Here is a 229,838-nt window from a genome sequence, read left to right on the forward strand (position 1 = left end):
CGCCACCGGCACGCCCGCCTCCTGCTCGCGCAGGATCCCGATAATCTGTTCTTCCGTGAACCTTGATCGTTTCATTCGTCCGTCCCTTTCCTGGGGCGGACTCTAGTTATTTCTGGAGGAGTTTCAGGGGGGCACGTCACCCGCGATCTCCCTTCTGGGACACGGTTTCAAGGAGGCGCTGCACCTCGGGTCGCTGTCTCTGCCGAAGGAAGCGAACCTCTATTACCTGGCCCTGGCGTTCCTGTTCTTGGCCATGCTTTTGTCCTGGCGCATGACCAATTCCTGGATCGGCCGCACATGGGCGGCCATGCGCCAGGATCCGGTCGGCGCCGGATGCTTCGGCGTGAACGTGCCGGTGATGCAGGTGCTGTCGTTCGCGTTCGGCGGCGCCTTTGCCGGCATCGCGGGATCGCTCTACGCCAGCGAGATCGGTTTCATCGAGCCGGGCGAGTTCACCATCTTCATGTCCATCTCGCTGATCTGCATGGTGATCCTCGGCGGCATGGGCAATTGGTGGGGCGTCGTCTGCGGCGCATTCATCATGATCGTGGTGCCGGAGAAGCTCCGGGAGTTCCAGGAGATGCGCTACCTGCTCTACGGCGTCGTGCTCCTCGCGATCTTGATCTGGCGTCCGCACGGCCTGTTTGCAGGGGCGCGGCGCAAGTTTGAAAAGATCATCGGTTGAGCGCGACCGGACTGGAGGGGACCATGACCTCACACGAACAGGCCCGTGCCGGCATGGAGCAACCTGAAACGTTCTCCGATCGTGAGCCTCTTCTCGCCGTGCGCGACCTGCACGTCCATTTTGGCGGCGTTCGGGCCATCGACGGGATCGACCTCGATATTTTCAGCGGCGAGGTTCTTGCGGTCATCGGCCCGAACGGGTCCGGCAAGACCACCACCTTCAATGTTCTCACCGGCCTCGTAAAGGCGACTCGGGGCTCGGCGGTCTGGGACGGGAATGTGGGACTGACCGGCGCCCGCCCGTGGTCCATCTACCGCCTCGGCATTGCCCGGACCTTTCAGAACATCCGGCTGCCGCTCGGCCTCTCGGTCATCGAGAACGTCATGGCCGGGTTACATCCGCGCCAGAAGGGCGACTGGATCCGCACCGTCCTCAATCCGCCTTCCCGTCAGGCATTGGACGAGGCATTGCGCGAGGAGGCCGAGCGGACGCTGCGCTTCGTCAGCCCGGTCCTCGCCATGACACCCGATCGCCTTGTTGCAGAACTGTCCTATGCGGATCGTCGGCGCGTAGAGATCGCGCGCGCCATCGTGGCGAAGCCGCGCCTCCTCTTCCTCGACGAGCCCACGGCCGGCATGAATGCGCGCGAGACGCAAGAGCTGGCCGCGGACGTGGCGAAGATCCGCCAAGGCGGGATCAATATCGTGCTCATCGAGCACAAGATGAAATTCATCGCGGAGCTGGCCGATCGGGTCGTGGTCCTGAACTTCGGGCGAAAGATCGCCGAAGGGTCCTATGACGCCATCCGCCACGACGAGCAGGTGATCGAGGCCTATCTGGGTCGCCGCCGAGCCGCCCAGGCCTGAGGGGCTGCCGCTTTTTGCGGTTGAAAGCGCCCCGTTTCATGGGGGGCGCCTCCCCGCTTCTTCTCACCGAAACGGAAGGCGTGCCATGGCACAGCGATTCATTGCGTCCGACCCCTACCACTGGCCGTACAATGGAGATCTTCGGCCCGACAACACGGCTCTCGTCGTCATCGACATGCAAACCGATTTTTGCGGCGTCGGCGGCTATGTCGACAAGATGGGCTACGACCTCTCCCTCACGCGGGCTCCGATTGAGCCGATCCGTCAGGTGCTCGCGGCCATGCGCGCCGGCGGATATCACATCATCCACACGCGCGAAGGGCATCGGCCGGACCTTTCGGACCTTCCCGCGAACAAGCGTTGGCGGTCGCGGCAGATCGGTGCCGGCATCGGCGACCCCGGCCCGTGCGGGCGCATTCTCGTGCGGGGTGAGCCGGGCTGGGAGATCATTCCGGAACTTGCCCCCCTCCCGGGGGAGCCAGTCATCGACAAGCCCGGCAAGGGCTCCTTCTGCGCCACCGACCTCGAGCTGTTGCTGCGCGTGCGGGGCATCGACAACATCGTGCTGACCGGCATCACCACCGACGTGTGTGTTCACACCACCATGCGCGAAGCCAACGACCGCGGCTTTGAATGCATCCTGCTGGAGGACTGCTGTGGTGCGACGGACCAGGGCAATCACGACCATGCGGTGAAGATGATCAAGATGCAGGGCGGCGTCTTCGGGGCAGTCGCCACGTCCCGGGCGCTCTTCGCCGGGCTCGCCTAGCCGGAACTGTGAAGGCTCCACTCCGCTGCCGGCGGGGTGGAGCCCCACAGATGTCAGTTCATGAAACTGGGATCGATCTTTTCCATGAGCCGGGTGAAGGCCGCGAAGGCGAGTTCCCCCTGGTCATCGGCCTCCAGCGTCTGCGCGTGCCGCTCAGCGATCTCCGATGGCACCTCCACCACGGGGCCGTTCATCGCCAGCGCCGCGGTCTGAACGCGGCAGGCTGTTTCCATATAATGCAGGCGCTTGAAGGCATTGGGGATGGTGTCGCCGCACGCCAGCAGGCCGTGGTTCTTGAGCACCAGGAAGTTCTTGTCGCCGAGGCTCTCCAGCAGCGCCGCCTTGTCGGACTGGTCCGCATGGACGCCGCCGAAGTCGTGGTAGGCGATGCGGTTGTGCATAGCGGCGCCGGTGAAATCGATGGGGCGGATGGGGATGCCGCTCGCAGCCATGGTCATGCCGGCGATGGTGTGGGTGTGCATAATGCAATGGGCGTCCTCGCGCGCCTCGTGGATCGCACCGTGAATGATGAAGCCGGCCGGGTTCACCGGATAGATGCTTTCCCCGATGATGCGACCCTCGATATCGATCTTGACGAGGTTCGACGCCGCGACTTCGTCGTAGCGCAGACCGAATGGATTGATAAGGAAGTGCTTTTCCGGCCCAGGAACGCGCACCGTGATGTGGCCGAAGACGAGGTAGTCCCAGCCGAGATGGGCGAAGATGCGATAGGCGGCCGCGAGCTGCACGCGCAGTTCCGCCTCGCTCTTCTCCCTTTGCTGGACCCGCAGCGCGGCAACCGGAATGACCTTGTCGTAGGCGTTCATGGCTGGATCCTCACCGGGTAGGCCTTTGCCTGCTTGAGCACGGCGCCCTTGTCGTAGTCGTTGGCCTCCGTCACGAAGCGGCCGGTGTAGAGTTCTGCGGGATTGACGGCCTCTTTAATGAGGCCGGTCTGCACCAGATAGGCCTGAATGCGGTTCCACCCGTCGTCCGCCTGCTGGTGCCAGACCCGGTTCGGCGGAGCAGGCAACTTCGGAGAGCCGATGCCGGCGTCGGCATTGGTGGCTTCGACGAGGCGCACGTTGTTCGCGAAATTGGTCTTGGCATCGAGGCTGCGCGAGACCGCGGAAGGATAGGCGTCCTGGAAGACCATCGCGGCCGCCTCGGGACTGCCGGCAGAAAAATCGAAGCACTTCGAGATGCCGCGCAGCACCTTTGCGACGGTCTGCGGGCGCTCGGCGATCATGGTCTTGGTCGCCATGTTGATCAGTGAATAGATATTGTCCTCCCACGGCGCGCGGGGCAGGTAGCGGAACTTGGCGCCGACGTTCTCCAGCGTGGCGAAGCCGCTCCGCCAGAGGAGCATCGCATCCACCTTGCGGTTGGAGACGGCATCGTTCGCGGATGCGCCGAAACCGACGGGCACCAGCGTTACGTCCTTGTCGGGATTCAGTCCGGCCTCGATCAGCCTTGCCTTCAGGAAATAGATGCCGCCGGTGGCCAGGCTGCTGACGCCGACCGTCTTGCCCTTCAGCTCCGCATAGCTCGTCAACGGGCTGTCGGGAAGCACGCCGATCGCCCACGTGGACACCACGCCCATCAGCCCGACCGAGAGAGCGGGCAGATTGTTCTGGACCCGGGCGGCGATGTAGGGCTCGGGATTAGCGGTGCCCATATCGGCCCGCCCCGCGGTCAGAAGCTGCAGCACCTGGCCGGTGCCCTGCGTGGTGATGACCTCGACATCAAGCCCTTCTGCCTCCCAGAACTTGAGATAGGAGGCCGGATAGAGATAATTGCAGTTTGCGCCGATCGGTCCGTAGGACAGCGCGAAGGTGACCTTCTCGCGGGTCTGGGCGCGGAGGATTGCCGGGGCGGCAAGGGCAGAGGCGGCGGCGAGCAGAAGCGTCCGCCGGCGCAAGCCGCGCCGTTCGTGGGTTTCGGTCATGTCGTTCTCCGGGGCAGGTCAGTTGAAGGCGCGGTCGCCGCCGGCACGGTTCCACCAGATGCTGTATTTCTGGGCGGTGACGATGGCAGCGTGAAGCAAGTATCCGATCATCGTGTAGATGAGCAGGACGGCAAAAATGCCATTCATGTCCAAGGTGAAATTGTATTGCATGATAAGATAGCCGAGACCCTCCTTGGCCCCGACAAACTCACCCACGATGGAGCCGACGATCGCCAGCACCATCGCGATATCGAGGCCGGCGAACAGGAAGGGCAGGGCCGTCGGCAGGCGGACCAAAAGCAGCTTCCACAAGCTTCCGCCGCCGAAGATGTGGACCATTTCGAGGCTCTTTTCGTCCGCGGGGCGCAGCCCGGCGATAACGTTTATGACCACAGGGAAAAAGGCGATGGTTGCGGCGATGGCGATCTTGGAGCCGGAGCCGAACCCGAACCAAATCACGAAGAGTGGCGCGATCGCGACCTTGGGCACGTTCTGGAAGGCGATCACGTAAGGATGGAGGATCACCTTCACCAGCGGCAGCTCCGCGATGGCGAGGCCGAGAGCGAGCCCTATGCCGGCACCGATCGTGAAGCCCGTGACGATCTGGTAGAGCGTGACCAGGATGTGGCGCCAGAACAGTCCGTCGACGAACAGGCCTGACCACAGGGCCTTCAGCACGCCCCCCGGGTGGGGAACACGACCTCTGGAATGTTGAAATAGCTAACGATAAAACTCCAGATGGCGAGCAGTAGCAGGGCCGAGATCGGTCCAGCCGCCTTGCGGGCCATGATGGAGACAGAGGCCGCCGGCAGGGGACGGCGGGTTGTTGGCGCGGGAAGTGTCTTGGTGACGTTCATCGCCTGCCTTCAGAAGAAGTTTGAGCTGGAATTGAACATCGCTCTTAAATCCGAAGTCAGAGAGACAAACCCGGGATGCGCCATGATCGATAGATCGCGATCACGCGGCAGATCGACGGTGACGATGTCCCTCATTCGTCCGGGGCGTGGCGTGAATACAGCAACCCGATCAGCGAGGAAGACCGCTTCGGGGATGGAATGTGTTATGAATACAACGGTTTTTGGCGCGGTCTGCCAGATGTTCAGCAATTCCTGGTTCATGGTTTCCCGGGTCATGGCATCCAGAGCGCCGAACGGCTCATCCATGAGCAGGAGCGACGGCTCATGGACAAGGGCGCGGCATATCGCGACCCGTTGCTGCATGCCGCCCGAAAGCTCTCCGGGATAGCGGTGCGCGAAAGCGGCGAGGCCGACCAGTTCAAGCAAAGCCATGGCCCGGTCGCGATAGGTCGTCCGATCGCGCCCCTGCACAGTGACGGGCAGGAGCACGTTGCCTAGGACCGTGAGCCAGGGCAGGAGCCGAGCCTCCTGGAAGACGACGCCCACCTCGCTCCGGTCTCCCGAATAGGGCTGTCCATGGCGCAAGATGGTGCCGGTTGTCTGATGCAGAAGGCCGCTCAGCACGCGGAGCAATGTAGTTTTGCCGCAGCCGCTCGGACCAACAACGGCGATGAATTCATTCTCAGAAATATTCAGGCTTACGTCCTGCATCGCAAGAACATGATCGCCCGAAGCTGATCTATATTCGACCCCGAGGCCTTGTATATCGATGCCCATACGGGGATTGGAGATTCCTGGTCTCATTTTGGCATCCGTTCCCCGCTCTTCATCCTCCCGATATCTGAATTATTATTGTCTTTATCATCGATTATCACTTCGATGATATTGTAATAGTGAGGCTGTTGATTGTTCCGTCAAGCTCAATTTAGGTGTACGCGGTGTTGCCGGATCGGTAACATTGCTGGAGCCGCTGGTCGCCGTCCGTTGAGTGGATATGACCTCTCGCAGGGGCTGTAGAGGGAAGGGCCGCTGGCAGGCTTGGGGCGGAATCTGGGATCACGGAAAGTGCAGCCGTATGAGGTTTCCCCTCAGGCGGTCTGCAATCTCTCCCAACCCAGCAGGTGTTCGTTCTCATCCAGCCAGCTCTTTCTGGCTTCCCAGTCCGGCACTATTGACGCCACCAGGCTCCAGAATTCCGGCGCGTGATTGCGATGGCGAAGGTGGCAGAGTTCGTGGACGACGGCATATTCCAGCACAGGCCGCGGGGCGAAGATCAGGTGCCAGTTGAGGTGGATCTGGCGGTCCTTGCCGCAGGACCCCCACATGTGCTTCTGCTCCTTGATCTGGATGCCCTTCGGCTTCAGCCCGTTGCGCGCACCGTGGCGCTGGACAAACTCCTTGGCATCGTCGCGTATGCGGCGCCTCAGCCAGAGGCGGAGCGCACTCTCTATCACGCCATCGGCCTCATCTTCGGGCAGGTCGCGCGGCATGCGGATCATGAAGCCATTGCGGAAACTGACCTCCACCAGCGTGCCGTCGAAGGGCTCCACGGTCATCCGGGTCATCTGCCCGCGATAGGGAACCTTGGCGCCGGTGGCGAAGCGGTAGACCCGGGCCTGGGCCTTCGCGCGCTCCTGCATGGCGCAGACGGTCTCAAGGATCCAGGCGCGGCGGCGGCGGAGAACCGCTTGGATTTGGTCGTCCGTCGCCTGTTCGGGCACCAGCAGCTCGAACGACCCCGGCGTCACGGTGATGCTGGCGCGCGTGGCCTTGGCGGAGCGGCGCAGGCTGTAGTCGATCTGCCGCTCGCCGATCTGGAACATCGGCATGATCAGGGCTCCACGAAGTGCTTGAGCGCATAGGCCTCCACCTGGTCTGGAATGTCCTTCAGCTGGGTCAGGCCGGCCAGGTGCGCCATGGAGCGGACCTGCTGGCGCAGATCCTTGCGCAACCCGTCTTTTTCCCACCAGCCTTTTGGCGCGGTGGCTGGGTCCGTGTAGAGCGCTGCGAAACGGATGGCCAAATCCCCGGCCTGCGAGCCGGCGCCGAAGCCGGCCAGGATCTGCATCACGCCGAATGCGCCAGGTGAGAGGCCGGCGTCGACATGGGCGCCATCCTCGGCTGCGATGTCCCGGGCGAGGTCCTCGGCCGCGCGCAGCTTGTCGGCCCAGCTGAGCTGCGCGCTCTCCATGCGTTCGAGCAGCTGGCGCAGCCTTTCGGAGAACTTGCCATATTGGTGGGGGCTGTCGTCGATGCGCTCGCTCACCGTCTTGCGCAGCTCGGTGGTCTTGCGGATCGCGGCCGTCATCAGCTCCTCGTCCGTCTTGCCCTCGGCGTCGAAGTCGTCCCAGAAGCCGGGATCGGTGATGTGCCGCAGCTTCACCGTCACGCTCAGGCCGGTGGCGTCGAGATGGGTGTCGAGCATCTCGCGGATTTTCTCGCTGTAGCTCATCTGGTCGAAGGCCTGCCGCTTCTCGAAGCGCTGGGTGCCGAAGAGCAGGAAGGAGGCGACCCATTTGAGGTCAGCGGTGAAGTCGAGCACGCTGGGATCAGGGCTCAGCGTCTCGTAGAGTGCGATGAAGGCCCGCGCCCGGCCCTTGAATGTGAACCACTGGTCCTCGCTGCCGAGCAGGTTGGCGAAGGCGTTGAACTGCTTCTCCCAGCCGCTCCGGTCCCGCGCCGCGCGCTGGACGGGCTTCAGCATGGCCGCCATGGCGGCGTGGGCGGCACGCAGCTGGCTGCGCAGATCGTCGAGGTCGCGCATGGCGTTCTTCACGTCGTCGGCGCGATAACTGGCGAGCGCGGCCTCAAGGTTCGCGGAGACGCCGATATAGTCCACGATCAGCCCGTTGCGTTTCTTTGCATCCGAAACCCGGTTGGTGCGGGTGATGGCCTGCAGCAGGCCGTGCTCCTTGAGCGGCTTGTCCAGATACATCACGCTTTCGATGGGGCAGTCGAAGCCGGTGAGCAGCTTGTCGCAGACAATCAGGAACTGCGGGTCCTCGCCCTTGCGGCCGAACGCCTTCTTGGCGAGTTTTTCCGCCTCGGCGTCGAGAAAATTCTCCACCAGAGCCGTGCGGATGTCCTGCCGGCGCACATCCTCGCTCGGCTTGTGGTCCTCCTGGTTGATGGAATAGACGCAGGCGGACATGGCGTCCGCGCGGGCCAGCGCCGCCTCGGCGGGCATCCCCTCGGCCTGAAGATCGTCGGAGATCACGCGGGTCAGCGCGCGCTTGTAGAGGATCACCGCCTCGCGATCGATGGCGACGATCTGCGCTTTGAAGCCGTCGGGGCGGGCATAGGCCTTGAAGTGGGTCCAGATGTCGTAGGCGATCAGTTCGATCCGGCGCGGGTGCTTCACCAGATCCTCGATCTCGACCCCGCGCTTCTTGATCTCGTTCAGGCGGTCGTCGTCCAGCTCGGCGAACCAGGTGTCGAACAGGATGTCGATGCGCGCCTCGTCCATCTGCCAGTCGGTCTTGCGGCCGGTGTAGTAGATGGGGACCGTGGCGCCGTCCGCCACCGCGTCGTCGATGCCGTATTTGTCGAGATAGGCTTCGCCGGGCACGCCGAAATTGGCGTAGGTGTCCTTGTCGTCCTTCTTCACCGGGGTGCCGGTGAAGCCGAAGAAGCGGGCGTCGGGCAAGGTGGCGCGCAAGGCGGCGCCGAGGTCCTTCTCCTGGGTGCGGTGGGCCTCGTCCACCATCACGATCCAGTTGGCGGAATTGGCCACGGCCTGCGTAGAGCCCTGGAACTTGAAGATGGTGGAGAGGGCGGTGAGGCCGTCCTGGCCGTTTCGGATCAGCGTGTGAAGGTCCTTGATGCTGTCGATGGCGGTGGGGTTGGGCAGGCCGCAGGCGAGGAAGGTGCCGCTGATCTGGCCGTGCAGGTCGATGCGGTCGGTCAGAACGAGGATGTTCGGGTTGGTCAGCGCGTCCGAGGCGATGGTGCGGTGGGTCTTCAGCTTCAGCGCGGCGAACACCATGGTCAGCGACTTGCCGCTGCCCTGGGTGTGCCAGATCAGCCCCTGCCGGTGCTTGCCCTCCAGCACGCGGGCGACCATGCGGTTCACGGCGCGGAACTGCTGGTAGCGGCACATTTTCTTGATTGTGCCGGCGTCGGTCTTCTCGAACACGATGTAATGGGCGAGGAGGTCGAGCAGGCGCGACGGCTCCAGCAGGCACCACAGGCCCTTGGCGAGCGGGTCGGCAAAGTCCGCCTCCGCCTTCGGCCAGGGGTCGCGCCATTCGGCGTAATATTTGGAGGGCGCGCCCGTGGCGCCGTAGAGCACCAGCGCGCCGTCGGTGACGATGTTGAAGGCGTTGGAAGCGAACAGGCGCGGGATGTCCTGCTCGTACTGCTTGATCTGCTCGAACGCCTCGCCGGTCTTGTCCTTCACGTTGAGCGGGCTCTTGGCCTCGATGACCACCAAAGGGATGCCGTTGACATGGACGACGAGGTCCGGCCGGCGGGTCTTCTCGGCCTTGACGCGCAACTGGCTGGTGACGATGAAGAGGTTGTTGGACGGGGTGAGGAAGTCGATCACCCGCAGGGTCTGGCGTGTCTCGAAGCCGTCGATCTTCCGGGAATAGTCCCCGCGCAGCACCTTCAGCCACGCCTCATTGTCGGCGATGCCGACGAGTTCCCCAAAGGCCGCGTTGGCGGCGGCTTCATCGATGCCGTTGATGCGCATGAGGGCTTCGACGAGGTGCGGGCGGAACAGCACCTGGTTGTCGCCCTCGCGCAGGCCCGCATGGTCCGCCGCCGGCACTACCGCATAGCCCATGGCCGCGAGCCGCTCCATGGCCGGACGCTCGGCGAAATGCCATTCGGGGCCCTGCGTCATGCGCCCCTCCTATTCCGCCGCCAGGGTGAGGGGATCGCTCACACGCCTGCGGCCGGTGAGGAGGTCGGACATGAGGGCGGATTTGAGGGTGATCATTGCGCTCATCTGCTCGTTCGCAGCTCCTATTGCGAGTTGCAATTCGCTTGCCCTGCTCACGATTGCCTTCTGCTCTCCAATCGAAGGAACAGCAATTCGAATCTGCGACAGAAGTGCACGGTTAATCTTGACCATGCTCGCGCTTGTGCCAGATGCAGCGCGCTTGAAGTAGCCGCTCTTTTGCAAATAACCAAGCCAGAGCGCGCCAAAATCAGGAATCATCATATCTTCGTTGAATCGCAGGCAAATCATGAGGTCGGGGAAGTAGCAATTGTCCGGTTTCCCTTTGTAAATACCGGCCATTCCAACTCGCTCGGGCGTGTTCGAGCGGCTGATGACAACATCCCCATACGATAGTCTCGCGGCAATAATCCTTGGGTCGTCCAGCGGCGCTGGCTTGAGGTTTTGGTCGGTCAAGCCGTCGTCCGACAGACTACCAAGACTCAATAGCCAGCCGCCGGTCGGCAACGACGGACTGATGGGCGAGTATCCGTTCCGTACGGGTTCACAAAGGACATCGAAGAGATTTGCTCCCTCCCACTCCTCCGGAATCTCCCCGATTTCCGTCTGTTTGAAGCGGGTGTGGCCGACGCCTTTGGTCAGCAGGCGTTCGAGCACAGCCTGCTTCACCCTACGCGTCTGCGCGATCACCGCCCGCGTCGCCGCGATGGCCTCATCGACGCTCGACAGGATCTCCGCGATCCGCCGCTGTTCGGGGACGGGAGGGATCAGAATGGGAAGCGAGGAGAATGAGTTCCAATCTGTTTTCTTGCGCTTACCATCCTGATTCCCACCTGTCGTGACCTTATTCACCTCGGCGATGAACTCAGGTGTTTTCACAAAGAGATCAAAAAAATCCTTCTCCAAGTCGCCCTTTACGCGAAATGTAATGTATGCAGGACTCACAATGCCAGACTTGCAGATTTTTAATCTGCCGATCGCACCATAGTATAATGACATGGGATCGTAAGAATATTCGTCGAGATTAACGACCTTATAGTTTCTTGAATCCGAAATAGCGATGCGTTTGTTAAACTTATCGGATTGAAAGACGATTCCGTTGCTCTTGGTGACACTTAGGGGCGGCAAATTTCCTTTGCTGTCGAGAAGCTTGAATTCTTCGACGTATGACCCCAGCCTGTCAATGCGCCACCCCCTCGGCACCTCACCCGACATAGCCCAACTCCCGCAGAAAGCCCATCATCCGAGCCTCGGCGGCGTCGCGCTCGGCCTGCAAGGCCACGAGCTTTGCCACCTCCTCCGCGACGTCCACCTCCTCGGCCTCCGCGCCCAGATGCACATAGCGGGAGATGTTGAGGTTGAAGTCGTTGGCCTCGATCTCCGCCACCGGCACCACCCGCGCCAGCCGCTCCGCATCGGCGAAATCCGCATAGGCGCCGGCCAGCGTCGCCACATTGGCCTCCGAGAGATGGTTCTGCGCCTTGCCCTCCACGAACTGCTCTGCGCCGTTGACAATCAGAATCTTCCCTCGCCGCGCCTTCGGCTTTTTCTTGCGCAAAATGAGGATGCAGGCGGGGATGCCGGCGCCGTAGAACAGGTTCGGTGCCAGCCCGATGACGGCTTCCACGAGGTCGTCGCGGATCATCCCCTCGCGGATGCGCCCTTCCGCCCCGCCGCGGAACAGCACGCCGTGTGGCAGCACGACGCCGCACACGCCGTCCGCCTTCAGGCTCGCTACCATGTGCTGCACGAAGGCGAGGTCGCCATAGGATTTCGGCGGGCAGCCATAGGCGTCGCGGCCATAGGCATCGCCCTCGCGCCACACCTCATGGCCCCAGCTCTTGAGCGAGAAGGGCGGATTGGCCAAAACCCGGTCGAAGGTGCGGATGGCCTTCACGCCCTCGCCGGTGAGGTGCTTCGGCTCCAGCAGCGTATCGCCGCGCGCCACGTTGGCGTCGTCGATGTCGTGCAGGAACAGGTTCATCTGGCAGATGGCCCAGGTGTTGAGGTTCTTCTCCTGCCCGAACAGGAACAGGGCCCTGGGGTTCTTGCCCTGCCGCTCCAGATGATGCACCGCCTCCAGCAGCATGCCGCCCGAGCCGCAGGTGGGGTCGTAGATGGACATGCCCTCTGCCGGCTTCAGGCACTCGACAATGAGCCGCACCACCATCTTCGGGGTGTAGAACTCGCCGCCTTTTTTGCCGGAATCGTCGGCGAAGCGCTCGATGAGATATTCATAGGCTTGGCCGAGCATGTCCGGCTCGACGTCCACCTTGCGCAGCCGGTGGGTCTCGAAATGCTGGAGCAGCTTCTCCAGCATGGCGTCCGGGAAGCGCTCCTTGTTGTTGAAGTCCACATCCTGGAACACGCCCTTGAGCCGCAGGTTCGCATCCTCGATGGCGCGGAAGGCGGCGTTCAGATGCGCGCCGATGTCGGTGGTGTGGCGGCGGATGTCCTTCCAGAAATGGCCCCTAGGGATGTCGAAGCGGTGCTCTTCCGGGTCGGCCGCCAGCGTGGCGTCGTGATAGCGCGCCAGCCGGTCCTCATACTCCTCCTCCCACACGTCCGAGAGGCGCTTGAAGAACAGCAGGCCAAATATGTAGTGCTTGTAGTCCCCCGAATCGATCGACCCGCGCAGGATGTCGGCCGCCCGCCAGAGGTGGGTTTCCAGTTGCGACAGCGTCAGCGCCATTCCCTCTGCCCCTTCGTTCCCAAGCCCCTACGCCCCCAAGCCCCTACGCGCCTTCAGTCTCTCACCGCCTCGGCGCGCCAGCGTCGTGTGTCGATTTATGGCGTGTGACGAAGCCTAATGAAAGCCGGAGCGTGCGCCCCCCGCCTTGCAACCGGCGGCGCGAACCCCCTACGATCGCGCCAGCTGATCGGGGCAGGTGACTTCATGAAGCAGGGCTGGGTTGTGCGCGCCGAGCGCGGCGGGCGGCTTTACGACGTGTTCAAGGACAGGTCCGTGATCGCCATCGGCTGGGGCGAGATCGGCCCGCTTGCCGACCTGAAATCCCGCGAAAAGATCGCCGCCCGCGTCGCGTCCGCCTGGCCGGACTGGAAGCCGCAGGCGGTGGCCATGGCCGCCGGCCAGTTGCACCGCTTCCGCAGTGAAATGAGGGTCGGCGATCATGTCGTCACCTACGACCCAGGCCGCCGGGTCTACCTCGTCGGCGAGATTGCCGGTGACTATCGCTGGGATCCGGGCATCGATGCCGAAGACCCCAACGTGCGTTCGGTGACATGGCAGGGGGAAGTGTCGCGCGATCTGCTCTCCGTGCGCAGCCGCAACAGTCTCGGTGCCATCTCGACCCTGTTCCAGCTCTCGCCGGAGGTGATCGACGACCTTCTGCGGGCCCTGAAATCGCACCAGCCGGCAAAGGCCGACGCAGCGGTATCCGTGGAGATCGCCGAGGAGGATGTCTTCAAGAACATCCAGGAAAAGGCCGTCGAGTTCACCAAGGACCGTGTCTACGCGCTGGACTGGTCCGACATGCAGGAACTGGTCGCCGGCCTCTTGCGCGCCATGGGCTACAAGACGCGCGTCTCCCCGGCGGGCGCCGATCGCGGCAAGGACATCGTCGCCTCGCCCGACGGCTTCGGCTTCGAGGCGCCGCGCATCGTCGTCGAGGTGAAGCATCGCCAGGGGGCTATCGGATCGCAGGCCATCCGCAGCTTTCTCGGCGGTCGCCATCCCCAGGACAAGGGGCTTTATGTGTCCACCGGTGGCTTCTCGAAGGACGCCCTCTATGAGGCCGAACGGGCCAACATCCCCCTGTCGCTGATGACCATCGACGACCTCGTCGAGGCGCTGATCCAGAATTACGATCGACTGGACGTCGAGACCCAGCAGCTCCTGCCGCTGAAGCGCATCTATTGGCCGGCATGACTTCGGCAGCTGGGGCCGACGGCCGGAAGACATCCCGTTTCGAGCTTGTTTGGAGAGGTCTCCGTGAAAAGGGTATCAAGGTCGTCAGGCTGGCAGGCGCCGGCCCTGGCTGGTCACCTGGGGAGGGTTCGGACGAGCCGAACCGGTCACACCACCGTTATGGGCCAGAGCCGGCGCCAAACCCCTCCGGGATACCTGGGGACTACATCGGCATTGAGTGCCGACGCATCGATCCAGCCTACGGAAGGGCTGGAGAGACGGTACGGCCTCATCGAGGTTGGAGCAAGACGCCGTTCAGCCGCCAAACATGCCGGGCGAGATAGTGGCTACGGCGCGAATGTTGCGCCAGCCATCTGCTCTCCGCTAATGGAGTCGTCGGACCTCCCCCATCAAGGGGGAGTGAGCGCCGGTGCTGATCTTCAATCAGCTTGCGGCCATCGCCCGTAGACCAGGGAGGTCCGGCACCAAGCCTACGCCGCGCCCTGACGGACACCGCGACCTTCGCGCCCCATCACCTCGCCCTTACGGTCATACGCGGGCAAGCCCTTGGCCAGCGAGAGCACGGCTTTCAGGTCCCCGTGGTCGGCTCCTTGTTCTCCTTCGCATTCTCGTCGGAGAAGATCAGGCCCGTACCGGTGCCGACGGTCGTGCTGCTCGTTAGTGAAGGCTTGGCTCTGGTTCTCGGCCGCAATGCGGCGCTGCCGATCCTCCTTGGCGAGGGCGCGGTTCTCTCGGACGAAGGAGCGGTCTTCATCCTGAAGCTGGAGGCGCCACGCCCGGTCTTCCTTGGCGAGGGGGCTGTCCTTGTCTTCAAGGGCTCGGTGCCGGTCCCGGTCTTCCAGGCCATTCCGAAACTCCATGCCGCCCTGAAGGCCGCGCATGAAAGAACCAATGCCGAGGCTTGCCGTTGTCAGGCTCCTATTCCGCGGAGGGCGGCTTCGATTTGAGAGATGCGGGCCACGACGGCCGGGTAGAAAATGTCGGAGAGGTCGGCGCCGGCATCGAGCGCCCGTCGAAGCCGGCCCGCACTGGCTTCGATCGGGCAAAGGCAGCGGTCCTGCTCCAAGTCCGCTACCGCCATGAGAACGGAGGTGGAACGCCATGGAGGTGCGCAGTGGCGTCAACGTCCGATGTGGACGCCTTTCCCTGCTGATCCGGATCGGGCGCATAAAAAGAGGAGGATGGCTGCACCGGCGGGGTCCGCGAACCGCTCAAAGGCACGAGCGCGCCGAGCGAACGTCAGCCAATCGAAGCGGAAAGGCTTAGTCCCAGGGGAATGCGGGTCGCGGCACATCCTGTGATCCGTCAGCGAGAGAGAAGGAGGCACGTGCGCCAGAGCCGCAACCGGCGCGGCGCTCGATCTTCATGTCCTTGGGCGCGGTAATGCCGATGCGAGCACGTTGACCGGCCCCACCCGAGGTGCGGCCGACGAGCACGATCGTCACGTCTCCGACGACGATGCTGACACCCAGATAAAGGTTGGTCATGAGCATGACCCGTCAATCAAAATGCTATCGAACGGGCCCGGTCAATCAGATTGAAATCATAAGATGTCGAGGGGAAATACAACGAAATGCGAGCAAGCGGCGCCAAAGGTCTTAAAGGGCTTTATGTGATTCTAAATCATCCACAGGCTGCTTTCGCTTCGCAAGCCCCATCGCCCTCATCTTTCTGTTCGGCAGGCTCTGTCGTGCAGAAGGTGGCCCAGGCCGTCATCAAGGCCCGCCGCTTCTCCAGCGCGTCCCCGCGTCGGTAGGCGCGCTCTGTGGCGTCGCCGACGACATGGGCAAGGGCGGCCTCAGCGATCTCGCGCGGGAAGCTTGTCTCCTCCGCAGCCCAGTCACGGAAGGACGAGCGGAAGCCATGCACGGTGAATACCTGCTTCTGCCGCCGCAGGAGCATTTCCATCGCCATGGTGCTGAGGGGGCGCATGGGTCGAAGGCCGGGAAACACGAAGGCTGTATCCGGGTCATCGCCCCGACGATGGGGCTCGGCCTCCCTCAAGACGGATAGTGCCGCGTCGGACAGGGGGACGCGATGCTCACGCCCGGCTTTCATCCGGGTCGCCGGCACTGCCCACACTGCCGCCTTGAAGTCGATCTCTGCCCAGGTTGCGCCGAGCACTTCACCAGACCGAGCCGCTGTCAGGATCGCAAACTCCAGTGCGCGGGCCGCCAAAGCTTGCCGGGCCCTCAGGGCAACGATGAAGGCAGGCACCTTGACGTAGGGGAGGGCGGCATGGTGACCACGCTGGAGCTTCTGACGCTTGGACAGCCGATGTTGAAGATTGCCCTTCCATTGCGCGGGGTTCTCTCCAGAGCGAAGGTCTTCCACCTTGGCCGCATCAAGGACCCGCTCAATCCGGCCGCGTAGCCGGGAGGCGGTCTCATTCTTGTCCTGCCAGATGGGTTCGAGCACCTTGAGGATGTCTACCGCCGTGATGTCGGCGATCTTCATGTCGCGGATAGCGGAGCAATAGGTCGGGCCAAGCGTCATCTGCCATTGGGCGACGTGTTTCTCATTCCGGAAGCCATGAGCGAGCTTCGTAATCAGGGCGTCGGCGAAGGCGCCGAACGTCGGAGCCGCCTCAGCTTCCTTTCGAACGGCCAATGCGGCCTCGCGCACCGCGAATGGGTCGCCGCCATCTGCGACGATGCGGCGAGCCTCGTCAGCCTTCAGGCGGGCGGCAGCAAGCGTCACGTCATTCAGGGAGCCCAGGCCCATCTCCCGGCGCTTCCCATCGCGCTTGAACATGAACAGCCACGCCTTCGATCCCGTTGGGCCGATCTGAAGGTACAGGTTGCCACCGTCAGGATAGCGGCCGGGCTCTTTCAGGCTTGCCACCGTGCGCGCCGTCAGCCGGTTCATCTCCCTCGCCATGCCTGGTCCCCTCCTATCGCGAGTTCGAATTCCCCCGCCACGAGCTGCCGATCCAGAAAGCCAATTTCTGGAATTTCTGGACTATTCAGCATCCAGTAAAAACGCTCGCAACACGTTGAAAATGCGGGATATTCGATTTTCTGTATTTTCTGATTATCTGGCTATAAAACACACATTTTTATGTATAGGTATTATAATACTCATATCGACCTATAGCCTTCCAAGCCCGTACCCACTGGATGGGTGGCGGAGAGGATCAACCCCACCCGCATCCAACCCCATCTGACCCCACCTTCAACCCCACCCTAAGCGACGGTTCTCCAAATGCAACGAAATGCCTCGGAGCGCAACAATCGTTTGATAATAGCGCGTTGTGGGGGCCTGTGAAGAAGTCCAAGAGCGCCAGAGGGTCTAGGTGTGGCGGACTCCGTCTCCGCCATTTCATTCCCCGCGTCGGCACTGGCTTTTGCTCCATCCACCGACGCTGGCGGCTGAAATCCCGTTCCCATGATTCGCACCTTGCCCTCGGCAATTCGAGGCCATGCGCGAATGCGCACGGATGGTCCGGGCTGTCGCACCCGCCGTGAATGCGGATGCGACAGGGCGTAGCCTTGGCGGATTGCTCAATATCTGCGGGGTGACGGCTTTGCTCGGCACCCTCGGCGCTCGGCCTGAGCGAGCGGACGAGCAACCCAACATTGGAGAGCGGGCGCCCCAAGTCGGGGGAGGCAGCTCTCGCGAGCATATGCGCAGGGATATCGCCCGTCGGGTGTTGTTGCAGCGGCAGAAGCCTGTCCTTGACCGTCTGCAACAGCGCACGTGGGCGTGAGGGGAGCCACGCCCAACCCGATCAACAACAGATGCGCCGGCGGGAGCGTCAGCTCCGCCGGCGATTCAATCTTGAAGATAGCGCGAGGGCGGCCCTGCGAACGCCTCGACGTGGAGCGGGATCGACGCGGCTCACCGCATCACGCCGGCATCGAACGGTGCAGCGCCCCCTCTCGTCCGTCCTACGCGCTGGCGAGCGGGTCGTAAGCCCAGGCCTTGCAGACGATCTTCCAGCCGTCGGCATACTTCACCAGCAGCAGGTCATCGACGAAGCGGTTGGGCAGGAGGGCGTCGCGCACCCGCACATGGGCGGTGGAGGGGCTGGTCAGCGTCACGGCGATCACTTCGTCATGGCGCGGGTCGTTGCGGGAGGCCGGGGCGGCGCGTCCCGCCACCCGCTCCATATAGGCGTCCATACCCAGCGCTGCGGTGTTCCCACCCTCGGAGGAGAAGAGCTGCGCCTGCGGATGAAACGCCTTCCGGAAGCCTTCGACGCTGCCGAAGTAAAGCGCGTCGAAATAGCCCTGCACCGTGGCAAGAATGTTTTCGATCTCGTTCATCCCCGAGCGCCTTCCATTGTCATGTTGTGCTCGCGATCCGCGAGACAGAGGTTTTCATCGAGGATGCCAAGAAGCGTCTCGGCTTCCTGCTCCGAGATGATGAGGGGCGGCGCGAGGAAGAGGGACACCTGCTCCCCGCTGGTGCCGATCACCGCGCCCTGGGCCAGCGCGCCCGCTGCGACCCGAGAGGCGATGGGAGCCTCAACCGTGTCGGCCCGCCAGTCGCGCCAGTCGGGGCCGAACAGTTCGATGGTCCAGTGGAGCCCCTGTCCGGCAACCCGCGCGACGCTGGGATGGCGGCCGGCGATCTCGCGCAGGCGGCGGGCGAAGAGCGTCTCCAGCGCCGCGACGCGGGCCAGCAGGTCTTCCTCCACAAGGATGTCCAGATAGGCGGATACGGCAGCCATGGCCATGGGATGGCCGCGCAAGGTGCCGTAATTCTGCCAGCTCTTGCCGTCCAGCTCGGCCAGCACATCCTTGGAGAGGATGATGGCCGCAACCGGCGCCATGCCGCCGCCGAGGCCCTTGCCCAGCGTCACGATATCCGGCCGGCTCTGGCCTCCGGTGAAGGCGAAGGTGCGGCCGGCGCGGCCGAGGCCCGTCACCACTTCGTCGGCGATCCAGAGCGCGCCGTTGCGGCGTGCCAGTTCGGCCATCGCATCCTGGTAGGCGGCGTCATGGTAGAAGCCGCCCTGAGTGTAGTCGACGATCACGGCGGCCGACTGGGCCAGCTTGCCGGCCTCGCCCGCGAGGCGCTCGGCTGCGGAGCCCGCAGACGGGCTGGCATCGGCGAGATAGAGCGCGCCGTCGGGGGCGGGCAGTACGTGCACCTGGGCGCCGGGCGGGGGCACCTTGGTCTCGCCCGGGGCGGCGAGGCCGCCATGCCAGTGCGGCTGCACCGTGACGTCGCGGCTCAGGCCGACGAGGCCGTGATAGGCGCGCTCGCGGGTGGCGATGGCCTTTCTTCCCGTCAGGGCCTGCGACAGGGAGAGGGCGAGGTCGTTGGCCTCGCTGCCGCTCAGGCAGAAGCGGACCGCGCCCGCCCAATGCGCCTCCTCGCTCAGACCCACCTCGAAGAGGCGCTCGGCGGCAGCGTCCCGCCCGCGCCAGTTCCAGCCCTCGCTCACCATGGGCAGGGTGGCGGCCTCGCGCAGCGCAGCCGCCATGCGCGGATGGCCATGGCCCAGAGGGCCGCCGGTATTGCTGCCGTCGAGAACCTTGCGTCCGTCGCTGAGGTGGAAATAGACGCCCTCGCCCCCCACCACCAGCGGCGCGGCTGAGCCAGCGTTAAGACCCGTCCGAAGCAGCCTGCTCATTGCGCGTTCCTTACCCGTCATGGGAGCGAACCTAGGAAGGGGCGCTGGATCGCGATAGCTCCAGTTTCAGGGATAATCGGTGAGCCAGAATCCTAGGCCGGAAAGAGAGCGGCGACGGCGGAGAGCTTGTTGAACGCCTCCTCCTTGGGGAGCCGTCCATAGCCGATGATGAGGCCCTGACGGTCCGCCGGCCCCACGTAGCATTGAGAGAGGGGCTGCACGAAATGACCGGTCCCCAGGCTGCGGCGCGAAATGTCCGTGTCGCTGATGCGGTCCGCAACGCCCGGACGGAACTGTGCCGTCAGGTGCAGGCCGGCGGGGAGCGAGGCAATTTCCACCTTGTCGCCCAGCAGCGCATCGACAGCGTCGATCACCGCCTTCTGCCGCTCGCCGTAGACCTTGCGCATGCGTCTGAGGTAGCGCAGCAGGTGGCCTTCGCGCAGGAACCGCACCAGGGCGAGCTGGGCCGTACCTGCGGGATGGACGTCCACCCGCGCGCGCCCCCGGCCGAAAGCGTCGACGAAGCGCGGGCTCGCAACCAGATAGCCCATGCGCAGGCTCGGCAGCATGACCTTGGAAAACGTCCCGAGATAGACCACCCGCCCCGAGCGATCGAGCGACTTGAGGGAGGCCGTCATGCTGCCGCGGTGGCGGAATTCCGAATTGTAGTCGTCCTCGATGATCCAGCTGCCCTGCCGGTTGGCCCACTCCAGCAGCGCCTGTCGCCGCTCCAGCGCCATGGGCACGCCGAGTGGGAATTGGTGCGAGGGTGTCACCACGGCCACCTTGGCGTTGGGGGCGCGGCGGATGCCTTCCTCCACCACCAGCCCCTTGTCGTCCACGGGTACGGGCACCAGCTTCGCGCCGGCAGCCTTCAGGCTCCAGCGGGCCTCGATGAAGCCGGGCTCCTCCACCCACACCTCGTCGCCGGGATTGAGCAGCATCCGGCTGCACAGGTTGAGCGCGCCGGAGCTGGCGGAGGTGATGACCACCTCATCCGGCTGGCACAAGAGGCCGCGCACCGCGCCGAGATATTCCGCCGTCGCCTCGCGCAGCGGTCCCCAGCCGAGCGGAGACATGTCGATGCAGGCCGAGGCGGGCGGGTTCGCCCAGCTCTGGCGCAGCATGCGTGACCAGACCTCGAACGGGAAGGTGGAGAGGTCCGGGGCGCCGGGGCTGAAGGGCGAACCGAGGTCGAACTCGTAGCCGGTCTCCAGCACTGCCAGCCACGCGTCGGACAGCCAGTCGCCATCGACCCCGGCTTCGGCGACCGGCACGGCCGCACCCGAGGACTTGGCCACGGCCGCGACCTCGACGCCGCCGCGGGGCACCGAGCGCAGGTAGCCTTCCGAATACAGAAGGTCGAACGCGGTGAGGACGATGGCGCGCGAGCAACCCAGCTCCTCCGCCAGCGTGCGCGACCCGGCCAGCCGCGTGCCGGCCTTGAGCCGGCCGTCCAGGACCTGATTGCGCAGATGGGCGGCGACCTGCTGGTAGAGCGGCAGGTCGGAACTCCGGTCCAGGCCGAGCCCCGCCATGGAAATGCGACGCCCGGCGGCAGCAGGCCCGGCGGCGCGGCGTTCCCTGGGTTGGCTCGGCACCGTTACGCGCTCCTCAGCTCGAAGGCGGGGGCGCCCCGAATCCTCCCCCGCCGCATCCCTCTATGGTGACGAGATCGCCCGCCTCAAGCAGAAGGTTGGCTTTGCCCGGCAGGGCTGAGACGACCCCGCCGCGCTCGAGGGTGATGACATAGGGCGCGCCCGCTTCTCCCCCTTGCAGGCCATAGGGCGGAATCTTCGTGCGCTCCACGCAGGTGGTCAACCACATGGAGGGCGCCAGCACCCGGTAGCTGCGCACAATGCCGTCGCCGCCCACGTGCCGTCCCTTTCCGCCGGCGCCCCGGCGGATGGACTGGCGCTCCACGCGGATGGCGTAGTTGGCCTCGATCACCTCGGCCGGAGTGTTGGAGGTGTTGGCGAGATGCACGCGCGTGGCCGGCGCGCCATCGCGGTCGTGCCGCGCGCCCTCGCCGCCGCCATGGACCTCGTAGAGCATCCGCCAGCTCTCGTCCGGCAGGGGCTCGGCGAAGGCGAGAAGGCCGGAGGTGGCGGGGCCACCCGCCGAGAGGCGCTCGGGGATGACCTTCTCCATGGCCCGGAACACCGCATCCACGACCCGCATGGACGTTTCATGGTTGCCGGCCGCCACCGCCGCCTTCCAGCCCGGCTCCAGGATGGAGCCCGGCCGGGTGAGAATGGTGAGCGGACGCAGGGCGCCGGCATTCTGCTGCATGTCCCGCCCGCTCAGGATGCGCGCCGCATAGACCACGGCGGAGCGGGCGATGAAGGGCGTGGTGTTGCAGAAGGTGGCGACGCGGTCGGCGGAGCCGGAGAGGTCGAAGGTGGCTTCATCGCCGCGAATCTCGATGCGCACATGGATGCGCGAGGGGGCGTCGTCCGGCCCGCCGTCATCAAGGAAATCCTCGCCCTCATAGGTGCCGTCCGGCAGGTCGGCGATGGCCGCCCGCATCTCGGCTTCGGAGAGGTCGTGGAGGCGTGCCATCGCGGCGACGAAGGTGTCGGTGCCGTGCTGCGCGCACATTTCGTGGATGCGCCGCTCGGCCGCGCTGGTGGCCGCGAGCTGCGCCAGCAGGTCGCCCTCGCACGACACCGGGTCGCGGACGTTGGCGAGGATGAAGTCGAGCACCGGGCGGTTGACGCCGTCCGTGTTGGCGATCAGCAGCGGCGGAATGCGGATGGCCTCCTGGAAGGTGTCCACCGCCTTCGCCAGATAGCTGCCCGGCCAGGTGCCGCCCACATCAGGCCAATGGGCAAGGCTGAGGGCAAACGCCACCAGCCGGCCGTCCACGAACACGGGGCGGGCGACCTTCACGTCGTTGAGGTGATTTCCGCCGAGCGCGCCCACGTTGTAGACGATGGCATCGCCCTCCCGCATGGTCGCGGCGGGATACACCTTCAGGAGTTCCGGGACCGTGTAGCACATGGCGCCGAGATGGATGGGGATGTCCCGGCCCTGTCCCACGAGGCCGCCAGCCGCATCCATGATGGCGGACGAAAGATCCCCGGCCTCCCGCAGCAGCGGCGAGCGCGCGGAGCGGGTCATGACGAGGCTCATCTCTTCCGCCGCTGCCGAAAGGCCGTGGCGGATCACTTCGACGACGAAGGGGTCCAGGGTGCTCATGCTGCGCTCCGCGTCATGAAGAGATTGCCGAGATCGTCGGGGCGAACCTGCCAGCCGGGCGGCACCACCACGGTCGACCACGCATCCTCGATGATGGCCGGGCCATGGACCGCGCCGGACAAGGTCTCGCGCGGCAGGATGGACGTCTCGACGGGGCCGGAGGCGTCGAACACGCACAGGCGCGTGCGCGCCGTCCCCTGCGCGCGGCCCACGTCCGGACGCGAGAAGGGAACCGAAGAGGGCTTCAGCGCCTGGATGCGGAGGGCTTCGATGACGCACGCCTCGTCCGTCGCGTAGCCGAACAGGTCGCGGTGGCGGCGATGGAAGTCGGCCTCGAGCCGGGCAAGGTCCAGCGGCATGGCGAAGGGGATGGGAATGCTGTCGCTCTGGGCGCTGTAGCGCATCAGCGCCACATGCTCCACGGCGATCTCCTCCCGTGCGATGCCGTTGGCGAGCAGCGGCCCGGTCGCTTCGCCCGACAGCTCCGCGACCCGCGCCGCGAAGGCCGCATGCGGGAAGTCGGCGAGCGGCATCCGCACCGTGCCCTGCTGGAGGAAGGAGAAGTCGGCCGTCAGGCAGCCGAGCGCCGAGAAGGCACTGGAGGCGGCCGGCACGATGATTTCCGAGAGGCCGTACATGTCGGCGAGACCCGCCGCATGCATGGGGCCGCCGCCGCCGAACGCGAGCAGGGTGCAATCGCGCCCGTCCACGCCCCGCTCGACCGTCACGCGCCGCAAGGCCCGCGCCATGGCGGCGCCCGCCACCTTGACGATGCCCAACGCGGTCTCGGTGATGCCCAAGCCCAGTTCGGCGGCGATGGGCGCGATGACCCGCCGCGCCGCCTCCACGTCGATCTGGATGGTGTCGCCGAGCCGAGCCTCGGGATCGAGATAGCCGAGCACCGCATTGGCGTCGGTGATGGTGGGCCGATCGCCGCCGCGCCCGTAGCAGGCCGGCCCGGGCATGGAGCCCGCGCTCTTCGGGCCGACCGCGAGGCCGCCCGGTCCGAGCGTGACGATGGAGCCGCCGCCGGCGCCGATGGAATGCACCGCGAGCATGGGCTGGCGCAGGGGGCGGCCGCCCATCATGCGGGTGTCGGTCATCTCGGCGGCGCCATCGACGATCAGGCAGACGTCGGTGGTGGTGCCGCCCATGTCGAAGGTGAGCACGCGCGGCCGGTCGAGGGTGCGGGCGATGCGGGCGGAGGCGGAAACGCCGGCAGCGGGGCCGGACATGGCCATCACCAGCGGCCGGCGCTTGACCGCCGGCACGGGCACCATGGCGCCGGCCGAATGGAACACCTGCAAGCCCGCGCCGATGGGCAGGCGGCGCTCCAGCTCGGTGAGATATTCCACGGCGATGGGCATGGCCGCCGCGTTGAAGGCCGTGGAGGAGGCACGCTCGTACTCGCGCGCCTCGGGATTGATCTCGTGTGACACGCAGACGTGGGGAACCACGCCTTCGATGGCCGCCGCGATCTGCTTTTCATGCTCCGGGTTGGCATAGGAATGCAGCAGGCAGATCGCGACGCTCTCCACCTTGTTCTCCACGAGCCACGCCTTGAGGCGCTCGATCTCGGCCGCGTCCAGGGCCTCGATCACCTTGCCGGTGGGGTCGAGGCGCTCGCGGATGCCGAAGCACAGGCTCGCCGGCACCAGCGGCAGCGCCTTGGGCCGTATGTCGAGGCGGTAGAGTTCCTCGCGGCGATAGCGGGCGATTTCCAGCACGTCCTCGAAGCCGGCCGTCGCCACCAGCGCCACCCGCGGCAGCCGCTCCTCCACCAGCGCGTTGGTGACGCGGGTGGTGCCATGGACGAAGCGGCGCACCGCCTCCGGCGCGACGCCTACCGCCGCCAGGGCTTCCAGCATGGCGGTGACGGGCGCGTCGGGTCGGGAAGGAACCTTGGCGATCCGCGTCTCATTGGTGTCGGGCCTGACGGCGATGATATCGGTGAAGGTGCCGCCGATGTCTGTGCCGATGTCCCATAGCCTCGTCGTCACGTCGGTTCTCTCCTGCCTCGCCACGGCCTCAGGCGGTGGCGGTCTGCACGGGTTCGAAATGGGGGATGGCGCCGAGCAGGTCGCGGGTGTAGGCGGCCTGCGGATTGCGGAAGAGGGCGTGGCTTTCCCCCTCTTCAACGATGCGCCCGTGACGCATGACGATGGTGCGCTCGCACATCATCCGCACCACGTTGAGGTCGTGGCTGACGAAGAGGAAGGAGAGCCCTTCGTCATGCCGCAGATCGTCGAGCAGTTTCAGCACCACCGCCTGAACGGAAACGTCGAGGGCCGCCGTGGGCTCGTCCAGCACCAAGAGGCGCGGCTCGACCGCAATGGCGCGGGCGATGCCGATGCGGGCCTTCTGGCCGCCGGACAGCTGATGGGGAAAGCGCGTCAGCAGGTCGCGCGACAGGCCGCAGCGTTCGGCCACCTCTTCCACCCGCCGTTTCACCTGCGCGGCGTCGGTGAGCTTGGCGAGGCGCCGCACCGGCCGGGCGATGCATTCGAAGGCGGTGAAGCGGGGATTGAGGCTCTCGTGCGGGTCCTGGAACACGATCTGGATCTCGCGCCGCCAGGGGGAGTCGTGGAACGTCCGCAGAGGGATGGCGCCGATGTCCACCCCATCGAACATGATCCGTCCGCCGTCCGCATCGGCGAGGCGGCAGACGATGCGCGACAGGGTGCTCTTGCCCGAGCCGGATTCGCCCACCAGGCCAAGGCTCTCGCCGGCTTTCAGTGTGAGGGAGACATCCTCCACCGCCAGCGTGCTGTCGAAGCGCTTCACGATGTTCGAGACATCGAGCAGCACCCGCGCCTCGCGGGGGTCCCTCGGGGTCGCGCGCGGGGCGCGTGGTGCTTCGCCCACCAGTTCTTCGACGGTGGAGGTCGGCGTCGGGGAGGCAGCCACCAGCCTGCGGGTATAGGGATGGGAGGGATGTCGGAAGATGTCGATGGCGGGCGCGGCTTCCACCACGCGGCCCTGCTGCATCACCATCACATCCCGACAATAGCTGGCGGCCAGCCCCAGATCGTGGGTGATGAGGATGAGCGCCATGCCGCGCTCTGCGGTGAGCCCGGCGATGAGATCCATCACCGTCTTCTGGGTGGTGACGTCGAGGCCCGTGGTCGGCTCGTCGGCGATGAGCAGGGAGGGGTTGCAGGCGATGGCCATGGCGATCATCACCCGCTGGCACATGCCCCCCGACAGCTCCGCCGGATAGGCGTCGAACCGCTTGTCCGCATCGCGGATCCGCACCGCCTCCAGCAACTCCAGCGCGCGGGCCCGCAGCACCGCCCTGGGCAGGTTTTCATGGGCGGCGATCGCGTCCATGACCTGCAGGCCGATGGAGCGGATGGGGTTGAGGGCGGTGCGCGGGCTCTGGAACACCATGGAGATGGCGGCCCCGCGCAGGGCCTTCATGCGCGCCGGATCGGCGCGGGTGATGTCCTCGCCCCGGAACAGGATGCGCCCCTTGGGGATGCGCGCGGCCCGATCCAGGAGCTGCGTCACCGCATAGGCGGTGACCGATTTGCCAGAGCCGCTCTCGCCCACCACCGCGAGCGTGCCGCCCGGCGCGAGCGTGAGGTCGATGCCGCGCACCGCTTCCACCAGTCCCTCGCGGGTGCTGAAGGCGACGTGCAGGTTCTGGATGTCGAGGAGGGGGCCGCTCACGTGCGCATCCTCGGATCGAGGATGTCGCGCAGGCCGTCACCGAGCAGGTTGAAGCACAGCACGGCCAGCATCAGCGCAAGGCCGGGAAAGGCCACCAGCCACCATTGGCCGTTGCCGATGAAGCGGGCGCCTTCGGCCACCATGATCCCCCATTCCGGGGTTGGGGCCTGCACGCCGAGGCCGAGGAAGGACAGGCCCGCCGCGTTCAGGATGGCCCAGCCGAGATTGAGCGAGATCTGCACCGCCATGGCCGGCAGGATGTTGGGCAGCAGATAGGCGAGCACGATGGTGACGTGGCTTTCTCCGCCGGCACGGGCGGCCTCCACCCAGCCGGCATGGCGGCGCACGTTCACCTCGGCGCGGGCGAAGCGGATGTAGAAGGGCAGGTTGATGAGGGCGGTGGCGATGACGATGTTCTCCACCCGGTTGCCGAGCGCGGCCACCAGAGCCATGGCCAGGACGAACAGGGGAAAGGCCATCAGAACGTCCACCAGACGCCCGACATACCGGTCGATGCGTCCACCGGCATAGCCGCACAGGGCGCCGATGGTGGCACCTGCCACGAACGACAGGAGCACCGCGGAGACGGCGATGCCGAGATCGAGCCGCGTGGCGGCGATCAGGCGGCTGAAGATGTCACGGCCCAATTGGTCGGTGCCCGCCCAATGGGCCGCGGAGGGCGGCTGGAGCGCGGCGGGGACGTTGGAGGCGATGGGATCATAAGGGGTGATCCACGGCGCGAGGATGGCGATGGTGACGAGCATCAGGGCGCCCGCCGCCGCGCCGGCCGTCACCGGGTTGCCGCGCAGCACCCATCCGGCATGGCGAAGCGTGGCGCTCATTTCAGGGAGATCCGCGGATCTACGATGCCGTAGAGGACATCGATGGTGAGATTGACCATCACGAAGATGACCGCGATGAGCAGCACGAAGCCCTGCACCGGCGCATAGTCCGAGGCCAGCAGCGCGTCGAGCGCGTAGGAGCCGATGCCAGGCCAGGAAAACACTTTTTCGACCAGCACGTTGGCGCCGAGCATGGTGGAAAAGACGATGCCGATGATGGTCAGCACCGGCAGCAGGGCGTTCCTGAGCGCATAGACCACGACCACCCGCCAGTCCGACATGCCCACCGAGCGCGCGGTGCGGATGAAGTCCGAGCCGAGCACCGCCAGCAGCGAGGCCCGTGTCATGCGCGCCAGCGGCGCAAGGACGAAAAGTGCCATGGTGCAGGCCGGCAGGATCAACTGCCCGAAGGCCGCCTTCCAGCCCGCCAGATCCCCCACCAGGAGGAAGTCGACCAGCAGAAAGCCGGTGATCCCCGGCGGCGGGGCCGCGAAGATATCGATGCGCCCCGTCGGGTCCGGCGCGAGGCCGAGCAGATAGTAGAAGACGTAGATCAGCAGCAGGCCGGTGACGAAGGTCGGCACGCACACGCCGAGGGTGCAGAGGAAGCGCACCCCGTGATCGATGAGCGAGTTCGGCCGCAGCGCCGCGACGATGCCGAGCGGCAGCGCCAGCGCCAAAGCCAGCACCAGCGCAAACAGCGTCAGCTCCAGCGAGGCGGGCATGCGCTCGGCGAGATCGGCGATCACCGGCTGGCCGGTGGTCATGGACTGCCCGAGATTGCCGCGGGCCAGATCGCCCACATAGCGCAGGAACTGCTCGGGAATGGGCCTGTCGAGGCCCATCGTCTCGCGGATCTGGGCCATCTCGGCCTGTCCGGCATTCGGCCCGGAGGCGAAGAACGCCGCCGGGTCGCCCGGCAGCACGCGCATCAGCAGGAAGGTGAACAGGACCACCCCGAAGAGCGCCGGCAGGGAGGCGAGAAGATGCCTCCCCACCCTGCGACCGATGTTGAGCAGCGTGGACATGCCCTCAGGCCCTGCGCAGGTCTCGGTAATCCACCTGCCCATGGAACCAGTAGGTGTAGCCGTCGATGACCGGCGCCATCACCGCGTCCTGGTTGGGCTGCCAGACCATGATCATGGGCACGTCGCGGGCCACGATGTCGACCATCTGGCGACAGGTCGCCTCATAGGCGGCCGCGTCGGCCTCGAAGCGGGCAGCCTGGGCCAGCGCGTCCAGCTTCGGATTGGAGAAGCCGCTGAAGTTCCAGCGATGGTCGCCGGTGAAATAGTTGCGCAGGAAATAGTCCGGCGCCGGCAGCCAGGCCGTCCCGGCCGAAATGAAGAACGGCACCCGCCGTTCCACTTCCATGCTGGCCATCTGGGCGGGGGGCAGCTTCTGGATGGAGACATCGACGCCGATGGCGCCGAGGGCTTCGCGGATCAGTGTGGCCATGGGCTCGGCGACGGCGGCGACGCCCGCCGAGAACGAGAAGGTGGTCTTGAACCCGTCAGGGAAGCCGGCTTCCGCCAGCAGTGCCTTGGCCTTGGCGGCATCGGTCCTGAAGGGCAGGGGCTGGGGGAAGGCGCCGTTGGGCGCGTCGGTCCACGTGGCGCCGAACAGGGGGCGGCCCCGGCGGAACAGGGCGGCCTCGAACATGGCCTCGTAGGGAAGCGCCGCCGCGACCGCGGCCCGCACCTTGGGATTGTCGAACGGCGCCATGCGCGTGTTGAACACGATGGCGGTGAAGCCGTTGATCTGCGGCGTCGCCACCAGCTTGATCTTGCCGCGGGCCTCCAGCGCGCTGATGTCGCTGGACTGCAGGTCGATGGCGATATCCGCGTCGCCGCGCTCAAGAAGGTTCGCGCGGGTGGCGGCTTCCGGGACGGTCTGGGCGATCACCCGCTTGAAGTAGGGCAGCGCGCCGCCGGCACCGTTCTTCCACGCCTCGTTGCGCTTCAGGATGGTCTGCTGGCCGGACTTGTACTGCTCCACCATGTAGGCGCCGCCGCCGGCGGTGTTTTCCTTGAGCCAGTTCTGCGCCCACGGATCATCCGCAGTGGCGTTGCGACGCGCCAGCGTGCTGTTGAACATGGGCGAGAGCGGCACCGCGAGATTGGCGAGCGCGAGCCGGTCGGGCCGGTCGAGGGAGACCTCGACCACACCCTCGCCGACCACCTTGAACTGCTCCGGCTTCGTCAGCGAGCCGGTGGCGATCTGCCCCGCCGCGAGGGACTTGGCGGAAACAGCGCGATCAAGCGACCACTTCACGTCCTCGGCCGTGACCGGTGCGCCATCGTGCCAGGTGGCACCCTTGCGCAGGTGGAAGGTGAAGGTGCGCCCATCGGCCGAGCGGTCGATCTTCTCCGCCAGCTCGCCGCGGATGTTGTCGAAGTCGAAGACCCAGGAGCCGTTGACCTGCTTGCGGCCATAGGAGGCCAGGCGATCATACACGGCGGTGGAGAGGCCGAAGGATTCGCGCGTGGCGCCCGGCGTGGTCGGGTCCAGGGTGTTCACCGTGCCGGCGAGCACATGGCGCAGGGTCTCGGCGCGGGTCTGTGCCTGCGCGGCATCAAGACGCCCGAACGAACCCAGGGCTCCTCCGGCTGCGGACGCGAGTACGGCTTTCAGGCCCTGCCTTCTGGTGAAGGCGAAGCGATCGAAACTCATGGTCCAGACCCCTCTGGTCGGAAGGAAGGTTCGACGTCATTCGACGTTCGGATCTTTTTCTGGCTCAGACCATGACAGCTCTACGGCTAATCGATAGGTCCAGAATTGGCTCAAAAGAATGTGCCAGATTGACCGATGCCGTGAGCCAGCGATGGACCCTCGGCACAAAAATGCCCTCGGCCATGGTGAAATTTGATGGCGGATCCACAGCCCTTTGCGCGTTGGGGCCGGAATGGCCCACCTGCCACTTTCTGGCAGCAGCCGGCGGTGTAGACTTGCGGGCATGTCCCGTTCGGAACGCCTTCTCGATCTCCTCCACGCTTTGCGGCGCCATCGTCGCCCGGTGAGCGGCAAGGTTCTGGCGGATGAGGTCGGCGTCAGCATCCGCACCCTCTACCGCGACATCGCCAGCCTCCAGGCGCAGGGCGCAACCATCGAGGGAGAGCCCGGCGTCGGCTATGTCCTGAAGCCGGGCTTCTTCCTGCCGCCGCTGATGTTTTCGACGGAGGAGATCGAGGCGCTCGTCCTCGGCTCCCGCTGGGTGGCGGAGCGGGCGGACGGCCACCTGCGCGATGCGGCCCTGAGCGCGCTGGCGCGCATCGCCGCCGTGCTGCCGCCTGACCTGCGGGACGAACTGGACGCATCGTCCCTGCTGATCGCCCCGGGTGCGGATATTCCAGCCGACGCAATCGATCCTGCCGTTCTGCGCAAGGCGATCAGGACGGAACGCAAGCTGTCGATGTCCTATCGCGACGGTTCCGGTGCGCCGTCGCAGCGTGTCGTCTGGCCGTTCGCGCTGGCCTTCTTCGACCATGTGCGCGTGCTGCTTGGGTGGTGCGAGCTGCGCCAGGACTTCCGCTCCTTCCGCACCGACCGCATTGCCGTCGCGGACCTGCTGGAGGAGCGCTATCCCGCGCGCCGTCAGGCGCTGTTGAAGCAATGGCGGATCGCGCAGAAAAAGGACCGCCCGGACGCGTGATGCTGCCGGAATCTGGCAGTGGTGAACACTAGGGTCTCGCCTGTCCATCACGACAGGAACCCGCAAATGGCCAGCAAGAACAACATTCTCCTTTACGTCGCCGATGCGTCGGCGAGCGCCGCCTTCTATGCGACTCTCCTTGGAACGCAGCCCGTCGAGGCGAGCCCGACCTTCGCCATGTTCATCCTTCCGTCCGGTCTGGGCCTCGGACTGTGGGGACGCAGCGGCGTGACGCCTGCGCCGGTCGCCGCCGGCGGAGGCTGTGAAATCGGCTTCAAGGTGGATGCGCCCGAAGCGGTCGATGCGAGGCACGCCGAATGGCTGGCCAGGGGCGCGGCGATCGCCCTGCCGCCCATCGACCTCGAATTCGGCCGAAGCTTCGTCGCGCTCGATCCGGACGGGCACCGTCTGCGCGTCTATGCCCTGAACGAGGAGATGTAGGCGCGCCCGGCTCACCCCATGGCCCGTGCCAGCGCCGCGAGAACACGCGGATCGCTCATCTGCGCCACGTTGAAGCGCAGGAACGCGCCGGCGGACTGGGCCACGCTGAAGACGTTGCCGGGGGCGAGGATCACCCCTTCTCCCCGGCAGCGTGCCGCGGTCGTCGCGGACTCAAGCCCCTCCGGCAGGCGGCACCAGAGATAGAAGCCGCCCCGCGGCATCAGCCACGGGACGATGCCGAGCCGGCCGAGTTGTTCGGCCGCCGCCAGCCGGGCGCGCGTCAGGCGATGGCGCACCTCCTCCATATGCTTGCGATAGCCGCCTCCGGTCAGGATGCCCGCCACCAGTTCGCCCGCCACGGGACTGACGGCGCCGAAGCTGGTGGCGATCTGCAGGTCGCTCAACGCCTCGATCCACTCCGGCCGTGCCGCGATGTAGCCGCAGCGGATGGCCGAGGAGAGGGTCTTGGAGAAGCTGCCGATGCGGATCACCCGGCTCAGCCCGTCGAGGATGGCGAGGCGGGGGGAGGGGGCCGGCTCGAAATCGGCGAAGATGTCGTCTTCTACGATGGTGAGCCCGCGCGCCTGCGCGAGGGTCAGGACACGATGGGCCGTCTGGGGGGAGAGGGTGGCGCCGGTCGGATTCTGGAGCGCGGAGTTGGTGATGTAGAGGCGGGGCGATTCTTCCGCGAGGACCTGCTCGAAGGCGGCAAGATCCGGCCCCGCGGGCGTCATGGGCACGCCGATGACGCGGACGGAGTGAGCGCGCAGCAGCGCATGGAAATTGAAGTAGCAGGGGTCGTCCACCAGCACGGCATCGCCCGGCCGCAGCAGCAGCCGGCAGACGAGATCGATGGCCTGCGTGCCCGAACCGGTGAGCATCACCTGGTCGAACGTTGCACCGATGCCCTCCTCCGCGAACCGCCCCAGCAGCAGCCGGCGCAGCGCCAGCGGGCCGCGCGTGCTGCCATATTCCGTAAGCAGCGCGCCGTCTGCGCGGGCGAGCGTTCGCAGACCCTTCCGCAGGGCGGCGACGGGCATCCAGTCGTCCGGCAGCCAGCCGCAGCCGGGCTTGAGCACGGACGGGCCGGCATCGAGCGACTGCTTCGACACCCAGAAGGGGTCGATATCGGGCGCGCGCGGCGCATCCGCCTGGCCCAGCGCCATCAGCGGCGGATCGCGCGGTGGCAGGCCCGCGCCCGTCACGTAGAAGCCCGAGCCGCGGCGCGCACGGATGACACCCTCCGCTTCCAGCCGGTCATAGGCCTCCACCACCGTGGAAGGAGAGACGCCCATCGCCGTGGCGAAGCGGCGGACCGACGGCAGCCGATCGCCGGGCGTAAGGGCGCCGCCTGCGATGCGGCCCCAAATCTCCGCCATCAGGGCCTCGGTGCGCGTCGTGGCGAGCTTTGGCAAGGCCACTGTTTGGCTCCGTGGACTCATACAGTTTGGCAGAATTGTATGTGAGTGTGGCTGTCTCCGCCACCAGCGCGGGCGTATCGCGGGCCGCGAAAGCGAGGCACCATGGAACGCAATGCAGCCGGCTGGGGCAGCGGATTTCTCGGCGTCGTCATCTTCAGTGGCTCGTTGCCGGCGACGCGGCTCGCCGTCGCCGACTTCTCGCCGCTCTTCCTCACCTCCGCGCGAGCCGTCATCGCCGCGCTCATCGCCGGGGTGTTTCTGGCGGCGCATCGCCAGGTGCGGCCGGCCGCGAGTGACCTTCTCTCTCTCGCCATCGTCGCCGTCGGCGTTGTGGTCGGCTTTCCGCTGCTCACCGGACTGGCGCTGCAGCACATCACGGCGGCGCACTCCATCGTCTTCATCGGCCTGCTGCCGCTCGCGACCGCCATCTTCGGCGTGCTCCGCGGCGGCGAGCGGCCGAAGCCGGCGTTCTGGCTGTTCTCCTGCGTCGGAGCGGCGACCGTGGCAGGCTTCGCCTTGTCACGCAGTGCGGACGGCTCCCTGTCGGGAGACCTGCTGATGATCGGCGCCGTCGTGCTCTGCGGGCTCGGTTATGCCGAGGGCGCGACCCTTTCGCGGCGCCTGGGCGGCTGGCAGGTCATCTCATGGGCGCTGCTGCTGTCGCTGCCATTCATGGCGGCGATCGCCCTGACGGTCCGTCCCGATGGCTGGGCGGGAATCGGGCTGCCGGCCTGGGCGGGTCTCGCCTACGTCTCGGTGTTCAGCATGCTGGTGGGATTCGTCTTCTGGTATCGCGGCCTCGCACTGGGCGGAATCGCCGGGGTCGGGCAGTTGCAGCTGCTGCAGCCCTTCCTCGGGCTGATGCTGGCGGCTGCGGTACTCGGGGAGAGCATCGCGTGGCCCATGCTCGCCGCCACCGGTGTGGTGGTGCTGTGCGTGGCCGGCGCCCGGCACTTCGCCCACCGCTGAAGGGCTGGGCGAACCGGGCGTCGCGATTCGAGCCAGGCTGCCATAAGGGAAACCCTTGCACGGTATGGTTCGGCGGCGAAAACGGTTGCCGCAATCGCAGGGCACCGGCCCCTTCCGTCGTCACCACGACCGGGGCCGTGCGAGGGTCCGGAGCCGGCTCGGCGGCCCAAGACGGCGGCACCATGGTGGGTGCCCCGGCCGGAGAGAACGGGCAGCCTCAATGGTCCAGTTCAAGCACGTCGCAGAGCCGAGTGTTGCAAAAATACACAATTTTTATCAATGGCTTAACCCTAATCATCCCCCGCAGCCCCCAGTCCGGGGTTTGGTATCAAGGTAGGCCATCACCCAGCGTGCCATTCCTGCAACACCCGCTGGAAAAGCACCCTCGCGAGGCCGTGAACGGCGTGGTTTGGATTGATCACAGGTTGGCCTTTTGTATGTTGGCTTTGCGACGAAGGGGGGCAGTCCCCGGTCGACCGGTCCGCGTTCGGGGGGTCTGAACGCGGAATGGGAATCGGGGCAAGAACCCTCTCGGGGTGCAGCCGCACCGGCGAAGCGGAACTCGCTCCCTCGGAACCAAACTTGGAGGTCACGATGAAGATGGTGAAGAGCCTTCTCCTCGGCAGCGCGGCGGGTCTCGTCGCGGTCGCTGGAGCCCAGGCCGCCGACCTGCCTGTCAAGGCAAAGCCGGTTGAATACGTGAAGGTCTGCTCTGCCTACGGCGCGGGCTACTTCTACATCCCCGGCACCGACACCTGCATCAAGATCGGCGGCTACGCCCGCTTCGATACTTATGTGAACGCCGTCGGCACCTTCAACCCGGCCATCTCCTCCAACACCGGCACGTACTTCAACGGTCCCGGCGTTGGTACTTTCGCCTATCCCTTCAAGGATGGTGATGATCCGGATTACCTGACCCGCGTCCGCGGCGTCGTCGACTTCGACGCCCGCACCCAGACCGATTACGGCACGCTCCGCTCCTACGTGCGCTTCGGCGCCGAGTGGAACTCGTCTTCGGGCGCTGGCGTCGGTCCGGCGAACAACCTCTACTTCGAGCGCGCGTTCATCCAGTTCTCGGGCTTCACGTTCGGTTACACCCAGTCGTTCTTCGACACGGGCGTCGGCTACATGCTGACCACCCCGTATGCGGGTTCGAACATGTGGAACACCGTGCTGGCCTACACCGCGCAGTTCGGCAACGGCTTCTCGGCGACCCTGTCGGTTGAAGACGCCGCGAACCGTACGACCGGCGTGCAGATGACAGGCTCGACCTTCCAGCCGGTGTTCAACGTCACGACCGGCGCGACCGGCCTGACCTACACCAACTACCAGGGCGGTCAGCAGGCTCCCGACATCGTCGCGAACCTGCGCTATGATGGCGCCTGGGGCATGGTTCAGCTGTCTGGCGCTCTGCATCAGGTCGTGACCTCGCTGCCGCTCTATGCCGGCTTCTTCCCGGGCATGGGCACCACCAACCAGTGGGGCTGGGCTCTCGGCGGCAGCGCCGAGTTCAAGCTCCCCATGCTTGCCGCCGGCGACAGCCTCTACCTGCAGGCCAACTACGAGCAGGGCGCTGCGTCCTACATCGGCCTGTCCGGCACCGCGCAGGGTCGTTCCACCTCGGTCGGTTCCATCAGCCTGACCCAGGTTGGTGGCTCGCTGATCCCGTCGGGCGCCTTCTACACCGTGGCTGACGCCGTGGCCGACCTCTTCGGTCAGCCCGCGCTCACCACCGGCTGGGCCATCCAGGGCCAGTTCCGCCACTACTGGACCCCCGGCCTGCGGTCGGCGATCTACGCTGGCTACCTGTCCTACTCGGTGCCGACCAACATCGTCGCCGCCCAGGACTTCAACATGTGGCAGGTGGGTTTCAACACCATCTGGTCGCCTGTTAAGAACCTCGATATCGGCGCGGAAATTCTGTACACCAAGGTTGACGGTTCCGTGCCGCTCAACAACTACGCTTCGGTCAACGCTGCCGGCAATCCCCAGGGTTCGCTGGTGGGCGGCTCCACCGACATCGTGTCGGGCGGCATCCGCGTGCAGCGCAACTTCTGATCCTTCGCGATCGGACGAAGAACCCCGGTGGGCAACCACCGGGGTTTTTCTTTGTCTGCACTCCTGCACCCTGCAGGAGCTTTTTGTTTTCGTGATCCCGTACGACATTCATTCGAGATCAGGTCGCGCCCTACAGTGCGCGTCGATTTGCTGGCCGCGCCACCAAGTTCTGGCGCCCGCATGATTTCGGCATCGCTCGAATCTACTTCACGTTATGCTGCGCTTGAGCGATGAGCGGATCGCGGCGCGGTGTTTTCATTTTGCCGCTTCCAGCGCCGACCGCGCGAGTTGTTCCGTGAGTGCCATCTAGAGGTGGCAACGGAGGATTTGCGCGTCTGCGCACGTTGAGCCCGCTGCTGGCCGCTTGTGAGTACCGCGAGAGGGGTGGATGCCGGTCGCCCGCGCCATCGTAATGCGCTGTCTCCCCTGCCTGATCCTTCTCGGAGCGGTCGGCGGGATCGTGGCCGGTTGGGCGCAGGGGCAGGCGGCGGCCGCGGACTTGCTCTCGCCCCCTGCAGCCGGCGGTCGCGTGAGGGCCTGCACGGCACAAGGACCGGGGTTTTTCTTCATCCCGGGCACAGACACCTGCCTGCGTATCGGCGGATACCTTTGGGGCGAGGGTTATTACAACACCTATTCCGCCTTCCCGCCGAATTACGACAAGACATATTCGATCGCCACGGGCGCCCTCATCATCGATACCCGTACTGACACGGAATATGGTGTCGTTCGAAGCTATTTCGAAACCCGCTACCAGTGGCGCACGTCCGACCCCTGGTCGGATGGCCCGAACACACCGACCGGGAAGCAATCCGCCCAGCTCGACCTGCGCGACATCTACGTGCAGTTCGCCGGCTTCACCGTCGGCCACACCCAGTCGTTCTTCGATTTCTACGGCAATGCCAACGTGTTCGGCACAGATGCCGCCACCATTGGCGATGATACCCGCCTGAATCTGATCGCCTACACCTACGAGCTCTCGCGGAGCCTCAGCACGACCCTCGCCCTGGAAGACGCGGCGGACCGCCAGAGCGGCATTCTTGCCCGCAGCCCCAGCCTCTTCGGCCCGGCTGACTACCAGGCCGGGGTAGGGGCTCCGGACGTGGTGGCCAACCTGAAATCACAGGCGTCCTGGGGCACCCTCCAGCTGTCCGGCGCCTTGCATCAGGTCAGCGCGACCACGCTTGAGACGCCCCTCGCCACGGTGAATGGCGGCTGGGGCTATGCGCTTCAGGCGGGCGCCATGTTCAACCTGCCCGCGTTCGGAGAGGGCGACACGCTTTATCTCCAGGCGGCATACGCGAAGGGCGCCACCTCTTATCTGGGGCTGCAGGACCCATCCGGGGCCTACGATCCGCCGGACGCCTTCCTCGGTGCCTTCGGCGAGGTGCACAAGGTGTCCGGCTGGAGCGCCACGGCCTCGTTCCTGCACAATTGGAACGAGCATTGGAGTTCGGCCCTTTTCGGCGGCTATGCAGCCTACGACTTCAACAATACTGGCGTGCAGGCCTCATACGGCGCATCCGGTGGCACGAACCTCAATGTCGGCGGCTACCTGGCCTTCACGCCGGTGAAGCAATTCACCATTGCCCTGCAATACGATTACAATTCCAATGCCGCGACGAACTACAGGCTAACGCCCTTCTCACCGGCGCAATCTTCGGTGGGGGCGCAACAGGTGCTGCTGTTCATCTCCCGCGATTTCTGAGGGCGTCCGGCGCACCGCCTCGCCCCTCTAATGCCGTCTTCGCCCGCGAGGCTTCCGGTGCGACGGCGAATTATGCTGAAGTCCCCTTCCGGCTCCCGAGAGCGGGGCGGACAGCGGGGTGTGCGTGGTGCGGCAAGGCGAGGTGAAAAGAGCGGGCGAGGACGGGCCCCGGCAGGTCCAGCCGCGCCGGGGCGGGATCTGGCGACGCCTGTGGCCTCTGGGGGCCGGCCTCGCAGCCCTCGCCACGCTCACGGTCTTCGCCATCCTGTTCGGCCGCGGGCCTATCCAGTCCGACCTCGATTCGGCGGCGCGGGATGTGCTCGCGCGGACGGGGGAATCCTGGGCTTCGGCCCGCTTTCAGGGCCGGGACGCCACCTTGGAGGGCGAGGCCCTCGCCGAGGAGGCGCGGACCAAGGTGCGCGCCTCGCTGGAAGGCCTGTTCGGCGTCCGCGTGGTGCGTGACGCAACCACCCTGCTGCCGGAGCGGCACCCCTTCACCTTCAGCGCGGTGAAGGACGGACGCACGATCGCCGTTGATGGCTACGTTCCCTCCGCCGATGGCCTGGTGCGGATCGTCGCGGCTGCCCGCAGTGGCGGGGACCAGGTCACAGGACAGAACCGGCTGGTGCGGGCCCGCGGCGCCCCGCCCGGTGATTTCGCCGCGCTGGTCATCTTCGGGCTTGGCCAGCTGAAGCGCCTCCCGTCCGGTCGGCTCACCCTGTCGGATGGCGCGATTGCGCTGGAGGGGCGGGCGCGCGACCTCGCGAGCTATGACGAACTGGCCCAGACCCTGCACGGCCCGCTGCCCGGCGGCATGGTGCTCGCGCGCTTCGAGGTGCGCCCACCGGTCGCCGCCCCGTTCCTGTGGTCGGCGGTGCGCGATGGCACGGTGCTGCGGCTCAGCGGCTACGTTCCCTCGGCCGAGGCGCGGGCCGAAGTGGCGAAGGCGTTGTCCTCGACCGTGCCGGGCATCGGCATCAAGGACGACACCCTGCTCGCCGACGGCGCGCCGAGCGCGGAGCTCTGGATGCGGGCGGTGCGCTTTGCCGGCTCGGCCCTGGCCCAGCTTCCGGAGGGCCGGGTGACGCTCTCCGATTCGACCCTTTCGATCGAGGGCGTCGCGCCCAGTTTCACCTCCTTCGACATCCTCCTCACGCTGCGCCGGCAGCCGCCCGAGGGCTTCCAGATCGTGCGCTTCGCGGTCGAGCCACCGCGCGCCTCCCCGTTTACCTGGCAGATCGAGCGCAACCCCGAGCAGGTGCAGCTTTCCGGCTTCGCGCCGTCCGAAGAGGCCCGCCGCCTGCTGCTGGATGCCGCGCGTTCGGGCTTTCAGGGCATGCCGGTCGCCGACGATCTGCAACTCGCCTCCGGAGGTCCGGCGCCCGAGGTGTGGGCGAGCGCCGCCAGCTTTGCCGTCGCCCAGCTGGCCCGGATGCATGCCGGCTCGGCCGAGGTGACGGGCACGCGGATGGTGCTGTCGGGCGAGGCGGCCGATTCCGCGGGCTATCTCGCCGTGGTGCAGGCGGTACGCACGCCGCCGGCCGGCGTCACGGTCGATGCCAGGGGCGTGCGGCCGCCGTCCATCTCGCCTTACGTCTTCTCGGTGCGGCGGGAGTCCGGCGAACTCACGGTCTCCGGCTTCTATCCGGACGAGGCGGCGCACGTCGCCATCAAGACTGCGCTGGAGCGCGATTTCCTGCGCGAAAAGGTCAATGACGTGTCGGCGGTCGGCGGCGGAGCGCCATCCGGATTTCGCGATGCGGTGCTCGCCGGGCTCGCACAGCTGTCCCGTCTTTCCTCCGGCGAACTGAGCGTCGCCGATGCCCAGATGCGCCTGAGCGGAACGGTGCTCGACGCAACCGTGGGCGGAGAGGTGGAGGCCGCGCTCAAGCGCGCGGCGCGGCCGCCGTTCGTGATCGAGACGGCGCTCCAGCTCGCCCCGCCCGCCCCGCCGGTGAGCGTCGCGGAATGCGGCCGGCTGGTCGGCGAGCTGCTGTCGCGGGGAACGGTCCGTTTCGTCGGCGCCACTGCGGACATCGATGCCCTGAGCCGTGGCCTCGTGGATCGTATTGCCGCCGTGCTGAAGCGATGCCCGGACAGTCTGGTGCGTGTGTCCGGCCATACGGACGGCGTCGGCGATGGAGCAGCCAATCTGCGTCTATCGGAGGCGCGGGCGAAGGCTGTGGTCGCCGCCCTTGGCGCGGAAGGCATAGCCTCCGATCGGCTGACGGCGGCAGGGCTCGGCTCCGGCCAGCCGGTGGCGCCCAACGACACCGAGGCGGGCAGGGCGCTCAACCGGCGCATCGAGATCGAGGTGAAGGAGCGCGCGCCATGATCTATCTCGCCATCGCTCTTTGGCCTTACGTGATCGGTGCGGCCGCGATCGGCCTCGCCACCGGCTACGCGCTGGGGCGGAATGGGGGGAGCCGGCCATGACCGCCTTTGCCATCGAGGTGGCCCTGCTCCTCGCCCTCGTCTTCGCTGCCGCGCTGGCGGTCGGCTATCGCCTCGGCCGGAAGCACCGCCCAGCCGAACCACCGGTGCAGGCCGAAGTCCTGCCACCTCCCGCCGTCGTGGAGCGTTCGTCCGTTCCTGCCGCGCCTCAGCCTCAGCCGGAACCGCCTGTCCTGGTCGAGCCAGCGCCCTCGCCCCAGCAGGACCTGTTCGCGCGGCTCGGCATCGCCGACATGAATGCGGTGCCGCCTCTGGATGAAGAGGAGGAGGACGAGCCGCCGCCTCCGGCCACACAATCGCCGGCCCGCCCCGCTCCGCGCGTCCGGCGACGGCCGCCGGAGAGCCTGCCGGGGGTGCGCCCGCCCGCCCTCGACGCGCCGGAGGGCGAGGGGGCGGACGATCTCAAGCAATTGAAGGGCATCGGTCCGCAGAACGAGCAGCGGCTCAACGAGATCGGCATCTTCCATCTTCGGCAGATCGCCGCATGGACGCCGGAAGAGGCCGCCTGGGTCGGCAGCTATCTCGCATTCCCCGGCCGCATCGAGCGCGAGGACTGGATGGGGCAGGCGAAAGCCATCCTCGAGGGTGGAGCACCGCCGCCCCGTCGGCGGCGGTGAGCCGGGCTCAGCGCCCGCCGCGCAGGTCGGCTTCCATCTGGAGCTTGCTCGGGATGTTGAAGCGCACCTTGTAGACTTGGTAGTTCTCCATCACCCGCTGCACGTAGTTGCGGGTCTCGGAGAAGGGGATGCACTCCACCCAATCCACCACGTCCACGTCCGGGTCGCGCGGGTCGCCGTAGCGGGCGATCCACTTGGCGACGCTGCCGCGGCCCGCGTTATAGGCGGCGAAGGCCAGCACGTAGTTGCCACCGTATTGCGCCACCAGCTCGCCCAGCTCGGCGGCGCCGAACTGCACATTGTAGGACTGGTCGCTCATCAGCCGGCGCTCGTCATAGGAAACGCCCGTGACCTTGGCCACCTGCCGTCCGGCTTCGGGCGTCACCTGCATCAGGCCCATGGCCTTCGCGCTGGAATAGGTCGCCGGGTTGAACTGGCTCTCCTGCCGGGCGATGGCATAGACCGCCGCCTTGTCCACCGGGTCGCCGATGGGGCTGTAGTTGGGCAGGCCGAACGTCGGGAAGGCCTCGGCCTCCAGCGGATGGCCCTCGGCGAGCCCCTCTTTGCCCACCACCAGCGCGCCGCGCGGATCGTTGTTGGATTCGGCGAGGGTCGCGAGCATGGCAAGCTGGCTCGAATCCTCCATCCGCCAAGCGAGGTCGTAATAGATGGTCAGCGGGATGTCGCGCGCGCCCACGGCATAGAGCATGCGGATCGCCTTCACCGGCTCTAGGCGGGCGAAGGTGTCGCGCGCGCCGAAGGACGGGGAGGGCGCGCCGCGCAGCACGACAGGGGCCATGCCGAGCTTGGTACGCGAGAGCTGGCCGTAATAGGTCGCCGGGAATTTGGCCGCCGCCTGATAGCCGGCATTGGCCCGGCCACGATCACCCATGGCCTCGGCCGCGCGGGCCTGCCAGTAATAGGCGCGCGACAGCGTGATGGGATGCTTCTGGTCGTCATCGACCTTGGCGAAATGCTGCGCCGCCCGGCTCGGGTCCTTCAGGAAGCGCAGGGCGATCCAGCCGGCGGTCCATTGCTGCTCGGCCCGATAGTTGTCGGCCTGTGGCGGCACGCCGGTGGCGGCGACCTTGTAGGCGGTCTGGAAATCGCCGGCATCGAGCAGTTCACGCGCGACGAGGCGGCGTTCGATCCACCATTCGTCGGGGTCCGCCAGCACCTGATCGGAGCTGGAGCCGGCGAGCAGGGCCCGCGCCGCTTCCTGAGGCTTGTCGGCCCGGCGCAGCAGCTGGGACTTGGCGAAGAGATAGGCGGGGTCGCTCGACAGCGTGAACGGCACGAGGCCGAGAAGCTTCTCGCCGTTCGCCTCCTTGCGCGCGATCGCCATGCGGGCCTTGGTGAGCGCCACGATGTCGCCGCCGGCGCGCGCGGCGGCGCGCAGGGCGCGATCCGTGTCCGGCTTGTAGCTGAAGTGGTCGGCCCTCAGCTTGTGGTCGGCGCGGGTCAGGAAGCCGGAGAACTCGTCGATGATCTTGCTCTCGAAGAGCTCGTTCAGCTCGTCGTTGCGCCAGGCGTCGCGGACCCATTCGGCCGCATCCTGCCTTTTGCCGATGGAGACGAGATAGCGCGCGAGCGCCACCTTGCCCTCGCCGGACAGGGGCGCCTGATCGGCGAAGAACGCCTGCGCCTTGGCTGGGTCCTTGTTTTCCTGGAACAGCACGCGCTCGGCGCGACGGCGCAGGGTGGACTGCGTGGGCCAGCCTGGCTTTTCCTGGATGAATTCGTTGATGGCGTTGAAGCCGAGATCGTTCGGCGCGTGCCGGATGACGAGCCACGTCACCAGCGTGCGCGCCACCGGATCGTCGAGCTGCTGGGCCGCCCCCATGGCCTCGGCGGCGCGGCCGTTGCGGGCGGCGTTCACCGCGACCTTCAACGCGGCGAGATCGCCGCCGGGGATGCTGGACGACGCGCCGACCGTCGGCGCAGGCTGATGGACGGTGGGCGCGACGCGTGCCGCAGCGGGTTTGCCGGCGGACGGCTTGCTGGAAGCGCTCTTGCTCGCCGCGGGCTTTGCGGCCGTGGCGGGCTTGGCCGGCGTGGACGATTTCGCATCCTTGGACTTCGTGTCCTTGGACTTGGCGTCCTTCGCCTTGGCATCCTTGGCCTTGGAATCAGCCGTCTTGCTGTCCTTGGATTTCGCGTCCTTGGCGTGGGCATCCTTCGACTTGGCGTCGGTCGACTTCGAATCCTTGGAGGCGGACGCGGACGGCTTGGCCGGGGGTGTCGGCGCGGATTCCGCGACCGCCGGCATCGCCCCGCTCCAGGCGAGGGCGAGCGCAAGCGCGCTCACGGACATCAGGCTCGAGACAGACGACATGAAGCTTCCTCGCGGGCGCGGGCTGTGGTGGCGTATTCCCCCACCCGCATGTTCGGCCACCGGCGTTGACGAAACCCTAACCTCAATGAAGTCCGAAAACCGGGCGAAACCACGGCTTTCGGGACCTTGGCGGTTGTTCCGGGGCAAATCTGCCGCAGGCTACCCCCTTGCGGCAGTTTGCTACCATTCCCGAAGGGCATTTTGCCCTCATGGCAACGATCGTAGCAGCGCATCCCCCTTTCCGGCCGGGCGGCAAAAGGATAAGGGTCAAGGTCCGCACCCGCCGCTCTCCCGAGCCGGCGCGGCGCCGGGCCGGTCGTTCGCGGCAGGTCCCGGCCAACCACAAGCTCCCAGGAACCCAAGGCGTTCGCCATGTCGCCCATCCCGTCTGCGTCCCGTTTCCGCGGCTCGTTCACCGCCCTCGTCACCCCGTTCCGCGACGGCGCGCTGGACGAGAAGGCGTTCCGTGCCTTCGTGGACTGGCAGATATCCGAGGGGACGCACGGCCTCGTCCCGGTCGGCACCACGGGCGAAAGCCCCACCGTCTCCCATGAGGAGCACAACCGCGTGGTGGAATGGACCGTGGAGCAGGCCGCCGGCCGCGTTCCGGTCATGGCCGGCGCGGGATCCAACAACACCGCCGAGGCGGTCGCGCTGGCCGAGCACGCCCAGAAGGTCGGCGCCGACGCGCTCCTCGTGGTGACGCCCTACTACAACAAGCCCACGCAGGAAGGCCTCTATCGCCACTTCAAGGCGATCGCCGACGCCGTGGACCTGCCGATCTTCATCTACAACATCCCGAGCCGCTCGGTGATCGACATGTCGGTCGAGACCATGGCCCGGCTGTTCGAGATCAAGAACATCGCCGGCGTGAAGGATGCCACCGCCTCCATGACCCGCGTGTCACTGCAGCGGCAGGTGCTGGGGCCGGACTTCATCCAGCTTTCGGGCGAGGATGCGACCGCCCTCGGCTTCATGGCCCATGGCGGACACGGCTGCATCTCGGTTGCCTCCAACGTCGCGCCGCGCCTGTGCTCGGAGTTCCAGCTGGCCTGCCTCGCGGGCGACTTCAAGGCGGCGCTGGCGATCCAGGACAAGCTGATGCCGCTGCACACGGCGCTGTTCGTGGAGACCAACCCGGCGCCCACCAAGTATGCCCTCTCGCTCCTCGGCAAGATGAGCGAGGAGGCGCGCCTCCCCATGGTGCCGGTTTCCGAGACCACCCGCGCCGTGGTGCGCAGCGCCATGGTGCAGGCCGGCCTCATCAACTGAGGCGGCATCTGCTATGCTTCGCCCATGACCAAGTTGCTGGATGAAGCCATAGCGGAAATCCGCAAGCTGCCCGACGCCGAGCAGGACCGCGCCGCGGCCCTGCTTCTCGCTCTCGCGCACGAGCAGGATGACGACGCCGCGAACTACCGGCTGACGCCGGAGCAGGTGACGCAGATCGAGGCGACGCTCCGCGCCATCGAGGCGGGCACGATGGAATTTGTCAGCGAGCAGGAGATGGCTGCCGTGTGGGCTCGCTTCGGGCTGTGAGGGTCCGGTTTGCGGCACCCGCGCTGCGCCATCTGGACGAGATTCACAGTTTCATCGCAGCGGATAATCCCGCTGCGGCCTCCCGAGTTCTGGGCGATATCCGAAAAGCGGTTACGTTGTTGCAGATCGCTCCCAACGTCGGACGGCGTGGAGAGGTAGATCGCACCCGCGAATGGGTTGTCCGCCAGCGGCCTTACGTCATCGTCTATCGTATCGAACCAGCGGAAGACCTTCTCACCGTGCTCGGCATCTACCACACCGCTCGCCGACGCCCCTGACGGCTGGCTGCCCATTCCCTAGCCGCTTGCTTCGGCGGTGCGCTGCGACCACATTCCCCCATCATGACATCCAAGAAGACCGAAGCCCCCCGCAAGATCGCCGCCGATAACCGGCGCGCCCGCTTCGATTTCGAGCTGGGCGAGACGTTCGAGGCCGGCATCTCCCTCACCGGCACCGAGGTGAAGAGCCTGCGCAACGGCAAGGCGACCATCGGCGAGAGCTACGCCGCCCAGAAGGAGGGCGAGATGTGGCTCTACAACGCCTATATCCCGGAATATCTGGAAGCCAACCGCTTCAACCACGAGACCCGCAGGCCGCGGAAGCTGCTGCTGCACAAGCGGCAGATCGCCAAGCTTGGGCAGGCCGTGGAGCGCGAGGGCATGACCGTGGTGGCGACCAAGATCTATTTCAACGATCGCGGTCGCGCCAAGGTGGAGCTGGCGCTGGCCAAGGGCCGCAAGGCGCATGACAAGCGCGAGGCCTCCAAGGAACGCGACTGGGCGCGCGACAAGGCGCGCCTGATGCGCGAGCGCGGGTGAGGGAAGGGGCGTCATGCCGGGCAAGATCGCTTTCGACCATTGCGTCGTCCATGTGAGCGATTTCGCCCGCTCCAACGCCTTCTATGCCTCCGTGCTCGGCGCGGAGGTGGTGACGGTAGGCACGGGCTTCGCCTACCGCTTCGGGGACCGCCAGTTGAACCTGCATGGGCCGGGCGTCGATCCGGTGCCGGTGGCGCGTCTGCCGGTGCAGCCGGGCAATTCCGATCTGTGCTTCCGCTGGGATGGCCCGATCGCGGAGGCCGTGGCGCACCTCGCCGCCCATGGCATCACGCCCGAACTCGGCCCGGTGCGTCGCTTCGGCGCCCGTGGCCACGGCACCAGCGTCTATTTTCGCGATCCGGACGGGTCGCTGCTCGAATTCATCTCCTACGAAACCTCTCAGGGGGACGCGTCATGAGCACTTCCGGCTACACCAGCCTGCCCGATGACCTCCCGTCGCCGGAAGACGACGGCCTCGCCGCGCACCTGCCGGGGCTGGAACTACCCATCATCAACCTCCCCGCGACGGACGGCCGGCACATCGATCTGTCGGGCCTTTCCGGCCTGACGGTGGTCTATGCCTATCCGCGTACGGGCGTGCCCGGCCAGCCCTTGCCGGAGGGCTGGAACGCCATTCCCGGCGCGCGCGGCTGCACGCCCCAGTCCTGCGCCTTCCGCGACCACTTCGCCGATCTGCGCGACGCCGGCGTGGAGCATGTGTTCGGCCTGTCGCTGCAGGACAGCGACTATCAGCGCGAGGCAGTGGAGCGGCTCCATTTGCCGTTCCCGCTGCTCTCCGATCATCGGCATGAGCTGACCACGGCCATCCGCCTACCGACCTTCGAGGTGGAGGGCGCGAAGCTGCTGAAGCGCATCACCCTCATCATCGAGGAGGGTGCCATCAGCCACGTCTTCTATCCGGTTTTCCCGCCGGACCGGAACGCGGCGGACGTGCTGGCCCATTTGCGCCGGGGGCGGCAGGACTGAGCGCTCAGCCCAGGCAGCTCAGCCCAGGAAACTCAGCCCAGATTCGCGCGGACGGCGGAAAAGACGGAGCGGAACATCTCGGGCGTCAGCACGCCGGTGTTCGTGTTGTAGCGCGAGCAGTGGTAGCTCGCGAACAGCCGCACGCTGCCCACCTCGTCCGAGACGCCATGGCCGAACTTGAGCCGCGAGGCCTTCTGGCCGAGCGCGGCAAGGGTCGAATCGTGGGCGATCTTGCCCAGCGTGACGATGGCCCGGAGCGCCGGCATTTCGGCGATGGCGGCCGAGAGGAAGGGCCGGCAGGTGCGGATTTCCTCGGGCGTCGGCTTGTTCTGGGGCGGCACGCAGCGCACGGCATTGACGATGCGCGCGCCGGTGAGGGTCAGGCCATCTTCCGGGTGCGCCGCATAGGGGCCACGCGCGAAGCCGTATTCGATCAGCGTCGCATAGAGCAGGTCGCCGGCATAGTCGCCGGTGAACGGGCGGCCCGTGCGATTGGCGCCCCGCAGGCCCGGCGCGAGGCCGACGATCAGCAGCGGTGCGTCGACCGGGCCGAAGGCAGGCACGGGCGCATTGTGCCATGCGGGTTCATTCGCCCGCCATTCCTCGCGGAAGTCCACGAGGCGCGGGCACAGCGGGCAGTCGCGCCCCGGCTCGGAGGCCGGGGCTGCGGCGGCCGCTTTGGCAGCCATCTTGGCGGGCACCGGCGGCGTCAGTCGTTGCCGTCGCCGGCCGCGGTCGTGGCGCTGCGCCGCTCGAGGAAGCGGGGCGTCTCCTGCATCCGGCCCTGCCGCTCGGACGGGTCGCGGCCGATCTTGGGCTGGAGGTCCACCAGATCGATGAAGACGTCCGCCTGACGGCGCAGGTCATCCGCGATCAGCGGCGGCTGGGTGGAGATGGTGGACACCACCGAAACCCGCACGCCCTTGCGCTGCAGTGCCTCCACCAGCGAGCGGAAGTCGCCGTCGCCGGAGAACAGCACGATGTGGTCCACGTGCTCGGCGAGCTCCATGGCGTCCACGGCGATCTCGATGTCCATGTTGCCGCGCACGCGGCGCCGGCCCTGCGCGTCCGTGAACTCGCGGGCAAGCTTGGTGACCACCGAATAGCCGTTGTAGTCCAGCCAATCGAGCAGCGGCCGGATGGAGGAATATTCCTGATCCTCGATCAGCGTCGTGTAGTAGAACGCGCGAAGGAGGTATCCGCGGCTCTGGAACTCCTTGAGGAGCCGCTTGTAGTCGATATCGAAGCCCAACGCCTTGGTCGCGGAATAAAGGTTGGCGCCATCAATGAGAAGAGCGATCTTTTCCTGGCCCTGCATACAAAGGTCCGCCGATGGAATGGGAAGGGCAGAACGGGAACGGCTGCAAACCACGTCGTCCTGTCGCCTTTCTCCGACGAAGAACCGTTCAAGGCAAGCGAAAAAGGCGCGGCGCTTGGCCGGCGGGGTTGCCCCTTTGGCCGAATTGCTGTATCGACGCCCTCTTCTCAAGGCCTGTATTCTGTGCGCATCGCGCATAAGGGAGTGACGAGCCGATGGCCCGTGTCACCGTAGAAGACTGCATCGACAAGGTGGACAACCGGTTCGAGCTGGTTCTGCTCGCCGCCCACCGCGCGCGCATGATCTCGTCCGGCCAGCAGATCACCATCGACCGGGATAACGACAAGAACCCTGTCGTCGCCCTGCGCGAGATCGCCGACGAGACCGTGAGCCCCGAGGATCTCAAGGAAGACCTCATCCACTCGCTGCAGAAGTACACCGAGGTGGATGAGCCCGAGCCCGAGGCCGTGCCGCTCATCGCGTCCAGCGACAGCTCCGGTGGCGAGGACAGCGATGTCATGCTCGACCGCATGACCGAGGAAGAGCTGCTTGCGGGCCTCCAGGGCCTCGTGCCGCCCGAGCACAACGACGACGACGAGGGCTGATCGCCGCTTCGGCGACGGACCCAACGTTCGCGGCCGGGCACTGCCCGGCCGTTTGCGTTTTGGATCTCCGTTCGCTGGCATTTCGCGGCTAAAACGATTTGCCCATCGGTTGACGGTCCCTTCCGGGGAGCCTAACGTTCGCGCCATGCTTCGTTCCGGATGCCATATGCCGGCCCACCTTCCGGCCCTTCGGCGAATTCCTCGCCCGGTCGACCCTGTCGGCCGGGTAGACTTGCGCGCCTGAGGCCGTCAACGGCCGCGGCGCGATCCTCCGCCGGGGCAGGCCCATCAGGTGACTGCCCAGAGAATTGCGCGGCAAGGCCCGCACCAGTCCGGATCGTCCCCCATGTCCAGCCGTGAACCCGCCGCTCATCGCGACGGCTCCTCCCCTGTCCGTCCCCAACAGTCCTCGTATCGTCTCGCCGTCGCCGCCGAGCCGGAAACCAACCTCCTCCTGCGCCTGCTGGAGCCGTTCGTGATCCACGACGTCCTGCCCAGCCGTGTCGACTGCCGGACGGACGAAGACACGCTCAGCGTCACCATCGCATTCGCCGCGGAGGAGGCCGTCGCCGTACGCCTCAGCCAGAGGCTCGGCGTTATGGTGGGCGTCCGCACGGCGGACCTCACGACCGCCGAGCAGACGGCGCAGATGCGGGCGGCCTGACGGAAACGGCCATGCTCAACACGCTTGCGGACATTTCTGTCATCGTCCTGCCGGTGTTCGGCATGGTGCTGGTGGGCTACGTCTCCGCTCGGATCGGCCTCGTCAGCGAACGGGCGACGGACGGGCTGGCGGAGTTCGTGTTCAGCCTGTCTGTGCCGGTCCTCATCTTCAAGACGCTGACCGAATCGAAGCTGCCCGAGGCCCAGCCGTGGGGCTACTGGATCGCCTATTTCGCCGGCGCCTTCTTCGTGTTCGCCATCGCCATGGTGGCGGCGGAGCGGCTGTTCGGGCGGGGGCGGCAGGAGGCGGTCATCCATGGCTTCGCCGCGGGCCAGGCCAACACCGTGTTCGTCGGCGTGCCGTTGATCCTGAAGGCCTATGGCGAGGCCGGAGCGGTGCCGCTGTTCCTGCTCATCGCCATCCACCTGCCGGTGATGCTGGTGGCGGCCACGGTGATGCTGGAGGGCAGCCACGGCTTCTCCCGCGCGACCATGATGCGGCTCGGCAAGGCGCTCGCCTTCAACCCCATTCTGCTCGGCATCTATGCCGGCGCGCTGGCCAAGGTGGTGGGCATCCAGGCCGTGGGCGTGCCGAAGCAGATGATCGACCTTCTCTCGGCGGCAGCGACGCCCTGCGCGCTCATCTCGCTCGGCCTGTCGCTGAAGCGCTACGGCATGGCGGGCGGCGATCTCCTGCCCTCGGCGCTTATCAGCTTCCTGAAGCTCATCGTCCATCCGGCAGCGGTGTTCGCGCTCACCATGGTCTTCAGCATGCCGCCGGTGTGGGCCGGCGTGGCGGTGCTGTTCGCGGCCATGCCGAGCGGCGTCAACGGCTATCTTTTGGCGCAGCGCTATGGTGTGGGGGTGGCCACCTCCACCAGCGCAGTCTCGCTCTCCACCGGGCTCGCGGTGGTCACCGTGGCGTTCTGGCTCTACATCCTCGGGGTCGGCTGAAGCGGATCGAGCCCCAGCCGTGCGCGGATGTCCTCTGGTGTCGCGCCGCAGTTTCTGAGCGCCAGCAGGCTGGTGGCTGAATTGCTCTTGGAGAGCTTATGGCCGCTGCCGTCGAGGATCAGCCGGTGGTGGTGATAGACCGGCGTCGCAAGGCCCAGCAGCCGCTGCAGGAGCACGTGGACCGAGGTGGCGTGGAACAGGTCCATGCCGCGGATGACACGGGTGATCCCCTGCAGCGCGTCGTCTACCACCACTGAGAGATGATAGGACGTCGGCACGTCCCGCCGCGCCAGCACCACGTCGCCCCACTGCGCCGGATCGGCCGGCGCCGGGACGGCCGGGCCTTCCGGCAGATCCCGGGCTTCCGGCCAGAAGAGCGGCCCACTGCCGATAGCCGTGAGCGCTGCTTCCATGTCCAGCCGCAGCACATAGGGCTCGCCCTCCGCCCGCCGCTGTGCGCGCTCCCCATCGGACAGCCCTGAGCGCTGGAAGGGATAGAGCGGCGCCCCGTCCGGGTCCCGTGGGGCGGGGCGTCCCTCCTTCGCCTCGGCCTCGATCACCGCGCGCGCGATATCGGAGCGGCTCTCGAAGGCGGGATAGACGAGGCCCATGGCCTCCAGCCGCGCCATTGCTTCGGCATAGTCCGCGAAGTGCTCGGACTGGCGCCGCGGCGGCGCGGCGGGCACGATGCCGAGCCAGGCGAGGTCGTCGAGGATGCCCTGTTCGAATTCGGGTCGACAGCGGGTGGTGTCAATGTCCTCCATGCGCAGCAGGAAGGTGCCGCCCGTGCGGGCCGCCGCCTCGGCATTCACCAGCGCCGAAAAGGCGTGGCCGAGATGCAGCCGGCCATTGGGGCTCGGTGCGAAGCGGCAGACGAAGGGAAGGGGAGGCTGGGGCATGGCGTCCGCTATTAGAGCGATATCCCGTTGTGACAGACAAGCCTGTGGGTTTGCGTGATGAACGAGCCGCTGCTCACCGACCAAGGCGTGTTCGACCGTGCCTTCGCGCAATTGCTGGAGCTTGATGATCGCCTCGTTCCGGTGGCCGAGGTGGCCGGGCGCCCGGCCCTGCGCCGCCGGCCGCCCGGATTTGCCGGCCTGTGCGCGGTGGTGATCGCGCAGCAATTGTCGGTCGCTTCGGCACGGGCCATCTCCGCCCGGTTCGAGGCCGCGATGGGCGGGACGCCCACGGTGGAGGCCATGCTGGCCACGCCGGTGGAGACATTGCGCGGGGCCGGCCTGTCCGCACCGAAGATCCGCACCCTCACCGGCATCGCCCGCGCTCTTGCGGAAGGGGAGGTGGACCTTGAGGCCGTGGCGCGCATGGAGGCGGATGCCGCGGCCGAGGTGATGACGCGGCTGCCCGGCATCGGGCTTTGGACCGCCGATATCTATCTTCTGTTCTGCCTCGGCCGCGCCGATGCCTTTCCCCATGGCGACCTCGCGCTCCAGGTGGCGATGGGCGATGCGTTCGAGCTGGGCGGCCGCTGCACGCCCCTCGGCCTGCGCGCCATCGCCGAGGATTGGCGGCCGCTGCGTGGCGTGGCGGCTCATCTGCTGTGGGCGTATTATGGTGCGCGGCGCGCCCGCCTCGGCGCCCCGGCCTGAGAAGAGCGTGCCCCATGTCCTTTCCCCTCGACGGCGTTTCCCTCGACGAGCCCATTCTCGACGGCCCGCGCCTGCGCCCGCGCCATGGCGGCGCGCCTGACAGCCTCGTCGTGCTGCTGCACGGCTATGGCGCGGACGGGCGCGACCTCATCGACCTCGGCAATGCCTGGGCCGACCTCCTGCCCGGAACCGCCTTCATCTCGCCCCACGCCCCCGACCCCTGCGAGGGCGCGCCGGTGGGCCGGCAGTGGTTCCCGCTGAGCTTCCGTGATCCCCACGAACTGGCCCGTGGTGCCGAGGCCGCGGCGCCCGTGCTGGCGGCGTTCCTGGAAGTTGAACTGGCGAAATACGATCTGCCGCCGTCGCGGCTGGCGCTGGTCGGTTTCAGCCAGGGCGCGATGATGGCGCTGAAGATCGCGACCACCGCCGCCGTAGCACCGGCCGCCGTGGTCGCCTATTCGGGTCTGTGGGTGGAGGCGGCGGGCGGGGTGCCGCGCGACCTGCAACTCCGCACGCGGCCGCCCATCCTTCTGGTGCACGGCACGGAGGACGAGGTGATACCGGCCCAGGCCCTGTTCGCCTCCGCCCGCGGCCTTGCAGATGCCGGCGTGCCGGTGGAATGGCACCTCAGCCAGGGGCTCGGGCACGGCATCGACGATGGCGGCCTCGCCCATGGCGGCGCCTTCCTCGCCGAGTTCCTCGCAGCAAAGCCGCGCTGAGACGGTAACAGAAGCAGGCGCGGCCGGCGGAGCGAGTAAATGCCCGGAAATGGCCGTGGTTTGGCCTCGGCTTCACAACAGTGACACGGAGCATATAGAGTATCCGCCGCGTACCGGGATCGTCAGGCGCGATTCGGGTGCGAAGACGAGGAGTTCGGTCCTTGACCACTGCTTTGTCACCAGGTGCCTGGCCAGCGCTCGTGCTCAACGCGGACTACCGCCCGTTGAGCTATTACCCGCTGTCGGTCTGGAGTTGGCAGGATGCCATCAAGGCGGTCTTTCTCGACCGGGTGAACATCGTCGAATATTACGACAAGGCGGTGCGAAGTCCGGGCTTTGAAATCCGGCTGCCCAGCGTCGTTTCACTGCGCACCTTCGTGAAGCCGACCCGGCAGCCCGCCTTCACCCGCTTCAACGTCTTCCTGCGCGACCGCTTCTCCTGCCAATATTGTGGCTCCCGCGAGGATCTCACCTTCGACCACGTGATCCCACGCTCGAAGGGAGGGCAGACGACCTGGGAGAACGTGGTCGCCGCCTGCTCCCCGTGCAATCTGCGCAAGGGCGGCCACATGCCGGCGGACGCGGGAATGTGGCCCGCCCAGACGCCCTTCCAGCCCTCCGTCCACGATCTCCATCAGAACGGCCGGCACTTCCCGCCGAACTACCTGCATGAGAGCTGGCTGGATTATCTTTACTGGGATACCGAGCTCGATCCCTAGGCGATCTCGTCGCGCCCCTCACATGAGCGCGCCTGACTGAGATACCGCAACCGCGGATATGGCCATACCGAAACTCGCGCCGGGCAGCCGGGCACTCCGTCCACGGCCGGCGGAGACGATGCCGCTCCGCCGGGGCCTTCTGCTCGGTCAGGCCGCCTGCCGTGCCGCCTTGTCGCCGGCGAACAGCACCGGATCCACCTGGCGCAGCCAGACCAGCGTGCGGGCCACGCCCTCGTCAAAGGAGACCTGGAGCGGGTTCGCCACCCCGTTGATGGGCCCGAAGTCGGTCGGGCCGGGGGTGGTCATGCGGAAATAGCGGCCCATGTCGTAAGGGGCTGGCAGCCCCGCGGCGCGCATGGCCGAGCCGATGGCGCCCAGTGCCCAGAGACCCTCCGTGCGCAGGCGCTTGGCCGGGCGTCCGGTGAGCGGCACGCAAAAGGCATCGGCCCAGGCGCCGTACTCGATCATGCCGTCGCCGAGATAATAGACGGTGTGGGACAGGTTCGGGCGCGGTGCCTCCAGCAGCTTGAGCATCTGCCAGGCGGTGTTGGTGACATAGCCGTAGCCGCGCATAAGCGGCTTGGCGGTCGCCGGGTGGCGATAGCGCCCCTCGGCCATGCGGCGCCAGATCTGCTGGGCGAAGGACGGATGGCCGGGACCCCAGATCACGGTCGGACGGGCGATGATCCAATCGCCGACCTTGCTCGCACGCACCAGCCGCTCGGTCTCGGTCTTCGCTTCGCCGTAGACGGTGTAGGGCACATAGTCGGTTTCCGACTTCGGCACCACGCCGGGGCGCACCACATACTGGGTGGACGTGTGCAGGAAGCGCTTGAGGCCGGGCAGGGCCTCGGCCGCGGCCAGCACGTTGCGGGTGCCGTCGATGGTGGTCTTGAATTCGTGCAGGTGCTTGATGTTGACGTCGATGTCGCTGGCGAGGTGAGCGATGTGGCTCGGCTGAGCCTCCAGGACCGCGCGGCGGACCGCGTCGGCGTCGCGCACGTCGAGCTGGCGCCACATCGGCTTCTGTGAGGCGGCAACGGGCGGCTTGATGTCGAGGTTGACGATCTCGAAGCCAGCCTCGCCGGCGAGGCGTGCCAGTTCAGACCCGATGAACCCGGATCCACCCGTAATTAGCAGACGGCGATCATTCGACATCGCAATGAACTCCAACCGGATATTTCGGGAGACGGGGCCTCAGGCGACCGGCCTGCGCTTGCGGATTTCGCGGGCCGGGTTGCCGCCGTAGACGGTCCAGGCGGCGAGCGACTTGAAGGCGACACCCCGCCCGCCGAGAACCGAGCCTTCCTCCATGGTGACCCCCGGTCCGACGAAGGCGTCGGAGGCGACCCAGGCGTGGCGGCGGATCAGGATCGGGCGCGTGATGAGCTGGAAGTCGGGATCGTCGATGTCGTGGGAGCCGGTGCACAGGTGGCAGCGCTGGGCCACGTTGGCGAACTCCTCAAGCTCCACCTTGTCCTGGGTGTAGACGAGGGTGCCCCAGCCGATGACGGAGTGCCGCCCCATGGTGAGGTTGGGCGGATACCAGACCTTGGTCGAGCCGTAGATGCGCGCACCCGGCGCGATCTTGGCGCCGAACAGCCGCAGCAGGAAACGACGCCAGGCATGGAGCGGCGGCGGCGTCCACGAGGCCAGAAGGAGCCACGTCACATTCCACACCGCCCGGTGGATGCGGTGCGAGAGCGAGAAGCTCGGTTTGCCGAAGACCGACGACGACTGCTTCGCATCAAGAATCGACATGGCGGGCAAATCTTCCGACAGGGAGCCAATCTCGGGTGCCGCGGCTTTGCCGCGCATTACGGCGTCACGGATATCGAGGCGGAGCCTGAGGCGCTGCTGATCGTTTCGAAGCGACGTCGATCATCCTGAGACGATCCGTCGACGACACGTGACAAGGAGGGCCGGCGCCGAAACCGGCGCTCACGATCCTCGGTTCCTGCGGACGCCAAGGCAGCTCACCTCATTCAAACGTATGAGATGAGATACCATTTTTGCGCTGCACAGCAAATCCTTTTGCAGTGCCCACGCTGCCGCAGGCGCGGCTCCGCTCCAGGTTGCTCGCCGTCAGCCGACGGCGATCTCCTTGCCGCTCGCGCCCCATTCGGTCCACGAGCCGTCATAGAGGGCGAGGGGGGCTTTCCCGACCATTTCCAGCGCCACCCAGAGGATGGCGGCGGAGACGCCGGAGCCGCACGAGGTGATGACCGGGCGGGCGAGGTCGAGGCCGGAGCCGTCGATGGCCTTGCGCAGCTCGGCGGGCGGCACGAGGCGGCCGTCCTTCACGAGCAGGCCGTGCGGCAGGTTGAAACTTCCAGGCATGTGGCCGGAGGGCAGGCCCTCGCGCGGCTCCGGCGCCTCGCCGCGGAAGCGGGTGTCCTGGCGAGCGTCCAGCACCTGCGCCGAACCGGTCTTGAGCGCCTGATCCACCCGCTCGATGTCGGCGACGAGGGAATGGTCGAAGCGTGGGGTGAAGCTCGCCGGCAGGCGGCGCACCGGGCCATCCTCCAGCGGGCGGCCTTCGGCCTTCCACTTGGGCAGGCCGCCATCCAGCAGCTTCACGTCGCCCGCGCCGAAGGCGCGGAAGGTCCACCATACACGCGGCGCGGAGAACAGCCCGACGGAATCATAGACCACGATGCGCAGGCCATCGCCGATGCCCAGCGCCCCCACGGCCACCGCGAAGCTGTGCGCGTCCGGCAGCATGTGGGGCAGGGAGGTGGAGTGATCGGCGATGGTGTCGATGTCGAAATGCACCGCGCCGGGAATGTGCTCGGCGAGATATTCCTTCGCCCCGCTGCGGCCCGAGGCCGGCATGTGCCAGGAGGCGTCCACCACCACGAGGTCCGGCGCGCCGAGATTGGCCGCGAGCCACTCGGTGGAGACGAACGGGCTCTCAGGGGTGTCCACCGGCAGGGTAGTCTCGGACGCAGTGCTCATGACGATCTCGCTCGCGTTCGGGCGGGGCGCGGTTTCCTCGGCTGGAACGCGCCCCGCGTCAAGCCGTCAGACGAGGACGTTCGGCACCTCGGCCTTACGCTCCAGCCATTCCGGCACCGGCAGGTTCTTGGAGCGCAGGAACTCGGGGTTGAACAGCTTCGACTGGTAGCGCGTGCCGTAGTCGCAGAGGATGGTCACGATGGTGTGGCCTGGCCCCAGCTCCTTCGCGAGGCGGATGGCGCCGGCGACGTTCACGCCCGACGAGCCGCCGAGGCACAGGCCCTCGTGCTCCAGCAGGTCGAATACGACAGGCAGCGCCTCCTCGTCCGGGATCTGGAAGGCGGCATCCACCGGCGCGTCGACGAGGTTGGCGGTGATGCGCCCCTGTCCGATGCCCTCGGTGATGGAGGAGCCCTCGGCCTTCAGTTCGCCGGTGGTGTAGTAGGAATAGAGCGCGGCGCCCATGGGATCGGCGAGGCCGATCTTGATGTCCTTGTTGCGGGCCTTCAGCGCCATGCCGATGCCGGCCAGCGTGCCGCCGGTGCCCACGGCGCAGATGAAGCCGTCCACCTTGCCCTGCGTCTGCTCCCAGATTTCCGGGCCCGTGGTGTCGATATGGGCCTGCCGGTTGGCCACGTTGTCGAACTGGTTGGCCCAGATGGCACCGTTCGGCTCGGTCTTTGCCAGCGCCTCGGCGAGGCGGCCGGAGACCTTCACGTAATTGTTCGGGTTGGCGTAGGCCACGGCCGGGACTTCCACCAGCGTCGCGCCGGCGAGCCGCAGCATGTCTTTCTTTTCCTGGGACTGGGTCTCGGGAATGACGATCACGGTGCGGAAGCCGAGCGGCGCGGCCACCAGCGCGAGGCCGATTCCCGTATTGCCCGCCGTGCCTTCCACGATCACCCCGCCGGGCTTCAGCTCGCCGCGGGCCACCGCATCCTGGATGATGCCGAGCGCCGCGCGGTCCTTCACCGACTGGCCGGGGTTGAGGAACTCCGCCTTGCCGAGGATGTCGCAGCCGGTCTCCTCGGAGGCCCGTTTCAGACGGATAAGGGGTGTGTTTCCGATGGAGTCCACAAGGCCGTTACGGATCATGGAAGAAATACCTTCATCACAATGTGAAATTTAATGGGCCTTATGCTGCCTCGGCGCGCGTCTCCCCTCAATAGCGGCGTTGCAAGGCCGGCGCAAACGCATGGGATTGCGCCGGGACGAGGCGTCAGCGGGCAGCCGTGCGCGCTTCGGCGGGGGCCGCGTGCCGCAGATGCTCGAAGGCCCGCAGGGCGCGGTCGCGGGCGGCGGCGTGGTCCACGAGGGGCTTGGGATAGGTGTGGCCCAGCCTGATGCCTGCGGCGGCGAGGGTATCCTGCGGGGCGGTCCACGGGTGGTGGATGAGCTTGGCCGGCAGGCGCTTCAGCTCGGGCACATAGGTGCGCACATAGGTGCCCTCGGGATCAAACTTCTCGCCCTGCATCACCGGATTGAAGATGCGGAAGTAGGGCGCGGCGTCGAGGCCGGAGCCGGCCACCCATTGCCAGGACGCGGCATTGTTGGCGGCGTCCGCATCCACCAGCGTGTCCCAGAACCAGTCCTCCCCCGAGCGCCAGTCGATGAGCAGGTGCTTGGCGAGGAAGGAGGCCACCACCATCCGCACCCGGTTGTGCATCCAGCCCGTCTGCCAGAGCTGGCGCATGCCCGCGTCCACCAGCGGATAGCCGGTGAGGCCGCGCCGCCACGCCTTCAATTCGCCGGAGCACTCCCGCCAGGGGAAGGCGTCGAAGCTGGGCTGGATATTGCGCCGGGCGATGTCCGGCTCCTCGGCGAGGAGATGGTAGGAAAACTCCCGCCAGTAGAGTTCGGCCTCGAACTTGGCCGCGTCGCTGGCGGGCACATCGCCCGCGTCCACCGCGTGGCGGACGGCGAAGAGGATTTGCCGCGGGGATATCTCGCCGAACCGCAGGTGCGGCGAGAGCCGGGAGACGTGATCGAGGTCCGGCCGGTCGCGGCCGACGGCGTAGCCCTTCAGGCCCTCGGCGATAAAGGCCGACAGGCGCGCGCGCGCTGCCGCCTCCCCGACACTCCAGTCGGCCCGCAGGCCGCCGGCCCAGTCGGGCTTTTCCGGCTCCAGCGCGAAGCTCTCCAGCGTGTCGCCATCCGGCGCACGGGTGACGCCCTTGAGGCGCTTCGGGGCGGGAAGGGGCGGGGAGAGATCGCGCTCGCGCAGGGCCGCGCGATGGAAAGAGGAGAAGGTGCGCGGCATGCGCCCCGATCCGCCCAGCACCGTTCCGGGTGGATGCAGCAGGTGGGCGCAGAAGCGCAGCACGCGGCGATCCTCGGCGTTGAGCCGGGCGGTGATGGCGCGGTCCAGCTTGCCCTCGGCCTCGCCCGCCCGGTCGTTGAAGGCGACGGTGGCGGCGCCCAGCGCGGCCGCCACCTCCGGCACGATGCGGGTGGCCGGCCCCTGCCGCAGGATCAGGGGAATGCCATGATGGGAGAGGTCGGCCCTGAGCGCCCGCAGGGATTGGGCGAGCCACCAGCGGGCGGCGCCGCCGAGCGGGCGGATGTGCGGGCTGTCCTCATCCAGGACATAGAGCGCAGCGATGGGCGCGCCGGCCTCGGCGAGGGCGTTCAGCGCCGGGTTATCGGCGAGGCGCAGATCGTCGCGGAACCACAGGAGGGATGGAGCGGCTGTCATGACGCACCTTCCTACGCGGACGGGACCCGGGAGGTTCACTCCCTTTTCCCGTCCGGCGCAAGTGGCGTGCGACGTGCGGCGCGTCAGGCCCTCAGTGGTCCATGTTCACGTCGCGGGTTTCCTTGCCGATGAGCAGGGCTGTGAGCGTGAGCAGCGCCATGACCGAGAGATAGACGCCAACCCAGAACGGGCTGCCGCCGCCATAGCTCCACAGCGCCACCGCGATGAACGGGGCCACCGCCGCGCCGAGGATGGACGAGACATTGTAGGAAATGCCCGAGCCCGTGTAGCGCACGTTGGCCGGGAACAGCTCCGGCAGCAGCGCGCCCATGGGGCCGAAGGTGAGGCCCATCAGCGTGAAGCCGATGATGAGCCACGCCATCACGCCCACCGGGCCGGCGGAGAGGATCGGCACCCACAAAAGGCCGAACAGCACGATGGCGGCGGTGATGCCGATCAGCGTGCGGCGGCGGCCCCAGCGGTCGGCCCAGGGGCCGGACACCAAGGTGAAGATGCCGAAGAACACCACGCCGCCGATCATCATCAGCACGAAGGTGCGGTAGTCATAGCCGAGCCCCGGCACCGCCGCCGTGGTCGGGGCTCGGCCGTAGCTGAGCGAGAAGGTGGTCATCAGGTAGAACAGCACGTAGGTCGCGAGCATGTAGAAGGTGCCGAGGATCAGCTCGCGCCAGTGGGTCTTGAACGCTGCGGCCAGCGGCAGCTTCTGGATGCGGCCGTGCTCGAGCGCCTTGGCGAAGGCCGGGCTCTCCACCAGCGACATGCGCACCCACAGGCCCACGATCACCATCACCGCCGAGAACAGGAAGGGCAGGCGCCAACCCCAGGACAGGAAGGCGTCGGACGGGCGGGAGGGATCGCTCGACGGCATGAGCGCCGCGATGGCGAGGAACAGGCCGTTGGCGATGATGAAGCCGATGGGGGCGCCGAGCTGGGGGAAGGTGCCGTAGACGGCGCGCTTGCCGGCCGGCGCATTCTCGGTGGCGACCAGAGCCGCGCCGCTCCACTCGCCACCCAGCGCGAAGCCCTGGGCGAGGCGCAGGATGACCAGCAGCAGGGGCGCGAACCATCCGGCCGTCTGGAAGGTGGGCAGCAGGCCGATGAGGAAGGTGGCGATGCCCATGGTGAGCAGCGCGCCCACCAGCGTGATCTTGCGGCCCTTCTTGTCGCCGAGGTGGCCGAAGAAGATGGCGCCCAGCGGACGCGCCACCATGGCCGCGCCGAAGATGGCGAACGAGGCAAGGAGCGCCGTCGTGTCATTGCCGGCCGGGAAGAACAGGTGCGGAAACACCAGCACCGCCGCCGTGGCGTAGACGTAGAAGTCGTAGAACTCGATGGTGGTGCCGATCAGGCTCGCGAGGATGACGCGGGAGCGGGGATTGGCTGCTGGCGCCGCGTCTGCGGCGAAGGTCGTGGACATGCCGGTACTTTCCAACTGCGCCCCGTAAAGGCCGGGAGCCGTTGGCGGCGGCTGAAGGGTCCGGCAATTTTCTGTCGCGACGGCAGGGGGCAGAGAAGGCCGGCGCGCAGGCTGTTTGCGGGTTCTGATAGTTTATTGCGTCCACCTTCGCCAGTGCTGGCGTCCTGAGCCGGCGAGAGGCCGCCCTGCGGGCAGCGCATGGCGGATCGGCGCCGATCGTCCCCATCCCCGACCGCAAGCTGTGGATGACGGTGATGACTTCTCCGCTCCCGCCACCGGGCTCGCGTCTGTCACGGGCACGTGAAAATCGAGCCGGCGCAAGGCTCGTTAGGAATTTGATAACCTGCGGGTAGGCACCATATATAGTAGGAAGAGGGGTTGGATGGCCCCAATTGGTGGCAAAGAGGGGTTTGACCGGCAGGCCAGACTCGCACTAGCGTTCGGTCCTCGGCAGCCGGCATCCCACGGGTACGTATCGGTGAATGCTGGCGGGCCTCCCGGAACCCGCGAATTTCCAACCCGCCTGGCGCGGCGCGCTGCGCCATGCCCGTCGGTTTGTCACGTCCGCCATATTCGTCCTGTAGAATGATCGGCCCGAGCGGGGCCGAGCCGAAGGAGCACCGGTCATGCGCGTCGAACGCCGCTACACGCAAGAGGGTCGTTCCCCTTACGCGGACATTCCGTTCCGCGAGACCGTGAGCGAGATCCGCAACCCCGACGGCTCCGTGGTCTTCCGCCAGGAGGGCATCGAGGTGCCTGCGCAGTTCTCGCAGGTCGCGTCCGATATCCTCGCCCAGAAATATTTCCGCAAGGCCGGTGTGCCCGCGCGCCTGAAGAAGGTGGAGGAGAATTCCATCCCCTCCTTCCTGTGGCGTTCCGTGGCCGACCACGAGGCGCTTGCCGGCCTGCCCGAGAAGGAGCGCCTTGTCGGCGAGACCTCGGCCAAGCAGGTGTTCGATCGTCTGGCCGGCACCTGGACCTACTGGGGCTGGAAGGGTGGCTATTTCGACAGCGAGGCCGACGCGCAGGCCTTCTTTGACGAGCATTGCTACATGCTCGCCATGCAGATGGCCGCGCCCAACTCGCCGCAGTGGTTCAACACCGGCCTGTTCTGGGCCTACGGCATCGATGGGCCGGGGCAGGGCCACTATTATGTGGACTACCAGACCGGCGAGCTGACGGCCTCCACCTCGGCCTATGAGCATCCCCAGCCGCACGCCTGCTTCATCCAGTCCGTCAGTGACGATCTGGTGAGCGACGGCGGCATCATGGACCTGTGGGTGCGCGAGGCGCGCCTGTTCAAGTACGGCTCCGGCACCGGCTCCAACTTCTCCGCGCTGCGCGGCGAGGGCGAGAAGCTGTCCGGCGGAGGCCGCTCGTCCGGCCTCATGAGCTTCCTCAAGATCGGCGACCGCGCGGCGGGCGCCATCAAGTCCGGCGGCACCACCCGCCGCGCCGCCAAGATGGTGGTGGTCGATGCCGACCATCCGGATATCGAGGCCTATGTGGACTGGAAGGTGATCGAGGAGCAGAAGGTCGCCTCCCTCGTCACCGGCTCCAAGCTCAATGCCAAGCACCTCAAGGCCGTGCTCAAGGCCTGCGTGAACTGCGAAGGCAATGGTGACGACTGCTTCGACCCGGAGAAGAACCCGGCTCTCAAGCGCGAGATCAAGGCCGCCCGCAAAGCGGCGGTGGCTGACGCTGCCATCCGCCGGGTGATCCAGTATGCCCGCCAGGGCTACAAGGACATCGATGTCGCCATCTACGACACCGATTGGGATGGCGAGGCGTACATCACCGTCGCCGGCCAGAACTCCAACAATTCCGTCCGTGTCACCGACGACTTCCTGCGCGCTGTCGAGGCCGACGAGGACTGGAAGCTCATCCGCCGCACCGACGGCAAGGTGGCGAAGACCATCAAGGCCCGCGAGCTGTGGGAGAAGATCGGCTCGGCCGCGTGGCACTGCGCCGACCCCGGCATCCAGTTCCACACCGCGGTGAACGACTGGCACACCTGCCCGGCGGCCGGCGAGATCCGCGCCTCCAACCCGTGCTCGGAATACATGTTCCTCGACGACACGGCCTGCAACCTCGCCTCGCTGAACCTGCTGCAGTTCCGCGATGCTGAGAAGCGGTTCGACGTCGAAAGCTACGAGCACGCCGTGCGGCTGTGGACCGTGGTGCTGGAAATCTCCGTGCTGATGGCGCAGTTCCCCTCGCGCCGCATTGCCGAGCTTTCCTACGAATACCGCACGCTGGGCCTCGGCTATGCCAATATCGGCGGCCTGCTCATGTCGAGCGGCATTCCCTATGACTCGCCCCAGGGCCGTGCCATCTGCGGTGCGCTCTCCGCCATCATGACCGGCGTCTGCTACGCCACCTCCGCCGAGATGGCGAAGGAGCTGGGCACGTTCGCGGCCTATTCGGCCAATGCCCAGTCCATGCTGCGGGTGATCCGCAACCATCGCCGCGCCGCCCATGGCATCGCCGAGGGCTATGAGGGCCTCTCCATCGCCCCGGTGCCGCTCGATCACCTCTCCTGCCCGGATACCCGCCTCGTCGCCCATGCCACCGCGGCCTGGGACAAGGCGCTGGAGCTGGGCGAGAAGCACGGCTACCGCAACGCCCAGGTCTCGGTGATCGCCCCCACCGGCACCATCGGCCTGGTGATGGACTGCGACACCACCGGCATCGAGCCCGACTTCGCGCTGGTGAAGTTCAAGAAGCTGGCCGGCGGCGGCTACTTCAAGATCATCAACCGCGCCGTGCCCGAGGCGCTGCGCACCCTCGGCTACAAGGAAGCCGAGATCGCCGAGATCGAGGCCTATGCGGTGGGCCACGGCTCGCTCGCCAACGCGCCGGCCATCAACCACGGCTCGCTGCGCGCCAAGGGCTTCGACGACGCGGCCATCGCCAAGGCCGAGGCCGCGGTGAAGACCGCGTTCGACATCAAGTTCGCCTTCAACCGCTGGACGTTCGGCGAGGAATTCCTCGCCAACAGCCTGAAGGTGCCGGCGGCCCAGCTTGCCGACCCGAAGTTCGACCTGCTCGCCTTCCTCGGCTTCTCCAAGGCCGATATCGACGCCGCCAACGTGCATGTCTGCGGGGCGATGACGTTGGAGGGCGCGCCCTTCCTGAAGGCCCAGCACCTGCCGGTGTTCGACTGCGCCTCCCCGTGCGGCCGCATCGGCAAGCGCTACCTCTCGGTGGAGAGCCACATCCGCATGATGGCGGCGGCGCAGCCCTTCATCACGGGTGCCATCTCCAAGACCATCAACATGCCCAACGACGCCAGCGTCGAGGATTGCAAGGCGGCCTACCTGCTGTCCTGGCGCCTCGCGCTGAAGGCGAACGCGCTCTATCGCGACGGCTCCAAGCTCTCCCAGCCCCTCAACGCCCAGCTGGTGGCGGACGAGGAGGACGAGGACGACGCGCTGGAAGCTGTGCTCGCCCAGCCCAACGCGGCCCGCACCGCGTCGGTCACCGAGAAGATCGTCGAGCGGGTGGTGGAGCGCATCGTCGAGCACCGCGTGCGCGAGCGGGAGAAGATGCCCGACCGCCGCAAGGGCTACACCCAGAAGGCGGTGGTGGGCGGCCACAAGGTCTATCTGCGCACCGGCGAATATGATGACGGCCGCCTCGGCGAGATCTTCATCGACATGCACAAGGAGGGCGCGGCGCTCCGCTCGCTCCTCAACAATTTCGCCATCGCCATCTCGCTCGGCCTCCAGTACGGCGTGCCGCTCGATGAGTATGTGGACGCCTTCACCTTCACCCGCTTCGAGCCCGCCGGCCCGGTGCAGGGCAACGACACCATCAAGTACGCCACGTCCATGCTCGACTACGTGTTCCGCGAGCTGGCGGTGAGCTATCTCGGCCGCAACGATCTCGGCCACGTGGACCTCTCCGAGACCGGCTTCGACGCCCTCGGCAAGGGCGTGGATGAAGGCAAGGCGCCGACCAATCCGTCGGCCCGCATCGTCTCCAAGGGTCTCGTGCGCGGCAAGACGGTGAACCTGCTGGTGTCCCAGCCGGTGGCCCCCGAGCCGCGCTCGGGCACCGACAACGTGACCATGCTTCGTGCGACCACCGTCGGCGCGACCGCGCTGAAGGCCGACACCGCCGAACTCGCCGAGGCCTCGCCCGAGGTGGAGCACCTGGAAGCGGCGGTGGAGAGCCTGATGGAGAAGTCGCTCCCCTGGTCCGCCACCGCCCGCAAGGCCGAAGCCCGCGCCGAGGCCAAGGCCAAGGGCTATGAGGGCGAAGCCTGCCCCGAGTGCATGAACTTCACCATGGTGCGCAACGGCACCTGCCTGAAGTGCGACACCTGCGGCGGGACGACCGGCTGTAGCTGACTTTCTACCGCCCCGAGTCCAACTCGGGGCGGTTTCAATTTAAAAGAACAAAACGAGATACAACTATGACAAGAAAAAAGCGCTGGAGCGTATGCTCCAGCGCTTCTACCCACGAAGTTGTGCCGTGGCACTTGTGGGGGCGAACGCAACGCCGAAGCATTACGTCTTCCTAGCAATAAGACCGTATTGATTTTGGGGTTGTTCGTCCAGCGGAAACCATGGTCCATTATCCAATGGTGATAACATGGCTAAGAATGAGACTACTTCGAAGTCGGTCGCTTCCAAGGCTTCGCAGATCCTTCGTGATCCGAAATCGACGAAGGCTGAAAAGTCGGTTGCGGCTTCCGCTCTGACGCAGACACCCAATAAGAAAGGCAAGTGAGGGGAGTAAGCCTTAAGCTTCTCTTGTTCCATGCCTCAACAATGCGAGTGCCCGCGATTTGCCGGGCATTCGCTCTCACTTGGTGCCTGTTGCGGCTCAAGTGTCTCTAATTTTGTGGGAAAACTTAGTCGTTTTCGGACTCAAGAACGCCGGAAATTTGGTTGTCGCCGTTCTGATACGCCCTACGAGGGCGTCCACGCCCGAGCGTAAGGCAAGAGGACGCGGGCAGACGGAGGCGGGGCAGCCCTCCGTCCCCGGACAAGGCCTGATCAGGCGGCGTTCTTGATGGCGAGGCCGTCCTCGTAGGACACTTCCTTGTAGTGCGCGACTTCCGCATATTTCAGCCCCACGTCGGCGAGGGCGTCGAGCTTGGCGGCTGTGTCGAACTTCTTGAGCTTCACCTTGTCCACGTAGAAGGTGTCGATCAGCTCGTTGTAGACCGAGGTCTCGTCGAGGAAGATGGCGAAGATCTTGACGTCGCCGAAGCGGATCAGCAGGCGATTGCCCTGGGGTAGGTCCGAGATATAGACGAAATACTTGCCGTCACCGTCCAGCGCGGCGCCGAGCGTTTCCACCAGCTTGGGCAGGTTCTCGTAGCTGGTGATGGAGCCGGCGAGGAAGCCGATGGCGGGCTTGCCGTCTTCCGCCACCGAGAACACCTCCTTCAGCACCGTCTCCGGCCCGTCATAGGCAATCTCGCCGCGGAAGCCGAAGCGGCCGGCGACGTGGGTGTCGGCATTCAGGGTCGGCTTCAGCAGGCGGCCCTCGGTGCTCAGCTTGGCAAAAGGCGTGTCAGCAACAGCGGTCATGGGAAAGTCCTTGGGTGAGGTCGTTATGGGCGTGCCCCAAAAGGCGTGCCGTGGAGACCCTCGTGTGCGCCGGCCGTGGATGGCCGGACCGGGCACGAGGCCCCGGTCTGCCGTGCCCTTCGGACACGACCTCTTGTCCAGCGGAGGCGTGAGCCTCAATCGCCGGTAATCAATACCTCGGGCATCTCGTTGGGGTCCTCCACGTCCAGACCGTCCTCCTCGGCGAGGGGGACGTTGACGAGGCAGACGTCGCCGTCATCCACGACGATCTCGATGGGGGTGAGAGACTTGCCCTTGCAGGGGCCGATGAAGCAGACGCCGGTGTCGGGGTCGAACTTCGCCTGGTGTCGCCCGCAGGCGAGGAAATTGGCTTCGCGGTCCAGGAACTCGCCGGGATAGGCATCGAGCCGCTTGCCCTCGTGCGGGCAGACATTCTCGTAGCCGTGGAAGCTGTTGCCGCGGCGGGCGATGAAGATCGGCCACGCCTTCTTGTTGCCGTCCGCGTCGAGCCGCGCGAGCACGAAGCCGCGGGCGTCGCCATCCTGAATCTCGTAGGTGGCGCAGATGGCGAAGAGTTCGGTCATCACAACAGCTTTCCCAGGCCCGGACGGGGCGGGAAAGCTGAAGCAAAAACGGGGCCGCTGCTCAGGCCGCCCCAATTGTCGCGTCTCCGACATTACCCGTCGGAGGGCGGAATGGCCGGTGGCCGGACTGATTTCCCCGGGGATCAGTCCACGTCGTCGACGCTCTCCGGCCCGCCGCCATAGGCGCGCTGGGCGAGGGCGGCCTGCATGAAGGGATCGAGATCGCCGTCCAGCACCTCCTGCGGCGTGCCGGAGGTGACGCCGGTGCGCAGGTCCTTCACCAGCTGATAGGGCTGGAGCACGTAGGAGCGGATCTGGTGGCCCCAGCCGATGTCGGTCTTTGCCGCCTGCTCGGCCATGGCCTCCGCCTCGCGCTTCTTCAGCTCGAGGTCGTAGAGCTTGGCGCGCAGCATGTTCCAGGCGGTGGCGCGGTTCTTGTGCTGGGAGCGGTCGCCCTCGCTCACCACGGCGATGCCGGTGGGGATATGGGTGAGGCGCACCGCCGATTCCGTCTTGTTCACATGCTGGCCGCCGGCGCCGCCCGAGCGCATGGTGTCCACCCGCACGTCGGCTTCCTTGATGTCCACCACGATGCGGTCGTCCACCACGGGATAGACATCCACCGACGCGAACGACGTCTGCCGCCGCGCATTGGAATCGAACGGGGAAATGCGCACCAGGCGGTGGACGCCGGCCTCGGTCTTCAGCCAGCCATAGGCATTGTGGCCCTTCACCTGGATGGTGGCGGACTTCAGCCCGGCCTGCTCGCCCTGGCTCTCGTCCATCAGCTCCACCTTGAAGCCGTGGCGTTCGCACCAGCGGCGGTACATGCGCAGGAGCATCTCCGCCCAGTCCTGGCTGTCGGTGCCGCCGGCACCGGCATGGACTTCAAGGTAGCTGTCGTTGGAATCGGCCTCGCCGGACAGAAGGGCCTCCAGCTCGCGCCGCGCGAGTTCCGCCTTCAGCCCGTCGAGGGATGCTGCGGCCTCGGAGATCACGCCCTCGTCGCCTTCCGACTCGCCGAGATCGATCAGCTCGATATTGTCGGCAAGGTCGCGCTCCACCCGGTCGATGGCGCCGAGACCGTCCTCCAGGCTGGTGCGCTCCTGCATCAGCTTCTGCGCCCGCTCGGGATCGTCCCAGAGCTTGGGATCTTCAACGATGGCGTTGAGTTCGGCCAGGCGCCGGCGCGAGCGGTCCACGTCGAGGTGGGACCGCAACAGGTCGAGGGAGGCTTTGATCTCGTCGACTTTTGCGGCGAGTTCCGCGCGCATGGCTCATCTTTCTCCGGCTGAGGGCCGCGGAAAATAGCGGCGGGGCGCGCGGGTGTAAACGCCGGGCCGGCGGGGAAGGGGATCAGGCGGAGAAATGGCTCACCGGGCTCGCTGCGTGGCGAGCCAGGGGCCGACGTCCGCGGCTTCGATGGGACGGGCGAAAAGGAAGCCCTGCGCCGCGTGGCAACCGAGGAATCGCAGGAGATCGGCCTGCGCCTGCGTCTCCACGCCCTCCGCCACCACCGTCATGCCGAGGCTGTGGCCGATGCGGATCACCGCCGTGGCCAGCGCCTGGGCATTCTGGTCCTGCTCGATGGAGAGCATGAAGGAGCGGTCGATCTTCAGCTCGGCGATGGGGAGGCGCGAGAGGGCGCTGAGGCTGGAATAGCCGGTGCCGAAATCGTCCATGGCGATGCGCACGCCGAGCGCCTCGATGGCCCGCGCCGTGGCGAAGGAGTTCGGGTGCTGGTCCATCATCACCCGTTCGGTGATCTCGACCCTGAGGTCCGACGGCTTCAGGTCGTACTCGCGCAGCGCCCCGGAGATGAAGCCGACGATATCGCCGCCGCGAAAGCTGAGCGGCGAGAGGTTCACCGAGACGTGCGGGACGTCCACGCCCTCCGCGCGCCAGGCGGCGATACGCTGGCAGGCCGTTTCCACCGCCCATTCGTCGATGCTCTCGATGAGGCCATATTCCTCGGCGAGCGGAATGAAGCGGGTGGCGGGGACATCGCCGTAGATCGGATCCGTCCAGCGCGAGAGCGCCTCGACGCCATGGAGCGCGCCGGACGCAAGCAGCACCTGCGGCTGGTAGACGAGGCGCAGGGCGCGGTTCTGGATCGCCTCGCGCAGCGCCACCGAAAGCACGAGCCGGTCCAGCACCCGCCGGTTCAGTTCCTCGGTGAAGAAGTGGAACTTGCCGCGCCCCTTGCGCTTGGCCTCATGCACGGCGGTATCAGCGTGCTTGAGCAGTGTTTCCGCATCGGCTCCGTGCTCGGGAAAGAGCGCGATGCCGACCGACGCGGACATGGTGAGGTGGAGCGCCTGCGCGGTGATGGGCGCCGCCACATATTCCAGCAGCCGCCGGGCGATGCGGGCCGCCTCCTCCGCGGTGCAGTCGTGCACGATGATGAGGAACTCGTCGCCGCCGGTCCGTCCGACCACGTCGCCGGTGCGAAGCTGCGCCTTGAGCCGGCGCGACACCTCCACCAGGAGCTCGTCGCCGGTGGAATGGCCGAGCGTCTCGTTCACATCCTTGAAGTGGTCGATGTCGAGGTAGAGCACGGCGAGCGGCTGCTCCAGCGTGCGGGCCTCCACCAGCAATTCCTCAAGGATCGCGTGCAACTGGCGCCGGTTGGCGAGGCCGGTCAGCGTGTCCACGTTGGCCAGCATCTCGATGCGCTTCTTGGCCTCGAAGCGCTCCAGCGCCAGCGCGCAGAGATCGGAGCAGGCGGCGACAACGTTCTCAAGCCACGGCGTCGGGCCGCGCGCGGTCTTGAAATAGAAGGCGAAGGTGGCCGCCACCTTGCCGCCGCGCAGCTTCACCGGGATGGACCAGCAGCCGGTGATGCCGGGCGGGACGGGCAGGTCCTGGAAGTCCTCCCAGAGGGGACTGGTGGCGATATCCTCCACCAGCACCGGCACCCCGCGGAAGGCGGCCGTGCCGCAGCTGCCGCTCCTGGGGCCGATGGCGATCCCCTCCACCGCAGCGGAAAACTCCGCCGGAAGGCTCGGGGCGGCGAGCACGGTGAGGCGCTCGTCCGCGGTGACGCCGAGGATGGAGCAGAGCGCGTCGGGCGCGAGGCCCTGCACCTTGCGGCACAGGATGTCCATGATGTCGGCCATGGGCGCATCGGCGGCCAGCGCGCCGAGCACCTGGCGCTGCAAGTCTTCCACGAGCCGGGTGTGGGTGATGTCGGCTATGACGGCGACCACCTGCTCCAGTTCGCCCGTCTGGCGGTCCATGACCGGAGTGACGTTTGCCGACACCCAGACCTCCATTCCGGATTTGCCCTTGAGCGAGACATCCTCCGCAAGGGAGATGCGCCGTTCCATGGCGTCTTTGATGTGCTCGGCGAAGCTGCCGTTTCCGAGCCGTCCGCAGAACAGCTCGGCCAAGGTGAGGCCGGTTGGCCCTTCAATACCGGCGTCCAGCATGTCATGGAACGCGGAGTTGGCGTAGATCACCTTGCCGTGCGCGTCGGCGACGAGGACGCCCCGGTCGGTCTTTTCGGCGACCGCGGCCAGGATTCCGAGGCTCATTTGCGGCGCCACGGGGCTCAGCGCGGGGCGCACGAAGGCGATGTAATAGGTCTCGCGCTTGTGCTGGGCGCGGGTCACGGAGACGACGCCCTCCAGGAGCGAGCCATCGTTACGCACGATGGAGAGGGGAAGTTCACCCCCGCGTTCCTCGCTTGCGCCGGGGATGAGTTCGCCCACGTCGCGCCCGATCGCCTCGGCCTGACTCAATCCCCACAGGCGTTCGGCCGCCGTGTTGATGAAGGTGACGAGGTTGTTCGTGTCGAAGAAGACAACGGCCTCGCGGCCTTGGGCGCGGGCAGCTGCTGGGCGATCCGCCATTTTCCCGTCCATGGCTGAAGCTCCCGGCCGTGGGCCCCAAGCGTCAAGAGGACGCCATCGGGCCGTCCGCCCGCAACATCTTCAGCTTACCCAGTGGCATGCGTGACTAGCTTACCTATCTCTGGGCGCTTGTACAGGAACGGTACAAGAATGAGGTTAATCTGCGTCAAAATCCGGGCTCGCAGCGGCGTCCCGGGACGCGGCCGCCATGGCACCGTATCCGCCGAGAAGCCTTGTGGATACGGCCCCGCAGGACCGTCATCGCCGGCGTTGCAGCATACTGACGCACGGCCACGCTCAAGCGCCGGCCTATGGCTCCGCCGCCGCCGGGAGGGAGGGGGCAGCAGAGCACCGGGAGCAGGGAGCGAGCCTCAGTAGAGGCCGCCGGTGCCGCTTCGGGCAACCGGGGTGACGGGCTCGGGATTGGACCCGTCGGTGCCGGCATAGCCAGCCACCGAATAGCCGTCCGGCGGGGCGGTGCCCGGCTTGAAGGCTTCGAGGATGGCATTGCCGTCGCCCGCGCTGGTGCGCTGTCCGCTCTTGCGGTCGATGCGAACCAGCTTGATGCCGGCAGGCACCCGGAACGGGATGGCCGGACGATCGGCGATGGCCACCTTCATGAAGTCGCGCGCGATGGGCGCGGAGAGGAGGCCGCCGGTGGAGCCCTTGCCCATGGGCCTGGGCTTGTCGTAGCCGAGATAGATGCCGACCACGATTTCCGGCGTGAAGCCGATGAACCAGGCGTCCTTCTCGTCGTTGGTCGTGCCGGTCTTGCCGGCGATGGGCTTGCCCAGTTCCTTGAGCGCCGTGCCCGTGCCGCGCTGCACCACGCCCTCCATCATGGAGGTGATCTGGTAGGCGGTCATGGGATCGAGCACCACCGGGCGCCGGTCGATCAGCGACGGCTCGGGCTGGTTCTCCCACTTGGTCGCCTCGCAGCCGCGGCACTCGCGCTCGTCGTGGCGATAGATGGTGTGGCCATAGCGGTCCTGGATGCGGTCGATCAGCGACGGCGTCACCTTGCGGCCGCCGTTGGCGATCATGGCGTAGGCACCGGTCATGCGCATCAGCGTGGTCTCGCCGGAGCCGAGCGCCATGGCGAGGTAGGGCGGCATGTCGTCATAGATGCCGAAGCGCTTGGCGTATTCGGCGATGATGGGCATGCCCACGTCGTTGGCGAGGCGCACCGTCATCACGTTGCGCGACTGCTCAAGGCCGAAGCGCAGCGTCTGCGGGCCGTAATATTTCTTGGAGTAGTTCTCCGGCCGCCAGGTTTCCTGGCCCTGCTGCTCAAGCTCGAACGGGGCGTCGATGACGATGGTCGACGGCGTGTAGCCGTTGTCCAGGGCAGCCGAGTAGACGATGGGCTTGAACGAGGAGCCCGGCTGCCGCATGGCCTGGGTGGCGCGGTTGAACTGGCTCTCGTCGTAGGAGAAGCCACCGGAAAGGGCCAGCACGCGGCCGGTGGTGGGCTCCATCACCACCATGGCGCCCTCGACGCCGGGCGGCTGGCGCAGGCGCCACTGTCCACCGGCGCCGCCGAGCGGCTCCACATAGACCACGTCTCCGGGCTTCAGCACCTGGCTGATGGGCTTGCGCGTCCACTTGGCGCCCTCGGCCGGGATCAGGCCCACCTCGCGCTCGATGGAGCGCTGGCCGGACTTGGTCCGCGACGGCTGGAGACCAATGCGGGCATTGTCCTTGCTCACGTCGAGCACGATGGCGAGGCGCCAGGGAATGTCGGTCCATTCCCTGATTTCGCCCAACTTCACGCCCCAGTCGTCGCCGGGCACGAGCTCGATGTGGGTAACGGGCTTGCGCCAGCCGCGCTCCTCGTCGTAGCGCACCATGCCGTCGGTGAGAGTCTTCTTCGCCAGCACCTGCAGCTTGGGATCGAGCGGCGTGCGCACGGAGAGGCCGCCTTCGTAGAGCTTGCGCTCGCCGTAGCGCTCATAGATCTGCCGACGCACCTCTTCCGCGTAATATTCCGCGGCGAAGATCTGAGCGCCCGTGGCACGGGGCGTGACCTCCAGCGGGGCCTTCTTGGCTGCCTCGCCCTCCTGCGGGGAGACGAAGCCGTTCTCCACCATGCGATCGATCACCCAGTTGCGGCGGTCGGTGGCGCGGCTGCGCTCGCGGAAGGGGTTGTAGTTGGACGGCGCCTTCGGCAGGGCGGCGAGATAGGCCGCCTCCTGCACGTTCAGCTCGTCCACCGACTTGTCGAAATAGACCAGCGCCGCCGCGGCGATGCCGTAGGCGCCCATGCCGAGATAGATCTCGTTCAGGTACAGCTCGAGGATGCGGTCCTTGGAATAGGCCCGCTCGATGCGCAGGGCGAGGAGGGCCTCCTTGATCTTTCGGTCGAGGCTGCGCTCGTTGGTGAGCAGGAAGTTCTTGGCCACCTGCTGGGTGATGGTGGAGGCGCCCTGGGCGCGGACGTTCTTGCCGTAATTCTGCGCGGCGGTCAGGGCCGCACGGAAGATGCCGGTGGGATCGATGCCCCCGTGCTCATAGAAATTCTTGTCCTCGGCCGAGAGGAACGCCTCGATCACGAGGCGCGGCACGGACTGGATGGGAATATAGAGGCGCCGCTGCTTGGCATATTCCGCCACCAGCGCGCCGTCCGCCGCATGGACGCGCGTCATGACAGGCGGCTCGTAATTCTGCAACTGGGAGTAGTCGGGCAGGTCCTGGGAATATTTCCAGACCAGATAGGTTGCTCCCGCCGCGCCTGCCAGCAGCACCAGCGTCGCGAGCGCGAACAGGAAACCCAGGAACCTCAAAATCACCCGCATCTCGCAGCTTCCTCCCGCCGCAACCCGAGGGACGCCCTAAGCCGGGCACTGACCGCACGCCGTCCGCGCCGACCACCAACGACAGCCAACCCCGTCATGGCCGCGATCTGCCTGAGCGCGACTTGCCATAACCCGACTTGGCGTCGATGCGAAGCGACTACATTGGGAAACGCGAAGTCCCAAGGCAACCGCTCACCACACCCGCTCAGACCTTGACGCTCCGTCACGGTAAAGGGGTCTGCACGGACCCCCACCGCATCCGCCCTCATGGACTCGCACGGCCACCGCTATGGGGGCGAAACGTGGCCTCTTCGCGACGGAAGGGTGCTGAGGGACGCAAGGCTCCCTCCGAACCGGACACCCGACATGAAAAGGGCCTCCCGGAGGAGGCCCTTTCACATTCAGGACAAGTCAGGCCGGATGGCCGTCAGCCGCCGAACAGCTTGCGCTGCCACCAGCCCGAGCGGGGCTTGGCGGGCGGCGAGGTCTCTTCGGCCGGCGCGGCGGGCGTCTCGGGCGCCGGGGCAGGCTCGGCAGCGTGAGCGGGCGTTTCCGCCTCGGAAGCTGCCACCTCAGGGGCAGGCTCGACGGCCGGCTCAGAAGGGGCTTCCGCTGCAACGGGCGCGGCCGGAGTGGCGATGCCGCCCTCGGACAGGATCACCGGCGCCTTCTCGCGGATGGTGGAGCGACGACGGCGGGGCGCCGCCTCGGCACTCTCCGCCACCGGCTCGGGTGCAGGGACCGGCGTGGCGGGGACTTCGGCGACAGGCTCGGCCCGGGCTTCTGCAGGAGCTTCGGCAAAGGTGGACGCGGTGACGGGGGCTGCCGCGACCTCAGACTCTGCAGCCACCGGCTGCTCGTCGTCGGTCTCATCGGAGCCATCGCTCTCGCCGTCAGCGCTTCCCGGAGCGTCATCGTCGCGCTCGCGGCGGTTGCGGCGTCCGCCCCGGCGACCGCGGCGACGGCGACGGCGGTCTCCGTTCTCGTCGTCGGAACGCTCGCCATCGGCGCGGTCGTCCTCGCCGCGCTCCTCGTCGTCACGCTCGTCATCCTCGCGGGCGCTGTCGTCGCGCGGGCCATCGGCGGCATGATCCTGGGCCTCGGCACCTTCGGCGGAGGTGTCATCCTCCTCCTCGCCCTCGGCTCCCTCGGCGCTCTCGCGGCCTTCCTCGCGATCGCCCCGCCGCCGGCGGCGACGGCGACGGCGCTTGCGGCCGGCTTCGTCGGAGCGCTCGCCATTGCCTTCGGACGCCTCGGCCTCGGCCTCGGCTTCAATCTCGGCTTCCTCGACGATCTCCTCCTCGTCCTCCTCGACGAAATCCTCGTCGGGCAGGATGGAGTCGGGCTGCACCACGGTGCTCGGCCGCGGGGCGGCGGGCGCGGGGGCGGCCAGATCACCCTTCTCGATGATGAAGGGCTGGTGACCGGTGACGCTCTCGTCCGCCGCGACGGAGAGGGTGACGCTGAAGCGCTCCTCCAGCTCGCGCAGATGAGCGCGCTTCTGGTTCAGAACGTAGAGCGCCACCTCGGTGCGGGTGCGGGCGACGAGATTGTGGGTCTGCGAGCGCAGCAGCTGCTCTTCCAGCGCGCGCAGCAGCTGGAGCGAGACGGAGGCCGCCGAGCGCACGTGCCCGGTGCCGCCGCAGTGCGGGCACACCTCGATGGAGCTTTCCAGCACGCCGGTGCGGATGCGCTGGCGCGACATCTCCAGCAGGCCGAAGTGCGAGATGCGGCCGATCTGGATGCGGGCGCGGTCGTTCTTGAGGCAATCCTTGAGCTTGCGCTCCACCGACCGGTTGTTGCGCTTCTCCTCCATGTCGATGAAATCGATCACGATGAGGCCGGCAAGGTCGCGCAGGCGCAGCTGGCGGGCGATTTCCTCGGAAGCTTCGAGGTTCGTCTTGAGGGCGGTGTCCTCGATATGGTGCTCGCGGGTCGCCCGGCCCGAGTTCACGTCGATGGAGACGAGCGCCTCGGTGGGATTGATGACGATGTAGCCGCCGCTCTTCAGCTGCACCACGGGGGAGAACATGGCATCGAGCTGCTGCTCCACCCCATAGCGGGCGAAGATGGGCTGCGGCTCGCGATAGGGCATCACCGACTTCGCGTGGCTCGGCATGAGCATGCGCATGAAGTCGCGGGCCTCGCGGAAACCTTCCTCACCGGCGACATGGATGTCGTCGATGTCCTTGTTGTAGAGGTCGCGGATGGCGCGCTTGATGAGCGAGCCTTCCTCGTAGACGAGGCTCGGCGCGGTGGAGGAGAGCGTCATCTCCCGCACCGTCTCCCACAGCCGCAGGAGATATTCGAAGTCTCGCTTGATCTCGGTCTTGGTGCGGTTGGCGCCTGCGGTGCGCAGGATGATGCCCATCCCTTCCGGCACCTCCAGATCCTGCACGACTTCCTTCAGGCGCTTCCGGTCAACGGCATTGGTGATCTTGCGGGAGATGCCGCCGCCACGGGCGGTGTTCGGCATCAGCACGGAATAGCGGCCGGCGAGGGAGAGGTAGGTGGTGAGGGCCGCGCCCTTGTTGCCGCGCTCTTCCTTGACCACCTGCACCAGCATCACCTGACGGCGACGGATGACTTCCTGAATCTTGTAGCTGCGGGCGCGGCGCTGCGGCGCGCGCTCCGGCACCTCTTCGAGGGCGTCCTCGTCGGCGCCGAGGTGCTCGATTTCCTCTTCCTCGTCGATCTGGTCGACATCGCTGTCGTCCTCGTCTTCGTCCTCGTCCTTGTCGCGCTTGCGATCATGCCGGCGGCCGCGATGGCGGCGGGAACGGGGCTGCTCCTCGTCGTCGGAGCGCTCCTCGCGCGCGGCTTCCTCAGGGGCCTTCTCTTCCGAAGCCTCGTCCGAGTCCTCTTCGTCCTCGTCCTCGTCTTCGTCCTCTTCGGCGTCGTCGTCCTCGTCGGTCTCCGACTGGGGCGCCTCATCCTCGCCGGGCGCGGAGGTAAAGGCGACCTCCTCGCGGATCACCGCTTCGCCTTCGAGGATCGGCGCGGGATCGCTCTCGCCCTCGGCGGCCTCGCGGCGACGCAGGGCCTCCTCGTCATCCGCCGCCTGCTCCTGCGGGGCGGGGAGGGGGGTGCCCAGCGGCGCGTCCATGGCAGCTTCGACCACGGCGGCAGCGGCTTCCGCGGCCTCGGCGGGCGCGACCAGCGCGCTCATCGGCTCTGCATGGTGCTCGGACGGAGCCGACACGGCCTCGGCGGGGGCCTCGGTCACGGCGTCCTGCGTGGGCGCCGTGTCTTCAGCGACTTCAAACCCATCGGCGGCAAGCGTCTCGCCGGCCTCGGGGGCCGGGTGTTCTGCCGGTTCGACGGCGGTGCTGATGCTCTGATCCGGCTGGGAGCGCCTGGCGCGGCTGCGCTCGCGGCGGCGGTCCTTGAGGTCGGCCTCGTCCTCGGCAAGGCGCGCGGCGCGCTCCTCCTCCTCGATCAGGGCGAGGCGGTCGGCGACCGGGATCTGGTAATAGTCGGGATGGATCTCGCTGAAGGCGAGGAAGCCGTGGCGGTTGCCGCCGTATTCGATGAAGGCCGCCTGGAGCGACGGCTCAACGCGCGTCACCTTGGCGAGATAGATGTTGCCCCGCAACTGCTTGCGGGATGCGGACTCATAGTCGAATTCTTCGACCCGGTTCCCGCGCACGACCACGACCCGGGTCTCCTCCGGGTGGGTCGCATCGATGAGCATCTTGTTGGCCATGGAAATCTCTCTTCACGGCGCCGGGAGCAATGCTCCGCGACGGCCGCGGCTCGACCCCTGCGGGCGCTGCCGCGACGCCGTTCTGGCGCCGGATGTGATGACGTGAGGAAGAAGGGGAGGCACAGGTACGCCCAAGCGCGTCGCTCGCACGCTCGGGGGCGGGGCACACGGAAGCGCGCTCAGCGCGCATGTCGTGCGGAAAAAATTCCATGCCCTCGGCTACCCGCTCCTCGATGAAGGGTTCAGGCCGGGGCGGAGGCGGGCGCCTCGTTCCGACCACGGTACACACTCGCCCGATTCCCCAGATCGTCCCCTCGCGGACCATCGGCAAAGCTGGCTTCGAGGCATGCCGCCCGCGCCGGTCCGGCGCTTGCCTAAAGGGTCCTCGGTGACGGGGGATCGTCCCTGAGGGTGCCGCCATCGGCAATGGGCGTTGCCTTGATCCCGGGCTATCGCATGCGCAGCGACCCGCCCGGATTCTCGACACACCCTGCGGCAGCCGCGGCAACCGGGGCCGAAGAGCCTGTTCCGGAACGCGAACTGTGTACGGTTCCCTTCTTACCCGCCCGACTTCCCGCTTGGCAAGGATCATGCGTCCTGAACCTCGCGCCGGACGGCTATAACGCTCCGTCAACGGCTCGTTTACACGCCCCGCCTTATGCCTGCCCCTCTCTTGTGGCCCGCTCCGGACGCTGCCGAATGGCAGCCCCAACGAGGGTGAGATTGCGATGATGCGACGCCGGCCCGGCCCCGCCGCCTTGTCCGTTGTCCCGCCACGGGGGCTGCGCGGCGCTGCCGCTTTCTTGTTCCTGTTCACTTTTGTGGCACTCGCCATCGGCCCCGCCCGGGCGCAGGGGGAGGGGGGCGCAGCGGCACCGGCACCGGCTTTGGCGCGGGAGGCGCGGCTCGCCGGCGACGCCAAGCGCACCCGCCTGATCGTCGACCTCGACCGTGCCCCGGCCTTCCGGGCCTTCACCCTCGCCAACCCGCCCCGGGTGATTCTCGACCTCTCCGACGTCACCTTCGCCCTGAGGCCCGATGCCAGCCAATTGCGACGGGGGCTGGTGACGGCCTACCGATTCGGCGTCTTCGCGCCGGGCAAGGCGCGCATGGTGCTGGAGGTGTCCGGACCGGTCGCCATCGACAAGGCGTTCGTGCTGGATGCGGTGGATGACCAGCCTGCCCGCCTCGTGGTGGATCTGGTGAAGGCCGATCCCGCCGCCTTCGCCCGCTCTATCGCCACCGAGGCCGAGCAGCGCACCGCGCTACCGGCTGCGCCCGTTGCCGCGCCGCCGGCCGGCGACACGCGCCCGGTCATCGTCATCGATCCCGGCCACGGCGGCATCGATTCCGGCACGTCCGGCTATTCGGCCTTTGTCGAGAAGACCATCGTGCTGGAAACAGCCCTCGCCGTGCGCGACCGCCTGGAGAAAGCGGGCGGCTACCGTGTGGTGCTGACCCGCGCCACCGACACCTTCATCCCGCTCGCCGACCGGGTGCGCATCGCCCGCGCCAACCGGGCCGACCTGTTCATCTCCATCCATGCCGATGCGCTGGCCCGGGGTGACGGCAGGGCGCGCGGCGCCAGCGTCTACACCCTGTCGGAGACCGCCAGCGACACGGAATCCGCCCATCTGGCCGACAAGGAGAACAAGGCGGACCTCATTGCCGGCGTCGATCTCTCCGACGAGACCGACGAGGTGGCGGGCATTCTGGTGGACCTCGCCCAGCGGGAGACGCGCAATTTCTCCGCCTTGTTCGCCCGCACGCTGGTCGGCAGCATGAAGGCGGCGACGCGGATGCATGGCACGCCCTTGAAATCCGCCGGCTTCCGCGTGCTGCGGGCCCACGATGTGCCCTCCGTGCTGGTGGAGCTCGGCTACATGTCGAGCCCCGACGACCTCAAGCAGCTCACCTCCGAAGCTGGCCGCGACCGCATGGCCGACGCCATCGCGGCAGGTGTCACGCAATTCTTCGCGCACAAGGGGGCGGCGGGGCATCAGGCGGTGGACGACGGCGCGCCGGCTCCCGGCCGCTAGGCGAGTGCGGCTCCGTGTGCGCGTCAGACGCGCAAGTGTGACTCGTGTCGACATGAGCCTTGCCCCGCGCCTTGGACCGAGTACCATGGGGAAGAGCGGCGTCCGGCCGAGATTCAAAACGATTTAGTTCTCGGCCGGCAACCACGCTGCATCAAGCGCAAAGCGGACAAAGACGCCGCATTCCGTGTGGGAGGAAATTGATGATCGACCGTCGCCGTGGCCTTGCGGCCGCGCTCGCCCTTGCGGCTGCCTTCACGCTCGGCGGGCCGGCCAGTGCCCAGACCAAGCTCAAGTGGGCGCATGTCTACGAGCCGTCCGAGCCCTTCCACACCGCCTCCGTCTGGGCTGCGGGCGAGATCGCCAAGCGCACCAACGGGCGCTACCAGATCGATGTCTATCCCTCCTCGCAGCTCGGCAAGGAGAGCGACATCAACCAGGGCCTGACGCTCGGCACCGTGGACATGATCATCTCCGGCTCAAGCTTCGCCGGAAAGGCCTATCCGCCCATCGGCGTGACCTATTACCCCTACACCTTCCGTGATGCGAACCACCTGCTCGCTTACGCCAAGAGCGACGTGTTCAAGGATCTCGCCAAGGGCTACGAGGACAAGACCGGCAACCATATCGTCGCCGTCACCTATTACGGCGTGCGCCAGTCCACCTCGAACAAGCCGTTCAAGACCTGCGCCGAGATGAAGGGCCTCAAGATCCGCGTGCCGGATGCCCCGGCCTATCTCGCCATGCCCAAGGCGTGCGGCGCGAACATTACCCCCATTGCCTTCGCCGAGGTCTATCTCGCCCTCCAGAACGGCACGGTGGATGCGCAGGAAAATCCGCTCACCACCATCGAGGCGAAGAAATTCTACGAGGTGCAGAAGAACATCGTGCTGACGGGCCACATCGTGGACCACCTCAACACGATCATCTCCGGCAGCCTGTGGAAGAAGCTCTCGCCCGAGGACCAGAAGATCTTCACCGAGGTCACCCAGGAGGCGGCCGCCAAGGCCACGGCCGAGGTGGCGCAGCGGGAGAAGGAACTGCTCGACATCTTCAAGCAGAAGGGCCTCACCGTCATCGAGGTGGACACGGACGACTTCCGCAACACCGTGATGAAGAACATCACCTTCGAGAGCTTCGGCTATCGCAAGGCCGACTGGGACCGCATCCAGGCCATCAAGGGCAACATGTGAGGGCTCAGGCGGGGGCGGCTGCTCCCGCCGTGGTCCCGCCGTGCGCCCTCTCCCCTTTCGGGAGAGGGCTGGGATGAGGGGGATGTTTCCGCTCGTCCCAACCGCCGAGGTCCCTGACCACTCCGGCACTGCTACCCCTCACCCCCGACCCCTCTCCCGCAAGGGGAGAGGGGAGGCGAACGGGCTGGCCGGTAGGGTCTGATTGTCGTCCGCGCTCGCGGTAGCGCTCCCTCTTCTTCCCGTTCCCTCAGCCCGGACCCCTTCATGGCCCAAGAAGTCCACACCCGCGTCACCGGCGAGGAACTCGCCCATACGTTCGAGCAGCAGGAGGAGGTGGACCTCTCCGGCTACGCTTTCGAGGACTGGATCACCCTCGCCATCTTCTGGATCATGGCGGGGCTGGTCTTCACCCAGTTCTTCACCCGCTACGTGCTGAACGACAGCTTCTCGTGGACCGAGGAGCTCGCCACCTATTGCCTCGTGGCGGTGGTGTTCATCGGCGCGGCCATGTGCGTGCGGCTGTCCCGGCACATCCAGGTGGACCTCATCTACCGCTTCATTCCGGAGCCGGCGGGGCGGGTGCTCTCGCTGTTCGTGGACCTCGTGCGCACCAGCTTCATCGCCTACGGCGTGTGGCTGATGGTGCGCTACATCGCCCTCGTCGGCGACGAGCCCATGGTGATGGTCGATGCGCCGAAGAGCGTCGTCTACCACGCGGTCCTGTTCGGCTTCGTGATGATGCTGATCCGCTCGGTCCAGGTCGCCGTCGGCAACATCCGCCGCGGCTACAGCGTGCTTGAACGCCCCGAGGCGTTCGAAGGCACCTACGATCACAAGGGGGACTGAGCCATGTGGCTGCTCATCGGCGGGTTCCTCTTCCTGATGCTCTGCGGCGTGCCGGTGGCCATCGCCATGGCCGGCGCCTCGCTCGTCTACATCCTCGTCAGCGGCACCGTGCCGGACGTGGTCATCGCCCAGCGGATGATCGCCGGTGTGGAGAGCTTTCCCCTTCTGGCGGTGCCGTTCTTCATCCTTGCCGGCAACCTCATGAACATCGCTGGCGTCACCGGGCGCATCTATGCCTTCGCGGTGGCGCTGGTGGGCTGGATGCGCGGTGGCCTGGGGCAGGTGAACATCATCGGCTCGGTGATCTTCTCCGGCATGTCCGGCACCGCCATCGCCGATGCTGCCGGGCTCGGCACCATCGAGATCAAGGCCATGAAGGATCATGGCTATTCCACCGAGTTCTCGGTGGGTGTCACCGCTGCCTCGGCGACGCTCGGGCCGATCATTCCGCCCAGCCTGCCGTTCGTCATCTACGGCATGCTGGCCAACGTCTCCATCGGCGCGCTCTTCCTCGGCGGGGTGGTGCCCGGCGCCGTGATGACGCTGCTGATGATGGCGACGGTCGCCTATTTCGCCCGGCGCAACGGCTGGGGCTCGGATGCGGCGTTCGAGTGGGGGAAGCTGCTCTCGGCCGGCGTCGAGGTGGTGATCGTGCTGGCGTTCCCGGCGGCGGTCTATGTGATGATGGCCCTCGGCCTCTCCACCAACCAGGCGGTGCTCATCGCGCTGGCGGTGCTCGTGGCCCTCGACTGGTATTTCGACTTCTCCGCCGTCATGGCGCTGATGACGCCGGTCATCCTCATCGGTGGCATGACCCTCGGCTGGTTCACGCCCACCGAGGCGGCGGTGGCGGCGGTGATCTGGTCGCTGTTCCTGGGGCTGGTGCGCTACCGCTCCATGACGCTGAAGACGCTGGCGAAGGCGACCTTCGACACCATCGAGACGACGGCCTCGGTGCTGTTCATCGTCACCGCGGCGTCCATCTTCGCGTGGCTGCTCACGGCGAGCCAGGCGGCGCAGATGCTGTCGGACGCCATCCTCGGCTTCACCCAGAACAAATGGGTGTTCCTGGCGCTGGCCAACCTGCTCATCCTGTTCGTGGGCTGCTTCATCGACACCATCGCGGCCATCACGATCCTGGTGCCGATCCTTTTGCCCATCGTGCTCAAGCTCGGCATCGACCCGATCCACTTCGGGCTCATCATGACGCTGAACCTGATGATCGGGCTGCTGCACCCGCCGCTGGGCATGGTGCTGTTCGTGCTGGCGCGGGTGGCGCGGCTCTCGGTGGAACGCACCACCATGGCCATCCTGCCCTGGCTGGTGCCGTTGATGATCGCGTTGCTCGCGATCACCTACATTCCTGGCCTCACCCTCTGGCTGCCCCACGCCATGGGGCTCGGCCGCTGAGGCAGGGGAACGCGAAGAAGAATCAGACGCCCGTCCGTCCCTCCGGGGCGGACGGGGCCGTTGAAGGTTCGGCGGTGACGCGGCGGCCTTCCTCGGCCTTGTAATAGTACTGGCTCGCCACCAGCCAGCCTTTCAACGGCCGCAGGGGCGGGATGCAGGTGAGCAGCAAGAGGGGCAGCGTGGTCACGAGGTGGACCCAGTAGGGCGCCTGGAAGGCCACCTCCAGCCAGATGGCGAAGAGAACCGCCGGCACGCAGGCAAAGCACATGACGAAGAAGGCCGGGCCGTCCGCCGGATCCGCGAAGGAATAGTCGAGGCCGCAGACCTCGCAGGCCGGAGCGATGGTGAGGAAGCCATTGAAGAGGTGGCCCTCGCCGCAGCGGGGGCAGCGGCCCCTCACGCCCGTGGAAAGGGGCGAGAGCCTCGGCCAATGTTGTTCGTTCATGTCTTCTCCCGGGCCGGTGGGGGCATCTGCCCGTCCGGCGTCACGCGGGTCGGGCGATTGTTCGCCGGCGCAGTGTGCTCCCGTGAGGTAAGTCTCGGCCGTGCCACCCGCAAGTGAGACCGAGTCGCAGCGGCACCAGGCCGCATCCATGCTGACGCAGGGGGTGACACACGGCCGGCCGCCCTTTATTCGGGTTTCAGGAGGCGCAACCCAAGGGAATTGGGCAACGGAACGGGGCGGGCATGGATATCGTTTTTGTCGGTGCCGGGCTCGCCAACTGCCTGATCGCCGCCCGCATCGCCGAACGGCGCAGCCGCGTCCGGGTGCTGCTGCTGGAGGCCGGCGAAAGCGTCGGCGGCAACCACAGCTGGTCCTATCATTCCAGCGATTTCGGCCGCATGCAGCACGCCTTCCTCAGCCCGTTCCGCGCCCATGTGTGGATGGGGCACGACGTGCACTTCCCAGCCTACTCCCGCATCCTCAAGGGCCACTACGGCACCATCACCTCCGAGCGTATGTCGCAGGTGATGCACGAGCGCCTCAATCCGTCCATCCGCCTCAATGCCAGGGTGGCCCATGTGGCGGCCGATCATGTCGTCCTCGCCGGCGGCGAGCGCATCGATGCGGGGGCGGTGATCGACGGACGCGGGCCGGTTTCGTCGCGCCATCTTGACCTCGGCTTTCAGAAGTTCCTCGGCCAGGAGGTTCAGCTCACCCGTCCGCACGGTCTGCATCGGCCTTTCATCATGGATGCGCGGGTGGAGCAGATCGACGGCTATCGCTTCGTCTATGTGCTGCCGCTCGATCCGCAGACGCTGCTGATAGAGGACACCTATTATTCCAGCGGCGCGGAGCTCCCCATCGAGACCCTGCGCGGGCGCATCGCCGCCTACGCCGCCGGGCAGGGCTGGGAGATCGACCACGTGGTGCGGGAGGAGGAAGGCGTCCTGCCCATCGCCCTTGGCGGCGATATCGGCGCTTTCCTGGCCGAGGCGCCTCAAGGGGTCGCGCGGGTCGGGCTGCGCGCCGCGCTGTTCCACCCCACCACCGGCTATTCCCTGCCGGATGCACTGGAACTCGCGGACCTCGTGAGCGAGCTGCCGGATATCTCGGGCCCCGCGATCGCAGCCTTCGTGCGCCAGCACGCGGCCCGACGCTGGGAGAGCCGCGGGTTCTTCCGGCTGCTCAACCGGATGCTGTTCCGCGCGGCCGCGCCGGATCGCCGCTATGCCATCCTCGAGCGCTTTTACCGCTTGCCCGAGGACCTGATCCAACGCTTCTACGGGGATCGCCTCACCTTCAAGGACAAGGCACGCATCCTTACGGGCCGTCCGCCCGTATCGGTGCTGAAGGCGCTTTCCTGCCTCCCCGAGACGAAATCCGCGACCGGTCCCAGATAATGCTCGACGTCACCAAGTCTCCCCGCCGCGCCGCCGTCATCGGGTCCGGCTTCGGCGGGCTCGCCCTCGCCATCCGCCTGCAGGCGGCCGGCATCGCCACCACCATCTTCGAGCAGCGGGACAAGCCCGGTGGCCGGGCCTATGTCTACGAGGACAAGGGCTTTACCTTCGATGGCGGGCCGACCGTCATCACCGACCCCTCCTGCCTGGAAGAGGTCGCTGAGGCGGCCGGCCGGCGCCTCAGCGACTATGTGGACCTGATCTCGGTTTCGCCCTTCTACCGGCTGCTGTGGTCGGACGGCCGGCAGTTCGACTATGTGAACGAGCAGACCGCCCTCGACGCCCAGATCGCCGCCTTCAACCCGGCTGATGTGGAAGGCTACCGGCGCTTCTTCGCTTATTCCAAGGCGGTGTTCGAGGAGGGCTACCTCAAGCTCGGTGCCGTGCCGTTCCTGAATTTCTCCGACATGATGAAGGCCGGGCCGCAGCTGGCCAAGCTCCAGGCGTGGCGCTCGGTCTATTCCATGGTGTCGAGCTTCATCCAGGACGAGCACCTGCGCGAGGCCTTCTCCTTCCACTCGCTGCTGGTGGGAGGAAATCCCTTCTCCACCTCCTCTATCTACGCCCTCATCCATGCGCTGGAGCGCAAATGGGGCGTGTTCTTCCCCCGCGGCGGCACCGGCGCGCTGGTGCGCGGCATGGTGAAGCTGTTCACCGACCTCGGCGGCACCATCCACCTCTCCGCCAAGGTCGATGAGATCGTCGTGGAGGGCGACCGCGCCACCGGCGTGCGCGTCGGCGGGGAGATGATCCCGTTCGATCTCGTCGCCTCCAACGCGGACGTGGTGCACACCTATGCCCACCTCATGCGCAACAGCGTGCGCGGGAAGGCGGAGGGCGCCAAGCTCGCGAAGAAGCGGCATTCCATGTCGCTCTTCGTCATCTATTTCGGCGCCAACCGCACCTGGGACCATCTCCAGCACCACACGGTGCTGTTCGGCCCGCGCTATCGCGGCCTTGTGGACGAGATCTTCAAGGGCCCGCGCCTGCCGGACGATTTCTCCCTCTATCTCCACGCGCCGACCGTGACCGACAAGTCGCTGGCGCCGGAGGGCTCCACCGCCTTCTACGTGCTCTCCCCCGTGCCGCACCTCGGCAAGGCTGACATCGACTGGGAGGTGGAGGGGCCGAAGTATCGCGACCGCATCCTCGGCCATCTGGAGCAGCGCCTGCTGCCGGGGCTGAAGGAAAGCCTCGTGACGACGCGCATCCTGACGCCCTTCGGCTTCCGCGATGAGCTCTCCGCCCATCTCGGTTCGGCCTTCTCGGTGGAGCCGATCCTCACGCAGTCGGCGTGGTTCCGCCCGCACAACCGCGACGACAAGATCGCCAACCTCTATTTCGCCGGTGCCGGCACCCATCCGGGCGCGGGCGTGCCGGGGGTGGTTGGCTCGGCCAAGGCGACGGCAGGCCTGATCCTCCAAGATCTTGGCATCCCCGCCCGGTCGCCGGCATGAGCGGGACGGACGCCGCTCCTGACGTCGTGGGCGCGAGCGAGGAGGCCATTGCCAAGGGCTCGAAGAGCTTCGCCGCCGCCGCTCGCCTGTTCGCGCCGCGCATGCGGGAAGATGCGGTGATGCTCTATGCGTGGTGCCGCCACTGCGACGACGTGGTGGACGGGCAGGAGCTGGGCCACGGCCGCATCGCGAGCGCCCAGACGCCGGCCGAGCGGCTCGAAGCCCTGTTCGAGGAGACCCGCCGGGCCTATCGCGGCGTCCCGTCCTCCCACCCCGCCTTCGCGGCCTTCGCCGAGGTGGTCCGCCGCAACGACATTCCCGAGCGCCACCCCCTCGATCTGCTCGAGGGCTTCCGCATGGATGTGGAAGGCCGCCGCTACGACACCCTCGATGACACGCTCACCTACTGCTACCACGTGGCCGGCGTGGTGGGGGTGATGATGGCGCTGATCATGGGGGCGCGGGACGAGGTGGTGCTGGATCGCGCGAGCGACCTCGGCCTCGGCTTCCAGCTCACCAACATCTCCCGCGACGTGATCGAGGATGCCGGCATCGGCCGCATCTACGTGCCCGGCACCTTCCTCGACATGGAAGGCGTGCCCGAGGCCGGGATCGCCGCGCCCGAACACCGCGCCAACGTGGCTGCCGCCGTCGCGCGCCTGCTCGACGTGGCCGAGCCCTATTACGAGCAGGCGGTGATCGGCATGGGCGCCCTGCCGTTCCGCGCCGCCGCCGCCGTGGGCGCTGCCCGCTGCGTCTACCGCGCCATCGGGACCGAGGTGCGCCGGCGCGGAGCGCAGGCGTGGGATGCGCGCGTCTCCACCACCAAGGCGCAGAAGATCGGCTATCTCATGCAGGGCATCGGCCTGGCCCTCGCCACGCGCCGCAGCGGCCCCCAGCCGCCGCGGCCGAAGCATCTGTGGACCCGGCCGCGATGACCCATTTCGCCGTCGTCGCCCCGCCGCTGCCGGGGCACTACAACCCCTTGCTGGTGCTGGCGCGTGAGCTTGGCGCGCGAGGTCATCGCGTCACCTTCGTCCACATGGCGGATGCCGAGCGGCTGGTGAAGGGCAAGGGCGCGGGATTCGCTGCGGTGGGCACGCGCGATTATCCCGCTGGCGCCCTCGACACCTATGTGAACCGCCTCGCCAAGCCCACCGGCCTCTTCGGCCTTCTCGGTACGCTGCGCGCGACCGCCGCGCAGACGGACATGCTCTGCCGAGACCTGCCCGGCGTGCTGCGCGACATCGGTGCTGACGCGGTGATCGCCGACCAGACGGAGGCCGCCGGCACGCTCGTGGCGCGCCATCTCGGCCTGCCGGTGATCTCCACCGCGACGGCGCTGCTCTTGAACCGCGAGGTGGGCGTGCCGCCGCCGTTCGTGCCGTGGCCCTATGAGGCGGGGGAGAAGGCGCTCGTCCGCAACAAGGGCGGCTATCGCGTCACTGATTTCCTCATGTCGTCCATGCGCAAGGTGCTGGCGCGGCATGGCGAAGCCTTTGGCCTCGATCCGTTCGCCGATGGCGGCTTCTCGCCGCTGCTGACGGTTGCGCAGATGCCCAAGGGGCTGGATTTCCCGCGCACCGAGCTGCCCGCCACCTTTCACTATGGCTCCCCCTGGCGCGACGCCGCCGCCATCCCGGCCGCAACGGCGCCGCTGCCGGAGGCGGAGGGCAAGCCCCTCGTCTTCTGCTCGCTCGGCACATTGCAGGGGGCGCGGGTGGACCTCTTCCGCAAGGTGGCGCTGGCGGCGCGGGAGCTGGGTGTGCGCCTGCTGATCGCCCATGGCGGGCTTCTTTCACAGGCCGAGGTTGGCCGGCTGAGCGACCTCGCCGAGGTGCGCGCCTTCGTGCCCCAGCAGGAGGTGCTGAAGCGCTGCGCGGCGGCCGTGCTTCATTGCGGCATGAACACGGTGCTCGATGCCATGGCCGAGGGCGTGCCTTTGGTGGCGATGCCCATCGCCTTCGAGCAGCCGGCCACGGCCGCGCGCCTCGCCTATGCGGGTGTTGCCGAGGTGGTGCCCGCCGGCCGCGCCAGCCAGAAGCGCCTCACCACAGCGCTCCGCACGGTGCTGGAACAGCCGGGCTATGGCGAGAAGGCCCGGCGTATCGCGGCTGAGATGGCGCAGGGCCGCGGCGTGATCGATGCCGCCGATCTCATCGAGGCGGCGGTGGTCAGGCCGGTGCCCGTGGCCGTCTGAGGCGATAGAGCACCTGCCGCCGCAACGGGTGTCCCGGCGGCGTGGATGGCAAATCGAAATCCCCGCCTTCGTCTCGAACCATGCCGAGCCGCTCCATCACCGCCCGCGAGCGAAGGTTGGCCGGCACGGTGATGGCAACGATCTCCTCCAGCCCCAGCGTCTCGAAGCCGAAACCCAGCGCCGCCTGCGCCGCCTCGGTGGCATAGCCCCGGCCCCAGAAGGCGGGATCGAAGCGCCAGCCGATCTCCACCGCCGGCGTGAAGTGCTCCGCGTAGGGCACATGCACCAGCCCGCAATAGCCGGCGAAGTCGGTGACGCCGGGCGCCTCCACCACCCAAAGGCCGAAGCCGTGGCGGGCGAAATGGGCCTCGGCGCGATCCGCGACCGCATCGCTCGCGGTGCGGTCGGGCACTGGCATGAGGAATTCCATGGTGCGCGGGTCGGACTGCATCCGCCAAAGGCCCTCGCGATCCGACGGCTGCCACGGTCGCAGCGTGAGGCGGGCGGTGGCCAGTGTCGGGGCGGTCATCGACGGCGTCTCATGCGCCATCGATCAGGCCGCGCAGGCGCTCGGCAGCCGCGGTGGAGGGGAGGGGGCGCCCCTCCAGCGACGCGACAGAGCGGATGCCCAGCGCAGAGGTGAGCAGGATTTCATTCGCCGATGCGAGGTCGTCCACCGTCAGCGGCCGTTCCTGCGCGCCAGCGGCGATCACCTCCGCCCGCATCACGCCGGGCAGGACGCCCTCGGACAAAGGCGGCGTGACAAGCCCCCCATTGATGACCGCGAACAGGTTGGCGATGGACGTTTCCGCCACACCATCGCGCGTGTTGAGCAGGATGGCATCGTCTGCGCCGCGCCGCGCGGCCTCCTGCCGGGCGAGGATGCCGTCGAGATAGTTCAGCGACTTCACCTGCGCGAGCGGCGAGCGGTCGTTGCGGCGCGTGCCCTGCGCGATTACGAGGCGCGCGGCTGGCAGGGGCGGGGAGAGCGGGGCGGCGGTTATCACGAGGGTGGGCTTCGGTTCTGCCGGAGGCAGCACGCCGCGCGGGCCGGTGCCGCGCGTAAGGGTGAGGCGCAGCACGCCGTCGCGGAGACCATTGGCGTCGGCGGTCTGTGCCAGCGCCGCGGCAAGGTCGAGAGACGGCAGGGGCATTTCCAGCACGCCCGCGCCGGCCGCGAGGCGGGCAAGGTGCGCCTCTGTGCGCAGCACCTTGCCGGCCTTCACCTGCAGCGTCTCGAACAGTCCGTCGCCCAGAGTGAAGCCGCGATCGAACGGCGAGATGGTCGCCTCCGCTTCCTCCACCAGCCCTGCGCCGAGGAACAGCTTCATGCGCCCTCTCCCGAAAGCGCGCGCAGCATGGGCGAGAGCTTGACGAGGCTTTCCTCATATTCGTCCGCCGGATCGGAATCCGCGACGATGCCGCCGCCCGCCTGGGTCAGCAGCGTGTCGCCGGAGCGGGTGATGGTGCGGATGACGATGGAGGAATCCATCGCTCCGTCGAAGCCGATCCATGCCACCGAGCCGCAATAGACCCCACGCGGGGCGGGCTCCAGCTCGTGGATGATCTCCATGGCGCGGATCTTCGGCGCGCCGGTGATGGAGCCGCCGGGGAAGCAGGCCTTCAAAAGGTCCACCGGGCCAAGGCCGGGCTTCAGCCGGCTGTCGATGACCGAGACGAGGTGATGGACGCTGGCGAACGTCTCCAGCCCGCACAGCACCGGCACCTTCACGCTGCCCACCTGCGAGACCCGCGAGAGGTCGTTGCGCATGAGGTCCACGATCATCAGGTTTTCCGCCCGGTCCTTCACCGAGGCGAGGAGCGCGTCGGCCAGCGCCTTGTCCTCGGCAGGATCGGCGCTGCGGCGGCGGGTGCCCTTGATGGGGCGCGTCTCCACCCGCCCGTCCGAGGAGAGGGAGAGGAAGCGCTCCGGCGAGGCGGACAGCACGGCGAGGTCGTCGCCGGCACGCAGGAAGGCGGCGAAGGGGGAGGGGCTCAACGCGCGCAGGCGGGTGTAGAGGGCAAGGTCGGTGAGGCCCTCCGGCACCTTCGCCCGCATCTGGTGGGTGAGGTTGGCCTGGAAGATATCGCCCGCGCGGATGTATTCGATCACCCGCGCCACTTCCGCTTCCACGTCCGCGCGGGGCTGGTCGGGCACAAACGTGCCGGTCCTTCTGAAATCGGGGGCGGGCGCCGCTGCGGGCGCCATGGCGAGCCGGTCGAACAGCTCCTGCGCGCGGCCCTGGGCGCGGGCCTCGGCCGCGTCGCCTGTCTCGGGCCGACCATTGGAGACGATGAAGGCGCGCTTTTCCAGCCCGTCGAAGGCGAGGATGGCGTCGTAGAGGCCCATGGCCATCTCGGGCACGGAAGGCGTCGCCGGCCGGGGCGGCGGCAGGCGCTCCAGATGCCGGCCGAGCTCATAGCCGAGATAGCCCATGGCGCCGCCGAGGAACGGCACCGGCGCGGAGGAGGGGCCGAGGCAGGGCGGCAGATCGCCGGGATTGAGCGCGCGCGCCAGCACGTCGAATGGCGTTCCGGGCACGACGGTGCCGTTCAGCCGGACGCCGTCCGGGCCGGAGGTGATGAAGGCATAGGGATCCGCGCCGATATAGGACCAGCGCGCCCGCACATCGCCCTCCGCCGCGCTGTCAAGAAAGGCGCATTGGGGGGCGTCGGCGAAGGCCTGGAACGCGGCGAACGGGTCGCGGTACGGGATTTCAACGATAAGCACAGGGGGCGACCGATTCAGAACGCTTCGGTCCCACCATGGCGCCACGACGCCGCTGGGGCAATCCGGACGGGCGAGAGGCCGCAGGCTGCGCCGCGACCGACGGCCCGGTGGTCATCACGCGAATTCCCCCGGCAGGCCGGGGGAAAACGATAAATTCGGCTTACCCAGAAACCTCAGGCCGCCTTTGCGAACGGCGGCTGATCTTCCGGCTGCTCGGCCTGGGTGGCGTTCAGCAGCTTGGACTGGACAATCTCGCCCACCGCGACCAGCTCGGTGCTCCACGCGAGAGCCGACTGTTGCAGGAAGGCCGCTTCGCGTGTGACGAAGGCGGACGGGTTCTGCTCCCGCGAGAGCTGGCTGAGCAACTCCATCTGCTCCTGCATCTGCCGGCCGACGAACTGCTGCAGATGCGTGCTGACCGCGATCGGGCAATCTAGGAACAGGTTCTTCCACGCGGCGACCGGCCAAGCCATGGGCGGCGTGGCGGGCGACAGCGCGCGGGCGAGACCCTGGAACATCACCGAGTCGTTCATGTCCATTTCTCCCGTCTGACGATGACCCCCGGACCTGAGCAGCCCCCAGCGCCCATTGGATTTACCGTTTCACGGATGTGAGACTTCGGCGTTGCGGAAGGTCAAATGCCTTGCGTGCCGGATCGGGGAAAATCACATTTCCACCCGTTGCCCTTCGGGGCGACTTCATCATCGCACTCCGCCGCCTTGCTGCCTATGGCCGCACCGGGAGGCGGGGCGAGAATCAGGCTTCCGTCAACGCATCGTGATGTCCGCGCTCGGGACGGAGCCACAGGCCGCAAGGTCGGGGAGAAGACAACATGACCCAGTTGCCGCACGGCTTCCGTCAGATCCGCATGGAGCTTGCCCGTGAGAAGGGGCATCCGGACGGCGCCCGCAATTCCGGCTACAGCTTCGTGGCGCCCCTCGACAGCGCCGGCCGCATTGATGCGGCGGAGTGGGCCAAGCACCGCGACAGCTGCCGGGTGGTGAAGTTCCGCCCCGATGAGGCCGACGAAGTGGGCCATCTGGTGCGCCGGCCCGGCGGTAGCTGGGCGTTTCGCTACGACATTTCCGGCGCCGACGATGACGAGGCCGGCTACCGCTTCGGCGACGAGCGGTTCGAGGTGGGCGAGTATGTCTCCGTCCATGAGGACGACGAGATGCACACCTTCCGCGTGGTTTCGGTGGTCTGATCCGGGCAATGCGGTCCGCCGGGAAAGGCGGACCGCGGCCCTGTCAGTAGCTCTTGTATTCGGCCGTGCCCTTGGAGAGGGCGAATTCCTCCTCCGGTGAGAGCACCAGCTTGTGTCGGCCCCAGATGCCGAAATAGGCGATGCCGGCCGCGAACCAGAGGGCCACGCCGATCACGCCATTGCGGTAGATCGGGTCGGAGAGCTGGAACCAGATGGTGACGATGGCGATCACGATGGTCGCCACCGCGCCGGGGATGCCGAAGGGGCTCTTATAGGGCCGTTCGATGTGCGGCATGTTTTTCCGCATCAGAATGAAGGAAATGGCCTGCATCACGTAGGAGAGCATGGCGCCGAACACCGCCATGTTCAGCAGCGTGCCGCCGATGGCCGCCGCCCCTGCCTCCGCCCCCAGCGCGAACCAGATGCCGAGCATGATGACGAGGCCGACCAGCGCGCCCGCCACCATGGCCACATGCGGCGTCTTGCGCCCGCCGTGGGTCACGGACAGGCCGCGCGGGAAGTAGCCGGCCCGTGAGAGCGAATAGATCTGCCGGCCCTGCGCATAGATGATGGTGTGGAAGGAGGCGATCAGCCCGATCACCGCCACCAGCGCGAGAAGCCGCGCGAGACCGTCGCCATAGATGGCCTTGAAGCCGTCCAGCAGCGGCTCCAGCGAGGTGGAGAGACCGAAGGAACCGTTGGCCACCGAGGAATTCAGCCACAAGATCATGAAGGCGGAGACGATGAGCGTCGCCATGCCGGCCATGATGCCCTTGGGCATGTCGGTCTTCGGGTCCACCGATTCCTCCGCCGCCAGCGGCAATTGCTCGATGGCGAGGAAGAGCCAGACGGCGAAGGGCAGGGCGGCGAGCGCGCCGCCGATGCCGAAGGGCAGGAACGGCCCGCCACCGTTGGGCAGCTCCACCGCCGTGCCATCCGGCCCGACACCGATGTTCAGCGCCCACCGGGAGAAGTTGGCCACGGGAAGCGCGCTGACCCAGAAGGCGACGAGGCAGGCCAGCGCCGCGAGCGTCACCACCAGCGTCACGCGGAAGGAGAGTTCTACGCCGGCGATGTTGAGGCCCACGAAGATGATGTAGCCGAAGATCCAGTAGACCGGCTGGAACGCTGGCGGCGTACCGAAGATGGAGCCCATGTAGGAGCCGATGAAGGACACCACCACCGCCGGGGTGATGACATATTCCACGTTCTCGCACAGGCCGGTGACGAAGCCGCCCCAGGGCCCCATGGTGGTGCGGGCGAAGGAATAGGCGGCGCCCGTGTGGGGCAGGGCCGGCGACATCTCGGCGATGGAGAAAGTGAGGCCGAGATACATGATGGCGATGATGACCGCCGCGATGAACATGCCGCCCCAGCCGCCGGAGGCGATGCCGAGGTTCCAGCCCGAGAAATGGCCGGAGATGACCGCCCCGACGCCCAGCGCCCAAAGCGACCAGACGCGCGCGTGCCGCTTCAGGGCCCGCTGCTCGAAATAGGAAACATCAACCGTGGTGTAGGTGACGCCGGATTTGCTGCCTTCGGCCATGCCCAGCCCTCCGCTTGCACCGGGGTAAGGTCCGGCGCGCTTGCCCTAGAGGCAACTTTGTTGCCATTCCCCAAGGGCGCGGACAAAAACCGTCAGCGCGCGCCCAGATGCAGCGGCGGCAGGCCGGTTTCGAGCAGGAGATCGCTCTCGTCCTTCAATTCGACGCCGGTGATCTGGCGGGCGAATGCCTCGCGAATGTGCCAGGCGAGCTTGAAGGCGGCCAGATCGTAGGCAAGACCCTCAGGACGCACGTTAGAGATGCAATTGCGCTCGGCGTCCGATCGGCCGGGCTTGGGGTTATAGGTGAGGTAGAGGCCGAGGCTGTCCGGCGAGGAGAGGCCCGGCCGCTCGCCCACTAGCAACGCGACCGCGCGGGCCTTCAGCAGATGCCCCACCTCGTCCCCCAGCGCGACCCGCGCCTGCGCCGCGATGACCACCGGCGCGGTGGTCCAGCCGGCATCCGTGATGCGCGCCTTCAACGCCGCCAGGAAGGGGAGCGTGTGGGCATGGACGGCTGCCGAGGACAGGCCGTCAGCCACCACGAGCGCGAGGTCCACAGGCTCGCCCGCCGCCTCCGCAAGGCGGGCACGGCTCTCGTCCGAGAGCCGCCGCCCAAGGTCCGGCCGGCGCAGATAGACGTCCCGCGCCTGCGCCGCGCTTTCGGCGCGCAGGGTGGAAAAGCCGAGGCCGCGCACCTCCTCTTCCACCCGCGCCGCATCGAACGGGGTGTGTACCGCATCGCGCGCCTGCGCATGGGCGAGGGCGAAGCGCAGCACCTCCTCCGTGGGTAGGCTCGCGCCGGTGCGGCCCAGCGCGATGCGCGCCGGGGTGTGGCGGGAGAGTTTCGACCAGGGATCGCGCGCGATCATGCCGCACGCTCCGCCACATAGCCGAGCAGCGGATTGCCGGCGTCGGCAGGCAGCAGGCGGCCGTCGGTGCCGGTGATGTCCATCTTCTCCAGCCACGCCTCGAATTCCGGCGCGCGCTTCAGCCCCAGCACCTCGCGGATGTAGAGCGCATCGTGGAAGGAGGTGGATTGATAGTTCAGCATCACGTCGTCGGCGCCGGGAATGCCCATGATGTAGGTGACGCCCGCTGCGCCGAGCAGGGTCAGCAGCGTGTCCATGTCGTCCTGGCCGGCCTCGGCATGGTTGGTGTAGCAGACGTCCACGCCAAGCGGCACGCCGAGCAGCTTGCCGCAGAAATGGTCCTCCAGACCGGCGCGGATGATCTGCTTGCCGTCATAGAGATATTCCGGGCCGATGAAGCCCACCACCGTGTTCACCAGCAGCGGATCGAAGGCGCGGGCGACGCCATAGGCGCGCGCCTCCAGTGTCTGCTGGTCCACGCCGTGGTGCGCGCCGGCGGAGAGGGCCGAGCCTTGGCCGGTCTCGAAATACATGGCGTTCTGCCCCACCGTGCCGCGCTTGAGGCTGCGCGCCGCATCGGTGCCCTCGGCGAGCAGCTTCAGGTCGATGCCGAAGGAGCGGTTCGCCCCCTCCGTTCCGGCGATGGACTGGAACACGAGGTCCACCGGCGCGCCGCGCTCCATCAGCGCGATCGAGGTTGTGATGTGGGTCAGCACGCAGCTCTGGGTGGGAATCTCGAAGCGCGAGATGATCTCGTCCATCAGCTTCAGCAGCCGGTCGATGACCGGCACGCTGTCGGAGGCGGGGTTGATGCCGATCACCGCATCGCCGCAGCCGTAGAGCAGGCCATCGAGGATGGCGGCGGAGACGCCGGCCGCGTCGTCGGTGGGGTGGTTGGGCTGGAGACGCACCGCCATGGTGCCGGGCAGGCCGATGGTGTTGCGGAAGCGCGTTACCACCCGGCACTTGCGCGCGGCGAGGATCAGATCCTGATTCCGCATGATCTTGGAGACCGCCGCCGCCATCTCCGGGATAAGGCCGGGCGCGAGCGCCGCCAGCACCTCCGGCGTTGCGGCGGGGGAGAGCAGGAAGTCGCGGAAGTCGCCCACCGTCATGGCCGAGACCGGCGCGAACGCCGGGCTGTCGTGGCTGTCGAGGATGAGCCGCGTCACCTCGTCCCCTTCATAGGGAACGAGCGGCTCGGCGAGGAAGGTCTTGAGCGGCAGGTCGGCGAGGCACATGCGCGCCGCCACATTCTCCTCGGCCGTGGCGGCGGCGATGCCGGCGAGCATGTCGCCCGACCGTGGCGGCGTCGCCTTGGCCATCAGGTCCTTGAGGTCGGAGAAGACGAAGGACTTCGCTCCGATGCGATGGACATGAGCCATGGCGCGCTCCGGTGGGGCGGGCGCGGCGCATCTGCCGCGTCCTCAGGCCCTCGCGATAAGCAACAAATATGCCTTCGGGGAAAAGCCCTGTCTATTTCGGCACGCCGTTGATGACGAACAGCGCGTTCAGGAACTGGTCGGGCGGGAACTTGCCGAAACTCTTGGCATAGATGTCGCGAATGCGGTCAGTGCGGTAGAGGTCGGCGAGGGTGGTGTCCACCAGAAGGCGGAATGCCTGGTCGCCGCGCGGCAGGCCGAGCGCGTAGGTCTCGAAGGTGAAATACTGGTCCGAGAGGCTGAGGCGATTGCCGAACGCGGTATTGGCGATCAGGTAGTTGAGGATGCCGCGGTCGCCGAAATAGGCGTCGAGCTTGCCGTCCGCCAGCTGCTTCAGCCCGTCCGGATGGTCGGTGACGGTGACGATGGTGGCGGTGATGCCCATCTGCGCGAGGGTGGAGCGCAGCGTCTCCTCGGTCGTGGTGCCCTTGAGCACGCCGACCTTCTTGCCGCGCAGCTCTTCCAGCCCTTTGACAGCCGAACCGCGCGTGACGACGCCGGCGCCGTCGAGGAAGGTGGGGAGGGAAAAATCCACCAGCGCCCGCCGTGACATGGTCATGGACGAGGGCTCGCACAGGATGTCGATGCGCCCGTCGCGCACCGCCTCGAAGCGGTCTTCGGCCGAGACCCTGACGTATTCAACCGGAAGATTCGGCAGCTTGAGGGAGCGCTTGAGCGCGTCCGCCACCTCGCGGCAGAGATCGACGATGTAGCCCGCCGGCTGGCCGTTGCTCGCAGCGTACGAATAGGGCGGGGCGAACTGGCGATAGCCGATGCGGAAGGGGTCGCCCTTTGCCAGGCGGTCCAGTGTCTGCGCGCCGGCCGGGGCGCCGAACGCGAGCAGGAGGGCGGCAAGCCCGGCGACGATCATCGCCGCCCGCAGTCCCGCGAACCTGATGCTTGAGCTGAATTCCAGCCCGATCTCCCGACCCATCCGCGCCCCCCTGTGCCGCCCCCCGCGGTCCATTTCGCCCGATCTTGCCCGGCTCGCCGTGCGCGGCCAAGGACTTCGGCGGTTGCTGAAGGAAGCTGGCGCGCATTGTGGCGCGAAAGCAACCCTCCCGCCCTGCCGATGATCTTCGCGCCCACCTCGGCACTCCCACCTGCGGCCGTTCCGCCGCAGCCGACTTGCCATTGTGCGGATGCGAAATTGTTATATTGATATGGATATAGCTTGGCCGGCCGCGCCGGCTTTTTCTGCCGGGGATTTGGACATGACCGTATTGCTCAACCGGCGCCGCATGTTGGGCGCCATCGCCGCTGCGGCGGCCGGGGCATCCACCGCGTCGCTGGGCGCGGCGCTCGCCGCGCCGGCGAAGGGGCTGGAGATTCTCGGCGCGCCGAACGGCTCCACCATCGTGCTGCTGCGCCTGCTCCAATCCGGTGCCCTCAACGCGACAGCACCTGACGCCACTTTCCGCCTGTGGCGCGACACCGACGAACTGCGCGCCGCCATCGTCTCCGGCCGCACCAGCCTGTTCACGACCCCGACCCATGTGCCGGCGAACCTCGCCAATCGCGGCCTGCCGCTGAAGCTGTTCGCCATCCTCTCCATGGGCCATCTGTTCGTCATTTCGTCCGACCCGGGCATCACCTCGTTCAAGGATCTCGCCGGCAAGCAACTGGTCGGCTTCTTCAAGAACGACATGCCCGATCTCGTCTTCCGCTCCATCGCCCGCGGCTATGGCATGGACCCGGACAAGGACATGACCATCACCTATGTGCGCACCCCCATGGAGGCGGCGCAGATGCTCGCCGCCGGGCGGGCCACCACGGCCATCCTCTCCGAGCCGCCGGCCACCGCCGCCATCATGATGGCGAAGAAGGAGGGCCGCACGCTCAACCGTGCCATCAGCCTTCAGGACGACTGGAAGAAGCAGCATGGCGGCCTCGGCCTGCCCATGGCCGGCATCGCCGTGCATGAGCGGCTGATCGAGGAGAGCCCGGAACTCCTCAAGGCCATGGCCGCCGGTCTGCCGGGCGCCCGCGACTGGGTGCTGTCCGATCCCGCCGCCGCCGGCCAGCTGGGCGAGGAAAAGATGGACATGAAGGCGCCCATCCTCACCAGCGCGCTCTCCCATTTCAATGTGGTCGCGGAACCGGCGGCCAAGCTGAAGCCGGGCCTCGTCGCCTTCTACGAGACGCTGCTCTCCTTCCAGCCGGAGGCCCTGGCCGGGAAGCTGCCGCCCGACAGCTTCTATCTCGACTTCTGAGCATCGCGATGGCGGCTCCGGCACGCACGCTCTCTCCCGCGCTCCTCTCCACACTGTGGGGGGCGGCGGGGCTCTTGGCTCTGGCCGGCGCGTGGCAATGGGGGGCCGCGGCCTTCGGGCCGTTCGTGCTGCCGGGCCTTGCGGAGACAGGGGAGGCCGTCGTCCGGCTCGTCACCACCGGAAAGGCGGGCCCGGCGCTGCTGGCGACACTGGTCCACGCTCTGGCCGGCTGCGCCGCGGGGGGCGCGGCCGGCTTCTTTTTGGGCGTCGCGGGGGGATTGGTGCTGCCCGTGGGCGCCATGTCCTATCCCGTCTTCACCGCGCTTCTCGGCACGCCGCCCATCGCCTGGGTGGTGCTGGCGCTGCTCTGGTTCGGCCCCGGCGGCGCGGCCGCCACCTTCACCGTGGCCATTACCGTTGCACCCATCCTGTTCATCGCCACGCTCCAGGGTGTCCGAAGCCGCGACCGCGCGCTCGCCGAGATGGCGCAGCTCTATCGCGCGCCGGCCCTCATGCGCTTCACCGATCTGGTCCTGCCGGCGCTGGCGGACTTCCTCATCCCGGCCGTCGCCACCGCGCTGGCCTTCTCCTTCAAGGTTGCGGTGATGGCGGAGGTGTTGAGCGGTGCGGACGGGGTGGGCGGCGGCATCGCCACCGCGCGCTCCCACTTCGACCTGCCGGAAACCATGGCGTGGATCGTCCTCGCGATCGCCGCGCTGATCCTCGCCGATGCCCTGCTCCTGGCACCGTTGCGGCGTCGAAGGGCGGGGAGAGGGCATCCGGTACCCGTCTCGGTGGAGGCATGAGGATGCTGTCCCTGAGCGGCCTGAGGTTGCGGTTCGGCGAGGCCGAGATCATCGCCGGGATCGACCTTCATATCGGCGCGGGCGAGCTCGTGGTTCTGCTCGGGCCGTCGGGATGCGGCAAGACCAGTCTTTTGCGCATCGCTGCCGGGGTCGAGCGGGCGACCGCCGGACGGGTCGAGAACGGCTTTCGCCGCGTGGCCATGGTGTTTCAGGACCCGCGCCTGCTGCCCTGGGCGGATGCGCGTGACAATGCCGCCTTCGGCCTCAAGGCGGCGGGAACGGGCAAGACCGAGCGCCGCGCCATCGCCGAGGCGATCCTGCTGCGCCTCGGCTTTTCGGTGCGGGATCTGGACAAGCGCCCGTCCCAGCTCTCGGGCGGCATGATGCAGCGGGTCGCCATCGCCCGCGCCTTCGCCCTTTCGCCGGATCTCGTGCTGATGGACGAGCCGTTCTCCGCCCTCGACGTGGGCCTGCGCCACGATCTCCAGGCGCTGCTGCGGGCAGAGGTGGAAGGGGCAGGGGCGGCGGTGCTGTTCGTCACCCACGACGTGACCGAGGCGGTGCGCCTCGCCGACCGGATCGTCGTTTTCTCCCCGCGCCCCGCTTGCGTGGTGGCGGAGGTGACGCAGGCGCCCATGCTCGCGTCGGTCGGTGCGGCCTATGAGGCATCGGCCGCTTTGCTGCGCCGGCCCGAGATCGCGGCCGCCCTCGCCGCGCCCGAGGCGTCGTGTCTTGCGGTTTCCGGTGCCCGCGAGCGTCTCTCTCTCGCGGGCAGGGCGACGGCGGCCGTCTCCTGAGGACGTCTACTTGATGCGCGGCTTGTGCACGGATGTGGGTGCCGCATCGGCTGCGGCGCGGCGGACGCGTTCAGCGAAGCGGGCCACGGCGTCCTGCTCCAGCGTGCGCTGGATAGCCTTGGCCGCCACCACCCCGTCGGCCATGGAGGTGACGCAGCACGGATGCATCCGCTGCGCGATCTCGCCGATGGCGTAGAGGTTGGGCACCGAGGTTTCGCAATCGAGGTTGGTCTCCACGAAGCCGCGGGCATCCCGCGCGAGGCTCAGGTGGCGCGCGTAGGGCAGATAGGGCTCCCAGCCATAGAGCACGAGGAACCGCTCGAACCGCTCGCCCGCCACCGCCGGCAGGTCGGGCTCCACCGGATAGGGGCCGATTCGCACGTCCGCCGGCGGCACCTTCTCCAGGAACTCGCGCCGCGCCCTGATGGTGCGGGCGAAGAGCGTGACGCGGGCAGCGCCGCGCTTGCGCACGAAGATGTAGTTCTCGAACGCATTGTCGCCGCCGCCGAGGATGGCGACCGAGCGCCCCTCGAAGTCCGCATTGAACAGCGTCTGGCCAGGGCCGATGATGATGTTCTCCGAGGCCGTGAACCCGCCCTTCACCGGCCGCACGCCGGTGGCGAGGACGCAGGCGCGCCCCATCACCATCTCGCCGGTGGCGGTGGTGATGCGGAAGCCGCCGGGCACCACCTCCAGCTCCGTCACCGCCTCGCCGGTGCGACAGACGATGTCGTGGTCGCGCATGTGGCGGTCGACCTCGGCGGCAATCTCGATGCCGGTCTTGTCGCGGATGGGGGCGATCCACTGGTTGGGATAAGGATTGTCGTTTCCCAGCCCGCCCAGCACCGGCCGGCGCTCGACGATGCAGGGCCGGAAGCCGAGCATCTTCAGCCAGAGCGCGCACGACGCCCCGGCCGGACCGCCGCCGATGATGACCGCGTCGAACATGCCGCTCCCGATCCAGCCAGCGCACCAATGGGCGCCTGCCGCAGCTTATGCGAGGCTGCCGTCCGCGGCTAGGAAGGGCACTTGAGGCCTCAGGCCGGCTGAAGCTGCCGGCGCGCCAGCGTCTCTTCCCAGTCCAGAGCCGAGCGGACGATGACCTCGAGATCGTCGAACCGTGGCCGCCAGCCGAGTTCGGCCTGGATACGGCTGGAATCCGCGATCAGGCGTGCAGGATCGCCCGGCCGCCGCTCGCGCTGACCTCCAGCCGTCTGCAATCCCTTCGCTCATTCCCTTTCGCGGTGCATCAAAAACGTGCCGAATGTCTACCTCGGGTGGTTGCGGCCCCGTAACACGTTGTCATCTCACATCGGTTGCACGGCTATCACAACGCAGAGTAAGGCAGGGAGTGGCATCGCAGGAGGTTCAGATTCGATGCGCGGCGTGCCGCAGGATGTTCCGAGACTCTCGCTGCGGCCATTGCGCGTCGCACTGTTCGTGCACGCCTTCTATCCGGACCACGTCTACGGCACCGAGGCCTACACGCTCGCGCTGGCGCGCCAGTTCAAGGCGCTGGGACATGCCCCCACCGTCGTGACCGCGCGGTCGGCCGGCGAGCCTGAGCAGGCGGAGGAGATCGTACGCTACGAAGTCGAGGGCATTCCGGTGGTGCGGATCGACCGCAACCGGACTCCCTCCCGCTCGGCCCGTGAGGATTACGACCATCCCGGCCTTGCTCCGCTCCTCGAACGCATCCTACACACGCTCGCGCCGGACGTGGTGCACATCTGTCACCTCGCCAATTTCACTGCTGTTCTGCCGCATGTGACCGCGCGGCTGGGCATCCCGACATTTGCGACGCTGACGGACTTTTTCAATCTCTGCATCACCACCCGGCTGGAGCTGCCGGATGGCGGCCTGTGTCATGGGCCGAATGCGATCCGCAGCAATTGCCTGTCCTGCGGCCTGCTCGCGCGGTCGGCCGAGCGGCCGGACAGCGCATTCTGGCGCATTCTGGCGCAGCCCGCCGTCCGTTCCGCCGCCGCCGTGACAGCCGCCACGCTCGCGCCCGTGCTGCCGTTCTCGCTCGGACGCGACGCGCGGGCTGTTCGCGATCGGGCGCACGTGCTGCGCGTTGCTTTCGCCCATTGCCGGGCGGCCTTTGCGCCCAGCGCATTTCTTGCCGAGCTGTTTGATGCCTACGGGGCGGGGCCGCCGCTGTTCCGCTCGCCGTTCGGCGTCGAAATCGACCGCACGCCCAAGCCCGCCGCACCCGCCCGGCCGGTACGCTTCGGCTTTATCGGCCAGCTCGCCTATCACAAGGGGCCGCACCTGCTGCTCCAGGCGTTGCGGGCGCTGCCGCGCGATGCCTTCACCGTCGATATCTGGGGGTCGGAGAGCCTGTCCCCGGCCTATGCCCGCGATCTGCGCGCGGTGGCCGAGCAGACGGTCCCGCCCTTGCCGGCGCGGTTCCGCGGCACCTTTCCGGAAGCGGAGATGGCAGGATTGCTGGCAGAGGTGGACGTGCTGGTCATGCCCTCCACCTGGTTCGAGAATGCACCGCTGACCCTGCTGAAGGCCCTCGCCACGCACACGCCGGTCATCGTTTCCGACGTGCCGGGCATGACCGAGTTCGTGGAGGAGGGCGTCAACGGCTTCTCCTTCCCGCGCGGCGACGCCGAGGCGCTGGCTCTGGTACTCCAACGCTTCGTGGACGAGCCCGGCCTCGCTGCGGCCCTCAGCCGGACGACTTCCTACGAGCGCACCGAGCGCGATATGGCGCTCGACCTTCTCGCCATGTACCGCGCCTTCGGTGCGGTTCCGGCGGACACCATCCCGGTCCCCGCTTGAGGGGGCCGGCATGAGGATCGCCATCCTCGCCTCCGGCGTTCTGCCGGTGCTCGATGGTGTCACCGTCAGCGTCGATGCCCGCGTTCGCCGGCTGGTGGCGCGGGGCGACGAGGTGCTGCTGCTGGCGCCCGCAGCTGCGGACGGCGCACGACCCGCCGGTCTGTCGCCGGCCGTCACCTTTGCGGGATTGCCGAGCGCGCCCTTTGGCGCGGCGGCGTCGGACCGCAACGTGGTGCCGGAGGCCGGGGGCGAGATCGACCGGGCGCTTGCCGCTTTCCGACCCGACCTCATTCACGTGGATGAGCCCGAGCGTCTCGCCCTGGGCCTGCGCCGCCTTCCCGCCCGCGCCTTCGCGCGGCGCCACCGCGTGCCGCTGGTCGCCTTCTTCCACACCAATTTCGCCGACTATCTGGGTGGTGGTGGCCGCCGTTACGGTCTTTATGCCCCCCTGCGCGCGGTTTTCTGGAGGGCGGTGGCGCAGCTCTACAATCGCTACGACGCCACCCTTGTCCCGAGCGCGGCCACCCTCGCACGGCTCCAACGTGTCGGCCTCGCGAACGGCCTCGCCGGCCGGTTCAACGGGACGGATACACGGGACTTCCGTCCCGATCTACGCCGTCCCGGTTACTGGGGCGCGCGCTGGGGCCGCCCCGATCTCGATGGCCGGGCGGTGATGCTGATCGCCGGCCGGCTGACCGCCGACAAGGGCTGGGCGGACTGGCGGCGGGTGCTGCCGGCGCTTGCCGAGAGGCTCGGCGATACGCTGGCGGTGGTGGTCGCCGGCGATGGCGCCCTGCGGGGGGAGGTCGAGCAACTGGTCGCGGCGCTGCCCTGCGGCTTCCTCGCCGGGCCGGTGCCGCGCGCGGAGATTGGCGTCCTTCTCGCCAACAGCGATCTTTACGCCACCTTGTCGCGCTTCGAGAACGCCAGCCTTGCCGTCTACGAGGCCCTCGCGAGCGGAGTTCCCGTGCTCGCGCTTGAGGCCGGCGGCCTGCCCGGGCAGGTGCGCAACAGCGTCAACGGCCTGTTGTTCAGGCCCGGAGATGTGCCCGGCTTCGTCGCAGGCACCGCACGATTGGTGGAGGACGCGGCGGCTCGCAGTGTCCTTCGCGCGGGGGCACTGGCGGAGCGTCCGCTTCTTGGCTGGGATCGCGCCTTCGCCGCGTGGATCGATGCGCTCAGCGCGGTCGATCCTTGATCAGGCCCAGCGCAGTGGCCTCTTCAGAAAGCGCAGCCAGCGCCGCGTCGATCTGCTCAGGCCGATGCGATGCGGAGAGGAAGAAGCGCAGCCGAGCCGAGCGTTCCGGCACTCCCGGCGGCAGCACCGGGAACGCGTTGATGCCGCGCTCCAGCAGGCGCTGGGCGAGGATCACGGTCCGGATGGTCTCGCCCACCATGATCGGCACGATGCCCGCACCCCAAGACGGCCCCACGTCGAGGCCGAGCGCGGCCGCACCATCGCGGAAGGCCCGGCTGTTGGCCTGAAGCCGCTGCACGCGCTCCGGCTCTTCCAGCATCAGGCCCAGCGCCGTGCGTGCGGCTTCCGCCACCGGCACCGGCAGGCCGACGCTGTAGACCATGCCGGGCGCAAAGGCCTTGAGATAGCTCACCATCGCCGCCGGCCCGGCGATGTAGCCGCCGCAGCTCACCAGCGATTTTGATAGCGTGCCGAACCAGATATCCACGGCCCGGGGATCGACGCCCGCATGCTCGGCGATGCCGCGTCCGGTCGCGCCCAGCACGCCGAGGCCGTGCGCGTCGTCGATCATCAGCCAGAAGCCGAACCGCTCCTTCAAGGCAACCAGCCGAGCGAGGTCCGGCCCGTCGCCATCCATGGAGAACAGTCCCTCGCTGACGACCAGCACCCGCTCGAAGCGGTGGCGCTCGCGCCCCAGCATGGTCTCCAGCGCGTCGAGATCGTTGTGAGGGAAGGTGCGGCGGGTGGCCGGCGAATACTGGGCGCCGAGCACCACGCTGTTGTGCATGAAGGCGTCGGTGACGACGAGATCCTTCGGGCCCATCAGCGTCGGAAGGGCGGCGATGGCGGTGGCATGGCCGCTCACGAACGCGACCGCATCCTGCGCCCCGTAGACGTCGGCCAGCGCCCGCTCCAGCGCCAGATGCGCCGGACGCTCACCGGACGACAGGCGGCTGCCGGAGACGCTTGTGCCCCACGTCTCGACCGCGGCAGTGACGGCGCGGGTGATGCGCGGGTCGCCATTGAGGCCGAGATAATCGTAGCTCGCGAAATTGACGACCTCGCGCCCGTCGATGCGCGCGGTGGCGCCGGATCGTCCCTCGTGCAGCCGGTGGTAGGGGTTCTTCAACCCCAGCATGTCGGCCGCCGCCTGCTGCGCCGTCAGTTCCTTGTAGCGCGGCAGGCTCTCGAATGAGAGCAGCCCGTCCCGGTCCACGAAGGCGGGGGAGGGAGCGGGCGCCGGCGCCGCCGTGCCCGCACGCATCTCGCCCAGAAGGTGCGCGAGATCCTCGTCCGACAGTCCGCGACGCCCGCTCATGGCACGGGCCTCACGAACCTGTCCCCGCAGTGTCGCGCGGCGATGCCGCGGCCATCTCAGTCAGGGCCTCAATGGATTCCGCGTCGAGCCGCACGCCGTGCCGGGCCGCAAGGGCGGCTTCCTCGGGAGCGAGGACCACAGCCGGGGCGGCTGTCTCGGCAGGTTCGGCGTTCTCGGGCGTCCTGAGGCTCGACAATGCGACGGCCGCCAGATCGTCCAGCGTGCGTCCGCTGCCGATGGAGAGCAGGGGTAGCTCGAAGCCGAACTTCTTCTCCAGCGTCAGGCGCAACTCCAGAGCCATCAGCGAATCCATGCCGAGTTCGGACAGCGCCGCCGAACCAGTCACCGCGTCCGGCGGCAGGCGCAGGATGCCGGCGACCTCGCGGCCCAGCACCTCGCGCAGAAGCACGCGCGCCTCCGCATCTCCAAGGCCGGCGATCTGCTCCATCAGGTCCTCGCCGCTCCCCGCTGCCCCATCGGCCGCGGAAGAGAACAGGCGGGGGAAGGTGGGCGTGCGCAGCACCGGCAGCTGGCTGGCGATGGCGGTGCGGTTCACCTGCGCATAGACGTTCACCACATCCGCCGCCGTGCCCTGCGCCATCAGCCGTCCGAGGAAGCCGAGCGCCTCGGCGGAGGCGATGCCGGCGACGCCGGTGGCCCGGGTCAGCCTCTGGCCGAGCTCCTGGTCCTTGGCGATGACACCGGCGTCGGAGATGGCACCCCAGGCGACCGCTAGGCCCGGAAGCCCGCGCGCGCGGCGGTTGCGCACCACGCCTTCCAGGAAGGCGTTGGCCGCGACATAGGCGCCCTGGCCGGGACTGCCGATCATGGCCGAGGCGGAGGAGTAGACGACGAAATGGTCGACCGGATGCCTCTCGGTGATCCGGTCGAGGGTCAGAACGCCGTCGACCTTCGGCGCCAGAACGGCGTCGAGGCTCTCCGCATCAAGGTTGGGAATGGCGCCGTCGCGCAGCACCATGGCGGTGTGGACCACGCTGCGAAGCGGGCCGTGCGCGGCGACGAGCCGCTCCACCAGAGCCTCGAGCGCCGCCTCGTCGCGGGCATCCGCCTGCTCGACAACGATCCGCGCGCCAGCCGCGCGGGCCGCCTCGATGCGGGAAAGATCGCCGGCCGCGCGCACGCCGGAGCGCGAGGCGATGGCCACCGTGCCGGCGGTCTGCGCCGCCAGCCACAGGGCCGTCTCAAGCCCGAAGCCGCCATTGCCGCCCAGCACGAGATGCACGCCCTCGCGCAGCGCGAGCGCGGGCACCTGCGGACGCACCCTGCCGTGCACCGGGGGACGCACGACAATCTTGCCCACGTGCCGCGCTGCCTGCATCTGTCGGAAGGCTTCCTCCACTTCGTCCCCGTCCATCAGCCGATAGGGGATGGGCCGGAGCGCGCCGGACGCAAAGGCGGCATTGATGTCCTGCATCATGGCCTTGGCGCGTTCCGGGTCGTGTGCCAGAAGCTGGTCGAGGTCCACGCCGAAATAGCTGAGATTGCGGGCGAATGGCCGCAGTCCGATGCTGGTGTTGGCGAGGAAGTCGCGCTTGCCGAGTTCCACGAAGCGGCCGAACGGCTTCACCAGCTGCAGGCTGGCCGTCATGGCTTCACCGGCCAGCGAATTCAGCACCACGTCCACCTTGCCGAAGTCGCGTTCGATCTCCGCGGCGAAATCAACGTCGCGGGAATTGTAGACCGCGGCGACGCCCAGACCCTTGAGCAGAGCCGCCTTCTCGGGCGTGCCTGCGGTGGCGATCACGCGTGCGCCACGTGCAAGAGCGATCTCGACGGCGGCTAGACCGACGCCACCGGCGGCGCCGTGGACGAGCACCGTCTCGTTGGCGCGCAGGCGTGCACATTCGACGAGGCCATACCACGCCGTGGCAAAGGCCACCGGAATGCTGGCTGCGGCCACCTCCGAAACACCATCCGGCACCTTGAAGGCGAACCAGCCGGGCACCGTGACGTGGGAGGCAAAGGCGTCCGGGGCAAAGCCCATCACCCGGTCTCCCACGACCAGATGGCTAACCTGCGGACCCACGCGAACCACCGTCCCGGCGCATTCAAAGCCCAGCGAGGCGCTGGTGAGGCCAGGCCCGAGGATATCGTCGTCGAGCGCGCCGAGCGCCAGCATCACGTCGCGGAAATTGAGGCCGGTCGCTGCCACCTCGATTTCGACCTCGTCGCCCTGAGGCGCGACGCGATCGCGCATCACCCATTCCATGGAGCTGACGGCGCCCTGCTGGGGCACGTCGAGCTGCACCCGCCGGGTGTCTGACACCTTTTCCCGGGCGATGGCTTCGCCGCGCAGGACGCGCACGCCGAACTCGCCGTCCGTGCGGGAGACACGCTCGGCCTCGGCACTTTGCAGATCGACGATCTCGCGCACGCGGCGGGCGGCCTCGGCGTCGAATGCATCTACGTCGACGAGGCGCAGATCGAGGCCCGGATGCTCGTTGAGCGCTACGCGGTAGAAGGCCGAGATGGCCACGGCGGCGGGATCGACGGTCTCACTGGCGAGCTGGCGGCCGCCGGCCGTCACGAGCCAAAGGGTCAGCTTGCCCGTGCTCGCATTCGCCCATTCCAGCACGCGCTTGAGGTCGAGCAGCCTTTGCACCAGCGCGGCCCTGGGGGCCCAGGCGGGCTCGAACGCGACGGGGAAAATGACTGTCCCGTGTGCTTCGGACCGCTCAACGGAAGGAAGGATCAGGTCGTCGATGATGGTGTCGCCGTCGCGCGTCAGCGCTTGGGCGAATGCATCCGTGCCGCTACCGCCGAGGACCAGAACGGGACCGGCCATCCGCCCGTCCGAATGGGCCGCAACAGGGCCGCTGAATGCCGTGGAGAGGCCGTCGGCGAGCGAGATCGCCTCTACCGGCGCGCAGTTCATGTGCGCGAGAAGGACCTCGATCTGTCCTCGCTGTGCGCCGGCCGGCTGCGGGGAAACGAGGACGTCGAGGAGCCCGTCGAAGGGGGGCTCGGCGACGAGGCACCGGGCACCTGCGGCGATTGCGCCGATGCGCGCGGCCTCGGCCAGATCGCCGCCGAAGGGCGCCTGGGCTGCGAGCCCCGCCACCAGATCGACCGGAGCGAAGTCGGGAGCCTCGTCCCCGCCCGCGGCTGCGGTGTCGAGGAAGAAGAGATCACCGGCTCCTGTGCGCGACGTCACCTTCTCGAAGCCGGCTGCGTCCGCCCCGGCCAACGTCACCTGGACAAGGCCTTCGCGGACGAAGGGGAGGAGCGTGCGCACCAGGCCGGCGGTCCAGGGACGCGGCAGCAGGATGTGCGGACGCACGGGGGCGCAGGCTGCGATGCGCTCCTCCACCGCCGCCCGGACTGCCCCGAGGCCGGCAGAGAAAGCGATGCCGTCCTCGGCGACGAGGTCGGCGAGCGAAGGCGGAAGCTCCAGAGAAGCGCCCTGCGCGAGGTGCGGTGCCAGCGTCGCCTTCAGCTGGGCCGCGAGCCGGACTTCCGCATTGGCCTCGGGATAGCGCTCGGCCAGCGTACGAAAGAGCAGATCTGACGGCGGCAACTCGGCCTTAGTGATGAGCCAGCCTTCCGCGGTTCGCTCGGCCAGGCCGGTCGCCGCGAACTGGTCCATGAGCGCGGTGAGGCGTCCCTCCGCCTCGGCCGCCAGTCGACCGACGGCGATGAGGCGTGCGGGCACGACATCGAGCCCCCCCGCCAGCGCGACGATGGTCTCGCGCACAAGGGAACGCACAAAGCCGCGCAGCAGCAGGAAGGCATCCAGCGGCTCGGCAGTCAGGCCCGCGAGATCGACCGCGCCCGCAGGCGTAGCCGATGCCTGCCTCAGCGCGTCGTAAGTGACGCGGAAACGCCGCTCCTCGTCACTGCGCCGGGAGAGCACGACCTCGCGCAGCACCAGTCCCCGCACGTCCGCGACCACGCTGTCGTCGGCGGCATGGAGGGTGATGTCGACGGAGGTGGTGAACCGGCTTTCGTGGGTCCGGTGGGTGACGGATTTGGCGATCGCCACGCCGGGCTGCCAGAGGCGGAGCGAGCGGATGCGGACCGGGAGATTGGTGCGGGTCTCCCCGTCCACCACATGCGCGTCGAGAAAGAGCGCGTGCAGCGAGGCGTCGAGCGCGGCCGGATCGATCATGTGCCGGTCGGTGAACAACCCCAGCGGCAGGGTGCCGGCGGCGAGGGTGGTGATGCCGCTGTCACCGTCACGTTCCACCGCCACGGCGCGCTGGAAGCTGGGCCCGTAGTTGAGGCCGCAGCTGGTCGCGGCCGCGTAGACATCAGCAGCGTCGGAGTAACGAAGGCGGGCCGGGTCGGGGTCTGGCTGGAGCACCGGCGTTCCGGTGGCCGGCACCACCCGCCCGATGGCGTGCAGCAGAAACTCTGCGCCGCTGAGACGACGGCGCGCCCAGACCGAGCAGGTCTGCGTGGTCTCGTCGAAGCGGGTGGAAATCTCGCGCATCGTGCCCTCGGGCACGGAGAGGGCGCGCAGCACGTCGAAGTCGCGCAGCTCCATCGGCACGTCGCCGTGGATTTCGCGTCCCACGGACAGCATCATCTCGGCGATGGCGGCCGCCGGGACCACCACCTCGCCTTCAACGCGATGGTCGGCGAGATACGGGGCGATCTCGTGGTCGGCGAAGCCGCGCCATTCCGGCACGTTCTGGCTCACGCGGCGCCCGAGCAGCGGATGAGACGGGGCCGCGCCGAACATGCGGCCGTAAAGCTCAAGCGCCTCCGTGGTGTTGGCCATCACGAAGCGCTGGCGCTGCCAGGGGTAATGCGGCAACGGCAGGGGCGTGGCGGTCGGTGGTCCGAACGCCCGCGCGGAGTCGATCTCCACGCCGCGCACGAAGGCCTGCGCCGCGATGGCGCGCACCGGATCGCCCGCAGCGGTGTCGTCGCGCTCGGACAGGCTGGAGATGCACTCAGACGGTAGTTCCGCCTGCCGGAGCGTCTCTGTGGCTGCGCCGGTGAGGATGGGGCGCGGGCCGATCTCGATGAAGTGCGTGGCGCCGAGCCGGCCGGCTGCGACCACCGCATCCGAGAAGCGCACCGGCTCCCGGATATTATGCCACCAATAGGTGGCATCGAGGGCGGTGCCGGCCAACGGGCCACCTGTGACGGTAGAGACGAAATCCGTGCGCGTCTCGCCGGGCCTCAACGACTTGAGGTCATCGAGAATGCCTTGCTGCGCCACATCGAGCAGCACCGAATGGAACGGATAATCCACGCCGATGGAGACGGTCGCGATGCGCTGCAGGCGTGCAGACTTTTCCGCCAGCGCGATGGCCTCGGTGGTGCCGGACAGGGTGACGGAGCGGGGGCCATTGACGGCGGCGATGTTCAGATCCTGGCGGCCGAGGGAGGCGAGGAACGCCTCGGCCTGCTCCTCGCACGTCGCGAGCGCGAGCATCCGGCCGCGACCTGCAACCATCTCCTGCCGCAGGCTGCGGTGGTGAATGAGGTGGATCGCCGCTTCGAGGTCGAGAGCGCCCGAGACCATGGCCGCCGCCACCTCGCCCACGCTGTGACCAAGCACGACGTCCGGCTTGATGCCTTCTTCGCCAAGAGCTGCCGTAAGGGCAATCTGGATGGCGAAGATCAGGGGCTGGGCGACCGAGGTCTTCTCGATCTGGGTGGCGAGGGCAGGCGAGGCCAGGGTTTCCGCCAGCGACCAGCCAGCGACCTTTTGATAGGCCGCATCGACAGCCGCGAAGTGCGTGCGGAAAGCGTCGTTTCGGGCAAACGCCGCGCGGCCCATGCCGACCCACTGGCTGCCATTGCCGCTATAGAGGAACGCCACCTTGCCGGACCGCGCGGCCGCCTTGCCGACCGCGATCTCTGTCTTTTCGCCGCGCGCGAAGCTGCGCAGTTGGGTCGCCACGTCCGGTCCCGGGCCTACGGGGACGGCCAAGCGGGTGTCGAACAATTCTCTCTGATAGCGTGCACCGCCGGCGATGGTGGCAGCCGGCGCGGCTTCCTGATCGAGGAGCGACGCATAGCTTTCCGCAAGGGCACGAAGGGCTTCCTGGGATTTGGCGGAGACCGCAAGAAGTCGCGCGTCGGAAGCGGGTTCGGATGGCGCTGGCGCCGGAGCCGCGGCCTTGAGGACGACGTGAGCGTTGGTGCCGCCGAAGCCGTAGTTGCAGACACCGGCAAAGGGCGTTTTCTGCAGGTCGAGCGGTACGTGCGCCGCAGCCGGCGCCAGGTTCAGGGCGTCGAACGCGATATTGGGATTGAGCCCATCGAGATGGAGCGTGCGCGGATACAGGCCATGCTTAACCGCCAGCGTCGCCTTGGCCAGGCCGGCGAGGCCCGACACGCATTCGAGGTGGCCGATATTGGACTTCACCGAGCCGACGGGCAGGGGCGTGGAACGGCCATGACGCAGGGCGCTGCCGATGGCTTCCGCCTCGATGGGGTCGCCGACAGGCGTGCCCGTACCATGGGCCTCGACGAATGCCAGCGCACTGCCGTCGATGCCGAGGTCTTCATAGATGCGGGCGATCAGGCTCCTCTGGCCTTCGACCGAAGGCAACGAGATGCCGGACGTGCGGCCGTCCGAATTGACACCCGCCCCGACGATGGTGGCATGGGAACGGTTGCCTGCGGCCCGCGCGACGTCTGATCGGCGCAGCACGATGGCGATGGCGCCTTCCGAGCGCACATAGCCGTCCGCTCCTGCGGAAAAGGGGCGGCAGCGCCCCGTGGGCGACAGCATGGATGCACGGGAGAAGCCGATATAGGGCGCCGGCGACAGCAGCAGGTTCACACCTGCCACGATGGCCGTATCGATCTCTCCCGCACGCAGCGCCTTGGCCGCCTGGGCAAGGGCGACGAAGGAGGACGAGCATGCCGAATCGACGGTGAAGCTCGGGCCGCGCCAATCGAAGATGTAGGAGACGCGGTTAGAGATGATGGACAGGGAATTCCCTGTCATGAAATGGCTTTCCATGGCCGCGGGATCGCCCGATGCGGCCGTCTGGTAGTCGACGTTCGACGCGCCCACATAAACGCCGATGGGCTCACGTGCCGTTGCGGAAGGTGAAAGCCCGGCATCTTCCAGGGCTTCCCACACCACTTCGAGCAGAAGACGCTGCTGCGGATCGATCTGCTGTGCTTCGCGCGGGGAAATGCCGAAGACGCTGGGGTCGAAAGCGAACGGATCGTCGATATAGCCGCCGGCGAACGTATAGGAGAAACCCGGCTCGCTCTTGCGGGGGTGCTGCCCCCGGTCCACTGGCCAGCGACCTTGGGGAAGGTCGCTGACGGCGGACGTGCCGGCCATCAACTGCGACCACAGCCCTGCCATGTCATTGGCCCCGGGGAGGCGGCAGGCATGCCCAATTATCGAAAGGTCAAAAACGGTCTGAGGGCTCGGGTACGCAGCCATGCTTGGGCAGATTCCAGCGTCATGGAGATGCAATTTTCCACAGACGACAGAACCACCGGTTTGGTGCGCGCACTCCGGCGCTTCGGCGCGAGTAGCCCCGATGCAGCCTTGTCTCTTGCGGCTCCGCCCGATGCGGCCTCGTGTGACGCCGAAGTACTCTGCCCTGACCTGAGCATGAACTCCCTCGCATCGCCCGTGGGTCTGCTATAACGTGCGAAGCCCGTCAGGTCGAGAAAAAACCGGATGCAATCAATGAGGGCGATCTGACGTGCCAAGTTGGGCTGAAACGTTCGTGAATCCAGCCTTTTTATCCCTATTTTATTTTTGTGTGATAATTAAAAATGACGAAATAGTGGGTCAAAATTCAAAAAATACTTCTTTATGTTTCAGTTTTTAATGGAAAAACAAAATCCATATCCCACTTTATACGTAGACGACTTAAAAATTCTCTCCCGCTCCCTTTGTGTCATCTACGGTCCAAAGCCGTGGGGCAGGAGATTAACGCGCTGCCACCGGTTGATATGACGGCAGTCGGTGGTGCTGGGTGCTGGGAAAAACGCTACAAGGACGCCGGCATGGGCGCCCGCCTTGCGACCCAGCGTGAGTCGGGCAAGAATGCGCGCGTTGGTTGATCCTTGGTGCTGTGGGTTAGGAATGTCCATTCTTGTTACCGGCGGAGCCGGTTATATCGGAAGTCACGTCGTCCTCGCTTTGGTCGACCGTGCCGAGGACGTCGTCGTTCTCGACGATCTCTCGACCGGCTTCGCGGATTCCTTGCATCCAGCCGCCCGGCTGGTGGTGGGCGACGTGAGTGATGCTGCGCTCGTTGCGCGCCTCGCCGCCGAATACGGAATCACGGAAATTATTCATTTTGCGGCAAAGATCGTCGTTCCAGATTCGGTTTCCGATCCGCTTGGCTATTATCTCGGCAACACGGCCAAGACCCGCAGCCTGTTCGCAGCCGCTGTGGCCGCTGGGGTGAAGCGCATTATTTTCTCATCTACGGCTGCGGTCTATGGCGACCCTGGCGCGGGTGTCATTTCGGAGGATCATCCGGCAGCACCCATCAATCCCTACGGACGCTCGAAGCTGATGAGCGAGTGGATGCTGGCAGACACCGCCCGGGCCCACGGCCTCCAATACACGGTGCTTCGCTATTTCAACGTCGCGGGGGCTGACCCGGAGGGCCGCGCCGGCCAGTCCTCCCGCCAGGCCACCCACCTCATCAAGGTGGCGAGCCAGGTGGCAACTGGCGAGCGGGCCGGGCTGGAGATATTCGGCACCGACTATGCCACGCCCGATGGAACCTGCATCAGGGACTACATCCATGTTTCGGACCTGGCCCGCGCCCATGTGGCCGCGCTCAATGCGCTGCGCGCGGGGGGGCAAAACCTGACGCTTAATTGCGGCTACGGCCGCGGTTATTCGGTGCGGGACGTCGTTGAAGTGGTCAAACAGGTGTCCGGGGTGGATTTCCCCGTGAAGATCTCTCCACGGCGCTCCGGCGATCCGGCGACGCTTGTAGCAGGCGCGCAGCGCATTCGTGACGAACTGGGCTGGGAGCCTCTGCTTGACGATTTGCCCACCATCGTTCGCCACGCACTCGCCTGGGAGCGGCGGCTCGCACGGGGGAAGGCGCAGCAATCCCCTCAGGTGGCGACCGTCTGAACGGGGCGCCTTTCTGGTCGGATTGCTGATGCCATCAGGCGGAGGCTTGCGGATTTCCGTTTCAAGCCTCCGCGTCTCTGTCACTTGACCTGCAACAGGGTCACGGCAAGGGACTTGAAAAGGAGGCTGGCGTACGTGGGGGGCACGAACAGGATCAGGCGGCACCTGTTGGATTGGAAGGCCGTGAGATCGAGCGGGTAGGCCTGTTGCGTCCTTGTGCCATTCGTGTCGATGGCTATGCCTCCAAGGCTGATATCTTGGTAGCCATCCTCGACGAATATCCGGAAGACCCCCTCGAGGATGGCCTCCGAAGGCTGCGGAAGATAGCTGGACTGGATATCAATCAAGAGCCCCCTGCAGGCACCGACGGACGTCGGATGGAACAGGAACTCGATCGTCCGCCAGTCCGAATCCGCGCATCCCGTCAGATCGACGACGATGTTGTCGTCCATCTTCAAGAGGGCAACTGCCTCCTCCGCGGCAGGGCCGAAGCTGAAGCAGACATTCGGGGCGACTTCGGCGTAGCACGCGACCTCGCGCCGGGTTGCGGCATCTATCGTCAAGGCTTCGGTTGAAAGCTCCGCCCGATGGGCACCTTCAAGCGTCCGGTTCTCGAGCTGGGTCAACAAATCGCTGCTCGCTCTCATCGCGAGCAGCTTCGCGTCCCGCAGGATGCCTATCGTTCTAACCTCGGAGATGCCGAATACGGTCGAGCGGCTCTCGATGAAGAAGATCAGCTTTGCGCCGGACGCTCCTGCCAGGGCGTCCTGAATCTTCTGGGAGAGAACGACCGGGAAGGCATGGGTCGTGGATGTGGCATTGAACTCCAGCTCGGCGGAAGAGAAATCCACCCACCGCCCATCGGGATATGTGACTCTCAGGACGGAAAAGACCGAAACGGATTTGACGGAGAAGGCATCCAAGATTGAGACGAAAGTCGAAGTCTCCCGAACATCGTCGATATCGAGGGTGATTTCGATCGTCAGCCAGTTCGCGTCTTCCAGCTTGCGGGGCTCGATCTCAATGAACACGTTGCCATTGAAGGACTTGCGCGAGATCAGGATGCCCGAGTCGCGGCCCGGCTGGGCGTCGAACTCAACCCGGACGTTAGGGGTGAGATCGATCCCTTGACGGAAAAAGCGAGGCTTGTCCCCGACCAGGGCGAGCCCGTTCATAGAGGAGGCGGCGAACAGGGTCTTGGCGTCAATCGCACTCACGGAAGCTTTCCTTCCAATATTCCATGCTGGCTCGGATATCCCGAATCGGGTCCGGATGAGAGGGGTCCGGGACATGCCGGGCACCCGAGTTAAGCGACAAGGCAGGAAGGGGGGCTTGGTCCTGTGACCCGATCCCCCGGGGCCGCGAGGGCCTGGATCACTTTTGGAGCGTGCTGGGCTTGCCAGCGACATGGTAGAAATTATTGGGACCGTTCGCATTGAGAAAGGCGACCAGCTCGGCGCCCCAGCGGTCATAGAGAGCCTTGTGTTTCGAGGTGATTTTCTCGAAATTGAGGTCCCACAGATTGACCTTGGTCCGGAAGATCGAATTGCTCCGGATGCGGTATTCAAACAGGGCCTTCGGGATCATTATTCCGTATTGGCCGTTGGCGATCAGCTTGATTACGCCTTCCCAGTCATCAAGGAACATTCTCAAATCCGGGTCATGCTGCCCGAATTCGATGAAGACCTCCCGACGATAGACGAGAGATTGGCAGTTCGTCTGATTCATCACGATTTGAAGGGGCGGCTCGGCATTCGATGTGGCCCAATGCCGGATCCTGCCGGACTCATTGAAATCCTCGATCCAACATCCCACGAATGCGACGTTCGCGTAATGGTCGAGGATTGCAGTCGCTTGCTCGTAGTAGGCGGGCGAAACGAGATCGTCAGCGTCCAGCAGCGTCAGGTAGCGGCCCTTGGCATGGCCTGCGCCAAAATTGCGGGCCTCCGCGACGCCGCCGTTGGGAACGTTGAAGATGCGGAGGACGTCGGGTCCGAGCCCATGGCGCCGATGGAGGCCGTCAAGCTTGGCGAGCGCGTCGGGGCTGGTGCTGCCGTCATTCACGAGAATGATCTCGCAGTCCTCAAGATGGCTTTTCCGGATGCTGGCAATGGTCTCGTCGATGAACTCGTGCATGTTGAAATAGGGGATGACAACCGACAGTCGCGGGCCGTCCCCTTCAATCTGGCTGTGGCTCGCACGCCCGGATACATCTGACGGCAGCGAGAACGGGAAGTGTGTGCGGCTCGTCGAGAGTGTCTCGACGAAGGCGCTCTTGGCAGCGAAGAATTTCTGGGGGTCGCAATGCTCGGCGACTGCTGCCCTTGCGGCAGTGCCAACGGCGGCCCTTGCCGCGGGCTTAAGCTTGATCACTTGGGAGACGGCGTCGGCCACGCTGCGCGGGCTCTCCACATCGCAGAGGTAGATTGACTTCCGGTCCTGCGCAATTTCGCGGATGCCGCCGCGCTTGCCGGCGATGCAGACTTGCCCAGCTCCCATGGCCTGAAGCAGGGAATAAGGGAAATTATCGAATACCGAAGGGTGCAATTGGGCATAGGCGGTGCGCGCCTGCTGCTCAATATAGGATCGCGGTCGCAGCCCTTCGTAAATGATCAGCCCGTCCGAAAAATATCGGGAAAAACGGGACTGCAGGAAAGTGAGATAGGACCCACCAGACGGACTGAAATGGGTGTCTGATCCGTAGATCTTCAGCGGCGTGCGAACGCCCTGGTCCCAGAGCAGGGACATGCCGCGAATCGCATGTTCGATGCCCTTCCAGTAGGTCAGGCGCGAGGCGATATAGACGTGATCGTATTCTATCCTGGGGCCGGGGGCGGCCCCGGGCGGCGGGAGCTCATATGGATTGGGAATCACCGTGTGCCGAGGCAAGTCGGTGAGCAGATCGGGCTTCAATTCATCGAGCAGAGCCTGCGAGGGTGAGACGAGCCCGTCACACGCAAGCATGCACCATCGCTCCATGGTGCCGTGCCAATAGGCGGGCAGGCGATAGATCGGCCTTTGATCGAGTCGGTCGATGAAATAGGTCGGTGTGTGCGCCGTGACGACAATCGGGATGTCTTTGAGATATCTGTTGAGGCACAGCCGATTTTGGATCGTGACGTAGCCGATGCCGAAGCCGTCGGCGAATTCGAGAAACGACGGACGTCCGAGGCGCGCGAACAGACCGCCCGCCCGGGAGGCGAGAAGTTCGGCTATCCGGGAGAACTGAAGCGAGGTCGAAACCCATTCGCCAATCTCATCCCCATGCCACGACTTCCTGGGATTGATGCGAATCAGGATAATGTTGTCGGCTAGCCATTCCTCTTGATAAAGTCCATCGATCGAATGGGAAATGGCAAATATTGCGAGGGAATGGGTCTCGTTCTTGAGATATAGATTTGTAATCTGGCGCATGTATTCCGAAAGGCCGCCTCCAAAATCGGGCGGATATTCGAAAGTGAAGTACCAGGCGTTCAATGTAATATCCCCGCTTCAGATCTCTGGAATGACCTCACCGTCGCATGGTTGTTTGGCAAAATTATAACTGTTGCAACCTGGCGTTTTTTTTGCCTCTACGTATGTCCGAACTATCAGACATCCTCTGGGCACTTGCATCAGCGCTATGCTTGCACGGCAACTTGCGTCATCGACGAACCGGTCTCGGAATGGGGTTGTAGACTTCTTAGGTTTCGCCCGTTCCGTCAAGGCGACGGAATGATCTGCGGCGGATGGGCGCAGCATGCTACCACGCAATGCGCCTCATGGGCAGGCATGTCCAGCGATCGGGAAGACCGTCGCGGCCCCGCGCGCGGGGATGTCGGAGGCTGCTGGTTGATTGCGGCTGCAACCTCACCGGTATATCTCTCCCGAGTTGTACGTTGGGCGCCTCGTATGGTGACCAACGGTCAATCAACAGGGTTGGTTGGGGTGTGGTCGGGGGCCGGGTCATATGAGCTTTCTCCGGGAGGGCGTCGCGCCGTTCGATTGCTCCATCGTGTTGACTGTGCATGGCGAGCGCCATCTGTTGACGCGCAGCCTAGCCTCGCTCGATGCAGCTGCCCTCTACGCCGGCGATCTCGGGTATCGCTGCGAACTCGTCGTCGTGCATGACGCGACCGATCCACTGACGAGCACGATCGCGCGGACCTATCCATTCAAGGGGTTCGTGGCCATCGAGCATGTGGTGACGGAGCATCGTTCGCTCGGTCCGGCACGCAATTCAGGCGTCCGTGCCGCACATGGGGCCTTCATTGCCACGGCTGATGGCGACGATCTCGTTTCGATCAACATGCTGTCCGAGATGCTGGCCCAGGCGAGCGTGGCAGGCGAGCGAACGCTGATGTTCCCTGAGTTGCTCATCGGCTTTGGTGCACAGGATTTTATCGGCCAGTATTATTCGTTGGACGACGAGATCAAGCTAACTTTCCTTGCCGCCCATCCTTACGTGTCGCGCGTATTCGGTCCGCGCTCCTATTTCCTCGCGCATCCTTATGCAGATGCGCGCGTGAGCAGCGGCTATGCCTACGAGGACTGGCATTTCAACGCCGAAGCGGTGGCGCGGGGAATGGACCTCCATGTCGTTCGCAATACAGCGCTGTTCTACCGGAAGAGGAGGGGGAGCCTTCTCAATGAGGCGAATGCGAAATCGGTACGCCAGACACCGCCGACACTGCTCTTTCGCCCGGACGTATTCCTCGATGTGATGGCGGGCGCCTACGACACATATTGTGCCGCGGACAGGCGTCCGGCCTTGCGTCCGGCGATCCACCTGCCCCTGAGCGACAATCCCGTCTTCTGTGAATTCATCCTCGCTGCCAATGCCATCGAGCCGGCTGTCAATCCTTCCGTGATCGACCAGTCCGCCTATTTCACTGCCCTTGAGTGGTCCAACGCCGAGGTCGGGGCCGCATACTTCGAAATCTGCCGTCTCATCGGAGCAGCCACGTTCACCGACATCTTCCTGTTTCCCTTCCTGCGCCATGGCGGGGCGGAGAAGTACATTGGGGATGTGATGCGGGCGCTTCTCGAAGGCGATCCGGCGCGGAAAATTCTGGTGCTGCTCGGGGAGGCTGACCCCAATCTGAACATGGAGTGCCTGCCGCCCGAGTGCGAGGTGGTCGATTTCAAGGCCATCTGGCCTGATCTTGAAGACCGCTTCGTCGATCTCATAACCCTGCGTCTGATCGAAGCCTATGGCGATGCCACGATCCATCTGCGCCAGTCGGTTTATGCGGAGCGTTTTTTCTCAGCCTATGCGCCCGTTCTCGGCGGACGCAGAACGATCTTCTACCGCTTCTGTGACGAGTGCTCCTGTGTGAAGGGCGAACAGGTGACCGCGCCCTGGGGCTTTTCCTTCGTCGATGCGCATGTCGAGCATCTCTTCCGCATCGTCAGCGACAATGGCAGCGTGGTCGAAGCCGATGTGCGCAGGCTCGGCGCCTACGCTGATCGCTATGCGGTGATCTATGCACCCCAGCCGGTTCGGTCGGAACCGCGGGCTGGAGTGGGTCGGAGGGTGCTCTGGGCTTCGCGACTCGTGGCGCAGAAGCGGCCGGAATTGATCGCCGCCATCGCGGATTCGCTTGCCGCTCGGGCATCGGACATCGTGATCGACGTCCGTGGCGACGGGCCTGATTTTGATGCCGCGATGTTCGCCGGCAGGCCCAACATCGCTTATGGGGGCCCGTTCGGGCGCTTCGCGGATGTGGTGAATTCCGAGCATTTCGCCTTTCTCTACACCAGCGTGTTCGACGGACTTCCAAACGTCCTGCTGGAGGCCGCAGCCTGGGGCCTGCCTTCCGTCGCTCCGCACGTCGGGGGCATTGCGGAGTTCGTGGTCGACGGCGAAACCGGCATTCTTCTGCCATCGGGGCCCGACGATGCGGTGCTGGCGGCAGAGTATGCCGATGCGCTGATTGCGCTGGCAGAGGAGCCGGAGCGGCGGCGCAGGCTGGCACTCGCTGCTCAGGAGCGACTGCGGCAGAAACATGCGGCGGAGGTGCACCGGGGAGCTGTGCTGCGGCTGTTCGGCGTCGAAGAGCCGGGTCAGATCGAGGCGGCAGCGCAATGAACGGTCATGATGCAACGATCCGTGCGTTCCGGCGGCGGCTGATCGAGTATGGTGTGCTCATCCGCAACCTGAATGATCGCGTTCGGGTTGCCGCCCGCGAGAAAAGCGAGGTGGCGGCGGAAGTCGATCGCGCCCGTTTCGACGCGGCAATTCTCGGCAACAGGGTGCATGTGCTTGAGAGCCGGCTGTCGTCGCGCCTCACGCTGATCAAGATTCTGCTTGGGCTGCATCATCCGACCCGTGACGAGGAGGTGGATGCCCGACTGGAGATCGTCTCGGGCGCCACCCATGCGGACGGCGTGTATCGGGTCACACCCTTGGGTGGGGCGATTGAGCTGCGAGGTTGGCTCAAGGGGTCAGCGGCAATGGGGGGGGCCGCTTTCCTCCGAGTTGGGACGCGAACGATCGCCTGCGAGAGGTTTCCCCGCGCAGACGTGGCCGGCACGTTCGGTCTTGATCCGACTATCGGCTGGGGATTTTCCGCTGTGCTGCCGGCGGCGGACGTGCCGTCCGCTGACAGCGCTTGTTGGATCCTGCTCGGAGACCGGCCGGTGAAGTGCCTCGGCCACCTCTCCCGGACAGCGGGCTGACGCGCCAAATTTGGCACGCCGGGTCGGCGAGGAACCTAACCCCTATGCCGGCTGCGCGGCGATCCACCGGCTCGCGCTGAGGAGCGACTGGTTGATGACCTGGTGCATGTCCAGATACTGGTAGGTGCCGCAGCGGCCGATGAAGGTGACGTGGGGCAGCTTGGACGCCTCGGCCTCGTACTCGCGATAGAGCCGGTCGAAGCGGCCATCGTGGGTCTTCACCGGATAATAGCGCTCGTGATTGTTGTCGTGGTAGTCGCACGGCTCTTCGACGGTGCGCAGTACACGCGGGCCGGAGGCCTCCAGATGGCCCGGAATGTTGTGCCACCACGTCTCGCGGGTATAGGGGCCGGCATCCGTATAATTGATGGTGACGTGAGGCGATGCCTCGGCGGTCGGAACGCTGGTGGTGTGGAAGCGAATGGAGCGATACGGCAACTCGCCATGGGCGAAGCCGAAGAATTCATCGATCGCCATGCTGTTGAAGCAATGATCGTAGCCGTCCAGCATGGCGTGGCTGAAGGGCACGCCGAGCCTCACGGTGATGGCCGGATGATCAAGGATGCGCTCGAAGATGGCGGTGTAGCCGTCTTTCGGCATGGCCTGGAAGGTGTCGTTGGTGAAATAGCCAGCCTCGCGGGTGGTGCGGATCTGCAGCCGGCGGACCACGGCGGCGTCCATCTCCGTCAGGTCCATGTCCCACATCTTCTTGGTGTAAGGGCGGAAGAAGAGGTTGGTCAGCTCGGGCCCGATCGTGGAGAAGAGGTGGTCTTCCGCATTCACCACCGGATCGCGCGGAACGCTCACGGCGGCAAGCTGGGCGGCGACTTCCTCGGGGGTGGAGAGTGAGAGGCCGAACAGCGCGTTGACGGTATCGAGATTTACCGGCATGGGCACGAGCCGGCCATCCGGAAGGCGGGCGACGACGCGATGTTCGTAGGTCAGCCATTCGGTGAAGCGCGAGAGCCAGTCCACGACCCGCTGGTTGGAGGTGTGGAAAAGATGCGGCCCGTAGCGGTGGATGCGCACACCGGTCTCATCGACGCTGTCGAAGCAATTGCCGCCGATATGGGGCCGCGTGTCGATGACCTCGACGGAGTGGCCAGCTTCAGCAATCTCGCGCGCATGAACAGCGCCCGCAAAGCCTGCACCTACAATCAGGACCTTCGCCATTTAAATCTGTTCCCTGAGATTCGGCATAGCAAGGCGACGCCTTGTGCCAAACCTGTGTTGATACTAAGGTGCGGTTACATAATCAAATTTGTATTGCATTTCTTTGTCCAATTGTTCGTTTATTTTTTTGACATCATTTTCCGTGTAATGTTTTGTCTCTGTGTCGGCGATGAAAAATAATATTTCGCGTCCATCGTCGCTGGTTAGTTTCATCTTTTTGTCAATAATGACGCCAAATTTATTTTCCGGAAAGTCGCCGCAATCAGAATACTTCCAATGTGATGCGACCAAGTTTTGGGCGATATCATCCATTGGGCTGCCAAGTCCTCGAATTTGGTAGGATACCATTACATCGAGCGGAGCAGGGTCGGGTCGAGGAGCGTCGATTATGCGCTGGCACAAGTCCGTCACATCGACATTGGAGCGGAAAAGCTTGAACTGCTCCCATACGCCGCCCCCTTCAGGAAACATAAGGAGGTCTTTGTCCTCGTTTTCGATGAGGTGTCGCTGTAGCGCAGAGGGGTTAAGGAGGACGTCATAATCGACCCACCCCCAGATCGCAGGCGTCGGGGTATGATCAAATCGCGTGAAGAGGGGCTTGAGGCAGCAGGCGTTCCACCCAGTCAATTGCTCACGAAAAAAATCCGGGTATTTTTCGATCAGCTCTGCATGGCTTGAAACGTGGAAGTATGGGAAAAATGCACGAAACCAATCCAGTAATTGGGTGTCGATTATTTCAATATTTGATGTGTCTGGGTGAATCATTTTGCGCCAATTCTCCGCCTGGTCTGTAAACAGGCGAAAATTGGCAAAGTCGGCACTCGCCCAATTGGAAAATATGAACCGGTGCATTGGCTTTGGCGCGCCGAATGCCAATGAATAGATCATGCAGGTTGGCTTGGTCATTCAAGTCCTCGTTCGTTGTGTATATTTATGTTTGGTTACGAGGTGCTCATTTTTATGCGGATCCGATCCGCCGCGCGACAACCACAAGAGCCAAGCCAAAAAAAGACATGCCGAGCACAATAACAAAAAGAAGGGAAGGATCGTAAAACGAACTTTGATATTCGTCGAAATAGGCGACGCGCACGCCGTCGACGATCTGGCATAGCGGAAAATATTGAAGGATCGTCTGCAGCCGTTCCGGCAAGCTGGTTGGAAGATACAACACGCCGGAAGATATCCAGAACAACGGCCCCAGAAGGCTGCCAGCCATGATGAGCGGCATCCAAAGGAGCCCAAGGGAGGCAAAGATCAGCCCGGTTGCGATGCCAAGGAACCAAGCCGCTATAAGTGCATAGGTGAAGCCGGGTAGATGAACCGGGCTCACATCGTAGCCGAAAATGGCGAGCGTGGAGATCATTGAGACCACCACCAGCGTTCCTGACGCAATCTCGACGGTCGCTCGCGCAAAAAGGATGTCGAAGAAATCGACTCCGGGGAAATAGAGCAGGGGCTTGTTCTGCTGGATCGATAGCATCATCTGGCGGTGGCAGTAGAACCATAGCACGAAAGGCAGGATGCCCGTCATCAGGAAGGTCAGGGGACGTCCGCCGATGGGGGGGATTCGGCCGATGACCGTCAGGATCGCCAGCGCGATGCCGAGATGACCGAGGGGCATCACCAGACTGAGCAGGAAGCCGGCATAGCCGGAGCCGAACCGCGTCTGAAGGTCGCGCATGACGAGGGCGCCCACCACGCGCGCATGCATTGAAAGCGCGGTGGACCAGCTCTCGCCGGCAAAGCGCGTCAGGCGGGCCTGCGTTTCGCTCATGGTCAGGCTTCCATCTGCTGGCGATGGACCTCGATGGCGTCGTTGATGTCCTCGAACATCATCAGCCGTCCGCGTTGCAGGACCAGCCCGGCATTGCAGTAGTCCTTGATGGTACCGGTGGAATGGGACGCCATGATCATGCCCGCCCGCGCCCGGCGCTCGGCGAAGGCGCGAGAGCATTTCAGCTGAAAGCGCGCGTCGCCCACCGCGGTGATCTCGTCCACCAGATAGAATTCGAACTCGATGGCCATGGAGACGGCGAAGGCAAGGCGCGAGGTCATGCCCGAGGAATAGGTCTTCACCGGCAGGTCGAGGTCGCGCCCCAGCTCCGAGAAATCCTCCACGAAGTCGGTTACCTCGGTGATGTCCGCATCATAGACGCGGGCGAGGAAGCGGATGTTCTCGCGCCCCGTCATCATCGGGTGGAAGCCGCCCGCGAACCCCAGCGGCCACGACATGCGGACCGAGCGATAGACCCGACCCGAGGTGGGCGCCTCGGTGCCCGCGATGATCTTGAGGAATGTGGACTTTCCCGCGCCGTTCTGTCCCAGCAGGCCGTAGCTGAGCTTGGAGTTGAGGCGAACCGAGATGTTCGAGAACACCGTCTTGCGCTGAAAGTGGGTCCAATAGGTTTTGGTGAGGCGATCGATGACGATCATGTCCCGCCTAGCTCCTCAGCTGGCGCGCCAGCTCGAACCCGGCGAGGATCACGAGCCAGATCACACAGAACAGCGCGGCTGCTGCCACCGGCATCCAGAAGCGGTTGGGGTAGTCGGCCTCCTGGGCGAGAACCGGATTGACGAAGGCCGCCAGATACATGCCGCGACGTTCCGCGTTCACCCGCGCCTGCTCCAGCGCCTCGGCGGCGGTCGTGTACTGACGTTCGGCGATCTGCCGCTCCAGCTCCAGCGTGTCGTAGCGGGTCATGACGGCAGAGAGCGTATCGCCGGCGGCACCGGTGCGGGTGGTCAGCCGCGCCTTCAGCGTCGTGATGTTGTCCTTGATCGCCTGGCGCCGTGCATCCAGCAGGGTGAACTGCGGCGCGTCGGGACTCAGGGTACGCCGCGCGGTGCCGATCTGCTGGTCCACGAGCGTAAGGTCGCTCTCAAGCTCGCTGATGAGCTTGTCTACACCTTCATTGGTCCGCACCGGATCTATGACGCCGACCTCGTTGCGCAGGTCGCGCATGGCGGCACGCGCCTTGCGCAGCCGCTCCTGCGCCCGTTCCAATTCCGCTTGGTTCTGGGCGATGGCGTCCTTCCGGGTGCGCTCTCCGAGCTTGTTCACCATGTCTTCCGACAGGCTCACGATGGCCCGGGTGATGCGAAGCGTATCCTCGGGACTGAATGCCCAGACGCGCACCGTGATGATGCCGGACGTACCCTCGATGCTGGTGTCCATCTGTGCCCGCCAGGCGCGCTCCAAACGCTCCACAGGACGAGACGGATTGAAGCGGGAAAACCAGTCGATGTCCGGCTTGGATAGCAATTGGCGCAGGCCGACCTTCTCGTCGAGTGCCTCCACCATGGCGAGGCTTTTCACGAAGTTGGAGATGATCAGCGAATCCTGAACCTCGGCCAGTCCTTGCAGGGCGGACAATCCGCCGATTCCCTCCAGCCCGGAATGCTCCGAGGTGCGCACCGCAAATCGCGCCTCCGAGACGTACTGTCGCGAGGCGATAAAGACGAAATAGATGCTGGCGAGCAGTGTGGGTACAAGCACGAGGACGATGAAGCTCGGCCACAGGGGCAGTCGCTGGGGGATGGCGGCAAGCGCCTCGATGCCCCAGAAGCCAGCATCCGCCCGCCGCACCACAGGCTGTCGCCTTCGTGCCTCGCGAGCCCGCTGGCGCAACTCCTCGCGTACCCGCGCATTGCGCTTCACCAGCGATTCGGTCAGCTCGTCGCGTACAGATAAATTCTGTGTAGGCGAGACGGGTTGGCTCACCGCCTCTTCCTCCCTCTGGTAACGCTCCGTCGGAGCTTCAACTTTCAAGTGCGCTTCAGAGCCGCTACTAGCATTCCGATGCTTGCCATGTCTATCTTACCTTATGGGGCGCGCGTGCTCCAGCGGTGCCATAGGATGTCGCGCCTGCGAGGTCGCTCCCCCGCGATGCTGCCCGCGCCAAACACATTGCCATACCGATCGGACCCCGTCGTCTGCTATGAAACCATGCCTGTCCGTTCCGCCCGCCGCCATGGATCTTGCCACAGGAGTACCAGCGACCGTGGCCGGTCAGGAGGGCGAGGCTGCGGCAGCAGAAGCGGGCCGCCTCGCGAAAGAGATTGCCGACCTCCGACAGCAGCTGGCCGACATGCAGGTCCGTTCTGACCAGCTCTTGCACTTGATTGAGCAATTGCAGGCCCGGCAGGAGCGGACGCCGGTCCTGCCGCTGCCGCTGGCGCGGCTCGGAACGCTTATCTTCGAGCCGGGGCCTTCCCTTGCCTTCCTGAAGGAGATGGGCACGCTCGCCGTTGCCACGGGAACGGAACTGCGGCGGGATGAAGCGGGCCACTGGCAGCCGCAAGTCCGCTGGGGGAAGGCCGGCCGGAACCTGATGCGGGACTTTTCCCGTCTGGTCTTCGGACAGCGGTCCGTCGTCTATCGCGTGCGCCTGCAACAACCCGCCCTGCCTGACCGGCCCCGGGTGCTGCATGTCATCCCGAATGTTTTCGTGGGCGGCTCAACCCAGCTTGTCGTGGACCTGATGGAAAGGCTCGGCCACCGGTTCGACATGCGGGTTGTCACCGCTGCCCTGCCGCCCCATGGCCGGCACGAGGGGATGGAGGTGGATGTCGTCCCGCTCGGATCGCCGGCGGAGGATTTTGCCGCGGCCTACGCGCGGGTGCAGCCTGACATCATCCACATTCATTATTGGGGCGAGAGCGATCGGCCCTGGTATCTCAGCGCGCTGGCCGCGGCCCGCGCGACGCAGGCTGCCCTCGTCCAGAACGTGAACACGCCCGTCGAGCCGCTGCGTGATCCGCGGGTGGGGCAGTATCTCTTCGTGTCGAATTATATCCGCGCCACCTTCGCTCCAGACGTGACCAATGGGAAGGTGATTCATCCAGGCATTGATCTCGATCGTTTCGCGCCCCGCCGTTTCGCGCCAGAAGCGGAAGATACGATCGGCATGGTGTACCGGCTGACCCGGGACAAACTGAGCGAAGACTCCCTTGACCCGATGATCGACGTCGCCCGCAGACGGCCGCGCACCCGTATCCTCGTCGTCGGCAACGGCGATCTACTCCCGGTTTTCCTCCGTCGTGTCATTGATGCTGGCGTTCGCCAGAATTTCGAGTTCACCGGCACGGTTCCCTATGGGGACCTGCCAGAGATCTACAGCCGGTTCCGGATTTTCGTAGCCCCCGTTGTGCGAGAGAGCTTTGGACAGGTCTCTCCCTTCGCCATGGCGATGGGGCATGCGGTGGCCGGCTTTAAGGTGGGCGCGTTGCCGGAAATCCTCGGCGGCTCACAGACCCTTGGTGCCGACAGGTCCGAACTCGCCGACATCCTGCTTCGGCTGCTGAACGATCCTGCGGAGGTCGATGCGCTTGGTGCCCGAAACCGTGAAAGGGCGGGCGTCTTCGCCGTCGAAACCATGGTCGAAGCCTATGGCACCGTGTATGCGGAAGCGCTTCAAGCCAGCCGAGTTACCCTCCGCGCGTAGCTTTACCCGCTCTTTACCCTGGTGGGTGATTTTGTGAGTTGCGGGTGGTGGTGGTGCCCGCTAATGTTGTGAAAAGGCAGCGGGTCGATGAGGGAAGAGCTGCGGCTGACGCACGCGGGTTCTGCTGTCCGCCCATCTGGACTAGCGTTGTCGGAGCGTTTCGTTCCGCACGATTTGCGAGGCGCGGTGCGCCTCGCCGCGAGGCAGTGATGGGGGCATTGGTTGTAGGAGGCGGGGGGCTGATCGGCCGCCGGCTGTGTCAGGAACTTGCAAGACGTGAAACCCAGATCATCGCCACATCGCGAAGCGTGGCGGACGCGCCGAACGTGCGAGGCGTGTCTTGGAAGAGCGTCGACCTTGCCACCTTCGATGGCTGGGGAGACCTGCTGAAAGGGGTTTCCACCCTTTATCATCTGGCTTGGTCGTCCATTCCATCCACCGCGGTGCTCGACCCCGCGCGGGACGTTCTGGAGAACGTGGTGGGTACCGTCAGGATGCTGGAGGCGGCACGTGGAGTGCCTGGCCTTCGTATCGTGTTCGCTTCGTCGGGTGGCAGCGTCTATGGCACCCCCGAGCACCTTCCCATCAGCGAAGATCATCCCACCCGGCCCATCAGCGCCTATGGCGTCTCCAAGCTGACGGTGGAACGTTACATCGAGATGTATCGGGATCTGTACGGCGTCGATGGCATGTCGGTACGGATCGGCAACTGTTATGGGGCCCGCCAGCATGAGAGCAGGGGCCTCGGCGCAGTCACCCTGTTTGCGCGCGCCGCGTTGAGCGGGAAGGCGCTGCAGCTCTATGGAAGTGGCGAGGTCGTTCGTGATTACGTCCATCTCGACGACGTCGTAAGTGCGCTCATCGCGGCGGGAGCCGCGCGGCGGGTGACGGGTCCGATCAATGTGGGGTCGGGCAGGGGGCACTCGCTCAAAGAGGTCATTGGCAAACTCGAGAAGAAGCTGAACCGGACCCTTGAGGTGCAGCACGTGGCCCCGCGCCACTTTGATGTCTCCACCTCCACGCTCGACATCCACCGTGCCAGCGAGCGTCTCGGCTGGGTGCCGAGGATCGACCTGGATCTGGGTATTGATCTTGTACTGGCGGAGCTTCGCGCAGATCTGGAATTGGAATGCGGATCGCCCTATTCGTCCATTGCTACTACCCAGAACATTTCTACGGGACAGAAAGCTATACCCGAACTCTAGCGCGGGAGCTTCTGGCACTCGGCCATGAGCCGGTGGTCGTCACGGCGACCTTTGCGGGGGAGCCGCGGCAAGAGGATTTCATCCAGCGTTACGCGATCGATGCCGTCAGAGTGATCCGGTTCGATCGCAATCGTTTTCCAGATCGGGGACTGCGGGACACTTTTCACCTGCCCGACCTGGCCACGGTACACCGTACGCTCCTGGATGAGATCCAGCCGGACATCATCCATGTGTGTCACCTGCTCAATCACACATCCGCCTTGCTTGATGTCGCGAGAGGCACGGGGAAGCCAGTCGTTGCCACCTTCACGGACTTTTTCGGCTTTTGCTTCAACAACAAGCTGAGCACGGTGGACGGCATGCGCTGTGCTGGACCGAACCGCAGCCGCTCCAATTGCGTGGCCTGCGCCTATTTCTCGCATGATGGAGCGCGGGCGGGTTTTGGGCGCCGCATCGCGCGCATAGCCGTTTCAGAGACGGTGGCTCGGATGCCTCGCCTTGCTCCCGCGAACTGGCGCGCCAACGTCGCGGCATTGAAGGAGCGGCCGGGGCACCTCTCGGCTGCCTATGGGGCCTACGCGGGGGCGCTGACGCCGACCCGTTTCCTGATGAACGCTTACCGGGCCAGCGGCCTCAAGGTGCCGCTGGAGCTTAGCCGCTTTGGGATCGATATCGACCGCTCGGACAAGCCCCCAGGCCCATCCGGCCGCACTCGGCTTGGCTTCATTGGCCAACTGGCCCGGCACAAGGGGCTCCACCTCCTTTTGTGCGCCATGAGGCGCCTTGATTCCAAGCAGTTTTCACTGGACGTCTATGGCGACGAGACCATGGACCCCGCCTATGCGCGCGAGGTTCGACAGCTCGCAGAGGGCTTGGAGGTCGTCTTTCGCGGGACATTTCCAGTCGAGCGGACCGCCGAGGTGCTTGCCGCCATGGATGTGCTCGTCATCCCATCGACCTGGGTCGAGAACAGTCCGCTGATCCTTCTCCAGGCGCTCGCCACGCACACGCCGGTAGTGATCTCGGACGTCGAGGGAATGAACGAGTTCATCGAGGAGGGGCGCAACGGATTCGGGTTCACCCAAGGTTCGGACGCGGCTCTGACCCGCGTCATCGGCCGCTTTGCCGCGGAGCCGGGGCTGGCGCGGGCAATGAGTGCCTTGACGCAATATGAACGCACGTCACGCCATATGGCCGCCGACGTTGTGCGCTTCTACGAGAGCGTCCAGGCAAAGAGGCAAGCCACATGACTATCTCGATTGAGGGCGACAGGGTCGCGGCGGGTTCGCCGAGCAGCGAAGGCATCAACGGCGATCTGGAAAGCTGGCTTGCCCTCAACCTCCCCGTCGATGGTATCTGGGCGCCAGAGGGCACCATCGCCCCGTGCCCTCCGGAGCCTTTGATGTACCGGACCTCCGGATTGACCGATCCGTTCGGTTTCGCCAGCCATGGCGTGCATTTCCTGCGTTCGCTCAGCGCCCTGAGCCCGGTTCCCCTGAAGGATTTCCGTGCGGTTCTGGATTTCGGCGTCGGCGCGGGTCGTATTGCGCGGATGTTTCATGGGTTCCGGGGAACCTATGTGGGCGTGGATATCGATGCCGATCTGGTTGCCTGGCTGAACGGCCACCTTGGGCATGTGAAGGCCATCAAGACCGAGCCGCGCCAGCGATTGCCGCTCGCCGACAACAGTTTCGACGCTGTGATTTCCATCTCCGTCTTCAGCCACCTTGCCGAAGCGGATCACCGCTTCTATCTGGGCGAACTGGCCAGGGTGTGCGCGCCCGGGGCCATCCTGATGTTGTCGATCCATGGCCAGCGCGCTCTGGATCGGGCACTCGGCGAGGAGATGATTTTCGATATGCTGTGCATCCCGCGTCCCAGCCTCGAGGAGGTGGAACGCCGGTTCGCAAACGGACCCTGCTATGGATTCATTCGCCAGAGCGGGCACTTGTCGAGCGCCACGTATGACTACGGCATCACATTCATCTCCGAGCCTTACATAAGGGCAGAATGGACACGGCACTTCGACCTCGTGGATATTGGGACCGGAGCGCTGCATGACTTTCAGGACGTTGTGGTGCTCAGGGCGAGGTAAGGATGGCTGGATTGCCTGCCGCACCGCCGATCCGGGCGCTGATCGAGCGCAGCCGGGCCCTCGCGGTGCGCCCGTTTATCAAGCCTGGGCTGCGCTGGCGTAGACTTCCACGGACGTATGGTAGCGGGGCCACGGCCTCGTCGCGGTGGTTTGCGCTGCTGCGCCTGACCTTCCTCGTGATGGTCATCGTTCCAGCCGCGGCGAGCATGGTCTACTGCACGATCATCGCCAGTCCGGTCTACGTCTCTGAGGCGCGGCTTGCCATTCGGGAATCCCTTGGCACGCCGGTCTATGATGGCCTGGACACCAATGAGGCGAAGGGGGCGGCCGCGAGTGTCGCGCGCGGCCTATCGGCGCTTCTCGGCGGCCTGGGCGGGGCCTCGCGGGCACAGGGACCGTTTGTTTTCGCCAATTACGTCACGAGCCTCGACTATGTGGCGAAGCTCGACGCTGATGGATGGCTGCGGCAGTTCTTCACCGGCCCGGATATCGATTTCTGGTCGGCCCTCCGGAGCAACGCAACTGTGGAGCAATTGGCGCGCTATTGGGGCAAGCATATTACCGCGACGGTCGACCGGCGGTCGGAAGTCGTGCTGCTGCGCGTCCAGGCGTTCAGCCCGGAGGCCGCGCAAACTTTGGCGGCCCGTATTCTCCTGGACGGCGAGGGTGTTCTGAACAAGCTCGCGGCGCAGTCGCGGATGGATGCGGTTCTCCGCGCGAAGGAACAGCTCGATGCCGCGACGAAGCGCTATACCGAGGCTCTGGTGCGGCAGCAGCAATGGCGCCTCAAGCGTCGGGCCGTCGATCCCGCCCAGGCCGCGGATGCCTTGAGCATCAGCCTGCTCCGGCTTGAGCAGGAGCGTATCGCTGCGGACCGGGAGATCCGGGCGCTTGAGCGCCTCTCAGTGCCCAACGGACCGACGCTCGGGGTCCTGCGGGACCGGGTCCGGGCCATCGAAAGCGAGATCGCCACCTTCAAGGCGAATCTTTCCGGAGGGGGCAGTAGCACGGCCGTGGCGGCGCTCGCCGCGTACGAGGAATCGGAACTTGATGTGCGGTTTGCCGAGACCCTGCAATCCATAACCCTCGCAGGCCTGCAGGAGGCGGAACGCCGGGCGCGGGCCCAGAGCACGTTCATCAATGTCTACATCGCGCCAAGCCTGCCGGAAACGTCGGCCGGCCCGATCTGGTGGCAGACCGGCTTCTTCGTGTTCGTCTTCTGCGGGATTATCTGGATCAACGTCATGATTCTTGTCGCAGTCGTTCGCGATCATCGCCGCTGAAGGGCGCGGTCTTCCGCGCGGTACGTCCAATCCGGAGTGGAATTTTGCGCTTCAGCATCGACGAGGATGCCGGTACCCACATCGTGGGATGGATCATGCCCGACCATCCTTCGGCCACGCCCCATGTGAAGATCTTCACCGGGGGCGAAATGCGCCGCGTTGTCCCGGCGACCGTGTTGCGGCCTCTGTTACGTGAGCATGGGCTGCATGACACGGGCATCTGCGGTTTCTACATCGACGAGCAGCATGTTCCGGGGCTCGCGCAGATTCCCGATGTGGAGTTGCATGACGAGGCCACAAACGTCCGCATCTATCGCCGCCGTCCGAAGAGCGCGACTGCCGAGGGCAAGCTGTTCCGGCTTGAAACCCGTCTGTTGCCGCAAGCGGCGCTCAACGAGCCGCTGCAGAACCTGTTCCACATGGTGTTCACACGGCTGGAACGGACGCCCGAGGAGGCCGCGCGATCAATCATCGCGCTGCCCTTCTCGTCATCGGTCTATTGCACCGGCAGGCTCTTCTTCCGCTCCTACGAGCCATTGCTCCGGCATGTCAATTTCACCTGCTCGGTGCTGATCCGCGATCCGTTCGAGGAGCTTGCCGAACAATTGCTCGTGCTGCGTTGGGCGGTAAAGACTCCCAACCTTGCCTATTCCGTGCTCACGGAGGCCATGCGTCCGCTGCTCGACAGCCTGGCGGGTGCGACGGTCGAGGAGATGAGCGACCTGGAGACCTGGCTCGGGACCCTGACATCGGCCCAGCGCAAGCTCTTGGTCAGCCCTCTCACGCGCTTGCTGACATGTCTGACATCAGACGATCAGCTGGAGCCGTCAGCCGTCGAAAAGGCTCTGCAGACGCTGTCGGAAATAGATGTGGTGGGTCATTCTGACGAGGTCGATGTCTATTGGGAGACGCTCGCTGCCGTGTTGGGAGTGGCCCTGCCGCCGCCTCCACAGCTCGTCTGGTCACGCCAGGTGGGGGAACTCGCCGATCTGGTGCGCGACTGGCCGAGCGCCCAGGAGCTTCTGGCCATGGATGCCGAGGTCTATGCCGACGTCGGCGACGCTTTTCGGCGCGCCGATGACGTCGTTGAGGAAGCGCCCGCAGAGGTGATATCGGCGGATCCGCCAGGAACCTGATCGTCCCATCCGGCCGGGCGGGACTGGCAGAGGGCTCACCGGGTGCGGGCGTAGATGCTGCCGACGTAGAGCGAAATCACGGCCCAGGCCGTGGCGAGGACAGCGAACACGATGCTGGCCTGGAGCAGGGGCGAGGGGAAGATTTTCTCGTCCGGCATGGTGGGGGCCATGAATGTCAGGATATAGACCTGCTTCTGGGCTTCCTGGGTCCGCGCTTCCATAAGTTCCAGTTCCGCCTGCCGAAGCCGTTGCTCAGCCAAGCGGCGGTGCACCTCCAGTTCAGCTCCGGCGATTAGGTTCGCCGTCGATCCGGCGTCACTGGACGAGGAACCCAGGAGTTCGGAATCGAGCGTCTTAATCTGCTCATCGACCGTCCTGAGCCGCTCCTTGAGGGCTCGCACGACCGGCGAGTTCTCATCGAGGCGCATACGAGCCGCACTGAGGTCGGTATTGATCTCGGACCGCTGGTCCCTGAGGCGGGCGATCACGGAATAGGATTGAACGGCGCTGCGCAGGGGGTCGAGGGTACCCTGGGTGTTCCTGAAGGCTTCGAGTTCGCTGCGCACGACAGCCAGATCCGTGAATGCGGCGCGCTCCTCGATACCAGCCTGGACGACCCGGTCGCCGCGATTGCGGATGGTGAGGTCATTGGCAGCCTGTTCGGCCTGCCGGATGACGGCTGCGGCCAACATGGCAGCGCTCTGGGGACTGAAGGCGCTCACCTTCACGGTGATGACGCCCGAGGTTGATTCGAGCGCCACCTTGACCTGCCGGTTCCAGTAAGTGACGAGCTGATCCTCGCTGGCCGTACGGGACAGGCCGAATATGGGATCATGGTCGGCGGAGGCGAAGATGCGGCGCAGATCCATCTGCTGCTGCAGGATGCCGACCAGGGTGCGGCTGCGCAGGTAGTCAACGATAACCTGTGCTTCCTGACTGTTCGGAACTTGCGGAACGCCGCCGATCGGAGAACCACCGCCGGCCACCTGCTCGAGGTTCCCCCGGACGACGAGGCGCGCCTCCGACAGGAACTGCGGCACCGCGAAGATCGACAGATAGGCAAATGCGATCAGCGTGGGCACGAAAACGCCGACGAGGAAGCCCAGGGCGGCGAACTGACCGCGCGATAGCCGCGCCTGAAGGATTGTCGTCCGGTCTAGGGCGCTTTCGGGCTGCGGCTGGACCAAGCCGGTACGCGGGGCTGCAACGGCGGTTTCGCGCCGCTGCAGCCCCGGTGCCAATCGCTTCACAAGGGTCTTCAGCGCCGGTCCGGGTCGGACGTGCAGCATCCCGCGGGACAAAATGGAGCCATTCTGCCGGTCCAGGTGCCCGCTCTCCCGGGTTGCATGCGCCGGGGAGACCATGCCGGCCCTATTGCGCCGCCACCGAGACCGTGCTGACCACGGGCTGGGCTACGGAGTTGAACAGCGAGGTGACCTTCTGCAGGTCCGCCAGCGGCGCGTTGGCGACGTAGATCGCATCCTTGTTGCGGATGTTGAAGCTGCGGGCGAGGAAGACGAAGTTCGGATCGCGCATGTTCCAGCGGTAGATCACGCGGACATAGCCGTTGCTCTCCAAGGGCTGGGAATCCGGCCGCAGGCGGGCGGCGAAGCGCGCCGGCTCGATGCGCATCAGGTAGACGCCGGACGGATCGGCACGGGAATCGATCAGGCCGCCGACCCGGGCGACCGCTTCTTCCAGCGTGATGCCCACCGCGTCGAACGGCACGATGGTCGGATTTCCGGCGGCGCCGAACACGGTGAAGGTCTGGGGGTCGCGGATCAGCACGATCTTGTCCAGCGGACGGACGTAGACGTCCTCCTTGGGATCGTTGAGCAGCGCCTGCATGGGTACGGTCACGGTGTTGCCGCCGCGGCTGAGGCGCACGAACACCTCATGGGCGGGAATCTTGATGCCGCCGGCCGCCGCGATCACGTCCATCACGCGATCGCCACGCGGGGAGAGCGGGACGATGGCGCCGGTGGTTGCCTCGCCGAGCACGGTCGCGGCGTTGCTGACGCTGCGCGTGACCACCACGACCACCTGCGGCTCGATGGCCTTGCCGCTCAGCTTTTCGACAACTGCGGCCTCGATCTGCGCCGTGGTGCGCCCGGCCACCGGGATGCGCCCGGCATAGGGCACGGTGATGGAGCCGTCCTGCGCCACCTGCTGTTCGGGGATGGCCGCGCTGCGCGAGCCGGTGCCGAGCCGGTCGATGACCGGGCCGGAGAACAGGCCGCCGGCCGCCGCCTCCCAGATGGTGACGGAGATGACGTCGCCGACGCCGACCACGTAGCGGGTGGGGGGACGATAATCGCCGAAGCGGCCGCCCAAGGTGGCGGGGCGCTCCTGCGCCAGAAGCGAAAGGGTGCGGTCGTCGACGTCTACCAGCAGATACCGCTGGTCGTCGGATGGCTGCGCCATCTCGATCTCGACGCGGGACGGTCCGGAGGAAGGCAGTGCCGTGCAGCCGCAAGTTGCGGCTGCGAGCAGCAGCGAGGCGAAAAATTTATTTGCCGACAACATTGACGCGCTACGGTCCCGCCGCTGGAGGAGCAGGGCTGTTATACATCCCCTCGCTCTGCACAGCGACCTAGCCATACAACGTTTAAGGGAGCGTTGCGGTACTGCAACACGTCATTGTTGTTCCGCAAAATTGCGCAGTCGGGACGTGCAGTTGCAAGGTGTCTCACTGCCGTCGGTGTTATCGGCGACCTAAGGGAATGTGGTAACAAGGTAAGCTTTTCATGTCGGAACACTTGGTCGCAGCAGGGGTGGTCCACACGCACCGGCCCCTCGCCATCATCAGCGGCGGGTCGAGCGGCATCGGCTTTTGCATTGCGGAAATCCTGGGAAGCCGCGGTTGCACGGTTGCGATTCTCGGCCGTGATCCGGCGCGCCTCGCCCGGGCGCGGGAGAAACTGGAAGCGCAGGGAATCGCCGTGGTCGCGCACGCGCTCGATGTGCGCGACTTTGCGGCCTGTACCGCGCTGGTGGATGCCCTTCTCGCCGCGCACGGAACGCCGCTCTGGGTTGTGGCGAGCGCCGGTATCGTCGAGCCCGGCTTCTTCCTGGAGCAGGACGTGGGCGCCACGCACGCGCAGATGGAGACCAATTTCCTCGGCACCGCGAATCTGGTGCGTTCCGCAGCGCCATCCATGGTGACGGAGGGGCAGGGGCACATCGCCCTGGTCGCCTCCGCCGCCGGGCTGTTCGGGGTCGCGGGCTATGCCGGCTATTGCGCCTCCAAGTTCGCGGTGCGCGGATTCGCCGAGGCGCTGCGCATCGAGCTGGCCGGCTCGGGCGTCGGCGTGACGGTCTCTGTGCCGCCGGATACGGACACGCCGCAGCTCGCCCAGGAGCGTCCGCGGCGTCCCGCCGCCATCGCGCCATTCGCCGGCTCTGGCCAGCCGCTGGCGCCGCAGGTGGTGGCGGCGCATCTCGTCCGCACCGCCGAGCGCGGGGGCTTCATTTCCGCGCCGACCGCGCAGCTTGCCGCCATCGCGCGCCTGCAGGGCCTCGCCTCCGGCGTTTTCGCGCGGGTGCAGATGTGGCTCCTGCGCCGGAACAAACGTTGAAGTCTCAGCGCCCCAGCGCATCCAGCAGCGGCTGGATGGCGGGTCCGTAGCGCCGCCAGCGGCCGACCGAGGTGGCATAGAGCGGCTCGCGCACCTGGGTGATGCTGGCCGTGCGCACCGGCCGCTCCGTCTCGTGGAATTTCAGGCAGGCCGGGTCCCATGCCTCCCCGCAGGTGGCGATGAGGCGCCGGGCGGAGCCCTCGATGTCGGCCACCACCGCCTCGTAGTCCATGGGCAGGATGGTGCCTTCCGGCAGCACCTCGTCCCAGTGCGCCATCAGCCCGGCATAGGCGGCATGGTGGCGGGCGAGCTCGGCGAAATCGTAGCTGTAGGGCAGGTCGTCGCGGAACAGCTTGGAGAAGCAGGAGATGGCCGTGTCCACCGGATCGCGCCGGCAATGGATGATGACGGCGCGCGGGAACAGGATGTGGATGAGGCCGAGGTAGAAGTAGTTGTTCAGCATCTTGTCCGCCACCAGCCGCTTGCCGGGCGCGCGGGCGGGGAGGGCGTCGAGATAGGCGGAGGTGATCTCGGCCATCTCCGGCCGCTCGATGAGATGCATCAGCTCGGGATAATGGACCATGCCGCCGAAGGCCTGGTCGATGCGGTTCACCGCGCGGTGGAACAGGTCCATCTCGCCGCCACCCTGGATGGCGGGATGGCTGGCGAGAATCTGCTCCACCAGCGTGCTGCCCGAGCGCGGCATGCCGACGATGAAGATCGGCCGCGCGTGCGCATCCCCCATGCCCGCCCGCTCGGCGAGGAAGGCGGGGGTGAAGATGGCGCGGATGCGGTCGAAGGTGGCGAGCGCGGCGGGCTCGTCATAGGTCAGCTGCGCGCGCTTCAGCCGGGCGCCGGCGATGAACTGGTCCATGGCCTCGGCGTGGCGGCCGAGGTCGTCATAGGCCTTGCCGAGGGCATAATGGAGCGGGATGCGCTCGGCTTCGCCGGTCTCGGCTGAGAGTGCACTCTCCAGCGCCGTCACCATATCCTCGTCCGGCCGCACCTTGCGGGCCGCGACGAGGTTGATGCGGCTGTTGACCGAGGCGGGATCGTTCGCCAGCGCCCGCTCGAACAGGGCGCAGGCGCCGCGCAGGTCGCCGGTTTCCATCAGCAGCAGGCCGAGCACGTTCAGCGCGTCGAGATCATCGGGGGCGAGGGCCAGCGCCCGGCGGGCCGCGTCCATCGCCTCGTCGCCGCGCTCCAGATCGCGCAGGATGCGGGCGAGGAGGACCAGCGTCGGCACATGGTGCGGGTTGGCGCGCAGCGCCCGCTGGCAGGCCGAGCGCGCGCCCTCCGCCTTGCGCTCGTTGAGCAGGCCTTGCGCCAGATAGAAGGCAGGCTCCGGCCGCTCGGGCGCCGCCGAAATGGCCAGCGCCAGCACCGCGAAGGCCTCCTCGCTGCGCTCCTGCGCGAACAGGGAGAGGGCGAGGGAATTGTAGGGCTCCACATAGTCCCGCCGCTGGGCGATGGCGGTGTGGAAGGCGGCGTCCGCCTCGCGGAAATCGCCCGTCTCGCGCAGCACGTTGCCGAGGTTGTTCCAGGCTTCCGGATAATGCCCGCGCTGGGCCAGGGCGGCACGGAAGGCGGCGATGGCCTCGCCCGGCAGGCCCTTGGCACGCAGAGCGTTGCCGAGGTTGTTGTGGGCCTCGGCGAAGGTGGGGCGCAGGCCGATGGCCCGGCCATAGCAGGCGAGGGCTTCTTCCAGCGCCCCGGTCTCGAACAAGGCGATGCCGAGATTGTTGTGCCCGGCCGCATAGGCGGGATCGGCCGCCACCGCCGCGCGCCCGGCGGCGATGGCGCCGGCCCGGTCGCCGGTCTGGCGGCGCATCTCGCACAGGTTGCTGTGGTAGGAGGCCCGGCCGGGATCGGCGTCGGCCGCCCGCGCCATGAAGCTGACGGCCTCTTCCGTGCGCCCAGTCTGCGCGAGGATGACGCCGACGAGGTGCGCCGCCTCGCCCAATGCCGCCGGCTCGCCCAGAACGGCGCGCTGGACGATGGCCCGCGCCACCGCCTCCGCCCCGCTCAGGTCGCCGGCGCGGTAGAGTTCCCACGCCCGCTCCGGCGTCGGCAGCGGCCCGCCGCGATCCGCGACCATGCTTCAGAACCGCAGTCGAAGCTGTGCGGAGGCCGTGCTGTTGGAATAGCCGTCGCCGAAGCTGCCGCGATATTCGAGGTAGCCGTCGATATTGGTCGTGAGCGCGAAGGAGAGGCCCGCCGCCGCCAGCGCCATATCGCTCGGCCCGCCCGACAGGATGTTGAAGGCGATGGTGCTGTCGGACAGGAAGGCGGCGCCGAGGCTCGCGCCCGTGTCGAGATATTCGTGCTGCCAGCCCGCCTCCAGCCGCAGCGTCACCGGCAGGGTCGAGAGCGACAGAGGTTGGATGACGCGCAGGCCGAGGGTGGATTGCAGCGACTGGGTGGTGTCTGCGGCAACGTTCAGGTTGAACACGCCGGCCCCGCGCTCGGCGAAGGTGTCGGTGCCCAGCGCCGCATAGGCGAGGCGCAGATAGGGCTCAAGCTTGGCGCCGGGGGCATAGGCATAATCATAGCCCGCCTCGCCCACCACTGCGCCCGCATTGCCCGAAAAGTTCGAGCGCGCGGTGAAGAGCGTGCCGCCGTACGCGATGGAGCGGCTCATGTCGTAGGTCTGGTAGCCGTAGGTGCCGAACAGATTGGCGTAGAAGGCGCCCCACTGCTTTTCCGCATAGAGCGAGGCGGTCCACTGGTCCACCGAGCCCGAGGCCGGGGTGGTGAAGCCCAGGTTGGCCGTCTGGTAGCTGAAGACGGCGCCGCCGCGCGCATCGTCGCCGAACGCCCGCTCGATGCCGCCGAGCACGCCGCCGCCGGAGCTGGAGACCGTGCCATTGCCGGTGTCAGTGCTGCCCCAGTTGCCGAACGGCCGCAGCCATACGCCGTTCTGCGGCGTTGCTGCTGCGGCCGGCGAGAGCGTGGACCACGGGCTGGAGGATCCGGAAGCGGAACCGGTCGCGGCATAGGCGTTGCCGGAGAGGTTCACCTCGCCCGCGCCATAGGAGAGGAGCGCGCTGCCGCCGCTGGGCAGGGCGCCCGTGCCGCGGGTGGCGGCGAGCTGCTGGCTGATCTGCCCGTTGATGGTGCCGAACGTGGCCATGCCGGCCGTCTTCGCATCGGCCAAGGGCGCGCCGGACATCTGGTTGAGGAGGTTCGCCACCTGCCCGTCGGTGCCGACATAGAAGCTGTCCAGCACCGGGCTCAGCGGCGAGGAGAGCGAGAGCCGCTGGTAGTTGAGATCGATGCCCGCCGCGAGCGAGCGACCCGCGAGGGAGAGGCCGGCGAGGGAGGTGGTGGCGTTGCGGGTGAGCACCAGCGTCGCCCCGTCCGCATCATAGGTGACGGCGGCGGAGAGCAGGCTGTTGGGGGTGGTCACGTCGGCGAAGGAGCCGGAGATGTCTGACGAGGAGACGAGATCGTAGCTCGTGGTCTTCGCCCGGATACCAGTGGCGCCCAGCACGGCCACCGTGCCGTCGAGCTGCGCGTTGGTCGCGACGATGGGCGCGGCGGTCCATTGCGGGGAGAGATAGACGCCCACTGTGCCGCCGGCGGCCTGGGTGTAGGACTTGGTTTCGATGGCGCTGTCGGCGGTGAGGATCAGCGTGCCCTGATCCTTCACGGCGAAGGTGCCGATGCCCACCGCCGTGCCGATGAAGGCGAGGCTCACCGGCGTGCCGTCGCCGCTGACGCTGACGCTCACGAGGCTCTCCAGTGTGCCGGAATAGACGAAGCTCGTGTCCGCCCCGGCCAGCACCGTGAGGCTGCCGAGCCCGCCGCCGAGCACATCGCCGTTTAGCGTGCCGCCGCTCCAGGTGATGGCGTCGGCATAGGTGGAGGAGAGCGCGAGGTCGCCGAAAACAGTTCCATCCTGCAGCAGGACGCGGGTGGCGGAGCCCTCGCCGGTCAGGTCGATGGCGATGCCGGCGTTATTGCCCTCGATGGCGTAGATGCCGCCGCGATTGGTCAGCGTGCCGATGCTGCTGCCGCCCGCCACCTTGATGGCGGTGGCGCTGCCCGTGGCGCCGGTGGTGGCGGTGATGCCGCCCGTATTCACGAGGCCGCCGGTGAGCGTGACCGCACCGGCGGTGGCGAGGGCGGTGTCCACCTTGAGGGTGTCGAGGGTCGTCACCTGAGCCGCGCCGAGGGCCATGCCGTCGATCGTGGAGCCGATGGCGATGCCGATGGCGGTGGCGTCGGTGCCCGTCGCCTGTGCGGCGATGGCGCCAGTGTTGGCGAGCGCGCCGCCGACCGTGCCGGAGGCGATCTGAAGGCCCACGGCGACGGCCTTCGCGCTGGTGCTGGCCCCGGTGGCGCCGGCCGATGCGGTGGCGACCACGATGCCGGAATTGATGATGCTGCCGCCCACGCCGCCGGTGGCATCGAGGGCAAGGCCATAGGCGAAGGCGGAGGCATCCGCCGTGCCGCCGCTGGCGGTGGCGTTCGCGGTGGCGCTGCCGCCGATGGTGCCCGTGTTGACGAGATCTCCGCCGATGCCCGCGCCGGCCGCGGTGAAGAGGCCGAAGGCGGAGGAGACGGCCGTCGCGTCCTTGGAAACCGTGCCGCCCTTGCCAGATGCCGTGACATTGGACAGCGCGGTCGCGCCGATGATGGAGGTGTTGGTGACGTCGCCGGAGATCTTCTGTGTGCCGGACAGCATGACGCCCAGCGCCAGCGCCGAGCCGACGCCGTGGGCCGATGTCTTCACCTCTCCGGTGCCGCTGGAGACGGCGGAGACCGAGGTGGTGGCGCTCGCCTGGGAAAGCACCGTCGCGCTGTTGGAAAATCCCGCCAGTCCGTCCGTCGACGCGACGATGCCGCTGGCGAGCACGATGCCCGTGGCGTCCGCCTTCGCCTCGGCCTCGCCACTTCCCCCCGTTGTGCTCGCAACCGCGCCGAAGGTGCCGGAGGCAACGGCGGTGATGGCGCCGGAATTCACCAGCGATCCGCTGACCTGGCCGGGCAAGGCGAGGATGCCCATGGCCAGCGACAGCCCGTCCGCGACGGAGGTGGCCTGTGCGCTCGCGCCGGCGGCAGAGCCGACGGTGGTGATGGTGAGCGCCTGATCGACCGAGATCACGCCGGAATTGGTGAGGTTGCCGGCAAGCCCGTCGAGACTTGCATAGATGCCGTAGCTGGCGGCAATGGCGCCGTCGAGCCCGGGCACGGTGCTGAGCGCCGTGGACTGGCTTAGCGCAGAGGCCACCGCCGCGCCGTCGGAGGAACTTGCGTTCGCCGCGGCGACGTTGGTCAGCGCCACGGCGGAGGCGAGGGCGATGGTGCCGGAATTGGTGATGCCCGTGGTCGCGACCGTGCCGGTGGAGGGGCCGCCCGCCACTTCGGTGATGTTGAGGCCGAAGCTGTTGAAGGAAGAGGGGCCGGAGGTCGCCGTTGCCGTCGCCGTCTTGCTGCCGCCGCCCGCGGTGGCGGAAAGGTTGGAGGCATAGGTGGAGGAGACGTCGATGACGCCGGAGTTTGTCACCTCGGCCACGTTCGGCGCGCTGATATAGACGCCCGCGGCGGAATTGGTGGCGAAGAGCAGGGCGCCGGAGAGGAAGTTCGCGCCGGCGCTGTAGGTGACGTTGGCTTCCGCTTCTCGCTCGGACAAAGCGAGGCCGGACTGCGAGCCGGTGGCTTTCGAGGTCAGCTTGATGACGCCCGAATTGCGCACCGTGGCGCTGTAGTCGCTGGCGGCGTATCCGCTGGCGACCACGCTGATGCCGGCGAGGTGGGTGTAGAGATAGCCGCTCGCCGCCACCTCGGCCTTCTTCTTCGTCGGCGCTCCGTCGGAGCTGGCTGTCGACTGGCTCTGGAGCGAGGCCGTGGCCGAGAGGTTCACCACGCCGCTGTTCACGATGGGGCCGGTGAGGGTGTCGACGGCCACATTGATGCCGGTGAGGGCGACGGCCGCGAAATTCTGCTGCGCGACGCGGGTCTTGTCGAGTGCGGAGGCGGACGCGCTCGTGGTGGTATCGGCCACGCCGGTCACGTCGATGCTGCCGCTGTTGGTGAGATCGCCCAGGCTGCCGTTGGCGAAGGAGACGCCATAGGCCGTCACCGAGCCGCCCACCGAACCCATTTCCGGGTTGGTCTGCGGGGTCTTGGGATCGTTGTAGTTGAGCAGGGCCGCGGTGTTGTAGGCGGCGGCGCTCGCCTTCGAGACGCTCAGGGCCGAGCCTTCGACGGTAATGGTGCCGGTGTTCTGAAAACTCGTGATCTGCGCCTCGGTGGTGCTGATCCCCGAGGCGAGTACGACCGCGCTCGATTCCACCAGCCGCGCCGGGTGGATGTTCAGGGTGGTGGCGACCGTGAAGTTGGTGGTGTGGGTGATGGAGGCCACCACATCGATGATGCCGGAGTTCGCCAGCGTGGCACCCGAGACGCCGGGCGGCATGTTGGCGCCGAGCTGGCTCATCTGGACGCCGATGGCGCGGGCGGTGGCGGCCGCCAGCAGCCAGGCAGCCGAGGATGTCACCAGTTTCTCGGTGATGGCCCCGCGCGCCCGGACGGATATGGTTCCGGCGTTGTCGATGCTGTTTGCCGCGGCGCTGCTCACCGACAACACCCCGATCGCCGAGACGTTCGTGGTGAGCGTCATCGAGCTATTGCCGGCGACCGGGCTGTAGACGGCGGTGACATCGTTGGAGATGTCGAGAACGCCGCTGTTGGTGTTAACGATGCCGCCGGCGAAATACGTCGCGACGTGAATGCCTTGGGCATATTCGTTGACGGCGACGTCGCCGTTACCGATGACCGGAGCGGCATTGATGATGCGGCTCGCCTGGATGCTGCCGCTGTTCTCGATGCTGCCGGACAGCGGGGTGGGCGAGGGAGCCGGGTAAATCAGGATGCCCTTGGTTTCGGCACTGGTGCTGGGCTGGGTGCTGCCAGCGGCGACGCTCAGCTTGGTGAGGGATTGCGTGACGCTGATGGTACCGGCATTGAGGATGCCGTTCGTCAGCGAGGGGGCGTCCACGGTCAGCGCGAAGGACGAATTCTTCGCTGTCTCGGAATAGACGATGCCGCCCTGGTTGATGACGCTGCCGAAGGGCGCGCCGGGCGTCGAGGTGCTCACCACCACCGGGGCGGCGACGACCGTGCCCGAGGGGATCACATAGTCACCGGCACGGGCCACCGGGCCGGCCAGCGCGAGCGCCAGCAGAGAGGTCGAGGCGAGCAGGCTGGTCGCAAGCAGGCGGGACATGCGCACCTCTCCCGGAACGGCGGGGCAGCTTGGTTGCAGGACGGACGAGTGAAAACCTTGCGGAAGTTACCTCCCGATTCGGCCTCAGCGCAACGCTTAGCTGGCGGTTGTCGGCCACCATTCCGATGCGTTCGCCGCCTTGGTTAAGGTGTTGCAGTGCACACGGGAAATGCTGCTGTCGCGCACTTGATCGCCCCCCGCCGCACGGCGAGACTGCGACGTCGCCGCCGGGGCGGCCGGGCTCCCGTTTCATGCGTCTTCTGCTGGTCGAGGACAATCACGAGCTTGCCGACTGGCTCGCCAAGATTCTGCGGCGGGACAATTTCGTCGTGGACGTGCTCAATGACGGGGAGGCGGCGGACCAGGCGCTGGCGCTGGAGACCTACGATCTCGTCATCCTCGACCTCGGCCTGCCCGGCATGGGCGGGATGCAGCTTCTGAAGCGCCTGCGCAGCCGGGCGAATGCGGTGCCGGTCATCATCCTCACCGCCAATGCCAGCCTCGACGGGCGGGTGGCGGGGCTGGACGAGGGGGCGGACGACTATCTCGCGAAGCCGTTCGATATTGCCGAGCTGGAAGCGCGCATCCGCGTGCAGCTGCGCCGCTCGGCGCGCCGGCCGGACCCGCTCATCACTTGCGGCACGCTCGCCTTCGATACCAACACCCGCCTGTTCCGCCTCGGCGCCGAGCCTTTGGCGCTGACCCCGCGCGAGCATGCGGTGCTGGAGGCCCTGCTCATCAAGGCCGGTCAGACGGTGAGCAAGGCGCAGCTCTCGCAAAGCATCTTCGGCCTCGACGATCTCGCTGACCCCAGCGCCATCGAGATTTATGTCCACCGCCTGCGCAAGAAGCTGGAGGGGGCCGACGTGCGGATCGTGACCCTGCGCGGGCTCGGCTATCTGTTGCAGCATGCGCATGGATAGCCTCCGCCTCCAGCTCCTGCGGTGGCTGCTGCTGCCGCTGGCGGGGCTCGTGGCGGTGAACGTCTTCACCAGCTGGCGGCAGGCGAGCGCCACCGCCGATCTCGTCACCGACCGCACCCTCGACGCCTCTGTCCGCGCCATCGCCGAGGATGTGCGCATCGACCGCGGCGTCATCGACGCCATCGTCCCGCCTGTGGCGCTGGAGATGTTCGATACCGGCCACCGGGACCGGGTGTTCTACCGGGTGGACACCGCCGGCGGGCGCCTGCTCACCGGCTATCCCGATCTGCCGCTGCCCGAGCCGCCGCCGCAGGCGAGCGCGCCGGTGCATTTCACCGGCAGCTATCGCGGCAGCGACCTCCGGCTCGCGGCCCTGTCCTATCCGCTGGTTGGCGCCACCGATGGCGCGCGGGTGACGGTCGTGGTGGGTGTCACGCTTGCCGGACATGCGGCCATGGTGCGGGAATTATGGGTGGGCAATTTCGGCCAGCAGCTCATCCTCTTGGTGGCGGCTGGCGTGTTGGTCATCATCGGCCTCGGGCGGGGGCTGGCGCCGCTGATGCGCCTGCGCGAGGCGGTGATGGAGAAGGGGCGGGACGATCTCTCCCCTTTGCCGGACCATGCCGTGCAGAGCGAGCTGCGCCCGCTGGTGGCCGCGCTCAACACCTATATGGGCCGCGTCGCCGGGCAGATGGCGGCGCAGCGCCGTTTCGTCGCCAATGCCGCGCACCAGTTGCGCACGCCGCTGGCGCTGCTCTCCACGCAGGTAGCCTTCGCCCGCCGCACGGGGGAGGCCGCCGAGCGGGCCGAGGCGCTGGCGGGCGCCGAGGAGAGCACCCGCCGCCTCGCCCGCCTCGCCGCCCAGCTCCTCACCTTGTCCCGCGCCGAGCCGGGCAGCCGCCGCCCGCGCGACGAGGATATCGATCTCGCCCAGTCGGCCCGGCAGGTACTGGAGGGGCTCGCCCATCTCGCGGTGGAGCGGGACATCGACCTCGGCCTCGACGTGAACGCCCCCGCCGTCACGCGCGGCGATGGCGCCATGATGCGCGAGGCGGTGGTGAACCTCGTGGAGAACGCTTTGCGCTACACGCCGAAGGGCGGCACCGTCACCGTCACGGTGGACGGGACGGCGGAAGAGGCGGTGCTGGTGGTGGAGGATTCCGGGCCGGGTATTCCGCCGGAGGAGCGCGACAAGGTGTTCGAGCGCTTCTACCGGGTGCCGGGCACGCCGGGCGAGGGCTCCGGCATCGGCCTCTCCATCGTGCGCGAGGTGGTGGATGGCGCGGGCGGCAGGCTCGTCCTCGGCACGGCTGCGGCCGGCGGGCTGAGGGGGGAGATGCGGCTGCCGGCGGCCTAACCGCCCTCGCGCCCCGGACGCATGCAGCGACAGCGGAATGCGAGCCGGGGTCCAGCGCGAAAGACCGCCGAAGGCGCTTCTTGACCTTGGCATCCTAGGGCATTGCCCCGCTGCGCGGGAGTCTCGCGCTGGTCCCCGGCTCGGCGCTCCGGCTGCGCCGTCGCTTGTCCGGGGAACGCAAACGGCGACGGCCCCGGAGGTTTGTCCGGGGCCGTCGTGCGTGAGGGATCAAGCCCTCAGTTCTGCTCGCTGTAGGGCACCGGGCGCCACTTCACGAGACGGTTCTCCACCAGCGTGATGAGGAATTCCATCACCAGCGCCACCACCGCGAGGATGATCATGGCCGCGAACACGCCGTTGGCGTTGAACGCGCCCTGCGCGGTGGCGATCAGGAGACCCACGCCCTGCTTGGCGCCGAGGAACTCGCCCACCACCGCGCCCACCAGCGCGAAGCCGAAGGAGACGTGGAGCGAGGCCAGGATCCAGCTCATGGCCGAGGGGATGATGACCGAGGTGGTGATCTGGAAGGGCGAGGCACCGAGGATCTGGGCGTTGGCGATCATGGCGCGGTCGGCCTCGCGCACGCCCTGGAAGGCATTGGCGAACACCACGAAGAACACCATCACCACCGCCAGCGCCACCTTGGACGCCATGCCGAGACCCAGCGCGATGATGAAGATGGAGCCGAGCACCACGCGCGGGATGGAATTGGCGATCTTGATGTAGATGGAGAACACGTCCGCCAAGAGCTTGTTGCGACCGAGAACGATGCCGCACACGATGCCGCCCACGGCGCCGATGAAGAAGCCGAGGATGGTTTCCTCCAGCGTCACCATGATCTGCACCCAGAGCGGGCCCTGCGAGGTGCCTTCCGTCATCCACACCCAGATCTGCTCGGCGATGCCGGAGGGGCTGGCGAAGAAGAACGGATCGATGAAGCCGGTGAGGGCGCCGATCTCCCAGATGCCGAGCACGGCGACGAGAATGGCGATGCGCAGCGAGATGACGAGGGCGCGGCGGGCCTTCAGCCGGGCGCGGGCCTTGGCCTCGATCTCGGCTTCGGTGGGCACCGCGCGGGCGGCGGCGAAGGGGGCGGAAGCGGCGTCTGCCTGCATGGTCATTGGTCGTTCCTCCCGTTCAGTGGCCGGTGTCGAGGGTGCGCTGCTGGCCGATCTGCACTTCTTCGCGCAGGTCGTCCCAGATGGTGCGGCAGCGCTCGACGAAGGCGGCGTCGTAGCGGATTTCCGCCATCACCCGCGGGCGCGGCAGGTCGATGGTGTAGACGCTCTTCACCGTGGCCGGGCCGGCGGTGAGCACATACACCTTGTCGGCGAGGGCAACGGCCTCTTCCAGGTCGTGGGTGACGAACACCACGGACGCGCCGGAGCCGGACCACAGGGTGAGCAACTCGTCCTGCATGTTGGTGCGGGTCTGCACGTCGAGGGCCGAGAAGGGCTCGTCCATGAGCAGGATTTTCGGCTCGTTGATGAAGGTCTGCGCCAGCGCCACGCGCTTCCTCATGCCACCGGAAAGCTGGTGTGGATAATGGCTCTCGAAGCGGGCGAGGCCCACGCGGGCGATCCAGTCGCGCGCCTTCTCGTAGGCCACGGACTTGGGCAGGCCGCGATAGAGCGGGCCGGCGGCCACGTTGTCGAGCACCGAGCGCCAGGGGAACAGCGCATCCGCCTGGAACACGAAGCCCACGTCCTTGTGGATGCCGTTGACCGGCTGGCCCATCACCCGCACCTCGCCGGCGCTGGGCTTGGCGAGGCCGGTGACGAGGTTGAGCGTGGTGGACTTGCCGCAGCCGGTGGGGCCGACCACGCAGGCGAACTCGCCGCGGTCCACGCTCATGTTGAAGTCCCGCAGCGCCGTCATGGACTTGCCGTCGGGCGTCAGGAACCGGCGGGTGACGTTGTCGAGCTCGATGGCCGGGCCGAGGCCGGCGGCAGCGATCGCGCCGGGGATCACCGCCGGGCGGGCGGGATCGAGGGTCTGAAGGGACATGCGTTTCCTCCCGCCGCCGGCGCGGGGCGCGGCGACCTCAATTCTTTCGGGGTGTGATGAGGGGCGCCGCGACGAGGCCGCAGCGCCGGGGTCAGCAGACGAGCGTCAGGTGCCGAGGCTCAGTTGCCGAGCGTTTTGGCGGCGTTGTCCACGTAGGTGGTGGTGTAGGTCTTGGACAGGTCGATGGCCTTGCCCTGCACGTTCTTGGAGAAGGCCTGCAGCACCTTCAGCACCGTCTCGGGACCACCGGCGGGCATGCGGCCGTCCGGCGTGAACTGCGCCTTACCCTCGGCCAGACCCTGAATGTAGAGGTCCTTGTCGCCGACGTAATAGTCCTTCGGCATCTTCTCCGCGATCTCCGCCGCCGAGTGGCTGGCGATGAAGCGCATGGTGCGCACGAAGGCATTGGCGAGCTTCTGCGCCTCGGCGGGATGGCTCTCCAGCCAGCTCGCCTGCACGTAGAAGGAGGCGGCCGGATAGAGGCCGCCGAGGGCCGCCACCGTCTTCTCCGGCGTGCGCATGTCGATGAGGATCTTGGCGACGCCCATCTTCACCAGCTGGCCGATGGTCGGCTCGGTGGTCATGCCGGACTGGATCTGGTCCTGCTTCATGGCAGCGATGAAGGTATTGCCCGCGCCCACCGGCAGCAGGGAATAGTCGCCCGGCTTCAGGCCGCCCTTGAAGGCGAGATAGCGGGTCAGGAAGTCCGTGGAGGAGCCGAGGCCGGTCACGCCCAGCGTGTGGCCCTTGAAGTCGGCCGGAGACTTGATCTGGTCGGCATATTTGGTCGCGACCATCTGCACTTCGCCGGGCGCCTGGCTGAACTGCACCACGGAGGTGATGAACTTGCCCTTGGCCTGAAGATCGATGGTGTGGTCGTAGAAGCCCACCACGCCCTGCACGGCGCCGGCGAGCAGTTCGTTTTCCGCCTCGACACCGGCGCGGGAGTTGATGAGCTCCACCTCGAGGCCTTCATCCTTGAAGTAGCCGAGCGCATTGGTGAGGGCGGCGGGCAGGTAGATCTGCTTTTCCATGCCGCCGACGATGATGGTCAGCTTCTCGGCATGGGCGGCAACCGGGCCGAGCAGGCCGGCGGCGATGACGGCCGCGCCGGCGAGCGCCTTCAGGCGGCCGCGCGCAAGGATGCGAGCAGAGGATTTCAGCATGTGATGCCCTTCCCGTGAGGGCGCCCTGCGCCCGCGTTTCCTGGTGGTGGACCTGCGGCGCTTATGAGATGGCCGGCTTCTCCACGCCAACACGGATAAACCCTTTCAGCTTTCAGTCGGCTTTCATTCCGGAAAGGAACGCTCAAGGAATTGGAATGTCCTTTCGTCAGCTTGCCGGTCGTGTCATGAGCAGCGAGGCTGTCAGGATCGGGCTGGAGAAACGCATCATGTCGCTGCCGTCGCGCGTCGTTGCCTCGCTCAAGGCGTCCATCGGCGATGTGGTGTTCGGCATGGAGGACGGCACCGTCTCCATCTTCGGCCTCGTCTTCGGCGTGGCCATGAGCACCAACGATCCCCGCGCGGTGCTGATCGCCGGCGCCACCGGTGCGGCGGCAGCAGCCGTCTCCATGATGGCGGGCAGCTATCTCGATGCGGAATCGGTGCGCGACGCCCGCCGCGCCCGGCGCAACGGGCCGGTGGATGCGACGGAAGCGGCGGCGCAGGTGGAGACCGTCGCGGCGGCCCTCACCCGCGGCGGCATGGCGGCGGCGGACGTGGCGCATGTGGCGGAGGCGCTGAAGCGCGCGCCGCGCGCCACCCTCGGCCTGCGCTCCGAACTCGACGAGGCGGACGACGGCGCCAGCCCGACCTCGCACGCCTTCTGGATGTTCGTCTCGGACCTGTTCGCCGGCTTCACCCCGGTGCTGCCCTTCGCCTTCCTGCCCATGGATCAGGCGCGGATCGTCTCGCTGGTGCTGACGACGGCGCTGCTGGTGGCGCTCGGCGTTGGCCGAGGCATCGTGGGCAAGCGCTCCATCGTGCGTGCCACGGCGGAGACGCTGACCATCGCCGCTTCCGCTGCGGCAGCTGGCGTGCTGGTGGGGCGCTTGCTCTCGTAAGGCTCAGGCGGCGGCCGCGTCGCGGCCTCGACTCGTCCGCGGGCGGTCTCAGCGTCTTTGAACGTCCGCCATGCGCGCTTCGAACCGCGCCACCAGCCCGGACGGCATCCACTCCTTCACGACGCCGCCCTTCCCGAGCAGTCCCATCTCGATCAGAAGAGACCCGAAGCTTCGCCGGCCGGGCTCGTTCACCATCGGGCCACCCAACTCCTGCCAGGTCATCCGAAGCGTCGGCTCGCCGGCCTCTTCGTCGATCGTCCACGACAGGTCGACCTTGCCGCCGGGTACGGACAGCGCCCCATGCTTGGCCGCGTTCGTCGCCAGCTCGTGAAGGAGCAGGGAGAGCGAGAGCGTGGTCTTGGGACCGAGTTCGATGTCGGGGCCGGATGTCGCGATGCGGCCGTCGTCCCCATGAAGTTCGAGCATCGGTCGCACGACGCTCATCATGGAGGCGGCCATCCAGTCCTGCTGGAGCAACTGGTCGTGCGCGATGCCCATGGCCGCGATCCGCCGGCAGAGGGCCTCGACGGCATCGCGCTCCTGCACGCCCCGGAGCGTCTGGGTCGCAATGGCCTGAACCATGGCCAGCGTATTCTTCATCCGGTGGGTGATCTCGGCATTCAGGACGGCCTGCTGCTTCTGCGCTTCGTCACGCTCGCGCAGGGCCTGCCGGAGCTCCAGCTGCCGCATCACCTGACGGGCGAGCACCTTGAGGGTGTCCTGCTGAAGCTGGGAAAGCTGCCGGGGCCGGTAATCCAAGACGCACAGGGTGCCGATGGCATGGCCTTCGGTGGTCTTCAGCAACGCGCCTGCATAGAAGCGCAGGTTCGGCTCCCCCGTGACCAGGGGATTGCAGGCAAAGCGCGGGTCCAGGGTCGCGTCAGGAACGAGAAGAAACTCTTGTTCCAGGATCGCCTTGGCGCAGAACGAGCTGTCCAGGGGCGTCTCGCGGACCCCCAGGCCCACCTCGGCCTTGAAGAACTGACGATGGTCGGAGATGAAGTTCACGACGGCGATCGGCGTTTCGCAGATGCGCGAGGTCAATTCGGCAATCTCGTCGAAATCCCGCTCCCTCGGGCTGTCCAGCATGTTGAAGCTGGCTAGCGCCTTGAGCCGCTCACTCTCCCTCAACGCGGTATTCAAAGGCGCATCCCGAGCTTGCCGACAGGTTGATCCTCAATGGCATTTTCTCGCAGGGGAGCATAGCGCTTTTCACCCAAGTCCCCGAATGCGCGGGCGGGGCAGGGCCCGCGACAGGTACGCGACAGGCCGCGACCTGGTGTCCCTCGCGTGCGAAGCGGTGGCGTCTGGCATCGAACTTGTTTGCGCCCTGGCGGAAGAGCCAAGGGAGGAAGCCCGATGCAGCAAAAGCCGGACGCCGACGACTATCTCGCGCTCTTCGGGCGCTACAAGGCGGACTTCGGGGATGTCTACATGGACCCGGAGGACGAGCGCTTCCGCCTGCTGTTCGACCAGATCTGCCGCATGCTGACCCAGCCCTCGCCGTTCAATCTGGCCCTGCCGGAGCAGTTCCGCGCCACGGCCTTCCGCTATCTCGAAGGCGACCCGCACACGGTGGCGCACATGACCACCATCGAGAACCGGCACTTCATGCTGAGCGACCTGTTCGACTACGTCCACCTCGTGAACACCATGGGCGGCCGCTGGGACCAGCGCGGGCGCTGAGACCGCCATGGGTTGGAAACCGGCCCGGGAGGCAGGGCGCCCCCGGGCCAAAGTGGTTACTTCACGGCCTCGATCTCGCCCACCCGCCAGCTCTTGTCGAAGAAGGACGGCAGCGGGCTGTAGAGACGCAGGATCGTGAACCAGCCCTTGCCGGGCATGGTCTGGATCCAGTTGGCGCGCGCGACGCCCTGGGGCTGGGTCGGCCCGAACCAGATGGTGGTCGTGCCGTCCGCCGCCGCCTCGGCCGCTGGGGAGGGATAGCCCTGGCTGCCGGCGCGGGGATAGTTCTGGGGCGTCTGCAGCATCGAGCGGGTCTGGTTGTCGTAGAGCGTGAGCGACCAGAAGGCCGCCGCCGGGATGTGCGGCGGCAGCACCACCTTGTAGGTCTTCGCGCCGTCGAAGGGATTCCCCTCGGGATCGAGGAAGCTCATTAGATACTGCGAGCCGATGCCCGGGACGCGCATGATCATGCCGGGGGAATCAAGCGTGTAGCCGTAATAGAAGGCCGTGCGGGAATCGAGCGTCCGCGCGCCGGTCGGCGGCAGGGGCTTGAATACGCCCGCCTCGAAGACGGGCGGGGGCGTCTCGAAGAAGGCGCCGCCCTGCCACAGCATGCTGCCCCATCTGGAGTCCTTGTAGTAGGCCCAGTCCGGGTGCTTCATCGCATAGCGCCAGTTGAGTGCCCGCCCGGTCGCCTGCCCGAAGGCTGCCGCGTCCGACAGGATTTTCTTCATCCGCGCATCGGGATTGAACGGCTTGCCATGGACGATGCCGATGGCGGCGAGCTGGCCGGCCAGCTCCACGTCGTAGCTGGTCGCCGGCTGCATCTGGACGTTCTCGTTGATCAGCTCGAAGAAGCCGATGTCGCTGGGCGGGATCGTGTTGAACGACAGGCCGCTGCCCTCGATGAACTTGGTCTCGGGGATCTTGGGCTCGGGGGCGATGCGGACCTTCCCGTCCAGCGCCTGCGCGAGGCTCGAACCGTAGGTGCCCGGCTGGTAGGGATAGACCTTCATGGTCTTCCTGATGTTCTCGACAGCGGGCTTGGGGTCGTTGTCCTTCAGGTAGGCCCGCGCCGCATAGAGCGCGAAGTTGGTCTTCGAGCGCCCGATGAAATAGCCGCCTTCCGGCAGGGGCCCATCATAGTCCGGCCCGACGATCAGGTACTTGCCGCCGAGCCCGCGATCCGGCCCCGGCCCGCCGATGTCGATGATCCACGAGAACCACATGTCGTTGATGGTGCCCACCGCGTCGGAGGGCTGCTCGACCACGACCGGGCCTTTGCTCAGGTCGAGGCCGGTCAGGTAGTAGACCGTGTCGGCGTTGGCCGTCAGGAACAGCGAATGGGAATCCATCAGCTTCGAGAAGATGACGACATCGCCGGGCTTGGCGCCGATGCTCTCGAAGCCCTTGACGAGGGCCAGCGCCGAGGCGCCGCGAAAGCTGTTGTTGTAGGCGGCGAGCGCCTGATTGAAATCGAGGATGTCGTAGGTCTTCTCGGCCGTCTCGGCCGTCGGCACGCCGTCCTTAAAGGTCAGCGGCCCGAAGCCCGTGCTGATCGACGCCGGCGCGCCGAGCTGTTCGACGACCTTGGCCGGCACCTCGGCCTGCGCCACCGCCGAGACAAGCAGCGCACCCGCTACCAGAGCACCCGCCACGGCCGAGGTGCGAAGCGAAGGTGGAAGGCTGTAATTGAACGGTCTGAGTTCCACGATCGGCTCCTCCCAATGCAGAGCCGCGGACATTAGTGGTCAAGGCCGTGCTTGAACATCTCCTGCCCGAGCAGCATGGCGCGTGCCGCAAAGGACGGCTGCCGGGGCCATTCGGGAGCCCGGATCAATCCTGCGGCACGGTGAGGATCTGGCCGGCGATGAAGGATTCCGCGCGGCGCCATGCTTCGTCATTGTCGCCCCGGAAGGTGTAGAGCTTCTGGAACACCACACGGCCGGCGTTCACCGCGACCACCTCCACCTTGGCCATCTGCACCAGCGTACTCATCTTGTGGATGCCGCCGACCACGAGCAGGTCGGCGCCGGCCTGTTTCGCCGCCTCGGCCAGCTCCGGCACCGCGCCGGCCGTGAGCGTGCAGGGGGCGGGATCGCAGTCCGGCATCACCACGCGCAGGCGCCCGCCGGAGGCCAGGTCGGTGGCGAGGGCGGCCATGAAGGCCTTCAGTCGCGCCTGATGCTCGGCGGTCTGGTCGCGCGGCTCGCCGGAGGAGTCGCTGTAGGTGAAATCGATGATCGCCACGCCGCGCGCCTCCCCGCCAGCGGCGGCGCCGCTCTGGAGTGTGCCGAGAACGGCGAGAGCGGGCAGGAGCGGGAAGGGGCGCAGCGCCATGGTCGTGTCTCCGGTCTGATGGCCTGAGCGTGCCGCCGACACCGCCCTCCGGCCAGAGACGGGTTCACGCCGGGAGCCGGGAAGATTTCCCGACGTGCGGCGGCGATCTTCCGCCCGCGCGCCCACGTCCCTAAGGTCCTGCACCGGCATCGTGGCCGCCCCGGTGCCCGCCTGCGAGTGAACCGATGACCCGTTCCCGGCTCGACCTCAAGCTCCGGCTTACCCTCCAGATCGCCGCGCTGATGGCGCTGTGCCTCGTCGGGGCGGTGGGCTGGCTGCTCTTCGACGGTGCGCGTGCGGGCGAGGCGCAGGTGGCCCGTATCGCCGATCTGATGGCCCGCGATCTCGCGTTCCAGCGCCAGCAGATGCAATGGGTGCGCGGCGCGCCGGGGGTGTTCCCCGATCTCCAGCGCCTCGCGCCGGCCTTGATGGCGCCGGGCCTGTGCATCGCCTTCCGTCCCGCTGGCACCGAGGGCTTGCAGCGCCTGTGCAGCGCCGCCGAGCCGGACGACGGGAGCACGCCGGAGCTGTTTCAGCGCCTTTATGACCGCCTGTTCGGAGCGCGGGGCACGGCTGAGCGCATGGTGGCGGTGGGCGGGGCGGCGGAAGGCGTTGTCACCGTCACCCTCGCCCCGGAAACGCAGGCGGGGCGGGCGTGGCGCGAGGTGAGCCGCCTCGCCGGGCTGGTAGCAGCCATGTTGTTGGTGCTGTGCGCGCTGGTCTATCTCGCCTTGGCGCGGGCGCTGCGGCCCACCCGCATCATCGGCGAGGGGCTCGATCGCCTGACGCGGGGCGACCTCTCCACCCGCATGCCGGCCTTCGATCTCGCCGAGCTGTCGGCGGTGGGGCAGGTGTTCAATGCGCTGGCGGCGCGGCTTCAGGCGGCGCTGGCGGAGAGCCGCAGCCTCACCCGGCGGCTGATCGCGGTGCAGGACGAGGAGCGGCGGGCGCTCGCCCGCGAGCTGCACGACGAATTCGGCCAGAGCCTCGCCGCCATCGGCGCGGTGGCGGCACTCGCCGGCCAGACGGCGGCGCGCGATTGCCCGGCGCTGGTTCCCGAGTGTCAAAGCATCGGCCGCACCGCCCAATCCATGATGCAGGCCCTGCGCGGCGCGCTCCTGCGCCTGCGGCCACCGGAGGTGGAGGAACTGGGCCTCGTCGCCAGCCTCGAAGGGCTGGTTACGGGCTGGAACGGCCGGCTCGGCGCCACGACCCGCTTCAGTCTGGATGTGACCGGCCGGCTCGACCCGCTGGAGCCGACCTTCGCCGCCGGCCTCTACCGGATCGCGCAGGAGGCCATCACCAATGCCGCGAAGCACGCCGGTGCCTCCAGCGTGCGGCTGATCCTTGCGCGTGAGACGGGTCCGGCTGGTGATGTCGTCACGCTCACCGTGGAGGACGACGGCCGGGGTTCCCCGGCACCGGCGGTGGACGGCTTCGGTCTGCTCGGCATGCGCGAGCGCGTGGCCGCCATGGGGGGCGAACTCTCCATCGGGACCGCCCCCGGCGGTGGCCTTCTGCTGCGCGCGAAGCTCCCACTCCCGGTCGGGGAGGCAGCATCATGACCCAACGTATCATGCTTGTGGACGACCACGCCGTGGTGCGCGAAGGCTACCGCGCCCTTTTGGACCGCCAGCCCGGCCTCGCCGTGGTGGCAGAGGCGGGGGAGGGGGCAGAGGCCTACCGGCTGTTCAAGCAGGCGCGGCCTGATCTGGTGGTGATGGATCTGTCCCTGCCCGGCTTCGGCGGCGTGGAAGCCATCCGGCGCATCCGGCAATGGGACGGTGCGGCGCGCATCCTCGTCTTCACCATGCACCAGAACGCCGCCTTCGCGGTACAGGCCATCCGCGCTGGGGCGCTGGGCTACGTCACCAAGAGCAGCCCGCCGGAGGTGCTGATCGGCGCGGTGCGGGACGTGCTCGCCGGCCGCATGGCGCTGAGCCCGGATATCGACCACGAGCTCGCGCTCTCCCGCCTCAAAGAGACCCCATCTGTCGCCGAGGTGCTGAGCCCGCGCGAGTTCGAGGTGCTGCGGCTGCTCCTCGCCGACAAGGGCACCGACGACATCGCCGAGACCCTGAACCTCAGCCCCAAGACGGTGGCCAACATCCGCTCCCAGATCCGCGCCAAGCTCGGCGTCCAGTCGGATATCGCGCTGGCGCTCCTGGCCCTTCGGCAGGGGATTTCGGCCTGACGGTCAGGCGGCAGCGACCGCCACGGCCTCGATCTCAAACCGCCATTCGGGGCGGGCAAGCGCTGCGGCGATGACTAGGGTCGAGGCGGGCTTGTGGCCCTTGAGCAGCTCCGTGCGCAGCGCCCCGTAGCCGGCATAGTCGGCGGGATCGATGAGATAGGCCGTGACCTTGGCGAGGTCGCCGAGCCCCATGCCGGCCGCCGCAAGCACCGCCTCCAGATTGGCGAAGGCGGCGCGCACCTGCCCCTCGAAATCCGCCGGCACCTGCCCGGAGGCATCGATACCCACCTGTCCCGAAATGTAGAGCGTGCGCACCGGGCCGCTCGCCAGCACGGCGGGGCTGTAGGGCAAGGCGGCGTCGGCAGAAGTGGCGAGCACGGCGGAAAGGGCGGGCATTCAGGCCTCCGGAGAGCGGGCGAGGGCGAGGATCGCGCGGGTGAGCGGATCGGCGCCATCGGCCAGGGGATCGAGCAGGGTGAAATGGTTGCGACGCGCCGGCTCCATGCGCTGCACGGCGCCACCGCGCGCGCCCCACAGCTCGGCGAAATCGCGGCTCCAGCGCTTGAAGCCGTCCGTCTCGTCCCCGCCCACGGCGCAGAGGAGAGGCATCAGTCGGGCGCTAGGTGGAAGGTCGCCGAGGCGCAGCAGCGGGCTCATCGCCGCCGCTTCCGGCGCGGTGAGGCGGAGGTCGGCATTGATGGAGGTGTGTCGCAGGGGGCGCAGGTCATACACGCCGGAAAGCCCGGCGAGGGCGCAGATGGGGCCGTCGCCCCGCTCCGCCTGATCGAGCGCCAGCATGGCCGCGAGCTGCCCGCCCGCCGAATGGCCGGCCACCACGATGCGGGACGGGGCCAGATGGTCCACAACCCAGCGCAGCGCGAGGCGCATCTCGTCCAGGATATCGGCGACGCGCACGCCGGGCACCAGATCATAGGCCGGTGCCACCAGCGTCACCCCGGCGGCGATCGAGGGGCCGGCGATGAAGGAGACATCGGACTTGTCCAGCGCCCGCCAGTAGCCGCCATGGATGAAGAACAGCACCGGCGCCCCTTCGCCCGCCGGGAAGACATCCAGCAAGCAGCGCGGGCCGGGTCCATAGCGCTGGTCCAGCCGCCAGGCGCCGGTGGCGCGCAGCGCGGCGCCGAGGCGGCGATGGCCGTCATAGACGCTCTCGCGCTCGGGATGCCGACGGCGCAGGGCGTATTCGGCTTCGAGCGCGGGATCGATGAGGGTATGCGGCATGGGATTTCCGAAAACTCACAGGCCGAGATAGGCGGCGCGCACGCCGTCGTCATGGAGCAGGTCGGCGCCTGCGCCGTCGCGCACGACGGCCCCCTCCGCGAGGACATAGCCATGGGCAGCGCTGCGCAGGGCCATGCTCGCATTCTGCTCGGCGATGAGGAGGGACATGCCCTCGGCATTGAGGCGGCGGATGGTGGCGAAAATCTCCTGCACCACCTTAGGCGCGAGGCCCATGGAGGGCTCGTCCAAAAGGAGCAGGCGCGGGCGGCCCATGAGGGCGCGGCCGATGGCGAGCATCTGCTGCTCGCCGCCGGAGAGCAGCCCCGCCGCCTGCCGCCGCCGCTCGGCGAGGCGCGGGAAGAGCGTGAACACCATGTCGCGGTCGGCAGAAACGCCCTGCGCCCGGCGCGGCCACAGCCGGCGGAAGGCGCCCATTTCCAGATTCTCCTCTACCGTCATGGGCGCGAATACCCGGCGCCCCTCCGGCACCAGCGCCAGCCCGCGCGAGAGCCGCGCCGAGGTGGAGAGATTGGTGATGTCCGCCCCGTCGAAGACGATGCGCCCCGCCGTGGGTCGGATGAGGCCGGCGAGGGTGCGCAGCAGCGTGGTCTTGCCCGCGCCGTTGGCGCCGATGAGGCAGACGGACTGCCCGCGCGCCACCTTCAGGGAAACCGCGTGCAGAACTTCGGTGCCGCCATAGCCGGCGACGAGGCCTTCCACCTCAAGCATCGGCTGCCTCCTCGCCGAGATAGGCGGAGAGCACCTCCGGATGGCGACGGACGTCTTCCGCCGTGCCCTCGGCGATGCGCCGGCCGTTGTTGAGCACCAGAATGTCGTGGGAGAGCGACATGACCATGCGCATGTTGTGCTCCACCAGCAGCACGGTCATGCCGTCGCGGTTCAGGTCGCGGATGGTCTCGGCCATCTTGTCCGCCTCGGCGTGGGGCAGGCCGGCGGCGGGCTCGTCCAGCAGCAGGAGGCGCGGTTCGGAGGCGAGGGCGCGGGCCAGCTCCAGCACCTTCATCTGCCCGAAGGCCAGCGATCCCGCCGGCACGGTGGCCTTGGCGGCGAGGCCGAAGCGCTCCAGCAGGGCCATGGCGGTGGCCTCCATCGCCCGCTCCTCGGCGCCCACGGCCGGGAGGTGGAGGAGGGCGGACAGGGTGGTGGCGCGGCCGCGCAGATGGCGGCCCACCATGACGTTCTCCAGCACGCTCATCTCGCGGAAGATCTGCAGGTTCTGGAAGGTGCGGGCGATGCCGAGCCGGGCGCGCGCGTGGGTCGGCAGGCGGTCGATGCGTGCGCCGTCGAACTTGATAGTGCCGTCGGTGGGGCGGGTGACGCCGGCGATCATGTTGAACAGCGTGGACTTGCCGGCGCCATTGGGGCCGATCACCGCCTTGATCTCCCCGGCCTTCACGCGGAAGGAGAGATCGTCCACGGCGGTGACGCCAGCGAAGCGGCAGGTGAGGCCTTCGACCTCCAGAAGATCGCCGGTCCTGCGCGGCGTGTTCATGCCCGCCTCCTGCGCACAAGGCCGGCGAGCGCCGCGGGTATGCCTGCGAGGCCGCGGGGGAAGAGGATCAGCACCACCAGAAGGCCGAGGCCGAACAGCATCAGCTCGGCATCCTCATAGTCGAGCAGGATCTGCGGCACGGCCGTGTAGATCAGCGCGCCCAGCATCGGCCCGTAGAAGGTGCCCGCGCCGCCGATGGCGACCATCACGAGGAGCATGATGGACGGCGCGATGCCGAAGGTCTCCGGCGAGGCATACTGGTTGATGTGGACATAGAGGCTGCCGGCGATGCCGGCCATGCCAGCGCTGAGCACGAACACGGCGAGCTTGGTGCGGAAGCTGTCGATGCCCAGCGATTGCGCGCCCAGCTCGTTGGTCGCCACCGCGCGAATGCTGCGGCCGATGCGCGAGGCGAGAAGATTGGAGATGGCGAGCATCACGAAGAAGGCCACTGCCCACGCCAGCGGGAAGGCCTTCGCCTCGGTGTCCAGCGCATGGCCGAAGATCGAGAAAGGCTCGACTCCGAGGAGGCCGTTGGGGCCGCCGGTGAGCCCCACCAATTGGGTGAAGAAGACGACGAGGATGGCGTTCCACCCTAGCGTCGCCATGGCGAGATAGTGCCCGCGCAGGCGCAATGCCGGAATGCCGATGAGGAGCGCGCCGAGGCCTGCCACGATGGCGGCGGCCGGCAGTCCCGCCCAGGGCGGCACGCCGTAGCGCACGTTGAGGATGCCACTGGCATAGGCGCCGAGGCCGAAGAAGCCGGCGTGGGCAAGGGAGATCTGTCCGCCATAGCCCATCAGCAGGTTGAGGGAGGCGATCAGCACCAGATTGATGAGGGCGAGGTTGGCGAGCGAGATCCAGTAGGCATTGGGCACCACGAAGGGCACCGCCGCCAGCACCAGCCACACCAGCGCGAGGCGGGCATGGCGGGAGAGGCCGCGCCGGGGCAGGCGGCTGTGGGTCATCGGTCCGGTCTTCGCCTCGATGCTCGCCATGGCCTCACACCTTCACGATGTCGGCCCGGCCGAGCAGGCCGGAGGGGCGCACGAACAGGATGAGCAGCAGCACGGCAAATGCGATGGCATCCTTGAAATCGGACGAGATGTAGAAGCTGCCGAACGCCTCCAGCAGCCCCAGCGCCAGCCCACCCACCACGGCGCCCGGCAGGCTGCCGAGCCCACCCAGCATGGCGGCGCTGAAGCCCTTGAAGCCGAACATGGCGCCTTGGTCGTAGGAAGCGAGGGTGAGGGGCGTGACGATGGCCCCGGCGAGTGCGCCCGCCAGCGCCGCGATGCCGAAGGAGAGCAGCACGGTGCTTCCCACATTCACGCCCACGATGGCCGCCGCCTCCCGGTCCGCCGCCGCCGCGCGCAGCGCCTTGCCGAGGATGGTGCGCTCGAAGAAGGCGTGCATCACCACGAGGAAGGCGAGGGTGATGGCGATGATCCACAGCGTCTGGCTCTGGATGCTCACCCCGCCGAAGGAGAGCGCGGTGTTGCCGGAGAAGCCGGCATAGCCGACCGGTTTCTTGCCCAGCACCAGCATCACGAGGCTGCGGCTGACGATGGAGAGGCCGATGGTGACGAGGGTGATGACGAGGGCGTCCGGCTTCTTCAGCGGCTGCACCGTGAGCCGCTCGGAGAGGAGCCCCACCACGCCCACCAGCACCACCGCCGCCACCACCGCGAGACCGACGCTGGAAAAGGTGCCGATGAGGAGGGCCGTGACCATGCCGCCCATCACCACCCATTCGCCTTGCGCGAAATTCATCGCGCCCGTGCTCTTGAAGACCACGTTGAAGCCGAGCGCCACCAGCGCATAGACGGCGCCCGTGCCGATACCGGACGACAGGACCTGGAGGAGGGCGGTTGTGGTCTGCATGGCTGTGAAGGGCGGCCTTTGGCAGCTCTTTGGGTGAATATCCCTCCGGGGAGGGGATGAAAGTCCCGGCCGCCGCGCTCCGGAAGGATCAGGGCTTCCCCCCGATGGGCGCGGACGGCCGGGACAGGTCCGGGTCAGGCACAAGGCCCGCCCGTTTCCTCGGAACGAGACGTCCGAGGGATCAGAAACTGCGCATGCGGTTGGTCTCGAACAGGGGCACCATGACCCCGAGTTCCGCGAGGCGGGCACGGGCGTTGCCAGCGAACGTCGCGAGCGCGTCCTCCTCCGCCGCGCGCGGCGCGCCGCCGAGGCCGGCTTCGGCCGTGATCGCGTCGGCTTCCGCCTCGGCCGCAGCGTGCTCGGGGGCGAGCCAGGGGCAGTGATAGCCCTTCAGCACCACATCCCGCACATAGTCGGACAGCTCGGTGGCGATGGTCTCGCGTGCCTCCTTGTTCCAGCCCTCCGCCTTCGCGGCGAGATAGAGCCAGCCGAAGGCGGCGTGGCGCTCCTTGTCGGCGATGACATGGTCGAGCACGGACTGCACGGCCGGGTTGGTCGCCGCCGCGCGCCAGGCCTTGGCCAGTTCCAGTTCCAGCCCGTCCTCGAAGGCGGCGTGGGCGGCCACGTAGGCGTCGAGCAACTGGCCCGCATCCATCACCCGCCGATGCAGGTGGCGATTGAATACCGCCTCATAGGCCTTGGCCGCGGGCCGGGCGAGGCGGCCGCCGAAGGCTTCGGCGATCCGGTCGTAGCACTCCACGTGCCACGCCTCTTCGGTGTTGCGGGTGGTGAGGTAGAATTTCGGGTCGATCTCCCGGCCCACCTCCATGCAGAAGCGCACGATGAGGGCGGGGGTCTCGGTGAGGCCGGTGGCCTCGGTCCAGACCCGCCGGCTCCAGGTGCGGCGGGCGGCGGCGCGCACGTCGTCCGGATAGCTCTCCGGCTTGAGCGCGCTCCAGTCCACGTCGCGGTGCGGGTTCCAGCGGCCGGCCTTGCCCGTGTCGTAGAGGGCGCGGATGTCCGGCAGCGTGACGTTCATCTCGAGCGGAAAGCGCCGCTCGACCAGCAGCCGCACCGGCGGCAGGGAGGGCTCGGCCCGCGTGGCGTGGAGCGGCATGTCAGATGGTCCCGAGCTTGGGATGCGTGAACGGGGGCAGTTCGATGCCGAGGGCGCGCATCTGCTCGCGGATGCGCTGGACGGTGGCAATGAACACCGGCTTCTCCACCTCTTCCACGGTGGAGCCCAGGCCCGCCTCGTAGGTGATGCGATCGGCTTCCACCTCGGCGTTGGAGGCCGGGTTCTCCGGCGCCAGCCACGCGCTGTGGTAGCCGTTCAGCTCCACCTTCTCCATCATGGTGATGACCGCATCCTCGATCATCTTCTTCTGCTCGGGGGTGAGCTGCTCGCAGATGGCTTCGAGGAAGTACCAGCCGAAGGCGCAGTGCCGGCTCTCGTCGCGCATGATGTAGCGCACGATCTGCTTGGCGACGGGATCATGGGTGACGTCGTTCAGGTGCTTGAACACGTCGAAGGCGATTTCCTCCGCCGTGCAGACGAGGGCGGCGATGATGCCTTCCAGCGGCACGTCCGCGTTGAGCGCGGCGCGGCGCACGCCGTGGGTGGAAACCGAACCCTCGAACAGCTGCTGCACCGGCTTCTCGATATAGCCGCCCAGCTTCTCCGCCATGGCGTGGCACGCTTCGGCGTGGCGCGCCTCCTCCTGCGAGCGGATGGTGAAGAAGAGCTGCATGTCCGAGGGGCGGTTCTCCACCCCGAAGCGCACCTGCAGCGCCGGGCTTTCGGAGATGGCGCCGTACTCGCTCCACGCCCGCCGGCTCCAGTAGAGCCGCGCGGCGTAGCGCTGTTCCTCGGTGTACTTGGACGGATCGAGCTGGTCCCAGTCCACATCGGTCTTGGGGTCCCACTGGTTCCGCGTCGCCGCGTGGAACAGCTCGCGGATGCGCGGCAGGTCCGAATTGAAGGTCAGCGGAAAGCGGTCCTCGGGGGCGTCCAGCAGCGTCTGGACCACCTCGAACGCCTGCTCGGCGGACATGTCTCGCGAAAGGGCCATGGCTGTTTCCTCCCGTTGATGTTTCCCGTCACGCGTAGTCGGCGAGGTTGAAGCGGCCGTCCCGCCAGTTGACCAGCACGATGTCCTGCTTGGAGAGGCCGGAATGACGCTCCGGCGAGAAGGTGAAGACGCCGGAGATGCCGGGGAAATTCTTGATCTGCTCCATGCCCTGGGTGAGCTTGGAGACATCGCCACCCACCTTTTTCAGCGCCTCGCGGGCAAGCAGCGCCGCGTCGTAGGATTCCGCCGCATAGATGCTGGCGGGACGCTTGAAGCGGGCCTCGTAGGCCTTCATCAGCTTGAGGATGCCGGCCTTGAGCGGATCGCTGTCCGGCAGCTGGTCGCCCACGGGCAGCTTGAGGCTGGCGAGGAGCAGGGTGTTGGCGGCGTCGCCGGCGAGCTTCATGTAGTCCGCCGAGACGAAGCCGTAGCTGTGGATCAGCGTCTTCTTGTCGAGGCCCAATTGCTGCGCCTGCTTGAGGAAGACGACGCCGGCGGGTGTCACCGTCCAGCAGATGATGGCTTCGGCGCCGGCATCGCGGATGCGGGTCAGCTGGGGCATCATGTCGGTGTCGGAGGGGGCGAAGGATTCGTACATCACGTCGAGGCCACGCTTCGGCCCGACGATCTTCATCTGCCCCACTGCGCCCTGGCCGAAGCCGGACGTATCGGCGATGAGCGCCACCTTCTTGATCTTCTTCTTGTCGAGATAGTCGGCGATGCGCTCCAGCACGTCGCCATCGTCCACCGTGCTCTTGAACACATACTGGCGCTCCGCCACCGGCGTGACGATGGCGAGCGCGCCCTCCGACGAGATGAAGGGCACCTTGGCGGCATTGGTGATGGGCGCCATGGCGAGCGCGATGCCGCTCATGTTGCCGCCGCTCAGGATCACTTCCACCTTGTCTTGGCTGATGAGCCGGCGCGTGGCAGTGATGCCTTTCTGGGTCTGGCTCTCGGCGTCGTAATAGGTCCACTCGATCTTGCGGCCGCCCATGCCGCCGGCAGCATTGAACTCGTCCACCGCGAGTTCGAGGCCCGCCTTCATGTCCTCGCCGAGGAAGGCCGCCGGGCCGGTCACGGAGAGGATGGAGCCCACGCGCATCGGCTCGGCGGCGCGGGCGGCGCTGCTCCAGAGGCCTGCCACGGTCCCGGTGCCGGTGGCCGCGAGGGCGGCGGCGGGCACCATCTTCAGGAAGCTGCGTCGTCCGAACTGCACTTCTGGCCTCCTCTGGAAGGGCGCTTTTTCGCGCCTTGTTCACGGTGCCCCGGACGCCATGCCCGGAGCGGAAACGGCGGCGGGCGCGGCGGTCAGTCGTCGTGGACGCCGCTGCGGTCCATCTCGGCCGGCGGCGCGCCGTCGCGCGAAAGGGGAACGCTCAGCGAATAGCGCACGAGATCGGCGCGGTGCACCGTGTGGCCGGACAGGGCAAGGCGGCCCGTGGCGTCGCGATAGCTCAGGGTGCGGATCAGCACCGGCGCGCCCTTGGAGAGGTGCAGATATTCCACCTCCTGCGGCCCGGCGACGCCGGCCTCGATGGTGAAGTCGCCCGCCTTGAGATCGACGCTCTGCCACAGGCGGTGGAGCGGCGAGCCATGCACCGCCTCTTCCGTCCAGTCGGCGGTGAGGTCGGCCGGCAGATAGCGATAGTCGATGGCGAGCGGCACGCGCGCCGCGGCCCGCAGGCGCTTGATGAAGAGCACCGGCGCGCCGACTTCGGTCTCGAGGCTCGCGGCGATGGTTTCGTCGGCCGCGATGCGCTCGAAGGCCAACACGGTCGCCTGCATGGGCATGCCGGTGGCGGCCCACTGGTTCAGGAAATCCATGCCCGGATTGAAGCGCTCTTCCAGCTTGCGCACGGAGACGAACGTGCCGAGGCCGCGGCTGCGGGTGAGCAGGCCCTCCTGCACCAGTTCCGCCACCGCCTGCCGCGCGGTGTCCCGGCTGACCGAGAACATGGCGCAGAGCTGCTCATCCGAAAAGAAGCGCCGGTCGCCCTGGTCCCACTTGAGGATCAGGCCGATGAGCCGCTGCTTGATCTGGGCGTAGAGCGGCAAAGGGGAGGCGCGATCGAGGGGCGGGAAAGGCCCTTCGGCGTCCAGTGCGGCAACGCTGGTCAACGTCTCGGACATGGGGCGTAACCCTGGCGCGAATATCGGCGCTGGAACCCGTCCGAAGCGTGCTTCAGGCCGGCTTTATATGAATGTAGGATCAAGCATACATTTCACGCAACAGCTTTCTTCGCGGCTGACTTCACCACGCCCATTGCGGTCGCGCCCCGTCCCGGAGTGAAGACCCGTGCGGCGTCGGACTGACCATGTCGCGAGGGGCGAGCCTATCGAGACGTTATCCGACGGCGACGGCCTGCGTCGTGGGTTCTTTGTCCGCGGCGCTTTCGTCGATGGCGTCGATGCTCACCGACATGCCCTTGAACTCGGCCTCGCCATACATGGTCGAAAAGGCGGCGTCTGACGCATCACGACCAACGCCGATGCGCACGAGACCCTGCAGGGCCGACTGGCGCGTCGGATCGAACAGATACCACTCGCCCCCCAGATACGCCTCGAACACCGCGTGGAAATCCGGCGGATCGAGCTGCCAGGCATAGCCGCTGGCGAAGCGCGCGGGGATGTTGAGGGCGCGACAGAAGGTGATGCCGAGATGCGCGAAATCCCGGCACACGCCCGCGCGCAGCACCATCGTGTCATAGGCTGATGTCTGGGAATCGCTGGAGCCGCTCACATAGTCGACGTGATCATGGATCCAGTTGCAGATGGCGGTGACGCGGGTGTGGCCCGGCTCCAGCTCGCCGAACTCGCGGCGCGCGAAGCGGCCGAGCAGGTCCGACTGGCAGAACCGGCTCGGGTAGAGATAGTGCATGATGTCGAGCGGCAGTTCGCCGACCGGCATTTCGGGAATGGTCTCCGGCGCCTTCTCGATCATGTCCATTTCGACAATGCCGTGATAGTCGACATGGAACGGGCCGGGCTCCGCATTCACGCGGATAAACCGGCTTCCGCCCTCGTCATCGGCGAAGCGCTCGATGGGGACGTTCGGATTGAGGTTGAGGCTTTCGACGATGATGCGCTGGCGGTGCAGCGCGGCAGCTTCGACATTCAGGATGAACACGGTTGGAGACTTTACCTCGTAGTCGAGGCTTGATCGCACGGCGAAGCGCATGTCCTTCCCCTGTGGGTTTGGCAGGCAGAGAGCCGCGAGGAGGACGCCCAAGGCAGCGCTTTGGTTCCCGAGCGTCAGCCAATGGCTTCATCTGTCATCGCGCCGCCGCATGACCTCGGACGCCCGCACGGGCATTCGTCCTTCACGCCGTCATCTGGATGGGCTTGCGATGGTACAGGTGGGTGGGCTCGAACCACCGACCTCCGGTTCCACAGACCGGCGCTCTAACCAACTGAGCTACACCTGCACGGCTCCGGCGCACCGGGGCGCCGAAGAGAGGGCGGAACCTACGCGGGGTGCTCCGCAATTTCAAGGGGGCCCAAGCCGCTGGCCACAGCGGCATTGTGCGCGGGGTGAAACCAAGCGCCGGTGCGGGCTTGCGCCGGGTTTGCCGCGGCGCAGGCCTGCTGCTGGTCGTCAATTGGCGCGGGACGGGGCGTCTTCGTCCTGCACCAGCTCCTCCACCTTGGTCATGATGGAGACCCAGGTGCGATGCGCCTCCACCTTGCCGCCCATCTCGAAGCTCTCGGCCATGCGGTGGGCGAAGGCGACGCCCTCCGGGCCGTATTGCTCGGCGATGATGAAGGCGGTGCGCCAGACATCTTCCTCGGTCACCATGGGTCTCGTCCTTCCGTCGCCCGGGGGCAGCAAGCGCGAAGCGGAATTGTCACAAATCCAACACCAGCAGGTCGCCTTTGGCACGCGAGACGCAGGCCAGGAACCAGCCCTGTTCCTTCTCCTCGGGCTTGAGGCGCTTGTCGCGGTGGTCCACCTCGCCCTCCAGCACCTTCACCTTGCAGGTGCCGCAGGCGCCCTGCTCGCAGGAGGTGGGGATCTTCACGCCGGCTTCTTCCATGGCGGTGGAGACGGAGCGGTCGCCGGGAATCTTGATGACCTTGCCGGTGGAGGCGATCTTCACGTCGAAAACCTTGTCGAGCAGCGGAGGCGGCGCCTTGCCGGTGAAGCGCTCCACATGGATGCGGTTGACGCCGAAGCCCTTCTGCTGGGCGCTGGCGATGATGGGGTCGAGCCACCAGTCCACGCCGCACAGAAAGAGGTGCGTGTCGTCCGGCCGGTCGCCAAGCAGGTTCGCGGCGTTGAGGCGCGGCTCGGCGGCCTCGAAATAGAAGGTAGTGTTGGCCGCGAAGGCGGACGCCTCGATGGTGGACTTGAACGCGCCCGGCGAGCCGCCCGCGAACAGATAATGGAACTCGAACGGGATGTTCTTCGCCTTGAGATGATCGGCGATGGACAGGATGGGCGTCGCGCCGATGCCGCGGGCGAAGAGCAGCGCACGCTTGGTGTCGCGCGGCACGGCGAAGCGGTTGCGCGGGGTGCCGACGGCGAGTCGATCGCCCTCGTTCACCTGCTGGAACAGGGCCTTGGAGCCGCCGCGGCTGTTGGCGTCCTTCCACACGCCGATCACGTAGCGATGGCGCTCGCTCTCGCTGTTGATGAGCGAATACTGCCGCACGAGGCCGCCGGGGATGCTCACATCCACATGGGAGCCGGCGGTGAAGGCGGGCAACTCGCCGCCCTCGGCGGGGATCAGTTCGAAAGAGGCCATGTTTTCGGCCTCGATCGTCTTCTTGGCCACGATCACCGGGCTCAGGGCATCGTCCGACATCGCATCCTCCAAACCATCCGCACAGGAACGCTGAGGGAGGAGGTGCAAACGGGAGGCCAATTTCGCTGCGGTGCGGGAGATGGTGTCCGCGTGTGGCGGCTCAGATGAGCCGCGCCAGTGCCTCCGCGGCGAGCTTGCGGGTGAGGTCCGCTGCCGGCAGGCGCGGACTCAGGGCGGCGGACTGGCCGCACCAGAGGTTGGTGAAATCGTCCCGGCCCTCGGCTTCGGCCTTGGCGCGCAGCGGGGCGAGGGCGCCGCCGGACGTGGGGAAGGCCGACGCCTCCGGCGCGATGGGGCCGATCTCGCGCATGACGCGGTTCATGATGCCGCGCGCTGGGCGGCCGGTGAAGATGTTGGTGAGGGCGGTGCTCTCGTCGGTCGCCGCTTCCAGCGCGGCGCGGTGGACGGCGGGCACCTTCGCTTCCGGCGAGAACAGGAAGGCGGTGCCGATCTGCACCGCCGAGGCCCCCAGCGCCAGCGCCGCCACGATGCCCCGCGCATCGGCGATGCCGCCGGCGGCGATCACCGGCACCTTCACCGCATCCGCCACCTGCGGCACGAGGGAGAAGGTGCCCACCTGCCGGGCCACGTCCTGCCAGCTGATGGGTGTCTGTGAATAGTCGCCGCCGAGGAAGAGCGCGCGATGGCCGCCGGCCTCGAAGCCCATGGCGATGATGGCGTCGCAGCCGTGATCCTCCAGCCAGCGGGCTTCGGCCACCGTGGTGGCGGAGGAGATGATCTTGGCCCCCGTCGCCTTCACCCGGTCCACGAGGTCCGGCGCCGGCAGGCCGAAATGGAAGCTCACCACCTCGGGGCGCACCTCCTCCACCACCGCGCAGAAGGTGGCGTCGAACGGCGCGCGGGTGGGGGAGGGCGTGGTGGCGGCTGGGTCCAGCCCGGCCTCGACATAATAGTCGGCCAGCCGCGCCCGCCAGCGCAGCGCCCGGGCCGGGTCGTCCTGCGGCGGGGTGTGGCAGAAGAAGTTGAGGTTGAGCGGCTTGCCCGGCAGCCCGGCGCGGATCTTCGCCACCGCCGCCTTCAGATCGTCCGGCCCATACATGGCGCAGGGCAGGGAGGCGAGGCCGCCGGCCGAGCCCACGGCAATGGCCAGTTCCGGTGAGCCGGGACCGGCCAGGGGGCCGAGCAGGATGGGATGGGCGATGCCGAACAGATCGAGGATGCGCCGGTCCGGCCAGCGGGCGGCGGCTTCGTCATCGAGGGTGTCTGTCATGGCGTCGATCTCCCGCAAGGTGGCCGCCATTATCGCGCTTCCACCAATCATTGAAATTGAAACATTCTGATATTATCGTTCACTTCTAATGATGGACCTGCGCGATTTCCGCTTTCTCGAAGCGGTAGCCGAGACCGGCAGCGTCACCCGCGCCGCCGGGCGGCTCGGCTGCGTGCAGTCCAACGTCACCACCCGCTTGCGCAAGCTGGAGGACCGGCTCGGCCAGAAGCTGGTGGAGCGCATCGACGGGCGCATGGTGCCCACCGCCGCCGGCGTGCTCGTGCTGGACTATGGCGCGCGCATCGTCCGCCTGTCGGAGGAGGCGGAGAAGCGGCTGCGCTCGGCGGCAGAGGCCTTCCCGCCGCTGCGCCTAGGCACCATGGAAACCACCGCCGCCGTGCGTCTGCCGCCGCTGCTGAAAGCCGCGCGGGCGAAGCTGCCGGACCTGCGCCTCTCCATCACTACCGGCACCAGCGGCGAGCTGGTTGCGGCCCTCGGGCGGGGCGACATCGATCTCGCCTTCGTGGCGGAGGAGGCGGCGGAAGCGCGCTTCGCCAGCGTGCCGCTGTTCGAGGAGGAATTGGTGGAGGTGCTGCCCGTCGGCGGCGTTTCGGAGGCGGCGGCCGTCGTGTTCCGGGCGGGCTGCTGCTATCGCGCACGCTTCGCCGAGACGTTCGGCGACTTGCCTGTGCTGGAGCTTGGGACGCTGGACGGCATCATGGGCTGCGTCGCCGCCGGGCTCGGACGCACGCTCCTGCCTGAAGTGGCGGTGGAGCGCTGGCGCCGGGCGGGGGAGGTGGAGACGCGGCCTCTCGACGGCACGCACGGTCGCGTCCGCACGCTGGCGATGTTCCGGCCGTCGAACGCGTCGCGCCGCTCCATCGACGCGCTCATCGGCCTCGCTGCCGGCTGAACGGTACCGCCCCGACATCAGCCTCGCGACATCGTGCGCGGGCCCGCGCGAGGCGGGATGTAACGTTTGGCGTCCGGAAGCCGAACATGCCCGTAGAAACCGCAGGCCCACTCCCGGCGTTTAAGCGGGAGGCGGATCGGGCCGCCAAGGTTGGGCGAGGAACGATGAACAAACCCTGGAACCCGCTCGCGGCGACGCGTCCGTCCCCATCGGACGCCAGCGAGATCGGCGCGCGGGATGCCGCCATCGCTCGCTTTCTCAAGGTGCGGGGACAGACGGAAGCGCTGGCGCGGGATCTCCATCCCGAGGACCAGACGGTGCAATCCATGCCGGATTGCAGCCCCACCAAATGGCACCTCGCCCATGTCTCGTGGTTCTTCGAGACCTTCCTGCTGGTGCCGCACCTGCCGGGCTACGAAGTCGCCAACGCGGACTTCGCCTTTCTGTTCAACTCCTACTACGAGGCCGCCGGCCCGCGCCATGCCCGCTTCGCGCGCGGGCTCATCACCCGCCCGACCGTGGCCGAGGTGGCCGACTATCGCCGGCATGTCACCGACGCCATGACCGACCTTCTGGCCGATGCCGACGAGGAGACCTTCGCCCGCCTGGCACCTTTGGTGGAGATCGGCCTCAACCACGAGCAGCAGCATCAGGAACTGATCCTGATGGACATCCTGAACCTGTTCGCGGCCAATCCCCTGCGCCCCGCCTATCGGCCCGGTCGCCCGGCGATGACGGCCGAGGCCCGGCCGCTCGCCTTCATCGATTATCCCGGCGGCATCTTCGAGATCGGCCATGCGGGGGAGGGCTTTTCCTACGACAATGAGGGCCCGCGCCACGAAGTGCTGCTGCGCCCCTTCCGCCTCGCCTCCCGTGCCGTGACCAACGGCGAGTGGCTCGCCTTCATGGCGGACGGCGCCTATCGCCGTCCGGACCTGTGGCTGGCGGATGGCTGGGCGCGAGTGAAGGCGGGGGAATACGAGGCGCCGCTCTATTGGGAAAGCCACGACGGGGACTGGCAGGCCTTTACGCTCAATGGCCTGAACCCGCTCGATCCCGCCGCGCCGGTGGTGCATGTGAGCTATTACGAGGCCGACGCCTTCGCCCGCTGGGCCGGCAAGCGCCTACCCACGGAAGCGGAGTGGGAAGTGGCCGCGCGCGGACTTCCCGTCGCCGGAAACTTCCTCGACAGCGGCGCGCTGCGCCCGCTTCCGGCCGCGTCCGACGATCTGCCCGCGCAGATGTTCGGCGATGTCTGGGAATGGACCCAGAGCCCCTATGTGGCCTACCCCGGCTACCGCCCCGCGCCGGGTGCGCTCGGTGAATACAACGGCAAGTTCATGTCGTCGCAGATGGTGCTGCGCGGCGGCTGTTGCGCCACGCCCGAAGGCCATGCCCGGGCCACCTATCGCAATTTCTTCTATCCCCACCAGCGCTGGGCCTTTGCCGGCCTGCGCCTTGCCGAGGATGCCTGATGCGCGCTTCGACCCTTCTCCGTGCCGAGCAGAGCCACGAGACGCCCGAGCGCGCGGCCTTCCGCGCCGACGTGATCGAGGGACTGTCCGCAAGCCCCAAGCAGCTTTCGCCCAAGTATTTCTATGACGAGGCCGGCTCGCGTCTGTTCGATCTCATCTGTCGCTTACCGGAATACTATCCCACCCGCACCGAACTCGGTGTGCTCAAGGCTCATGCGGGCGATATCGCAGCTATCGCTGGGCCAGGTGCGAGCCTCGTGGAGTTCGGCTCGGGATCGAGCGTGAAGGTGCGCCTGCTGCTCGATGCGCTGGAGCGGCCGGCCGCCTATGTGCCCATCGACATTTCCGGCCCGCACATGCGCGCCGCCGTCGCCGCTCTGGCCCGGGACTATCCCACCGTGGCCATGACGCCGGTGGAGGGCGATTTCACCCGGCCGCTGGAGCTGCCCCACCTCGGCGAGGGAGGGCGCCGCATCGGCTTCTTTCCCGGCTCGACCATCGGCAATTTCACCCCGAGCGAGGCGGGCGTGTTCCTGACCCATGCGCGGCAGTCGCTGGGGGAGGGGGCAGCACTGGTGCTCGGCTTCGACCTGCCGAAGGAGCGGGCGGTGCTGGAAGCCGCCTATGACGACCATCAGGGCGTCACCGCCGCCTTCAACCTCAATCTGCTGACTCGCATCAACCGCGAGCTGGGCGCCGATTTCGACCTCGCCGCCTTCCACCACCGCGCCTTGTTCAATGAAGCGGAGAGCCGGATCGAGATGCATCTGGAGAGCCGTGCGGCACAGACGGTGCGGCTCGACGGCGCGCGCTTCACCTTTGTCCCGGGCGAGACCATCCACACGGAGAATTCCTACAAGTACGCCGCGCCGCGTTTGATGGGCATGGCGCAGGCCGCCGGATGGCGGGATGGGGCGCTCTGGACCGATCCGCGCGGGTGGTTCGCCGTTGCGGTGCTGGAAGCGGTCTGAGCCGGGAAACAAACCGCCGCCGGCCTCGTTAGTCCTCCACCATGGCACGCTTCTGGGAAACCCAACTCCTCCGCCCCATCTGGCTCCACGACGGCTCGTGGATGGCCACGCTCGGCGATTGCGGCCGCGTGCTGCTCCAGCGCTTCTCAGAGGGCGAGCAAGGCCCGGAGCTGGACAGCGCGCTGAAGGCGCTGATCGGCGCCGCCGAGGCGGGGCGGCCGGAGGATGTGGCCTTCGCCGAGCAGCAGGTGCGGCGTTTCTTCGAGGTCCGCGCGCTGCTGTGAGGACGTTCGCAAATGCGGCCATCATGTGACCGCGATCGGCGGTTATTCCATGCCCATGATCTGCGCCGAATGCGACCGCTGCCACCGCCGTTCCATCCTCTCTTCACGGTCCGAGGATGGGCGGCTTGAGGACACCAGCGAAATCCGGGGAAACACCTTGCGCTGCGACTTGTGCGGCAGCCGACGCGTGCGCCTTGTGCGCGTGGCCTCGCCGTTCGAGGCGGTGGCCTTCATCAACGGGCGACTCGCCGCGGATCGATCCGGCGGCTGATCGAAGCGATTTAAGAGAGCGTCATGCCCGATTGCGCGCTGCCCATGCCGTAGCCTCGGCCGGCCGTGCCGAAGGCGTGCAGGGAGCCGCTGGAATAGAGGGCGCCGTTCTGGATGCTCCGGCCGTCGGCATCTAGGGCATAGACCCCGACCCAGGTGCAATGGTCGCCTTCATCATCCGCGATGGAGAAGGCAAGGTCGCGATCGAAACAGATCGTTTCGCTCTGCAGGAGGAGGCTCCCCTCCTCGTTTACCATCGCCATGACCAGATAGGCGTTGGGGGTGCCGCTGGATGTCATTCTCGTCCCTTTCCGCCCCCGGATCGGTCCGTCCGTAGTACAGAATTGGTAATTCGGCACCGCGACACTAGGAACCTTACGCCTTAGACGGTCGTCGCGCTACTGTGGCGTTCTGGATTCGAGGGGGTGGGGCTTTTCGAAGCACATGGGATCGGTTGTCGTCTCTAATATTGTCCTCCTCGTGGTTGCGGCGCTGGTTGTTGTTGGAACGCTTTCCAGCCTGCTCGCCGCCCGTTTCGGCGCGCCCATCCTGCTGGTGTTCCTCGCCGTGGGCGTCGCGGCCGGCGAGGGCGGGCCGGGCGGCATCCATTTCGATGACTACTGGGCTACCTACATGGTGGGGTCCGCCGCGCTGGCGGTGATCCTGTTCGACGGCGGCCTCCGGATGCGCGTCGCCTCCATGCGCGGCGCCATCCTGCCCGCCGTGGGCCTTTCGACGGTGGGCGTCGCCTTCACCGCCGTGCTGGTGGCTCTGGTCGCCGCGCCGCTGCTGGGGCTCGGCTGGATGGAGGCGTTGCTGGTGGGCGCCATCGTCGCCTCCACCGACGCCGCGGCCGTGCTGTTCCTCGTGCGGGCCCAGGGGCTGCACCTCGGCCGGCGGGTGGGCTCGGTGATCGAGATCGAGTCGGCCACCAATGATCCCGCCGCGGTGTTCCTTACCGTGCTGCTGGTGGAGCTGCTGACCAGCCAGATGGCCGACCCTGGTCTTGCAGTGGTATTCGGCGCCTTGCGCGAGATGGTGGTGGGCGCGGTGCTGGGCGTCGCCGGCGGCTATGCGCTGGTGGCGCTGCTCAATCGCGTGGACCTGCCCGGCGGCCTTCATCCGGTGATGGTGGTGGGCGTGGCGGTGCTGCTGTTCGCGCTCACCTCGCTGCTGCACGGCTCGGGCTTCCTCGCCGTCTATCTCGCCGGGCTGGTGGTGGGAAACCGGCCGGTGCGGGCCATCGCCTCCATCACCTCGTTTCTCGATACCATCACCTGGCTCTGCCAGATCGTGATGTTCGTGATGCTGGGCATGCTGGTATCCCCCAACAAGATCATGCAGTACGCGCTGCCGGCGCTGGGGGTGGCGGCGTTCCTCATTCTCGTCGGGCGGCCGGCAGCGGTGTTCGCCTGCCTCGCGCCGTTCCATTTCTCGCTGAAGGAGAAGCTGTTCGTCTCTTGGGCGGGCCTGCGCGGCGCGGTCTCCATCTTCCTCGCGACCATCCCCATGCTGGCGCACCTGCCCATGGCCGAGGTCTATTTCAACGTCGCCTTCGCGGTGGTGGTCGTCTCGCTGATCCTCCACGGATGGACCATGGGTTATGCGGCGCGGCGGCTCGACGTGGCCCTGTCCGATCCCGATCCCGGCGTGCGGCGCTTCGAGATCGACCTGCCGGGGCAGACGGAAATGGAGCTGGTGGCCTATCCCGTCATGGCCGGCACGCCGGCGGTGGGACAGGCGCAACTGCCCTCCTGGGCGCGCCTGGTCATGGTGGTGCGGGCCAACGAGACGCTGACGCCGGAGGCGGCCGGCACGCTCAAGGCCGGCGATTACGGCTACCTGCTGGCGCCGCCCAAGCGCGTCCACCAGCTCGACCGCATGTTCCGTCCCGAGGAGACCACGCCACTCGACGACAGCGCCGCCTTCCCCTTCGTCGGCGAGGTGCGGCTCGGCGATCTCGCCAGCTTCTACGGCCTCGCCGTGCCCGACAGCGAACTCGGCCTCACCATCGCCGACGCCTTTGCCGACCGCTCCGACGACCAGCCGGCACCGGGCATGCGCATCGCCTATGGGCATGCGGTGATCGAGGTGCGCGGCGTGACGGACGGGCGGGTGAGCTATGCCGTGCTGCGGCTGGAGGCGGGCCGGCTGAAGCGCTCCATCGCCCGTGTCCGCCGCCTGCTCGGCTTTCCCCCGGAGCAGGACGAGGACGACGAATAGGGGCCAAGTCGCGCCACCAAAGTCGCGCAGCCGTCATGTTCATGCCGCGAGCGCGGGCGAAACAGGTCCGCCGTTGAAGTCGTCCGTACACGGAGATCCACTGGATGCGACTGTTCATGCGCCGCCGCGGCGAGGCCGGGCCCGCCCTCGATGCCTCGCGGACCCTCGCGGACCTGGTGCGCACCACCCTGTCGCTGGAGGAGGAGGCGACCGTCTCCGTCTCCGAGATTTCCTGCGGTGATCCGGCCTGCGGCGGAGCCGAGACGGTGGTGCTGGTGATGCGCCCCGGCCGCCGCACCGAGGCTGCCAAGGTGCTGATGCCCATGGGGCAGGTGACGCCGGAGGCCTTGCTTGCGGCCCTGAAACCGCTGATGCCGGGCGAGGCGGCGGTCTCAACCGGACTTCCGCAGGAAGACGGAAGGGTCTAAAGGGCGCGGGCCAGACCCTTTGTCCGCTCCCTTTACATCGCGAATTTCCCATGTCCCACCCGCAATTTACGCCCCGTCCGCTCAATCCCATCTATGCCGGGCTGCCCACCACCATCTTCGAGGTGATGTCCGGGCTCGCCCGCACCCATGAGGCGGTGAACCTCGGCCAGGGCTTTCCGGACGATCCCGGCCCCGAGGACGTGCGCCGCAAGGCGGCCGAGGCGGTGGTGGACGGCTGGAACCAGTATCCGCCCATGATGGGCCTGCCCGAGCTGCGCCGCGCCGCCGCCGCGCACTATCGCCACTGGCAGGGGCTGGAACTTGATCCCGAGGCGGAGATCATGGTCACGTCGGGCGCCACCGAGGCGCTGGCCGGCGCGCTCTTCTCGCTCATCGAGCCGGGCGACGAGGTGGTGCTGTTCCAGCCGCTCTATGACGCCTATCTGCCGCTGGTGCAGAGGGCTGGGGGCATCCCCCGCCTCGTGCGGCTGGAGCCGCCCTCCTGGGCCATGACGCCGGAGAAGCTGGACCAGGTGTTCTCCGAGCGCACCAAGCTCGTCCTGTTCAACAATCCCCAGAACCCTACCGGCGTCGTCTACGACCGCGCGCAGATGCAGCTCCTTGCCGACTATTGCGTGCGCTTCAACGCCTATGCGGTGTGCGACGAGGTGTGGGAGCACGTGGTGTTCGACGGCCTCACGTTCGAGCCGCTGATGGCTTTGCCGGGGATGCGCGAGCGCACGGTGAAGATCTCCTCCGCCGGCAAGATCTTCGGCATGACCGGCTGGAAGGTGGGCCTCGTCTTCGCCGCGCCCCATCTCATGAAGGTGCTGTCCAAGGCGCACCAGTTCCTCACCTTCACCACGCCGCCGAACCTGCAGGCGGCGGTGGCCTATGGGCTCGGCAAGCCGGACGATTACTTCACCACCATGCGCGCCGGCCTCCAGCGCTCCCGCGACCGCCTCGCGGCGGGGCTGAAGGGGCTGGGCTTCGAGGTGCTGCCCTCGCGCGGCACCTATTTCCTCTCCATCGACCTTGCTGCCCACGCCAACGCCTTCGACGACGAGGCCTTCTGCCTCGATCTGGTCAAGACCCGGAAGGTCGCGGCGATCCCGGTTTCCGCCTTCTACGCGGAGGATGCGGTGAAGAGCGTGGTGCGCTTCTGCTTCGCCAAGCACGATGCGACCATCGACCGGGCGCTGGCGCATCTGGCCGACCTCACGCGCAAGTTCTGACCCAGGGTCAAGTCAAGCGCGGCAATCAAGCGTGGTCTTGGCTGTTCACGAATGCGTCATTACGTTCTCGTTCATCGCGCAAGGCGTGACAAAAGCTTAATTGGACCAGAGCGCTGAATTGTTGTTGCATCGCGGCGCGGACGGGTCTGACGCTGCGGAGTATCGAGGACGTTCATGCCAGCCGAGAATGCACCTGGTAGCGCGAAGAGCGGCGGATCGGCCGGCCGTAAGGTTGTCCTCGCAGTCCTGCTTCTGGCCGTCCTCGGCGGCGGTGCGTGGGTCTGGGACAAGAAGCCGTGGCTCGGCACGGGCGCCCAGAAGGCAGCGCCGCAGCCGCGCGTGATCGCGGTGCTTGCCGGCAAGGCGGAGCGCACCTCCCTGCCGGTGCGGGTCGAGGCGCTGGGCACGGTGGAATCCATGGTCACGGTGCCGGTGCGCTCGCGCGTCGCTGCCGCCGTGGAGAAGGTGGGCTTCGCCGACGGCGCGACCGTGAAGGAGGGCGACCTCCTCTATCAGCTCGACCCGCGGGTGATCGACGCGCAGATCCTCCAGGCCGAGGCGACCCTCAACCGCGACAAGGTTCAGCTGGAAAAGAACCTGCGCGACGTGGAGCGCTACGCGGGCCTCGCCACCCGCAACGCCGTTTCCCAGGTGCAGGTGGACGATGCCCGCACCACTGCCGACGTCCAGAAGGCGACCGTGGCGCAGGACGAGGCCAACCTGACGGCGCTCAAGGTGCAGCGCGGCTATTACGAGATCCGCTCCCCCGCCACCGGCCGCATCGGCGTGTCCGCGGTGCGCCCCGGCACGGTGATCCGGGTGGACGACACGCTGGCGACGGTGCGCCAGCTCGCGCCCATCTATGTCGCCTTCGGCCTGCCCGAACGCTACATCGCCGGTCTCCGCGCGGCGAAGGATGCCAAGGTGTCCTTCACCTTCCAGGGCACGGGCGAGACCGTCTCGGGCGGCACCGTGGCGGTCATCGACAACACCATCGAGCCGCAGACCGGCACCCTGACCGCCCGCGCCATCTTCCCCAATGCCGACGAGCGCCTTTGGCCCGGTGCCCTTGGCGCGGTGACGGTGACGCTGCGCATCGAGGACAACGTGGTCGCGGTGCCGAGCGAGGCGGTGCAGAACGGGCAGGACGGCCCGTTCGTCTTCATCGTGGACGACGGCATCGCCCATGTGCGGCCCGTCACCGTCGCGCGCACGGTGGACGGGCGCACCGTCATTGCGAAGGGGCTCGACGGCGGCGAGACGGTGGTGACGGACGGTCAGCTCTCCCTGCGCGAGGGCGGCCGCGTGAACGTGCGAACCCGCGCCGCCGCACCCGCCACCGGGAGCTGAGCCCATGTTCTCCGAACTGTGCATCCGCCGCCCGGTGATGACGACGCTTCTAATGCTGTCGCTCGTGGTGGCGGGCCTGTTCGCCTATCGCCAGCTTCCCGTCGCGGCGCTGCCGCGGGTGGACTTCCCCACCATCAACATCTCCGCCAGCCTGCCGGGTGCGAGCCCGGAGACCATGTCCACCTCGGTGGCGACGCCCATCGAGCGCCAGCTCGCAACCATCGCCGGCATCTCCTCACTCACCTCCTCGTCCACCCAGGGCTCCACCTCCATCACGGTGCAGTTCGACCTGAACCGCAGCATCGACGCGGCGGCCCTCGACGTGCAGTCCGCCCTCTCCGTCGCCCAGCGCCAGCTGCCCGACGAGATGACCACTCCGCCGAGCTTCCGGAAGGTGAACCCGGCCGACGCGCCGGTGATCCTGCTCGCCATCTCCTCGGACACCCTGCCGCTGTCGGCGGTGAACGAATATGCCGACACGCTGATCGGCCAGCAGATCTCCCAGTTGCCCGGCGTGGCGCAGGTGCAGATCTACGGCTCGCAGAAATATGCGGTGCGCATCCGCGTCGATCCCGCCGCCGCCGGCGCGCGCAACATCTCTCCGGATGACATCCAGCGCGCCGTGGAGGCGGCGGCCTCCAACACCCCGCTCGGCATCGTCTCCGGGCCCAAGCAGGCGCAGACCATCGACATGGGCACGCCCAAGGCGGACGCCTCCCAGTTCCGCCGGGTGGTGGTGAAGGCGCGCGATGGCTCGGTGGTGCGGCTCGAAGAGATCGCCGTCGTCTCGGACGGCGTGGAGAACGAGCGCGTCGCCAGCTGGTTTAACGATCGCCGCTCGGTGGTGCTGGCCGTGGTCCGCCAGCCTGACGCCAACACCGTGCAGGTGGTGAATGAGGTGCGCGACCGCCTGCCCCAGTTCCGCGCCCAGCTGCCCGGCTCGGTGGGCATCGAGGTGCTGAACGACCGTTCCGTCTCCGTCCGCGACGCGGTGGCGGACGTGCAGAAGACCCTGTTCGAGGCCATCGTCCTCGTGGTGCTGGTGATCTTCCTGTTCCTGCGAAATGTGCGCGCGACGATCATCCCCTCGCTGGCGCTGCCCTTGTCCATCATCGCCACCTTCGCGGCCATGTGGGGCTTCGGCTATTCCATCAACAACATGACGCTGCTGGCGCTCACCCTGTGCGTCGGGTTCGTGGTGGACGATGCCATCGTCGTGCTGGAGAACATCTATCGCCACGTGGAGGCGGGGGAGAGCCCGTTCCGCGCCGCGCTGCGCGGCTCGCGCGAGATCGGCTTCACCATCATCTCCATGACGCTCTCGCTGGTGGCGGTGTTCATCCCCGTTCTGTTCATGGGCGGCGTGGTGGGCCGGGTGTTCCGCGAGTTCGCGGTGACCATCTCGGTGGCCATCCTCGTCTCCGGCTTCGTCTCCCTCACGCTCACGCCCATGCTGTGCGCCCGCGTGATGAAGCCGGTGGACCACACGAAGAAGCCCGGCTGGTTCTTCCGCGTCACCGAGCGGATGTTCGACAGCTGGCTGAACGCCTACCGGGTGAGCCTCGATTTCGTGCTGCGGCACAAGCCCTTCATGCTGGTGGTGACGTTCGCCACCATCGGCCTGTCGGTCTATCTCTACATCGTCATCCCCAAGGGCTTCTTCCCACAGGAGGACAACGGCTTCATCACCGGCACGGTAGAGGCGGCCACCGACAGCTCCTTCGCCGCCATGGTGGAGCGCCAGAAGCAGGTGGCGGACGTGGTGCGCGCCGATCCGGCCGTGGACTATATCGTCTCCACCGCCGGTGCCACCGGCAGCAGCCGCACCACCAATACGGGCCGCCTGTTCATCGCCCTGAAGCCCAAGGGCAATGGGCCGGGCGAGCGCGTGGGCTCGGCCAATGACGTGATCCAGAGCCTGCGGAGGCGCGTCGCGCAGGTGCCGGGCGTCAACGTCTTCTTCCAGCCGGTGCAGAACATCAACGTGGGCGGCGTCGCCTCCAAGAGCCAGTACCAGTACACGCTGCAGAGCCCGGATACCGAGACGCTCTACACCTTTGCCCAGCAGATGGAGCAGCGCCTCGCGACGCTTCCGGGCCTCAGGGACGTGACCTCCGACCTCCAGATCACCAATCCCCAGCTCACCATCGATCTGGACAAGGACAAGGCGGCGGCCCTCGGCATCACCGAGCAGCAGCTCCGGGATGCGCTCTACACCCAGTTCGGCACCCGCCAGATCGCGACGCTGTACACGCCCACCAACCAGTTCGCGATCATCGCCGAGGTGCAGCCTATCTTCCAGCGCGACCCGAGCGACCTCGGCCGCGTCTATCTGCGCACCACCTCCGGCAATGTGGTGCCGCTGGAGACGGTGGCGAACATCAAGCGCACGGTGGGCCCGCTCTCGGTGCAGCACCAGCAGCAGCAGCCGTCCGTCACCATCTCCTTCAACCTCGCGCCGGGCACCTCGCTGGGGCAGGCGGTGGAAGAGATCAATGCGGCGGCCGCCGAGGCGCGGGTGCCGGACAGCGTCATCACCGGCTTCCAGGGCACCGCGCAGGTGTTCCAGGATTCGCTCTCCAACCAGCCGCTGCTGATCCTGGCCGCCGTGGTGGTGATCTACATCGTGCTGGGCGTGCTCTATGAGAGCTTCATCCACCCCATCACCATCCTCTCGGGCCTGCCCTCCGCCGGCATCGGCGCGCTGCTGACCCTGATGGCGGCGGGCATGGAGCTGTCGGTGATCGCCATCATCGGCATCATCATGCTGGTGGGCATCGTGAAGAAGAACGCCATCATGATGATCGACGTGGCGCTGGAACGCCGGCGCGCCGGGGCGGCGGCGCAGGACGCCATCCGCGAGGCGGCGCTGCTGCGGTTCCGGCCCATCATGATGACCACGCTCGCCGCCATCTTCGGCGTGCTGCCCATCGCGCTCGGCGCCGGCGCCGGCTCCGAGCTGCGTCAGCCTTTGGGCGTCGCCGTGGTGGGCGGCCTTCTGGTGTCGCAGCTGCTCACGCTCTTCATCACGCCGGTGGTCTATCTCTATCTCGATCGGCTGGACGCCATCGTGCACCACGCCGTTTCCGGCCGGCACGAGGAGAAGGCCCATCCCGCGCATCCCGTGCCGCCGGAGCGGATGGCGGCGGAGTAGGGGGCTTCTGCGACCACCACGCGTATGCCTGTAGGCGCTACCTCCAGGTGTTGCACCTGCGCCCCATGACAAAATGATTAAGGAAGCGTGACCATTCCTCGCCTTGCGAGGAATTGCCCCAACGTCGCCGCTTTGTTATCCCGCCTGAGGCGAGGTTTGCGCGCGGGCGGCCGCGCGCCATGATCCGGGGGCGGGCATGAATCTGAAGTATCGGCCGGATATCGACGGCTTGCGCGCCGTCGCGGTCGTGGTGGCGCTGCTGTTTCACGCCCACATTCCCCCGTTTCGCGGCGGCTTCATCGGCGTCGATATCTTCTTCGTCCTGTCTGGCTACCTGATTACCTCCATTCTCTATAATGACATGATGAAGGGCGAGTTCTCGCTCGTCGATTTCTATGACCGCCGCATCCGGCGCATCTTCCCGGCGCTGTTCGTCGTGCTGCCGGTGACGACCTTCATTGCGGCTTTCCTGCTGATGCCGCGGCAGATGGTGCTGTTCGCGCAATCCATCGTTCCCTCGGCCCTGTTCTACGCCAACATCCACTTCCAGGGCCTGATGAACTATTTCGGCCCCCAGGCCGACGAGACGCCGCTGCTCCATCTGTGGTCGCTGGCGGTGGAGGAGCAGTATTACATCTTCTTCCCGCTGCTCATGTTCGCCTTCCTCAAGACCGGCGGGCGGATCGCGCTCGGCCCGCGGCGGATGGCGATCCTCGGCTTCCTCATCATCGCCGTCGTCTCCGGCGTCTATGCGGAGCTGAGCGCACGCACCCAGCCCACCGCCTCCTTCTTCCTGCTGCAGAGCCGCGCCTGGGAACTGCTGGTCGGCGCGCTGCTCGCGCTGGTGCACATGCCGAAGGTGTCGGAGAAGACGGCGAACTGGATCGGCGTGGCGGGGCTGCTCGCCATCGTGGTCCCGGTCTTCGCCTACAGCCACGACATGACCTTCCCCGGCCTCTCCGCCGCGCCCATCGTGTTCGGCACGGCGGCGGTGATCTATGCCGGCACCATCAATCCGGCCGGCTACGCCAACTTCCTGCTCAGTCGCCCGAAGGTGGTCTATGTAGGGCGCATCTCCTATGCGCTCTATCTCTGGCACTGGCCGCTGCTGGTGTTCGGCAAGACCTATATGGGCCGCGCGCTGACCTATTTCGAAGCCGGCGGCATGCTCATCGTCGCCTTCATCTTTGCCTCGCTGTCGCTGAAATACGTGGAGACGCCGCTGCGCCACGCCGGCTCGCTGGGCGGCAAGCGCCGGGGCCGCTTCGCGGCGGGCATCATGGCCATGGCCATGACACTGGCCGTGGGCGTGCTGTTCGAGCGGCTGGGCGGCGGCTTCTACCCTATCTCCCCGCTGGGCGCGCGCGCCGAGGCGGCCATGGAGGACAGGAGCCCCTTCAGCCGCTCCTGCAACAACTCGCCCAAGGGGTTCAGCGCCGCCGCGCTGAACCCGGCCTCGGCCTGCTCGGTGGGGCCGGGCGCGGCCAAGGGCGAATATGACGTGGTGGTGTGGGGCGATTCCCACGCCGGCGCCTCCTTCATCGGCATCGCCGAGCAGGTGGCCACCCTCGGCCACACGGCCCGGCTCCAGACCATGGCCGGCTGCCCGCCCCTGATCGGCGGACAGGCCCATCGCGACGACATGCCGAGCTGGACCTGCACCGCCTTCAACGCCGAGGTGCTTCAGGAAATCCGCCGCATCAAGCCCAAGGTCGCCGTGCTGGTGGGCCGCTGGGCCATGTGGACCAGCAAGGCCGGCCCCGCCTTCACCCTCACCTCCGACGAGGTGCCGGGCGGTGGCGTGCGATCGCGCGAGGTGAGCCAAAAGGTGTTCGCCCACATGCTGGACCGCACCCTGAAGGAACTGTCCGACCTCGGCATTCATGTGGTTCTGGTGGGGCAAACGCCGGAATTCGGCCGCTCCCCCGGTCGCTGCGTGGCGGAGAAAGAGTTCTACAACCGCAGCAAGCTCGGCAACTGCCTCGAACTGCCGAGCGCGGCGGCGGACAAGGTGCTCGGCATCGGCAACGAGATGATTGCCAAGGCGGCGACGAGCTTCCCCGGCACCACCACCTTCCTGCTGTCGGACGTGTTCTGCCGCGACGGGACCTGCCGTGCCGGCGACGGCGAGAAGTTCTTCTATGTGGACGCCGACCACCTCTCGGCCACCGGCGCCCACCACATGAGCCAGGACCCGGCGCTGCGCGCGGCCCTGCTCAGGGCGCTGGGCGAGGGCGGCAACACCAGCGCCGCGCTGGCCCCGGCGACGGTCAAGGACTGACCGGGGCGAGCGGCCGTCCCGCCGGTTGCTGCCTACCCCCTGCGGCGCCACTTTCCTTGAGCTGGAGCGTGGCCGTGCGGAACCGTGGCCAACGTTGCGTCAGCTCCGGACGGGCGGCGCGGCGGGCTTCCACGCGATTTGCCCCAGCCGGATTTTGTCGGTAAGCGGTCCCCGCGGGGGCGTGCGCGTAGGGCGCGCCGATCAAGGACACCAGGATGAGTCTGGCCTACCGGTCCGACATCGACGGCCTTCGGGCCATCGCCGTCGGCAGCGTGGTTCTGTTCCATGCACGCATTCCGCCCTTTACCGGGGGCTATATCGGCGTCGACGTCTTCTTCGTCATCTCCGGCTTTCTCATCACGTCCATCCTCCATCAGGAGATGACGGCGGGCACCTATTCGCTGGTGGATTTCTACGACCGCCGCATCCGCCGCATCTTCCCCGCGCTGTTCCTGATGATGGCGGTGACGACGCTGTTCGCCGCGCTCATCCTGATGCCGCGGCAGATGCAGGGCTATGTGGGCACGCTGGTGCCCTCGGCCCTGTTCTTCGCCAACATCCATTTCGAGAGCCTGCTCAACTATTTCGGCCCCGCCGCCGACGAGGTGCCGCTGCTGCACCTGTGGTCGCTGGCGGTGGAGGAGCAGTTCTACATCTTCTTCCCGCTCGTCCTGTTCGTGCTGATGAAGCTGGGCGGGCGCAGGCTCGCGGTCGGCGTGCTGGCCCTCATCGCAGTGGCTTCGCTCACCTATGCCGAGAGCATCGTGGAGAGCGAGCAGTCGGCCGCCTTCTTCCTGCTGCAGAGCCGGGCGTGGGAACTTTTGGCGGGATCGCTTCTCGCCATGGTCACGCTGCCGCGCCTGCCGGAAAAGGCAGCCTCATGGCTCGGCATCGCCGGGGCGCTCGCCATCGTCGTCCCGGTGTTCGCCTTCGGCAAGGAAACCGTCTTCCCCGGCCTGTGGGCCCTGCCGCCGGTGCTGGGCGCGGTGGCGATCATCATGTCCGGCGGCTTCGCGCCGAACGGCGTCGTCGCCCGCGTGCTCAGCCTGAAGGGCATGGTCTATGTGGGCCGCATCTCCTACGCGCTCTATCTGTGGCACTGGCCCATGCTGGTGCTCATCGCGATCTGGAAGGGGCGGCACACCACCTATATCGAATCCGGCATCGTCATCCTCGCCGCCGGCGTCATCTCCGGCCTGTCGCTGAAATATGTGGAGGCGCCGCTGCGGCGCGGCAGCGCGCTGGGCGGGCGACGGCTGATGCGCATCGGCACCGGGGCCTGCGCCATCCTGCTCACGGTGGGTGTCGCCCTTGCGCTCCAGAAGGTCGGCCGGGGCGTGTTCCCCATCTCGCCGCTCGGCGCGGCGGCCGAGGCGGCGGCCGACGACCGGAGCGCCTTCCAGCGCCGGTGCAACAACAACGCGCGATTTTGGACCCCCGACCAGATGCAGCCCATCGCCTTGTGCGCGACAGGGCCGGGCGCGGCCAAGGGCAGCTACGACGTGCTGGTGTGGGGCGATTCCCATGCGGGCGCGACCTTCCTCGGCCTCGCGGAAGTCGCGGAAAAAATGGGTCTGACGGCGCGGCTCCAGACCATGGCCGGCTGCCCGCCGCTCGTGGGCGGCATCGCCCGGCAGGAGCACAACAACGGCAACGTCTGCGCCAGTTACGTCGCCGCCGTGATGGACGAGATCCGCCGCGTCAAGCCCAAGGTGGTGGTGCTGGTGGGGCGCTGGTCCATCTGGACGACGCGGTCGAACGCGGGCTTCTCCCTCGTCAGCAGCGAGATTCCGGGCGGCATGACGCGCGACCGGGCCACCAGCAAGCAGGTGTTCGCCCACATGGTGGAGCGCACCGTCGCCGAGCTGCGCCAGATCGGCCCGCAGGTGATCGTGCTGGGCCAGTCGCCGGAATATAAGCCCGCCCCTGCCGGATGTGTCGCGACGCGCGAGTTCAACGGGACGGGCGGCACTGAGGCCTGCATGAGCCAGCCGCGCGCGAGCGCGCTGGACATCGTCGGCTTCGGCAACGACGTCCTCGCGGCCACGGCCAGCCGGCATCCCGGCGTCGCGGCCTTCCGCATGGCGGACATCTTCTGCCGGGACGACCGCTGCACGGCCGGGGAGGGCACGCGCTTCTTCTATGTGGACGGGGACCACCTCTCCGTCACCGGCGCGCGCCATGCCGCCGAGGACAAGGCGCTGCGCCAGACGCTGATGCAGGCACTCGCCGCCGGTGGGGCGACCACCGCGACGGCGAACGACTGACGGGAGAAAAGGCTGTGGGCCGCCGGGCCCGGCTCAGTCCTTGTCGAGCAGGCCGGCGAGCTTCAGGGCGACGCCCTGGGAGCCTTCCACCTTCAGGCGGCCGGTGGAAAAGGCCATCATCGGGCCGATGCGACCGGTGATGAGCTTGTCCAGCGTGTCGGTGGAGAGCTTCAGCACCGCATCCGCCTCACCCGTGCCCTCGCCCACCTCGGCACTGCCGCCGGTGGCATCGAGCAGGATGGCCTCGCCGGTATCGCTGAGGTCGAAGCGCACCTTGTAGCCCAGCTCGGAGAGGGCTTCGGCGCGGTCGCGTATGGCTTCGACGAGGGAGGAGAGATCGGCCATCGGTCATCCTTGTAAATATTATTGCGGACTCTTGCTGCCGTCATGTCCGGCCTTGTGCCGGAAGTCGGCTGTTGCCGACTTCCGTCCCCAAGAGCGGAACCCGCAAACATGCGGGTTCCGGGCATCCACGTCGAGCCGCTGGAGCCCAAACCCGCAGGCGGTCCCCGGCCTCGCCACGTGGATGGCCGGGACAAGCCCTGCCATGACGGTGACTCCACCGAAGAGGCGCGACACTCAGAACATCGCCTCATCGAGCGCCATCATGGCGCCCTTGCCGGCCTTGATGGAACCCCACAGGGCCGCCACGTCGGGCAGGAGCTTCTCCATGAAGAAGCGCGCGGTGACGATCTTGGCATCGTAGAAGGCGGCGTCGTCCGGGTTGGAGACGCGCTTCTCATAGGCCACTTCCGCCATGCGCACCCACATGTAGCCCAGCGCCACGAGCCCGAACAGCCGCAGATATTCGGTGGCGGCGGCGCCGGCCTCCTCCGGGTCCTTCAGGCCCTTCTCGGCGATGTGGGCGGTGGCGAGCTGGAGCGCGCCGAACGCCTTGGAGAGGGGGGTAATCAGCGGGCCGAGATTCTCGTCGTCCAGCTTCGCATCCATGTAGTTCAGCACGGGATGGAAGAAGGAGCGCAAATAACGGCCCATGTGCGCCGGCAGCTTGCGGCCCACGAGGTCCAGCGCCTGCACGCCGTTGGTGCCCTCGTAGATCATGGCGATGCGGGCATCGCGCACATACTGCTCCATCCCGTGGTCGCGGATGTAGCCGTGCCCGCCATAGACCTGCATGCCCATGGAGGTGGCCTCGAAGCCCAGATCCGTGAAGAGCGCCTTCACGATAGGGGTCATGAGGGCGGTGAAGTCCTCGGCGCGCTTGCGCTCTTCCGGGTCTTCCGCCCGCTCCATTAGATCGAGCGCGCGGGCGACCCAGCCGGCGAGCGCCCGGCAGCCTTCGTTGTAGGCGCGCATGGTCATCAGCGTGCGGCGCACGTCCGGATGCACGATGATGGGGTCGGCCGGCTTGTCCGGATGCTTGGCGCCGGAGAGGGCGCGGCCCTGCAGGCGCTCCTTGGCGTAGACGACGGCGGCCTGATAGGCCGCCTCGCCGAGGCCGAGGCCCTGCGTGCCCACGGAGAGGCGCTCCGAATTCATCATGGCGAACATGGCGCGCATGCCCTTGTGGGGCTCGCCGACGATCCACCCGGTGGCCTCGTCGAACGACATCTGGCAGGTGGACGAGCCGTGGATGCCCATCTTGTGCTCGATGCCGGTGCACAGCACGCCGTTGCGCGGGCCGACGGAACCATCCTCCTTCGGCAGGAACTTCGGCACCAGGAACAGGGAGATGCCCTTGATGCCCTTGGGCGCGTCCGGCAGGCGGGCGAGCACGAGGTGGACGATGTTCTCGGTCATGTCCTGCTCGCCGGCGGAAATGAAGATCTTGTTGCCGGTGATCTTGTAGGAGCCGTCCGCCTGAGGCTCCGCCTTGGTGCGCACCAGGCCAAGATCGGTGCCGCACTGGGGCTCGGTGAGGCACATGGAGCCGGACCACACGCCGTCCACCATCTTCGGCAGGAAGCGGTCCTTCAATTCCTCTGAGGCATAGGCCTTAAGCGCCTGATAGGCGCCGTGGGTGAGGCCGGGGCAGATGCCGAAGGCGAGGTTGCCCGAGCAGAGCATCTCCTCCACCAGCTTGTTCACGCTCGCCGGCAGGCTCTGGCCGCCATATTTGGGATCGCAGGCGATGCCATTCCAGCCGCCCTCGCGGAAGGCGGTGTAGGCTTCCTTGAAGCCCTTGGGCGTGCGCACCACGCCGTTCTCATAGGTGCAGCCCTCGAGGTCGCCGGACTGATTGAGCGGCGCGAGCACCTCGGTGACGAACTTGCCCGCCTCCTCCAGCACCGCATCGATGAGATCGGGCGAAAGCTCCTCCAGTCCCTTGAGCTTGCTCAGCTCCTCGCTGCCGTGCAGCTCGTGGAGGACGAAGCGCATGTCGCGCAGCGGGGGGGTATAGACCTGCATGGCGTTGGCTCCCGTTTTTGGCTCGCCTCCGTCCCTCGTGGGGGAGGGGGCGTCTGATTCCCTCGGTGCCGTCATGCCCGGGCTTGTCCCGGGCATCCACGTCGGGCCGCTTGCGCTCCCTTCGGAACGTGGCGCCCTGCCTCTCCACGTGGATGGCCGGGACAAGCCCGGCCATGACGGCTTGATCTTCGGTTAGGCCGCGGCGCCCGCTCAGTTCCTGAGCGGCCGGCCGGTTTCGAGCACGTGCTCGATGCGGTCCAACGTGGCGGTGGTGCGGATGAGCTTCATGAAGCCTTCCCGCTCCAGCTCCAGCACCCGCGCCGCCGGCACCGGGGCGATGTGGTCGGCATCGCCGCCGGTGAGCACCTCGGCGAGAGCCGCGGAGACCACCTTGTCGTGCCGGGTCGCCAGGCCCTTCTTGGCGAAGCCTTCCACCGCCATGTCCATGGCCGCCTTGCCGGAGGGACCAGGCAGGAAGAACTCCACGGGCTTGGGCGGCGCGTATCCTTCCACCATCGCCAAGGCCTTGGCTTTGGCGTCGGCCAGGAGCCGGTCGCGGTTCATGGTGATGCCGTCGCCCTCGCGCAGGAACTTCAGCTCCTTCGCCTCGGCGGCGGACTTGGCGACGGTGGCGGTGGAGACGGTCTCGAACACCTTCGAGGGGGCCGGCATGGGCCCCTTCGGGAATTTCGGATCGGCCGCCCAGCGCTCCAGCATGGCGGTGCAGCCACCCCAGGCCGGCAGGACCCCGACTCCGCATTCGACAAGCCCGATGTAGCTCTCGGCATGGGCCTGAACCGCACTGACATGCAGCAGAATCTCGCACCCGCCGCCAAGTGCCAGGCCGGACGGCGCGGCCACCACCGGGAAGGGCGCGTACTTCACGTCCTGATAGGTCTTCTGCCCCGTGGCCACCAGCTTCTCGACTTCGCCGAAGGCACCGATGTTGCAGGCAAACAGAGCAAGGCCGAGATTGGCGCCGACGGAGAAGTTCGAGCCCTCGTTATAGATAACGAGCGCCTTGCACTTGTCCTTCACCAGCTTCAGCGCCTTGGCGAGCATCGTGATGATGCCCTCATCCAGCGAATTGCTCTTGGAGGTGAATTCCAGGCACACGACGCCGTCGCCGATATCCCACAGGGCGGCCGAGCCGTTCTTGGCCAGCGGCTGGGACTTCAGCTTGATGTCGGCGAGCAGCAGCACGCCTTCGGGGCGCACGATGTCGCGGTAGGTGCCATCCAGCGTAAGGTATTGACGTTGGCCGTTTTCCACCCGGTAGAAGGGTTTGTCGGCGGCGAGCGCCAGCAGCGGCGGCACCTCTTCCCCGTCCGCCTTCAACAGCTCGATCAGGCGGGCCGCGCCGATCTTGTCGATCAGCTCGAACGGGCCGGATTTCCAATTATATCCCAAGCGCATGGCATCATCGATGGAGACGATGTCATCAGCCGCCTCGGGCACCAGCCGGGCGGCATAGGCCAGCGTCCGCACCATCACCGCGCGGGCATAGCGCCCGCCTTCGCCGGGGGCGGAGAGGAGGGCGAAGAGATCCCGGCCGCCGCCGTCCTCCAGCTCCGCCACCTGGGCCTTCGCCTGCGGGCGATAGGCGCCGGTGGAGAGGTCGATGGCTTCCTTCAGCTTCTGCCCGCCCTCGCGGTTGAGGCGATAGAAGCCGCCCTTTCCCTTGCGGCCGGTGTAGCCGGTCGAGATCATCTTCTCGATCAGCGGCTCGTCGCGCAGCGTTGCGTGGAAAGGGTCCGTGGCCGGCAGCGCCCGCTTCAGCGAGCCCTGGACGTGGGGCATCAGGTCGAGGCCGACGAGGTCGATGAGGCCGAACACGCCGGTCTTGGGGAAGCCGAAGGGCCGGCCCATCACCGCGTCCGCATCCTCCACCTTCATGCCCAGCGCGAAGGCCTCGCCCACCGCCAGCTGCAGCCAGTAGGTGCCGAGCCGGTTGGCGATGAAGCCGGGGGTGTCCTTGCACATCACCACCGTCTTGCCGAGCTTCACGTCGGCGAAGCGGGCGACGGCGGCCACTGTGTCCGCATTCGTCTCCGACCCGGAGACGATCTCCAGCAGCCGCATGTAGCGGGGCGGATTGAAGAAATGGGTGATGAGGAAGTCGCGGCGGAAGCTCTCGGGCAGCCCCGCCGTGAGGTCCGCCAGCGGAATGGTCGAGGTGTTGGACGACACCGCCGAGCCGGGCCGGCGGGCGGCCTCGATCTTCGCGTAGAGCGCCTGCTTGAGGTCGAGCCGCTCGATGATGGCTTCGATGATGAGGTCGCAATCGGCGATGTCGGCGAGGTTGTCCTCGATGTTGCCCGGCTTCACCAGCTTCGCCGCGGCCTTGGACATGAAGGGCGCGGGATCGGCCTTCAGCAGCTTCTCCACCGCCTTTTCGGCGACGGTGTTGCGGTTGGCCGCGCCCTCGGGAACGATGTCGAGGAGCAGCACTTCCACGCCCGCATTGGCCACATGGGCGGCGATGCCGGCACCCATGACGCCAGCGCCGATGACGGCGACCTTTTTGATTTCAAAGGACATCCTGCCCTCCTCAGACGCGCTCGAGGATGGTGGCGATGCCCTGTCCGCCGCCGATGCACTGGGTGGCGAGGGCGTACTTGGCGCCTTCCCGCTTCAGGAGCGAGGCCGCCTTGCCGACGATGCGCGCGCCGGTGGCGCCGAGGGGATGGCCCAGCGCGATGGCGCCGCCGTCGAGGTTCAGCACCTCGTCCTTGATGCCGAGCTCCCGCTGGCAGGCGAGGGCCTGGGAGGCAAACGCCTCGTTCAGCTCCACCACCTCGATCTCGGACACGTCGATGCCGGCGCGGGCCAGCGCCTTCTTGGTCGCGGCGACGGGACCGATGCCCATGATCTCCGGCGCGCAACCGGCCACCGCCACGCTGCGGATGCGGGCGAGGGGGGTAAGGCCGTTCTTCAGCGCGTAGTCCTCGGTGCACACCAGCACGGCGGAGGCGCCGTCGGTGAGGGGAGAGGCGGTGCCAGCCGTCACCGTGCCATGCTCGTCGAAGGAGGGCTTGAGGGCGGCGAGGGCCTCGGCCGTCGCGTCGCGGCGGATGCAGCCGTCCTGATCCACGGTCTTGTTGACCTTGCCGTTGGCCTTGATGGCGACGATCTCGTCCTTGAAGCGGCCTTCCGCCTCGGCCTTCGTCGCCTTCTGGTGGCTCTTGAGGGCGAAGGCGTCCTGGTCGGCGCGGGTGATCTGCCACTTGGCCGCGACGTTCTCGGCGGTCTCGCCCATGCCCATGTAGGCCTGGGGCATGGACTTGTAGAGCGCGGGATTGGGCATGGGGTTGAAGCCGGTCATGGGCACGCGGCTCATGCTCTCGATGCCGGCGCAGATGAACACCTCGCCCGCGCCGAGCTGGATCTGCCCAGCCGCGTTGTGGACCGATTGCATGGAGGAGCCGCAGAAGCGGTTCAGCGTGACGCCGGCGACGCTCTCCGGGAGCCCCGCGATCATGCCGATGAGGCGGGCGACGTTGAAGCCCTGCTCGGCCTCGGGGAAGGCGCAGCCTACGATCAGGTCCTCGATGTCCTCCACCTTCACGCCGGTGCGGGCCACGAGATCGGCCACCACCTGGGCCGCGAGATCATCCGGGCGCACGCGCGCCAGATCACCCTTCCTGGCGAGGGTGAAGGGCGAGCGGGCATAGCCTGCAATCACGACGTTGCGCATCGGCGCGTTCATTGGGATCTCCTGCCTGTCCATTGTTGTCGGCCGCCACTTTTTGAGCGGCGGGTTTCGATCATTTGCGCCACCGCTTGGTGCGGCGGTTCGGGCGTGATGGGGCGATCCACGCGAATGAAAAATCCGCCCGGGAAAGCCCCACGAAAAACTCGGAATGGCCTGCGCTCGACCCGGCCCCGTGGACCGGCCGGCGTGGGCCTAGCCGGCGGCCTTCTGGTCGCCGGTCTCGCTGGCGAGGGCAGCCATGGCCTGCTCCTCGATGTCCTTCAGCTCGATAATGGTTTCCTCGAGGGCGAGGCGCTGGTCCTCCAGCATCTCGAGGCGGTCCTGAACCTGCTTGAGCAGCAGGCGAATCTGCTCGCTCTGGCTCGGGTCGAGGTCGTAGAGGTCGAGATAGTCCTTGATCTCGCGCAGCGAGAAGCCGAGGCGCTTGCCGCGCAGGATCAGCGCCATGCGAGCGCGGTCGCGCTTGGTGTAGACGCGCATGGTGCCGGCGCGACGCGGGGTGATGAGCCCCTTGTCCTCGTAGAATCGGATGGTGCGCGGCGTGACCGAGAGGTCCCGCGCCAGCTGCGTGACGGTGAAGAACGTGTCGGTCAAAGCGGACGCGCCGCCACGTTTGCCAGAGGATGCCACCGGTTCACCTATACGTCACCCAGTCGCCCCGAAGATACATGCTTTGACCTTCTCCGCAAGACCCGTTTGGCAGATGACGCGGCGGGGGCGTCTTCACAAGCGGTGGAGCCAGGGCGCGCCACAAGCCGGTGGATAGGGTCCCCGCGGCCGGCGAGTTTTCTGGACAGCAGCGCTTCCGTTTCGCCACTGTTGCATCGGCGCAACGCTTGCCGATTTCCCCAGCGTCTTGGCCCACTACGCTGCAGGAAGCCGGTTGACGGATCATTCGCGAGCGGCATGCTGGGTGACGTATAGGGCACCGATAAAACGTATAGTGCACCGCAGCGTGCCGGGCCCGGAGGAATTCAGCCTAGGAGGGGGTCTTCATGACGATGCACAAGTGGGCCAGGGCCAATCGCGATTGGCCACGCCGCGTGGCTCCGGTGCTTGCCATTTCCGCCGTTGCGATTCCCGCCGTCTTGGCGAACGGCGCCGCCCATGCCGGCGGATTCGGGCTGCGCGAGCAGAGCTCCTACTATCAGGGCACATCCTTCGCCGGCACGGCGGCCGGTGGCGACGGCCTCGCCGCCATGACCTGGAACCCCGCGGCCATCAGCTTCAATCCGGGGCTGAACGTGGAAGGCAATGTCACCTATATTGCGCCGCACGCCTCCATTGACGTGTTCTCGGCGACTGCGCCCATCACCGGCGCTAGCCTCGGGAATGCCGGCGTCAGCGATATCGTGGACAACGGCACGCTGCCGACCTTCTTCGCCACCTATGCCTGGGACAAGTGGGCGATCGGCTTCGGCTTGACCTCGCCCTTCGGCCTCGTCACCGACGCGCCGTGCAGCTGGTCCGGCCGGTATTACGGCTGCACCAGCAGCATCTTCGACATGAACGCCCAGCTCTCGGTGGCCTACAAGCTCACCGACTGGATGACCATCGGCGGTGGCCTCAACATCAATTACATCAACGCCAAGCTCACCAACGCGCAGTTCGCGGGCTTCGCGCCGCCGTCCAACAATCTCTATGCCCAGGTCAACGGCGACGATATCGGCTACGGCATCAATCTCGGCGTGCTGTTCACGCTGGCGCCCGGAACCACGCTCGGCATCGGCTACAAGTCGCAGATCTCGCAGACCCTCAACGGCATGCTGGACGTGTCCGTCGCCAATATCGTGCCCGTCAAGAGCGTCAATGCGACGGCCGGCCTGACGCTGCCCGACCAGATCACCGCCTCGTTCCGCTCCAAGCTCAATGCCCAATGGACTGTGCTCGGCACGGTGGAATGGACCAATTGGTCGACGGTCCAGGAGCTGACGGTGAAGGCCTTCGGCCTACCGGTCAGCACGCTCGACCTCCAGTGGAACGACGGCTGGTTCTTCTCCGGCGGCGTCGAGTACCAGTGGGATCCCAAGCTCGCCCTGCGTGCCGGCATTGGCTACGAGCTGACGCCCGTGCCCGATGCCACCCGCTCGCCGCGCCTGCCCGACACCAACCGCTTCTGGCTCTCGGGCGGCTTGACCTACAACTTCACGTCGCAGTTCTCGGCGGACTTCGCCTACACCCACATCTTCGGCGAGACGAGCCCGATCATGCTCACGCCGGCCGATCCGGCCAACGCCCTGCGCGGAACGCTGGTCGGCCAGGTGAGCAACGGCTACGTGGACATTGTCTCGGTGGGCCTGCGCTACAAGTTCGACGCGCCGCAGGCGGCGGCCCTCATCACCAAGTAGGGCCTAGCGCGATCCCCGGCGGCGTTCGCGCCGCCGGTTTTCGCTTCAGTCGACCCGGCACAAACCGCCTTTCTGGCGCAATCGCGCGCCAGCATTCTTGAATCACGGCGTTGCTGATCCAACGTCGGAGATGACGCCGCCGGCTTGCCCAAGAAAACAGAAGAGCGCCGGCGCAGGAGGGACATCATGCTCCATTGCACCGATGCGGCGGCCATCGCCATCTCGCCCGTGCCCGAGCTTCTGGAAGGCAGCGTCGCGGCGCATGGCGCGAAGCCGGCCCTGAGCTTCCTCGGCCGCAAGTGGACCTATGCCGAGGTCGGCGCCACGGTGGACAAGGTGGCGGCAGGGCTTCAGGCCATGGGCGTGCGCAAGGGCACTCATGTGGGCCTGTGCCTGCCCAACACGCCCTATTCCGTCATTTTCTTCTTCGCGGTGATGAAGGCCGGCGGCACGGTGGTGAACTTCAGCCCGCTCTATGTGGAGCGCGAGCTGAGGCACCAGATCCGCGATTCCGGCACGACCATCATGGTTGTCCCCGACCTCAAGCTGATCCACTCCCGCGTCCTCGCGGTGGCACATGAGTCGGGGCTGAAATCCATCGTCGTCTGCCCCATGTCCGGCATCCTGCCGTTTCCCAAGGGGCTGCTCTTCAACCTGTTCAAGCGCAAGGAGAAGGCGGTCTACAGCACCGGCGACGGGATGCATGTGGACTACGCTTCCCTCCTCAAGCACGGCGACCGCCCCGAACCGGTGGAGGTGGACCCGGCCAAAGACCTCGCGGTGCTGCAATATACCGGCGGCACCACGGGCGTGCCCAAGGGCGCCATGCTCACCCACGCCAACGTCTCGGCCAATGCCCGCCAGCTGGTCCAGCATGCGGAGTGCGAGCGGATCGGGGTGAAAAGGGTGCTGGGCGTGCTGCCCCTGTTCCACGTCTTCGCCATGCAGACGGTGATGCTCATCCCGATTTGCCTCGGTGCCGAGATCATCCTGGTGCCGCGCTTCAACCTCATGTCGCTGCTCGACGACATCGAGCGCGAGAAGCCCACTATGTTCCCCGGCGTGCCGACTATCTACGCCGCCATCAACAATGTCGGGGACATCGAGAAGCGCGACCTCTCCTCCCTCACGCTCTCCATCTCCGGCGGCGCGCCGCTGCCGCTCGATGTGCGCACGCGATTCCAGGAACTCACCGGTTGCCCGCTGGTGGAAGGCTACGGCCTCTCCGAAAGCTCGCCGGTGGTGAGCGCCAATCCGCCGCTCGGTCTCGTCAAGGACGGCTCGGTAGGCACCGCTCTGCCCGAGACGGTGATCGAGATTCGCGACCTCGCCGATTCAACCCGCATGATGCCGGTGGGCCAGAAAGGCGAGGTGTGCGTGCGCGGTCCGCAGGTCATGGCCGGCTACTGGAATCGCCCGGACGAAACCACCGCCGTCTTCGTGGACGGGGCGCTGCGCACCGGCGATGTCGGCTATCTCGACGAGGACGGCTACCTGTTCCTCGTGGACCGCATCAAGGACGTGATTCTCTGCGGCGGCTATAACGTCTATCCCCGGATGATCGAGGAGGCGCTCTACCTCCATCCGGCGGTGGCCGAGGCGGTGGCCATCGGCATTCCCGACAGCTATCGCGGCCAGGCGCCCAAGGCCTTCGTCACCCTGCGCAAGGACGCGCAGGCGACTCCGGCCGAGCTGATGGACTTCCTCTCCGCCCAGATTTCCAAGATCGAGATGCCCAAGGCCGTCGAGATTCGCGAGAGCCTGCCCAAGAGCGTCGTGGGCAAGCTCTCCAAGAAGGAACTGGTGGAAGAAGAGCGCCAGCGCGCCGCCGGAGGGTAAAAAGGGCGGGCGCCACCCCGCGTCCCGCTGCCGCCGCTGCCGTATTCAGGTGCCCCCTCGCCGGCGCGCGGGAGCACGGCGGCGAGAGGGCAGGGCACACCCCCGCGGGGCGCCACCCTTGCCTATCAGCCCCACCTCGTGTATGTGCCCGACCCATTCCGCACGCGGACACAGGCCATATCGGCCATCCGGTGCCTATCGCCATTGGCGAAGGTACGTCCGCGGAGGCTCAACCGGAGAATACCAAAGTGGCTCTTCCCGACTATTCGATGCGTCAGCTCCTCGAAGCTGGCGTGCACTTCGGCCATCAGGCCCACCGTTGGAACCCCAAGATGGCTCCGTACATCTTCGGCGTTCGCAACAACATCCACATTCTCGACCTGTCGCAGACCGTGCCGGCGCTTCATCGCGCCCTGCAGGCCGTGTCCGACACCGTGGCCCAGGGCGGCCGCGTGCTGTTCGTCGGCACCAAGCGCCAGGCGCAGGAGCAGGTGGCGGACGCCGCCCGCCGCTCCGCCCAGTATTATGTGAACTCCCGCTGGCTCGGCGGCATGCTCACCAACTGGAAGACCATCTCCAACTCCATCGCCCGGCTGAAGAAGCTGGAGGAGATGCTGGCCGCCCCCGAGGCGTCTTCCGGCTACACCAAGAAGGAGCGCCTGACGCTCTCCCGTGAAAAGGAGAAGCTGGACAAGGCGCTCGGCGGCATCCGCGACATGGGCGGCCTGCCGGACCTGCTGTTCGTGATCGACACGAACAAGGAAGACATCGCCGTGAAGGAGGCCCAGCGCCTCGGCATCCCGGTGGCGGCCATCCTCGACACCAATTGCGATCCCGACGGCATCGCCTATCCGGTCCCGGGCAACGATGACGCCGGCCGCGCCATCCAGCTCTATTGCGACCTGATCGCCCGCGCCGCCATCGACGGCATCGGCCGCGGCCACAGCGATCTCGGCTACGACGTGGGCGCCGAAGAGGCTCCGCTCGTCGAGGACCTGCCGGTCGAGACCAGCGTGTGGTCGTCCTTCGAGCCCCTGTCGGGTCCGCGCGGCGTTGCCGACGACCTGAAGAAGCTCACCGGCGTGAGCCCCGAGATCGAGCAGAAGCTCAACGATCTCGGCGTGTTCCACTTCGGCCAGATTGCCGGCCTCGACGCCGTCGATGCGCACCGCATCGGTGAGGAAGTGGGTCTGCCCGGCCGCGTGGACGGCTGGATCGCCCAGGCCAAGGAGATGTCTGCCGAGGTCGAGTGACACCCGTCACCGTCCTTGTCGCAGATCTGAAAACGAATCGAGAGTAATGGGGCGCACCGCGCCCCCACGGCCGGCTCGGGCGCACCGTGGCCGGCCGTGGCGCGAGAAGAAGGGATTGAACATGGCTGCGATCACCGCCGGGCTCGTGAAGGAACTGCGCGACAAGACCGGCGCAGGCATGATGGACTGCAAGTCCGCGCTCACCGAGACGAACGGCGACGTCGAGGCTGCCATCGACTGGCTGCGCAAGAAGGGTCTCGCCAAGGCCGCCAAGAAGGCCGGCCGTGTGGCCGCCGAGGGCCTGGTCGCGGTCGAGTCTTCCGGCCACTACGCCGCCGCCGTCGAGGTGAATGCCGAGACCGACTTCGTGGCGCGCAACCCCGACTTCCAGGCGTTCGTGCGTGAGGTGGCCAAGGTCGCCCTCAACACGGACGGCTCCCTGGAGGCCGTCGCCGCCGCCAAGTTCCCGGGCGAGGACGTCACCGTCGCCGACCGCCTCACGGCGCTCATCGCCACCATCGGCGAGAACATGACGCTCCGCCGTTCGGTGAAGCTCACGGTCTCCAAGGGCGTGATCGCCTCCTACGTCCACGGTGCCGTGGTCGAAGGCCAGGGCCGTATCGGCGTGCTTGTGGCGCTCGAGTCCGAGGGCGACGTGGAGAAGCTCTCCACCCTCGGCCGGCAGATTGCCATGCACGTGGCGGCGCTCAACCCGCTGGCGCTCGACGCCTCCGGCATCGACGAGGCCACCATCGCCCGCGAGAAGGCCATCCTGCTCGAGAAGCACCAGGGCAAGCCCGCCAACGTGCAGGACAAGATCGCCGAAAGCGGCATGAAGAGCTTCTTCAAGGAGAACACCCTCCTCGACCAGCCCATCGTGCATGACGGCTCCAAGTCCGTCGCGCAGGTGCTGAAGGAGGCCGAGGGCCAGGTTGGCGCTCCGGTCAAGCTCACCGCGTTCGTGCGCTACGCGCTCGGCGAGGGCATCGAGAAGGAAGAGACCGACTTCGCGGCCGAGGTGGCCGCCGCCGCCGGCCAGTCCTGATCGCAGGCGGGGAGGGGGCTCCCATGACCGCCATCTCCGACGACTCGGACTATCCGGAACCCCCGGCGCCCTTCGCGGCGCCGGGACTGCCTTATCCCCGCATTCTGGTAAAGGTCTCGGGCGAGGCCCTGATGGGCGCCGAGCCCTTCGGCCTGCATCCCCCCACCGTCGCCCGCATCGCCCGTGACCTCGTCGCCGCCCGTGCGGCGGGGTGCGAGGTGGCAGTGGTCGTCGGCGGCGGCAACATCCTGCGCGGCGCGCGCGTGGCGGACGAGAATCTCGATCGCGCCACCGCGGACCACATGGGAATGCTCGCGACCGTCATGAACGGTCTCGCTCTGGAGCGGGCCATCGAAGCCGCCGGCGCCCCCGCGCGCACGCTTTCCGCCATCCCCATGCCGACGGTGTGCGAGCCCTATGCCCGCCAGCCGGCCATGCGGCACCTGCGGCGCGGCCGCATCGTGGTGCTGACCGGCGGAACGGGAAATCCCTATTTCACCACCGACACCGGCGCCGTGCTCCGCGCGGCCGAGCTCGACTGCGACGCGGTGCTGAAGGCGACCAATGTGGACGGCGTCTATTCCGCCGATCCCAAGCTCGATCCCTCGGCCACCCGCTACGACCGCATCACCCACGACGAGGCGCTATCCCGCGACCTCAAGGTGATGGATGCGGCCGCGTTCGCGCTTGCCCGCGAAGCGGCGTTGCCGATAATCGTGTTTTCCATCCGCGAGCCGGGCGCCATCGCCACGGCGGCGATGGGAGAAGGGCGCGTCACGGTCGTCGCGCCCTGATCCGGCGAGACGGATCGCGGCTTGAGTTTTCCGGAAGGACAGGGGGGCGCTGTCGACGGATGCAGGCAGAAGGCTGGGGCCCGGGCATCGCCCTGGTCAAGCCGCGTGCGGCATGGCCACCGAATTGCCGTGTCGTCCTGTCATGTCCGCGCAAGCCGCAACCTCGACCAGGGCTCCTCCCGCCGCGCCTTTCCCGCCAGGAACCGCGCGTTCGCATGGAATCAGAAACGTTTCCGTGCGAATGAAGCGTGCCCGCGATCTTGAAGACAGAGGATAGTCATGACCACCGGGACCTTCGACATGGCCGATCTCAAGCGCCGCATGCATGGCGCGGTCGGCGTGCTCAGGGACGAGCTGGGCGGCCTGCGCACCGGCCGTGCCTCGGCCAGCCTTCTCGAACCGATCACGATCGAGGCCTATGGCGCGCGGATGCCGCTGAACCAGGTTGCCACCGTGTCCGTCCCCGAGGCCCGCATGCTCTCCGTGCAGGTGTGGGACCGCGGCATGGTGAACGCCGTCGAGAAGGCGATCCGCGATTCGAATCTCGGCCTCAATCCGGCGACGGAAGGCCAGGTGCTGCGCCTGCGCATCCCCGAACTCAACCAGGAGCGCCGGCAGGAACTCGTCAAGGTTGCGCACAAGTATGCCGAGGCCGCCCGGGTCGCGGTACGTCATGTGCGTCGCGACGGGATGGACCTGCTGAAGAAGCTGGAAAAGGACAGCGAGATGGGTTCCGATGAACTCGACCGCCTGTCCAAGGACGTCCAGAAGGCGACCGACGAGACCATCGCCGAGATCGATCAGACGCTCGCCCAGAAGGAAAAGGAAATCCTGTCCGTCTGAGCGGGGACAGCGGCGGCGGGAGGCCAGGGACGCGGTTGACCGGAGCCGGTCGGCCGCGACGGTTTGAGAGCCAACGCGGTTTGAGGACGAAGGTGTGAGCCCTGAGCAAGCCATGACCCTGCGCGCCGCGAGCGAAGCCGCTGTTCCCGGCCGGACGTCGCCAGCCGCCCCCGTGGCGGCTGGTCAGCCGACGCCCGCCGCGGCGCCCCGGTGCGTCCCGGTGCACGTCGGCGTCATCATGGATGGCAACGGGCGCTGGGCCACGTCCCGCAAGCTGCCGCGTGTGGAAGGGCATCGCCGGGGCGTCGAAGCGCTGCGCCGGTGCGTGCGCGCCGCTCGCGAAATCGGCATCCGCTTCCTCACCATCTACAGCTTCTCCTCGGAGAACTGGTCGCGTCCCGTCACCGAGGTGACGGAACTGATGCGCCTGCTGAAGTTCTTCCTGCGGCACGATCTCGCCGAGCTCAATTCCGCCAACGTGCGGGTGAAGGTAATCGGCGAGCGGGCGGGCCTTGCCCCCGACATCCGCCAGCTTCTGGACGATGCCGAGGCGCTGACCTCTACCAATACCGGGCTGACGCTGGTCGTCGCCTTCAACTACGGCGCGCGGCAGGAGATTGCCTCTGCCGTGGCGCGCATCGCGGCGGATGTGGCGGCCGGGCGGGTGAAGCCCGAGGACGTGGACGTGGAGATGATCTCCCAGCGGCTCGAAACCGCCGGCATCCCTGATCCCGACCTCATCGTGCGCACCTCCGGCGAGCAGCGGCTGTCGAATTTCCTGCTGTGGCAGGCCGCCTATTCGGAATTCGTGTTCCTGCCCATCTACTGGCCTGACTTCGACAAGGCCGCCCTCATCGCGGCCATCGACGAATATGCCCGGCGTGACCGGCGGTTCGGCGGCGTGACGCCTCGCCCCGGACCCTGACCCACGTGCATTTCGGCTCCGATCTCGGACATCGCACCCTTTCCGCCCTCGTGCTCGTGCCGGTGGTGCTCGCCACCGCTTGGTATGGCGGCATCCCCTTCGCCGTGCTGTGGGTGGCGGCCGGCCTCCTCGTTCTCAATGAATGGGCGGTGATCGCGCGCCTCGATCATCGCCCGGTCTATCTCGGCCTTGGCGGCCTCGGCATCGTTGCCGGCGGTGTGCTGGCGGTGATGGCCGAGCCCACCTGGGCCTTCAGCGTCGCCGTGCTGGGGGCCGCAGCCTGCAGCCTCGCTGTGCCGCGGCAGAGCGCGTGGGCCATGCTCGGGGTGCTCGCGGCGGCCAGCGCGGCCCTTCCGGTGGTGGTCTTGCGCGGCACCTCGCCGCTGGGCCTTTCCGCGGTGCTCTATCTGTGCGCCATCGTCTGGGCGACGGACATCTTCGCCTATTTCACCGGCCGTGCGCTGGGTGGCCCGAAGCTGTGGCCGCGGGTGTCGCCGAACAAGACGTGGTCGGGCGCCATCGGCGGAACGCTGCTCGGAACCCTCTGCGGCCTCGCGGTCGCCTACGCCTCCGGCGCGCCGGCCTTGCTGCCGCTCACCGGCCTTTCCCTCCTGCTCAGCATCGTCAGCCAGGCCGGCGACCTCGCGGAATCGGCGGTGAAGCGCCTGTTCGGCGTGAAGGATGCGAGTCGGCTCATTCCCGGCCATGGCGGCCTGCTCGACCGGCTGGACGGCTTTGCCGCTGCCGCACTGGTGGCGGTCGTCGTCGCGGTGCTGCGCAATGCGGGCGATCCGGCGGCCGGTCTGCTTTTGTGGTAGGACGCTCCCCATGAAACGTCTCTCCGTGCTCGGGGCCACGGGCTCCATTGGCCATAGTGTCCGCAAGGTCCTCGCGGATGCGCCGGACCTCTACCGGGTCGAGGCCGTGGCCGGCGGACGCGACGCCGCAGCCCTTGCCGAGACCGCGCGAGCCCTGGGCGCCCGCTTCGCGGCGCTGGCGGACCCCTCCGGTGGCGCGGCGCTGAAGGATGCCCTTTCCGGCAGCGGCATCGCGTGCGGCGCTGGCCCCGAGGCGGTACTGGAAGCCGCGCGGCGGGATACCGACGTGGTGGTGAGCGCCATCGTCGGCTGTGCCGGCCTTGCCCCCACGGTCGCCGCGTTCGCGCCCGGCCGGCGCATCGCGCTTGCCAACAAGGAATGCCTCGTCGCCGCCGGCGCCTTCTTCATGGCCGAGGCGGCGCGGCTGGAAACCGAAATCCTCCCGGTGGATTCCGAGCACAACGCCATCTTCCAGGCGCTGGCGGCCGGTCCCCACAAGGCGGTGGAGAAGATCACGCTCACGGCCTCCGGCGGCCCCTTCCGCCTCAAGAGCCGGGAGGAGATCGCCCGCGCCGTACCGCAGGATGCGCTCAAGCATCCCAACTGGAACATGGGCGCGAAGGTCACCATCGATTCCGCGACGCTCATGAACAAGGGGCTGGAGCTGATCGAGGCCCAGCACCTGTTCTCCGTCACCGCTGACCAGCTCGACGCGGTGGTGCATGCTGAGTCGGTGGTGCACGGCCTCGTCTCCTTCATCGACGGATCGGTGACCGCAGGGCTGGCACTGCCCGACATGTGCGTGCCCATCGCCCACTGCCTCGCCTATCCCGAGCGGGTGGCCACCTCCTGCCGCAAGCTCGACCTCGTGGCCCTCGGCCGCCTCAGCTTCGAAGCGCCGGACGTCAGCCGATTCCCGGCACTGGCCCTCGCCCGCGCGGTGCTGAAGCAGGGCGGCATGGCCGCCACCGTCCTCAATGCCGCGAACGAGATCGCCGTCGCGGCCTATCTGGACGGGCGGATCGGCTTTTACGGCATCACCGATATCGTCGGGGCGACCCTCGACCGCATCAATGGTGGTCCGGCACCTTCGAGCATCTCCGATGCGCTGGAGGCAGACCAGCTTGCGCGCCGCACCGCCTCCGGACTCCTGCCCAAGTTTGCCGCAAAGGCGTCCTAAGAGCGGTCTTCGGCCGCGCGGGGCCGGTGTCCCGAGGCTGGCGAGCGCGGGATAAGTGTGTAGGGTTAGCCCGCCTGCGGGCGCCCGGGAGAAGAGGAACGATGATGGACGTGATTTCCGGTCTCGGTGCGAACCTTGGCACGCTGTCCTCCACTCTTCTCGGCTACGTCATCCCTTTCCTGTTCGTCCTGACGCTGGTGGTGTTCTTCCACGAGCTCGGCCATTTCTGGGTGGCGCGCCGCGCCGGCGTCCGGGTGGTCACCTTCTCGCTGGGCTTCGGACCGGAGATCGTCGGCTTCAACGACCGGCACGGCACCCGCTGGCGCATCGCCGCGGTGCCCCTCGGCGGCTATGTGCGTTTCTTCGGCGATGAAGACGCGGCGTCCACGCCCGATGCCGCGCGCCTCTCCCAGATGACCGCGGCCGAGCGCAACGAAAGCTTCTTCTACAAGCCGGTCGCCTGGCGCGCGGCCATCGTCGCCGCCGGTCCCGTCGCCAACTTCCTGCTGGCGATCGCCATCTTCGCCATCGTCTTCAGGGTGTTCGGCAAGCAGGTGACGGCACCGCGTGTGGATCAGATCAACCCCGGCAGCGCCGCGGAAATGGCCGGGTTCAAGCCCGGCGATCTCGTCCTCGAGATCGACGGCGCGAAGGTGGACAGCTTCTCGGACATGCAGCGCATCGTCGGCTCCCACGCCGGCCAGCCGCTCGCCTTCACCGTCGAGCGCGGCGATCGGCAGGTCACGCTCACGGCCACGCCCGAGCTGAAGGAGGTCAAGGACCCCTTCGGCAACAGTCACCGCACCGGCCTTTTGGGAATCTCGCGCTCGCTGGCGGCGGGCGACGTGACGACTCAGCGTTTCGGCCCGGTCGAGGCCATCGGCATGGGCGTGCAGGAAACCTGGTTCGTGGTGGCCCGCACCTTCGATTACCTCGGCGGCCTCGTGGCCGGGCGCGAGTCGGCCGATCAGCTCGGCGGACCCATCCGCATCGCCCAGGTCTCCGGGCAGGTCGCGACATTTGGTATCGGAGCACTCCTTTCCCTGGCGGCGGTGCTGTCTGTGTCTATCGGATTGCTTAACCTCTTTCCCATCCCGCTGTTGGATGGCGGACACCTTCTGTTCTACGCTTTCGAGGCGATCCGTGGCCGCCCGCTGAGTGCGCGGACGCAGGACATCGGCTTCCGTATCGGCCTTGCGCTGGTGCTCATGCTGATGATCTTCGCCACCTGGAACGACGTGCTGCATATTGCTGCAATGTAAGGGATTTTGATTTGTCGCACCGGGGTCGTGGCGAGCGCGCAACGGTCCCCGGAAAAGGGCAGCCTTCAGCCGCGGCTTGGTTTGCACCTGCGGTAAAAGCCTGTACAAGCGGCAACGCAGGGTGAGAATCCGTCCCTGTGCCCGGTGCGTTTGTCCGGGGAAGGCGGCGGGTTCGAGAACAACGAAATTTCAAGGTTGCGCACCATATGACTGCTAAGCTCCGGGTCCTGAGAAATCTGGCCGCCGCCTTTGGTCTCGCCGCCTGCGTTGCGGCGGGTTCGGTGGCCGGTTCTCTCGTCGTGGCGTCCCCCGCCGCAGCCCAGTCCAGCTCCATCGTGGTTGAGGGCAACCGCCGTGTGGATGCGGATACCATCCGCTCCTATTTCGGCTCCGGTCCCTATACGGCCGCCAAGATCGACGAGGCCTGGAAGGCGCTCTACGCCACGGGCCTGTTCTCAGATGTGCAGATCAATCAGTCCGGCGGCCGCATCGTGGTGCGGGTGGCCGAGAACGAGGTGATCAACCGCGTCGTCTTCGAGGGCAACAAGAAGATCAAGGACGAGGTGCTGGAGGGCGAGGTTCAGTCCAAGCCCCGTGGGCCGTTCAACAAGTCGGTCGTTCAGGCTGACACCCAGCGCATCATCGAGATCTATCGCCGGTCGGGCCGCAGCGACGTGCGCGTGAACCCGGTCACCATCGACCGCGGCAACGGCCGTGTCGATCTGGTCTTCGAGATCAAGGAAGGCGACAAGACCGGCATCAAGGACATCAAGTTCGTCGGCAACAAGGCCTTCTCGGACTGGAAGCTGAAGGACGTCATCTCCACGACCCAGACCAACTGGCTGTCGTTCCTGAAGTCCACCGACGCCTATGATCCGGACCGGGTGAACTCGGACCAGGAGTTGCTGCGCCGCTTCTACCTGAAGAACGGTTATGCCGACTTCCGCATCATCGGTGCGACCGCCGAGCTCGATCCCGCCGGCGGCGGCTATGTCCTCACGTTCACGTTGGAGGAGGGCGACCAGTACCGCTTCGGTAAGGTCGACGTGATCTCCAACATCCGCGATCTCTCCGCGGACTCCCTGAAGCGCGTGGTGCGTGCGCAGGATGGCCAGATCTACAACGCCGAACTCGTCGAGAAGTCGGTCGAGAACCTGACCATTGAGGCGTCCAAGTCCGGCTACGCCTTCGCCCAGGTGCGTCCGCGCGGCGATCGCGACTTCCAGGCCAAGCTCATCAACGTCGCGTTCGTGCTTGAGGAAGGCCCGCGGGTCTACATCGAGCGCATCGAGATCCGCGGCAACACCCGCACCCGCGACTACGTCATCCGGCGTGAGTTCGATATCGGCGAGGGCGACGCCTACAACCGCGTGCTGGTCGATCGGGCCGAGCGCCGGCTGCGCAACCTCGGCTACTTCAAGAACGTGAAGATCACCACCGAGCCGGGCTCCGCGCCTGATCGCGTGATCCTCGCGGTGGACGTGGAAGACCAGCCCACGGGCGAGTTCTCCATCTCCGGCGGCTACTCGACTGCGGACGGCATCATCGGCGAGGTGTCGCTGGGTGAGAAGAACTTCCTTGGCCGCGGCCAGTACGTGAAGGTCTCCGGCACGCTGGGCCAGTACTCGCAGGGTGCGGAATTCTCCTTCACCGAGCCCTACTTCCTCGGCTATCGCCTCGCGGCCGGTTTCGACCTCTACTGGAAGAACACCGAGACCACGAGCTATACGCCTTACGGCACCAACATGGTCGGTGGCGGCCTGCGCTTCGGCCTGCCCATCACAGACGAGATCACGCTGGCCCTGCGCTACAACCTCTATCAGCGCTCGATCAACCTCTGCAGCAACTATGGCGATGTCGGCACGCTGCCCTACAGCTACTGCGCCACGTCCATCTCCTGGGCTATTCGTGATGCAGCTGCTCAGGGTGCGACCATCACCTCGGCGCTGGGCTACACGTTGTCGTTCAATTCGCTCGACAACAACCAGAGCCCGACCCAGGGCATCTACGCCGAGCTCAAGCAGGACCTGGCGGGCGTGGGCGGCGACGTGAACTTCATCCGCACCACGGGTGACTTCCGCCACTACACCCCGCTGCCGTACGACAGCGTGCTCATCCTGCGCGCACAGGCTGGCTATGTCTCGTCCTGGGGCAATCAGGACCTGGACGTGCTGGACAACTTCTACATGGGTCCGAACCTCGTCCGCGGTTTTGCGCCGTCCGGTATCGGTCCCCGCGATATCGCGCCCTGCGCGGCATCGAACGCCGGCACGCCGCTCTCCTACAATTGCTACAACAACCAGCTGAACGCGCTTGGCGGCACGACCTACTGGGGTGTCTCCGCGGAAATCCAGTTCCCCTTCGCCTTCCTTCCCAAGGATATCGGCATGAAGGGCGCGATCTTCGCGGACGCTGGCTCGCTGTTCGACTACGGCGGCCCGACGAAGTTCCCCGGCGTGTACAACTGGGACGGCAGCAACTTCTACGGCAAGCCGAACCTGGTGAACTGCCCGAGCGTCGGCAAGACTTGGGGCTACAACAACGTCTGCGTCTATGACGACGATGCGATCCGCTCCTCGGTCGGTGTCAGCTTGATCTGGCAGTCGCCCTTCGGTCCGCTGCGCTTCGATTATGCCTGGGTGCTCTCGCAGGCCCAGTTCGACCAGACCCAGGCGTTCCGCTTCTCCGGCGGTACCCGCTTCTGATCTGGCTCTACGGAAGAGTTGCGGCGGCGTTCGCTTCCGAAGCTCCAACGGGATGAGACCTCTTCCCTGCCTCTCCGGTGCGTTGCATCGGGGAGGCAGTGTCGTTATGGGAGAGGCGCATTTCCACCACGCGAGCAAGCTCCTGCAGCACCGCCTCTCCTGCGAGACCTTCCTCCTCGCGCTGTCTTCCGCGTCACGGTGCCGTGGTCGTCGTTCCGCCTTGCTGACTCCGCGCGAGCCAACCCCACGATCATCCGTAAGGGCGAATGCCGCACTGCCGGGTGGTGCCGGCAGCCGGGCACCTGCCCGATGGAATGTCTTGCTCTCGGCCGCCCCCGCTGCGGTTGAGGCCGACCTGCGGCTGGGATTTGCGCGTGCTTGGGGCTTGCCCGGAGGCCTCCTTGGCGCGTACGTGAAACCTCCTGTTCCGTCCTCCGGCGTCTGGGCGTATCCGTCATGAGTCACGACCTCTTCTTCCCGCTTCCGGAGCCGCTGACCCTCGCGGAAGTGGCAGCCCTCTCAGGAGCGCGGCTTGCCGCTTCGAGCCCCGCGGAGGAGGCTGAGCTCGGTGCCCGGCGCATCAGCGGCCTCGGCACGCTGGAAACCGCCGGCCCCGACGAACTCGCCTTCTGCGATTCCTTCCTGTTCGCGGAGAAGCTCGGCAGCGTGCGCGCTGGCGCGCTCATCACCTCCGATCGCTTTGCCCCCAAGGCTCCGGCCGGCCTGCCCCTGCTGATTGCACCGCGTCCGGCCGCCGCCTTCCTTGCCGTGTCGCGGCGCATGTTTCCGGCCGCGCTCCGCCCGCTGCCGATCTTCGGCCATGAGGGTGTCGCCCCCGGCGCTCAGGTCCATCCGAAGGCGCGGCTGGAGGATGGGGTGACGGTCGATCCGGGCGCCGTCATCGGCCCCGGCGCCGAGATCGGCGCGGGCACCGTCATCTGCGCCGGCGCCATTGTCGGTCCGAACGTGCGCATCGGCCGCAACTGCGCCATCGGACCCGGTGCAAGCGTGATCCACGCCTATCTGGGCAACGGCGTCATCATCCATGCCGGTGCGCGCATCGGCTCCGACGGCTTCGGCTACCAGCCGAGCCCTGCGGGCCATGTGAAGGTGCCCCAGCTCGGCCGGGTTGTGGTGCAGGACAATGCCGAGATCGGCGCCAACACCACCATCGATCGCGGCGCCATCACCGACACGGTGATCGGAGAGGGCACCAAGATCGACAATCTGGTGCAGATTGCCCACAACGTGGTGATCGGCCGCCATTGCATCGTGGTGTCCCAGACCGGCATCTCGGGCTCCACCACGCTCGGTGATTTCGTGATGCTCGGCGGGCAGGTGGGAGTGGTCGGCCATGTCACCATCGGCACCGGCGCGCAGATCGCTGCTTCCAGTAACGTGAAGGGCGACGTGCCCCCCGGCGTGCGCTGGGGCGGTTCGCCGGCTAAGCCTGTGCGTGAGTGGTTCCGCGAGGTGGCGACGCTCAGGCGCATCGCCGCCGCCGGCGCCCGCCGGGGCAAGGACGACGAGGAAGGGGAAGGACCGCAGGAATGAACGACACCACGCGCGCAGCCGGCGAAGCCGGCGCGGCCCAGGCCGAAGCCCCCAAGGTGCTCGGCAGCGCGGACATCCAGAGGGTGCTCGCCTGCCTGCCGCACCGCTATCCCATCCTGATGGTGGATCGCGTGGAGCAGATCGACGGCGATCTCTCCTGCATCGGCGTCAAGAACGTCACCGCCAACGAGCCGCACTTCCTCGGCCACTTCCCGGGCAATCCGGTGATGCCGGGTGTGCTCATCATCGAGGGCATGGCGCAGACCGCGGGCGTCGTCTGCGTGCTGGGCAAGGAAAACAAGGAGAAGCCCTCGCTGGTCTATTTCATGACCATCGACGAGGCGAAGTTCCGCCGGCCCGTGGTGCCGGGAGATGTGCTCGAATACCACATGACCCGCATCAGCCGCCGCCGCAACATGTGGTGGTACCGAGGCGAGGCCAAGGTGCGCGGCGAGCTGGTGGCTGAGGCCAAAGTCGGCGCGATGATCGTGGAGAACAGCTAGTGGCGAAGATCGATCCCACCGCCCGGGTGGAGAACCCGGCGGGGCTCGCGGATGATGTCGAGATCGGTCCCTATGCCATCCTCGGTCCCGATGTGGTGCTCGAAGCGGGCGTGAAGCTGCACGCCCATGTGGTCATCCAGGGCGTCACCACCATCGGTGCGCGCACGCAGGTCTTCCCCTTCGCCTCGCTGGGGTCCGCGCCCCAGTCGGTGCACTACAAGGGCGAGCCGACGAAGCTCGTGATCGGCACGGATTGCATGCTCCGCGAGCACGCGACCGCCAGCACGGGCACGGTGGGCGGCGGCGGCATCACGCGCATCGGCAACGGCGTGATGATGATGACGGGCTCCCATGTGGGTCACGACTGCACGGTCGGCAACGGCGTCATCTTCGCCAACAATGCTGTGCTCGGCGGCCATGTGAGCGTCGGTGACTTCACCTTCCTCGGCGGCCAGTGCGCGGTGCACCAGTTCACCCGCATCGGCGCCCAGTGCATGATTTCCGGTCTCACCGGCGTGCGCGAGGACGTGATCCCCTTCGCCAACGTGCTCGGGCAGGCCGGCAAGCTGGTCGGCCTCAACGTGGTGGGCATGAAGCGGCGCGGCTTCACCAAGTCCGACCTGCACGCGGCGCGCGCGGTCTATCGCGACCTCTTCTTTGGCGAGGGCACGTTCGACCAGCGCCTCGACAAGGTGCGGCAGATGATTGGGGAATCGGCGTTCGCGGCGGCCGTGGTGGCCTTCATCGATGCCGACCGCAAGCGCCCGATCTGCCATCCCGCGCGGGGCGTCATCAAGGAGGACTGAGCCGTGGGCCTGCCGGGGGAAGACGGGCAGGGGCGTGCCGGGGCGGCGCGCCGCCCGGATGCGTCCGGCCCCTGTGCGGCGCAGAAGCGGACCCCGCTCGGCATTGTCGCCGGTAGCGGCGCCTTTCCTGCTGCGGTCGCGGAAGCGGCCGGGGCGGAGGGCCGCGAGGTCGTGCTGCTCCTTATCCAGGGATTTGCCGATCCGGCGCTGGAGCGCTATCCGCACCGCTGGTTCCGGCTCGGCTCGCTTGGATCCGTCACAGCGTGGGCGCGGGCGCGCGGGGTGCGCGAGGTGGTGATGGTGGGTGCGCTCACCCGCCCGCGTTTGCGCGACCTCGGTTTTGATTTCACCATGCTGCGGCTGCTGCCGCGCATCGCCCGCCTGTTCCGCGGCGGCGACAATCACCTCCTCTCGGGCGTTCTGGGCCTGGTTTCGGAACAGGGCTTCACCCTGGTCGGCGCGCACGAGGTGGCCCCGCGCCTGCTGCTGCCGCAGGGCGTGCTGGGCGCGCGCACACCCAGCGAGACCCAGCAGGCGGATATCGCGCGTGGTCTGGATGTCATCCGTGCCCTCGGCCCATTCGACGTGGGGCAGGGGGTGATCGTGGTGGACGGGCTGGTGGCAGCGGTCGAGGCGGCCGAGGGGACCGACCAGATGCTGGCGCGCTACGGCGAGATGCGCCGTTCCGGCCGTCTGCGCTTCGCCGCCGGCAAGGGCGTGCTGGTGAAGGCGCCCAAGCCGGGGCAGGACCGCCGGGTGGATCTGCCCTCCCTCGGCCCGCAGACCGTGACGCGCGCGGCTGAGGTCGGTCTTGCCGGCATCGCCTTCGAGGCGGGCGGGGCCATCGTGCCGGATGCGCAGGCGCTGGTGGAGGCCGCAGACGCGGCCGGCCTGTTCGTCGCCGGCATCGGAGGGCACACCGCGTGACCCCGCAGAACGGCGCACGCGCCCCGAAAGTCTTCATCGTCGCGGGTGAGGAGTCAGGGGACCAACTCGGCGGCGCGCTGATGGAAGCGCTGGTCGAGGCCGCGCCGGGCGCGTCCTTCCGGGGGGTCGGCGGCCGGCGCATGGGCGCGTCCGGGCTCGAAAGCCTTTATGCCATGGAGGACCTGACCGCCATCGGCATCGCCGCCGTGGTCGGCAAGCTGCCCACCATCCTCAGGCGTCTGAAGGAGACGGTGGAGGCGGTGCTGGCCGACCCGCCGGACGTGCTGGTGCTGGTGGATGCGCCGGACTTCACCCACCGCGTGGCGGCGCGGGTGCGGGCGCGCAACCCGAACATTCCCATCGTCAAATATGTCTCGCCCACCGTGTGGATCTGGCGGTCGGGGCGGGCGGCCGCCATGCGGCCCTATGTGGACGCCCTTCTGGCCCTGCTGCCGTTCGAGCCGGAGGTCCATCGCAAGCTGGGTGGGCCGCCCACCTTCTATGTGGGCCATCCCCTGCTGCAGCGGCTGGACGAATTGCGGCCGTCGCCCGCTGAAGCCGAGCGGCGGCGGGCGAAGCCGCCGCTGGTGCTGGTGCTGCCGGGCAGCCGGCGGCGGGAGATTGCGCGCATTGGCGCGGATTTCGGCGCGGCTCTGGCCGAGGTCGGTCGCGCCCACGAGATGGAACTGGTGCTGCCCACCCTGCCGCGGCTGGAGGGGCTGGTGCGCGAGACCATCGCCAGCTGGCCGCTGAAGCCGAGCATCGTGACGAACGAGGCGGAGAAGCTGGAAGCCTTCCGTTCCGCCCACGCCGCGCTCGCCGCCTCCGGCACGGTGACGCTGGAACTGGCACTCGCCGGCATTCCCCACGTTGCCGCCTACCGCATCGGCTGGCTGGAGGCGCAGATCGGCCGGCGGGTGCTGAAGGGCACAACGGTGATCCTGGCCAATCTGGTGGCGGGGGAGAATGTGGTGCCGGAGTTCCTGCAGGAATATTGCACGGTGCCGGCGCTCGTCGGTGCCCTCGGCAGTCTTCTGGAGGACAGCCCGGCGCGGCAGCGGCAGGAGGCGGCGTTCGCCAGCTTCGACGACATCTTCGGCATTGCCGGCCCAAGCCCCAGCGCGCGCGCGGCCGAGGTGGTGCTGCGCCTCGCGCAGGACGGCCGCCCCGGCACCCTGCCGTCACCGGGCTGAAGCGCTGGTGCAGCCACACTGATCCTCAAACGAAAAACGCGGCCCGAAGGCCGCGTTTTCCTTATTCAGACGATCTCCAGCGCTCACTTGCGCTTGGAGATCACTTGCGCTTGGACATGGCCACGTAGTCGCGCTGGGCGGCGCCGGTGTAGAGCTGGCGGGGACGGCCGATGCGCTGGCTCGGGTCCTCGATCATCTCCTTCCACTGGCCGATCCAGCCCACAGTGCGGGCGAGGGCGAACAGCACGGTGAACATGGTGGTGGGGAAGCCCATCGCCTTGAGGGTGATGCCCGAATAGAAGTCGATGTTCGGGTAGAGCTTCTTCTCGATGAAGTAGTCGTCGTGAAGCGCGATGCGCTCCAGCTCCACGGCCACGTCGAGCAGCGGATCGTCCTTGATGCCGAGCTCGGTCAGCACTTCGTGGCAGGTCTGCTGCATGATCTTGGCGCGCGGGTCGTAGTTCTTGTAGACCCGGTGGCCGAACCCCATCAGGCGGAAAGGATCGTTCTTGTCCTTCGAGCGCTTGATGTATTCGGGGATGCGGTCCACGGAGCCGATCTCGGCCAGCATCTTGAGGGCCGCCTCGTTGGCGCCGCCGTGGGCGGGGCCCCACAGGCAGGCGATGCCGGCGGCGATGCAGGCGAAGGGGTTGGCGCCGGAAGAGCCGGCGAGGCGCACCGTGGAGGTGGAAGCGTTCTGCTCGTGATCGGCGTGGAGGATAAAGATCTTATCCATCGCCTTCGAGAGAATGGGGTTGACCTTGTATTCCTCGCACGGGACAGCGAAGCACATGCGCAGGAAGTTCGACGTATAGTCGATATCGTTCTTCGGATAAACGAACGGCTGGCCGATGGAATACTTGTAGGCCATGGCCGCCAGCGTCGGCATCTTCGCGATCATGCGGATCGATGCGATCAGGCGCTGGGTGGGGTCGGAAATGTCGGTGGAGTCGTGATAGAAGGCCGAGAGCGCGCCGACCGAAGCCACCATGATGGCCATCGGGTGGGCGTCGCGGCGGAAGCCCTGGAAGAAGCGGGTCATCTGCTCGTGGACCATCGTGTGATTGGTCACGGACTTGTCGAATTCCGCCTTCTGCGCCGCAGTGGGGAGTTCGCCGTAGAGCAGGAGGTAACAGGTCTCGAGGAAGTCACCGTTCTCGGCGAGCTGCTCGATGGGGTAGCCGCGATAGAGCAGCACGCCTTCGTCGCCGTCGATGTAGGTGATCTTGCTTTCGCAGGAAGCGGTCGAGGTAAAGCCGGGGTCGTAGGTGAACATCCCCGTCTGGCCGTAGAGCTTGGAGATGTCGACCACGTCGGGTCCGATGGAGCCTTCGTGGATCGGAAGGTCCCAGCTCTTCTCCCCCAAGCTTAGCTTGGCCGCTTTTGCCCCGGTGTTGGTGGTGGCGTCCATGGATCCCTCATCCTTTGGGCGGACAGACCCCGTTTTCGGCGGAGGGCCGGAGGTGGCGGTCCGGTCTCCGAGCGGCAAGTCCGTCTCCGCTCCGGCATCTTCGCGAATGCGAAGCCGCCGTCCTGCAGTCCTAAACCCTCCCCAATCCTGCCGCAAGCATGACCATGCTTCATTGGCGGGCAGCGAGGCGTTTCTCTGCAATGGCAAGGTCTTCCGGCGTGTTCACGTTGAAGAATGGGTCATCCGGAAGGCCATCCCACGACACCGTTACGGCATTGAGGGCATCGAGGAGAAGCCCGACTTTCAGCCGTCCCGCCTCAAGGCTTTGCCGCAGCGCGGCGCGAGCCGCTGCCGGCCACAGGGCGATGACGGGATGGCGCTGTCCACCCGATGCCGCGCACACAATGGTGCCGGTTTCCCGGTGCCGCTCCGTCAGCCGGGCGACGAGATCGTCCGGCAGGAACGGCGTGTCGGCGGCGACGGTGACGAGGCTTGAGGCGGGCGCCATCTGCGCCAGATAGTCAAGGCCCGCCAGAACCCCGGCGAGCGGTCCCGGATAGCCTGCGATGGTATCCGGCAGCACCGGGAGGCCGAATCTCTCATAGGTCCCGGCGGGGGCGTTGGCGTTGATGAGAAGGGGGCCGGCCTGGGACCTCAGGCGTTCGATGACGTGCGCGATGAGGGGCCGGCCTCCCAGTGCCACCAGCGGCTTTTCCGCAGCCCCCAGCGCCGGCGCGTTGATCCGCCGGCCCAGGCCTCCGGCGAGGATCAGGGCGGGGGGAGCCGGGGAGGGTGGGGGGCTGGTCGGCTGCTCGGGCATCGCGGCTCAGGACGCCACCGTTCGGGGCGGCGCAGGGGAGGACAAACGAAAACGCCCGGCACGAGGGCCGGGCGTTCGGTTCAGGTCTGCGGCCCCGGTCAGTCCACGACGGCGCGGCGCGCGTTGAGGCCGAGGCGGCGGGGCACCGCCGAGAGCTTGGCGCCGATGGCCCGCCAGGTGGCGAAGTCATTGAGGCGCGAGGGCTCGAAGGCGCCGATGATCGCCGCGGCCACGTACGGCAGGCTCTGCACCAGCAGAGCGATGCCGTAGAGGTTGATCTCGCGGATATGGCGCCAGTCGTTGGAGGTCTTCACGATGGTGGAGCCCGGCAGGTTGTTCGCCACCAGCATGTAGGCCCCCGCTGCGATCAGCAGGCCACCGATGATGGCTTCCGGCAGGGCCGGGAAGGAGCGGGCCGCGCCGGCAAGCCAGTTGTTGCCCTTGGCGGTGCGGGCGAAGGCAAGGTCCTTGTAGCGGAACCCGTCGAACACCGCCTTGGCCACCGTGAACTGCACCGCGCTGGCCGCCACCGCCGCGCCGAGCATGCGCATCGGCGTGGTCTCCACCCTGAGGCGGTACAGGCTGATGAAGTGCAGCACGTACACCAGGAAGGTGATGAGGATGGGCAGCGTCAGCACGTGGGCCGGCACCGAGATGGAGAAGTAGGCGACGAAGGGCACGAACAGCAGCGAGGCAACGGCCATGAAGGCGCCCACCGATTCCGAGCCGAGCCAGGAAATCCAGCCGAGCACGAAGTGCCGCTTCTGCGCCGTGGTCAGGCGGGAATTGCCCGGCAGGAACCGGCGCCAGTGCTTCTTGATGATCTGGAAGCCGCCGTAGGCCCAACGGTGACGCTGCTTCTTGAACGCCTCGAACGAGTCGGGGAGCAGGCCATAGCCGTAGCGCTTGCGGGTGTAGTGGGTCTTCCAGCCGTTCTCGGCGATGGACAGGCCGAGATCAGTGTCCTCGCAGATGGTGTCGGACGACCAGTTGCCGGCCTCCACCATCGCCGCGCGGCGGATGAGGCACATGGTGCCGTGGACAACGATGGCGTCGTCCTCGTTGCGTTGCACCATGCCGATGTCGAAGAAGCCGGCATATTCGGCGTTCATCGCCTCGTGCAGCGGGCTGCGATGGGCATCGCGGTGATCCTGCGGCGCCTGGACGAGACCGACGGTCGGATCGTCGAAGGCGGGCACGAGGTCCTTCAGCCAGTCGGGCGTCACCACATAGTCGGCGTCGATGACGCCGATGATCTCGGCATCGGGGGCCGTCGCATCGAGGGCGATGCGCAGGGCACCGGCCTTGAAGCCCGCCACCTTCTCGGCGTTGATGAACTTGATGTGGTCGCCGAGCGTGGCGCAGTGGGCGCGCACCGGCTCCACCATCGCCGAGTCCGGCGTGTTGTTGACGATGATGATCGCCTCGTAGTTGGGATACTCCAGCCGGGCGAGGGCATCGATGGTCTGGATCAGCATCTCCGGCGGCTCGCGATAGGCGGGCACGTGGATGGAGACCTTGGGGAAGCGCGAGGGCGCGGCGTGCTTCTGCTCCTCGACGAGGCGCTTGGGACCGCTGCCGAAGGCCACCGCCGCCAGTTCCTCGATGCGATAGAGCAGGACGAACACCAGCGGCACCAGCATCACGACGCTGAGGGCAAGGGTGAGGTAGTCACCGCCGCTGACGTAATGGTTGAGCCAGTAGTCCACCACCAGCGCCAGCCATGCGGCGACGCCGTTGGCCGAGGCCGCCAGCACGAGGCCCTGCGTCACGGTGAGGTCACGCATGCGCAGCAGCGGCAGGGTGAAGAGCACGCCCAAGAGCAGCGCCAGGATGGCGGTCTGGTTGTAGGTCTTCTCGAAGATCGGGCCGGTGAGGGGGAACTTCAGGGTGCGGTCCGCATCGAACACGCCCCAGTACTGACCCACCGAGCCTTCGTTCTGCTTCTTGGGCAGGTCGAACGCCTCGATGATGTTGTACTCGATGCCCAGCGCATCGGCGCGGGCGACGAAATTGCGGATGATCTTGGCCTGCTCCATGGGATCAGGCACGGAGGCGCCACGGTTGTAGCCGTGCGAGGGCCAGCCGAACTCGCCGATCACGACGCGCTTGCCGGGATAGGCGGCGCGCAGGCGGTTGTAGGCATTGATGGTGTAGTCGACCACCTGATCGGCCGGCACGTCTTCCCAGTAGGGCAGGATGTGGGCGAGGATGAAGTCGACGGACGCGACCAGCTCGGGCGCATCCGGCTCCAGCCAGGTGTTCCAGATTTCACCGGTGCTCACCGGCACGTTGACCTGACGCTTAACCTTGCGGATGACGGCGGCAAGCTCGGACTTCGACATATCGCCGCGCAGGACCGTCTCGTTGCCGACGATCACCGCGTTCACATTGCGGTTCTGGCGGGCGACCTTGACGACGCCGTCGATCTCGATGTCGTTGCGTTCCTTGACGGTGACCTTCTTGCCGGTCGCCTTGTCGACCACTTCAATCGGCTTGCCCGTATCCTTGTCGACTTCCCGGTTGAGATAGGCGCCGGCGGTCACGCGCAGGCCTTGCTCGGCCGCGATGGGGGCGATCAGCTCTTTGCCGTTGGTGGACGAATAGGTGCGCACGCCGCGGCTGTAGGGCGCGACCACCGCCATGTCCGAGCGCACCTGCGCTTCGGTGGTGGGGGCGTCGCCTTCCGGGCTCATGTTCCGCGCGAAGGGCGCGAAGGACAGGCTCTGGAAGCGGTCCGTGATGTTCGGAGCGCTCGCCTCGGGACGCATGGAAAGCCACATCGCGGCGTGGAACGAGGTCACAACCGCAATGACCGCTGCCGCAGCAGCAAGACCGGGACGCATGGCGAGGCCCACCCATAGGGGAAGTCGGAACCCAACGCTGGCTTAAGGCACAGGTTCCAGAGGACGTTTCCGGGAATTACGCGAACGTACCAGGGCACCCTTTCGACCTGCCCCAAGGTCGGCATTGCAGCATTAATGGTAAATTTACGCTGCAATGCATCGAGACACTAACACTCTCACGTAGAGAGATAAATCCCGATCATGGCGGCTCTTCGACGACGCTGCGTCAGCCGAGTGTCTGCGCAATGATCTGATTATTGCGCGGCGCCAGCGGGGGCGGCCGGCGCGGCCGGCGCTGCGCCCGCCGCAGGTGCCGGTGCGGCGGCGACAAAGTCAGGGTTCACCCAGCACTGCTGCGCACGGGCCGCGACCTTCTCGCCGGCCTTGGTGTCGATCTTGCCCTGCCGCACGAGGCAGCGCACCGCCACCTTCAGATGCTCGGTGGGGCAGCCGAAGCGCTCGTAGAATTCCAGATGCCGCCGCGCAGTGTCCACGTCGTCGTTCCAGATCAGTGCGGCGATCCGCCGCCCGGTGAAGACGCATTCGGGCAGGCCGGCCGCGCCGGGCAGCTTCGCCGCCTCGTTGAACTCCTCAACCGAGCGGCGCTGCTCGGCCACGGCGGCCTTCTGCTCGGCGGTCAGCTCCGCCGGCGGCTTCTGGTCGGTCGGCTGGGTCTGGGCCGAGGCCGGCGAGAGGCACGCGAAAACGATTGCGGCCGCGAGCAGCGGGAGGCGGTAGGGGTGCATGAGGATCATGATCTCGAGAAAATGGTCGGCGGGCGCCGCGCCCGACACCCTAGGAGAAGGGAGAGAATTTGTCAGCATGACGGCGCGTCCTTCAGCACATGTCGTATGGAGAGCGTGGCTTTCGCCTACCGTCCGCCATGGTCGAGGCGGAGGCTTCACACCGCCCGCCCAACGCTCTATGTGGCGCGGGGAACACCTTCACCTCTGGAGACGAGATGCCTTCCTCCATGCGGCTGCCTCTGGTGCTGGCGCTCCTGGTCTGCGGCGTCATCGCCGGCCTGTGGACCTATCTCGGACGTCCGGTGGACATGCCCCCGTCGCCACTGGCTGCGGGAGAGAAGCTGCCCTGCGTTTCCTATGCCCCGTTCCGTGATGGCCAGTCGCCGTTCCAGAAGGGGTTGGTGATTCCCGAGGCCCAGATCGAAGAGGATTTCGTCCGCCTCGCGCAGATCACGTCCTGCGTGCGCACCTATTCCATCGAGATGGGCCTCGACAAGGCGCCGGCGCTGGCCCGCAAGCACGGCCTCACCATGCTGCTCGGCATCTGGCTGGGGCCGGATGCGAACCGCAACCGCATCGAGCTCGAGACCGGCATCCGCCTCGCGAAAGAAAATCCGGATGTGGTTAAGGCCGTCGTCGTCGGCAACGAGGTGCTGCTGCGCGGTGAGATGTCGGCGACCGAACTCGCCAACGTGCTCGCCCGCGTGAAGCGCGAGGTGGGCGCCGTGCCCGTCACCTATGCCGACGTGTGGGAGTTCTGGGAGCGCAACAAGGGCCTCACCGAGAACGTGGATTTCGTCACCATCCACATCCTGCCTTACTGGGAGGACCTGCCGGTCTCCGCCGAGGATGCCGGGCCGCATGTGGACGAGATCCGCCAGCGCATGGCCGAGGCCTTTCCCGGTAAGGAGATCCTCATCGGCGAGACCGGCTGGCCCAGCTCCGGCCGCATGCGGGAGGATGCGCTGCCCTCGCCCGCCAATCAGGCGCGGGTGATGCACGACGTGGTGGCGCTGGCCAAGCGCCAAGGATACCGCGTCAACGTCATCGAGGCCTTCGACCAGCCGTGGAAGCGGCGCAGCGAGGGCACGGTGGGCGGCCATTGGGGCGTGATCGACGCCGACACGCGCCTGCCCAAGTTTGCCTGGGGCCAGCCGGTGGAGGATTTCCCGGGCTGGCGCATGCATATCGCCGTCGGTCTGCTGTCTGTCGTCGCGGTGTTCGGTTCGGCCCTCGCTGCCGCCCGCCGCCGCGAGGAGCCGGTGCGGCCGATGGAATGGTACGCCATCGCCGCCATCGCCCTGTTCGGCGGGGCGACGCTCGGCGCTGCGCTCTCGGCGCTGCCGCTGGAAAGCCTCGGCTTCGTCGGCTGGCTGCGCAACGGGCTCATCCTTGCCGCCGCCGTCGCGGCCATGGTGACGATGCCGGCCGTGATCATGCGCGGGCAGGGGCTCGCCCCCTTCTCGGTGGCGCTTGATTCCCGCCGCTGGACGGCGACCTCGGGTGCCGCCGTCGCCGCCGCCGCGGTGCTGGCGCTGGCCACGATAGCGGTGGGATCGGTGGCGTTCGAGCTGGTGTTCGATCCGCGCTACAAGGATTTCCCGGTGTTCCCGCTCACCGCGCTGGTGGCGGCGGTGGCCGCGCCTCTGCTCGTGCGGCGGGCGGATCGCGACGGCGCGGGTCTAGCTGAGCTGATCGCCATGTGGGGCCTGCTGGTCGCCGGCCTCTATGTGCCGCTCAACGAGACCCTCGCCAACTGGCAGGCGGCCTGGTTCGGCGCGCTCTGCCTCGTCATGGCCTTCACGCTGTGGCGGGTCCAGGCCGTGCAAAGGAGAGGATGAGCATCATCGCCGCCAGTGCGCCGGCGACCTCGTTGTGAAAGACGAGGGCGAAGCTCGCGAACACCATGCCCACCGAGAAGGTGGCAAGGCCCGGTGCCAGAAGCTGGATCAGCGCCACCACCAGCGCCACGCCGCCGAACACGTTCCACGCCGACAGCGCCAGCACGGCCGCGCGGCCGTAGCAGCCGGCGCTTTCCAGCCCCGCCTCGCAGGCGAGGGAGACGAGGGTCGGCTCCACAACCATGTAGCGCATGTAGAGCGCCCAGCCGACGGCGCCCATGCCGAGCGGAATCATCCAGTTGAGCGTGCGCGGTCCCGGGCGGAAGAGCGGGCGCTCGGAATAGGGCAGGGTGTTCATCTGACGATATCTCCGGCAGGCCGGGGTGTTCATAGTGACATGGAGACCGCCCGGTCCAGCGAAAAGGGGTGATGTCCCGCGGAAGGCTTCACAAACGCCGCAGGGATCACTAGACGCAGCGGGAGGGACCTGCCCCTTCGTCGTCGCGCGAAGCGGCCGGCCCCCAGCCATCCCCAGACCCCGTGCCCTGCTTCCGCGCCGGAGGCGGGCGCCCATCCCGCCTGACCCACCGGGAGGAGCCCATGCGCGACGATGCTGATCCGGCCGCCGCCGAGGCTGCCGACCCGGCCGGTGCCGCGCTCGCGCCTCTCACGGTGCGCGACGAGGAGGGCAATCTCTCGGACGCCTTCCGCAGTCGGGTCGAGGAGGCCATCTCCGCCCGCGACGTGGACGCGCTGAAGGCGCTCGCGAGCGATCTGCACGAAGCCGATATGGGCGACCTCATCGAGGAGCTGGACGCCGACGAGCGGCGCCGGCTCATCGAGATGCTGGGGCCGGCCTTCGATTTCACCGCCCTGACCGAGCTGGACGAGACCGTCCGCCTCTCCATCCTGCGCAGCCTCTCGCCGCTCACCGTCGCCCGCGGAATGCGCGACCTTGATTCGGACGATGCGGTCTACATCCTCGAAGATCTCGACGAGGATGAGATGGCGGCGGTTCTGGAGCACCTTCCGGCGCCGGAACGAGTCGCCCTGCAGCGCTCCCTCGACTATCCGGAAGAAAGCGCCGGCCGGCGCATGCAGACGGAGTTCATCGCCGTCCCGCCGTTCTGGACCGTCGGCCGCACCATCGACTACATGCGTGAGACCGCCGACCTGCCGGACACCTTCTATGAGGTGTTCATCGTCGACCCCGCCTATCGGCTTGTCGGCTCCGTTCCCCTCGACCGGCTGCTGCGCACCCGCCGCCCGGTTCTGATGAGCGCGGTGAAGGCCGAGCAGGCCAAGGTGGTGAAGGCGTCCGAGGACCAGGAGGACGTGGCGCGCATGTTCGAGCGCTACAACCTCGTCTCCGCCCCTGTCGTGGACGATGCCGGGCGGCTCGTGGGCGTCATGACCATCGACGACGTGGTGGACGTGATCCAGGAAGAGGCGGACGAGGACCTGCGCGCCCTCGGCGGCGTGCGCAGCGACGAGGAATTGTCGGACACGGTGGCCTTCACCGCCCGTAGCCGGCTGCCCTGGCTGGTGGTGAATCTGGGCACCGCCTTCGTCTCGGCCTCCATCATCAGCCTGTTCGAGGGCACCATCGAGAAGATGGTGGCGCTCGCCATCCTCATGCCCATCGTCGCCTCCATGGGCGGCAATGCCGGTACCCAGACCATGACGGTGGCGGTGCGCGCCCTCGCCACGAAGGAATTGTCCAGCCACAATGCCCGGCGCATCGTGTTGCGCGAGGTGCTGGTGGGGCTGGTGAACGGCACGACGCTCGCGTGCCTGCTCGCCCTCATCGCCGGCTTCTGGTTCGCCAACGTCCATCTCGGCGTGGTGATCTCCTCGGCGCTGATCCTGAACATGGTCGCCGCCGGCCTGTTCGGCATCCTCATTCCCATCGTCATCTCGAAGCTCAAGCTGGATCCAGCGGTGGCCTCGGGGGTGTTCGTCACCATGGTGACGGACACGGTGGGATTCTTCGCCTTCCTGGGCCTCGCCACATGGTGGTTCGCCACTTGATCGGCCCGGCTTGCATTCGCCTGCGATCTCCTCAACAAGGGTGCGCCCGACGCGGGGCGTCGGCGGGAAGCGGTGAAGGGTGAGCAGGATGCGGAAGACGGCGCAGAAGTTGGCGGCGATGGCAGTGGCCGCAGGGCTCCTCTCGACGGCTCCCGCTCTTGCGGACAAGGCCGCCGCCGAACGCTGCGCGGCCAAGCTTTCCAACGATGCCCGCGCGATCTACGTGGCCAGCGCGCCCCTGCTGGTGAAGGGCGCCGATGGGCGTGCGGTCGTCACCGAGCAGACCCGCTCGCTGGTGCTCTCCGGCAAGGTGAGCCACCTCACCGCCGCCCAATCGGCTCAGGCGGCCGCCGACTGTCTGGTCCTGCGCTGAGGCATCTCGGAACCGGGCGCGGCGCCGTGTTCGGTTGCCTCGCCCGCGCGGCTTCACTATAGACGAAACGGGCTGCCCGGCAGGGGCTGTCCGGCATTCTGACGGGTTCGAACCATGGTCGCTCGCATCTACAAGCCGTCGCGCAACGCCATGCAGTCCGGCGTGGCGAAGACCAAGCACTGGGTGCTCGATTACGAGCCGGAGCATGCGCGCCGCGTGGAGCCCCTGATGGGCTACACCTCCTCGGCCGACATGCGCAGCCAGATCCACCTGTCCTTCGAGACGAAGGAAGAAGCGGTGGCCTACTGCGAGAAGCGGGGCATCCCGTACCGCGTGTACGAGCCGCATGAGGCCGGGCGCCGCCGCATGGCCTATTCCGACAACTTCGCCTTCAATCGCACCGGCCAGTGGACCCACTGAGCCGGCAGCGTCCCGATCCCCACCGGGAAAGGCGCTTCCGCTGTGCGGCCGCCCGCCGTAAAAGGCGGATCGAGGCCCCGTAGCTCAGCTGGATAGAGCAAGTGCCTTCTAAGCACTAGGTCGCAGGTTCGAGCCCTGCCGGGGTCGCCATGCTCATATTTTTCTCCTTATAATCCAAATTTTTAGTGGCTAAGGTGTCTAGCCTCGGGTGCGGGTTGGACACTTTCTCGTTCCCCCCATTCCGTAGGCCGACGCCATGGCCTGTTCGGCGAGGCGCACTTGGCTGTGCGTCACGTTCCGCTTCGGCGTGGACATCCGCTGGCTGAGGCGCGCGTCGGGCAAGGTGACGGCGGTCGAGACCGGAACGGGTGACATTGCCGGCGATCTCTTCATCGGCGCGCCTGCCGGCTCAGGCTCCGAGCGCCTGCCGCGCCAGCGCCGCCCAATAGGCCGGGCCGATGGCGAGCGCGTCGTCGTTGAAATCGTAGGCGGGATTGTGCAGCGGCTTCGAGGGGCGCGCGCCATCCACACCGAGCCAGACATAGGCGCCGGGACACGCCTGAAGCATGTAGGCGAAGTCCTCCGCCGCCATGGACGGTTCCACGTCGCCCACCCTGCGCGTGATGGCAGGCACATGAGCCCCGGCCGCCAGTGCCACGGGCACCGCATCGGCCCAGTTCACGGTGGCCGGATAGCCTTCAAAATAGTCCAGCTCCGCCTGTGCGCCGTGGCTCGCGGCGATGCCCGGCACCATGCGGGCCATGAGGTCGGCGATGGTCCGGCGCTCCATCTCCCCGAGGCAGCGCACCGTGCCACGCAGGGTGACAAGATCGGGGACGACGTTCCAGGCGTCGCCGCCGTGCATCTGCGTCACGCTCACCACCGCCGGGGCGAGGGGAGAGAGGCGGCGGCTGACGATGGTTTGAAGCGCGAGAACAATTTCAGCCGCCGCCGTGCACGGATCGATGCCGAGATGCGGCATGGCGGCATGGGTGCCCGCGCCGCGGACACGGATCTCGAACGTGTCCATGGAGGCCATGATGGGGCCGGGCCGCGTCGCCAGCGTGCCGAGCGGCAGCCCCGGCCAATTGTGCAGGCCCCACACGCTCTTGCAGGGAAAGGCGGTGAACAGGCCGTCCTCGACCATCCGCCGCCCACCGCCTGCGCATTCTTCGGCCGGCTGGAAGATGAAATGTACCGTGCCGGTGAAATCCCGATCCGCCGCCAGCAGATGCGCCGCGCCGAGCAGCATGGCCACATGCCCGTCATGGCCGCAGGCATGCATGGTGCCGGGCGTGCGCGAGGCATAAGCCACGCCGCTCGCCTCGAGGATCGGCAGCGCGTCCATGTCCGCCCGAAGGCCGATGGCCGGGCCGCCGCCGCGATGGAGCGTGCCCACCACCCCGGTGCCGGCGAGGCCGGTGGTCACCTTGAGGCCGAGGGCTGCCAGCTCGCGCGCCACCACGTCTGCGGTGCGGGTCTCCTCGAACGCGAGTTCGGGAAAGGCATGCAGGTCATGCCTGAGGGCGACGAGGCGGGCTGCGAGGTCCGGGGGGACATGGGTGGTCATGGTGTGCTCGGGGTGGGGGGATATGGCGACAAGGCCCGTGCTCATGCACGGGCCTTGCCGGTGATCGGGATGCGCGGCGGATCAGACCGGCGGGTGCATGAAGAACTGCGCGATGAGCGCCGCACCGAGGAAGGTGCCGGCATTGGCCATCAGCGACACCACCACGATGCGCCAGCCGAGGCGGCGGAAGGTCGGAACGTCCTTGGCGATGGACAGGCCCGCGAAGGCGAGGATGGGGGTTGCGAGGGCGAGGAAGTTGATCTTGCCCGTGAGCGCCGCCACATCGACCGCGACCGGCCCGCCCGGATAGGTCAGCGCCATGCCGATGGCCGAGACCCACACGACCGCCGGCAGGCGACGGCCGGTGACCCCGTAGAGGCCGTAGCCCGCCATCACCACGCCGAGGATGATGGCCATGCCTGCCACCACGTTGCCGTCCACCGGGGTCTTGTAGGTGATGGCGTTGCCGATGAGGCCATAGGCGCCGATCAGCACCCAGCCGGTGATGATGGCGAGGACGCTGAGCTTCATCTCCGCGTGCGGCGCCTCGACCGGAGCGGCATCGGCGGGGATGGCGGCTTTGCGGCTGCGGCCGAGGATGGGCTCCAGCTTGCTGTAGGCCCAGAGCGTGAAGGGCAGCGAGAGGAACAGGGTGAAATAGGTGCCGATGGTGGTGGTGATGAGGTTGCTGGCCGCCGCGAAGGTGGCCACGTCCTTCGCCATCTCCGGCGTCTGCTGCGCGGCGATGGCGCCGGAGGCGGCGGCCATCATGCTGCCGGAGCCGACCCCCGCGCCCATGGCCAGCGCCAGCGGGTTGAAGATGTTCAGGCTGGCGATGAAGCTCGCGAGGATGGCGATGAACACCGCGCCGAACACGGTGCCGGTGATGTATTCCGCCAGCACGCCGCGTCCCTCCGGGCTATCCATGCCGAAGCGCTCGCCGATGATGGCGAGGCTCGGCTCGCGCCCCACAGAGAAGGTGGCGCCGATGGCTTCGCGCTTGATGCCGAGCAGCAGCGCCACCGGCAGGCCGAACACCATGGTGCCGAAGAAGTGGCCGAACTCCTGGAACACCAGCGACCAGCCGGCCGACAGGATCTTCGGCACCGAGCCGCCCACCAGAAGGCCGAGCTTGGCGATGAAGATGAGCAGCGTCGGCTGCAGGAAGGCGGAGGCGAGCCGCTGCTCGCTGACCGACATCTTCAGCACACCTGGCATGCGGGGGGCGGCAAGGCCCAGGGCGGCGCCGCACAGCAGCGCCCACAGCAGCGGCAGCAGCACGATCTTGTTGGAGCCGAGGGGAATGGTGACGTTGCCGATGGTCTCGGCGATGACCACCGCCGCGAGCGCGAACAGGAACAGGCGCACCGGCCCTGCGATGCCCAGCCCTTCGTGCCCTGCATCCGCGGGCGCAAATCCGTTGTCCTGTAGTCCTAAGCCCTTGCTCATGGTGATCCCCTGTGCCTGCGCGGCCGTGTCTGGAAAGGTCGGTGTTTTTCTTGGATGTTCTTTTGGATGATCTTCTTGGATCTCGCGGGCCATGGCGGCAGGGGCCGCCGTGGCATGGTGTCGGTGAGGGCACCGGGACGTCGGGCGGGCGTCAGCCCACGTAGCCGAAGGCGACGCCGGGCGTGCGCGCGGTTTCCACCCACACGCTCTTGGTCTGGGTGTAGGCCATCAGCGCCTCGCGGCCGGACGAGCGGCCGAAGCCGGAGCGGCCGAAGCCGCCGAAGGGCGAGGCCACGTTGATGGTCTTGTAGCCATTGACCCAGAAGGTGCCGGCCCGCACCTCGGCGGCCACCCGGTGGGCGCGGCCCACATCCTGCGTCCACACCGCGCCGGCCAGGCCGTAGGGGGTCGCATTGGCGATGGCGATGGCCTCTTCTTCCGTATCGAAGGGCAGCACCGCCAGCACCGGGCCGAACACCTCCTCGCGGGCGATGTCGGCGGCCGGCGTCACCCCGTCCACGATGGTGGGGGCATAGAAGAAGCCGCCGGTCTCGCGCAGGGCATCGGGGCAGGCGCCGCCGGCCGCGAGCTGGCCACCCGCCGCCACCGCCGCATCCACCATGCCGGAGATCTTGTCCAGTTGGCGCCGGTTGTTGATGGGGCCGATCTGGGTCGCCGGATCGGTGGGCAGGCCGGTGGGAATGCGGCGCGCGGCCTCGGAGAGGCGGGCGACGAACTCGCCATGGAGGGCGCGCTGCACCAGCAGGCGCGAGCCGGCGACACAGCTCTGCCCGGCGCCGCCGAAGATGGCAGCCTGTGCACCGAGAAGGGCGCGGGAGATGTCAGCGTCCGCGAACACGATGTTGGCGGACTTGCCACCCAGCTCCAGCACGCTCGGCACGATGTTGCGGGCCGCCTCGGCGGCAATGCGCGACCCGGCTTCCGCCGAGCCGACGAACACCACGAGGCCGGTCTGGCCATGGGCCACGGCCGCAGCACCGGTGGTGGGGCCGTTGCCGGCGAGCACGCTGACGAGGCCTGCCGGCACGCCTTCTGCGCGGGCGCACAGCATGCCGAGGGCGAGCGAGGTCAGGGGGGTCAGCTCGGACGGCTTCAGCACCACCGCGTTTCCGGCGCAGATGGCGGGCGCGATCTGCCAGCCGGCAGTGAATATGGGCGCGTTCCAGGGCGTGATCTGCACCACGGTGCCGATGGGCTCGTGCCGGGTGTAGTTGAGGTGGGAGGTGGGAACCGGGATCACCTCGCCGTGGAGCTTGTCGCACCAGCCCGCATAATACTCGAACATCTCCGCCACCTTGGCGACCTCGCCGCGGGTGTCGCGGATGGGCTTGCCGGCGGAGAGGGTCTCCAGCTCCGCCAGCGCCTCGGCGTTCTGGCGCACCAGGCGGGCGATCTCCCACATGGCACGGCCGCGCGCGGCGGCGGTCATCTTCCACCACGCCGCCTGCCCGGCGCGGGCGGCATCCATGGCGGCGTCGACGACGCTTTGACCGGCATCGGCATAGCTGGCGATGACGCGGCCGTCGGCGGGATTGGTGAGATCGAGCGCGGCGCCGGTGCCGGGCATAACCTCGCCGGCGACAACGCTGCCAATGCGCCCGTCAGGCAGGAAGCCGCCGAGAAGTGCAGCGACGCGCGGGGCCGCCGGAGAGTGGGGAGTGTCGAGCATCAGACGGCGTCCTTCGTGCGGTAGTCGGCCATGCGGGTGAAGTCGGCCGTGTCGGGAATGGTGTCGCGGGTGGCGCCCCAGATGTCGCCGGCATGGGCGCAGAGCGGCAGGTCCACGGCGCTTTCGGAAGCCAGCTCCAGGGCGAGGCGCACGTCCTTGCGCATCAGCCCGGCGGAGAAGCCGCTGTCGAAGCTGTTGGTGAGGATCCAGCGCGGGAACATCACCTCGCTGACGGCACTGCGGCCGCTGGCGGTGTTCACCACGGCGATAGCTTCCTGCGCGGAGAGGCCGGCACCCTCGGCGAGCCGCATCGCCTCGCCCATGGTCACGAGATGGGCAGCCACCAGCAGGTTGTTGACGAGCTTGGCGATGTTGCCGGCGCCCGAAGGGCCGACGTGGATTGCCTTGGCGGACATGGCGGAGAGCACCGGAAGCGCGAGAGCGAAGTCCGCCTCGGAACCGCCCACCATCATGGTCAGCGTGCCCTGCGCGGCACCGGACGGACCGCCGCTCACCGGGGCATCGAGCAGGCCGTGGCCGACGGTGGCGAGGCGCTCGGCGAGGCGGCGGCTGGTGCCGGGATCGGAGGTGGAGGTGTCGATGACCACGACCTTGCGGTCGCGCCGGTCAAGAAGTCCGCCGGGCGTTGTCACCACGGCTTCCACGTCGCGCGCCAGAGGGAGGGAGCAGACGATGGCGTCGCTGGTGGCCAGCAGATCGGCGAGGGTGGTGAAGCGGATGCCGGCGTCAGCGGCCGCCTGCGCGCGCGCATCGCTGATGTCGGTGGCGCTCACCCTGAAGCCCTTGCCGGCAAGGGTCGCGGCCATGCCGAAGCCCATGTTGCCGAGGCCGATGACGCCGATTGTCTCGATGGTCATGAGAATGTCCGTGGTTAATTTCCACGAGCATCCTCGCGACGGATCGTTGCCACAAGAATGACTTTTCGCACTCTACGTGCGGAAAAAGGCAACGCTCGTCCGGTCGTGCGTTCCGCCGAGATTGCGAGGGCCCGCCCTTGCCCGCGATCCCGCCTCTACGGCACGTTCTGGAAAGCGTGCATGTGCTGGGCGAGATGGTTGAGCAGCCGCCGGGAGGCTTCCGGCAGGCGGCGGCCGGCGCGCAGCAGCAGGTGGCTGCGGGCTTCGGACAGGAGGGCATCACGCAGCGCGATGGCGCGCATGGCGCCGGATGCCACCTCGTCTGCCACCACGAAGTGAGGCAGGAACCCCACGCCCAGCCCCTGCGCGATGAACCGGCGGTGCAGGTCGAAGGAGGCGGTCTCCAGCCGTCCGCCGAGATGGAAGCCTTCGTTCGCCTCCACCCGGCCGATCATCTGGCGCAGGCCGTGGTCGGGCGGAAACAGCGCCACCGGCTCGGCGGCGAAGGTGCGCAGGGGCACCGGCACACCGCCGGACTTCAGCGGATGGTCCGGCGGCACGATGGCGAACAGCGGCTGGCGGGCCGTGACCACGCTGCGCACATCCGGGTGGGCCTGCGGATTGTAGGCCATGCCGATATCCGCATCGCCCTGCGCGATGGCCGCGAGGATGCCATCCGTGGTGCCGAGGGTGATCTTGTATCCAACGCCGCCATAATGCTCGGAAAAGCTGGCGAGACCATGCTCCATCAGGTCGGCGACGAAGCCGCCGCCGCACCAGATGCGCACGGTGCCCTGCTGCACGCCCCGAAGGCGGCTCAGCCGGTCCTCCAGCAACAGGCGTTCGTCGGCCTCGCGCTGGGCATGTTCGGCGACGATTCGGCCGGCCTCCGTCGGCACGACGCCACGCGGCAGACGCTCGATCAGCGGCTGGCCTACCTCGGCCTCCAGATCGATGATCTGCCGGCTCACCGCCGAGGCGGCAACGTTCAGGGTCTCCGCAGCGGCCCGGACCGAGCCGGCGCGGATGACGGCAAGGAGATATCTGAGGGCCCTATCCTGCATCGTCGCACAGTGAGGCATGCAGACGCTTAAAACGAATTGAATGATGATCGCACGCGGGACCGTGTCACGTGGACACCCGTTCCCCGCGCCCTTGCTGCCGTTCTGCCTTTGGCGGTCCGTTCAGCGCGCGGACCGCGCCGCTGACTTTCTCCTCGAAGATGCACTCGCACGGCCACCTGCAGCACCGTGCGGTGTCGGGTCAGGTCGTGGTCGTTGGTCGAGACGCAGGCGGATCCGATGCGCATCAGGAGGGGCGTGAGTGCTGCAAAAATCAGCACTTTTGTGAACGATCGGAGAGCGCCAGGAGCTGCCGTCGGCATCTGCCCGATTGCTGGCATGCAGGCTGGCGACATCCTGCCGGTGTCGGCGGCAGGCAGCGATGCACTCCACAGCCTATGCGCGAGTTTCCGGTTGAAACCTCAATACATACCCGCCAAGATGCCCTTAAAGGTTACGCGCGGAAGAACACCTGTTTCGTAAGGGAAGCCATCTTAATTTCGTGCGATAAATTCTTCTTTGGTTTGGAGAAATCCATGCACAAGAAAATTATGCTGAATTGGCAGGCTAATAATTATTTTGGATGGGGACTGCTTGGTCTGAATATTTTTCAACGCTGGGCGGTCGATCCAGATGTGCAACCATTGATGGGCCGCCCAATCGGACCGGCCGATGTTCAGGCCATGGATCCTTTGCGCATGTTCGCAATGGGTCCCGCCGTGATTAAATCCAATACCTTTCTAGCCGGCTTAATCGCGGACAAGACCGGCGCCGCCGCAAAGGACATCATCGTCGTGAATGGGTTCGGCAATCGGTTCGGCGCGGCGGCGGCGCCTCACTTCAAAGGACGGCGAACAATCGCTCGGTGCGTGTTGGAGGATACGCGTGTAGACAACGCTCGTCAGCTGTTAGCTAGCCACGACGATGTGCTGTGTGCTTCGAACTGGAGTGCAGATATTTTAAGGGCGACGAGTGGAAAGCCAGTGACGATGATCTATGAGGGGATAGATAGCTCACAGTTTTTCCCGGGACCCAAGTCCGGAGTTCTCGACCCAAGTAAATTTTACGTCTTCTCTGGTGGAAAGATCGAGTTTCGAAAAGGACACGATCTGGTATTGTTGGCATTCCGCGAATTTGCGGCACGCCACAAAGAGGCCGTTCTGGTCGCTGCCTGGCATTCCCCCTGGCCAAAGGGCTCTGTGGGCTTTCAGGGTAAGCTGAAAGCCCCGCTTCGAATGGATGC

The 229,838-nt window shown here is 67.0% G+C and carries 183 protein-coding genes, 2 tRNA genes and 2 pseudogenes (1 of these 187 running past the window's edge); 89 read left to right on the plus strand and 98 right to left on the minus strand.

The genetic code is table 11. The features are described 5' to 3' along the window. Positions 1 to 226: 226 nt before the first annotated feature. The 3 genes from ACE3QW_RS07200 (at position 227) to ACE3QW_RS07210 (ending at position 2,320) form a co-directional block, all read left to right on the plus strand. Positions 227 to 685 (plus strand): branched-chain amino acid ABC transporter permease, encoded by a 459-nt coding sequence (locus ACE3QW_RS07200; protein ID WP_374251249.1) that lies wholly within the window; start codon positions 227 to 229, stop codon positions 683 to 685. 23 nt (positions 686 to 708) lie between these two features. Then, positions 709 to 1,551 (plus strand): ABC transporter ATP-binding protein, encoded by an 843-nt coding sequence (locus ACE3QW_RS07205; RefSeq protein ID WP_374250985.1) that lies wholly within the window; start codon positions 709 to 711, stop codon positions 1,549 to 1,551. An 85-nt stretch (positions 1,552 to 1,636) separates the two neighbouring features. Further along, positions 1,637 to 2,320, plus strand: coding sequence for a cysteine hydrolase family protein (locus ACE3QW_RS07210; protein WP_374250986.1), 684 nt, complete (start codon positions 1,637 to 1,639; stop codon positions 2,318 to 2,320). Between the two features lie 53 nt (positions 2,321 to 2,373). Here the strand turns inward: ACE3QW_RS07210 and ACE3QW_RS07215 are convergent, their stop codons facing one another. The 9 genes from ACE3QW_RS07215 to ACE3QW_RS07255 all read right to left on the minus strand — a co-directional run bounded on the left by ACE3QW_RS07215 (position 2,374) and on the right by ACE3QW_RS07255 (position 12,720). Then, a complete protein-coding gene (locus ACE3QW_RS07215; RefSeq protein WP_374250988.1) occupies positions 2,374 to 3,147 on the minus strand; it encodes a class II aldolase/adducin family protein in 774 nt (257 codons plus the stop codon). Next, positions 3,144 to 4,268, minus strand: coding sequence for an ABC transporter substrate-binding protein (locus tag ACE3QW_RS07220; RefSeq protein ID WP_374250989.1), 1,125 nt, complete (start codon positions 4,266 to 4,268; stop codon positions 3,144 to 3,146). The genes ACE3QW_RS07215 and ACE3QW_RS07220 overlap by 4 nt, the downstream gene beginning before the upstream one ends. A gap of 18 nt (positions 4,269 to 4,286) precedes the next feature. Next, positions 4,287 to 4,946 carry an ABC transporter permease gene (locus ACE3QW_RS07225; protein WP_374250990.1) on the minus strand — a complete coding sequence of 220 codons (660 nt, stop codon included), beginning with the start codon at positions 4,944 to 4,946 and terminating at the stop codon, positions 4,287 to 4,289. Continuing rightward, a complete protein-coding gene (locus ACE3QW_RS07230) occupies positions 4,940 to 5,125 on the minus strand; it encodes a hypothetical protein (protein WP_374250991.1) in 186 nt (61 codons plus the stop codon). The genes ACE3QW_RS07225 and ACE3QW_RS07230 overlap by 7 nt, the downstream gene beginning before the upstream one ends. Before the next feature lie 9 nt (positions 5,126 to 5,134). After that, the gene (locus ACE3QW_RS07235) at positions 5,135 to 5,902 is read right to left on the minus strand and encodes an ABC transporter ATP-binding protein (protein WP_374250992.1); all 768 of its coding nucleotides are present in this window, start codon (positions 5,900 to 5,902) and stop codon (positions 5,135 to 5,137) included. 311 nt (positions 5,903 to 6,213) lie between these two features. Then, the gene (locus ACE3QW_RS07240) at positions 6,214 to 6,954 is read right to left on the minus strand and encodes a M48 family metallopeptidase (protein WP_374250993.1); all 741 of its coding nucleotides are present in this window, start codon (positions 6,952 to 6,954) and stop codon (positions 6,214 to 6,216) included. A gap of 2 nt (positions 6,955 to 6,956) precedes the next feature. After that, positions 6,957 to 9,971, minus strand: coding sequence for a type I restriction endonuclease subunit R (locus tag ACE3QW_RS07245; protein ID WP_374250994.1), 3,015 nt, complete (start codon positions 9,969 to 9,971; stop codon positions 6,957 to 6,959). Between the two features lie 9 nt (positions 9,972 to 9,980). Beyond that, complete coding sequence (locus ACE3QW_RS07250; protein WP_374250995.1) at positions 9,981 to 11,243, minus strand: restriction endonuclease subunit S; 1,263 nt, start codon at positions 11,241 to 11,243, stop codon at positions 9,981 to 9,983. Then, complete coding sequence (locus ACE3QW_RS07255) at positions 11,233 to 12,720, minus strand: N-6 DNA methylase (RefSeq protein ID WP_374250996.1); 1,488 nt, start codon at positions 12,718 to 12,720, stop codon at positions 11,233 to 11,235. The genes ACE3QW_RS07250 and ACE3QW_RS07255 overlap by 11 nt, the downstream gene beginning before the upstream one ends. A gap of 204 nt (positions 12,721 to 12,924) precedes the next feature. On the opposite strand from ACE3QW_RS07255, the gene ACE3QW_RS07260 reads away from it, so the two are divergent. Then, entirely contained in the window at positions 12,925 to 13,917 is a 993-nt protein-coding gene (locus ACE3QW_RS07260) for a restriction endonuclease (RefSeq protein ID WP_374250997.1), read from the plus strand. 590 nt (positions 13,918 to 14,507) lie between these two features. Further along, entirely contained in the window at positions 14,508 to 14,864 is a 357-nt protein-coding gene (locus tag ACE3QW_RS07265; RefSeq protein ID WP_374250998.1) for a hypothetical protein, read from the plus strand. Positions 14,865 to 15,179: 315 nt separating this feature from the next. On the opposite strand, the gene ACE3QW_RS07270 is transcribed toward ACE3QW_RS07265, so the two are convergent. The 11 genes from ACE3QW_RS07270 to ACE3QW_RS07320 all read right to left on the minus strand — a co-directional run bounded on the left by ACE3QW_RS07270 (position 15,180) and on the right by ACE3QW_RS07320 (position 29,889). Then, on the minus strand, positions 15,180 to 15,410 hold the full coding sequence (locus ACE3QW_RS07270; RefSeq protein WP_374250999.1) for a carbon storage regulator: 231 nt from the start codon (positions 15,408 to 15,410) through the stop codon (positions 15,180 to 15,182). A gap of 130 nt (positions 15,411 to 15,540) precedes the next feature. Continuing rightward, positions 15,541 to 16,785, minus strand: coding sequence for a tyrosine-type recombinase/integrase (locus ACE3QW_RS07275; RefSeq protein ID WP_374251000.1), 1,245 nt, complete (start codon positions 16,783 to 16,785; stop codon positions 15,541 to 15,543). A gap of 1,022 nt (positions 16,786 to 17,807) precedes the next feature. Continuing rightward, positions 17,808 to 18,185: a nuclear transport factor 2 family protein gene (locus ACE3QW_RS07280; RefSeq protein WP_029558138.1), complete on the minus strand. Its 378-nt coding sequence runs from the start codon at positions 18,183 to 18,185 to the stop codon at positions 17,808 to 17,810. Further along, entirely contained in the window at positions 18,182 to 19,501 is a 1,320-nt protein-coding gene (locus tag ACE3QW_RS07285) for an aspartate aminotransferase family protein (RefSeq protein ID WP_374251001.1), read from the minus strand. The genes ACE3QW_RS07280 and ACE3QW_RS07285 overlap by 4 nt, the downstream gene beginning before the upstream one ends. A gap of 92 nt (positions 19,502 to 19,593) precedes the next feature. Beyond that, positions 19,594 to 21,039 carry a PLP-dependent aminotransferase family protein gene (locus ACE3QW_RS07290; protein ID WP_374251003.1) on the minus strand — a complete coding sequence of 482 codons (1,446 nt, stop codon included), beginning with the start codon at positions 21,037 to 21,039 and terminating at the stop codon, positions 19,594 to 19,596. A gap of 76 nt (positions 21,040 to 21,115) precedes the next feature. Beyond that, entirely contained in the window at positions 21,116 to 22,702 is a 1,587-nt protein-coding gene (locus ACE3QW_RS07295) for a hydantoinase B/oxoprolinase family protein (RefSeq protein WP_374251004.1), read from the minus strand. Continuing rightward, complete coding sequence (locus ACE3QW_RS07300) at positions 22,699 to 24,702, minus strand: hydantoinase/oxoprolinase family protein (RefSeq protein ID WP_250166146.1); 2,004 nt, start codon at positions 24,700 to 24,702, stop codon at positions 22,699 to 22,701. Before ACE3QW_RS07300 ends, ACE3QW_RS07295 begins: the two co-directional genes overlap by 4 nt. 28 nt (positions 24,703 to 24,730) lie before the next feature. After that, positions 24,731 to 26,374 (minus strand): dipeptide ABC transporter ATP-binding protein, encoded by a 1,644-nt coding sequence (locus tag ACE3QW_RS07305; protein WP_374251005.1) that lies wholly within the window; start codon positions 26,372 to 26,374, stop codon positions 24,731 to 24,733. Next, positions 26,371 to 27,216 carry an ABC transporter permease gene (locus tag ACE3QW_RS07310; RefSeq protein ID WP_029558144.1) on the minus strand — a complete coding sequence of 282 codons (846 nt, stop codon included), beginning with the start codon at positions 27,214 to 27,216 and terminating at the stop codon, positions 26,371 to 26,373. Before ACE3QW_RS07310 ends, ACE3QW_RS07305 begins: the two co-directional genes overlap by 4 nt. After that, a complete protein-coding gene (locus ACE3QW_RS07315; protein WP_024279444.1) occupies positions 27,213 to 28,244 on the minus strand; it encodes an ABC transporter permease in 1,032 nt (343 codons plus the stop codon). The genes ACE3QW_RS07310 and ACE3QW_RS07315 overlap by 4 nt, the downstream gene beginning before the upstream one ends. 4 nt (positions 28,245 to 28,248) lie before the next feature. After that, on the minus strand, positions 28,249 to 29,889 hold the full coding sequence (locus ACE3QW_RS07320) for an ABC transporter substrate-binding protein (protein ID WP_374251006.1): 1,641 nt from the start codon (positions 29,887 to 29,889) through the stop codon (positions 28,249 to 28,251). Positions 29,890 to 30,172: 283 nt separating this feature from the next. Here ACE3QW_RS07320 and ACE3QW_RS07325 point away from each other — a divergent pair, with 283 nt between their 5' ends. Both ACE3QW_RS07325 and ACE3QW_RS07330 read left to right on the plus strand, forming a co-directional pair. Next, positions 30,173 to 30,868 carry a helix-turn-helix transcriptional regulator gene (locus ACE3QW_RS07325; protein ID WP_374251250.1) on the plus strand — a complete coding sequence of 232 codons (696 nt, stop codon included), beginning with the start codon at positions 30,173 to 30,175 and terminating at the stop codon, positions 30,866 to 30,868. Between the two features lie 66 nt (positions 30,869 to 30,934). Beyond that, positions 30,935 to 31,309, plus strand: coding sequence for a VOC family protein (locus ACE3QW_RS07330; RefSeq protein WP_374251007.1), 375 nt, complete (start codon positions 30,935 to 30,937; stop codon positions 31,307 to 31,309). An 11-nt stretch (positions 31,310 to 31,320) separates the two neighbouring features. Here ACE3QW_RS07330 and ACE3QW_RS07335 read toward each other — a convergent pair whose 3' ends face one another. After that, entirely contained in the window at positions 31,321 to 32,688 is a 1,368-nt protein-coding gene (locus tag ACE3QW_RS07335; protein ID WP_374251251.1) for a PLP-dependent aminotransferase family protein, read from the minus strand. A gap of 144 nt (positions 32,689 to 32,832) precedes the next feature. Between ACE3QW_RS07335 and ACE3QW_RS07340 the strand changes: the two genes are divergently transcribed. From ACE3QW_RS07340 to ACE3QW_RS07360, 5 genes are all read left to right on the plus strand, one after another. Further along, entirely contained in the window at positions 32,833 to 33,699 is an 867-nt protein-coding gene (locus ACE3QW_RS07340) for a DMT family transporter (RefSeq protein ID WP_374251008.1), read from the plus strand. 594 nt (positions 33,700 to 34,293) lie between these two features. Continuing rightward, the gene (locus ACE3QW_RS07345; RefSeq protein ID WP_374251009.1) at positions 34,294 to 35,757 is read left to right on the plus strand and encodes a porin; all 1,464 of its coding nucleotides are present in this window, start codon (positions 34,294 to 34,296) and stop codon (positions 35,755 to 35,757) included. Between the two features lie 388 nt (positions 35,758 to 36,145). After that, positions 36,146 to 37,465 (plus strand): porin, encoded by a 1,320-nt coding sequence (locus tag ACE3QW_RS07350; RefSeq protein WP_374251010.1) that lies wholly within the window; start codon positions 36,146 to 36,148, stop codon positions 37,463 to 37,465. 142 nt (positions 37,466 to 37,607) lie between these two features. Further along, positions 37,608 to 39,800 (plus strand): OmpA family protein, encoded by a 2,193-nt coding sequence (locus tag ACE3QW_RS07355; protein WP_374251011.1) that lies wholly within the window; start codon positions 37,608 to 37,610, stop codon positions 39,798 to 39,800. A 97-nt stretch (positions 39,801 to 39,897) separates the two neighbouring features. Further along, positions 39,898 to 40,536 (plus strand): hypothetical protein, encoded by a 639-nt coding sequence (locus ACE3QW_RS07360; protein ID WP_374251012.1) that lies wholly within the window; start codon positions 39,898 to 39,900, stop codon positions 40,534 to 40,536. A 7-nt stretch (positions 40,537 to 40,543) separates the two neighbouring features. Here the strand turns inward: ACE3QW_RS07360 and ACE3QW_RS07365 are convergent, their stop codons facing one another. After that, a complete protein-coding gene (locus tag ACE3QW_RS07365) occupies positions 40,544 to 42,871 on the minus strand; it encodes a transglycosylase SLT domain-containing protein (protein ID WP_374251013.1) in 2,328 nt (775 codons plus the stop codon). A gap of 372 nt (positions 42,872 to 43,243) precedes the next feature. On the opposite strand from ACE3QW_RS07365, the gene dapA reads away from it, so the two are divergent. The 6 genes from dapA to ACE3QW_RS07395 all read left to right on the plus strand — a co-directional run bounded on the left by dapA (position 43,244) and on the right by ACE3QW_RS07395 (position 46,215). Then, positions 43,244 to 44,143, plus strand: a complete 900-nt coding sequence (dapA, locus tag ACE3QW_RS07370; protein WP_155982317.1) for a 4-hydroxy-tetrahydrodipicolinate synthase — start codon at positions 43,244 to 43,246, stop codon at positions 44,141 to 44,143. Between the two features lie 24 nt (positions 44,144 to 44,167). After that, the gene (locus tag ACE3QW_RS07375; RefSeq protein WP_029558157.1) at positions 44,168 to 44,410 is read left to right on the plus strand and encodes a hypothetical protein; all 243 of its coding nucleotides are present in this window, start codon (positions 44,168 to 44,170) and stop codon (positions 44,408 to 44,410) included. Then, positions 44,407 to 44,688, plus strand: coding sequence for a type II toxin-antitoxin system RelE/ParE family toxin (locus ACE3QW_RS07380; RefSeq protein WP_374251252.1), 282 nt, complete (start codon positions 44,407 to 44,409; stop codon positions 44,686 to 44,688). The genes ACE3QW_RS07375 and ACE3QW_RS07380 overlap by 4 nt, the downstream gene beginning before the upstream one ends. Before the next feature lie 63 nt (positions 44,689 to 44,751). Then, positions 44,752 to 45,228, plus strand: a complete 477-nt coding sequence (gene smpB / locus ACE3QW_RS07385) for an SsrA-binding protein SmpB (protein WP_024279430.1) — start codon at positions 44,752 to 44,754, stop codon at positions 45,226 to 45,228. Positions 45,229 to 45,241: 13 nt separating this feature from the next. Further along, positions 45,242 to 45,646 carry a VOC family protein gene (locus tag ACE3QW_RS07390; protein WP_024279429.1) on the plus strand — a complete coding sequence of 135 codons (405 nt, stop codon included), beginning with the start codon at positions 45,242 to 45,244 and terminating at the stop codon, positions 45,644 to 45,646. Beyond that, on the plus strand, positions 45,643 to 46,215 hold the full coding sequence (locus ACE3QW_RS07395) for a peroxiredoxin (RefSeq protein WP_374251014.1): 573 nt from the start codon (positions 45,643 to 45,645) through the stop codon (positions 46,213 to 46,215). Before ACE3QW_RS07390 ends, ACE3QW_RS07395 begins: the two co-directional genes overlap by 4 nt. A 32-nt stretch (positions 46,216 to 46,247) precedes the next feature. Here the strand turns inward: ACE3QW_RS07395 and ACE3QW_RS07400 are convergent, their stop codons facing one another. Both ACE3QW_RS07400 and ACE3QW_RS07405 read right to left on the minus strand, forming a co-directional pair. Then, a complete protein-coding gene (locus ACE3QW_RS07400; protein WP_029877235.1) occupies positions 46,248 to 46,904 on the minus strand; it encodes a uracil-DNA glycosylase in 657 nt (218 codons plus the stop codon). A 20-nt stretch (positions 46,905 to 46,924) separates the two neighbouring features. Continuing rightward, a complete protein-coding gene (locus tag ACE3QW_RS07405; RefSeq protein ID WP_029558161.1) occupies positions 46,925 to 47,533 on the minus strand; it encodes an NYN domain-containing protein in 609 nt (202 codons plus the stop codon). 215 nt (positions 47,534 to 47,748) lie between these two features. On the opposite strand from ACE3QW_RS07405, the gene rpoZ reads away from it, so the two are divergent. The 3 genes from rpoZ to ACE3QW_RS07420 all read left to right on the plus strand — a co-directional run bounded on the left by rpoZ (position 47,749) and on the right by ACE3QW_RS07420 (position 49,755). Beyond that, complete coding sequence (rpoZ, locus tag ACE3QW_RS07410; protein ID WP_024279425.1) at positions 47,749 to 48,138, plus strand: DNA-directed RNA polymerase subunit omega; 390 nt, start codon at positions 47,749 to 47,751, stop codon at positions 48,136 to 48,138. A 346-nt stretch (positions 48,139 to 48,484) separates the two neighbouring features. After that, the gene (locus tag ACE3QW_RS07415) at positions 48,485 to 48,802 is read left to right on the plus strand and encodes a hypothetical protein (RefSeq protein ID WP_374251015.1); all 318 of its coding nucleotides are present in this window, start codon (positions 48,485 to 48,487) and stop codon (positions 48,800 to 48,802) included. Between the two features lie 11 nt (positions 48,803 to 48,813). Next, entirely contained in the window at positions 48,814 to 49,755 is a 942-nt protein-coding gene (locus tag ACE3QW_RS07420) for an AEC family transporter (protein WP_374251016.1), read from the plus strand. On the opposite strand, the gene gluQRS is transcribed toward ACE3QW_RS07420, so the two are convergent. After that, the gene (gene gluQRS / locus ACE3QW_RS07425; protein ID WP_374251017.1) at positions 49,734 to 50,654 is read right to left on the minus strand and encodes a tRNA glutamyl-Q(34) synthetase GluQRS; all 921 of its coding nucleotides are present in this window, start codon (positions 50,652 to 50,654) and stop codon (positions 49,734 to 49,736) included. The two genes, ACE3QW_RS07420 and gluQRS, sit on opposite strands and share 22 nt — an antisense overlap. Positions 50,655 to 50,711: 57 nt before the next feature. Here gluQRS and ACE3QW_RS07430 point away from each other — a divergent pair, with 57 nt between their 5' ends. The 3 genes from ACE3QW_RS07430 (at position 50,712) to ACE3QW_RS07440 (ending at position 52,800) form a co-directional block, all read left to right on the plus strand. Further along, positions 50,712 to 51,362, plus strand: a complete 651-nt coding sequence (locus tag ACE3QW_RS07430; protein WP_374251018.1) for a DNA-3-methyladenine glycosylase — start codon at positions 50,712 to 50,714, stop codon at positions 51,360 to 51,362. Between the two features lie 14 nt (positions 51,363 to 51,376). Continuing rightward, positions 51,377 to 52,081 carry an alpha/beta hydrolase gene (locus ACE3QW_RS07435; protein ID WP_250166128.1) on the plus strand — a complete coding sequence of 235 codons (705 nt, stop codon included), beginning with the start codon at positions 51,377 to 51,379 and terminating at the stop codon, positions 52,079 to 52,081. A gap of 161 nt (positions 52,082 to 52,242) precedes the next feature. Then, a complete protein-coding gene (locus ACE3QW_RS07440; RefSeq protein WP_081837692.1) occupies positions 52,243 to 52,800 on the plus strand; it encodes an HNH endonuclease in 558 nt (185 codons plus the stop codon). 147 nt (positions 52,801 to 52,947) lie between these two features. On the opposite strand, the gene ACE3QW_RS07445 is transcribed toward ACE3QW_RS07440, so the two are convergent. The 6 genes from ACE3QW_RS07445 to ACE3QW_RS07470 all read right to left on the minus strand — a co-directional run bounded on the left by ACE3QW_RS07445 (position 52,948) and on the right by ACE3QW_RS07470 (position 59,891). After that, positions 52,948 to 53,958 (minus strand): NAD-dependent epimerase/dehydratase family protein, encoded by a 1,011-nt coding sequence (locus ACE3QW_RS07445; RefSeq protein ID WP_374251019.1) that lies wholly within the window; start codon positions 53,956 to 53,958, stop codon positions 52,948 to 52,950. Between the two features lie 39 nt (positions 53,959 to 53,997). Continuing rightward, complete coding sequence (locus tag ACE3QW_RS07450; protein ID WP_374251020.1) at positions 53,998 to 54,561, minus strand: putative colanic acid biosynthesis acetyltransferase; 564 nt, start codon at positions 54,559 to 54,561, stop codon at positions 53,998 to 54,000. 324 nt (positions 54,562 to 54,885) lie between these two features. After that, the gene (gene sseA, locus ACE3QW_RS07455; RefSeq protein WP_374251021.1) at positions 54,886 to 55,758 is read right to left on the minus strand and encodes a 3-mercaptopyruvate sulfurtransferase; all 873 of its coding nucleotides are present in this window, start codon (positions 55,756 to 55,758) and stop codon (positions 54,886 to 54,888) included. 66 nt (positions 55,759 to 55,824) lie between these two features. Further along, complete coding sequence (locus ACE3QW_RS07460; RefSeq protein WP_029558173.1) at positions 55,825 to 56,853, minus strand: cysteine synthase A; 1,029 nt, start codon at positions 56,851 to 56,853, stop codon at positions 55,825 to 55,827. Positions 56,854 to 56,977: 124 nt separating this feature from the next. Beyond that, positions 56,978 to 58,453 (minus strand): deoxyribodipyrimidine photo-lyase, encoded by a 1,476-nt coding sequence (locus ACE3QW_RS07465; protein WP_029558174.1) that lies wholly within the window; start codon positions 58,451 to 58,453, stop codon positions 56,978 to 56,980. A 91-nt stretch (positions 58,454 to 58,544) separates the two neighbouring features. Beyond that, a complete protein-coding gene (locus tag ACE3QW_RS07470; RefSeq protein ID WP_029558175.1) occupies positions 58,545 to 59,891 on the minus strand; it encodes an MFS transporter in 1,347 nt (448 codons plus the stop codon). 626 nt (positions 59,892 to 60,517) lie between these two features. Here ACE3QW_RS07470 and ACE3QW_RS07475 point away from each other — a divergent pair. Next, a complete protein-coding gene (locus ACE3QW_RS07475) occupies positions 60,518 to 64,246 on the plus strand; it encodes a vitamin B12-dependent ribonucleotide reductase (RefSeq protein ID WP_374251022.1) in 3,729 nt (1,242 codons plus the stop codon). Positions 64,247 to 64,897: 651 nt separating this feature from the next. Here the strand turns inward: ACE3QW_RS07475 and ACE3QW_RS07480 are convergent. The 6 genes from ACE3QW_RS07480 to ACE3QW_RS07505 form a co-directional block, all read right to left on the minus strand. Further along, the gene (locus ACE3QW_RS07480) at positions 64,898 to 65,437 is read right to left on the minus strand and encodes a hypothetical protein (protein ID WP_029558178.1); all 540 of its coding nucleotides are present in this window, start codon (positions 65,435 to 65,437) and stop codon (positions 64,898 to 64,900) included. Positions 65,438 to 65,592: 155 nt separating this feature from the next. After that, complete coding sequence (locus tag ACE3QW_RS07485) at positions 65,593 to 66,021, minus strand: Rieske 2Fe-2S domain-containing protein (RefSeq protein ID WP_250166123.1); 429 nt, start codon at positions 66,019 to 66,021, stop codon at positions 65,593 to 65,595. A 143-nt stretch (positions 66,022 to 66,164) separates the two neighbouring features. Then, the gene (gene prfB, locus ACE3QW_RS07490; protein WP_024279410.1) at positions 66,165 to 67,295 is read right to left on the minus strand and encodes a peptide chain release factor 2; all 1,131 of its coding nucleotides are present in this window, start codon (positions 67,293 to 67,295) and stop codon (positions 66,165 to 66,167) included. A gap of 99 nt (positions 67,296 to 67,394) precedes the next feature. Then, the gene (locus tag ACE3QW_RS07495) at positions 67,395 to 69,887 is read right to left on the minus strand and encodes an EAL domain-containing protein (RefSeq protein ID WP_374251023.1); all 2,493 of its coding nucleotides are present in this window, start codon (positions 69,885 to 69,887) and stop codon (positions 67,395 to 67,397) included. Between the two features lie 359 nt (positions 69,888 to 70,246). Then, the gene (locus tag ACE3QW_RS07500) at positions 70,247 to 72,670 is read right to left on the minus strand and encodes a penicillin-binding protein 1A (protein ID WP_374251024.1); all 2,424 of its coding nucleotides are present in this window, start codon (positions 72,668 to 72,670) and stop codon (positions 70,247 to 70,249) included. Between the two features lie 427 nt (positions 72,671 to 73,097). Next, a complete protein-coding gene (locus ACE3QW_RS07505; protein WP_374251025.1) occupies positions 73,098 to 76,376 on the minus strand; it encodes an Rne/Rng family ribonuclease in 3,279 nt (1,092 codons plus the stop codon). Between the two features lie 803 nt (positions 76,377 to 77,179). Between ACE3QW_RS07505 and ACE3QW_RS07510 the strand changes: the two genes are divergently transcribed. From ACE3QW_RS07510 to ACE3QW_RS07525, 4 genes are all read left to right on the plus strand, one after another. Next, complete coding sequence (locus tag ACE3QW_RS07510) at positions 77,180 to 78,415, plus strand: N-acetylmuramoyl-L-alanine amidase (protein ID WP_374251026.1); 1,236 nt, start codon at positions 77,180 to 77,182, stop codon at positions 78,413 to 78,415. 200 nt (positions 78,416 to 78,615) lie between these two features. After that, positions 78,616 to 79,605, plus strand: coding sequence for a sialic acid TRAP transporter substrate-binding protein SiaP (locus tag ACE3QW_RS07515; protein WP_029877228.1), 990 nt, complete (start codon positions 78,616 to 78,618; stop codon positions 79,603 to 79,605). A 264-nt stretch (positions 79,606 to 79,869) separates the two neighbouring features. Further along, positions 79,870 to 80,451 carry a TRAP transporter small permease gene (locus ACE3QW_RS07520; protein WP_374251027.1) on the plus strand — a complete coding sequence of 194 codons (582 nt, stop codon included), beginning with the start codon at positions 79,870 to 79,872 and terminating at the stop codon, positions 80,449 to 80,451. A gap of 3 nt (positions 80,452 to 80,454) precedes the next feature. Next, the gene (locus ACE3QW_RS07525; protein ID WP_029558187.1) at positions 80,455 to 81,861 is read left to right on the plus strand and encodes a TRAP transporter large permease; all 1,407 of its coding nucleotides are present in this window, start codon (positions 80,455 to 80,457) and stop codon (positions 81,859 to 81,861) included. Positions 81,862 to 81,883: 22 nt separating this feature from the next. Here the strand turns inward: ACE3QW_RS07525 and ACE3QW_RS07530 are convergent, their stop codons facing one another. Then, the gene (locus ACE3QW_RS07530) at positions 81,884 to 82,306 is read right to left on the minus strand and encodes a DUF983 domain-containing protein (RefSeq protein ID WP_374251028.1); all 423 of its coding nucleotides are present in this window, start codon (positions 82,304 to 82,306) and stop codon (positions 81,884 to 81,886) included. 242 nt (positions 82,307 to 82,548) lie between these two features. Here ACE3QW_RS07530 and crtY point away from each other — a divergent pair, with 242 nt between their 5' ends. From crtY to ACE3QW_RS07550, 4 genes are read left to right on the plus strand one after another with little or no spacing between them, the layout of a single operon-like run. Further along, entirely contained in the window at positions 82,549 to 83,706 is a 1,158-nt protein-coding gene (gene crtY / locus ACE3QW_RS07535; protein ID WP_374251029.1) for a lycopene beta-cyclase CrtY, read from the plus strand. Further along, positions 83,706 to 85,223, plus strand: coding sequence for a phytoene desaturase (locus tag ACE3QW_RS07540; protein ID WP_374251030.1), 1,518 nt, complete (start codon positions 83,706 to 83,708; stop codon positions 85,221 to 85,223). The genes crtY and ACE3QW_RS07540 overlap by 1 nt, the downstream gene beginning before the upstream one ends. Next, the gene (locus ACE3QW_RS07545) at positions 85,220 to 86,161 is read left to right on the plus strand and encodes a phytoene/squalene synthase family protein (protein WP_374251031.1); all 942 of its coding nucleotides are present in this window, start codon (positions 85,220 to 85,222) and stop codon (positions 86,159 to 86,161) included. Before ACE3QW_RS07540 ends, ACE3QW_RS07545 begins: the two co-directional genes overlap by 4 nt. Next, positions 86,158 to 87,423 (plus strand): glycosyltransferase, encoded by a 1,266-nt coding sequence (locus ACE3QW_RS07550; RefSeq protein WP_374251032.1) that lies wholly within the window; start codon positions 86,158 to 86,160, stop codon positions 87,421 to 87,423. Before ACE3QW_RS07545 ends, ACE3QW_RS07550 begins: the two co-directional genes overlap by 4 nt. Here the strand turns inward: ACE3QW_RS07550 and ACE3QW_RS07555 are convergent. From ACE3QW_RS07555 to ACE3QW_RS07570, 4 genes are all read right to left on the minus strand, one after another. Then, positions 87,398 to 87,952 (minus strand): GNAT family N-acetyltransferase, encoded by a 555-nt coding sequence (locus ACE3QW_RS07555; RefSeq protein WP_374251033.1) that lies wholly within the window; start codon positions 87,950 to 87,952, stop codon positions 87,398 to 87,400. The genes ACE3QW_RS07550 and ACE3QW_RS07555 overlap by 26 nt on opposite strands. A gap of 10 nt (positions 87,953 to 87,962) precedes the next feature. Next, the gene (locus ACE3QW_RS07560) at positions 87,963 to 88,754 is read right to left on the minus strand and encodes an aminotransferase class IV (protein WP_374251034.1); all 792 of its coding nucleotides are present in this window, start codon (positions 88,752 to 88,754) and stop codon (positions 87,963 to 87,965) included. Continuing rightward, positions 88,751 to 90,154, minus strand: coding sequence for an aminodeoxychorismate synthase component I (pabB, locus tag ACE3QW_RS07565; protein WP_374251035.1), 1,404 nt, complete (start codon positions 90,152 to 90,154; stop codon positions 88,751 to 88,753). The genes ACE3QW_RS07560 and pabB overlap by 4 nt, the downstream gene beginning before the upstream one ends. 173 nt (positions 90,155 to 90,327) lie before the next feature. Then, on the minus strand, positions 90,328 to 90,687 hold the full coding sequence (locus ACE3QW_RS07570) for a hypothetical protein (protein ID WP_155982315.1): 360 nt from the start codon (positions 90,685 to 90,687) through the stop codon (positions 90,328 to 90,330). 299 nt (positions 90,688 to 90,986) lie between these two features. Between ACE3QW_RS07570 and ACE3QW_RS07575 the strand changes: the two genes are divergently transcribed. After that, positions 90,987 to 91,361, plus strand: coding sequence for a hypothetical protein (locus ACE3QW_RS07575; RefSeq protein WP_024279394.1), 375 nt, complete (start codon positions 90,987 to 90,989; stop codon positions 91,359 to 91,361). A gap of 43 nt (positions 91,362 to 91,404) precedes the next feature. Here the strand turns inward: ACE3QW_RS07575 and ACE3QW_RS07580 are convergent, their stop codons facing one another. From ACE3QW_RS07580 to ACE3QW_RS07595, 4 genes are all read right to left on the minus strand, one after another. Beyond that, positions 91,405 to 92,907 carry an amino acid permease gene (locus tag ACE3QW_RS07580; RefSeq protein ID WP_374251036.1) on the minus strand — a complete coding sequence of 501 codons (1,503 nt, stop codon included), beginning with the start codon at positions 92,905 to 92,907 and terminating at the stop codon, positions 91,405 to 91,407. A 92-nt stretch (positions 92,908 to 92,999) separates the two neighbouring features. Then, positions 93,000 to 93,776 (minus strand): ethanolamine ammonia-lyase subunit EutC, encoded by a 777-nt coding sequence (eutC, locus tag ACE3QW_RS07585; RefSeq protein WP_374251037.1) that lies wholly within the window; start codon positions 93,774 to 93,776, stop codon positions 93,000 to 93,002. Further along, the gene (locus tag ACE3QW_RS07590) at positions 93,773 to 95,161 is read right to left on the minus strand and encodes an ethanolamine ammonia-lyase subunit EutB (RefSeq protein WP_374251038.1); all 1,389 of its coding nucleotides are present in this window, start codon (positions 95,159 to 95,161) and stop codon (positions 93,773 to 93,775) included. The genes eutC and ACE3QW_RS07590 overlap by 4 nt, the downstream gene beginning before the upstream one ends. A gap of 91 nt (positions 95,162 to 95,252) precedes the next feature. Next, positions 95,253 to 96,152, minus strand: coding sequence for an amino acid ABC transporter substrate-binding protein (locus ACE3QW_RS07595; RefSeq protein ID WP_374251040.1), 900 nt, complete (start codon positions 96,150 to 96,152; stop codon positions 95,253 to 95,255). A gap of 280 nt (positions 96,153 to 96,432) precedes the next feature. Between ACE3QW_RS07595 and ACE3QW_RS07600 the strand changes: the two genes are divergently transcribed. Genes ACE3QW_RS07600 through ACE3QW_RS07610 form a run of 3 tightly spaced genes read left to right on the plus strand, consistent with a single transcriptional unit; the run spans position 96,433 to position 99,034 of the window. Next, positions 96,433 to 97,431 (plus strand): ABC transporter substrate-binding protein, encoded by a 999-nt coding sequence (locus ACE3QW_RS07600; RefSeq protein ID WP_374251041.1) that lies wholly within the window; start codon positions 96,433 to 96,435, stop codon positions 97,429 to 97,431. A gap of 8 nt (positions 97,432 to 97,439) precedes the next feature. Continuing rightward, positions 97,440 to 98,237, plus strand: coding sequence for an ABC transporter permease (locus tag ACE3QW_RS07605; RefSeq protein ID WP_374251042.1), 798 nt, complete (start codon positions 97,440 to 97,442; stop codon positions 98,235 to 98,237). A 2-nt stretch (positions 98,238 to 98,239) separates the two neighbouring features. Then, the gene (locus ACE3QW_RS07610) at positions 98,240 to 99,034 is read left to right on the plus strand and encodes an ABC transporter ATP-binding protein (protein ID WP_374251043.1); all 795 of its coding nucleotides are present in this window, start codon (positions 98,240 to 98,242) and stop codon (positions 99,032 to 99,034) included. Positions 99,035 to 99,040: 6 nt separating this feature from the next. Here the strand turns inward: ACE3QW_RS07610 and ACE3QW_RS07615 are convergent, their stop codons facing one another. Beyond that, complete coding sequence (locus ACE3QW_RS07615) at positions 99,041 to 99,982, minus strand: NAD(P)/FAD-dependent oxidoreductase (RefSeq protein ID WP_374251044.1); 942 nt, start codon at positions 99,980 to 99,982, stop codon at positions 99,041 to 99,043. Positions 99,983 to 100,071: 89 nt separating this feature from the next. Continuing rightward, positions 100,072 to 100,227, minus strand: a pseudogene (locus tag ACE3QW_RS07620) (UDP-glucose 4-epimerase GalE); the annotation flags it as partial. 184 nt (positions 100,228 to 100,411) lie between these two features. On the opposite strand from ACE3QW_RS07620, the gene ACE3QW_RS07625 reads away from it, so the two are divergent. Beyond that, complete coding sequence (locus ACE3QW_RS07625; protein WP_374251045.1) at positions 100,412 to 101,827, plus strand: glycosyltransferase; 1,416 nt, start codon at positions 100,412 to 100,414, stop codon at positions 101,825 to 101,827. 10 nt (positions 101,828 to 101,837) lie between these two features. Then, positions 101,838 to 103,025 (plus strand): glycosyltransferase, encoded by a 1,188-nt coding sequence (locus tag ACE3QW_RS07630; protein WP_374251046.1) that lies wholly within the window; start codon positions 101,838 to 101,840, stop codon positions 103,023 to 103,025. Here ACE3QW_RS07630 and ACE3QW_RS07635 read toward each other — a convergent pair. Both ACE3QW_RS07635 and ACE3QW_RS07640 read right to left on the minus strand, forming a co-directional pair. Next, positions 103,006 to 104,343, minus strand: coding sequence for an aminotransferase class I/II-fold pyridoxal phosphate-dependent enzyme (locus tag ACE3QW_RS07635; RefSeq protein WP_374251047.1), 1,338 nt, complete (start codon positions 104,341 to 104,343; stop codon positions 103,006 to 103,008). The two genes, ACE3QW_RS07630 and ACE3QW_RS07635, sit on opposite strands and share 20 nt — an antisense overlap. A 10-nt stretch (positions 104,344 to 104,353) precedes the next feature. Then, positions 104,354 to 111,730, minus strand: coding sequence for an SDR family NAD(P)-dependent oxidoreductase (locus ACE3QW_RS07640; RefSeq protein ID WP_374251049.1), 7,377 nt, complete (start codon positions 111,728 to 111,730; stop codon positions 104,354 to 104,356). Positions 111,731 to 112,384: 654 nt separating this feature from the next. Here ACE3QW_RS07640 and galE point away from each other — a divergent pair. Then, a complete protein-coding gene (galE, locus tag ACE3QW_RS07645; RefSeq protein WP_374251050.1) occupies positions 112,385 to 113,398 on the plus strand; it encodes a UDP-glucose 4-epimerase GalE in 1,014 nt (337 codons plus the stop codon). A gap of 80 nt (positions 113,399 to 113,478) precedes the next feature. On the opposite strand, the gene ACE3QW_RS07650 is transcribed toward galE, so the two are convergent. Together ACE3QW_RS07650 and ACE3QW_RS07655 are read right to left on the minus strand one after the other, a co-directional pair. Continuing rightward, positions 113,479 to 114,615 (minus strand): hypothetical protein, encoded by a 1,137-nt coding sequence (locus ACE3QW_RS07650; protein ID WP_374251051.1) that lies wholly within the window; start codon positions 114,613 to 114,615, stop codon positions 113,479 to 113,481. 157 nt (positions 114,616 to 114,772) lie between these two features. Further along, positions 114,773 to 116,875 carry a glycosyltransferase gene (locus ACE3QW_RS07655; protein WP_374251052.1) on the minus strand — a complete coding sequence of 701 codons (2,103 nt, stop codon included), beginning with the start codon at positions 116,873 to 116,875 and terminating at the stop codon, positions 114,773 to 114,775. Between the two features lie 472 nt (positions 116,876 to 117,347). Here ACE3QW_RS07655 and ACE3QW_RS07660 point away from each other — a divergent pair, with 472 nt between their 5' ends. Both ACE3QW_RS07660 and ACE3QW_RS07665 read left to right on the plus strand, forming a co-directional pair. Then, positions 117,348 to 119,468 carry a glycosyltransferase gene (locus tag ACE3QW_RS07660; protein WP_374251053.1) on the plus strand — a complete coding sequence of 707 codons (2,121 nt, stop codon included), beginning with the start codon at positions 117,348 to 117,350 and terminating at the stop codon, positions 119,466 to 119,468. Continuing rightward, the gene (locus ACE3QW_RS07665) at positions 119,465 to 120,058 is read left to right on the plus strand and encodes a hypothetical protein (RefSeq protein WP_374251054.1); all 594 of its coding nucleotides are present in this window, start codon (positions 119,465 to 119,467) and stop codon (positions 120,056 to 120,058) included. Before ACE3QW_RS07660 ends, ACE3QW_RS07665 begins: the two co-directional genes overlap by 4 nt. A gap of 42 nt (positions 120,059 to 120,100) precedes the next feature. Here ACE3QW_RS07665 and ACE3QW_RS07670 read toward each other — a convergent pair whose 3' ends face one another. The 5 genes from ACE3QW_RS07670 to ACE3QW_RS07690 all read right to left on the minus strand — a co-directional run bounded on the left by ACE3QW_RS07670 (position 120,101) and on the right by ACE3QW_RS07690 (position 124,952). Next, on the minus strand, positions 120,101 to 121,231 hold the full coding sequence (locus tag ACE3QW_RS07670; RefSeq protein WP_374251055.1) for a UDP-galactopyranose mutase: 1,131 nt from the start codon (positions 121,229 to 121,231) through the stop codon (positions 120,101 to 120,103). A 63-nt stretch (positions 121,232 to 121,294) separates the two neighbouring features. Then, positions 121,295 to 122,137: a hypothetical protein gene (locus tag ACE3QW_RS07675; protein WP_374251056.1), complete on the minus strand. Its 843-nt coding sequence runs from the start codon at positions 122,135 to 122,137 to the stop codon at positions 121,295 to 121,297. A gap of 52 nt (positions 122,138 to 122,189) precedes the next feature. Next, on the minus strand, positions 122,190 to 123,005 hold the full coding sequence (locus ACE3QW_RS07680; RefSeq protein ID WP_029558216.1) for an ABC transporter permease: 816 nt from the start codon (positions 123,003 to 123,005) through the stop codon (positions 122,190 to 122,192). A gap of 2 nt (positions 123,006 to 123,007) precedes the next feature. Continuing rightward, a complete protein-coding gene (locus tag ACE3QW_RS07685) occupies positions 123,008 to 123,664 on the minus strand; it encodes an ABC transporter ATP-binding protein (protein WP_029558217.1) in 657 nt (218 codons plus the stop codon). A 7-nt stretch (positions 123,665 to 123,671) separates the two neighbouring features. Further along, the gene (locus tag ACE3QW_RS07690; protein WP_156026390.1) at positions 123,672 to 124,952 is read right to left on the minus strand and encodes a hypothetical protein; all 1,281 of its coding nucleotides are present in this window, start codon (positions 124,950 to 124,952) and stop codon (positions 123,672 to 123,674) included. A 280-nt stretch (positions 124,953 to 125,232) separates the two neighbouring features. Between ACE3QW_RS07690 and ACE3QW_RS07695 the strand changes: the two genes are divergently transcribed. The 6 genes from ACE3QW_RS07695 (at position 125,233) to ACE3QW_RS07720 (ending at position 132,394) form a co-directional block, all read left to right on the plus strand. Then, complete coding sequence (locus tag ACE3QW_RS07695) at positions 125,233 to 126,675, plus strand: glycosyltransferase family 4 protein (RefSeq protein ID WP_374251057.1); 1,443 nt, start codon at positions 125,233 to 125,235, stop codon at positions 126,673 to 126,675. 209 nt (positions 126,676 to 126,884) lie between these two features. Further along, positions 126,885 to 127,880 (plus strand): NAD-dependent epimerase/dehydratase family protein, encoded by a 996-nt coding sequence (locus tag ACE3QW_RS07700; RefSeq protein ID WP_051679201.1) that lies wholly within the window; start codon positions 126,885 to 126,887, stop codon positions 127,878 to 127,880. Further along, on the plus strand, positions 127,805 to 129,130 hold the full coding sequence (locus tag ACE3QW_RS07705) for a glycosyltransferase family 4 protein (protein ID WP_374251058.1): 1,326 nt from the start codon (positions 127,805 to 127,807) through the stop codon (positions 129,128 to 129,130). The genes ACE3QW_RS07700 and ACE3QW_RS07705 overlap by 76 nt, the downstream gene beginning before the upstream one ends. Beyond that, a complete protein-coding gene (locus ACE3QW_RS07710; RefSeq protein ID WP_374251059.1) occupies positions 129,127 to 129,975 on the plus strand; it encodes a class I SAM-dependent methyltransferase in 849 nt (282 codons plus the stop codon). Before ACE3QW_RS07705 ends, ACE3QW_RS07710 begins: the two co-directional genes overlap by 4 nt. 2 nt (positions 129,976 to 129,977) lie before the next feature. Further along, positions 129,978 to 131,258, plus strand: a complete 1,281-nt coding sequence (locus ACE3QW_RS07715; RefSeq protein ID WP_374251060.1) for a hypothetical protein — start codon at positions 129,978 to 129,980, stop codon at positions 131,256 to 131,258. Between the two features lie 44 nt (positions 131,259 to 131,302). Next, positions 131,303 to 132,394, plus strand: a complete 1,092-nt coding sequence (locus ACE3QW_RS07720) for a hypothetical protein (RefSeq protein WP_029558225.1) — start codon at positions 131,303 to 131,305, stop codon at positions 132,392 to 132,394. A gap of 35 nt (positions 132,395 to 132,429) precedes the next feature. Here ACE3QW_RS07720 and ACE3QW_RS07725 read toward each other — a convergent pair whose 3' ends face one another. Together ACE3QW_RS07725 and ACE3QW_RS07730 are read right to left on the minus strand one after the other, a co-directional pair. Then, a complete protein-coding gene (locus ACE3QW_RS07725; protein ID WP_029558226.1) occupies positions 132,430 to 133,758 on the minus strand; it encodes a hypothetical protein in 1,329 nt (442 codons plus the stop codon). Between the two features lie 7 nt (positions 133,759 to 133,765). Next, positions 133,766 to 134,818: a polysaccharide biosynthesis/export family protein gene (locus ACE3QW_RS07730; RefSeq protein WP_245279385.1), complete on the minus strand. Its 1,053-nt coding sequence runs from the start codon at positions 134,816 to 134,818 to the stop codon at positions 133,766 to 133,768. A gap of 323 nt (positions 134,819 to 135,141) precedes the next feature. Between ACE3QW_RS07730 and ACE3QW_RS07735 the strand changes: the two genes are divergently transcribed. Further along, entirely contained in the window at positions 135,142 to 135,972 is an 831-nt protein-coding gene (locus ACE3QW_RS07735) for an SDR family NAD(P)-dependent oxidoreductase (RefSeq protein WP_374251063.1), read from the plus strand. A 4-nt stretch (positions 135,973 to 135,976) separates the two neighbouring features. Here ACE3QW_RS07735 and ACE3QW_RS07740 read toward each other — a convergent pair whose 3' ends face one another. Both ACE3QW_RS07740 and ACE3QW_RS07745 read right to left on the minus strand, forming a co-directional pair. Continuing rightward, positions 135,977 to 138,070: a sulfotransferase gene (locus ACE3QW_RS07740; protein ID WP_374251064.1), complete on the minus strand. Its 2,094-nt coding sequence runs from the start codon at positions 138,068 to 138,070 to the stop codon at positions 135,977 to 135,979. A gap of 3 nt (positions 138,071 to 138,073) precedes the next feature. Next, a complete protein-coding gene (locus ACE3QW_RS07745) occupies positions 138,074 to 143,206 on the minus strand; it encodes an autotransporter domain-containing protein (RefSeq protein WP_374251065.1) in 5,133 nt (1,710 codons plus the stop codon). Positions 143,207 to 143,457: 251 nt separating this feature from the next. Here ACE3QW_RS07745 and ACE3QW_RS07750 point away from each other — a divergent pair, with 251 nt between their 5' ends. Next, positions 143,458 to 144,129 (plus strand): response regulator, encoded by a 672-nt coding sequence (locus tag ACE3QW_RS07750; RefSeq protein WP_374251066.1) that lies wholly within the window; start codon positions 143,458 to 143,460, stop codon positions 144,127 to 144,129. Continuing rightward, positions 144,116 to 145,486: a sensor histidine kinase gene (locus ACE3QW_RS07755; RefSeq protein ID WP_374251067.1), complete on the plus strand. Its 1,371-nt coding sequence runs from the start codon at positions 144,116 to 144,118 to the stop codon at positions 145,484 to 145,486. The genes ACE3QW_RS07750 and ACE3QW_RS07755 overlap by 14 nt, the downstream gene beginning before the upstream one ends. Before the next feature lie 236 nt (positions 145,487 to 145,722). On the opposite strand, the gene ACE3QW_RS07760 is transcribed toward ACE3QW_RS07755, so the two are convergent. The 3 genes from ACE3QW_RS07760 to ACE3QW_RS07770 form a co-directional block, all read right to left on the minus strand. After that, positions 145,723 to 146,607, minus strand: a complete 885-nt coding sequence (locus tag ACE3QW_RS07760) for an ABC transporter permease subunit (protein ID WP_024279382.1) — start codon at positions 146,605 to 146,607, stop codon at positions 145,723 to 145,725. Between the two features lie 16 nt (positions 146,608 to 146,623). Beyond that, entirely contained in the window at positions 146,624 to 147,493 is an 870-nt protein-coding gene (locus ACE3QW_RS07765) for an ABC transporter ATP-binding protein (protein ID WP_245279386.1), read from the minus strand. Between the two features lie 119 nt (positions 147,494 to 147,612). Further along, a complete protein-coding gene (locus ACE3QW_RS07770) occupies positions 147,613 to 148,659 on the minus strand; it encodes an ABC transporter substrate-binding protein (RefSeq protein WP_374251069.1) in 1,047 nt (348 codons plus the stop codon). A gap of 155 nt (positions 148,660 to 148,814) precedes the next feature. On the opposite strand from ACE3QW_RS07770, the gene ACE3QW_RS07775 reads away from it, so the two are divergent. Continuing rightward, positions 148,815 to 149,558: a VIT1/CCC1 transporter family protein gene (locus ACE3QW_RS07775; RefSeq protein ID WP_374251070.1), complete on the plus strand. Its 744-nt coding sequence runs from the start codon at positions 148,815 to 148,817 to the stop codon at positions 149,556 to 149,558. A 48-nt stretch (positions 149,559 to 149,606) separates the two neighbouring features. On the opposite strand, the gene ACE3QW_RS07780 is transcribed toward ACE3QW_RS07775, so the two are convergent. After that, positions 149,607 to 150,701: an HWE histidine kinase domain-containing protein gene (locus ACE3QW_RS07780; protein ID WP_374251071.1), complete on the minus strand. Its 1,095-nt coding sequence runs from the start codon at positions 150,699 to 150,701 to the stop codon at positions 149,607 to 149,609. 216 nt (positions 150,702 to 150,917) lie between these two features. Between ACE3QW_RS07780 and ACE3QW_RS07785 the strand changes: the two genes are divergently transcribed. Beyond that, positions 150,918 to 151,244: a hypothetical protein gene (locus tag ACE3QW_RS07785; protein ID WP_250166073.1), complete on the plus strand. Its 327-nt coding sequence runs from the start codon at positions 150,918 to 150,920 to the stop codon at positions 151,242 to 151,244. Positions 151,245 to 151,300: 56 nt separating this feature from the next. Here the strand turns inward: ACE3QW_RS07785 and ACE3QW_RS07790 are convergent, their stop codons facing one another. Continuing rightward, positions 151,301 to 152,956 carry a DUF1254 domain-containing protein gene (locus tag ACE3QW_RS07790; protein ID WP_374251072.1) on the minus strand — a complete coding sequence of 552 codons (1,656 nt, stop codon included), beginning with the start codon at positions 152,954 to 152,956 and terminating at the stop codon, positions 151,301 to 151,303. Between the two features lie 124 nt (positions 152,957 to 153,080). Next, positions 153,081 to 153,584: a DUF2380 domain-containing protein gene (locus ACE3QW_RS07795; RefSeq protein WP_374251073.1), complete on the minus strand. Its 504-nt coding sequence runs from the start codon at positions 153,582 to 153,584 to the stop codon at positions 153,081 to 153,083. A 185-nt stretch (positions 153,585 to 153,769) separates the two neighbouring features. Here ACE3QW_RS07795 and ACE3QW_RS07800 point away from each other — a divergent pair, with 185 nt between their 5' ends. Continuing rightward, positions 153,770 to 155,149, plus strand: coding sequence for a histidine kinase (locus tag ACE3QW_RS07800; protein ID WP_374251075.1), 1,380 nt, complete (start codon positions 153,770 to 153,772; stop codon positions 155,147 to 155,149). Further along, positions 155,146 to 155,778, plus strand: coding sequence for a response regulator (locus ACE3QW_RS07805; protein WP_374251077.1), 633 nt, complete (start codon positions 155,146 to 155,148; stop codon positions 155,776 to 155,778). The genes ACE3QW_RS07800 and ACE3QW_RS07805 overlap by 4 nt, the downstream gene beginning before the upstream one ends. Before the next feature lie 3 nt (positions 155,779 to 155,781). Here the strand turns inward: ACE3QW_RS07805 and ACE3QW_RS07810 are convergent, their stop codons facing one another. The 15 genes from ACE3QW_RS07810 to ACE3QW_RS07880 all read right to left on the minus strand — a co-directional run bounded on the left by ACE3QW_RS07810 (position 155,782) and on the right by ACE3QW_RS07880 (position 168,528). Next, the gene (locus tag ACE3QW_RS07810) at positions 155,782 to 156,174 is read right to left on the minus strand and encodes a RidA family protein (protein ID WP_374251078.1); all 393 of its coding nucleotides are present in this window, start codon (positions 156,172 to 156,174) and stop codon (positions 155,782 to 155,784) included. Beyond that, a complete protein-coding gene (locus tag ACE3QW_RS07815; RefSeq protein WP_374251080.1) occupies positions 156,175 to 157,020 on the minus strand; it encodes an alpha/beta hydrolase in 846 nt (281 codons plus the stop codon). Between the two features lie 15 nt (positions 157,021 to 157,035). Next, positions 157,036 to 157,749, minus strand: coding sequence for an ABC transporter ATP-binding protein (locus ACE3QW_RS07820; RefSeq protein WP_374251081.1), 714 nt, complete (start codon positions 157,747 to 157,749; stop codon positions 157,036 to 157,038). Further along, complete coding sequence (locus ACE3QW_RS07825; RefSeq protein ID WP_374251082.1) at positions 157,742 to 158,533, minus strand: ABC transporter ATP-binding protein; 792 nt, start codon at positions 158,531 to 158,533, stop codon at positions 157,742 to 157,744. The genes ACE3QW_RS07820 and ACE3QW_RS07825 overlap by 8 nt, the downstream gene beginning before the upstream one ends. Further along, the gene (locus tag ACE3QW_RS07830; protein ID WP_374251083.1) at positions 158,530 to 159,531 is read right to left on the minus strand and encodes a branched-chain amino acid ABC transporter permease; all 1,002 of its coding nucleotides are present in this window, start codon (positions 159,529 to 159,531) and stop codon (positions 158,530 to 158,532) included. The genes ACE3QW_RS07825 and ACE3QW_RS07830 overlap by 4 nt, the downstream gene beginning before the upstream one ends. Before the next feature lie 4 nt (positions 159,532 to 159,535). Further along, on the minus strand, positions 159,536 to 160,417 hold the full coding sequence (locus ACE3QW_RS07835; RefSeq protein ID WP_374251084.1) for a branched-chain amino acid ABC transporter permease: 882 nt from the start codon (positions 160,415 to 160,417) through the stop codon (positions 159,536 to 159,538). Between the two features lie 181 nt (positions 160,418 to 160,598). Continuing rightward, complete coding sequence (locus tag ACE3QW_RS07840; RefSeq protein WP_374251086.1) at positions 160,599 to 161,534, minus strand: hypothetical protein; 936 nt, start codon at positions 161,532 to 161,534, stop codon at positions 160,599 to 160,601. A gap of 1 nt (position 161,535) precedes the next feature. After that, complete coding sequence (locus ACE3QW_RS07845) at positions 161,536 to 162,489, minus strand: hypothetical protein (RefSeq protein WP_038193438.1); 954 nt, start codon at positions 162,487 to 162,489, stop codon at positions 161,536 to 161,538. A 28-nt stretch (positions 162,490 to 162,517) separates the two neighbouring features. Continuing rightward, the gene (locus ACE3QW_RS07850) at positions 162,518 to 163,708 is read right to left on the minus strand and encodes an ABC transporter substrate-binding protein (protein ID WP_374251087.1); all 1,191 of its coding nucleotides are present in this window, start codon (positions 163,706 to 163,708) and stop codon (positions 162,518 to 162,520) included. Between the two features lie 92 nt (positions 163,709 to 163,800). Further along, a complete protein-coding gene (locus tag ACE3QW_RS07855; protein WP_374251088.1) occupies positions 163,801 to 164,622 on the minus strand; it encodes a GntR family transcriptional regulator in 822 nt (273 codons plus the stop codon). Positions 164,623 to 164,836: 214 nt separating this feature from the next. Next, on the minus strand, positions 164,837 to 165,670 hold the full coding sequence (locus ACE3QW_RS07860; protein WP_374251089.1) for a transglutaminase family protein: 834 nt from the start codon (positions 165,668 to 165,670) through the stop codon (positions 164,837 to 164,839). 170 nt (positions 165,671 to 165,840) lie between these two features. Further along, a tRNA-His gene (locus tag ACE3QW_RS07865) sits at positions 165,841 to 165,917 on the minus strand. A 170-nt stretch (positions 165,918 to 166,087) separates the two neighbouring features. Further along, positions 166,088 to 166,288 (minus strand): hypothetical protein, encoded by a 201-nt coding sequence (locus tag ACE3QW_RS07870; protein WP_024279328.1) that lies wholly within the window; start codon positions 166,286 to 166,288, stop codon positions 166,088 to 166,090. A 49-nt stretch (positions 166,289 to 166,337) separates the two neighbouring features. After that, on the minus strand, positions 166,338 to 167,297 hold the full coding sequence (locus tag ACE3QW_RS07875; protein WP_374251091.1) for a 2Fe-2S iron-sulfur cluster-binding protein: 960 nt from the start codon (positions 167,295 to 167,297) through the stop codon (positions 166,338 to 166,340). Positions 167,298 to 167,397: 100 nt separating this feature from the next. Continuing rightward, positions 167,398 to 168,528: an NAD(P)H-dependent flavin oxidoreductase gene (locus ACE3QW_RS07880; protein ID WP_374251253.1), complete on the minus strand. Its 1,131-nt coding sequence runs from the start codon at positions 168,526 to 168,528 to the stop codon at positions 167,398 to 167,400. 88 nt (positions 168,529 to 168,616) lie between these two features. Between ACE3QW_RS07880 and ACE3QW_RS07885 the strand changes: the two genes are divergently transcribed. The 5 genes from ACE3QW_RS07885 (at position 168,617) to ACE3QW_RS07905 (ending at position 172,442) form a co-directional block, all read left to right on the plus strand. Then, the gene (locus tag ACE3QW_RS07885; RefSeq protein ID WP_374251092.1) at positions 168,617 to 169,441 is read left to right on the plus strand and encodes a LysR family transcriptional regulator; all 825 of its coding nucleotides are present in this window, start codon (positions 168,617 to 168,619) and stop codon (positions 169,439 to 169,441) included. 164 nt (positions 169,442 to 169,605) lie between these two features. After that, complete coding sequence (egtB, locus tag ACE3QW_RS07890) at positions 169,606 to 170,916, plus strand: ergothioneine biosynthesis protein EgtB (protein ID WP_374251093.1); 1,311 nt, start codon at positions 169,606 to 169,608, stop codon at positions 170,914 to 170,916. Further along, a complete protein-coding gene (egtD, locus tag ACE3QW_RS07895; RefSeq protein WP_374251094.1) occupies positions 170,916 to 171,887 on the plus strand; it encodes an L-histidine N(alpha)-methyltransferase in 972 nt (323 codons plus the stop codon). The genes egtB and egtD overlap by 1 nt, the downstream gene beginning before the upstream one ends. Positions 171,888 to 171,988: 101 nt before the next feature. Next, complete coding sequence (locus ACE3QW_RS07900; protein WP_374251095.1) at positions 171,989 to 172,171, plus strand: hypothetical protein; 183 nt, start codon at positions 171,989 to 171,991, stop codon at positions 172,169 to 172,171. 25 nt (positions 172,172 to 172,196) lie between these two features. Then, a complete protein-coding gene (locus ACE3QW_RS07905) occupies positions 172,197 to 172,442 on the plus strand; it encodes a hypothetical protein (RefSeq protein WP_374251096.1) in 246 nt (81 codons plus the stop codon). Between the two features lie 10 nt (positions 172,443 to 172,452). Here the strand turns inward: ACE3QW_RS07905 and ACE3QW_RS07910 are convergent, their stop codons facing one another. Beyond that, on the minus strand, positions 172,453 to 172,740 hold the full coding sequence (locus ACE3QW_RS07910; protein ID WP_374251097.1) for a hypothetical protein: 288 nt from the start codon (positions 172,738 to 172,740) through the stop codon (positions 172,453 to 172,455). 145 nt (positions 172,741 to 172,885) lie between these two features. Between ACE3QW_RS07910 and ACE3QW_RS07915 the strand changes: the two genes are divergently transcribed. From ACE3QW_RS07915 to ACE3QW_RS07945, 7 genes are all read left to right on the plus strand, one after another. After that, positions 172,886 to 174,664: a potassium/proton antiporter gene (locus ACE3QW_RS07915; protein WP_250166052.1), complete on the plus strand. Its 1,779-nt coding sequence runs from the start codon at positions 172,886 to 172,888 to the stop codon at positions 174,662 to 174,664. Between the two features lie 104 nt (positions 174,665 to 174,768). Then, on the plus strand, positions 174,769 to 175,092 hold the full coding sequence (locus tag ACE3QW_RS07920) for a hypothetical protein (RefSeq protein ID WP_024279318.1): 324 nt from the start codon (positions 174,769 to 174,771) through the stop codon (positions 175,090 to 175,092). A 50-nt stretch (positions 175,093 to 175,142) separates the two neighbouring features. After that, a complete protein-coding gene (locus ACE3QW_RS07925) occupies positions 175,143 to 176,327 on the plus strand; it encodes an aminotransferase (RefSeq protein ID WP_250166051.1) in 1,185 nt (394 codons plus the stop codon). 174 nt (positions 176,328 to 176,501) lie between these two features. Continuing rightward, the gene (locus ACE3QW_RS07930; RefSeq protein ID WP_250166050.1) at positions 176,502 to 177,677 is read left to right on the plus strand and encodes an efflux RND transporter periplasmic adaptor subunit; all 1,176 of its coding nucleotides are present in this window, start codon (positions 176,502 to 176,504) and stop codon (positions 177,675 to 177,677) included. 4 nt (positions 177,678 to 177,681) lie between these two features. After that, the gene (locus ACE3QW_RS07935) at positions 177,682 to 180,831 is read left to right on the plus strand and encodes an efflux RND transporter permease subunit (protein WP_374251098.1); all 3,150 of its coding nucleotides are present in this window, start codon (positions 177,682 to 177,684) and stop codon (positions 180,829 to 180,831) included. A gap of 196 nt (positions 180,832 to 181,027) precedes the next feature. After that, a complete protein-coding gene (locus tag ACE3QW_RS07940; RefSeq protein WP_374251099.1) occupies positions 181,028 to 183,112 on the plus strand; it encodes an acyltransferase family protein in 2,085 nt (694 codons plus the stop codon). A 215-nt stretch (positions 183,113 to 183,327) separates the two neighbouring features. After that, positions 183,328 to 185,379, plus strand: a complete 2,052-nt coding sequence (locus ACE3QW_RS07945) for an acyltransferase family protein (RefSeq protein WP_374251100.1) — start codon at positions 183,328 to 183,330, stop codon at positions 185,377 to 185,379. 33 nt (positions 185,380 to 185,412) lie between these two features. Here ACE3QW_RS07945 and ACE3QW_RS07950 read toward each other — a convergent pair whose 3' ends face one another. From ACE3QW_RS07950 to ACE3QW_RS07970, 5 genes are all read right to left on the minus strand, one after another. Next, on the minus strand, positions 185,413 to 185,724 hold the full coding sequence (locus tag ACE3QW_RS07950; protein ID WP_374251102.1) for an SCP2 sterol-binding domain-containing protein: 312 nt from the start codon (positions 185,722 to 185,724) through the stop codon (positions 185,413 to 185,415). Between the two features lie 234 nt (positions 185,725 to 185,958). Then, positions 185,959 to 187,749 (minus strand): acyl-CoA dehydrogenase C-terminal domain-containing protein, encoded by a 1,791-nt coding sequence (locus ACE3QW_RS07955; protein ID WP_374251103.1) that lies wholly within the window; start codon positions 187,747 to 187,749, stop codon positions 185,959 to 185,961. A 210-nt stretch (positions 187,750 to 187,959) separates the two neighbouring features. Beyond that, positions 187,960 to 190,290, minus strand: coding sequence for a 3-hydroxyacyl-CoA dehydrogenase NAD-binding domain-containing protein (locus tag ACE3QW_RS07960; protein WP_374251104.1), 2,331 nt, complete (start codon positions 190,288 to 190,290; stop codon positions 187,960 to 187,962). A gap of 10 nt (positions 190,291 to 190,300) precedes the next feature. After that, positions 190,301 to 191,446 carry a thiolase family protein gene (locus tag ACE3QW_RS07965; protein WP_029558272.1) on the minus strand — a complete coding sequence of 382 codons (1,146 nt, stop codon included), beginning with the start codon at positions 191,444 to 191,446 and terminating at the stop codon, positions 190,301 to 190,303. A 210-nt stretch (positions 191,447 to 191,656) separates the two neighbouring features. Then, positions 191,657 to 192,058: a MerR family DNA-binding transcriptional regulator gene (locus ACE3QW_RS07970; protein ID WP_029558273.1), complete on the minus strand. Its 402-nt coding sequence runs from the start codon at positions 192,056 to 192,058 to the stop codon at positions 191,657 to 191,659. 401 nt (positions 192,059 to 192,459) lie between these two features. Between ACE3QW_RS07970 and ACE3QW_RS07975 the strand changes: the two genes are divergently transcribed. The 16 genes from ACE3QW_RS07975 (at position 192,460) to lpxB (ending at position 211,459) form a co-directional block, all read left to right on the plus strand. Continuing rightward, positions 192,460 to 193,812 (plus strand): OmpP1/FadL family transporter, encoded by a 1,353-nt coding sequence (locus ACE3QW_RS07975; protein WP_029558274.1) that lies wholly within the window; start codon positions 192,460 to 192,462, stop codon positions 193,810 to 193,812. Positions 193,813 to 193,998: 186 nt separating this feature from the next. Further along, positions 193,999 to 195,651: a long-chain fatty acid--CoA ligase gene (locus ACE3QW_RS07980; RefSeq protein ID WP_374251105.1), complete on the plus strand. Its 1,653-nt coding sequence runs from the start codon at positions 193,999 to 194,001 to the stop codon at positions 195,649 to 195,651. Positions 195,652 to 195,899: 248 nt separating this feature from the next. Beyond that, complete coding sequence (locus tag ACE3QW_RS07985) at positions 195,900 to 196,904, plus strand: 30S ribosomal protein S2 (RefSeq protein ID WP_038193451.1); 1,005 nt, start codon at positions 195,900 to 195,902, stop codon at positions 196,902 to 196,904. Positions 196,905 to 197,025: 121 nt separating this feature from the next. Beyond that, entirely contained in the window at positions 197,026 to 197,949 is a 924-nt protein-coding gene (gene tsf / locus ACE3QW_RS07990) for a translation elongation factor Ts (RefSeq protein WP_374251106.1), read from the plus strand. A 23-nt stretch (positions 197,950 to 197,972) separates the two neighbouring features. Further along, positions 197,973 to 198,743: a UMP kinase gene (pyrH, locus tag ACE3QW_RS07995; protein WP_024279301.1), complete on the plus strand. Its 771-nt coding sequence runs from the start codon at positions 197,973 to 197,975 to the stop codon at positions 198,741 to 198,743. 279 nt (positions 198,744 to 199,022) lie between these two features. Continuing rightward, positions 199,023 to 199,586 carry a ribosome recycling factor gene (frr, locus tag ACE3QW_RS08000; protein WP_024279300.1) on the plus strand — a complete coding sequence of 188 codons (564 nt, stop codon included), beginning with the start codon at positions 199,023 to 199,025 and terminating at the stop codon, positions 199,584 to 199,586. A gap of 112 nt (positions 199,587 to 199,698) precedes the next feature. Beyond that, on the plus strand, positions 199,699 to 200,511 hold the full coding sequence (locus tag ACE3QW_RS08005) for an isoprenyl transferase (protein WP_029558278.1): 813 nt from the start codon (positions 199,699 to 199,701) through the stop codon (positions 200,509 to 200,511). A 5-nt stretch (positions 200,512 to 200,516) separates the two neighbouring features. Next, entirely contained in the window at positions 200,517 to 201,329 is an 813-nt protein-coding gene (locus ACE3QW_RS08010; protein ID WP_250166041.1) for a phosphatidate cytidylyltransferase, read from the plus strand. A 10-nt stretch (positions 201,330 to 201,339) separates the two neighbouring features. Further along, a complete protein-coding gene (gene dxr, locus ACE3QW_RS08015) occupies positions 201,340 to 202,509 on the plus strand; it encodes a 1-deoxy-D-xylulose-5-phosphate reductoisomerase (RefSeq protein WP_374251109.1) in 1,170 nt (389 codons plus the stop codon). Between the two features lie 104 nt (positions 202,510 to 202,613). Beyond that, positions 202,614 to 203,771, plus strand: coding sequence for an RIP metalloprotease RseP (rseP, locus tag ACE3QW_RS08020; RefSeq protein ID WP_374251254.1), 1,158 nt, complete (start codon positions 202,614 to 202,616; stop codon positions 203,769 to 203,771). A 206-nt stretch (positions 203,772 to 203,977) separates the two neighbouring features. Beyond that, positions 203,978 to 206,476 (plus strand): outer membrane protein assembly factor BamA, encoded by a 2,499-nt coding sequence (gene bamA / locus ACE3QW_RS08025; protein ID WP_374251111.1) that lies wholly within the window; start codon positions 203,978 to 203,980, stop codon positions 206,474 to 206,476. 456 nt (positions 206,477 to 206,932) lie between these two features. After that, positions 206,933 to 208,030, plus strand: coding sequence for a UDP-3-O-(3-hydroxymyristoyl)glucosamine N-acyltransferase (lpxD, locus tag ACE3QW_RS08030; protein ID WP_029558283.1), 1,098 nt, complete (start codon positions 206,933 to 206,935; stop codon positions 208,028 to 208,030). Continuing rightward, positions 208,027 to 208,533, plus strand: a complete 507-nt coding sequence (gene fabZ / locus ACE3QW_RS08035; protein WP_051679217.1) for a 3-hydroxyacyl-ACP dehydratase FabZ — start codon at positions 208,027 to 208,029, stop codon at positions 208,531 to 208,533. The genes lpxD and fabZ overlap by 4 nt, the downstream gene beginning before the upstream one ends. After that, positions 208,533 to 209,339: an acyl-ACP--UDP-N-acetylglucosamine O-acyltransferase gene (gene lpxA, locus ACE3QW_RS08040; protein ID WP_374251113.1), complete on the plus strand. Its 807-nt coding sequence runs from the start codon at positions 208,533 to 208,535 to the stop codon at positions 209,337 to 209,339. The genes fabZ and lpxA overlap by 1 nt, the downstream gene beginning before the upstream one ends. 3 nt (positions 209,340 to 209,342) lie before the next feature. Beyond that, positions 209,343 to 210,266: an LpxI family protein gene (locus tag ACE3QW_RS08045; RefSeq protein ID WP_374251115.1), complete on the plus strand. Its 924-nt coding sequence runs from the start codon at positions 209,343 to 209,345 to the stop codon at positions 210,264 to 210,266. Beyond that, positions 210,263 to 211,459, plus strand: a complete 1,197-nt coding sequence (lpxB, locus tag ACE3QW_RS08050) for a lipid-A-disaccharide synthase (protein ID WP_374251116.1) — start codon at positions 210,263 to 210,265, stop codon at positions 211,457 to 211,459. The genes ACE3QW_RS08045 and lpxB overlap by 4 nt, the downstream gene beginning before the upstream one ends. Positions 211,460 to 211,559: 100 nt before the next feature. Here lpxB and gltA read toward each other — a convergent pair whose 3' ends face one another. The 4 genes from gltA to ACE3QW_RS08070 form a co-directional block, all read right to left on the minus strand. After that, positions 211,560 to 212,870 (minus strand): citrate synthase, encoded by a 1,311-nt coding sequence (gene gltA / locus ACE3QW_RS08055; protein WP_024279289.1) that lies wholly within the window; start codon positions 212,868 to 212,870, stop codon positions 211,560 to 211,562. Positions 212,871 to 213,039: 169 nt separating this feature from the next. Then, positions 213,040 to 213,690, minus strand: coding sequence for a molybdenum cofactor guanylyltransferase MobA (mobA, locus tag ACE3QW_RS08060; protein ID WP_374251118.1), 651 nt, complete (start codon positions 213,688 to 213,690; stop codon positions 213,040 to 213,042). Positions 213,691 to 213,788: 98 nt separating this feature from the next. After that, complete coding sequence (locus tag ACE3QW_RS08065) at positions 213,789 to 216,461, minus strand: glycosyltransferase (RefSeq protein ID WP_374251119.1); 2,673 nt, start codon at positions 216,459 to 216,461, stop codon at positions 213,789 to 213,791. A 329-nt stretch (positions 216,462 to 216,790) separates the two neighbouring features. Next, a complete protein-coding gene (locus ACE3QW_RS08070; protein WP_250166033.1) occupies positions 216,791 to 217,360 on the minus strand; it encodes a hypothetical protein in 570 nt (189 codons plus the stop codon). A gap of 137 nt (positions 217,361 to 217,497) precedes the next feature. Between ACE3QW_RS08070 and ACE3QW_RS08075 the strand changes: the two genes are divergently transcribed. After that, complete coding sequence (locus tag ACE3QW_RS08075) at positions 217,498 to 219,123, plus strand: glycosyl hydrolase family 17 protein (RefSeq protein ID WP_250166032.1); 1,626 nt, start codon at positions 217,498 to 217,500, stop codon at positions 219,121 to 219,123. On the opposite strand, the gene ACE3QW_RS08080 is transcribed toward ACE3QW_RS08075, so the two are convergent. Continuing rightward, positions 219,083 to 219,481: a hypothetical protein gene (locus ACE3QW_RS08080; protein WP_024279284.1), complete on the minus strand. Its 399-nt coding sequence runs from the start codon at positions 219,479 to 219,481 to the stop codon at positions 219,083 to 219,085. The genes ACE3QW_RS08075 and ACE3QW_RS08080 overlap by 41 nt on opposite strands. Before the next feature lie 242 nt (positions 219,482 to 219,723). Between ACE3QW_RS08080 and mgtE the strand changes: the two genes are divergently transcribed. The 4 genes from mgtE (at position 219,724) to ACE3QW_RS08100 (ending at position 222,097) form a co-directional block, all read left to right on the plus strand. Beyond that, a complete protein-coding gene (gene mgtE / locus ACE3QW_RS08085) occupies positions 219,724 to 221,154 on the plus strand; it encodes a magnesium transporter (RefSeq protein WP_374251121.1) in 1,431 nt (476 codons plus the stop codon). 118 nt (positions 221,155 to 221,272) lie between these two features. Beyond that, positions 221,273 to 221,527, plus strand: coding sequence for a hypothetical protein (locus ACE3QW_RS08090; protein ID WP_024279282.1), 255 nt, complete (start codon positions 221,273 to 221,275; stop codon positions 221,525 to 221,527). Positions 221,528 to 221,641: 114 nt separating this feature from the next. Beyond that, positions 221,642 to 221,947, plus strand: coding sequence for an ETC complex I subunit (locus tag ACE3QW_RS08095; protein WP_024279281.1), 306 nt, complete (start codon positions 221,642 to 221,644; stop codon positions 221,945 to 221,947). 73 nt (positions 221,948 to 222,020) lie between these two features. Then, positions 222,021 to 222,097, plus strand: a tRNA-Arg gene (locus tag ACE3QW_RS08100). A gap of 259 nt (positions 222,098 to 222,356) precedes the next feature. Here the strand turns inward: ACE3QW_RS08100 and ACE3QW_RS08105 are convergent. The 5 genes and pseudogenes from ACE3QW_RS08105 to ACE3QW_RS08125 form a co-directional block, all read right to left on the minus strand. After that, the gene (locus tag ACE3QW_RS08105; protein ID WP_374251255.1) at positions 222,357 to 223,517 is read right to left on the minus strand and encodes a M20 aminoacylase family protein; all 1,161 of its coding nucleotides are present in this window, start codon (positions 223,515 to 223,517) and stop codon (positions 222,357 to 222,359) included. An 81-nt stretch (positions 223,518 to 223,598) separates the two neighbouring features. Next, entirely contained in the window at positions 223,599 to 224,966 is a 1,368-nt protein-coding gene (locus ACE3QW_RS08110; RefSeq protein WP_374251122.1) for a DUF3100 domain-containing protein, read from the minus strand. A 151-nt stretch (positions 224,967 to 225,117) separates the two neighbouring features. Next, positions 225,118 to 226,656 carry an aldehyde dehydrogenase family protein gene (locus tag ACE3QW_RS08115; RefSeq protein ID WP_374251123.1) on the minus strand — a complete coding sequence of 513 codons (1,539 nt, stop codon included), beginning with the start codon at positions 226,654 to 226,656 and terminating at the stop codon, positions 225,118 to 225,120. Then, positions 226,656 to 227,543: pseudogene (locus tag ACE3QW_RS08120) on the minus strand (NAD(P)-dependent oxidoreductase); the annotation flags it as partial. The gene ACE3QW_RS08115 and the pseudogene ACE3QW_RS08120, both read right to left, overlap by 1 nt. Positions 227,544 to 227,689: 146 nt before the next feature. Next, positions 227,690 to 228,598, minus strand: coding sequence for a LysR family transcriptional regulator (locus tag ACE3QW_RS08125; protein ID WP_374251124.1), 909 nt, complete (start codon positions 228,596 to 228,598; stop codon positions 227,690 to 227,692). A gap of 395 nt (positions 228,599 to 228,993) precedes the next feature. On the opposite strand from ACE3QW_RS08125, the gene ACE3QW_RS08130 reads away from it, so the two are divergent. Beyond that, on the plus strand, positions 228,994 to 229,838 hold the 5' portion of the coding sequence (locus tag ACE3QW_RS08130; RefSeq protein WP_374251125.1) for a glycosyltransferase family 4 protein. It continues 466 nt past the right edge of the window; 845 of the gene's 1,311 nt are visible here — the first part of the coding sequence; it begins with the start codon at positions 228,994 to 228,996; its stop codon lies beyond the right edge, outside the window.

Source organism: Xanthobacter sp. (assembly GCF_041911315.1).
Classification (GTDB): domain Bacteria; phylum Pseudomonadota; class Alphaproteobacteria; order Rhizobiales; family Xanthobacteraceae; genus Xanthobacter; species Xanthobacter aminoxidans.

Excerpts from the sequence above, each read along its gene's own strand:
- ACE3QW_RS07205 (WP_374250985.1), top strand. The coding sequence starts at position 709 with ATGACCTCACACGAACAGGCCCGTGCCGGCATGGAGCAACCTGAAACG.
- ACE3QW_RS07210 (WP_374250986.1), top strand. The coding sequence starts at position 1,637 with ATGGCACAGCGATTCATTGCGTCCGACCCCTACCACTGGCCGTACAAT.
- ACE3QW_RS07215 (WP_374250988.1), bottom strand. The coding sequence starts at position 3,147 with ATGAACGCCTACGACAAGGTCATTCCGGTTGCCGCGCTGCGGGTCCAG.
- ACE3QW_RS07220 (WP_374250989.1), bottom strand. The coding sequence starts at position 4,268 with ATGACCGAAACCCACGAACGGCGCGGCTTGCGCCGGCGGACGCTTCTG.
- ACE3QW_RS07230 (WP_374250991.1), bottom strand. The coding sequence starts at position 5,125 with ATGAACGTCACCAAGACACTTCCCGCGCCAACAACCCGCCGTCCCCTG.
- ACE3QW_RS07235 (WP_374250992.1), bottom strand. The coding sequence starts at position 5,902 with ATGGGCATCGATATACAAGGCCTCGGGGTCGAATATAGATCAGCTTCG.
- ACE3QW_RS07240 (WP_374250993.1), bottom strand. The coding sequence starts at position 6,954 with ATGCCGATGTTCCAGATCGGCGAGCGGCAGATCGACTACAGCCTGCGC.
- ACE3QW_RS07245 (WP_374250994.1), bottom strand. The coding sequence starts at position 9,971 with ATGACGCAGGGCCCCGAATGGCATTTCGCCGAGCGTCCGGCCATGGAG.
- ACE3QW_RS07250 (WP_374250995.1), bottom strand. The coding sequence starts at position 11,243 with ATGTCGGGTGAGGTGCCGAGGGGGTGGCGCATTGACAGGCTGGGGTCA.
- ACE3QW_RS07255 (WP_374250996.1), bottom strand. The coding sequence starts at position 12,720 with ATGGCGCTGACGCTGTCGCAACTGGAAACCCACCTCTGGCGGGCGGCC.
- ACE3QW_RS07260 (WP_374250997.1), top strand. The coding sequence starts at position 12,925 with ATGAAGCAGGGCTGGGTTGTGCGCGCCGAGCGCGGCGGGCGGCTTTAC.
- ACE3QW_RS07270 (WP_374250999.1), bottom strand. The coding sequence starts at position 15,410 with ATGCTCATGACCAACCTTTATCTGGGTGTCAGCATCGTCGTCGGAGAC.
- ACE3QW_RS07275 (WP_374251000.1), bottom strand. The coding sequence starts at position 16,785 with ATGAACCGGCTGACGGCGCGCACGGTGGCAAGCCTGAAAGAGCCCGGC.
- ACE3QW_RS07280 (WP_029558138.1), bottom strand. The coding sequence starts at position 18,185 with ATGAACGAGATCGAAAACATTCTTGCCACGGTGCAGGGCTATTTCGAC.
- ACE3QW_RS07285 (WP_374251001.1), bottom strand. The coding sequence starts at position 19,501 with ATGAGCAGGCTGCTTCGGACGGGTCTTAACGCTGGCTCAGCCGCGCCG.
- ACE3QW_RS07290 (WP_374251003.1), bottom strand. The coding sequence starts at position 21,039 with ATGGCGGGGCTCGGCCTGGACCGGAGTTCCGACCTGCCGCTCTACCAG.
- ACE3QW_RS07295 (WP_374251004.1), bottom strand. The coding sequence starts at position 22,702 with ATGAGCACCCTGGACCCCTTCGTCGTCGAAGTGATCCGCCACGGCCTT.
- ACE3QW_RS07310 (WP_029558144.1), bottom strand. The coding sequence starts at position 27,216 with ATGAGCGCCACGCTTCGCCATGCCGGATGGGTGCTGCGCGGCAACCCG.
- ACE3QW_RS07315 (WP_024279444.1), bottom strand. The coding sequence starts at position 28,244 with ATGTCCACGCTGCTCAACATCGGTCGCAGGGTGGGGAGGCATCTTCTC.
- ACE3QW_RS07320 (WP_374251006.1), bottom strand. The coding sequence starts at position 29,889 with ATGAGTTTCGATCGCTTCGCCTTCACCAGAAGGCAGGGCCTGAAAGCC.
- ACE3QW_RS07325 (WP_374251250.1), top strand. The coding sequence starts at position 30,173 with ATGTCCCGTTCGGAACGCCTTCTCGATCTCCTCCACGCTTTGCGGCGC.
- ACE3QW_RS07330 (WP_374251007.1), top strand. The coding sequence starts at position 30,935 with ATGGCCAGCAAGAACAACATTCTCCTTTACGTCGCCGATGCGTCGGCG.
- ACE3QW_RS07335 (WP_374251251.1), bottom strand. The coding sequence starts at position 32,688 with ATGGCGGAGATTTGGGGCCGCATCGCAGGCGGCGCCCTTACGCCCGGC.
- ACE3QW_RS07340 (WP_374251008.1), top strand. The coding sequence starts at position 32,833 with ATGGAACGCAATGCAGCCGGCTGGGGCAGCGGATTTCTCGGCGTCGTC.
- ACE3QW_RS07345 (WP_374251009.1), top strand. The coding sequence starts at position 34,294 with ATGAAGATGGTGAAGAGCCTTCTCCTCGGCAGCGCGGCGGGTCTCGTC.
- ACE3QW_RS07350 (WP_374251010.1), top strand. The coding sequence starts at position 36,146 with ATGCCGGTCGCCCGCGCCATCGTAATGCGCTGTCTCCCCTGCCTGATC.
- ACE3QW_RS07360 (WP_374251012.1), top strand. The coding sequence starts at position 39,898 with ATGACCGCCTTTGCCATCGAGGTGGCCCTGCTCCTCGCCCTCGTCTTC.
- ACE3QW_RS07365 (WP_374251013.1), bottom strand. The coding sequence starts at position 42,871 with ATGTCGTCTGTCTCGAGCCTGATGTCCGTGAGCGCGCTTGCGCTCGCC.
- dapA (WP_155982317.1), top strand. The coding sequence starts at position 43,244 with ATGTCGCCCATCCCGTCTGCGTCCCGTTTCCGCGGCTCGTTCACCGCC.
- ACE3QW_RS07375 (WP_029558157.1), top strand. The coding sequence starts at position 44,168 with ATGACCAAGTTGCTGGATGAAGCCATAGCGGAAATCCGCAAGCTGCCC.
- smpB (WP_024279430.1), top strand. The coding sequence starts at position 44,752 with ATGACATCCAAGAAGACCGAAGCCCCCCGCAAGATCGCCGCCGATAAC.
- ACE3QW_RS07390 (WP_024279429.1), top strand. The coding sequence starts at position 45,242 with ATGCCGGGCAAGATCGCTTTCGACCATTGCGTCGTCCATGTGAGCGAT.
- ACE3QW_RS07395 (WP_374251014.1), top strand. The coding sequence starts at position 45,643 with ATGAGCACTTCCGGCTACACCAGCCTGCCCGATGACCTCCCGTCGCCG.
- ACE3QW_RS07400 (WP_029877235.1), bottom strand. The coding sequence starts at position 46,904 with ATGGCTGCCAAAGCGGCCGCCGCAGCCCCGGCCTCCGAGCCGGGGCGC.
- ACE3QW_RS07405 (WP_029558161.1), bottom strand. The coding sequence starts at position 47,533 with ATGCAGGGCCAGGAAAAGATCGCTCTTCTCATTGATGGCGCCAACCTT.
- rpoZ (WP_024279425.1), top strand. The coding sequence starts at position 47,749 with ATGGCCCGTGTCACCGTAGAAGACTGCATCGACAAGGTGGACAACCGG.
- ACE3QW_RS07415 (WP_374251015.1), top strand. The coding sequence starts at position 48,485 with ATGTCCAGCCGTGAACCCGCCGCTCATCGCGACGGCTCCTCCCCTGTC.
- ACE3QW_RS07420 (WP_374251016.1), top strand. The coding sequence starts at position 48,814 with ATGCTCAACACGCTTGCGGACATTTCTGTCATCGTCCTGCCGGTGTTC.
- gluQRS (WP_374251017.1), bottom strand. The coding sequence starts at position 50,654 with ATGCCCCAGCCTCCCCTTCCCTTCGTCTGCCGCTTCGCACCGAGCCCC.
- ACE3QW_RS07430 (WP_374251018.1), top strand. The coding sequence starts at position 50,712 with ATGAACGAGCCGCTGCTCACCGACCAAGGCGTGTTCGACCGTGCCTTC.
- ACE3QW_RS07435 (WP_250166128.1), top strand. The coding sequence starts at position 51,377 with ATGTCCTTTCCCCTCGACGGCGTTTCCCTCGACGAGCCCATTCTCGAC.
- ACE3QW_RS07445 (WP_374251019.1), bottom strand. The coding sequence starts at position 53,958 with ATGTCGAATGATCGCCGTCTGCTAATTACGGGTGGATCCGGGTTCATC.
- ACE3QW_RS07450 (WP_374251020.1), bottom strand. The coding sequence starts at position 54,561 with ATGTCGATTCTTGATGCGAAGCAGTCGTCGTCGGTCTTCGGCAAACCG.
- sseA (WP_374251021.1), bottom strand. The coding sequence starts at position 55,758 with ATGAGCACTGCGTCCGAGACTACCCTGCCGGTGGACACCCCTGAGAGC.
- ACE3QW_RS07460 (WP_029558173.1), bottom strand. The coding sequence starts at position 56,853 with ATGATCCGTAACGGCCTTGTGGACTCCATCGGAAACACACCCCTTATC.
- ACE3QW_RS07465 (WP_029558174.1), bottom strand. The coding sequence starts at position 58,453 with ATGACAGCCGCTCCATCCCTCCTGTGGTTCCGCGACGATCTGCGCCTC.
- ACE3QW_RS07470 (WP_029558175.1), bottom strand. The coding sequence starts at position 59,891 with ATGTCCACGACCTTCGCCGCAGACGCGGCGCCAGCAGCCAATCCCCGC.
- ACE3QW_RS07475 (WP_374251022.1), top strand. The coding sequence starts at position 60,518 with ATGCGCGTCGAACGCCGCTACACGCAAGAGGGTCGTTCCCCTTACGCG.
- ACE3QW_RS07480 (WP_029558178.1), bottom strand. The coding sequence starts at position 65,437 with ATGACCGCTGTTGCTGACACGCCTTTTGCCAAGCTGAGCACCGAGGGC.
- ACE3QW_RS07485 (WP_250166123.1), bottom strand. The coding sequence starts at position 66,021 with ATGACCGAACTCTTCGCCATCTGCGCCACCTACGAGATTCAGGATGGC.
- prfB (WP_024279410.1), bottom strand. The coding sequence starts at position 67,295 with ATGCGCGCGGAACTCGCCGCAAAAGTCGACGAGATCAAAGCCTCCCTC.
- ACE3QW_RS07495 (WP_374251023.1), bottom strand. The coding sequence starts at position 69,887 with ATGGACGGGAAAATGGCGGATCGCCCAGCAGCTGCCCGCGCCCAAGGC.
- ACE3QW_RS07500 (WP_374251024.1), bottom strand. The coding sequence starts at position 72,670 with ATGCGGGTGATTTTGAGGTTCCTGGGTTTCCTGTTCGCGCTCGCGACG.
- ACE3QW_RS07505 (WP_374251025.1), bottom strand. The coding sequence starts at position 76,376 with ATGGCCAACAAGATGCTCATCGATGCGACCCACCCGGAGGAGACCCGG.
- ACE3QW_RS07515 (WP_029877228.1), top strand. The coding sequence starts at position 78,616 with ATGATCGACCGTCGCCGTGGCCTTGCGGCCGCGCTCGCCCTTGCGGCT.
- ACE3QW_RS07520 (WP_374251027.1), top strand. The coding sequence starts at position 79,870 with ATGGCCCAAGAAGTCCACACCCGCGTCACCGGCGAGGAACTCGCCCAT.
- ACE3QW_RS07525 (WP_029558187.1), top strand. The coding sequence starts at position 80,455 with ATGTGGCTGCTCATCGGCGGGTTCCTCTTCCTGATGCTCTGCGGCGTG.
- ACE3QW_RS07530 (WP_374251028.1), bottom strand. The coding sequence starts at position 82,306 with ATGAACGAACAACATTGGCCGAGGCTCTCGCCCCTTTCCACGGGCGTG.
- crtY (WP_374251029.1), top strand. The coding sequence starts at position 82,549 with ATGGATATCGTTTTTGTCGGTGCCGGGCTCGCCAACTGCCTGATCGCC.
- ACE3QW_RS07540 (WP_374251030.1), top strand. The coding sequence starts at position 83,706 with ATGCTCGACGTCACCAAGTCTCCCCGCCGCGCCGCCGTCATCGGGTCC.
- ACE3QW_RS07545 (WP_374251031.1), top strand. The coding sequence starts at position 85,220 with ATGAGCGGGACGGACGCCGCTCCTGACGTCGTGGGCGCGAGCGAGGAG.
- ACE3QW_RS07550 (WP_374251032.1), top strand. The coding sequence starts at position 86,158 with ATGACCCATTTCGCCGTCGTCGCCCCGCCGCTGCCGGGGCACTACAAC.
- ACE3QW_RS07555 (WP_374251033.1), bottom strand. The coding sequence starts at position 87,952 with ATGACCGCCCCGACACTGGCCACCGCCCGCCTCACGCTGCGACCGTGG.
- ACE3QW_RS07560 (WP_374251034.1), bottom strand. The coding sequence starts at position 88,754 with ATGAAGCTGTTCCTCGGCGCAGGGCTGGTGGAGGAAGCGGAGGCGACC.
- ACE3QW_RS07570 (WP_155982315.1), bottom strand. The coding sequence starts at position 90,687 with ATGAACGACTCGGTGATGTTCCAGGGTCTCGCCCGCGCGCTGTCGCCC.
- ACE3QW_RS07575 (WP_024279394.1), top strand. The coding sequence starts at position 90,987 with ATGACCCAGTTGCCGCACGGCTTCCGTCAGATCCGCATGGAGCTTGCC.
- ACE3QW_RS07580 (WP_374251036.1), bottom strand. The coding sequence starts at position 92,907 with ATGGCCGAAGGCAGCAAATCCGGCGTCACCTACACCACGGTTGATGTT.
- eutC (WP_374251037.1), bottom strand. The coding sequence starts at position 93,776 with ATGATCGCGCGCGATCCCTGGTCGAAACTCTCCCGCCACACCCCGGCG.
- ACE3QW_RS07590 (WP_374251038.1), bottom strand. The coding sequence starts at position 95,161 with ATGGCTCATGTCCATCGCATCGGAGCGAAGTCCTTCGTCTTCTCCGAC.
- ACE3QW_RS07595 (WP_374251040.1), bottom strand. The coding sequence starts at position 96,152 with ATGGGTCGGGAGATCGGGCTGGAATTCAGCTCAAGCATCAGGTTCGCG.
- ACE3QW_RS07600 (WP_374251041.1), top strand. The coding sequence starts at position 96,433 with ATGACCGTATTGCTCAACCGGCGCCGCATGTTGGGCGCCATCGCCGCT.
- ACE3QW_RS07605 (WP_374251042.1), top strand. The coding sequence starts at position 97,440 with ATGGCGGCTCCGGCACGCACGCTCTCTCCCGCGCTCCTCTCCACACTG.
- ACE3QW_RS07610 (WP_374251043.1), top strand. The coding sequence starts at position 98,240 with ATGCTGTCCCTGAGCGGCCTGAGGTTGCGGTTCGGCGAGGCCGAGATC.
- ACE3QW_RS07615 (WP_374251044.1), bottom strand. The coding sequence starts at position 99,982 with ATGTTCGACGCGGTCATCATCGGCGGCGGTCCGGCCGGGGCGTCGTGC.
- ACE3QW_RS07625 (WP_374251045.1), top strand. The coding sequence starts at position 100,412 with ATGCGCGGCGTGCCGCAGGATGTTCCGAGACTCTCGCTGCGGCCATTG.
- ACE3QW_RS07630 (WP_374251046.1), top strand. The coding sequence starts at position 101,838 with ATGAGGATCGCCATCCTCGCCTCCGGCGTTCTGCCGGTGCTCGATGGT.
- ACE3QW_RS07635 (WP_374251047.1), bottom strand. The coding sequence starts at position 104,343 with ATGAGCGGGCGTCGCGGACTGTCGGACGAGGATCTCGCGCACCTTCTG.
- ACE3QW_RS07640 (WP_374251049.1), bottom strand. The coding sequence starts at position 111,730 with ATGGCTGCGTACCCGAGCCCTCAGACCGTTTTTGACCTTTCGATAATT.
- galE (WP_374251050.1), top strand. The coding sequence starts at position 112,385 with ATGTCCATTCTTGTTACCGGCGGAGCCGGTTATATCGGAAGTCACGTC.
- ACE3QW_RS07660 (WP_374251053.1), top strand. The coding sequence starts at position 117,348 with ATGAGCTTTCTCCGGGAGGGCGTCGCGCCGTTCGATTGCTCCATCGTG.
- ACE3QW_RS07665 (WP_374251054.1), top strand. The coding sequence starts at position 119,465 with ATGAACGGTCATGATGCAACGATCCGTGCGTTCCGGCGGCGGCTGATC.
- ACE3QW_RS07670 (WP_374251055.1), bottom strand. The coding sequence starts at position 121,231 with ATGGCGAAGGTCCTGATTGTAGGTGCAGGCTTTGCGGGCGCTGTTCAT.
- ACE3QW_RS07675 (WP_374251056.1), bottom strand. The coding sequence starts at position 122,137 with ATGACCAAGCCAACCTGCATGATCTATTCATTGGCATTCGGCGCGCCA.
- ACE3QW_RS07680 (WP_029558216.1), bottom strand. The coding sequence starts at position 123,005 with ATGAGCGAAACGCAGGCCCGCCTGACGCGCTTTGCCGGCGAGAGCTGG.
- ACE3QW_RS07685 (WP_029558217.1), bottom strand. The coding sequence starts at position 123,664 with ATGATCGTCATCGATCGCCTCACCAAAACCTATTGGACCCACTTTCAG.
- ACE3QW_RS07700 (WP_051679201.1), top strand. The coding sequence starts at position 126,885 with ATGGGGGCATTGGTTGTAGGAGGCGGGGGGCTGATCGGCCGCCGGCTG.
- ACE3QW_RS07705 (WP_374251058.1), top strand. The coding sequence starts at position 127,805 with ATGCGGATCGCCCTATTCGTCCATTGCTACTACCCAGAACATTTCTAC.
- ACE3QW_RS07710 (WP_374251059.1), top strand. The coding sequence starts at position 129,127 with ATGACTATCTCGATTGAGGGCGACAGGGTCGCGGCGGGTTCGCCGAGC.
- ACE3QW_RS07715 (WP_374251060.1), top strand. The coding sequence starts at position 129,978 with ATGGCTGGATTGCCTGCCGCACCGCCGATCCGGGCGCTGATCGAGCGC.
- ACE3QW_RS07725 (WP_029558226.1), bottom strand. The coding sequence starts at position 133,758 with ATGGTCTCCCCGGCGCATGCAACCCGGGAGAGCGGGCACCTGGACCGG.
- ACE3QW_RS07730 (WP_245279385.1), bottom strand. The coding sequence starts at position 134,818 with ATGGCGCAGCCATCCGACGACCAGCGGTATCTGCTGGTAGACGTCGAC.
- ACE3QW_RS07735 (WP_374251063.1), top strand. The coding sequence starts at position 135,142 with ATGTCGGAACACTTGGTCGCAGCAGGGGTGGTCCACACGCACCGGCCC.
- ACE3QW_RS07740 (WP_374251064.1), bottom strand. The coding sequence starts at position 138,070 with ATGGTCGCGGATCGCGGCGGGCCGCTGCCGACGCCGGAGCGGGCGTGG.
- ACE3QW_RS07745 (WP_374251065.1), bottom strand. The coding sequence starts at position 143,206 with ATGTCCCGCCTGCTTGCGACCAGCCTGCTCGCCTCGACCTCTCTGCTG.
- ACE3QW_RS07750 (WP_374251066.1), top strand. The coding sequence starts at position 143,458 with ATGCGTCTTCTGCTGGTCGAGGACAATCACGAGCTTGCCGACTGGCTC.
- ACE3QW_RS07755 (WP_374251067.1), top strand. The coding sequence starts at position 144,116 with ATGCGCATGGATAGCCTCCGCCTCCAGCTCCTGCGGTGGCTGCTGCTG.
- ACE3QW_RS07760 (WP_024279382.1), bottom strand. The coding sequence starts at position 146,607 with ATGACCATGCAGGCAGACGCCGCTTCCGCCCCCTTCGCCGCCGCCCGC.
- ACE3QW_RS07765 (WP_245279386.1), bottom strand. The coding sequence starts at position 147,493 with ATGTCCCTTCAGACCCTCGATCCCGCCCGCCCGGCGGTGATCCCCGGC.
- ACE3QW_RS07770 (WP_374251069.1), bottom strand. The coding sequence starts at position 148,659 with ATGCTGAAATCCTCTGCTCGCATCCTTGCGCGCGGCCGCCTGAAGGCG.
- ACE3QW_RS07775 (WP_374251070.1), top strand. The coding sequence starts at position 148,815 with ATGTCCTTTCGTCAGCTTGCCGGTCGTGTCATGAGCAGCGAGGCTGTC.
- ACE3QW_RS07785 (WP_250166073.1), top strand. The coding sequence starts at position 150,918 with ATGCAGCAAAAGCCGGACGCCGACGACTATCTCGCGCTCTTCGGGCGC.
- ACE3QW_RS07795 (WP_374251073.1), bottom strand. The coding sequence starts at position 153,584 with ATGGCGCTGCGCCCCTTCCCGCTCCTGCCCGCTCTCGCCGTTCTCGGC.
- ACE3QW_RS07800 (WP_374251075.1), top strand. The coding sequence starts at position 153,770 with ATGACCCGTTCCCGGCTCGACCTCAAGCTCCGGCTTACCCTCCAGATC.
- ACE3QW_RS07805 (WP_374251077.1), top strand. The coding sequence starts at position 155,146 with ATGACCCAACGTATCATGCTTGTGGACGACCACGCCGTGGTGCGCGAA.
- ACE3QW_RS07810 (WP_374251078.1), bottom strand. The coding sequence starts at position 156,174 with ATGCCCGCCCTTTCCGCCGTGCTCGCCACTTCTGCCGACGCCGCCTTG.
- ACE3QW_RS07815 (WP_374251080.1), bottom strand. The coding sequence starts at position 157,020 with ATGCCGCATACCCTCATCGATCCCGCGCTCGAAGCCGAATACGCCCTG.
- ACE3QW_RS07820 (WP_374251081.1), bottom strand. The coding sequence starts at position 157,749 with ATGCTTGAGGTGGAAGGCCTCGTCGCCGGCTATGGCGGCACCGAAGTT.
- ACE3QW_RS07825 (WP_374251082.1), bottom strand. The coding sequence starts at position 158,533 with ATGAACACGCCGCGCAGGACCGGCGATCTTCTGGAGGTCGAAGGCCTC.
- ACE3QW_RS07830 (WP_374251083.1), bottom strand. The coding sequence starts at position 159,531 with ATGGCGAGCATCGAGGCGAAGACCGGACCGATGACCCACAGCCGCCTG.
- ACE3QW_RS07835 (WP_374251084.1), bottom strand. The coding sequence starts at position 160,417 with ATGCAGACCACAACCGCCCTCCTCCAGGTCCTGTCGTCCGGTATCGGC.
- ACE3QW_RS07840 (WP_374251086.1), bottom strand. The coding sequence starts at position 161,534 with ATGCCGCTCCACGCCACGCGGGCCGAGCCCTCCCTGCCGCCGGTGCGG.
- ACE3QW_RS07845 (WP_038193438.1), bottom strand. The coding sequence starts at position 162,489 with ATGGCCCTTTCGCGAGACATGTCCGCCGAGCAGGCGTTCGAGGTGGTC.
- ACE3QW_RS07855 (WP_374251088.1), bottom strand. The coding sequence starts at position 164,622 with ATGTCCGAGACGTTGACCAGCGTTGCCGCACTGGACGCCGAAGGGCCT.
- ACE3QW_RS07860 (WP_374251089.1), bottom strand. The coding sequence starts at position 165,670 with ATGCGCTTCGCCGTGCGATCAAGCCTCGACTACGAGGTAAAGTCTCCA.
- ACE3QW_RS07870 (WP_024279328.1), bottom strand. The coding sequence starts at position 166,288 with ATGGTGACCGAGGAAGATGTCTGGCGCACCGCCTTCATCATCGCCGAG.
- ACE3QW_RS07875 (WP_374251091.1), bottom strand. The coding sequence starts at position 167,297 with ATGTCGGACGATGCCCTGAGCCCGGTGATCGTGGCCAAGAAGACGATC.
- ACE3QW_RS07880 (WP_374251253.1), bottom strand. The coding sequence starts at position 168,528 with ATGACAGACACCCTCGATGACGAAGCCGCCGCCCGCTGGCCGGACCGG.
- ACE3QW_RS07885 (WP_374251092.1), top strand. The coding sequence starts at position 168,617 with ATGATGGACCTGCGCGATTTCCGCTTTCTCGAAGCGGTAGCCGAGACC.
- egtB (WP_374251093.1), top strand. The coding sequence starts at position 169,606 with ATGAACAAACCCTGGAACCCGCTCGCGGCGACGCGTCCGTCCCCATCG.
- egtD (WP_374251094.1), top strand. The coding sequence starts at position 170,916 with ATGCGCGCTTCGACCCTTCTCCGTGCCGAGCAGAGCCACGAGACGCCC.
- ACE3QW_RS07900 (WP_374251095.1), top strand. The coding sequence starts at position 171,989 with ATGGCCACGCTCGGCGATTGCGGCCGCGTGCTGCTCCAGCGCTTCTCA.
- ACE3QW_RS07910 (WP_374251097.1), bottom strand. The coding sequence starts at position 172,740 with ATGACATCCAGCGGCACCCCCAACGCCTATCTGGTCATGGCGATGGTA.
- ACE3QW_RS07915 (WP_250166052.1), top strand. The coding sequence starts at position 172,886 with ATGGGATCGGTTGTCGTCTCTAATATTGTCCTCCTCGTGGTTGCGGCG.
- ACE3QW_RS07920 (WP_024279318.1), top strand. The coding sequence starts at position 174,769 with ATGCGACTGTTCATGCGCCGCCGCGGCGAGGCCGGGCCCGCCCTCGAT.
- ACE3QW_RS07925 (WP_250166051.1), top strand. The coding sequence starts at position 175,143 with ATGTCCCACCCGCAATTTACGCCCCGTCCGCTCAATCCCATCTATGCC.
- ACE3QW_RS07930 (WP_250166050.1), top strand. The coding sequence starts at position 176,502 with ATGCCAGCCGAGAATGCACCTGGTAGCGCGAAGAGCGGCGGATCGGCC.
- ACE3QW_RS07935 (WP_374251098.1), top strand. The coding sequence starts at position 177,682 with ATGTTCTCCGAACTGTGCATCCGCCGCCCGGTGATGACGACGCTTCTA.
- ACE3QW_RS07940 (WP_374251099.1), top strand. The coding sequence starts at position 181,028 with ATGAATCTGAAGTATCGGCCGGATATCGACGGCTTGCGCGCCGTCGCG.
- ACE3QW_RS07945 (WP_374251100.1), top strand. The coding sequence starts at position 183,328 with ATGAGTCTGGCCTACCGGTCCGACATCGACGGCCTTCGGGCCATCGCC.
- ACE3QW_RS07950 (WP_374251102.1), bottom strand. The coding sequence starts at position 185,724 with ATGGCCGATCTCTCCTCCCTCGTCGAAGCCATACGCGACCGCGCCGAA.
- ACE3QW_RS07955 (WP_374251103.1), bottom strand. The coding sequence starts at position 187,749 with ATGCAGGTCTATACCCCCCCGCTGCGCGACATGCGCTTCGTCCTCCAC.
- ACE3QW_RS07960 (WP_374251104.1), bottom strand. The coding sequence starts at position 190,290 with ATGTCCTTTGAAATCAAAAAGGTCGCCGTCATCGGCGCTGGCGTCATG.
- ACE3QW_RS07965 (WP_029558272.1), bottom strand. The coding sequence starts at position 191,446 with ATGCGCAACGTCGTGATTGCAGGCTATGCCCGCTCGCCCTTCACCCTC.
- ACE3QW_RS07975 (WP_029558274.1), top strand. The coding sequence starts at position 192,460 with ATGACGATGCACAAGTGGGCCAGGGCCAATCGCGATTGGCCACGCCGC.
- ACE3QW_RS07980 (WP_374251105.1), top strand. The coding sequence starts at position 193,999 with ATGCTCCATTGCACCGATGCGGCGGCCATCGCCATCTCGCCCGTGCCC.
- tsf (WP_374251106.1), top strand. The coding sequence starts at position 197,026 with ATGGCTGCGATCACCGCCGGGCTCGTGAAGGAACTGCGCGACAAGACC.
- pyrH (WP_024279301.1), top strand. The coding sequence starts at position 197,973 with ATGACCGCCATCTCCGACGACTCGGACTATCCGGAACCCCCGGCGCCC.
- frr (WP_024279300.1), top strand. The coding sequence starts at position 199,023 with ATGACCACCGGGACCTTCGACATGGCCGATCTCAAGCGCCGCATGCAT.
- ACE3QW_RS08005 (WP_029558278.1), top strand. The coding sequence starts at position 199,699 with ATGACCCTGCGCGCCGCGAGCGAAGCCGCTGTTCCCGGCCGGACGTCG.
- dxr (WP_374251109.1), top strand. The coding sequence starts at position 201,340 with ATGAAACGTCTCTCCGTGCTCGGGGCCACGGGCTCCATTGGCCATAGT.
- rseP (WP_374251254.1), top strand. The coding sequence starts at position 202,614 with ATGGACGTGATTTCCGGTCTCGGTGCGAACCTTGGCACGCTGTCCTCC.
- bamA (WP_374251111.1), top strand. The coding sequence starts at position 203,978 with ATGACTGCTAAGCTCCGGGTCCTGAGAAATCTGGCCGCCGCCTTTGGT.
- lpxD (WP_029558283.1), top strand. The coding sequence starts at position 206,933 with ATGAGTCACGACCTCTTCTTCCCGCTTCCGGAGCCGCTGACCCTCGCG.
- fabZ (WP_051679217.1), top strand. The coding sequence starts at position 208,027 with ATGAACGACACCACGCGCGCAGCCGGCGAAGCCGGCGCGGCCCAGGCC.
- gltA (WP_024279289.1), bottom strand. The coding sequence starts at position 212,870 with ATGGACGCCACCACCAACACCGGGGCAAAAGCGGCCAAGCTAAGCTTG.
- mobA (WP_374251118.1), bottom strand. The coding sequence starts at position 213,690 with ATGCCCGAGCAGCCGACCAGCCCCCCACCCTCCCCGGCTCCCCCCGCC.
- ACE3QW_RS08065 (WP_374251119.1), bottom strand. The coding sequence starts at position 216,461 with ATGCGTCCCGAGGCGAGCGCTCCGAACATCACGGACCGCTTCCAGAGC.
- ACE3QW_RS08070 (WP_250166033.1), bottom strand. The coding sequence starts at position 217,360 with ATGCTGACAAATTCTCTCCCTTCTCCTAGGGTGTCGGGCGCGGCGCCC.
- ACE3QW_RS08075 (WP_250166032.1), top strand. The coding sequence starts at position 217,498 with ATGCCTTCCTCCATGCGGCTGCCTCTGGTGCTGGCGCTCCTGGTCTGC.
- ACE3QW_RS08080 (WP_024279284.1), bottom strand. The coding sequence starts at position 219,481 with ATGAACACCCTGCCCTATTCCGAGCGCCCGCTCTTCCGCCCGGGACCG.
- mgtE (WP_374251121.1), top strand. The coding sequence starts at position 219,724 with ATGCGCGACGATGCTGATCCGGCCGCCGCCGAGGCTGCCGACCCGGCC.
- ACE3QW_RS08090 (WP_024279282.1), top strand. The coding sequence starts at position 221,273 with ATGGCAGTGGCCGCAGGGCTCCTCTCGACGGCTCCCGCTCTTGCGGAC.
- ACE3QW_RS08095 (WP_024279281.1), top strand. The coding sequence starts at position 221,642 with ATGGTCGCTCGCATCTACAAGCCGTCGCGCAACGCCATGCAGTCCGGC.
- ACE3QW_RS08105 (WP_374251255.1), bottom strand. The coding sequence starts at position 223,517 with ATGACCACCCATGTCCCCCCGGACCTCGCAGCCCGCCTCGTCGCCCTC.
- ACE3QW_RS08110 (WP_374251122.1), bottom strand. The coding sequence starts at position 224,966 with ATGAGCAAGGGCTTAGGACTACAGGACAACGGATTTGCGCCCGCGGAT.
- ACE3QW_RS08115 (WP_374251123.1), bottom strand. The coding sequence starts at position 226,656 with ATGCTCGACACTCCCCACTCTCCGGCGGCCCCGCGCGTCGCTGCACTT.
- ACE3QW_RS08125 (WP_374251124.1), bottom strand. The coding sequence starts at position 228,598 with ATGCAGGATAGGGCCCTCAGATATCTCCTTGCCGTCATCCGCGCCGGC.